This is a genomic window from Treponema sp. SP13, from assembly GCF_050938355.1.
Classification (GTDB): domain Bacteria; phylum Spirochaetota; class Spirochaetia; order Treponematales; family Treponemataceae; genus Treponema_D; species Treponema_D socranskii.
In genome coordinates this window covers 1-177,591 of record NZ_JADOVM010000006.1, presented here as the reverse complement: position 1 = coordinate 177,591, position 177,591 = coordinate 1, and the positions used below count along the sequence as shown (strand labels likewise).

Genomic DNA, 177,591 nt, shown 5'->3' with positions numbered 1-177,591 from the left:
GGAAGCAACCCATTGTTTCATACACTCATTCAATGATTCCGGACATATGATTGCAAGCAAACTTAACAGCCACCAATAGCACGGTATCCGTTTGATTCCGAACGTTTCTGCTAAGAATGTTCTGACATGTTCGGTCGTTGCCCATGCGTGGATTTTCTTTACGCTTTGCAAATCGCACAGGCTTCCCAGAATCACGATGATAACCGCATCTTGTACGCTGCAAAAATATCCGTCGTATTCCCGCTTTGTCTCAAGCACTGCAAGTGCTTCTTCTAATTCTTCCCACCTCATGCGTTCATTTTACCAAAGGAGCAACTTTTTAAACAGTACTCGAGCAAAATTGATTTCCGTGGAAAAGATTTCTTTAATCTTTAATATATAAACAAATTTTGCTATAATCTTAGATCATGAATATAACTGTCGCAGGAACTGGCTATGTGGGCCTTTCAAACGCAATTCTTTTAGCTCAGCACAATAAGGTTACGGCTATAGACCTTATAAAATCAAAGGTAGATTTAATCAATGCAAAAAAATCTCCTATAGTCGATAAAGAAATTGAAGAATATCTTTCAAAAAAAAATATTGACTTAGTTGCAACTACGGATGTTGAAACTGCATACAACAATCCTGACCTTGTTGTTATTGCAACTCCTACAAATTACGATACTGAAAAAAACTTTTTTGATACTTCTTCTATTGAATCCGTCCTAAAAATTATCGAAAAAAAATGTCCAAAAACTACGGTTATAATAAAATCAACTGTTCCTGTAGGTTATACAGAAAAAATCCATTCTCGTTTTAAAATAGAAAATCTACTTTTCAGTCCTGAGTTTCTTCGTGAAGGCCATGCCCTTTATGACAATCTATACCCTAGCCGCATCGTTGTAAGTTATCCCCTTGAACAGCCGGAACTTAAAGTTAAGGCTTTAGAGTTTGCAGAACTTTTAAAACAAGGTGCTATAAAAACCGATATTCCAGTGCTAACTCCAAACTGTACTGAAGCGGAGGCGACTAAACTTTTTGCTAATACCTATCTTGCTCTTCGCGTTGCTTACTTTAATGAATTGGACACATATTCAGAAGTGAGAGGATTAAACACTCAGCAAATCATAGAAGGAATAAGTTTAGATCCTCGCATTGGAGATTTCTACAACAATCCTTCTTTTGGTTACGGTGGCTACTGTCTTCCCAAAGATACAAAACAACTGCTTGCAAATTTCAATTCTGTTCCGCAAAATCTCATCCAAGCGATTGTACAATCCAACAAAACAAGAAAAGAGTTTATCGCTTCTCAAATTTTGTCTAAAAGTCCTAGAACCGTTGGAATCTACCGTCTAACGATGAAGGCAAACAGCGACAATTTTCGTCAAAGTTCTATTCAAGATATAATGAAAATTCTTAGAGGAGAAGGGATTGAGGTTTTAATTTATGAACCTACCATTACGTGCGATGAATTTGAAAAATTCCGTGTAGTTCAAGATTTTGATGACTTTGCAAAAAACTGTGATGTAATTCTTGCAAATCGTCTTTCAAAAGAACTCAGTCCGGTATCTGAAAAAGTATACACTCGCGACCTTTATTCAAGAGATTAATTTTTATAGATTTAATTTTATGATTAAAAAGATTGTCTTTATCACGACGCATAACTGGGACACAAGGAGGCAGGGAGGCTTTCACAAGTTTGCTCAAGCAACCTGTCTTTCTGGCATTGAGATCGTTTTTTTCAGTTTCCCTCGCCCTTATTATGGTCTTTTTATGAAGAGAGAACAGTTGAATAGGAATGTTATAAAAACTCTCTCTAAGGGTAAATACTATGCTGTTAAAAATTCACAAGTAGCAGAAGAGTTAAATGAAGGAGAACAATTAACGGAAAATAATTTTTATATTCAAACTGACAAAGGAAAAAGTAAAAAATTGCTAAACATTACTTACCCTACTTTTAGGCTTCCAGACAGTGCAGGACGATTTTTAAGTGACAAAGTTATGAACTGGCTTTTGGTACACTCTTTAAAAAGTTTTAAGAAATTTTGTAAAAAATATTTTTCAGGTGCAGACTGTTTTGTTTTTGAATCATGCGAGGGAGTTGCGTTCATCGATATATTAAAAAAGTTTTTTCCAGAAGCAAAGATGATATACCGTCCGAGCGATCCTATGGTCTATGCAACTGTTCCTGAGCGTGTAAAAAACTTGGAAAGAAATATTTTATACAAAGCGGATTTAAGCCTAATCGTCAACGAAGAAGGTGTTAATTGTTACAAAAAAACTATTGCGGATTTTGAAAGCAAAGTCCACTACGAAATTTTATCAAACGGAATTGATCTTGCTTCATACACGCAAAAATATCCTGTACCGACAATGCTTCAAAAACAAAATACGATTTTATATGTTGGAGCGTGGGAAGTTGAATGGAACTTGCTTTTTTTTGCAGCACAAAGAAATCTTGATTACAATTACATTGTCGTCTGTCCAAATTATCCTTCGCCTGCAATCCAAAAAAAAGTTTCCCAAATCAAAAATCTTTTTTATATACCAGGTATAAAACCAAATGAAGTTCCTTCTTGGATTACTAACTGTAAAGTTGTCATGGTTCCTTATCAAACAAATTTTTATAGAGACAGGCCTTTAGGAATAACTGCAAAATACTATCAGGCCATGGCAGCGAACAAACCAATAGTTGCCTACTGTGACACTCCAAAACTAAGGGATGTAGGAATAAGCGTAACTTATTCTTATGAAGATTTTATAAAAGAAGTGCAAATAGCGATGAACAAAGATTCTTGTACTTATCAATTTGATTTACAGGGACGAGACTGGTCTGAAATCTGTAATAAGTTTATTAAAGCGTGTGAGAAATGAGAATGAAAATTAAAGAACTTTTTGATGTAAAATTGCTCAAATTTTTAACCGTAGGTGTAATAAATACGATTGTCGGAGCGGGAACAATGTTTTTGCTTTACAATCTTGCTCATTGTAATTATTGGTTTTCTTCAGCTTGCAACTATGTAGTTGGAGGAATTTGCAGTTACTTTTTAAATAAATATTTTACATTTCAAAATCATAAAAAAGGCCTCAATCAAATTATTCAGTTCATCGTTTTGCTTGTCATCTGTTATTTAATTTCATACGTTCTTGCAAAATATTTTATCTATCTTATTTTTTCATCACAAAGCGTAAAAATCAAAGATAATATTGCAATGCTCACAGGAGAATTTTTATATCTAGCAATAAATTACCTTGGTCAAAGGCTTGTTGTGTTTAAAGATAAAGAGTAAAATCTAAAATAAATTTTATATAAGGATTTTGTATGTATAAAGTATCTCTTATAGTTCCTTGTTATAATGAAGAATCAAATATCACACCTTTTTATGAAGAAATATTAAAGACTTTTAAAGATATAGACGCAGATTTTGAATTATTTTTTGTAGATGACGGCTCGAAAGATAAGACTTTAGAAAAAATCAAAAACTTGCACAAAGATGATATGCGTGTAAAATGTATTTCCTTTGCAAGAAATTTTGGCAAAGAAGCTGCGCTTTTTGCCGGTATTAGAAATGTTACAGGCGATTGTGCTGTCATTTTGGATGCAGATTTGCAACATCCGCCTAGCGTCATCAAAGAAATGTTTTACAAGTGGAAAGAAGGTTTTGAAGTTGTTGAGGGAATAAAAACTTTCAGGGGTAAAGAGTGTTTTTTGCACAAAGCCTTTAGTCAAATTTTTTATGGACTTATGAGTAAAGCGGTAAAGATGGACATGAAAAACTCCAGCGATTACAAACTCCTAGACAAAAAAGTGATAGTTCAACTTGCTGCTTTGAGAGAACGCAATACATTCTTTAGAGCGCTTTCGTTTTGGGTTGGTTTTAAAAAGGACACAGTTTATTATGAAGTTCAAGAGCGTATGTCTGGAGTTTCAAAATGGTCTACAAAAGCCTTAACTCGCTATGCTATAAATAACGTCATATGTTTTAGTTATGCTCCCTTACACATAATTACAGTTGTTGGTTTTATCTTTATTCTTATTGCAATTAGTGTAAGCATAGATGCGTTGATAAGTTTTTTAAGAGGAAATGCTGCACAAGGATTTCCTACGATTGTTCTTGTTTTGCTTTTAGGATTTGGCGCAACTCTTATCTCGCTAGGAATAATTGGAGTTTACATTGCTCAAATTTATGATGAAGTAAAAGCTCGACCTCAATATATAATAGGTGAAAAAATTGAATAGTCTCATAGATTTTCATGCAGACGATTATGCTTTATCACAAAATTCTGACGATGATATAATCCGTCTTTGCAAAGAAGGAAAACTCGACAGTATAAGTATTATTCCAAATTTACAAGTTTTTGATAGCAGTATCCTAAAATTAAAGAAATCTAATAACGATTTTCCCAAAAGAATAAAATTTTCTATTCACTTAAATTTTATGGAAGGAAAACCTGTATCTAATTGTGAGTTGATTCCGGATTTGATTGATGAAAAAGGTTTTTTCTGTCTTAGTTGGGGGAAACTTTTGATATGGAACTACAACCCACTCAAAAGAAAAAAAATAAAAGAGCAACTTGTATTAGAAATTACTGCACAGATAGACAGATGTATAAAAGCAGGAGTTTTAGACATCAACGCGTTACGAATAGATAGCCATCAACATCCACACATGATACCTATCTTCAAAGAAGCAATTTTTGAAGCGATCAAAGAAAAAAATTATCAAGTTGAATACATAAGAAACACAAACGACCCTATAAATTTTTACAAAAAATCAAAATGCCAAAAGACAAATTTCAGCAATATTCTAAAGTGTTTGATTTTAAACTACTATTCAAAAAGATTTTCTAAAATTCTAAAAATGAATAATCTTCCAGACAGTTATCTTTGTGGAGTTTATTACAGCGGAAAGATGGACGAAAGAATTAAAAACGCCATTCCGGTTTTTAAAAGTGAAGCAATAAAACACAACCGCAAATTTGAACTTTTATTTCATCCTGGTACAATGCTAAAAGAAGAACTTACACAAGAATTTACAAAAGAAGGTTTTACAGACTTTCACTTATCAAAAAACCGAAAAGTTGAATATTTCACGTGTGAAAATATGAAAAGGAATTGATTTATGATTAAAAACATTATTCAAATAAAAAAAAATAATCTTTTACCATTCATTTTATCTGTAATAACTCTGTTATTTTTTGCTGCATTATCCTTTAATTATACAAGCAGCCTAATAATTGATTCTATGGATAAGATTATAGGCAGAAATTTGAGAGATATCGCAAAGTGGTCAAGGATTCTAAAAGGCATATTGCACATACCTGTTTTTTTTTGCACAATTTTTATTTTTAACAATTTTCTTATGCTCAGAACAAAAACCAGAGAAAAAAGAAGACAAATATTTTTCAACATTTTTTCAAAGTTAAAAAAAACAGATTTTATAGTTTTTATTCTTTTTTTTACCGTTTTCTTTTTTATAGCTTATTATAAAATTATAGATGCTGATTTTTATTATGCGGATGACAAAGCAAGACTAATAGGCGACGATAAATCATTATGGATTTCTTTTGGAAAATCTACAAATGTTTAAAAGAATCTTATTATCACGATTTATATGGGAAAAATAATCATTTTGTTATAAATCTAAAAAAATGATTATGAAACTACCCTTAATAATCATTTTAACGATTATTGGATAAAAACACCACAATCGAAAATTGGAGAAAATATGAAAAAACAAAATAAAATCATCACCTTACTTTTTTCTGGTTTCATAATGTTAGCGCTTATTCCTTGTCTTTTTCCGCAAATCCAGCATCTAGCGGTTTTGTTCGCGGAAAAACTAAAACACGATGACATACACGATTCTTTTTGGATGAAACAGATGTTTGCATTTTCAATATGTGGAATTTTTACAATATTGGTTATAAATGCGGTTCTGTTTACACAAAAAGGCAGAGAAATTTTTGAACACAATCTACAATCTTTTAAAATTGTATTTACTTTGATAAAGAACAATAAAAAATATCTTTTTACAATCTTTTTTTTATATTTATTTGGCTACATAACAATTCTTCGTGCAAATTTTTGGAACAAAGCAATCGATGACCTTGCAAGACAAATAGAAGGTTCACGAGAATGGATGAATTGGTACAGATATATTTCTGAGATAGGCTCGATATTTCTCCATACTTCAAAGCAGTTAATTGATATAGCTCCTCTAACGCAGATGATTGCAAGTTTTTTTGTTGCCCTAGCCTCATTCTTCATAATTCACATATTCAATAAAAGATTCACTTATTTTTCGTGTATAGCCTCTTTACCCGTGGGATTGTTTCCGTATTTTCTTTCAAACCTCTCTTACAGATATGACTCTCCTTACATGGCTTTCGCACTTTTAGTAAGCATAATACCTTTCTTGTTTATTGAAGATAAAACGACTTTTATCACGACTTCTGTTTTATGCTTATTTTTTATGTGTACTTCCTACCAATCCGCTTCCGGAATATATATCTTTATGTCGATGCTATGTGTTTTTAAGATGTTGACCGGCAATAAAAAAACATTACAAGAAATTGTAAAAACAACAGTTATATGCGTATTATGTTACGGATTAACCCTTTTTATTTTTTCAAAGACATTCATTCCAAAACCAGATTATGAAGTTTATGCGGATGAAGCAATAAATATTTTTTGTCTCGTTCCAAATACAATAACATATATAGAAAATCTTTTATCACAATTGGGAGGAACTCCAATTTTCTATTTTTCAATGGCAGTTCTCATTCTTTTTATCGTTCATTCTTATATAAATACCAATATAAATAAATTCCTATCAGCTTTTCTTTGTTTTATATTACTGATTATTTCAATACCTTTTACGTTTGGCTCGTATCTTGCATTGGAAAAACCTTTATATTCTGCAAGGGCATTTATAGGAATTGGAGTCTTTATTGGCTGCATATCGGTCATCTTATTGGATTGCACAAATTCAACTTCAAATAAATTTTTAAATCTTTCAAAGTTAGTAACTTTTTGTTTTTCATGGTGCTTGTTCGCTTTCTCATTTGCTTATGGAAATGCGCAGGCAGATCAAAAAAATTATATACAGTTCAGGACAACTCTTTTATTGAAAGACCTTTCTGAAGTTATTAAAGATACAGACAAAGATATTGAACTTTTATTTGTATCGGATATAGGGCATTCAAGGACAGTTCAAAATCTTATTGAAGTTTATCCGGTTGCAAAAGAATTAATTGATATTGGATTAACCTCTCATAGATCTTCAGAATTTGTATTGCAATCTTATAATTTTTGCGAATTAAAGGCCGGAACAAATAACGATTTTAGAAGAGATGATTTACCTGTTTTAATTGATAATCAATATAATAAAATTCAAGGCTCAGGAGATCAATATCTTATAACATTCAAAAATCCAAATTTTAAAGTTATAAAAACAAGAAACATAGAAGGATAATGTGTTCAGTTTTTATATGACAATATTAGAAAAAAAATAACCTAGGAATAAAAACATGATAGTGATTAACGGTTCTTTTCTGTGCCGAAGTTTAACTGGCATAGAGCGCTTTGCTTTTGAAATATGTAAAAATCTCGACAAGCTTATCTCAAAAGATGAAATTGCAATTTATATTCCAAAAAATGCAAAAACAAAGGTTGAATATAAAAATATAAGATGTATTTATTCTAAAAAAACTGCAAAAGTTTTCCACTTTGGGACCATATCACTTTTTCTATGTTTCTTAAAAAAAATGGTTTTATTCCGCTTGATTTTGCAAATGTAACTCCGTTTTTTACTCCATGGCTTGTTTTTATATTTACGCACACTACTGTCCAAGATAAATTAGATACTATTTAAAGTCTGTAATTCGTGATATAGTTAAGTTAGCGCACAAAACAATATCACATAAGGAATTACAGACATGAATAAATATAACACAAAACTCGGACAGTTGCTATCTTTACTAGAGAGATCTGGATTTGAAAAATGCGTAAAAGCGACAGGAGCTGACAAGCACTGCAAAGGCTTTTCCGCATGGCAGCAGTTTGTAACTATGGCTTATGCACAGATAGCAAATCCGCACGGACTTCGAAGCCTGGAAAACTCGCTGAACTCAAATAAAACCTGCCTGTATCATCTGGGAGTTCAAAAAGACGTGAAGCGCGCGACAATTTCGTATGCAAATAATACCAGAAAACCCGAAGTGTTCGAGAAGCTGTTTTATTCACTCTCGTCAGCCCTTGACCGGAATGGACGCAAGAAATTCAGAAAGGATTTCTACGGAATCGATGCGACAGAGCTGAGCCTGAATCTGCATGATTTTCCATGGGCGACTTTCAGAAGCACAAAAAGCGGTGTCAAAATCCATCTTACCTATGACATCAATAACAGTCTGCCGGAATATCTTTTCATAACAAATGCAAACGAACATGAAAATAACACGCTGAAAAAAATGAATATCGCCAAAGGATGTACGGTCACATTCGATAAAGGCTACTGCAATTACGCGGTTTTCGGGGATTTTTGCCGTGATAAAATCTTTTTTGTTACAAGATTAAAGGAAAACGCACAGTACCGTGTCATTGAGGAACACGAAAGCAGGAATAAGCACATAACGTTTGACCGGACGATCGAATTTACCGGTATGCAGACAGGCAGGAAATGTCCGTTTCCTCTGCGAGTCATAAAATCCGTTGATGAGAAAACAGGAAAGGAAATTACGATTTTAACAAACATATTCAATCTGAGCGCCGGATATATCGCCGGGATGTATCGGGCCAGATGGAACATCGAAATATTTTTCAAGACGATAAAGCAGAATCTGCGAATCAAGAAGTTTTTCGGCCGGACAGAAAATGCCGTAAAAACACAAATCTGGATTGCGCTGACTGTGTATCGTCTGTACATGAAACTGCGGCAGCTGTGCATATATAGAGGCAAAAACTTTACAAACTTTATGTCGGAATTAAAAGTCTGCCTCTTTGAACGAAAGGACTTATTTGAATGGTTTGCCGGAAGCCCGCCACCCGCTGTTTACCATCCTAATGATTTTCAACAGGAGCTATGGGCATGATTTTATATTGGACAGTAGTGATTTCAAGTAAAGCGTTACGAGCACAAGAGTTATTACATCATGCAAGAGAGGAATGGTCGGTAGAATCGATGCATTGGCTGTTGGATGTCCATTTTGACGAGGACAGGTGCAGGGTGCAGAGTAAGAACATACAGCAGAATCTCAATATGCTGCACAAATGTGCGCTTAACATAATCCGCATACATAAGCGTGAGACACAATCGAAGCTGGCGTTGAACGGCATTATGTTCCGCGCGCTTATGAATCCTCAGGCATTGTTACCGCTTTTGGGCAAAACTTGATTTCCGTGTGATGCAATGCGCAATGTTGAAGAAAACCGATTATTGTGTTACAATATTTAACATTTTTTGGAGATTTTAAACATATATGTCTTTCTCAAATATTTTGTATACACTTGTTTTATATCCATTGGTTCAAGTAATTGAAATCGCTTTCCGAATTTTTGACAAACTTTTTGATAACACTGGCATCGCAGTTATTGGCGTAAGTTTTACGGTAACCATATTGTGTCTTCCATTGTACATAGTTGCAGAGCACTGGCAGCAAATTGAAAGAGACGTTCAAAAAAAGTTAAAGCCAGGCATAGATCGCATAAAAAAGACATTTTCTGGCGATGAGCAATACATGATCTTAAGCACGTTTTACCGTCAGAATCACTATCATCCGCTTATGGCCTTGCGTTCAAGTTTTGGTCTTTTAATACAGATTCCTTTTTTTATGGCAGCGTATTCCTGTCTTTCTAAGATGCCTGCATTGCAGGGAGAATCTTTCTTATTTATCGCGGATATGGGAAGCCAAGATGCAATTTTCCGTATAGGAAACTTTCCAATAAATATTCTTCCTATAGCGATGACTGTTATAAACATAATTGCCGGAGCAATATATACAAAAGGTTTCCATATCAAAGAAAAAATTCAGATTTACGGAATGGCACTGGTTTTCCTCGTAATATTGTATTCAAGTCCCGCAGGACTCGTTCTCTATTGGACGATGAACAATGTTTTTTCTCTTGTAAAAAACATCTTCTATAAATTAAAAAGTCCTTTAAAAGTTCTTTATTATTGCGCTGTGGCAGGAATTCTTTTTATTGCAGTTTATGTACTTTTTATTTACGACGGCGGAGCAAGCATGCAAAAGCGTTTAAAAGCGGTAATTCCTATGCTAATGATTTTGCCGATACCGTTGTATTTAAAACTTATAAAATGGTTCTTGTCTTACCCTCTTTCAACTCTTGTAGAAAATAAAAAGCTTCGATTGAATCTGTTTTTATTTTCAAGTCTTGCACTTACAGTTTTGACGGGTCTTGTTTTACCTTCTTCTTTGGTCTCTTCTTCAACTCAAGAATTTTCAAATGTAGGAAAGCTGGCTTCGCCTACAATATATTTTAACTGGTCATTTTGGCAGGCGGCGGGGTTTTTCTTATTTTGGCCTGCTTGTATTTATTTTCTTTTTGGAAAAAAGTTTCAGTCGCTCATGGCATGTTTTTTTGCGATTGGGCTTTCTTGTGCAGTCGTAAATACCTTTGCCTTTAACGGTAATTATGGCTCAATGGATATAACTTTAAAATTTATAGGCGGAATACGCAGTCAGACAAATCTATTTATACTTGCAAATGTGGCAGTTATACTGTTGATTACTGCCGTAATCATCTTTCTATTCAAATTAAAAAAAATACAAATTGTAAATTCTTTGATTTTAATTGCACTCTTTTCTTTTGTTACTCTTTCAACAATAAATATCACAAAAATAAAAAAAGCTTACAATGAATATTCAAAAATCGTTGCTTCAAAAAGTGGAAAGGCTGAAATAAAAAGCGATTTATCTGCAAAATTTCATTTTTCAAAAACAGGTAAAAATATCGTACTTGTAATGTTAGATAGAGCGGAAAGTTCTTATTTTGAAGATATTTTGCATGACAGACCAGAATTATATGATATTTACAGCGGATTTACTTTCTATAGAAATGCTTTATCATGCAATGGGCACACTTTAATGGGTTCTCCTGCACTCTACGGTGGTTATGAATATACACCGGATGAGATGAATAAACGTTCAATAGAATCCTTAAAAAATAAACACAACGAAGCATTGCTTGTTTTGCCAACAATTCTGACAAAACAAGCAAATTTCAATGCAACCCTAACAGACATATCTTTTGCAAATTATAGTTATGACTCTGATATGAGACTTTTTGACGGGAAAGAAAATATCCAAGGTTATAAATTGCGCGGAAGATATACAGGAGATTTTAAAAAACAATTTTTGGGTTCCGCAAAAACAGGAACTCTTTCAGATGGGTTAAAACGAAATCTTTTTTGGGTGAGTCTATTTAGAACTTCGCCTGCAATTATCAGACCTGTCGTATATTACAAAGGTTCATGGTGGGCGAATGAGGCTATTAGTGACGTAGATTTATTTGTCGATTGGTATGCGATTCTTCATTACTTGCCTCAGATTACTGATTTTTCAAACGAAAAAGATAATTTAATCGTTATGACAAATGAAACAACACATACAGGTCAAGATATTTCTTATATGAACTTAACTGACGAAAAAACTCTTTCCATAAAAACAAAAGAAGATAGTTGTTATGCAATAGACGTTGTTTCTCTTGAAGCATTGGGAAGATGGTTTTCTTCATTAAAAGAAAATGATGTATACGATAATACTAAGATTGTAATAGTTGCAGATCACGGAATTGGCTATGGAGCAAGGCGTACCAAAGATTATGACGTCCCAGATGTAAACGGCTATCCAAAGGATCATCTAAATCCACTTTTCCTCGTAAAAGATTTTAATTCTACAGGAAAGTTAAAAATCGACAGAACATTCATGACGAATGCAGATACAATCGAGTTTCTTTTAAAAGATGTTGTAGAAAATCCGATAAATCCTTTTACTCACAATAAAATATCTTCAGATGCAAAAAAAGACGGTGTTCTTGTTACAACTGATGATTTGTTCATGCCTCATCATACTAGGAGTAAATATCTTTTTACTGTCGACAAGGATTCTTGGTATAGAGTTAAAGACGATATATTTAAAGATGAAAATTGGCAGTCATATCAAAAATAAAATTATGGAGATTTTTTGAGATAACAGAAAATGAATTTAACTGTGTTGTGGCATTACGCATTCTTTCCGACTGGTGGTATACGGTACAAGACAATATATTCGATACCGCAAATTGGACAAAAAGAATAGGAGAAAAGAAAAAATGATTTTTTTACCCTTGTACATAGATCCCGGAACGGGAAGCATGCTTTTTTCCATACTTATCGGGGCCGTTGCTACTCTCTATTTTTTGTCCAAAACCGCAATCATAAAGATAAAGATGATTTTTTTCAGGAAAAAAAGGAAACGCTTCTTTGTCGGATTCTTCGTTTAAACCTTATGTAATTTACTGCAAAGGCAAGCAATATTGGAACGTATTTAAACCGGTTTTAGACGAGTTTGAAAACCGCAAAATTCCTCTCGTTTACTGCACATCCTCAAAAGACGATCCGTCTTCAATCATAGGGGCTGCCGCAAGAGTGCTTACTTTTTCGACGGTCGCACACGCAGCATCGTGCAAAAACCTTGTAAAAGCCACATCACGTAAAAATCTGACCGAATGCGGCACATTGCTCAAAGCGTATAAAATCGCTACAATCGTACGCATGAAACCGACGCTCATAAAAGATCTGCTTGCATCAAAGCCCGACGGAAAAGCCGTCACCGTGTGCGGCTGGGTGAGAACCGTGCGCGATTCGAAAAATCTCGTCTTCATTCAAGTAAACGACGGCAGCTCGTTTGCATCGATCCAGCTGACTTTCGACCGTACGTCCCCTTCCGCCGGAGCCGACGTCAAAGCGATAGAAGAAAATCTCGCAAAAGCGAATACCGGCGCTTCGGTGCGCGCCGAAGGGCTCCTCGTCCCTTCGCCCGCGTCGGGACAGGCCGTCGAAGTGACGCTCGAAAAGCTTATCGTTCTCGGAGAATGTCCGAGCGACGCCTATCCGCTTCAAAAAAATAAAATGTCTATGGAATATCTCCGCGAAAACGCTCACCTCAGAGCGCGCACGAATACTTTCGGTGCGGTGTTCCGCATGCGCAATCAGATGGCTTTCGCCGTTCACTCGTTTTTTCAAGAAAACGGATTCCAATATATCAATGCGCCGATCATCACGTGCAGCGACGCCGAAGGCGCGGGCGAAATGTTTCAAGTGACGACGCTGTCGCTCGAAAAGATCGCGGAGATCGGTGTCAAAGCGGGGAATGCCGGCAAAAAGGCCGAAAGCGCTTCATCCCTCGTAGATTATTCGAAAGACTTTTTCGGCAAAAAAGCGAGCCTCACGGTGAGCGGTCAGCTCGAAGCGGAAACGCTTGCGACCGCCCTTTCGCGCGTGTACACATTCGGACCGACGTTCCGCGCAGAAAATTCGAATACTCCGCGGCACTTGTCCGAATTTTGGATGATAGAACCCGAAATGGCCTTTTTCGATTTGGATGACGATATGGATTTGGCCGAAAGTTTTATCCAATACCTTTTGCGCTGGGCGCTTGAAAAGTGCCGAAGCGATTTGGAGTTTTTCGACAAACGCATTCAAAACGGCCTCATCGCGATGCTCGAATACGTCGCCGAAACGCCGTTTAAGCGGATTTCGTACACCGAAGCGATCGAAGCGCTCGAAAAACATGCCGATAAATTCGAATACAAACCGTTTTGGGGCTGCGACATTCAAACCGAACACGAGCGCTACCTCACCGAGCAAATCTACAAATGCCCCGTCATGGTTTACAATTATCCGAAAGCGATCAAAGCGTTTTATATGAAACAAAACGACGACGGCAAAACGGTCAAAGCCCTCGACGTCCTCGTTCCGGGCATCGGCGAAATAATCGGCGGAAGCGAGCGCGAAGAAAATTACGACAAACTGCTGGCTGCATGTAACGAGCGCAATATGGACATGTCGAATTATACGTGGTATCTCGACTTGCGGAGGTTCGGCACGGTACCGCATTCGGGTTTCGGACTCGGATTCGAGCGCCTCCTCCGCTACGTTACCGGTATGTCGAACCTCCGCGACGTTATCCCCTACCCGCGCGCGCCGAAGCTGGCGGATTTTTAAAAAGCGCGCTATAATTACAAGCGTTGATGAAACGGCGGCATAAAAAACGCTCGGCAAAAAATACGGTCGGTCAGCTCATCTATTTGACGGCGTCGTTTTACGCGCGGAACAATCTCTATACGTGCGCAGCTTCCTGCGCTTTCGGTTTTCTCTTTTCGTTTATCCCGATCGTCATGACGGTACTCGCCGTCCTCGTGCGCATCATCCACGCGTCGCCGGAAATCATCGATTCGGTTTTATCGCGCGTTTCCGAATACAAAACGATGTTCGACGCCGAATCCTTTATCGACGGTATACTGAAAGTAAAAACCTTCGGCCGGATCGAATTCGTACTTGTACTTTTTATCGTGCTGATGGCGAGAAAATCCTTCGCCGCGGTTATGCAGGGCATGCGCCGTATCTTTCATAAAAAAATAAAAACCCGCGCGATTTTCAACCATGCGCTCATCGTCATCGGAGAGCTTGCGCTCATCGTCATAGCGACGCTCATCATATTGCTGCTCTTCGCGCTTCGAAATCTTTTTACGCTGTTTCCGTTCGTCGCTCTGCCGGTCGAACTTCCGCCGCTCCTCGTTCTTTCGCCCGTTGTCATCACCGTATCCGAATTCGCCCTCATATTTGTCATCGTACTGCTCGCCTACCGCTATGCGTCGGAAACGAAACCGAACGTAAAACTCTGCGCATTCTGTTCCTCACTGTGTACGCTTTCGTTTTTTACGGCGGCAAAATTGACAAACGAATTTCTCAACATGGCAAACTACAATATCATCTACGGCGTGCTCGGCGGACTTATGATTTTCCTCTTCCAAACGTATATCTTCTTTACGCTGTTTTTTATCTTCGCGCAAGTGGTATATATCGTGCAGTTTTTCGATCCGCTCGTTTTAAGCGAATTATACCTCTTACCCGACCGCGACGACACAAAACTCAATTCGATCGTAAAGCGCATACTCTTTATCACGCCGTCGGCGATTATGAACGACGACAACGTCGAAAACTATACCGCGGGTTCGATCATCTACGCAAAGAACGAGCGCTCCGACGATTCGTACTACGTCGTCAGCGGTGCGGTACTCATCAACAGAAACGGAAACCTTTCGTACTGCGACACGGGCTCGTTTTTCGGCGAAGAGACGTGCATACTCGACCAACTGCGCACGTCGGAAGCGAAAGCGGAAACCGACTGCAAGCTGATGAAAATTTCCGCCGAAGAGTTCCGAAGCCTTCTTGAAATAAATCACAAAACGGCGGAAAAAGCGCTGTCGCACATATCCGAATATGTTTCGCGCGTTTATGGACGAACGGAAACTTTCCTGCTATAATGATAAAAATGGCTAAGTATATATTCATCACCGGCGGAGTCGTTTCGGGACTCGGCAAAGGCATCGCTGCGGCATCTATCGGGCTCATCTTAAAAAGCCGAGGATACAAAGTCGTCAATCAAAAATTCGACCCGTATTTGAACATCGATCCGGGAACGATGAATCCCTACCAGCACGGCGAAGTTTTCGTCACCGACGACGGAGCCGAAACCGACCTCGACTTGGGGCACTACGAGCGCTTTACCGACGCTTCTCTTTCCCAATCGTCGAATACGACTGCAGGCCGCGTCTACCTCGCCGTTTTAAACAAAGAGCGCGAAGGCGGATTTCACGGCGGAACGGTGCAAGTCATTCCGAACATCACCGAAGAGATCCTCCGCCGTATGATGCTTTCGACGGCGGAAACAAATGCCGACGTCATCATTACGGAAATCGGAGGTACCGTCGGCGACATAGAATCGCTGCCGTTTATGGAAGCGATCCGTCAGATGAAATACAAAGTCGGCGAAGAAAACTGCTGCTACATCCACTTGACGCTCGTGCCCTACATGAAAAAATCGCAGGAGCTCAAAACGAAGCCGACACAGCATTCGGTAAAAGAGCTGCAGGAGCTCGGCATCCAGCCCGACATCATTATGCTCCGAACCGAAGAGCCGATCGATACGGGAACCCGCGAACGGCTTGCCTCTTTTTGCAATGTCGACACGAATCACGTTATACAAAATCTCACCGCGAGATCCATCTACGAAGTGCCGCTTCAAATGGAACACGAAGGGCTCGGAAACGCGGTGTGCGAAGCGCTCGCCCTTAAAAACACGCCCCCCGATCTCGCCGATTGGCAAAAGATGGTCGATAAATTCAACAACCCGAAACGCAAAGTGACGATAGCGCTCGTCGGAAAATACGTCGAACTGCACGACGCATACCTTTCCGTCGCGGAATCGCTCGTACACGGCGGCATCCACAACGAAGCGGACGTTACGATCGATTGGATCGGTGCGGAAAAACTCCCCGACGACAAAATCGCCCTCGCGCACTTAAAAGCGGCCGACGGCATCATCATCCCCGGCGGCTTCGGCGGACGCGGCATCGAAGGCATGGTCTACGCCGCGAAGTACGCGCGCACTCACAAAGTGCCCTACTTCGGCATCTGCCTCGGCATGCAGATTCAAGTCATCGAATATGCGAGAAACGTACTCGGCTTAAAAGACGCGAACTCTTCGGAGATGGACAAAACGACAAGCGATCCCGTCATCGATTTAATGCCCGACCAAAACGGAAAAATACTCGGGGGGACGCTGCGGCTCGGAAAATACGAATGCAAAATAAAGCCGGGTACGCTCGCCGAAAAAGCGTACGGCGCCAAAACGATTTGGGAGCGCCATCGCCATCGCTACGAATTCAATAACGCCTACCGCGACAGATTGATACAAGCGGGTCTCATCATTTCGGGCGTAAACCCCGAACGTGATTTAGTGGAAATATGCGAAGCTCCCGATCACCCGTGGATGGTCGGCGTGCAGTTTCACCCGGAGTTCAAAAGCCGCCCGAACCGCGCGGGTCCGCTCTTTCGCGAATTTATTAAAGCCGCATGCGAGTATTCGGTAAAAAATAAAACGCAAAAATAATTAATAATTATTAATTAAATATAATTTATTATTATAATAAAAAAGAATAAAAAACAATTTTAAAATCAGTACGATATCGCGTATAACCTTCGCGATTGAATGTTGTTATACAAACGTACGGTATTCGGTAATGTCTGCTGCGAAATCCGCTCTCGCAAATATTGACTTACTCAAAACCGTATGCTATGCTTTATGCGCTTCGCTTTTTATTAGCCTGCTGCTGCGACAACGAATCGCAGCATAGACATACTAAAAACGACGGAGCGTGGAACAGTTGTTTTAAATTTATTATATACAATATAATAAATTTTAGGAGATGCAAGTATGAGTACATCAATGAAACGGAATCGCCTCGCGATTCTTTTGGTTTCCGTTTTTTTTGTTTTGACAAACTGGTCGGCTTTTGCCAAAAAGGCGGAACCCGAACTGGTCAAACAGGAAGAAGGTTATTATTACGGTTATGGTAAAGGAGCTACAGCAGCGGAAGCGGAGTTCGCGGGAAAACGCGACCTCGTCGAAAGTGCGTTGACCGCCGCGCTTCGCTCCGTAAATCCGAAAGCGCCGAGGGTACAGGTAAGCGATGCGTCGGTCAAAGCCCGTATCACCGACATCAAACCCTATTCGCAATCCAAAAAGAATGAACCGCCGGCTGTCACCTACCGGATGAAAATCGTCGATTGGGACAAAAAAGAAAAACTCTATACCGATGCGCTTCGCGCCGATTTGAGCGCGCGTCTCGCTACAAGCAAGAGCAAAAAAAATCCCGCCGACAAGCTTTCCGGAGCTGTCGCAATCCTTGAAAAATTGGTCGATGAAGGCGAAACGGAACTGCTTTCGGCCGTGCCCGACGGTACGGAACTGCTTTCGCGCAGAGCCGAAGCGCTGTGCACCGATGTCACAAAAAACCTCGGCTTTACGTTTTCGGTAAAAGACGGCATCGTCAATGCATCTACGAAATTTTCGATTAAGGTCGCCGATACTTCCGGCAATGCGGCCGGCGGACTTCCGGTCACCGTTACGTGGGAAGCGGCGGATCTTCCGACAGATGCCGGCGAAGTCGCCGACGTTCGCACGCTGATCAAAGCCGACGCACTCGGTACGATCTCCGTCGCTTTTCCCGCCGATGAAAACTTTCGGAACAGGGCGGTAACGCTTACCGTGCAGACCGCATTGGCTAAGTCCGTTCCGTCGTCCGCCGTTTTGAAAAAGCTCGATGCCCAAACGATCGCTGATGCGCACTATGTCCGTTTCGACGACATCAACGCGGCATTTCCGTCGGTCGTCGTTCCCGAGGGTGAATTCAATGCGGGAGCCGTTCCGCAGGATACCCGCGCACAGAAAAAAGAAGCCGCACACACGGTTTCGACCGTTTCGTACGCTATCGACGTGACGCCGGTCACGAATGCGCGCTATGCGGCCTTTCTCCACACGACGAGAGCCGAAAGCGCCCCCGATTATTTCGACAATCCCGATTACAATCAAGGAAAACAGCCGGTCGTCGCCGTCAGCTACAGCGACGCCGAAGCCTATGCTGCATGGCTCTCCGAGCAGACAGGGTTTACCTATCGACTTCCGACCGAAGAAGAATGGGAAAAAGCCGCCCGCGCCGGTGCCGACATCATCTATCCGTGGGGAGATGAAAATCCGACGGACGGAAAACGGGCGAATTACAAAGGCAACGGTAAATTTACAAAGACTTCTCCCGTAGGTTCGTTCGAAAACGGCAACAACGCATGGGGTCTCGTCGATATGTCAGGCAACGTCGCCGAGTGGACATCGTCGAGCCACGGCATCGAAGGAGAGACAAATCTTCGCACCGTCAAAGGCGGATCATGGATGGACGGCCCGACCGAATTACGCATTTCAAATTTCCGCAATATCAACAGTCAAAACGGATACGCCGATGTCGGCTTCCGCTTAGTTAAGGAGGTTTCCGAATGAAAAAATACGCGCTTATCGTTTCGGCAATTTTTGCCGTTATGCTTATTTCCTGCGCTACGGGAGGCAAAGAAAATCCCGATGACAGGGCAATCGCTGCCGGTGTCAAAGCGTGGAACGACCGCGAACCCGAAGCGGCCGCTCCGTATTGGAACGAAATAAAAGATGAAAAAGTAAAAAAGCAATATCTCAACTATGTCGCCGCATATAAAGCCGGAACGGATGCACTTGCAAGCACCGATTCGACGAAAAACGAAGCGAAATTGCTTGCGGCCTGCAATACGGCGCTTGACAAATTCGGCTCGCTCGATCCCGCTCTCAAACTTCAGTCGGACGTCTCCGAAAAAGGCGCTTCTCTTTCGGCAAAACGCATCGACGGTTTGGTTGCCGCGGGAAAAATCACTCAAGCGAAAAAACTCTATGCGTCCGCAGTAAAAATATACGGAAACACCGATGAGCTGACGCAGGCGAACAAAGAAACCGATGTCGTAAGCGCTCTGTTCGCAAAGAGTTCCGCACTCAACAGTCAAATCGAAAAAGTCCGCTCAACTCCGGATTTTGAAGAAAAAATCGCAGCCTACGATTCCGTACTCGCCTCTTATGCAAGTGCCGAAAAAGAAATCGATTCTGCGGCAAACAATGCAGGCGTCGCAAAAACCGCAGGCGTTTCCGCAAATATCCGCGCGTTTAAAAAGACGCGTCAGGATTTGGCGATCGAACGCGCTTCTGCCATCCGCGCACGCGCATACGAATATAAAACGCACATCGACGAAGAATTCGCACGCACACCCGAAAACGCAGGCGAAAACGGCAAGATGCCGCTCGAAGCGATTCTCGCCCACTATCAGTCGGTTCAAACGAATATCGAAGCGACGTACCAGGATTTGCTCGCATTTGCGGCAAAATATCCGAACGATATCGGCCAGGATATTATCGACGATATAAACGCGCAGAAAAAAGATCTCGAATCGAAGATCGCTCAAGTCAACGCCGAAATCCGCACCGCGCAGGAAATTGCAAGCCGCGGCAAAGTCGTCTTCCCGCTCATGATCGGTCTGTTCAATCCCGATCCGCGCTCGACGGCTGAAAGCAAAAGGAGCCGCCCGGCGAAGTTCAGCGCGAAAAACGCAAAAGGCAACGAATACTGGTGGGGCATGGTTTCCATTCCGCGCGGACAGATGAACGACCTCGTCGTCACGCTGAAGGATAACCGTACCGTCCGTGTCTTTGCGGAAAACACAAAGAGCGGCCGGCTCATCGAAAAAAACAATATGAAAGACCTCGTCAACCGCAACGCAAAAATCGGAAACTCATGGCCGGTTCTCAACGCAGGCGGACAGTTGACGAGCAACAAATACTTTTTTGAAATACAAAAGGGCAAAACGCCCGACTATGAAGGCGAAGTCGTCGTCTACAGTTCATTCATTGTGAGGATGCGTTAATGAAGATCAACAAAAAAGGCATTATTGCCGTTATTATCATCGCGCTTATCGTACTGATATCGGCGGGCGCGTTTATCGTGTGGAGAGCTCAGCCGAAAGGCGCGGTCATCGCCGTGTCGACGCTGCCGGATTCTTTGAACCCCGTACTTGAGCAAAATACGTCGGGCTTGAACGCTGCCGAACTCTTGTTCGACGGTTTGGTCAACTTTGAAGTCGATAAAACCAGCGGTTCGCTTTACTCGGATCTCGCACTTGCCGAAAGCATCGTGCAAAATCCCACAGACAAAAAAACGTATACGGTTACCCTCAACGACGTAAAATGGCATGACGGCAATCCCGTCACTTCGGACGACGTCGTCTATTCGTTTGCCGCGTATACGGACGAAGCGAACAATTCTCCGAAGCGCGACTATCTTATGTCGTTTATTAAAAGCGTTACCGCCGAAAACGACAGAACGGTAAAGGTCGAATTCATCAATCCGATACCGGAATTCCGCGCATATCCCGTGCTCACGTTTAAAATCGTTCCGTCGAAATATAACGGACAGAATATGCAAGTCAATATGCGTGCGGGCGAAAACGAACGTAAATTCGCAACCGAACCTGTCGGAACGGGCCCCTTTAAACTTGCGACGTGGGAAATCGGCAAATGGGTTACCTTCGATGCGAACGGCACCTATTTTAAATCGAAGCCGCAGACGTCGAGCCTCGTCATGAAGCGCGTCATCGACCCGATTATCCGCATGAACGAAATGCGCAAAGGCCGCGTCAATGTCATCCTCGAAACGAACCCGATGGACAGAGCCGAAGTCGCGAAGATTCCGAACGTCGATATCAATTCGTACATCCCGTACGCGTTCTACGAAGTCGCGATCAATACGAAACTCTTCCCGAACGCCGACGGACGCCAGGCTATGGCAATGGCGCTCGACCGCGAAGTGCTTATTCCGTCGATCACCGATCAAAAATCGGGCGTCATCTTAAACTACGGTCCCTTCCCGTCGAACCTCTTTTCGGCGAATATTCCCGAATACGTCGACAAGCCGATGCCGACATTCCTTGCTTACGACCTTAACAAAGCAAAGAGCCTCGCTTCTTCCGGCGGCGTTTCAGGCCAAAACGCGATCCTCCTCTACCCCGACTCTATGGGCGAATTCGGTGCCAAAATGGCGAGCGGCATCGTCAAGCAGCTTGCCGAAATCGGCTTGAACGTTGAAGCCAAGCGCACCGGCGACAGAGTTTTCGATCGCATGGTACATACCGAAAAATCATTCGAACTCGCGCTCATGTACTGCGAAGGCTTTGATAACCTCTATTCGAGCTTGGGCGACTGGTACCGCTCGAACGGTTCGAAAAACGTCACCGGAATCGCGGACAGCAAATTGAATAGTCTGTTTGACGCGTGGGAAAAAGAGATCGTTACCGCAAACTGGATCGATCTGACGCTTCAGATAGACAAGCGCCTCTGCGAACTTTCGCCTGCGCTGTACTTGTGCTCGCTGGAAAAAGACGTATACTCCCGCGGTTTAGACAACGTTGCGATCGCTACGGACAATCCGTTCCTTTCAGCCGAAAATTGGAAAATTAAATAGGGAGTGCTATGCGTTTTCTACGCTTTTTGATCCGAGAATTCATCATCCACGGCATCGTATTTGCCGTGGCGGGAACACTCGTGCTTTCGGCATTTTATCTGCTTTCGATCGGCGCGCCGCTTGAAAGCTATGCCGAAGCGGCACGGTCGTTTTTGCTGCTTATTTCGGGCTCGGAAGATTTTTCCATTGCACATCCCGGTTTCAGCTCAGGTCAGATTATCGCATCGGGAGCGGCCGTCACTTTACCGCTGACGCTGCTCGCGCTCTTTATTTTGACCGTCATCGCCCTTGCCTCTTCCGCGTACACCGTAACGGGACAGTATATGTCCGAGCACCACGAATCCGCCGGAGCCGAACGCTTCGGAGGATTTTTGGGCTTGGTCACGTCCGTTCTCGCTGCGGTGCCGCTGTTCGTCGGCTTTTGGGTGCTGGCGAATGCGTTCGGAAGCGACGCCCCGTTTATCATCATCGCGCTTATCACCGTTGTGCTCGGAGGGCTTTCGTGGGATGCGACGAACTTTCTCAAAGCCGATATGCTCAGACAGGTCAATTCGACTCACGCGGTCGTGTTTTCAACGCTCGGCCGTAATTTGGGACGATTTTTTCCGCTGCCGGAAACCTATTCGGGCTATCTTTTTTCTTCGAGTCTGCCGCGCTTTATCCCTTACCTTGCGGGTAAAGTGCCGGCGATCATCGGAGGAGTTACGATCGCGGAAATCGTATTTTCATTTCCCGGACTCGGCAGTACGCTGCTCGATGCGCTGCTTGCTACGAACACCGATTTGCTTGTAGCGTCGGTGTTTATCCTTTTGTGCGTCAACGCGGTCGTAGCATTTTTGGTAAAGACCATTCTATTCCTGATTTATCCGAGGTGGTATGAAAAAGCTATTTAATGTTCTTAAAATACTGTGCATCGTCGTTTTGATATCGCCTCTCGCACTTTCGTGGCTTTCGCCGTCGTATTTTGCAGGTTTCGCACCGCAAAGGATCGTCGACTCCGGTTATTTTACGTCGCTCGTTTCGTCGTTTAAAGAGCTGTCGATTACGCTTGCGGCGACTGTGCTTTTCGCGATGTTGCTGAGCTTTATACTCGGCTACATAAGCGTATTGAATATGCACGTCGGGCGAAGTTTCGCAAATATCCTCAATGCGGTGGAATCGATTCCGGCGATCCTCGTAGCGCTCTTTTGCTACGCTCCGGTATCGGGCTACCTCGCACGCCATACGAGTGCGGCATCGACGATGATGTCGCTCATCGTATTCGTGCTCGCGGCAACGGTGACGACGCTGCCGGAAGCGGTTCGCAGCATCGCGATCCCGCTCATCGATCTGTACAACCGAAAATACAGCTTGTCGTTCCGCTCGTACGGATTTCCGAAGATGCGCATTCTCGCCATTTTGATGACGACCGACTTAATGCGCAGTACATTCCGCCGCGTTGCGGCGGGCATTTTGCTGAAAACGCTCGTCCTCGACTGTTCGTTCGGTTTTATCATTCAGCTCGGTTTCGGCAGTTACGGCACCCCTGCTCACTTGAGTCCGGGCGCACTCATCGCAGCGCACCGAGACGCGCTATTTGAAGGAGGCGACCCGATCCTCTTTTGGATTCCGTCCGCCATACTCATCGCGATCAGCGTCGCCTTTTTGATCGTGCTGAACGAAAAAGAGGGAGGAAACGCATGACACCTATTTCGCTTGATAATTTTTCGATCCGTCTCGGTGAGCGCGTGCTCCTCAAAAACTGCAGCTTTTCGCTTGAATCGCATGCTTCCGCCGTCATCATGGGACCGACGGGTACCGGTAAATCGGTGTTTTTGAAATCCATCGCCGGAATCCTCTCTACGAAGATTTTTACCTTCGAAGGGGCCATGAAAGTAAACGGGATTCCCGCGTACTTCAACCACAAGCTCGGCTTCGGCGAATGGTCTCAGATCGCACAGTCGGGACTCATGTTCATACCGGCGGAAACCGCCCAAGTTATGAACCCCGCTTTAACCCTCGATCAAAACCTTGCCCTGCTCGCTCCGGGACAACGGCCGGTTATCGTCGAGCGGCTCACAAAATATTTTTCACTCGATTTTGAAGCGTTTGCGCGCCTCTATCCCGACGAGATTTCGGGCGGTGAAATGCAGCGCATCACGCTCATGATTCTTTTGTCGCGGAAAGGAAATCTCATCCTGTTGGACGAGCCGACCGTAAACCTCGACCGCAATCTCCGAAAACACTTCGTCACGTTTTTGAACAACGAAATACTCGGCCCGAAAGATAAAACCTTCCTCATGGTCAGTCACGATCTTGACTTTATCAAACGGCTCACGCTCGACAAAGCGTTTATGCTCAAAGATGGCATCATCGAACAGATGAAAGAGCTTCCCGAAATGGAAGGCTACGAAAAGCCCGATGCGAAAAAAGGTGCGTCGGGAACTGCGATCGAATTGAAAAACGTGTCGCAAACGTATTTTAAGCGCGGTATCTTCGGAGAGCGCACCTTTACCGCATTTAAGGGATTGAACCTCAAATTCGAACGTTCGACCGTGTACGGACTCACCGGCCCTTCAGGCTGCGGAAAGTCTACGACGATTAAGGCGATCCTTCGCCTGCTCGACAGTACCAAAGGACAGATCCTCATGGAAGGTTCCGATTTGGTCGCTTTAAAGCCGAAAGAAACGGGAAGAGATCCGAAAGCATTTAAGCCGTTCCGCCGCCGTATGACGGTCGTACAGCAGGATTCGCGCTTTTCGTTTTTCCCCGATTTGAGCATCCGCGATTCGTTTAAACAGATTTCCGCGTCAAGCGAAGGCGGCACGATCGAAGAGCTCGAAAAGAACCTCGAAAAGGTCGGCCTTACGAGCGCAAACCTCGACGAGCGGCCGCAGCAGCTGTCGTCCGGAGAGATGAAGCGCATGGATATCGCACGTGCGCTCACTGCAAAGCCGGATATCCTCCTGCTCGACGAACCCTTCGCGCACATCGATTTCGAAACGCGCCTCAAAGTCATGCAGGCAATTTCCGAATACCTCGCCGTCCACGCAACGATTTTGGTTATCGTCACGCATGAGGATTTCGACCTCCGCTACTTTGTCGAAAAGAGTTTCGATTTCCCCGAACTGGTCGGCCAGTTCACCGGAAATTAAACGGCTCTTATGCGCCCCCGCGTAAAATCGCAGGCGCGCCTACCGTCGTTTTGAAACGTCCCGCCTCCCGCGGGGCGTTTTTTTTATTGCCGGACGAAAGATATGTGTACGTAAGTTTTTTTTCTAAAAGGTTCAAGCATATTACTTGTATTCATAAACATCGCGCCTATGCCCGACGTCTACAACGAGAATACAAAGCTCATCATTTTTTATATCACAAAGGATTCTGTAATCTCCAACACGATAGCGCCATAAGCCGATATAATTTCCGACTAAAGCCTTGCCTCTGGCTCTCGGATCATCGAGTTTCGAAACCTCGTCCATATAGTCAAGAATCCTTACCTTGACCGAGTTATCTAATTTTTTTAACTGCTTTCTCGCATCTCCCGAATATACAACTCTCACAATCCGAATTCCTTCCGGAGTTCATCACTTGTATATGTCTTTCCATTACTCTTTTTAAATCTTTCCAAAGCGGCAATGGCGACATCATAATCCGCCTTATTTTCCAAACAGTCTTTCATAAAGCTGCTGACAGCCTTATTAATAAACCAACTGCGCGAACAACCGCGCTCTTTACAATAAGCATCCACTTCATCAAATACGGTACCGGTAATGCTGAAACTCATAATTTTGGTCTTAGTTTTCTTTCGAACACTCTGCATAAAAACCTCCCGTAAAACATCAGGGCACCTCTAAAAACTGCAGTTTTTAGAGATAACTTTTAAAATACCTAAAAGCTTGCATCCGATACGATAGTACAAGTTATTTTTAATAATATTATCAACACTATTAGTATTTGTCAAGCACTCTCCAAAAACATAAAAATGCCGTCCTAATGCTCTCACAATGCGTGTACGCGAGCGCGCACAAAAAAGCGATACTGTGATATAATAAGCGAACGGTCGGCGCATTTTTGAAAAATCGATATTTTTGCAATGCCGTATTTTAAACAATATTTTTTATAGACAGGAAACACTATGCCGCTCTCAAAAATCATCGTTCTCGATTTCGGAAGTCAATACGCACACTTGATCGCAAAGCGTTTCCGCGCCCTCGGTTATTATTCCGAAATCGCCCTCCCCTCCGCTTCTCTTTCGGAAATCGAAGGGGCAAAGGGGATCGTTTTAAGCGGAGGCCCCGCTTCGGTGTACGACGCGAATGTCCCCGCCTTCAACAAATCGATTTTGGATTCGGACATTCCGATTTTGGGGCTCTGCTACGGACACCAGCTCATGGCGCAGCATTACGGCGGAAAAGTGGAAAAAGGAGAGGCGGGAGAATTCGGTATAGCGCATCTTACGATCGATCCACACACCGTGTCCCCGCTTTTTTCCGGTATCGCATCTCCTATGCAAGTATGGATGAGCCATCAAGATGAAGTGACAAAGATCGCGGACGGATTTGAAAAAACGGGCAGCACGGAAAACTGTAAATACGCAGCTTTGCAAAACCTTGCAAAAAAGCGCTTCAGTCTGCAGTTTCACTGCGAAGTTGCCGACACGCCGTGCGGAAACGCAGTGTTCGAAAACTTTGCTCGATTTTGCGGCATGGAAAAAAATTGGGATGAAAAAGCGGTTTTGGAAATGATCATAGGCGACATACAACGCGAAGCAGAAGATAAAAACGTGCTGCTTTTTTTAAGCGGAGGCGTCGACAGCAGCGTCACCTTTGCGCTTTTAAATAAAGCGCTCGGACAGGATCGCGTGCTTGGACTGCATATCGATAACGGCTTTATGCGTAAAGACGAAAGCAAAGCCGTCGCCGAACACTACCGTGCGGCGGGCTTTACCAATTTTATCGTCGAAGACGCGAGCGAGCGTTTTTTGAAAGCCGTGAGCGGCCTTGTCGATCCGCAAAAAAAACGCGTTGCGGTCGGAGAAACCTTTATCGCCGTTCGAGACGCCATCGTCGCCGAAAGGCACTTGGACGGGGAATCATGGATGCTCGCACAAGGCACGCTCTATCCCGACATCATCGAATCGGGCGGGACGAAAAATTCAAACGTCATCAAAACGCACCATAACCGCGTCGAAGGAATTCAATCGCTCATCGAAAAGGGCTTGATAATCGAACCGCTGAAAAATCTTTACAAAGACGAAGTGCGGAACATCGGAAAAAGGCTCGGTCTCGCCCCTTCCCTCATCCGCCGCCATCCCTTCCCCGGCCCCGGCCTTTCGATCAACGTATTGTGTTCGGACGGTACGATGAGCGAAAAAGACAAAAGTGATTTTAAAAACGCTGAAAAAGAAATAGAGGCGATGCACATTCCGCTTTCACAAACCCTAACGGCGCGATATGCGCTTCCGGTGCGTTCGGTCGGCGTGCAGGGAGATTTCCGCACCTACCGCTTTCCGGCAGTGCTTTCATTCGAAACGCTCGCAGACGGTTTTTACAGCACACCCGAAGATTGGGATTCGCTCGAAGCGGCATCGTCCTACATCACGAATAAGGCTTCTTTTATAAACCGCACGCTCATCCGCCTCTACCGAAAGCCGGGCGTAAAGCTTTCGCTGCAAAAAGGCTATTGCGATAAAGGGCGGCTCGACCGGCTTCGCGAAGCGGACGCCATCGCGCTCGAAGCGCTTTACGAATCGGGATGGTACGATAAAGTGTTCCAGCATTTGACGATCGACTTGCCCTATGCGTCCTCGCCCGACCGCGCGAGCTTCGTGCTCCGCCCCGTATGCAGCGAAGACGTGATGACCGCGCGCTTTGCACACTTGCCGCAGGATGTACTCGAGAGCATCGTACAAAAAATTGCCGCCCTCCCCTTTGTCGATGCGGTCTACTACGACGCGACGAATAAGCCGCCTGCGACATTCGGCTGGGAATGATCGGTACGCGCGGAATTATTTTTGCAGGAATTATTTTGTACTTGACTTTTCGGCTCATTGTTTGTATATTTACAGTAATCCTTGCAGGGTTTTCCTGCTTCGATGCGCGATGCCGTACGGAATTGCATCTTTATTGTCGTACGTTTTATGTTTTAAAGCGCTTGTTCCGAAAGCAGTCGCGTCATTGGCAACCCGGTAAAAAGCGAAACCGGAAGAGGGATTCATAATGCGGAGCCGGACCGCAAATCCGGAATTGCGGGAAAGAGCAAGTAGGCGTTTTGCCGAACATCTTTCCCTCTTGTTTTTTTAAAGCGCAAAGCCGCGCGACGCAAACCGTGATAAAGCGTATGCACGGCTGTACACGCGCTTAAAAATCGCTTACAATAATCGTATGATATTCCGTGCCGCATTACCGTCCGACATCCGCGCGATTATGGATATCGAAAGTGTATCCTTTGACGCCGCTACTCGTGAAAGCGAAGCCGTATTTTTATCGCGTATCGAAATCTGCGAAAACTGTTTTATCGTCTTTGAAGACGTAGAGCGGCATAGGATTTGCGGCTATTTCAGCGCGGAAAAATGGGAACGCATCCCCGACAGCGATAAAGCGTTTTCGCTCGAACACGACCCGGTCTCTTCGCACCGCTCTGCGGGAAGCGTACTTTATTTGAGTTCATTCGCATTGCTTCCCGAATACCGCGGGTGCGGCATCGGTAAAAAACTCTTTGCACAATCGGTCGAACACTTTTCATCCGGCAATCCGGAAGTCAAAACCGCGCTCCTTCTCGTAAACGAAGCGTGGCGCGGCGCGCGGCATATCTACCGAAAAAACGGATTTTCGGAACTCCGCCGCATCGAAAATTTTTTTGCCGAAGACGGCGTAAAAACAGCCGGCATCATCATGACGAAAGCGCTGTAAAACAGCATCACATACACATCCGATTTTGATTTTGACTAAATACGGTAAATCAATTACAATACGGCTTGTCAGGGAATGCAGCGTAAGACGGATGCCGGCAAAGCGCGCAAAAAACCTCTCTGAAAAATCGCGGATACGCGATTATCGATTTTTATCAATGAGGTATTTGTATGAAAGAATCCGAAGCGAAATCTTCCCTGTCTGAAAACGGGGGCATCACGAGCGCGCTCTTTACCGACTTTTACGAACTCACGATGGCGCAGGGCTATTGGAAAGAAAAGATGAACCGTCCCGTCGTCTTCGATATGTTTTTCAGGCGCCAGCCGTGGGCGGGAGGTTTTTCCGTCCTCGCGGGAAACGAAACGCTGCTCGACGTTCTCACGTCGTTCCGATTCGAAGAGGCCGACATCGCGTACCTCGCCGAACAAAAGATATTCGATAAAGGTTTTCTCGATTATTTAAAGGATTTTTCGTTCGGCGGAGACGTCTACATGATGGACGAAGGATCGGTGATTTTTCCGCAGGAACCGCTCATTCGAATCCACGCAAATCTCATCGAAGCGCAGATCGTCGAAGGATTGATTTTAAATTACGTCAACTTTCAAAGCCTCATCGCGACGAAAACGTCTCGCGTATGGCTCGCATCGAATAAGGGCAGTCTCATGGAATTCGGTTTGCGCCGAGCACAGGGCCCCGACGGAGCGATGAGCGCATCGCGGGCGGCATACATCGGAGGATCTGCGGGAACGTCGAATACGCTCGCGGGAAAACGATACGGCATTCCCGTCATGGGAACGATGGCGCATTCGTGGATCATGTCGTTTTCGTCCGAGCTCGAAGCATTCCGTGCGTACGCGAAAATCTATCCCGAGCATTCGGTTTTTTTGATCGATACTTACGATACGCTGAAATCGGGGATCAAAAACGCGATCATCGCAGGCAAAGAACTCGCCGCAAAAGGATATAATTTCGGCGTACGGCTCGATTCGGGCGACATCTCCTATCTTTCGACGGAAGTGCGAAAAGCGCTCGATGCGGCGGGTTTGCCGAACGCGAAGATTTCCGTTTCAAACGAACTCACCGAAGACATCATTTCGACGCTTGTCGCCGAGCGCGTTCCGATCGACAGCTGGGGCGTCGGCACGCACATGGTAACCGGCGGAAAGGAATCGTCGTTTACGGGCGTGTATAAACTTGCCGCCAGGCGCGATGAAAAAACGGACGCACTCATTCCCGCGATGAAGTTTTCGGACAATCCGGCGAAGACGACAAACCCCGGCATAAAAAACGTGTTTCGCCTCTACGACGAATGCGGTATGGCAAAAGCCGACATCCTCGCGCTCGACGGAGAAAAAATCGAAAAAGGAAAAGAATACCGCTACTATCACCCGATGATCGACTACCGCCAATTCGTATTCACGGCTTCCCGCGTCGAGCCGCTTTTAAAAAAGCGAGTCGAAGGCGGAAAGCGTACGAAAGCGCGTATTCCCGACAGCGAACAGCTTGCGGTAAGCCGGAAGACGATGAAGGAGCAGCTTGAAACGCTCGACGAATCGTATAAGCGCTTATTGAATCCTCACATCTATAAAGTGTCCATAACGGAAAAGCTCAAAGATTTGAAGCTGCACTTTATCAAAGACAATATCGCGCGCGGCGAATAAAAAAAGCCGCCGAAAAAACAGCGCCGGTGCCGAGCTTTATACATGCAAAACCCGGCACTGCGTACCAAGCGAAAGCGAACGAAGTTTTCTCCGAAAGAATCCCTTATCGACCGATACTTTCGCCCCCGTCATTACCTCCGATAATTATTTGAAATTATATGCCGTAACGATAGGCTTCCGATTTTGCACTTTATCGGTAAAGTATTCGTATTCGCTCACGCCGAGAAAAGAGCCCATGATATTGTACACGTTTTTCCAGCCGCTGCCCTGCAGCGCGCAGATTGCGTTATAGCTTCTCTGGCTCGAACGGCAGTGCAAGTACACGGGTTTGTCTTTCGGTATTTCGTTCATGCGTTCGCGAAGAGCGCTCAGCGGGATGTTGACCGCGTTGACGATGTGCCCCGCTGCATACTCTTTCGGCTCACGCACGTCGACAATGCACGCGTTCCGTTCGACAAGTTCGCGCACTTTCGTGACGGGCACTTGTTTAAACACTCCGTTCAATATATTGAGGCCGACGAGGGCTGCGTAGTTTACGACGTCTTTTGCGGTGCCGAACATCGGCGAATAACACAATTCGAGCTCTTTCAAATCCTCGAGCGTTCCGTGCAGCATAATGCAAGTCGCGATGACATCGATGCGCTTATCGACCGCACCTTTTCCGACCGCCTGTGCGCCGATGATCGCTCCTGACGGTTTTTCGAAAATCAATTTGAAAAAGATCGGGTTCGCATTCGGCATAAGAGAGACTTTATCGCCGGGGATGACGTACACGTAATCGTAATCGATTCCCGCATCTTTACACGCTTTTTCGTTTAAGCCGGTGCACGCCGCATTGAAATCGAAGCAGCGGATAACCGATGAACCGATGACGCCGGTGTTGCGGTGCGGAATACGGTACATGTCGTCGGCGGCCGCTCTCGCTTCTCTTTGGGCGGGACCTGCGAGCGTGAGGCGCGTTTTTTTATTTGTGATAAAGTGCGTCACTTCGACCGCATCGCCTACTGCGTAGATGTCGGGAACGTTCGTGCGGTAATTGTGATCGACGAGGATGCCGCCCGTCGCACCGAGCGCGACGCCTGCAGATTTTGCAAGTTCGGTTTCAGGCCGCACGCCGAGCGCCATGATGACCGCCCCTGCAGCGATCTTTTTGCCGCTTTCGGTCGTAATGTCTTTGTCGCCGATTTCTTTGATGCCGTCGCCGAGGACGAGAGCGACGCCTTTGTCGTACATTTCTTTATGCAAAATCTGCGCCATATCGTGATCGAATGGCGCGAGCACTTGGTCGAGTTTTTCGACGATCGTGACGTTTTTTCCGGCAAGCTTAAAGTTTTCGGCGACTTCGATGCCGATAAAACCGCCGCCGACTACGACGATATCGCTTACCGAGTGCTCCGTAACGTAATCGTCGATCTTTTTGATATCGACGACGTTGCGTACCGAAAATACGTGGCTTCGATCGATGCCCGGAATCGCTTTCGGCATGACGGGAGACGCGCCCGGAGAAAGGACGAGCGTATCGTAGCTTTCGTCAAACTCTTTTCCGCTCGTCAAATCCTTTACAGTAACCGTTTTTTTGTCGGCATTTACTTTGAGCACTTCGTGCGACGTTTTCGCGACGATATTGTACTGTTTTTTAAATTGTTCGGGCGACATAAGCACGAGGTTGCCGCTTTCCTTTACGATCCGGCTCAAAAAAAAGGGCAGCGAACAGTTCGAAAACGAAACGTTCGGCCCCTTTTCAAACATAATGACTTCAGCACTTTCATCAAGCCTTCGGGCACGGGCGGCAACGGAAGCACCGCCTGCGACTCCGCCGACGATTACGATCTTTTTTGCCATTTTTTTCAATTACCCCCTGTTTTAGTATGTTATTGAGTATACATCCCATAATTAAAAACTGTCAAGATTGATACAAATATTTTTCTATAATTGTTACATATCTCAAAAATAAAAGCATACATCGACAGGTTCGGCAGCGAAAATACGGGTATCGAAAACGGTAAATATGACACCAAACCTTCCTGTCAACAAAAATTTGATTTTCCTTTACAAGACCAAACGAGTCGAGTTATGATAAACTATTACGGTATGGATATTCGAATAGCTTCCATCATCAATATCTTATTCGACGCGAACGATTATATCTCTTCCATCGTTATCGCGGAAAAATTGGGTATCAGCGAAAGCACGCTGTTTCGGCTGCTGCCGCAGCTGGAGGAGTGCACGGCACCCTACGGTTTACATTTTTCCAAACTGCGCGGCAGAGGCTTTATGCTGAGCGGCAGCGAAAAAGCGAAAGAAAAACTCATTGCAGACTTTGCGCAAAAAAATTACAAGCCCGAATTTTCACCGGCGGAAAAAAGTTTTTTAGCCTTTCTCCACCTGCTCAATGAAAAAGATACGGTAAAGCTCGCCTCCCTTGCAAACGTTTTAAAAATATCGGAAAGCGGAGCTGCAAAGATCGTATCCGAACTTGAAACGCGTCTTGCAGGTTCGGGCTGCGAAGTCATCCGCAAAAGAGGTTTCGGCACCTGTATCGGCGGAAACGAAATCGCCGTCCGCCTCGCAGCTCTAAACAGCGCCTGCCTCTATGTAAATTTCAACGAATTGATGAGCCTGCTCTACGCCTACATTCACCGCTCGGCATCGGAACGGAACATATTAAAACTGTATTCGTTTACATCCGCCGTCTTTGAATTTTTCGATGCCGAAACGACGATAAAAAATAATTTCGATATCGTCGAAACTGTCGAACGCAGTACCGGCGTTTCTTTTTCCGATATCGATTTTATCCTCATGTTTTTGTACATCGGCATAACGGAACTGCGACGCAAAAACGGTTTTTTTATAGAGCCGTCTGCGGATGAACGAACCGAAAGAGTCGAAAGCGAAGCAAAGATTGTGCAAGCCGTTTCCGATGCGGATTTTTTTATCGGCGGCAATCCTCAGTGCGACAACGAAATACGGGTTTTGACGGAAGTATTTCAAAGCACGGAAGCGTACAACAATATCCTGCCGAATCAAAAAGAATACGAACGGATCGCCGAAGATTTCATAACGTTTATCGAAGGCGCTTTGGACGGCCGCGTCGCGGAACAGAAAAGAACGGCATATATCGTTTACCTGCAGATACTGCACTTGATAAAAAGGCACAAGGGACTTTTTTCCATTCAGCAAAATACATCGCGCCTTGCCGAAAATATCGTTCTCAAAAACAACGGTATGCAAAAAATCGTCAAACCTGCGGCCGAATACCTGCAAAAGCGTTTACACATTCCCGTTTCCGAAGAAGACGGAAGCGTTATGCTCGGCTTTATCTCTCCTTTTTTCGAGCGCAATACGCGGAAAATTTCCGCCGGACTCGTATGCGCTTCGGGTCTCGTCGTCAGCAGCATATTGAAAGAAAAACTCGGCAAAGCTTTTCCCGAATTGGATCCGATCGAAACGATTTCCATCCGAAAATTAACCGATGCATACGTAAAAGAAAACAATATCGATTTTATTATTTCGTTTATCGAAACCGCGCCTCTTGCAGTCCCTGTTGCTCATATTTCGGTCAGGCTCGAAGATTCGGACATAGAACAGGTAAAATCGATACTGCAAAATATACGACGGGGGTATGAAAATGCTGGCTGATTTTATTTTACAACACAAAACGTTCGCACTCAAAGCGCAGTTTGCGACATGGCAGGATGCCGTAAAAAAAAGCGTCGATCTGCTCATCGACTGCGGATGCGCCGCCCCTTCGTACTACGAGGCCATACTGCAGTCGGTACGGAATTTCGGTCCCTACTTCGTAATCGCCCCCGGCATCGCGATGCCGCACGCGCGGCCTGAAAGCGGCGCGTTGAAACTCGGCTACAGCTTGGTGTGTTTGCACGAGCCGATCGCATTCGGACACAAAACGAACGATCCCGTCGACATTCTGCTGTGCATTACGGCGCCCGACAAACAATCCTTAAATGAAAAAGCGATCATCGAAGTGATGACGCTGTTCGACAACGACGATGCGTTACAGGCTTTACGCAAAGCGGAAACGGAAGCCGATTTGGAAAAAATACTGAAAACTGCGGAGGCGCATACATGATTGCACAAGAGATAACGATTCAAAATCCGACGGGATTACACACGAGACCGGCAAACGATTTTATCACGCTGGCAAACACTTTCGGCTGCGCGATTACGATTCGCAAAGGCGATAAAAGCGCAAATGCGAAAAGCATTATCAAACTGCTGCGCATCGGAATTTCGCAAAATGACGTCATCACGCTGAAAACCGACGGCGACGACGAAAAAGAAGCGATGGACGCTTTGACGAAATTTCTCGCCGAACTGAAGGAGTAGCGCGGCATGTATAAAGAATTGCACGGAACGGTATTATCCGACGGCTTGTGTATCGCTCGGATCGTAAAATCGGCGCACCGAAAAAAACGGGATACGGAGCAAAAGATAGACGCGGATGCGATCGACTCCGAATGCGCTCAATTTCAAAACGTAAAAAATACCGTCCGGCAAAAACTCGAAGCGCTCATGCGCAAAGCCGATGCGGATTCGGACAAGGCACAGGCCGATATTTTAAAAAGCTATATCGCGATTTTGGACGATCCCGAACTCGAAAACGACGTCGTCGAAAAAATAAAAAACGATTTCGATACGCTGCAAGCCGCCCTCGCCCGCACCGCCGACGAATACGTCGAAGCTATGGGCGCTTTGGAAGACGAATACCTGCGCGCACGGGCGGACGACTTCAACGAATTGTTTTCGATGCTGCTCTTTTGCACGGATCCCGAGACGGCACAAGCGCCGCGCTTGACGGAACCGTCCGTTTTGGCGGCCTATACCGTCACACCGGTCGATATGGCCGAATTGGATAAAACGCTCCTTTTGGGAATCCTCTGCGAAACGGGCAACAGAACATCTCACGCGGCCATCATCGCGCGTGCAAACGGCATTCCGATGCTTTCGAATATCCCCTACGACACAGCGGAAAACGGCGATACCGTCATCATCGACGGAGAAGCGCTGTTCGTAAACCCGCCCGACGAAAAGATACGGTCGTACGAAAAAAAATACGCCGAAGTGCAGGCGGAAAAGCGCTTGCTGCAGACGCTCGCGGAAAAGAGAGCCGTGACGCTCGACGGTACGGTTATAGAACTCGAAGCGAATATCGGTTCGGAAGCGGAAGCGGAAAAAGCTTTACAGGAACGCGCGGACGGCATCGGTTTGTTCCGCACCGAATTTATTTTAAATGAAAATCCGGATCGCATTCCGTCGGAAGAGTATCAGTACAAAATCTATGCGGCCGTTTTGAAAGCGATGCACGGAAAGCCAGTGACGATCAGAACCTTCGATATCGGCGGAGATAAACAGTACCCCTGTCTACCGATGCCGAAAGAGGAAAATCCGTTTTTAGGCTGGCGCGGCATACGCTTTTGTTTGGACAATAAAGATTTTTTTTACACGCAGCTGCGCGCGCTTTTTCGCTCAAGCACGGAAGGAAAACTGCACATCATGTTTCCGATGATCACGGAAGAAGAGGAAGTGCGGCGGGTTTGCGCGATCGTTTCGGAAATAAAAAGCGATTTGGACGCCCGGCGCATTCCCTACGGCAAAGACGTGCAAATCGGTATCATGATCGAAACGCCGGCTGCCGCCCTCATCGCGGAACAGCTCGCTCCCCTCGTCGATTTTTTCAGCATCGGTTCGAACGATTTGACCCAGTACACGCTCGCCGCGGACAGGGGCAACGACAAGATAAGCGCCCTCTACCGAGAATCGCATCCTGCCGTATTGCGTCTTATACAAAACGTCATCGAGGCGGCAAAAAAATACGGCAAACACGTTTCCGTCTGCGGAGAGATGGCGGGAGACGTTTCTTTTACAAAAAAATTGCTCGATATGGGATTGCGCTGCTTCAGCATGTCGCCGGCGAACATACAAAAAGTCAAAAGAGCGATTCTTTCGGCAACAATAGAGGAATACACAGAGGAATGATCATGGAAGATCTGATGTACAGATTGTCGCTGCTGACCGAAAACAAGGTCATCGCGGAAACGACAAAAGAAAAAATCGTTACAATGATTTCTCATTTGGATTCCAAATACGGGATTTCGCTGAACGAAGAAAACGGCAGCCGCTTCGTCACGCATTTGGCGATGGCGCTCACGAGAATCGAAAAAGGAGAAGGCATCACCGAAGTTTCCGATACGATGATAAAAGAAATCGAACGGGAAAAGAATTTCGCTGCGGCTAAAGCGCTCGCCGAAGAACTCGAACGCGATATCTTCAAAACGGAATTCCCGATGCAGGAGCGGTATTTTATTATCACCAATTTATTAATACTTATGGACGAATAAGGAGGCATACTGAGATGGCAAAGAAGATCGCCGTCGGCGGACAGATGGATAAACAGCTGATCGCAAAGCTCGTCGCGCAGTACGGAGGCGAAGAGGTCACGGTCGACATAAAGAGCGATATCGAAGCTGCGATGGGTGTCAAGACAAATGCGTACGATTACTATGTCGGCGCATGCGCTACCGGAGCCGGAGCGGCGCTCGCTATGGCCATAGGTTTGCTCGGAGCGGGCCGGTGTGTTTCGCTCAGCATTCCGGGTAAAATTTTAAGCGACGAAGAGATAGCGCAAGCGGTCAACGACGGAAAAAAAGCGTTCGGTTTCGTCAATACCGACGCGGAACGGGTACTGCCGGTTTTGGTACAAGCGATACTGAAAAAGGAAAACTAGAAAAACTTAATAAAATCTTTTAGGAGGAAAAGAAAATGATTTTTCACATCAATGCATTGACCGTTTTGGTCATGGCGGCTTTGGGAGGACTTTCGTCCCTCTTGGCAAATCAAAGCATCGCCGTCTTTCACGACGGACTGAGACCGCTTTTGCCGCAGTATCTAAACAAAGCGATGGACAGACGGAGTCTCTTTGCGACAAGCTTTGCACTGTCGTTCGGTCTCGTCATCGGTTTCGGTCTGCCGACATCGATTACGGGAAAAATCATCATCGTGCATACGATTCTGCTCGCCTGCGATATCATCGGTACGGCGTTCAACGATACGAAACGCGGTATGATTTTGTCGGCGGCGGTCGGCTGCGTATACGGTATACTCCTGCTCTTCGGCATGCAGGTGATCATGAATCTGTTTGCAAAAATGCCCATCAACTTTACAAGCAATTTAAGCAGCGTCGGAAATTTGATCATCATTTCGTTTTGCGTGTTTCCTGCAATCGCCGTCGCTTACCAAAAAGGCGTCAAAACGGCAGCCGTCGTCCTCGTATTGACGATGCTCATCAAACACGTTACCTCTCTCTACGGAAAATTTACGGTCAACGGAGTAAAGGTCGCGCTCAACGCGGACGGTATGGCTCTCCTCTTCGGTATCTGTGCGATGCTTGTCGTCGCTGCCCGCGTCAAATCCGATAAAACGGGAGAAGCGACGAAAGTGTTTTCGCTGTTTGAAGACAATATCGCGCGCATACGTAAAAACGTCGTTTTGCTTGCGATAAGCGGAGGCGTCGTAGCGCTTGCGACGACGCTGCTCTTGATTTCCGAAGGCCCCGCGTCGCTGACTTTGACCGCAGAGGGAAATTACACGGAAGCCGCGATGGTAGCGCTCGGAAGGATGCTCGGCTTTATCCCGCTCGTCATGACGACCGCTATCATGTCGGGCGTCTATTCGCCGGCCGGAACGAAAGCCGTGCACGTCCCCGCCCTCCTGCTCATCAACTTCGGCATAGTCGGTCTGGTCGGATCTTTCTTTATCGGCGCGCTGATCATGGTCATCGAAATCCTCTTGCTCAACGTTATCGCAAAAGGTATGGATAAATCGCCCGGATTAAAGGATTTGGGAGACAATACGCGGACGGCCATGTCGAAAGTGTTGGATTTGGCGCTCCTCGTCGGCGGTATGATCGCCGCAAACGCCATCGCACCGACGATGGGATACATCCTCGTCATCGGTTTGTATTTCTTAAATCAGAATTCGAAAAAGCCGATACCGACGATGGCGGTGGGACCTGTCGGCGCAATATGCACGGGTATTTTGGTAAACATTCTGCACGTGATAGGATTATTCCCCGTCGCAAAATAATTTAATAATTTAATAGGCGAGTTTTGCGGATCCGATGCGCCGTAAAACTTGCCGTGTCAGGAGTTTTTATGCTTGCAGACGGTTACACGCTGATGCACGAACACATTCATATCGATCTGTCGAAGGTAAAAAACAATGCGGACTGCCGGCTCGACTGCAGGGAAGAGACGGTCGCCGAATTAAAAAAGCTCTATGCAAAAGGCGTACGAAATATAACCGAAGTTACGAATATCGGCATGGGAAGAGACGTACGCTATGTCGCTTCCGTCGCCTGTGAAACGGGCATCAATATCCTCTGCGCTACCGGCTTTTATAAAGAGCCTTTTTTGCCCGACTGCATTTATGAAAAAAGCGAACGCGACATCGCCGGTATCATGATCAAAGAGATCACGGAGGGCATCGACGGTACGGAAATCAAAGCGAGCATCATCGGCGAAATCGGCTCAAGCGAAAATGCGATAAGCGATATCGAAAAAAAAGTGTTCAACGCTGCGATCATCGCGCACAAAGAGACGGGCACCCCGATAACGACGCACACGACGCTCGGAAAACTCGGAGCGGAACAGATCGCCCTTTTTAAAAAGCAAAACGTCGATCTCGGCCGCATTTGCATCGGACACCTCGATTTAAGCGGCGATATAGACTATATACTCAAAATACTCGAATCGGGAGCATACGTCGAATTCGATACGATCGGAAAAAACAATTATATGCCGGACGACGTCCGTATCTCCATGCTGCAGGAAATCGAAAAAAGAAATTTAATCGACCGCATATTTTTTTCGATGGACATCACGCGGAAGTCGAATATGGAACACAAAGGCGGCATAGGCTATTGCTATCTTTTCGACACGTTTATTAAAAATCTGCTCGGTGCGGGATTCAAAGCGAGTTCGATAGAAAAAATATTAAAAGAAAATCCGAAAAAATTTTACGGACAGACAGAGGACAAACACTGATGCGCGCATATCCGCTCGAATCCGTCAGCCTGCGCGGCGCGATGGAAAAACAATTTGCATTGGTCGATATCATCACAAAGCATTTCAGCGGTTCCGAATTTCTTTCTACAGGGGATTTGGGACTCAATACCGCCGTACATAAACCCGTGTGTACCGAAACTGCGGAAAAAGTGTTGGCCGAATTTTTCCATGCGGAAGCATGTATGTTGACGCGGGGAGCAGGCACGCAGGCGATCCGCTGGGGACTCATGTCCGCGCTGCGCCCGTCGGACTGCATCCTCGTACACAGCGCACCGATGTACCCGACGACGGAAGTGAGCGTCGCATCGATGGGGCTCCGCGTCGTACGCGCAGACTTCAACGACGATGAAAGCATCCTTCGCGAACTCCGGGAAAACGATATCGCGCTCTGTCTCGTGCAGCATACGCGCCAAACGCTCGACGATGCCTACGATCTGCAGCACGTAATCGATTTGATAAAAAACGCAAAACAAAAGACGGTCGTACTGGTAGACGATAATTATGCGGTTATGAAAACCGAAAAAATAGGCTGCGAATGCGGTGCCGATTTGTCCGCGTTTTCGCTTTTCAAATTATTGGGGCCCGTCGGCATAGGCTGCCTCGTCGGAAAAAAATCGCTCATCGACACGGTGTGCGCGTACAACTATTCGGGCGGCGGACAAGTGCAGGGGTTCGAAAGCATGGAAGCGCTGCGTTCGTTGGTATATGCTCCGGTCGCCCTTGCGATTCAGGCGGAACAAAACGACAGGCTCTTGCGTGAACTGAACGACCGCGAAAAATTTCCGTACGTACGGCAGTGTCTTTTAGCAAACGCGCAGTCAAAGGTACTGCTCGTCGAATTCGACAAACCCGTCGCGCAAAAGGTATTGGCCGCCGCCGAAAGATTGGGTGCACTGCCCTATCCCGTGGGTGCGGAATCGAAATTCGAAGTGCCGCCGCTGTTTTATCGGGTATCGGGAACATTTTTGAAAAAAAATCCCGAACTGCGCGATACGATGATCAGGATAAATCCGAACCGCAGCGGAGCACAGACGATCATTCGGATTTTAGACGAAGCGTATAAAGCTGCGACGGCGGATTAAAGGTTTTTATAAGGCTATGTTTTTACAAACGCTCATACGGCGAAATCAAAAACTCGTACGCGCGGCATACAAGCTGCATAAAGATTGCAGGATTTTGCCCGATTCGTATGTCATCGATGTCGATATGCTTTTGCAAAATGCGCGCCGTATTGCGGATGAAGCGAAGCGATACGGCGTACGCCTCTACTATATGACAAAGCAGATCGGGCGAAATCCGTATATAGCGCAAAAACTGGAAGCGCTGGGTTACGATGGCTGCGTCGCAGTCGATTTTAAAGAAGCGGAAACGATGATGAAGTACGGCGTAAAACTGGGACACGTCGGTCACCTCGTGCAGATCCCGAAAGCTGCGGTAAACGATATCGTAAACTATGCCCCTGAAGCGATTACGGTCTATTCCGCAGAAAAAGCGAAAGAGATTTCCGATGCCGCGCTTCAAGCGCATCGAATACAAAATATCATGCTCCGCATCGTCGGAAAAAGATCGAATATATATGCGGGACAGGAAGCGGGATGCACTGTGAGCGAACTGGAAGAATTAATAAAAAAAATACAAACGTACAAAGGGGTAAAGCTCTCAGGCTTAACGTCGTTTCCGTGTTTTTTATACGACGAGCGAACGCAAAGCGTCGAACGGACGAAAAACATCGAAGATTTGACGGAAGCAAAAACCTATATCGAATCGCGATTCGGCATACCGATCGAACAGATGAATATGCCGTCCGTGACGAGCGTGCGAACCGTACCGCTGATAAAAGAATCGGGCGGTACGCACGGAGAGCCGGGACACGCGCTGACGGGCACGACGCCGTTTAACGTGCACGACGATTCGGCGGAAATACCGGCATACGTATACGTATCGGAAATCTCCCATACATTTAAAAACAAATCGTACTTTTACGGCGGCGGTTTTTATCCGCGCGGGCACTTTCAGCACGCGCTCATCGAAGACGGAGACGGCACACTCGCCCTACAAAACGTATCGGCATTTCCCGCAGGAAACATCGATTACTATTTGGAAATGCCTTCGCAGCAAAGTATCGGAAAGACGGTGCTCGCGTGTTTTCGCACGCAGATGTTCGTCACGAGATCGGATATCGTTTTGGTTGAGGGCATTCAAAGCGATGCTCCGTCGATTATCGGCGTGTATACGGGACAGGGTATAAAAAAAGAAGGTGATTGATAATGGCGCGATTTATCGTTTTAGTGATAGACAGTTACGGGGTCGGCTATATGGACGACGTGCTGCAAGTGCGGCCGCGCGATTACGGAGCTAATACGTGCCGTCATATTTTGGACAGCGTTCCCGATCTGTACTTACCGCATTTCGAGCGGCTCGGTTTAATGAATGCGCTCGGCTGTGATTACAAAAAGATGAAGATGAATGGAGATGCGGTATTCGGGAAATCGAGACTGCAGCATTACGGCGGCGATACCTTTTTGGGACATCAGGAGATCATGGGTACGCGCACGCAAAAACCGCTTATGAAGCCGTTTTCGTTTTACATAGATCAAGTGGAAGCGGCTTTAAAAGCTGCAGGGCATTCGGTTGTGCGCCGAAAACAAAATGCCGAATATTTATGGGTAGACGACTGCGTCGCCGTCGCCGATAACCTCGAAACGGATCCCGGACAAGTATACAATGTGACGACGAGCTTCCGAAATATATCGTTTGAAAAAGAATTGGAAATCGCAAAGATCGTGCGGAGCGTCGTCGAAGTCGAACGGGTTATCGTGTTCGGCGGAACGAAGGCGACGACGGAATCGATCCTCGCTGCGGAAACGGAACGGGAAGGAAAGTATATCGGCATCGATGCGCCGAAATCGCTCGTGTACGAAGAAGGCTATATGGTGCGCCATTTGGGGTACGGCGTCGTACCGGAAGTGCAGCTGCCGTTTTTGCTCGGCAAAAAAAATATTCCGTGCATACTCATCGGTAAAGTTGCCGATATCGTAGCCAACGCTTCGGGAAAAAGTTTTTTGAACCTCGTCGACACGAAAACGATTTTGGATGTAACGATAGAGCAGATATCCTTATGCGATCACGGTTTTATCTGCGTCAACGTGCAGGAAACCGACCTCGCAGGACACGCGCAAAATCCCGAACGCTACGCCGAAGTTCTCGGTATCGTCGACGGCTATATCGGAAAAATCATCCGCCTGTTGAAAGAAGACGATATACTCGTCGTAACGGCCGACCACGGAAACGACCCGACGATCGGACATTCGCAGCACACGCGGGAATACGTCCCGCTTTTGATATACAAACAAGGTGTGCGCGCGGTCAATATCGGCGTCAGAAAAACGATGGCGGATACCGCCGCGACGGCAGCGGAATTCTTTTCGGCAGAAAAGCCCGAAGCGGGAGAAAGCTATCTGTCGTATCTCGTATAGAAAAAGATTGCGAAATTTGCAATTCCGGTGTATCGTATATATGATAATAATATGAGGATGATAAAAAACGGCAAAAAGACTGCCGGCGTTTTTATCTCGCCGTTTAATTGGCTTTATGGGAGGAAGAATGAAAATTCTCGTGGTATGCGGAAGCGGTTTGGGCAGCAGCTTTATGATGGAAATCAACATAAAAAATATTTTGAAAGAATTGGGGCTTTCGGATATTGAAGTTGAGCACACCGATTTAAGCTCCGCAAAAGGTATGCAGGCGGATATCTATATGGGTACCCGCGATATCACCAATCAATTTATCGGATTCAAAGGCGAGATAATCTCTTTGGACAATATGATCGACAAAGAATATATGAAAAGCAAACTCGTCGAAAAGCTCAAAGAGATGAAGGTTATCTGAATCGCCGATCGGAAGAGTTTTAATCGGCGATACGGCGCCGCCGCCGGTTATAACTCCCGCTCATTGCAGTGCCGCCGTAAAATCTCTCCGTAGGAGGAATGATAAAAAGTGTCGTCTGAAATATCGCCGACACTTTTTATTTCGAGTTTGCGCGGATGTTTGCAGAAGACGTGTATACGTACCGTTTCGATAAAAATCGAATGAATACGATATACTTTATTTTGCAAACTCGACTATTGAACGTGTGCGCGTGCGCGCACGGCTAAAAACTTTTTCGGAAATTGATTCGAAGTCCGCGAAAGCGGACACGTAGAATCAGTTCTTTGCAGAACGAGCCGAAGGCTCTTATTTCCTGCAAAAGTTTTTATGGAGGAAAAGATGGGATTTTTTCGTTTTTTGATGAATGACGTATTGAGCGTTCCCGCCGTGCTCGTCGGATTGGTAGCTTTAATCGGCTTATTGATCCAAAAAAAAGATGCGTCGGAATGCGTAAAAGGCTTTATCAAAAGTATTTTGGGATTTTTGGTGCTTGGAGCCGGTGCATCGGTGATCGTCGGCGCCTTAGGCCATTTTTCGGGTATGTTTCAGTACGGCTTCCATATACAAGGAATCGTTCCGAACAATGAAGCCATCGTGTCCATCGCGCAAAAGTCGATGGGTTCCGAAATGGCGCTCATCATGTTTTTCGGCATGGTGGTAAATATTCTCATCGCCCGCTTTACGCCGCTGAAATACATATTCTTAACGGGACATCATACCATTTACATGGCTATCCTGATCGCCGTCATCCTTTCCGTCGGCGGATTAAGCGGCTGGCTGCTTATCTTAGTCGGCTCCTTGATTTTGGGTTTTGTCATGGCCGTTTTCCCCGCGTGGGCACAGCCCGTTATGCGGAAAATCACCGGAACGAACGATATCGCATTCGGACACTTCGGTATCTTCGGCTATATGACGTCTGCATACATCGGCAAACTCGTCGGTAAAGGTTCGAAATCGACCGAAGAAATTCAATTTCCCAAATGGCTCGGATTTTTCCGCGATACGCCCGTTGCGATTTCCGTAACGATGGGACTTATCTTTATCATCTCGGCCATCGTCGCAGGACCCGAATACGTACAGACCAATGAAAGCGGCGGACAAAACTTTATCGTATTTTCGATTTTGCAATCCATCACTTTTGCAGGCGGCGTATATATCGTTTTGTCGGGCGTCCGCTTGATCCTCGGAGAAATCGTTCCGGCATTTACCGGTATTTCGCAAAAACTCGTACCGAATGCAAAACCTGCTTTGGACTGCCCCGTCGTATTCCCCTATGCACCGAACGCGGTTCTCATCGGATTTTTGTCGAGCTTTTTGGGCGGTGTCTTGGGAATGCTGCTGTGCATCGTGTTTAAACTGCCGATCATCATTCCCGGCGTCGTTCCCCACTTTTTCTGCGGCGCTTCGGCCGGCGTTTTCGGCAACGCGACCGGCGGACGCAGGGGCTGCTTTTTCGGTTCGTTTATACACGGCCTGTTGATTACATTCCTGCCGATCATACTCATGCCGCTGCTCGGAAATCTCGGTTTTGTCAGTACGACGTTCAGCGACGCGGACTTCTGTCTGGTCGGTATCGTCTTAGGCGGAATTATCAATATTTTCCACTGATTATCGGTATCATACGAACATTGGGGCTGTCGAAAAAGTAAGCGACTTTTGAGGCAGCCCCGCTTGCTTTTATCGGCGCACGGTAACAACGCCTGCCGCATTTTTACATCTTGATCTCATTCGCCTGCACCGATACATTTCGGTTCGCTTGCGCTCTCTTACTCCTCATCTTCGGGAAGTCGTTTTAAAAACCGTACGATAACCGGAAGCGATAAAAAGCACGCAAGCACGTTCGCCGCACTCTGCGATATTTCAAGACCGAACAATTCCATCGTCACTGAGCATACGATAACGATCGGAACGAAGAGGACGCCGCTTCGAAGCGAAGATATAAGGAGTGCTTTTCCCGCAAAGCCCGTCGACTGAAAAAGCATTTCGCCGATAATCGACAGAGGCACGAAAGGAAGAGAAGCGCATGCGGCACGGAGCGCAAAGGCGCCGATCGAAACGACTTCTTCATCGTTCCGCATAGCGCGGACAAGCTCGGGTGCGAATATAAAAGCTGCAAGAGCGAATGCGGATAAAAAAACAGTTCCCATAACGGCGGCGGTAAAAAAAGCAGTGCGCACGCGGCTGTATTTTCCGGCTCCGTAGTTGAACGCGGATACGGGCTGAAATCCCTGCCCGATGCCGACGGCTACACAAAATAAAAAATTGGAAAGTTTTCCGACAATCGCCATGGCGGCGACCGCCGCATCTCCCCACACGGCCGCGCAGTTGTTGAGTACCATTGCGGAAATGCTGTGCAGTCCCTGCCGCGTCAAGCTTGGAGAGCCGACACGCCAAATGTCGAAACAGATTTCGCGCGAAGTTTTCGAAAACGCTTTTATCGAAAGGCGGCTCTGCGTCTTTCCGCTCAAAAACATGGATATCAAAATAACGACGGCGATATATTGACTTATCATCGTCGCAAAACCCGCACCCGAAACGCCTGTGTGAAACACGCACACCATAAGCCAGTCGAGAAAGATATTGATAAGCCCGCCGCTGACAAGTCCGACCATCGCAAGAGCCGCCCTGCCCTCATAGCGTAAAATATTGTTCGTCACGCAGCCGACCGTCATCGCGGGAGCCGCAAGGAAAATCCAAAATGCGTATTCGCGCGCATAGGGCAAAATCGTATCGGTACTTCCGAAAAGGCGGCACAGCGGATCGATGCACAAAAAACCGAGGGCGATAAAAAGCAGTCCCGCCGCCAGTGCGAGAAAAAAACTCGTAGAGGCATAGACGGACGCTTCGTCAACTTCCTTTTTTCCGAGGTGCCGCGCGATATTGCTGCCCGCGCCGTGTCCGTGCATAAAACCGACCGCCTGAAAGATAGCCTGCAAACCGAATACGACGCCGACCGCGGCGGACGCGCTCGTACCGACGAGGCCTACGAAAAACGTATCGGCCACGTTGTAGATATTTGTGACGAGCATACTGACCGTCGTCGGAAAACCGAGCGAAAGCACAAGACGCGACGCGGGCGTTGCAGTCATTTTTTCATAGTAGCGGTTCCGGTCGATGTTCATAAAAATCAGTATAATCCGCTTTCGGAAAATGCACAATGCGAGCAGAATATCGGTATAAGTAAACACACGGCCGCACGCGCTGCAATTCTTTCCGTCACTTTGTCGTCATATTCATCACTCCGTCCCAATCGTCGGGGATGCCCTGCTTGAGGTAATCTTTACAGCGTTCGGCAAACACGAGAGACGCTCCGTCGGCAGGATTCAGTTTATTCGCATTCATAAACATTTTTCCCGCCTTTTTAAAATCCCGTGCGAGGTATTTGTCGAGCGCTTCGTGAAATTCGTCGAGGGATGCAAGTTCATCCGGCGGCATTTCGCTTCTAAAGCCGAGTATATTGTACAGCTGCACGGGCTTATTGATCCCGACGACGCGCACTTTATCGAGCCTGCGGGAGACGAGCTCGCCTTTGTGTTCACCCGAATCGGCTTCTTTCCACGTCGTCTCCGAAACGAGGATCCACGACTTGTAGATTTTATTGACGCCTTCAAGGCGGCTCGCGAGGTTTACGTCGTTGCCCATGATCGTGTAATTCATCTTCATGCTCGTACCCATGTTTCCGACGACCATATTGCCCGTATTAATGCCGATCCGCGTTTCGAGCTCGCGCGGGATGTCTCTGTGAGCGAGATGCTTTTCGTTGTACAGTTTTTCCGCCTGCTTCATGCGCACGGCCGCCGCACAGGCGCGGTATGCGTGGTCGGGCAAATCGATCGGTGCGCCGAAAAAAGAAACGATCGCGTCTCCGATGTATTTATCGATCGTGCCGTTGTAGCGCAAAATCGTATCGCTGAGCAAACCGAGGTATTCGTTTAAAATCGATACGAGCTGCGTCGGCGTGACGAGTTCGCTGAACGACGAAAACCCTTTGATATCGGAAAAGAGCGCCGTTATGTGTTTATCTTCTCCGCCGAGCGAAAGCTTTTCGGGATCTTCGACGATCGCGTTGACGACGTCTTTTGAAAGGTAGGTCGAAAACGCACGGCGCAAAAATCTTTTTTCGCGATCGCTGAGCGTAAAGCGCAAAATGATTCCCGCGACATATATGAAAAGCATAAAAAGACAGGAAGCGACGGGCGGAATATAATAACCCGGAACGATCATAAGAAAGACGAAGACGCTCACGATAAGAAAGACTGCGATGCCGGTTACGACATTCTGCATCATATCGGATCTGCCGTACGTGATAAACATGACAAAAAAGATTAACAAAAAGGCTGCGATCATGCCGTAATACCACGGAAACGGCGTGATAAAATCGCGCTGCAAAATCGTGTTCATAACGTTCGCGTGTGTGCCGACGTTCGGATAGCTTCGCGTAAACGGATTCGTTCCGAGATCGGTTGTGCTCGACGCGGTGTTTCCTATGATACAGTACGAAGCGTTGTATACGGCTTTCATATCGTTTACGTACTGCCGGTAGGTTTTATAATTGTCGGCGAAGATACCGAATTGCTCTTTCATAACGTCGATAAAACCGTCGGCTTGCTCTTGCTGCAGTCCCGCTTTTAAAAGTTCTGCAATGCGCGCTTCGATCGAGCTCATATAGCCCGAGTCGATAAACAAACCGATATCGTCGTAAAAGGCTTCCCGCGCGGCAAAGTAGGATTCGTATTCGTTTGCGCTTATACCGTCGATGAGTTCGCCGTCTTCGTTAAAACCCGCGCACCGCGCAAGCAGTACCTGCTTTTCTTCGTTAAGCGCTTTATATTGTTTTAATAATTTTTCCGCAGCTCCTATATAACTGAGCGCGCTTCCGTCCGGGGCGAGCAGTTCGTTGCCCCGTATATTGCCGAGCGTAGTAATAAGCGCCTCTTCGATAAAATCGAGATCTTTTAAAAAGACGACCGATTCGTTTTTAAACGATTTTCCCTGCTCCCTGTGCAGCCAGTTGATGAGCATGCGCCCGCGGCTGTCGAGCGGGATTTTTACGGTCGTCCGCTCCGATTCTCCGGGAAAAAGCGCGTTGAACACGATGAGCGAGTTCCGCGTGCGCTCGATGCGTTCTGCGTCGACTATATGCAAAAGCGGGGCAAAAGAAAGCTGAGCCGCGTATTTTCCGTCGTAATCGTAGAGCAGTTCGATTCGCCGCCGCGTGCCGTCGCTGTCGATGACGACGTTCGTAAAACCCGCTCCCGCCGCGTGCGCGATGAGCGTATGAAGCGCGGGAGAGAATCCCGTCTTTTGTCCGTTGTACTGTTCGTCGGACGTATATTGATTGTCGCGCGGAATAAAACCGCCTGCATCGGTAACGTTCGAAAGCAAAATACGTTTTTGCGCATACACTTTGTCTTCGTCGGAAAGCGTAATCGCAACGTCGCGCGTGTTTACCGTAAGCCACGTGTTGCCGAAAAATTGAATCGCCCTTGCAAAATAGTCGTCGTTGTCGCGGTACATTTTCGATGCGATATCGGCCCGCATATTCGAAAGAGCCGGATCGATGTAATCGGCGATCATATCTTTCGTCACTGCCGGCAGCTCCGCACGGGAAATGAAGCCGCGGCTCACCGATTCGGAAAGTTCGTTGATGACGCCGGTGATGTCGCTTCGGCCTGCCGAAATCGCCGCGTTCATATTTTCTTCGGCGTTCGGCGCCACCCCCCGCGGAGACGGCGAAAGGTATTCGACATCGAAAACGACGCTTTCCGCACCGAGTTCGCGTATACGCAAAAGACAATCGGCGATGATGTCGCGGCTCCACGGCCATTCGCCGAGCGCTTGAATCGACTCGTCGTCGATGTTAACGAATAAAATCTTTTCCGATTGCTTCGGCTCTCTTCGGAGGCTGAGCAAAAAATCGTACATACGGTAATCGAGTTTTTGAAAAAAACCGAAAACGCCGAGCGCCGAAAAAACGGCTGCCGTCACGACGAGGACGATAAAACCGAGTGATGTAAAAAAAGACGATCTTTTTTTTGTTTTCTTTTGCTGTGCCATATTGCCTTTCAGTATAGCACAAATTTACGCATCTGTCAGAGGGTCTGCCTCAAAAGGGTTACTTTTTCGACAACCCTGTCAGAAGCATATACGCTTTTTTTGCAGCCTTTTGTTCCGCTTCTTTTTTACTCTTTCCGCTTTCGGGACCGTATGCGACATTTCCGAGGTGCACCGTAACGGAAAACGTGCGGTCGTGATCGGGGCCCGTGACACTCACCGTTTCGTAGAGCGGACAGGCTTTCGTCTTTTTTTGATACAATTCCTGGAGCAGCGTTTTATAATCTTTCGAGCCGCGGTCGTCGTGCACTTTTTCAATTTCGGGGACGAGAAATGAAAGCACGTATTTTTCGGCAGCCGCATAGCCCGAGTCGAGAAAGTACGCACCGATAATCGATTCCATACAGTCGGCAAGAATCGCGGGTTTGTTCCTGCCGCCGCTGAGCTCCTCGCCGTGTCCCAAAACGAGCATTTTGTCGATACCGAAGCGGAGCGCGATCGGCGCAAGCGTTTTTTCCGACACGACGACGGCTTTGATCCGCGCCAAGTCCCCTTCGGGATTGTCTTCGAAGGTTTTGTACAGGTATGAAGCCGCCGCGAGCCCCAGCACCGAATCGCCTAAAAACTCGAGACGTTCGTTGTTGATGGGACGTTTGTCGTCGCTTTCGTTCGAATACGAACGGTGGCGGAATGCAAGTTCGAGGAACGCAAGCTCGCGAAAGCGTAAGCCGAGCGGCTTGCAAAATGCAACGAGTTGTTTTTTACGTTCGGATGAAAAGCTTTGCCGTTTGCACATAATTCTGCAACCCTACATCATAAAAAAAACACAAGCGTTCAAGGCTTGTGTTTTATCATACGACATCCAAACGACTGCGTTATTTTTTCGCCTGTTCGGCTTTGATGAATTCGTACGCATCGCGGACGGTTTCGAATTCGTTCGCTTTGTCGTCGGGAATGCTTACACCCAATTCTTCTTCGATCGCGTAGACGAGCTCGTAAGTATCGAGGCTGTCCGCACCGAGATCTCCTCTGAAAGAAGAATCGAGGGTGATTTTGCTTTCATCGATTTCCAGTTTCTCGGCAATGAGTTTCTGGATTTTGTTGAATAATTCGTCCATGTTCATGCTCCCTGCATCAACCGTTTGATTCCGGCATAATTACCTGACGTCCGCGGTAAAACCCGCATTTCGGACACACACGGTGCGGCTGCACAAGGTTTCCGCAGTTGTTACACGGAACAAGCTGCGGTGCCTCAAGATGCATATTCACACCCTGCCGTCTTTTCGTCACGGCTTTTGAAGTTTTTGATCTGGGTACTGCCATTATACTTAAACCTCGCTTTTTTCTGAATAACTGCGGTCAATAGTACAACAGTTTCCAGCCGAATGTCAATCTATTATAGCATTTTTCCGTTTTTAGTCAACGCTTTTATGCCAAGCTTTTTGCAGCAATCTCAAGAGCAATGCCCCCTTCCTGCTTCCGGGAATTTTTCTTTCAGCGCCGCTTCGACGATCGGCGGCACCATCGACGAAATATCGCCGTGATATTGCGCGAGCTCTTTTATCGAACTCGATTTAACGATGACGTAACGCTGCTCCGTCGGTATAAAAAGCGTTTCGATGTCGGGGTTCAGCATGTGATTCATCAGCGACAGATCGAATTCGTATGCGAAATCGTTCGTATTGCGAATACCGCGCAGCAATACGTTTGCGCCCGTTTTTTTCGCATACTGCGCGACAAGCTCGCTGCACAGGTGGAGCGTTACGTTCTCATACGGTTTGATAATTTCCTCCATCATGCGGTAACGCTCCTCTTTCGTAAAGAGGTACTGCTTGTTCGCGTTTACCGCGATGACGACATCGACCGTATCGAAGAGTTTGCTCGCTCTTTTGATAATGCTTAAATGCCCGTTCGTCGGCGGATCGAACGACCCGGGAAATACTGCTGTTGTCATACGATTATAGTAACGCGGAGGCGGAAATTGTACAAGTGAAAAAATATAAGTAACGAAGTAGAACGTTTTTATATATGCTTTATATCACACGAGTTTTCGTCAATCCGAAGCAAAATACGAAAATAATTTTCCCGCATCGATGCCGTTTATCGTTTCGCCCGGCGCATAGTGACCGAGAAGGCTCTTTCTGCCGTGCACCAAGTGTTCGGAGGTAATGCCGTGCTTGATCGAACTGTCGGCTTCGAGAAGGGCTGCAAGGTGATCGGAAAGGCGCACGAGACGGCCGTCGACGGGCTCAAAGGCGTCGCTGTTAAAACGACCGTTCAAATCTTCCCACGAAACCGCTTCGCTCTTTCCGTCCCGCCGTATACGGTTTACGAATTCGTCGTTCGTATAATAACGCAGTTCGTCGGCAAAAAAATCTTCCATGAGCGGAACAAGCTCCCTCCCTGCGATTTCGTCTTCGATGCGCTTTACGATGTCGGGAAGCGCATCGGTCGCCTGTTTTACAGGCGATATGATATCGCGAGTAACGGCTTCGGGCAAATCGTGAAAGAGCGCACTGAAAAAATTATTAATAATCCTTCTTCGGCACATTTCGATTCCGCTGCTTCGCGCGAGAAGCAGCGTCATGACCGCGACAAAATAGCTGTGACCGAGCACGTTCGTTTTCGGCACTCGCGGCGTTTGATTCCAGCGCGTTTGAAAGCGCAGCTGTTCCGTCTTCAATAAAAAATCGTAGGTCTTTTGATGCGTGAGCATCATCTGCAGCCCTTCCAAATCGAGGTAGGGTTGAATCTGCGCTTCGAGTTCCGTTTCGATCTTTACGAGGCGCTCCCGCTCGTTGACGACGGAAAGCATTTGCAGTTCGCGCATCGTCGAATACTTGTGCGCCGCCTGAAGCACGCGGTAGGATGCCGTAAGAGATGCGGGAATCGAAAGCGTTTCCGCTTTTTGTCCGACATAGATCGTAAAGCGGGAAAAGAGTTCGTCGTCGTTTATGAGCGGTCGGTACTGCGAAAGCACCCATTCGTCGAGCCTTAAGTATTCGGCGGTGTATTCTTTTTTTAACAAACGCTGCACCGGCGCTTTTATATCGCACAGGGAAATCTTTCGAAGCAGGTCGAACAGAGAGGCATAGGCCATCCATTCCCAATCGATCGAAACGCCTTTGTGCTCTTCGAATTTTCCGATGACGTAAGCGATGATCATCTTTTCGCCGGCTTTGTCCATTTCGATTAAATCGAAAGGCCGGATCAAATCGTTCCAGCGCTGAATGGAAAATCCTTCGAAAATTTTGAGGGCGAGCGCTTTATTGATCATTAGGAACTTGAACCCGCCTTTTGATCGGCGTCCATTTTATCTTTCCAGATGACGGCCTTTTTTTTGATATCTTCGGCGTTTGTCTTATCGCCGATCGCAAGACAGAGTTTGTGGCGCGCAAGCAGAAATTTGATCGCATTGCGCATATCGTCGATGCGCCTCGTCGAAAGTTCATATTTATCGCGATAGCCGTTTGCCGAAGCGTCGAGCAGTTTTTGCAGTTTGCGTATGTACAGCACCGTCGTTTCGTAATCGACAGAGCTCGGTTCAAAATAATCGCGCGCGCCCTTTTTCATGTCGATGAGATTTTTTGCAACGGCGGCAAATCGTCCTTCGAGTTCGACGAACGACCACTTCCATTTGCTGTTTTCGCCGAACGCATCTTTTAAAAGCCGTATGGCAAGACCGAGCTTTCGAATAAGCAGATAGCGCTTTGCAACCGGCGTATTCGCGATGTTTTCCCATTTTGACGAAAGTTCGGAATACGGCACATCGATAAAATTCGTTACGATATCTTCGAGATAGATGATTGCGCGGTAGAGTGTTTTGCGCGATTCGTTGAGCGCGTCGTTATTTTTTATTTCGAGTATTTTCAGCGACAAACTGTTTTCCGCCATGTAGAGGCTCGAAACGAAAACCATGTCTTCGGCAAGCTGCAGCTTTTTATACGCTTCGCCCGCGTGGTCGCTTTTCATGAGGTCGATGAACGTTTTTTCTTTTGTAAGCAGATCGTCGATCTGTTTTTGATAGGGTTGTATCGCTTCGGCAAGCTGCCCTCGCGTCGTCTCCGATATCTTTGCCATACTGTCCTCCGAATAAAAGCTTGAAGCGAACGAACATCAGTGCGCGCCCGTCCGAAGATTTTTACCGAACGCTGCCGAATCGTTCGAGCATCGACCGCGCGTGTTCGAGCGATTCGCTCGAATTTTCTCCGGAAAGCATGCGCGCGATCTCTTTTATGCGCTCATCACCCCAAACGCTTGTACAGCGCGACGACGTCTTTCCGTCCGCCACGCCTTTTTCGATCTTTATCTGATTATCGGCATAAACGGCAATACTTGCAAGATGCGTTATGCACAATATCTGTCGGTTTTTTGCAAGATTTTTGAGGTGACTGCCGACCGACACCGCAACTTCCCCTCCGATGCCCGTGTCGATTTCATCGAAGACGAGAGTTTCGACGGGATCGGTTTCGGCGAAGATCGTTTTAAGGGCGAGCATGACGCGGGAAAGCTCTCCTCCCGACGCGATTTGAGCGAGCGGTAAAAGCGGAGAGCCGGGGTTCGCGCTTATCAAAAATTCGACGTTGTCCATGCCGTAGGGGCCGCATTTTTGCACCGCGCCGCTTCCGGGCTTTTCTTCGACGCGCACCGAAAAGCGAGTACCTTTCATGCCGAGTTTTGCAAGCACCGATTCGACTTCCTTCGACATCGCCTCGCCCGCAGCCTTTCGTTTTTCGGAAAGCGCTTTTGCAGCCGTATAGACGCGCCGCTCGGTTTCCGCCGCCTCTTTTTCCAGAGATGCTTTATCGGCTTTTCCCGCACCGAGCCGTTCGAGATTTTCTTCGGCTTCCGCCGCATACTGCAAAACTTCGGAAAGAGGAGCGGACGGGGACGATGCGTATTTTTTCTTTAAATTGTAGATAAGAGAAAGACGGTCCTGTACTTCGGCGAGGCGTGCGGGATCGTAGACGAGCTTGCCTTTATACGCGGAAAATTCTTCGGCAATATCGGACACTTCGTAAAACGCCGATTCCACGCGCGAATCCAAATCGGAAAGCGTTTTATCCATTTCGAGCGCATGAGATGCGTCGCGCCGCACTTGCTTTAAAATCGACACGGCTGAAGTTTCGTTGTCGGAAAGCATGTTCGTAATCGCGTCGATGTCGGAAGCGAGCTTTTCGTAAGACGAAAGCCTCCCCTCCTCTTCAGAAAGCAGGGCGTCTTCATCGGCTTTGAGTTTTGCTTCGTTTATTTCGTGTACCGCGAACGAATACATTTCGATTTTCCGAGAACGCTCTTCGCTCGACGCGTTGAGTTCGTCGAGAAGTTTCCGTTTTTCGACGAGTTCGGCGTACAACGCGGTAAAGCGCCGCACCTCTTCGGTGATGCCTGCCCTCGCGTCGAGAAAAACGCGGTGGCGGGGAACTTTCATAAGAGACTGGTGTTCGTGCTGACCGTGGATGTCGACGAGAAGTGCCGAAAAAGAGGCCAAGTCGGCTCTCGTAACGGGCGTACTTTGAATCCACGCGGACGACTTTCCCGAATCGCGGAGCGTGCGGCGCACAAGCACGCGACTGTCATCGCTTTCGATACCGTGTTCCAAAAGCCACGCTTCGGCAGTAACAGCTTCTTCACCGTCGGAAGTTGCGTCCGTTTTCGGCACATCGTTTTTGACGCGGCCGTCTCCGTCTGTTCCGCCGAGCAAAAAGGTTCCCGTCACCGACGCTTCGTGAGCACCGCTTCGGATCATCTGAGCATCCGCCTTTCCGCCGAGCAAAAACGACAGGGCGCCGATGAGGATCGATTTGCCTGCGCCCGTTTCTCCCGAAAGCACGGTAAAGCCGCGCGGAAATTCTATCGAAACCGAATCGATGAGCGCAAAATCTTTAATCGTCAGGTCTTCGAGCATGCGGCCCTCCCGACCAATTCAATTTTGAACGAAGCGCACTGCAAAATTTTTCCGTCGTGCAGCCCGCAAGCTTTACTTTGTGCGCGGCTTTCCGTACGGTGATGACGCTTTCAGCTTTCAGCGCAAAAGGCGTCTGCCCGTCTACGGTGATAAGCGCTGCCTCTTTCCGCACCGAAAGGAGCTTTATGCACACTTCTTCGCGCGGATCGAGCACGATGGGACGCGATGAAAGCGAAAAGGCGTTTATCGGAGTAAGAATAATCGCATCGAGTTCAGGATCGACGATCGGCCCGCCTGCAGACGCCGAATACGCGGTCGAACCGGTGGCCGTGCTGACGATGATGCCGTCCGTTTTAAAAACGCCGAGCGGCACGCCGTCGTAGGATACTTCAAGCGAAACGGTTTTTGCAGCCGTATCCGCGCTGACGACGACATCGTTTAAGGCGACGGCGGAAAAATCCCCGCGCAAACCGCGCGAAAAGGAAACTTCGAGCATACTCCGCTCGCCGACGAACATATCTCCCGCTAAAAAAAGCTCGAGCTTTTCTTTCCATTCGTTTTTTTCGATGCTCGCGATAAAACCGAATTCGCCCAAATTGACAGGGAATACGGGAATGCCGAGAGATGCGCAGCCGCGGGCGGCAAAGAGCACCGTGCCGTCGCCGCCGAGCGTTACGGCGAAATCGCAGTTCGAAAAAGGATTGGCATCGCTGAAACCGTCAAAGCGGTAGAGCGACGATGCTATGTTCTTTTCCGCCAAAAAGCGCTTGATTTCATTTCCGAGCGCCTGCGATTCGGGTTTTGACGTGTTGACGACGATACGGCACTTTTCCATACGGCTCCCGCTCACGGCAGCGTGCCGAGCACTTTGACGATCTGCGCCGTTTCGGCATGCGTGAGCCGCGGATAAAGCGGAAACAAAACGCAGCGCAGGCTGAGCGATTTCGCGCGGATGCACGACGGAGAAAGCGCTTCATCGCGGAGCGCAATAACCGAATGTTCGAAAGCGCGGGCGATTTCGATGCCTTTGCGGTCGGTATACTGCTTAACGTCTTTGTACGCGCTCGAAAGGACGAGCGGAAACGTACACATCGTCGACGCGCCGTCGAAATCGCGCACGAGCATTTTATGCCTGCCCGACATACAGGCACGCTGAAAAAGCGTAAAGATTTCTTTGCGTTTTTCTTCGTTTTTATTGAATTCGCGGAGTTCGACCCACGCAAGGACGGCATTTAAATCGGGGAGCAAATCCGTAAGAGGCGCTTCGTCGGTGTATTTTTTAAGCGGAATCCAATCCCGTCTGCTTCCCGCCATGACGACAGCTCCCCCGCCTGCGGTGACGACATCGCGCTCTTCGAGGCTCAAAATGGCAAACACGCCGTATAAGCCCGCCCTCGCGCGCGCGGCTTCGGCAGGCGTACGCTCCGTCCCCTCCGGCGCGGGAATCGTTGCACCCGCGCTCTGTGAAATATCTTCTATGACGGGAACACCGAGAGAAACGATCGCGTCCATATCGGGCATAATGCCGTTCGTTTCGTGCAGGAGGAGAATGCGTCCGCCTTTTTTGATCCCCTCGGAAACAATATCCGCCGTTACGAGAGCGGTCGCTTCATCGACGTCGAGCACGAGCGGCGTATAGCCGAAATCTTCGAGAGCGAGTATCTGCCACGAAGGGGCAAGAGCGGAAATCATGACGGTCGTACCCCGTTCGGCGCCGAGCGCTTTCATCGCGTATTTCAGCGCGATGGACGGACTTCTCACGGCAACGGCACCGTCGCATTTGAAAAATTCTTTGACCGATTGGATAAAACGCGCGTTCATCTCGCCCGGTCCGATCTTTTCGTCGACCATGCAGGTAAGCACGGCGTCCATCTCTTTCCGTCTGATCGTTGTGCTGTATGTTCGAATCATCGCCGTCCGTTAAAAATCGACAATCTTTTGCAGTTCTTTCGGATTGAACAGTTTGTGTATGTCGAGCATGATGAGGTAGGTGCCGTTGTCGGAGCGGATAACGCCTTGAATATATTCGGAGCCGATACCGCTGAACATCTGCGGAGGCTCTTTTATATCTTCGGCCGTCACCGGAACGACGCGCGCGACACGGTCGATGATGATGCCGATTTTATTGTTTTCGATACTGAGGATAATAAAACCGCCTTCGATATCGGCATCGATATCTTCGTCACGCGGCGATTTCAGCCGAAAGCGTTTGTGCAGATCGATGATCGGAATGATTTCTCCGCGCAGATTGATAATTCCTTCGACGTAATACGGTGCATTCGGGATGGGACGCACATCCTGTATTTTTACGATTTCCTTTACATCCATGATATCGACACCGTATATTTCATCACCGAGCTGAAACGTCACGAGTTGAAATTGGGAATCTTCTCCGGCCATATGCGCTCCTTGAAAACTGTTCTCGTCATCATATACTATATTTGCACATTTTGCAACATTCAATCCGCGATAAATAGAGTTACGGCGGACACTTTTTCGGCTCCGGCGGATTTTAAAACGGCGGCGCAGCTTTCAAGCGTTACACCCGTAGTAAAAAGATCATCGATGATGCACATGTTTTTCGGCACCTTGCCGCCGAAACGCTTGAGTTCCCTTTTGAACGCTTTTTCGGATTTCAACGCATATATTTTTCCGATCGATTCGAGTCTCGCTTCCCGTCCGAGCCGCTTTTGTTCGCCTGTCGTACGGCGTTCGAGAATCCGGCATACTTCATACCCGTAGCTGTATTCGAGAAAACGGCAAAGTTCTTCGATCTGATCCCAGCCTTTTTTGCGGATCTTTCCCGGACGCGGCGGTACCGGAACGACGACAAACGCACCCGGCAGAGTTTTAAGGGCTGAAGCTGCGCGGGCGGCAAAAAACGGCGAGAGGGCGCGTTCTCCTTGTATTTTCCAGCGGAACAAAAGCACGCTGTTCCACAAACGATACGAATAGAGGGGGAAAACGGCATCCGTATGTACCAAAAGACGCTCCCGCCTGCAGCGCATACATACGCCGCGCTCGGATATGAGCGTTTTACCGCACACCGAACACCGCTCTCCCCCTCCGCAAGGAGGCTTCGCAAAACACCGCTTTTCGCACTCGCCGCACAGAGGAATCACTCCCGCCTGCCCTCCGCAGACCGCACAAGCGTTTCCGCCGGCAACAAAGGACAGGGCTAAGCGCATGGCGTACACTGCCCTTTCTTTCAATGCAAAAACGAAGCGTTTCACGCCTTATATATCGCGCACACTTTGCATTTTTACGCGGTTTTTTTAATTATTCGGACGAAACTATTCGGACGAAACCGGTTTGCTATCCCGCCTTCCGTGATTCGCTCACGCTCTGCGTCCTCGCTTCGCTCCGGTCGCCGAGTCACTCCAGGCGGGCGTACGTTATTCCCCGTTTCTTCCGTAGAACTTGCTTAAAAACGCAAGAGAGGCGGCCGCTTTGTCGGAGAGCGCATTCTCATCCATACGCCACATCCAATTTCCGCCCGTCGTCGACGGCGTATTCATACGCGCGCCGTTGTCAAGAGCGAGAACATCCTGCAGCGGGATGACGGCGTACGAAGCGATCGACGCGAACGCTTCCCTTACGAGTTTTCCGCACAATTCGCCGCTTGTGACCATTGTCCGAGCGTCTTTATCCGAAAGCGGCTTTCCGCACAGGTATTCGGCAACACAGCGCACGACATCGCCGCCTTCTCGGAGGAGCCAGCCCTGCAGCGTATCGTTGTCGTGCGTACCGGTATAGACGACGCAGCGCGTACTTTCGTATTCGTGCGGCAAAAAAGCGTTCGTCATGCCTCCGCGTCCGGCTTCTTCGGGATCGAAAGCGAACTCGAGCACTTTCATGCCGGGAAAACCGCACGCATCGCGGAGCGCGCGCACTTCGTCGGTAATGACGCCCAAGTCTTCCGCAATGATAGGGATATCGCCGAGAGATGCTTTGACGGCGGCAAAAAAATCCGCGCCGGGGCATTTCACCCACATACCCTTTACGGCGGTCTCCTCTCCGTACGGAACCGACCAATAAGATTCGAAGCCGCGGAAGTGATCGATGCGGATGCAGTCGACGAGAGAGAGCATGCGGCGGATGCGCGAAATCCACCACGCGTATCCGTCCTTTTTCATCGCATCCCAATCGTAAAGCGGGTTTCCCCACAGCTGCCCCGTCGCCGAAAAATAATCGGGCGGCACTCCCGCTACCCGCGTCGGAATGCCGTTTTCGTCGAGCTGAAACAGTTTTTGATTCGCCCACACGTCCGCCGAATCGGGGGCGACAAAGATCGGAATATCGCCGATGATGTCGATGCCGAGGGAATTGGCATAGCGCTTCAAGTCGCCCCACTGCACTGCAAAGAAAAACTGTATCGCTTTAATAATTTCGATTTTTTCCGCGTGTTCATCTTTCCACTGCTCGACCGCTTGCGGCCCGCAGGATGCAAGCTCTTTCGGCCACGAGTTGTTCCACATCGCATTCGCGCCGTCCGAATTTCCACCTTGCATTTTCGCTTTTTCCTCGAAAAAGTTTTTTACGCTCATAAAGACGGCGTAAGTGTCGAGCCACGCTTCGTTGTCGTTTTTAAAAGATGCGAAAGCATCTCGGTCGGCGTCGTTTGCGTGCGACAAAAAATAAAGAGCGCATTTCGAAAGCGCAGGGAGCTTCCACCAAACGACCGAGCCGAAATCGACCGGCCCGTCGGAGCGTATATAATCGGGCGGAACCGTATCGTCCGTACACGCCCAGCCTCTTTCGACAAGCAGTTCAAAATCGACGAGGAGCGGATTTCCCGCAAAGGTTGAAAACGATGCGTACGGAGAATCGCCGTAACCGGTCGGTCCGAGCGGCAGTATCTGCCACAGCTTTTGGTTCGAGCGATGCAGCCAATCCGCAAAACGATATGCGCTCTTTCCGAGCGTTCCGATACCGGGACTTCCCGAAAGGGATGTCGGATGCAGCAGGATGCCGCTTTTTCGTGTAAATGTCATGCCTTGATTTTACTTTTTTTGCACTTCATCCGCAAGCAGATAATCGTCGCGGGCGATCATCCATGGAGCCTTTTCCTTTATCGATTTCATGTCGATGCCGGAAACGAGCTTTTCGATGGATGTGAGCAGATCTTCCAGCTTGTCGAGCGTATTTTGTATATAGATAAAATAATAGACGCTCGTTCCCTTTTTATGGCTCGTGATGATACCCGTGTCTTTAAGTATCTTCAAGTGATGAGAGATTGCCGGACGGGAAAGATGCGTCTTTGCGGTGATCGCCGCCACATCCATACCGTCGAGCCCCGCTTCCGCGAGGATGAGAACGATGCGCTGCCTCATTTCATCTCCGAGCGCGGTAAAATACGGCTTACACACGAGAAATTTTTTCCAAATCCGCTGAACTTCAGTACGAAAATTTTTAACCATAGCGACCGGCTTTATTCGATTGCAAAAAACGCATTTCAATCGATTTATCAATTATTAGTTTAAACGTTTATTCGTTTAAGTATATGATACAGTATATATCTATCGGCACGCTTTGTCAACAGAAAAAGATCCGTCTCAAAAATCGAATCGTTTTTTCAACGCCCCGTTTTAATCCGTCTTTTTTGCCGCACCCTATTGACTTTTCAAAGCGGCTTTATTAGTATTTGTTTATGTGTTTAAGAACTTAAACGAAAGAACTCATAGATAAACACAAGGAGGCTCCATGCAGCGATTTTTTAAGCACCCGCGAATCATCATCATCGCCTGCCTTGCCGTCACGGGCATACTCGGCATTCAGCTCAAAAACATAAAGCTCGACAATTCGGTCAGACAATTTTTCCCGCACAAGCACGCATCCTACACGCGTCTCATCGATACGGAAGATATGTTCGGCAGTACCGTCGTCATCGGCGTTTCGCTCGAAACGGACGGAGATTCCATCGTCACGCCGGAAAACATCGCAATTATCGACCGTATCACGACCGAAATCGAAGCGCTTGAAAACGTGGAAAGCGTCGACTCGCTCACGAACATCGACTTTATCTACGGAAAAGATGACGCGCTCATTGCGGGAAACCTTATCGGCGTCGAACGCGAAAACGGGCTTTTGCCGCCACTCACCGACGAGCAGGCGGAAACGGTAAAGCGAAACATAAACGATTGGGACGATATGTACCGCCGCGTCATCCTCTCCGACGACGGGCGTGCGGCTCAAATGCAGATCATCTTAAAATCGAACAACCATCCCGATCCGAATGAAGTACACGAATCGGACGAAGCCGTGAGGCAGCGGACGCTCAATGCGATCCGCGACATCGTAGGTAAAGCGACGGAACACACGAACCTCAACGTCATCTATTACGGAGATCCCGTCCTCACCGAAAGCTCGAGAAAATTCATGCTGCGCGATTTGAAAAATCTCATTCCCCTCGTCGTCGTCGTCGTATTGATCACGCTGTTTTTAAGCTTTAAAACGCTCGACGGAACGCTGCTCCCGCTCATCGCCGTACTCATGGCGACGATATGGACGTGCGGCACGATGGCGGCATTGGGCTTTACGTTTACGATCGTCACGAGCATTATCCCCGTCGCGCTCATCGCGTGCGGGTCGGCATACGGTATCCACGTGCTCACGCACTACTACGTAGCTCTCGACGATGCGCTCGAAAAAGGAGGTACGCTCACAAAAGAGATACACAAAGCGCTCATCATCGAAAGCCTCAAAGACGTGTTCGTTGCGGTGTTCCTTGCGGCGCTCACGACGGCAATCGGCTTTATTTCGCTCGTCACAAGCCCCATCGGGCCGCTCCACAGCTTTGCGATATTCACCGCACTCGGCATCGCCTTTTCATTGATCCTTGCAACGACGTTTATCCCCGCGCTGCTCATGATAAAAAATCCGGAAAAGGTCGGCTACCGCTCGAAGCGCTTTGCACAAGCGGAAGCAAAAGTCAAAGCGAAAATCGAAGCGAAGCGGACGGGATCGCACCGCTCAAGCGAAACGCTGTACGGTATCTACAGCTTTTTTTGCGGTTCGAAGCCGCGCATATATCTGTTCTGTACGCTCATCGTGCTGTTTTCCGCGGTCGGTCTTTCACGCCTGCACATCGATACCGCGCTCATCAGCTATTTTCCGTATATGTCGAAACTGCGACAGGACGTCTACTACGTCGACGAGCGTTTTGCCGGCACAAATACCGTATACATGATCGTCAAAGGACCGGTACAAAAAGACGAAAACGGAAACGACGTGCTCGACGAAGACGGAAAGCGCGTGTACGTTGCGGGAAGCATGACAAAACCGGAAATATTAAAACCGCTCGACGACATGCAAACCTATCTGCTCGACAACTTCGACAGCGTCGGAAAAATCGTTTCGTTTACGACGTTTATAAAACGCATGAATCAAGTCATGCACGTTCCGGCGGCGGAAAACGTTTCCGACGAAAGCGCATCCCTGATCGCCGATGACGGCTTCGGAAGCGGAGATTTCGGCAGCGACTTCGGTTCAAGCGACTTCGGTTCGAACGATTTCGGAAACGACTTTGCCGCAAGCGATTTCGGAGGAGATTTCGGTTCTTCTTCAGCACCCGAAACGGAAGCACCGGTCGATTTTATCGATCCGAATATAGAATATGCGCGAAAACTTTCCGGAAAGATGTCGGTACGGGATATGCTCGATATGCTTTCTGCAGCGTATGTAGAAGCCGGCGGGCAGCATGCGACCGTCGAAAAAATCGTGTCCGCCCTCGAAAAGAAATTCAATTACAACGGAATCGATTATTACGAAATCCCCGACGACGTAAAAAAATATCCCGCGGCAAACCGCGAAGCGCTTTCGGATCTCGTGTCGCAGTATCTGCTCCTCTTTTCGGGTTCGCTCGACCGCTTTGCAAATAACCAGCTCCAGCCGTCGGTTTTGCGCACACAAATGCAATTCCGCTCGCACAGTACGGATGACATCACGCACTTTATCGATACGGCGAGCGACTATGCGCAAAAGCATTTTCCCGAAGGCTATACGGTCGAATTCACCGGGCCGGGAGAAATGGAAGCGACGATGACCGATATGGTCATTTCGAGCCAGCTCAAATCGCTGCTCTTTTCGCTCATCTGCGTGTTCATCGTCATCGCCGTTTCGTTCCGCTCCGGTTGGGCGGGACTGCTCGGTACCGTACCGCTCGCGTTTACCATTTTGCTCAACTACATGGTCATGGGATTTTCCGGAATCAAGCTCGACCTCGTGACGAGCATTCTCGCGTCGGTTGCGATAGGTGTCGGCATCGACTATACGATTCACTTTCTCGAAACGTACCGCGCCGAACGTTCGCTCACGCGCGACGGAAAAAACGCGGCAAAGCGGACGTTCAGAAAAAGCGGCATCGGTATCATCACGAACGCGCTCGCCGTCGGACTCGGCTTTCTCGTGCTCTATTTTTCGCAATTCGTCGTGCTCCGCTTTATCGGCATCCTCGTCGCGATCGTCATGTTCACAAGTTCGGCGCTCGCGATGACGATTATTCCGGGCTTCCTCGTCGCCTACGATCCGAAATTCATACGAGCGAAAAAGGAGGTCGAACGCGATATCGGCGAAAACGACACGGAATAGGAAATACGAAAGTTTTTATCAGTAGGACGATTCGAAGCGCCGTCTGAAATATCGCCGCCGCTTCGGATCTCGAGTTTGCGCGGATGTTTGCGGAAGATAGGTACACGCATCGTTTTGATGAAAATCGAATGAATACGATGCAGTATATTTTCGCAAACTCGATTATTAAACGTGTGCGCGTACGCGCACGACTAAAAACTTTTTCGGAAATTGATATTTCCTGCAAAAGTTTTTATAGGAGGACGATCCGAAGCGCCGTCTGAAATATCGCCGCCGCTTCGGATCTCGAGTTTGCGCGGATGTTTGCGGAAGATAGGTACACGCATCGTTTTGATGGAAATCGAATGAATACGATACAGTATATTTTCGCAAACTCGATTATTAAACGTGTGCGCGTACGCGCACGACTAAAAACTTTTTCGGAAATTGATATTTCCTGCAAAAGTTTTTATAGGAGATATTATGAAAAAAGCATCGCTTATTAAAATCACTTTTGCGGCGGCGGCTTTCGCCGCAGCGGGAGCGGCATTTGCCGAAGACGGGCGCGCTGTCATCGAAAAGGTGCTCAACGTAAAAAAGCCCGCTTACAATCATTCCCTTATTAAAATGGATTTGATTGCAAAAAACGGTTCGATCGAAGAAAGCCGCGAAATCGAAGAATACGGGCGGCACAACGCACAGACGGACACGTCGGACGTCGTCATCATTTTCAAAAACAGCACGAACAAGGGCAATATCAATACGCGCTTTCTCCAAATGGAAAAGAAAAACGCCGACGACGACAAATGGATCTACCTTCCGGCGCTCCGCAATACGCGCCGCGTCAATTCGAGCGAAGGCGATAAATCGTTTACCGGAACGGATGCAACCTACGACGATATGTCGACACGCGAACTCGACGACGACACGCACGAACTGCTGAAAGAAGAGCAAAAAAACGGCTTTGGCTGCTACGTCGTCAAATCGACTCCGGTAAACGCGTCGAAAGCGCAGTACAAATACCGCATCCAATGGATCGATAAAGCGACCTACGTTCCGGTGTACGCGGAAATGTACGATAAAAAAGACGGCTCGCTTTTAAAAGTGCTCACCGTAGAAAAGCTTAAAAACATCGGCGGCTACAATATCCCCATGTCGAACGTGCTCAAAAACGTGCAGACGGGTCACTCGACGCGCATCGCGATCACGCAGCGGAAAGACGCAAACGGAAACGCGCTTGACAACATCGTCCTCGATAAGCCGATCCCCGACCGCGTATTTACTCAGAGCTTTCTCAACACGGGCAAATAAAGGCTGCAGTGAAATCGGCAACGGTAAAAATTATTAATAATTAAACAAAGGGGACACGGATATGAAAAAGACAAAAGCCATTGCGGCGCTGATCGGTGCACTGTGTTTTATACTGCCCTATTTTGCGCACGCGCAGGATGCGCTCGATTTCGGAAACGCGGATTTCGGAAGCGATGTGTCCGACGATTTCGGCGGCGCATCGCAGGGCGCTAAAAGCGCGGGACTCAGCATCGGAGGCGAAGCGAAAATCGATTTCCGCTATTACGTCGACAGCAGGAACTCGGACGGCGACAATAAATCGTTTTCCGATTGGGATACGTATATCAAACCGAAAGGAAAGATCGAACTCGCATACGAAGGGAGTAAAACGGAAGCCGACGTAACATTCGCATTTAATAAAGACGTTATCGCCGACTACCCCTTCGATATCATCGACGAAATGACGCTCCGCGCGTATCTCGGAAACTTCGTGCTCGAAGGCGGTAAAATGAAAGTCGTCTGGGGCAAGGGCGACAAACTGCACGTGCTCGACAACTTCAACGCAAACGATTATACCGACTTTATCATCCCCGACTACATCGACAGGCGCATTTCCGAACCGATGGTGCGCCTCGTGTGGAACGCGCCGAAAGATGTCGGCATCGTAAACAGCCTGCGCGTCGAAAGCGTCTACGCGCCGTTTATGACCGCCGATCGCTACGGAAGCGGTATGTGGCAGCCGGCTGAAATGAGCGCGCTGAAAGCAAGTATGACAGCGGCAGCGGCGGGTGTCATCGGTGCGGCATTTCCTGGCGGTATTACCACCCCTCTGCAAGCCGTAAAATATACGGAAATGCTTTCGCGCGCAAATTCTCTTTCGAACAATCTGTATCCGAACCTGTACCGGCTGAAATACGGACAGGCGGGAGTGAGAGCGACGGCGACGCTCGGTACTTGGGATGTGGGGCTTTCGTACTATACGGGGCGCAGCAAAAAAGCGTCGGTCAATGCTGCAAAGCTGCGAAGCTATGTCGAAACGTATCTTAAGACCGGAAATGCCGCCGAGGGCGATAAATTCGTCGACTACGACCGGCTGCACATCTTCGGCGCGGAAGGAGCGAAAACCTTCGGCGGATTCAATTTCCGCGCGGAAGCGGCGTACACGATGACAAACGATTTTTCCGGCAGCGACGCGGCGATTCGCAATCACTCGATCGGCTGGGTGTTCGGATTCGACAAAGATCTGCCGCTCAGTAACCTCAACGTAAACGTGCAAACGATCGGAAGCTGCGTGCTGAACGACGGCGGCGTGCGCGATAACGGCGCATACGACGTCGACTACAACGCGAACGCGAGCTACACGAACGATAAAATCGTCGTAAATATTTCCGACAGCTGGAATCATGAAAAGATCAAACCGGAACTGCGCATCATCTGGGGTATCGAACGCGAAGACCTCATCGTCATGCCGCAGATAAGGTGGAACGTCGCCGACAGCTTCGACATCATCGCGTCGGGCTTATTTATCCACACGTTCGATGCGGACAAAAGCGAATTCCCCGCCTTCCGTCACAACAGCTTTGTGCAGCTGGGAATGAAATACAGGTTTTAAAAAATAGGATAGCAAACAAGGAAGCCGGAGCTGTCCCGGAAGTTATTGAAAACTTCGTAAAGGACAGCCCCGCGCAAAATACGCAGGCGGCGCACAAAAATCGATATGCGATCTTTGCACGATCCGCAGTTTAATTTCTATGAGCGATCCAATAATCGCGGACGGTTTCGATATTGTTGTAGATATAATCGAAATCGATGTCCCACAGCGGAATGTCGGAAAGCGGAATGTTTCCCTTTGCCGACGGATTTTCGGGGCGCACCGACCACGAACCGAGGGAAACGAGCGGCTCATAGCCCTTCCCTTTTCCGTCTTCGCCTCCCATCCAAAATTTAATAAAAAGCTTTGCGGCGTTCGGATGTTTGCATTCGTTCGCGATCGCGATAAAGTTCAGCGCGGGAATGCCGTTCGACACGTGCATGGTCTTCGGACCGTAATTGATCGCGTAGCCGTCACGCTGCTTTCGAAGCTTTACGGAAGACGCGTAGCCGACCGGCGGATTTTTTTGACCCTTTGCGCCGACGAGTTCGATAACTTCATCGGAACCCTTTGCGATGATCGGCGAGTTTGCGAGAAAGCGCTTGATAAAAGCATATCCCGCGTTCGGCTCGTCTTTTGCAAGCTGAATTTTTTTACCGAACACTTTTTCGTAATCGGCAGCCATTTCGTCCGCGTGCTGCACCATAGCCGTAAGCGGGGCGCAGTAAGCGTCGTTGCTCGCCGCGTCCTGAAATACGACGCGTCCCTTCCATTCGGGCTTCGTAAAATCCCACCACGAGGTGATCGGGCACGTCTTATACACTTCGGTATTGTAAAACCACAGATTGAGTTCGAGCATGAGCGGAGTGAGCGTCATATAAGAAGCCGGAACGTTTTTGAAAATCGATGCAGGCTGATAGTTATGCAGCATGCCTTCGGAAAACATTTCATACGTGTATTCGCCGACCTGCTCTTTCGAATGCAAAATATCCACCGTGCGGATGCCCGATTTATATTCGGTTGCGAATTTTTCTTTCAACGTGCCGGAAGAAATATCGTAGACTTCCACGTTGATGCCGGGATACGCTTCTTTAAAAGCATTTGCGACTTTTTGCGTACGGCTCGAAATCGTATAGATAACGAGAGCGCCTTCCGCTTTCGCTTTTTGATAGAGCTCGTCGACGCTTTCGTCTTTGTCGAGTCCGTTGTCCTTCGCCCACTTCGCTTCTTGGCTGTTCGATTTCGTTTCGGTTTGTCCCATCGAAAATGCGGACGAAAACATCGCCGCCAACAGCACCGCTACCGCAATCTTTTTCATCATATACTCCTATAAAAACTTTTGCAGGAAATTAGAGCCTTCGGCTCGTTCTGCAAAGAACTGATTCTACGTGTCCGCTTTCGCGGACTTCGAATCAATTTCCGAAAAAGTTTTTAGCCGTGCGCGTGCGCGCACACGTTCAATAGTCGAGTTTGCAAAATAAAGCGTATCGTATTCATACAATTTTTATCGAAACGACACGTATACACGTCTTCTGCAAACATCCAAGCAAACTCGAGATAAAAAGCGACGGCGATATTTCAGACGGCGCTTTTTATCGTACCTCCTATAAAAATAATTAATTAATTACAATATCCGATAATTACATCGATACGATCAATCGCTTTCGCCTTCGACGGATTTTTTTACGAGCGCACCGGACAAGGCATCGAACACGTTGAGCTTTTCGGGAGCTATCGCCGCGTAAACCGTTTCATCGGCTTTGTAGTGACGGATACCGAGCCGCTTTGCAAGGAAAGATTCTCCGGCGACGGAAAGGCGTATGAGCGTTTCACTTCCCGCAGGCATACTCGAATACACGCGGCACTCTACGGCACCCTTGGAAGCCGTGCGGGAAACCGTCACTTCTTCCGGCCGAAAACCTATCCTGCAGTCGAATGTTCCGTCGGGAATCTTATCGGTGCAGTCGCTTTTTTGAAATGTGAAATTTCCGAATGCGCTTTCGACTTCGAGCCCCGCTTCCGTCCGCTTCGCTTTTCCGCCCGTGAGATTTATTTTCGGATTTCCGATAAATTCCGCGATGCGCACGCTTGCAGGATTTTGGTATAAGCTCATAGGACTTGCAACCTGTTCGATGTGTCCATTGAAAAAAACGGCGATGCGCGTCGACAGCGTGAGCGCTTCCACTTGATCGTGCGTCACGTAGATGATCGTCGTTCCCATCTCCTCGTGCAATCGCTTCAGTTCGCTGCGCATATCGACGCGGAGCTTTGCGTCGAGATTCGACAGAGGTTCGTCGAGCAAAAGGAGTTCAACCGGCGTTGCTATAGCGCGGGCAATGGCGACGCGCTGCTGTTGTCCGCCTGAAAGTTCGGACGGATAGCGCCCCGCATATTCGCCGATCTGCATGCGGCTGAGCGCGCTTTCGACAAGCTTTTTGATTTCGTCTTTCGGCGTATGCTTTACGCGAAGACCGAAGGCGACGTTATCGAATACCGTCATGTGGGGCCACAGCGCGTACGACTGAAATACGAGATTGAGGCCTCTTTTTGCAGGAGGTGCGAAAAAACTTTCGGCCGCGTTTACGATGCGCTCGCCGTTCATAACGATTGAACCCGACTGCGGTTTTTCGAGTCCCGCGATAACGCGCAGCGTCGTCGTTTTGCCGCAGCCCGAAGGTCCGAGCAGTGTCATAAACTCTCCGTCTTCGATCGTCAAATCGACGTCTTTTAAAACGCGGTTCGTTCCGTAATATTTGTTGATGCCGGTCAATACGATTTTGCTCACGTCTAGCCTCCGAGCCCGCCGGCAATATCGGCGTGGAAAAATTTATTTGCAATCCAATAGAATAAAAACACGAGGATAAAGAGTACGATTGCGACGGCACTCGCCGGCTGTTGAAAGCCGTTCGTCGAATAGGTGTACGCCATATACGGCAGCGTCGCCTGCGTCGGCGTCATGAGGATGACGATTAAATCGAGCTCCTTTGCGATACTTATTAAAATGAGCATGAGACCGCTCATAAAACCGTTTTTGGAAAGCGGAAACACGATTTTGAAAAAGCGCGTCAAAAAATTCGCACCTGCGATCTGCCCCGCTTCTTCGAGCTCCGTACTTATCTGGAGCATATTGGACGTACCCGCGCGGGAAGCGAAGGGCAAATGCTTTACGATCGAAACGAGAACGAGCACGGCAAAGGTACCGTACAGCGACGGAATGAGCGTCAGCGGATGTCCAAAAAACGAAACGCGGGTCGGAGATGCGAACATGGCAAGGTACATCGCACCGAAAGCGATCGACGGAATGAGGTACGGGATAAACACGAGCTGTTCGACGAGCTTTCCGCTTTTTAAATGCCTGCCGCGCGAATTGATATAGCCGATGACCTGTCCGCAGATCGTCGCGATGACGGCCGTCCACGCGACAAGCAAGAGCGTATTTTTGACGAACATCCAAAACTGCGGCGATTTGAAGACGCCGGGAAGTCCGTCGGAAATCAAGGGGTCGCTTTCGCCGAGCCAGTGATGCAGCGTAAAATTCGAAAAGCTGTAATCGCCGGCTTGAAGCATAAAGGTTTGATAAAGCAAAATGCCGAGTGGCAGGATGACAGCTACGGCCAAAAATGCGGAGAGTACAACGACCGTCGGCGCTTTCCACGAACCGAGCGAAAGCGGCGTCGAGCGGCCGCCCTTTCCGCCGATCGTCGCATAGGATTTCCGCGAACCGATGAGCTTTTGATTGACGAAGATGTTTACCGACGCGATGAGGATAAGCATGATGCTGATCGCAAAGCCCGTGCCCTTTTGCGATTGGACGGTCGCATAGAGCGAGGTCGAAATCGTATAGTAGCCGACTTTAAGACCGAGGAAAGACGGAACGCCGAAAGTACCCATCACTTTTGAAAAGGTCAATATGACGCTCGAAAGGATGGCCGGAAGCACGAGCGGAAAAGTGATCTTCCTGAGCATAAGCCCCTTCGACGCACCGACGATCTCTCCCATCTCTTCGAGTTCCGAATTGATCGAACGGAGAGCTGCGGAAACGAGGAGATACGCATAGGCATAATAATGTATGGAAAGCACGAGTACGATCGGAAGCGGCCCGTAGGCGAGCCAGTCGGGAGCGTTGATGCCGAAATAGCTTAAAAAGCCCGCAGCTCCTCCTATCGTTTCGTTACGGAACACGGTGAGCCACGCCATGGATTTGCACCACGACGGCAGCATATACGGTACGATCACCGCAAGCGAAAAAAATCTTTTTCCGGGCAAGTCGGTGCGCACTAAAAGCCACGCGACAAGAGAGCCGATGAGAATCGAAAGCGCGCTCGTACAAACGGCGATGACAAGGGAATTGCGGAGCGGAATCCAAAAGAGATTGCGCGAAACGTCGCTCGCCAAAAGCCGCTTCCAATAGTACAGCGTAAACTGACCTTCGACCGCACCGCGCACGCGACGGAGGTCGGTTTTCGCCATCGTAAAGGTCGTACCGATCATCTGTACAAGCGGGACGACGATGAGATAGCATAAAATCGCTACGGAAACGAGCATGATGATATTGTACGGATCGGTAAAATAATTTTTCAGGCGATTTTGCAGCCGCCTCCGCCGGGAAAAGGACGGAAACGGCTCATCGGCATCGTACAGTGCAGGTCGCATCACATACTCCAATAGAAAGCGAAATCACTCCGGTATGACATTTCCGGTATCGGACGCAGGATAATGATACAAAAAACGCGGTTTATGCAAAGCAAAACCGCGATAATGTAATCGATTGATATAAGTCTATAGCACATTGTACGAAAAGTCAACACAACGCGTTGCATCACGTTAAATCTAGATGAAGATTATTGCAAAGGAACGAGTAGACGCAAAAGTCATAAAGAAATATGATGCGGCTAAGACTCTCTGCCGAAAGCTGATAGTTACGGTTAGATTTTTACGTGAGGAAATACGGGGACGACATAATCGTTGTTTTGCAGCGATGCAATTTCATATAGTTGTAAGCGTTCCGGACGGAAGTGATGGACAGCCGAAAATATTTTTCAGATTCAGTTATCGATGAACTCAAGCGCGCCGTCGAAGAAGCGGGAGGGAACGAAGTATTTTTTACCGGCGATATCAATTCGTCGGGGATCGTCGTTTCGGTAAAAGTCGGCGCCCGCGGCAACGAGGGCGAAGTTCCCGTCAATCAAAACGACGTGCGCGAATGCGCGGTTCTCATCCACAATCATCCGAGCGGATACCTCGAACCTTCCGACGCGGATATGGCGGCCGCTTCCGCCGCCTCCGAGCGCGCGCAAGGTTTTTACATCATCGACAACAGCGCTTCTCGAGTCTACGTCGTCATGGAAGCGGTCAAACCGAAATCGATTAAAAAACTCGATATCGATGCGGCTTCTCTGTATCTCGAAAACGGCGGCCCGCTTTCCGTCCTGTCCGAAAATTATGAAGAGCGCCCCGTACAAATCGCTCTGCTTCGAAGCATCGCCCGCTCCTTCAATGAAAATTCGCTCGGCGTATTCGAAGCGGGAACCGGCGTCGGAAAATCCTACGCTTATCTCATCCCCGCGATGCTGTGGGCGTCTTCGAACGGCGAGCGCGTCGTCATTTCCACGGGCACGATTAATTTGCAGCAACAGCTGTGCGAAAAAGACATTCCCGCGGCGGAAAGAATAATCGGAAAAAAGTGCAAAGCCGTTCTCGTCAAAGGGCGGCAAAATTACGTGTGCCTCCGCCGCCTTTCGGACGCGGGAAGCGAAAGAGAGCTTTTCGGAGACGATACGGAAACCTTCGATGCGATCGCCCGGTGGGCTGACAAGAGCGCGACGGGAAGCAAAAGCGATTTGCCCTTTATGCCCGGAGAAAAGATATGGTCGCGCATAAAAAGCGAAAGCGATGCGTGCATGGGGCCGCGCTGTCCTTTTTACGCGCAGTGCTTTGTCATGAAAGTGAGAAAAGAGGCTTCTTCTGCCGATATCGTCGTCGTCAATCACCACTTGCTTTTCGCCGACATCGAGTCGCGCATGAGCGGAGCGGGCTGGGACGATCAGGCGGTTTTGCCGCCGTATCGTCACGTTGTATTCGATGAAGCGCACGGTATCGAAAACGCGGCGACGAGTTTTTTCAGCGGCACGGCGAACCGATTTGCGCTTTTGCGTCAAGTAAATCTTTTGTACCGCAGACACAAAAATTCCGAAGCGGGATATATCTGCACGCTTGCAATTTTGTCGTCGAACGAAGAGCGTGCGGCGGATGCAAGCGGAATCGCGAGCCGCGTTAAGTCGGCGATTGCGGATTTGGAAACTGCGGCGGGAGATATATTACAGGACGATTACACGATCCGCCTCTCCGATGCGACTTCTCGCGATTTCGGGCCGCTTCTTTCTCTTGCCGCTTCCCTTGCGTCTTCTCTTTCATCGCTTATCGCCCTCGTAAAAGAATTGATGGAAGGCATCACGGACGAGGACAAAGCGGCAGGCGCGTATTGGGAAGCGAAGCTCGTCGTTCGCAGACTTGAAGCGGCTTTGCTTTTGTTCAACGACTTTACGGCGTGGGATGAAAAACGCGATTCGGTATTTTACTTGCAAAAAAAATATCTTCCGAGCGATGCGCTTTCGGCAAAAGACGAAGATCGGCAGTACACGCTGTTTACGAAAACGCCGCTCGACATCGCGCCTCTTATGAACACGGGCGTATTCGAGCCGATGCAGTCGGTCGTGTGTACGTCGGCGACGCTTTCGATACACAAAAATTTTTCGTGGTGGATGCGGCGGACGGGCGCTTCATTTGCCGACGAAGATCGCATCCTTACGGGAGATTTTCCATCTCCGTTTCCGTATAAAACGAACCTGCTTTTTTCCGTTCCGTCCGACGCCCCTCTTCCCGAAAACGCCGTCGACTTTCAGCGCTTTGTCGTGTCGGCGGTGAGCCGCCTCGTTTCGGCTGCACGGGGCAGGACGCTCGTTCTCTTTACATCCTACGATATGCTTCGAAACACTTTTACGGATGCGGCACCCTTTCTTTCGAAGTTCCGACTTTTAAAACAGGGCGACGACGATGCTTCCCGCCTCCTCGATGCGTTCCGTGAAGATATCGGAAGCGTGCTCTTTGCGACCGATTCGTTTTGGCAGGGCGTCGATGTGCCCGGCTCCTCTCTTTCGCAAGTGATCATCGTAAAGCTGCCGTTTTCCGTACCGAACGATCCGGTCTTTACCGCCCGATCCGAAGCCGTCGTAAAGCGCGGCGGAAGCGCGTTTATGGAACTCAGCGTTCCCGAAGCGGTGATCAAATTCCGTCAGGGATTCGGACGCCTTATAAGACGGAGCGACGACCGCGGCTGTGTCGCACTCCTCGACAAACGCATCTACGAAAAGCGCTACGGCACGATATTTTTAGGCAGCATACCCGAATCGAAACGCCTTTACAAAGATCTCGATACGATTGTCGCGGAGACCGAGCGCTTTCTGACAAGGGACTAGGGCTGTCAAAGAAGTAACCGACTTTTGAGATACCCCTACCCTTCTATTTGACAGCTGGGACTTTTCATTATATTATGATGCCATGTCGAGCCTTGTCACACTATGCTGCCTGTTCGGAATGGTAACATTGCCGTCCATCGGCAATATTATTTTGTATCCCATATCTAAAAAAGCGAGCACCGTTCTTTCCGATTATATCGTGCGTACGGTAGCTCCGCGCTTGTTTTCGATTTTATCGTGTTACAAGCATTTTCGTTTTATCGGCGACAAGCGGCGTTTTCGCGAACTTCCGCCGCAGTTTATCATCATTTCGAATCATCAAAGCCTTTTCGACATACCCTGCTATATGAATTATTTTCGCGATAAAAGTCTGCGCTTTGTCGCAAAGGCGGAGCTAGGCCGCCACATTCCGCTTGTATCGGAAATGCTGCGCTCACAGGAGCACTGCCTTATCCCGCGAAGAGCAAGTCCCGTAACGGCGATGAAGACGATCGAAGATTTTGCAAAGCGCGTGCTCGCTCGCGATCAAATTCCGGTGCTCTTTCCCGAAGGCTCTCGCACGCGGAACGGAAACGTCGGAAAATTTTATTCCGCGGGATTTCGAAAACTCGCCGAAGCGACGGGGCTCCCCGTCGTCGTGTGCGCCCTCGACGGCGGCTGGGAGATCGGCAGGCTCCGCACGATCATGACGAATTTAAAAAACGGCAGCTATAAAGTGACGATTGTAAAAATCTACGATGCGCCGAAAACGAAAGAAGCGCAAAACGCGATTTTGGAAGAAGCTCCGCGCTTGATTCAAACTCAGCTCGACACATGGAGAAGCGGCGGAAGCGCAAATTGACGCATGGCGGAGCCAATAAAGCCGTCGTTTCGGTTAATCGGTTAAATAAAAAAACCGCACCCGTGAGTGCGGTTTTCGCATTGTAAAAATCAACATACCCGACGCAAAGTGCAGGGGCATTAACCCTTCGTACGAATAAAAAATCATTTAAAGTCTTTCGGGCGCCGCTCCGTCCGCTTGCACTTAGAACATTCCGCGACGTTTTTAATTTTTCCCTTTTCGAACATAGTCTTCATTATGATTTCTCCGCCGCAGTCGGGACACATGAATTTATGCGTCGCAACCGATGTACGGGAGTTTTTACTTGTTCCGGCCATAACATTCCTCCAAAACGAATTTTTTTAAATATAACGATAAAACGGCGCTCTGTCAATTATGCGGAAAAAGCGGAAAAGCAGCGGAGCAAACTTCGCCCGATGCACGGATACAGCGCGAACGACCACTGCTCGGATTTTGCTCGCTCTTGACGTACTGTCTCCGAATTTGCTATAGTTTTCGGGCATTGCAAATGCGCTACGGTGCCTGTAGTTCAGTGGTAGAGCGCCAGATTGTGGATCTGGTTGTCGTGGGTTCAATCCCCACCAGGCACCCGCTTTTATAAAAATTAATAAAAAAGACGCCGCCGATTGCCTGAACGCTCGCGGCTTCGAAATCCTTCCGAAAGCGTTTATAGCTCAACTGGATAGAGCAACGGACTTCGAATCCGTAGGTTGCGTGTTCGAGTCACGCTAAACGCAATTTTCCCACCCTGCACTGTCTTCGCCGCTTCCCGTCGCATTCGAGTGCCTGCAAAAAATCGCATAACGTACTTGCCATTTTATTTTATTTTTGCTATAGTTATAACATTCAGCCACTGTCGTGGATTGAGTACGGGCCATTAGCTCAGCTGGTAGAGCAACAGACTCTTAATCTGTGGGTCGTCGGTTCGAAGCCGGCATGGCTCAAGCCTTGTGTGAGATGAGAAGGCACGCACTCTTTATGCGAGAGTGGTGAAACGGCAGACACGCCGGATTTAGGTTCCGGTGCCTTACGGCGTAAGGGTTCAAGTCCCTTCTCTCGCAATTCCGATGCCTGAGGTGTTGCGACATACAGATTTGCGGGAATAGCTCAGTGGTAGAGCGCCACCTTGCCAAGGTGGATGTCGCGGGTCCAACTCCCGTTTCCCGCTCGAGTACCGAAGCTTACAGCGCCGGAAAACGCAAAGAATTATTTGCGGGAATAGCTCAGTGGTAGAGCGCCACCTTGCCAAGGTGGATGTCGCGGGTCCAACTCCCGTTTCCCGCTTAAAAGCAAAAGCGATTCGGAGCAATCTGAATCGCTTTTTTTATTCGTACGGAGATTACTGGTAAGGAGCGAAGCGTGGAACTCAAAAAAGAATTCACCGACCTTGAAAAATCGGCGGTAAAACTCACCGTCACCGTTTCACAAAAAGACGTCGCGGCCGCATACGCGGAAACGCTCGGCAAATATCTAAAGCAGGCGCAGATTCCGGGCTTCAGAAAAGGCCACGTGCCGGCGAATATTCTCGAACGCAAATTCGGAGAGGGCATCAAAGCCGATACGGTAAGCGATATAATCGACAAAGCGCTCAACGAAATCTTTGAAGACGATGCGGAAAAGGCAAACCGTCCGCTCCCCTACGCTCAGCCCGTCATGGAAAAAATGCCGGAACTCGACGCTGCAAAAGATTTAAGCTTTTCTCTCACCTATGACGTATATCCCAAAGTCGACGTCAAAAACTTTTCGGGCATTACGATAAAAGAGCCGCAGGTCGTAATCGGCGACAAAGAGATCGATGAAGAGCTCAAAGCCGTGCAGGAGCGCAATGCTGTCGTCATCGACAAAAAAGACGACGAAAAAGTCGAAAAGGACAATATCGTTACGATCAATTATGCCGAACTCGACGAAAACGGAAACGAAATCGCAGGGACAAAGCGCGAAGATTTCGTCTTTACGGCGGGATCGAACGGTACGTTGTACCGCATCGACGACGACGTCATCGGCATGAAAAAAGGCGAAACGAAAACGATTACGAAAACCTACGCAAAAGACGACAAAGACAAAACGCTTGCGGGTACAACGAAAAAAATCGGCGTAACGGTTACCGCAATCAAAATACGCAACCTTCCCGCACTCGACGACGAACTTGCGCAGGACGTGAGCGAAAAATACAAAACGCTCGACGACTTAAAAAAAGCCATCATAAAAAATATGGAAAGCGCGAAGGAGCGGCGTATCGGAGAAATCAAAAACAACGAACTGCTTTCCCGGCTTGTCGAAAAAAATCCCTTCGATATCCCTTCTTCCATGCTCGACACGGAACTCGAAAACCGCTGGTATTCGATGGCGCAGCAGTTTCAGACGACGCCGGAACAGCTTGAAAAGATGTTTTCGTCGGCAAAACAGACGAAAGCCGATATACTCAAAGAGTGGGCAGGCGCAAGCGAAAAAATGCTTAAAAGCAGAATTATCGTAGACAATTTGATCCGCGCGCGGAATATTTCCGTTACGCCCGAAGATGTCGAAGCGCGCTATAAAGAAATCGCCGACAGGGGCGGCATAAGCGTCGACGAAGTGAAAAAGCACTACGAAGACGCAAAAGCGAAAGAATACCTCATCGACGACACAAAAGAGCAAAAACTCTACGACGAACTGTATAAAGAGGTGAAAACGGTAAAGGGAGATGCGATATCGTTCGCCGATTTATTTAAAGGGGAAAGCAACTGAACCCACGCCGCCTCGTTTTTTCAGTATATTATATAGACAGGATGTGACTATGAATGAACGGATGAACACGCTCGTCCCCTCCGTCATCGAGCGGAGCGGAAACGTCGAGAGATCCTATGATATTTTTTCACGGCTGCTCAAAGACAGAATTATCTTTATCGACGGGGAGATAAACGACGTTACGGCGGACTTGGTCGTTGCGCAAATTCTCTTTCTCGAATCGGAAAATCCCGATAAAGACATCAGCATATACATAAACAGTCCCGGAGGATCGGTTACCTCAGGTCTTGCGATCTACGATACGATGCAGTACGTCAAGTGCCAAATCCAGACGATCTGCATGGGACAGGCTGCAAGCATTGGTGCAATCCTCCTCGCAGGCGGCACTGCGGGAAAAAGGTTCGCCCTTCCCTCTTCGCGCGTTATGATCCACCAGCCGTGGGGCGGCGTGCAGGGACAGGAAAGCGACATTTCGATCCAGGCAAAAGAAATCGTGCGTTTAAAAAAATTGACGATCGATTATTTTGCGCATCACACGAAAAAAACACCCGAACAGGTTGCTTCCGATATGGAACGCGATTTTTATATGTCGGCCGAAGACGCGCTTGCGTACGGCATCGTCGATCACGTTATGCCGGGGAGAAAAAAGCAATGAAACGATTCGGAAGCGACGCGCAGTTTTGTTCGTTTTGCGGCAAACCTGCAGACGCATCGCGTCATCTCGTAGGAGCGCCTTCAGGCAATATCCACATCTGCAATCAGTGCGTCGCCGTCTGCCAAAGCATGCTCGATCAGGAAGAAGGAGAAGTCGCGCCGATTACGATGAACGACGTCCCGACTCCGAAAGAATTCAAAGAATACCTCGATCAGTATGTCGTCGGACAGGACGAAGCGAAAAAGACGCTTTCCGTCGCCGTGTACAACCACTACAAGCGCATGTCGGTTCCGAAAAGCATGCGCAAAGACGACGACGTGCTCATCGAAAAATCGAACATACTGCTCATGGGGCCGACCGGAAGCGGAAAGACGCTGCTTGCAAAAACGCTCGCGCAAAAACTCAAAGTACCCTTCGCCATCGCCGATGCGACGACACTCACCGAAGCGGGTTATGTCGGAGAAGACGTCGAAAACGTGCTTTTAAAATTGATAAACGCCGCAAACGGCAACATCAAAGCCGCCGAGCGCGGTATCATCTTTATCGATGAAATCGACAAGATTTCGCGCAAAAGCGAAAATACGTCGATCACGCGCGACGTGTCGGGCGAAGGCGTACAGCAGGCGCTTTTAAAAATCATCGAAGGTACGCACGCGAGCGTTCCGCCGCAGGGAGGACGCAAGCACCCGAATCAGGAGATGATCGATATCGACACAACAAACGTCCTCTTTATCTTGGGCGGCGCTTTCGTCGGTCTTGAAAAGATCATCGAACAGCGCACTGCAGAGCGCGCAATGGGTTTCGGCAGCAACGTCGGTATGATGAACGAAGAAGACCGCATGAACCTGCTCAACCGCTGCACTCCCGACGACCTCGTCAAATTCGGCATCATCCCCGAACTGATCGGACGGATGCCTATCACCGTCGCACTCAAAGAGCTCACGCGGGACGATTTGGTGCGCATCCTCACCGAACCGAAAAACGCGATCACAAAGCAGTTTCAAGCATCTTTCGCCCTCGACAACGTCAAACTCGAATTCACCGATGAAGCGATCGGGGAAATCGCCGACGAAGCCGTCCGCCAAAAAACCGGCGCGCGCGGACTTCGCAGCATCGTCGAAAAAATGCTGCAGGATATCATGTACGAACTCCCGTCGATCAAAGACCGCGAGCAAAAAAAGCTCGTCGTTTCGAAAGATATCGTGCAAAATAAAACCCATCTCGACGTAGGATCTCTTTTGACGGCGTAGATGTAAAGCGCAGACGATCGCATCGCCTGTAAAGCGCAGACGATTTATCGCATTGTCCGCGACTCGCATTTCATCATATTGTCCGCGAATCGTACTGCGTTTTCATATACGAAAATCGTACATATCTTTTACAATTTTCATTTCTATCTTGACATAATTAGCGGTTTTTGTCAGAATAAAAAAACCGCACGAACGCCGATTTTGCGGACGGTATATCCGCTGCGGCGCGATGATTATTTTACGGAGTAAACCCGATGAACACGAGTAAAACGATTGAAAAGATCAAATCACTTTTTGAAAAAGATGCGGCGGAAAAGCTGCCGCATAATATACCGCTTTTGCTTCGCTCCCGTGCCGAAGCCTATCCCGACTACACGTTGCAGATCGTTAAAAACGAAGTCGGCGAATACGAGCACTACAGCTACAAGCGCGTTTACAATCGCGTCGTCGAAACGGCGTGCGCGCTGCAAAAGATCGGCGTAACGCGCGGAGCCTTTGTCGGTCTCATGTGCGACAACCGGCGCGAATGGTTTATCCTCGATCACGCGATTTTGTCTCTCGGCGCAACCGATATTCCCCGCGGACTCGATTCGACGGGAACCGAAATGGCCTTCATATTGAATTTCATCAAATGCGAAATCTGTATTTTTGAAAATCAAAAGCAGCTGCAAAAGCTCTTCGACTGCGGAGTTGACGTGCCGACGCTGAAGACGGTTATCCTCATCGATTCGCCTACGGACGATGAGATAAAAAAACAGGCGAAAGCGCGCGAAATCAAAATTTGGAAATACATCGATCTTGAGGACAAAGGACGCCACGCTTCCGAAAAAGAGCGAAAAGCGGTTGAAGCTGAAATGGATAAAACGGGCGCCGACGAAACGGCGACGATCATCTTTACGTCGGGAACGACAGGAACTCCCAAAGGCGTTATGCTTACGCACGACAACTATATCGCGCAGTGCGAAGTGGTAAAGCTCGCCCTTCCGACGACGAAGGACGAAGACATCTGGCTGTCGGTGCTTCCCGTATGGCACAGTTTCGAGCGTGCGTTTCAATATTTTATCGTCGCGCTCAAAAGCAGCATCGCGTATTCGAAACCGTCGGCCGCTATCATGCTTTCCGATATGGCGAAAGTTCATCCGACATGGATGTGCGGTGTCCCCCGCCTGTGGGAATCGCTTGCAAACGGTATTTTCCGCCAGATGGAAAAAGAAAACAGCGTTACGCAGTTTTCGTTCAACCTTGCGATCAAAATCGGAAAAGCGTTTTCGTGGGCGAGCGACCGCGTGAGGGGCCGTGTGTGCCGCTACAGAAACAGCACGCGCATCTTCGACGTTTTATACGGCATCGTTCCGTTTATCCTGCTCGCCCCGTGGTACGGTATCTGCAAAGTCGTCGTCTTTAAAAAGATCCGCGCAGTGCTCGGCGGTCACATGGTTGCGGCGATTTCCGGAGGAGGAGCACTGCAAAGCGATATCGATTCGTTCTATCACGCGATCGGTTTCAATCTGCTCGAAGGCTACGGCATTACCGAAGCGGCTCCCGTCCTTTCGGTGCGCAATCCTTTAAAGCCGCGCTCGGGCTGCGTCGGCGTCGTATTCCCTGCGGCCGAAGTGCGCGTCGTTTCGCTCAACGAAGACGGCTCGCTCGGTACCGAAGCGCTTCCGCCCGGTAAAAAAGGCATCGTCGAAGCGAGAGGCCGCCAAATCATGAAAGGCTACTACGAGCGTCCCGATTTGACGGCTCAGGTTATCGATAAAGACGGCTGGCTCAACACGGGCGATATCGGTATGATGACGCAGGACAACGAAATCAAAATCACCGGACGAGCGAAGGATACGATCGTATTGCTCGGCGGAGAAAATATCGAACCCGCGGTTATCGAAGCCTCTCTTTTGAACAGCCCCTACATCGAACGCGTCATGATCGTGGGGCAGGATAAAAAATATATCGCAGCTCTCATCGTTCCGGCAAAAGACGTGCTCACCGAGTGGGCGAACACCTCTCTTGTCATGTACAGTTCGTGGGAGAGCCTGCTTGAATCGAACGAAGTGCAAATGTTTTTCCGCGAAGAGATCGAACGCCGCGTAAACGAAAAGACGGGCTTCCGCACCTGTGAACGCATCAACCGCTTCGCACTGCTTCCGAACAGTTTTGAAGCCGGAAAAGAAGTCAATGCAAAAGGCGAAATGATGCGTTATAAGATTACGAAGATATACGCAAAAGAGATCAAATCCCTTTTTGCGTAAAACGACTGCCGGAAACGAACTTTGTTCGATCGGATGACTCCCGTGTACAGGAGTTCCGCAGTCAAATAATGGCGGATATCGGCATAATGTTCCGCAGCCACACGTCCCCGGGACAGCGGTACGCGGCAGCTCCCTTCCCCGCTCTGTCGTTGACGATGATCGTGAGTACGCCGGGCCACTTTGCAAGGAGGAACTCGGACACGCCATCCGTGCCGTACATGGGAAGCAGCCCCTATATACATACGTAAACGTCGATTTGCGCAATGCCGCCGTTTCTTGCAAACAGCATATTCGTTTCTTGGGCGGTAAGCGATGTTCCCTCGCGTGTTTCCGTTTTATTTACACAAATGCTCGGTTTTTCGGCACGGTGATATATGATCGGAGTACCGCACCACGTAAAGCAAAGCGTTTCGTCATCGAAAAATTCCGAAGAACGCAGCAGCGTCGGCGTAAACGAGGCGATTCCGTCTGCAATGTGTACTCCGAGTTCTCCCCACCGTGTGAGGATTTCTTCTTTTACTTGTCCCGTCATACCGGGCTGCTTCGCACCTTGTCCCGACGGCGTGTGCGAGTACGGATCTGCCGGAAATGCACCGTACAATTCCGGCGTTTTATTAAAACCGAGTCCTGATCGAATATCGTAATACGCGTCTACAAGTTCTTTTACCGTATTTTTAGGTACAGCGATACGTTCGGCGCGGAACACCGTTTCCTGTACTGCGAGCAACAGTTTTGAAACCATGTGCCAGTAAATACTGCCGAGACCTTCGTATGCATAAAAAGTTCCCGAGCGTCCCGTAAAATGATGATGACAAAATGTTTTTTCGTATAACCTGTGAAGAAAGTCGATTTCCCGTTTAGTCGGCCGCCCGGGCAGCCTTGCAAGCCGTTCATCCATACACCGGACATTACGGAATTCGGGATTAAAATGATACGTACCGTTGCAGTCTTTCGCAAGAATTTTCGAACCGGTCAAAGCAATAAATTCGGAAATCGGAAGAATATCTTCCTGTACGATGCAATTCTTTTGCATAAACGGAGGAAGTTCTTTATTCGGATAGAGAATATAGGAGTGTTGCCGTGCTTCATATAAGCGGCTTGCTTTGAGTGCCCGTATAAGTGCAAGCGATTCTTCGGGAGAGAGAAAACCGGATGACAGAACGGCGACTTGTCCTTCCAGCATTTCATCGAGCATTTCGATTTCCATACGGTCATCATAAATTTGCAGCACATTGTATGCGTGATACATGCCGTCGCTGCGCTTATTGATTTTTATACAATGCGCAATATGTTTTTTTATTGCGTTCAGCATTTCGATAATCGTTTTTGATGCAAATAATTTTTCAGGACCCGAATAGCCTGCACGGTATAATGCGTTTCGCTCCCGCTCGAAAATTAAACCCGCTTTATCGGTAAAAATTTTCCGTTCAAAAGGATTTGATGCAACGCTTTCAGGATCGGTTTCCGAAAAAAGGGTTCCGAGTTTTATAAAACAGTCTGCAATTTCCCCGGGAAACGGATATGTCTGTGCTTTTGAATCGGAAAATAAATGCAGCAGAAAATCTATATACCGATACACATAGCAGACCGTTACAATCGAAAGACCGTAACCGGCAAGCGCATTATTTGCGTCGTTCCATTCGGGGCGCTGTGTATTCAGCCATATACCGCCGCCGGGAACGAAGTTTGCCGCTTTTGCGATAAGTGCTTGAATCAATTTTGCCGCAAAAGAGATAAGCGTTACTTGACCGAGTTCATCGCACACGAGTTTCGCATCGGAACCGCTTTCGTGCGCTTTTTTGATAAGTAAATCACTGCGTTCTTTGTCGAAGATAATCGTGTCGCGAGGATTTTTTACAATGTCTGTATATGATTTAATTCTGTACGGTACATTTGCACTTACATACAGTTTTTCTCCGAGTGACGCAATCAAATCGCTGCGGTTTACCGCACTGTACAGTTCAAGCAGTTTTTGCATATAGATGATTTGATGATCTCCCCAATAGCCGATATGCGACCATGGATTATCTGCGTCGGGAATTTCCCAATCGATGCCGGTACGAGAAATGCGATACGGATTAAAACCTTCCGGCGTCATCGCGTTGACAAATTTTGCGCACATATGTTTGATGTACTGCGGATATGACCAAGCGAGGGCTTCCCAGTTTTGAAAAATATCGCGCCAATTGCCTTCATAGTTTAAAAGGAGATTTCCGTTTACATCTCTCAGTACAATCGTAAAGCGATTCCACGGACGGCTCGGATCCCCATGTCTGCGCGAAAAAGCAAGCGGCAAGTATTCATAGAAAAGACGCAAAATCTGTACATTTTTTATTTTTTTCACCGCATCATAAAAAACGGAATACGGAACCCACGTGTCGTTTGTGCTTATTACCGATTCTATGTCCCTTGCAATTTTTAAACAACTCTTATTACGCTGTGCAATAAAACCGATAAAATCGGCCGTGTTGATTTTTCCTTCGTTCGGAAAAAAACCTCCGCGCATACAGTTAAACATAACATTTTCCGCGTGATGTACGCAGGTCATCGTATCTGCAGTTTTTTGAATGCCGTCCGCTTCGGCAATGTACGTTGTCATCAGTTCTTTATTTTTTGCAATGTCCGCTTCAAGCGCTGTAACTGCCTTTGTACGGTCTTGGAGCAGCGTTTCAAGTTCGGCGATCTTTACCGCGTCAAGACCGGCATCAAGCACTTGGTACCAGCTTTCGCTTTGCTGCGGTGCAAGTGAAATTGTTTTGCAGATAAATGCGCCCGAACGCTTTCCCTTGATGACCGAAACCGTTTCCACCGTTCCGCTTTGTGCAAACTGTTCGGGTGAATCGATCGAAAGTTTGATTTCGTCGTGTGTTGAAAACCAGCACGTGTTTGCATATAAGCCTTCGTTCGGTTCCGCTTTATCGCTTAGTATCGACGAAACAGAAAACAATCCGAGCTGTGCATGTTTCGTATTATCCAAATCCGTTTTTTTATACGCGTCGAGGAGTTCGCTGTTTGAATTTTGCACATACGCTTCGGTACACGCAGGCATAATATTGCGGCATCCGTCGAGGACGGAAAGCGTTACCGACGTATCGGAAAGGTTGGTAATACTCACTTTTCGTACCAGTCCGAATTGTGCCGACGATGTCCATGCGTAACGGAACGAAAGTTCAAGTGTCTTGTTGATTTCTTCGAACCATACGGATGTACCAAACGTATTTTTATAGATATTGCGTACAATCTGTGCAGCGTATCGTTTTTTTATTGCGGGAGAAAACGATACGAAGGGTTCCCATACCGTTTCCGCATCGTTTTTTGCGATTGCGGTATAAGATCCGGTGTTCGATTTCCCGTCGGAAACTTTATCTGCGGTATAATACGGAAAAATTGCATGATCGCAATCGATTCGTCCGGCCGTGATTCCTCCGTGTGCCCAGCAGAAATTCCACACATCCGAAGCACTCGGTATACTCATAAAAAAATCGTCCATACAGTCGTAGTTTTCTATTTTGTACACGCGCTCGCCGTCAAATTCGGTAAAATATCCTTTACATACTTTTTTCATGCTAAAATCCTCCGTACCGTTTTCTGTTTTGATTGCTCTACGGTAAAGCATGCACCACATACTGTCAATTTTAAAAATCGAAAAACCGAAAAAAACACACCTTTGAGAAATATAACAATCTGGCACTTTCAAAGCGGCGGGGCTATACTGCAAAAGAAACGAGGTACTCATGAAAGAAAAACATATACATCAAACGCATACGAAAATAAAAAAATCGTTTTGGGTGCGGCTCCGCGAAGAGAAGTATTTGCAGGCAATGGCACTCTGCGGTGTTGTATGGATGCTTATATTCAATTATATCCCAATGTACGGAATCCTCATTGCATTTAAAAAAAATTTTATGATAACGACACCGCTGTTCAGTAAAAAATTTTTTGAAACGGCATGGGCGGAATCCTTCGGTTTGCAGCACTTTATTAATTTTTTTCATGATGAAGAGTTTTTAAATATTATGGCAAATACGCTCAGCATCAGCGTGCTTAAACTGCTTATCAATTTTCCGCTGCCTATTGTTTTTGCGCTTATGCTTAATGAAGTACGTAACGCATGGTTTAAAAAATTCGTTCAAACGATTTCATATATGCCGCATTTTTTGTCGTGGGTCGTGCTCGGTGGTATCCTTACTACATGGATGGGTGAATCGGGCTTATTTAATGAAATTCTTATTAAGATCGGCATAATGAAAGAAGGCATTGCGTATTTGGCATATCCGAAATATTTTTGGCCCATCGTTATTTTTTCGGATTTATGGAAAGAACTCGGCTGGAATGCCATCATTTACCTTGCGGCGATTTCCGCAATCGATCAAGAAATGTATGAAGCGGCAAAGATAGACGGCGCTGGGCACATGCGTCAAATATGGTCGATCACGCTTCCGTCAATTGCACCGACGATTACCATTTTGTTTATTTTGCAAGTCGGTTCGCTGCTTAACTCAAACTTCGATCAAATGCTGGTGTTGTGGAATCCGCTCAATGCACCGCGCAGTAATGTCATCGACATTTACGTATATTCAACGGCGATGCGCAGTATGCGGTATGCCTACGCATCGGCAATCGGATTGTTTAAATCGGTCATAGCGTTTATCTTGCTGTTCGGAGCGAATCAAGTTACGAAAAAACTAAACGATACATCGCTGTTTTAGTACGGAGGCGGTATGGAAAAAATCAATAAAGTAAATCAATATACCATATACGATAGAGTTATAACTACTGTGATGATAGTCATCTGCTTTTTTGCGCTTTATCCGGTGTGGTATACGATTATCATTTCTTTTAACGACTCAAACGATGCCATGCTCGGCGGCATCTATTGGCTGCCGCGCAAATTCGGTGTGGAAAGCTATAAAACGGTGTTTCAAGATAAAACGATTATCAATGCATTTATCATTACGATATTGCGTACGGTTATCGGAACAGTGACGAGCGTTGTTTTTACAGCGATGGTTGCATATGCGTTTTCAAAAAAACATATCATGTGCAACAAGTTTTATACGATACTTGGAACCATCACGATGTTTTTCAGCGGCGGTCTCATTCCCTATTTCATTACGTTAAAAAATATCGGGTTATACGATAATTTTCTGGTATACATTATTCCGAGTTTATTCAATTTTTGGAATATGATTATCTTTATGGCATTTTTCCGAGAGCTTCCTGCAGGTCTTGAAGAATCGGCAAAACTCGACGGCGCAAACGATATGACCGTTTTTATCCGTATCGTTATTCCTCTCTCAATGCCGGTACTTGCCACGATCGCGCTTTTTAACGGCGTTGCGCATTGGAATGATTATTTTACCGGTGTCATGTATATTAATAAGGCGGAACTCCAACCGATTCAAACGTATTTGTACCGAATCGTTGCAAGCGCCTCCGCATCAAAAGCGGTCGTGTCTATGCCGATCGGCGTTTCCGCACAGCAGGTAAGCTCTCAGTCGGTTAGGCTTGCTACAATGGTAGTAACAACCTTTCCGATTATATGCATATATCCGTTTTTGCAAAAATATTTTGTAAAGGGAATACTTGTCGGTTCAATCAAAGGATGAACATTTTCGAAGTACGCAAACGGCGGCAAAGAAAATCGATTGGACGGCGGATCCCTTTACGATATCGTATCGATATTGTTGTCATAAAAAATTGGAGGTTGTATGAAAAAAACGAAAACCGTACTGTTATGCGCCGTACTTGCGGCAGCCTTGCTGTCTTGCAGCAAAGGTAATCAAAAATACGGTATAAACAGTGCCGTAAAAGCGGGAACGGCAGTAACACCGGGTTGGACGCTTAATAAAGACATTCCGATTACATTCGATTGGTATATAAACTTCAGCTGGTTTACACGGCACTGGGGCGACTCGATAGTATCAAAATACATTACACAAAAAACCGGCGTCAATGTAAACTTTATCGTTCCTGCAGGAAACGAAGCCGAAAAGCTGAATGCAATGATTGCCGGCGGTGCGCTTCCCGATTTGATTACGCTTGGCTGGTGGGAAGGACAAGTTCCGCTGATGATCGATGCGGAACTCGTTGAACCGCTCGACGAACTTGCAAAAAAATACGATCCGTATTTTTTTACTGCGGCAAACAAAGACAAACTCGCATGGTACACGCAGGCGGACGGTCATCTTTACGGCTATCCGAATGCATCGTTTACTCCTTCAGACTATGAAAAATACGCAGGAAAACTCACTTCGAATGAAACGTTTTTAGTGCGTAAAGATATGTATGAAGCGCTCGGCAGACCGGATATGACGACTCCCGAAGGATTTCTAAAAGCGCTCCGTGAAGCAAAGGCGAAGTATCCCTCGGTAAACGGACAATCGATTATTCCGTTCGGTACGAATGAATTTACCGATACCGGTTGTCCGCAGCTGCAAGCCTATCTCATGCATTTTCTCGCAATCCCTCCTGAAAAAGACGGAGCTTTTGTCAATGCGGAACTCGGTTTGACGGATAATCCCGAATATATGCGATGGATAAAAACTTTCCGTCAAGCACACAGCGAAGGACTTATTCCGACCGATATCTTCGTAGATAAACGCGCTCAAATAGAAGAAAAAGCGGCGCAGGGAAGATATTTTTGTATGCTCTATCAAAACTGGGATATGCAGGCGGCGCAAGATGCGCTGTATGCACGTGATCCGAACGGCATCTACATTGCGGTTGACGGACCTAAAAATACGGCAGGCGACGCACCGACGCTTTCCGGCGGCGGAATTTCCGGATGGACTATTACGCTCATCTCAAAACAGTGTAAAGATAAAGCGCGCGCAATTCAGTTTCTTTCATATCTTATCAGTGAAGAAGGTCAATTCGATACGAATTTCGGCATTAAAGATACAACGTACACAATCGATGGAAACGGTATTCCGCACTTAACGGCTGAAATTGCAGCGTTAAACCGCAATGATAAAAACAAACAGGAAACCGATGTGGGTGTACAATATACATATTGGATGCTCATGGATACCGCATGGCAGGCACAGTGGGGCGTTGAATACTCACCGGCATACGAACAGCCGCAGCTATGGACTCGTCCCTATGTACGCTCCTTTGCGGTGTACGACGGGCTTACGCTTCCGGTCGGTTCCGATGAACAGCTTATTTTCGAAGATATTCAACGGCGCTGGGGCAGAGTCCTTTCAGAGCTTATACGCGCTCCTTCGGAACAAGACTTTGATCGTATTACCGCAGAGTTTAATCGATATAAAAAAGAAAAAGGAATTGACAAAGTGATTGCAGCGCAAACAAAATTGATGAATGCGAATAAAGCAAAACTCGGTATAAAATAATCCGCGAATACGACGGGGATAGCATACCGAAATACGATAGGACACTATGAAAAAACACGGAACTTTTTCGCGGCGGCTCGTACTGGCGTATACCTGCATAGTAGCCATACCTTTGTTTGTTATCGTCGCTTGTACGGTACACGTTGTCCGAAAGCGGCAGTTTTTGAATCTCGCTGCAGCGTGCCGAGCGGTTTCGGAAGAGCATAGAGAACATATCAATAAAAATATCGATTCGTTTTCGCTGCTCGAACGTATGATAAACGGAAACGGTTCTCTTATGTTGTTCTTTTCCATTCCGGAGCGGAGCAACGAAAGCGAAATCATCGAAACGATGATCGCCGAAGGGACGACGATCGAACGGACGCTTTCGGTTATGCCTGAAATTTACGGCCTGCGTGTTTTTGCTGATAATCCGCTCATTTTGGAACGATGGCCGATATTTTTAAATTCATCCCGTACCGATTTGGCGGTACTAAAGGATTGGGAGTTCAACTATATCGCGGAATATCTCGGAAATCTCGATCAACTTAAATTCGAGTCGGTTTGTTCGACGCGGCGCATTATAAAAAACCGGCAGCCGATCGGATACATTCAAATCACTATGAAAATGTCCGATTTTTTTCCGTTTTTATACAAGAATGCCGATACAACCGAACACGATTATATTTTCGAAGAACGGATCGATACTTCGGACGGAACGAAGTCGCTCGTTCCGATTACAAACGAAACCGTTTCGGCACTGCATGGAACACTGGATAAAAAAGATACCGATGCGCTTACCACCCTACTCAATAATTCGAAAAGCCGCTCCGGACAAATGACGCTTACGGCAAACGGCGATACCCGTTTTGCTTCGTACTTCCGCTCGGAAGAACTGGGCATTGTCGCCGTACACACATCCTCGGTAAAAGTCATTCAGCAGAATGTGATGCTCATTGAACTTATTGCCGTCGCGTGTCTTTTACTCACGATTGCTGCAGTATATTTTGTTGTCCGCTTTACGACTGCACGTCTTATGTCCGGTGTATATTCGATTATGTCGGGAATGGAACAAGTAAAACGCGGTGATTTAAACGTTACTATTCCCGTAAACGATACGGACGAAGTAGGCGATGCGCAGGAAACGTTTAATGCAATGACGACACAGCTGCGCGAACAGATCGAACAAATTACGCAGGAAAAACAGCTCATTGCAGATACCGAAATGAAAGCGATGCAAAATCAAATAAACGCACACTTTTTGTACAATGCGCTTGAAACGATAAAAATGCAGGCGGTTATTTCAAATCAGGAAGATATTGCCCAAAGTCTTGCGGTGCTCGGAAAACTTTTACGCTACGGTCTGCGCTGGAGAGTGCATATTGTCACTGTCGCACAAGAACTCGAATACATCCGTGCGTATGTGTATTTGCTCAACATTCGCAACGATTATGTCATTTTACTCAAAACGGAAATCCCCGAAGCATTCCAAAATATCGAAATCCCGAAAATGACTCTGCAGCCCCTCGTAGAAAACGCATTTACACACGGCATAGAGCATAGCGGAAAAGATTCGGTTATCCGCGTATATGCACACGCAGATGCGGACGATCCGGAACGGCTGTGGCTGTGCGTACAGGATTTCGGCTGCGGCATTATGCCGGAAGAACTGAAACAAATCACCGCATATCTCGATGACGATACGTATGAGCGTGATTCAAAGGGAAACATCGGATTAAAAAACATTCAGCAGCGATTAACCGTATTATGCGGCAAAGAATATCGAATCCGCATTTCTTCAACGCCGGGTGCCGGGACGCTTATCTGTGTTCCCGTTCCGCTCACTCCCGATTACACACGTAAAAAAAATCCGTGAATTTTCGGAGGAAGCAGATGGTTACGATTGTCATTGCGGATGATGAAAAATTAATTCGCGCAGGATTAAAAAAGATTTTAACCGCGGCGCTCGATATTCCGCTCAAGATCCTTGAAGCGAAAAACGGAGGAGAAGCGTTTGCGCTGTGCGAAACACAGGAACCGGAATTATTAATCACCGATATTCGTATGCCGGTAATGAACGGCATTGACCTTATGAAAAAAATAGCGACGCTTGAGCACAAGCCGGAAATTATCGTACTCTCAGGCTATGATGATTTTTCATACGCAAAAGCGGCGATTGAAAACAAGGCGACCACATATTTGTTAAAACCGGTTGACAAACACGAACTCATCGACGCGGTACACGACGCGATTTCGATATCGCAAAAAAAAATTAAGCGGCATAACGAGCAGCTGCTCCGGGCGGTAATCAACGAGGGGCGCATAAACGGTGCGGCAGCCCGTTTTAATTTCGGACAGGGCTTATACTACGTTTCCATTGCAGGGCACGAATGCATGAAAACGATAGAACGGGAACTGCTCTATGCAACATATTACGTGATGGAACAAAAAAAAGATTACGTGAGCATCGCGCTTGCGTACGAAGGCAAACCGATCACGTATGATAAAACACTGCTTCATTCTTTTGTCGTCGGCGTAAGCGCTGCGGCAAACAACTTTTCAATGATACGTATCAGTAAGCGTCAATCATATACTGCATGTATGCAGGCATTTTTTAACGAAGCGGACGGTTCTCCCGCTCCGCACATCCGGTACGGAATTTTTCGGTATCAAGGATCGGAACCGGAGCATGATTTTTCCGCCGTCGACAAAGCCTATGACCGCTTTGTAAGCATTGTCGATATTGCCTCCCCCGAAGAAGCACGGAGTGCCGTCGATGCGTTGTTTGATTTTTCCGGTACGACAGCCGCAGAAAACGCCGAACGTTTATATCACTTATACACAAAAATCGTAAACAATCTGTTTACACAGTTTTCGGCTCAAAACGAAAGCGACATGTACTTGCATTTGAAAAGTATTATGATAGAAAGCATATATAGATGTACGGATATTCGGTATTGGATAAGCGCAGTACGCAATTATGCGCTTTATCTGAACGCATTGCTCATACAAAAAAATGCAAAAGAATACCCGTATATTTCCGACGCGATCGAATATGTTAAAACGCATTATACGAAAAACATCAACATGGCGATGGTTGCAAATCAAGTATCGGTCAATTACACATGGTTTTCGGAAAAGTTCAAAGAACACACCGGCGTCAATTTTAACGAGTACTTAAAACGTTTACGTATCGAAGAAGCAAAGCGTTTGCTTGAAAAAGGATGTTATAAAGTATATGAAGTTGCGCAGCGTTCCGGATTCGGCGACATAAAATATTTTATGAAAGTATTTCGTGAAAATACGGGTATGTCGCCGTCCGAATGGAAAAACAAGCATGCGAATCGATAAAAAACGAAAAAAATCGACCTTTTTGAAAATCTTCATTCTACAAAAGTAAAATTTTTGGGGCTATACTGGACTGAACGGAACACGGTAACCCCTACCGTCCGATTTTATACAGTTTTAGTTTCCACGGAGGATCTGCATGAAAAGACTCTTCAAAAGTGTGTACATCTGTACAGCGGCGGCGCTGCTGTGTACATCGTGCCTTACCGTATATGCAAAAAAAATCGTCGATCCGCCCTATGTGCCTAAAGAGGATGCATATGCAGATGCAGGCGAACAGGAAAAGCGATTTTACGTGTATTATTCGGCAAAAACGAAACCTGTCATAGACGGAAATTTTTCCGAATGGAACGGTCTCGAAGGTGTTCATACGCGCCGCGTCATATACGGCGGTTCGTTTAATCCGAAAAATACGGACGGTTTTTTTACGACGCGCGCGGATAACGAATTTTTGTATCTCTATGCGGATATCACGGACGACGAACCACAGGAAAATCAGTTTCCCGCACCGCAGGCGTGGCGCGACGATTCGATCGAATTCTTTTTCGGTACGGATACGAGCCGCCATACATCGTATAAAACCACCGATCATCGCATACGCATAGTACCGCAAAGCAAAAAAAATAAGTTCGTATACGATGCAGGTGTAGATGATGTGTCGATGAAGGAAAATATTAAAGCGGCTGTCGTGTATTCGGAACACGGGTACAAAGTGGAAGCGGCGATTCCGTTTTCACTTTTAGGTATCACAAAGCTTAAAATAGGACAGCCGGTACGCGGCGACTTCCAAATCAACGATGCGGACAACGGCAAAGAACGTTCGCGTCTCGTGCTGTGGAACAGCGTAAAAGACAATCCGTATGCCGACGCAAGCGTATGGGGAAACGGCATTGTAGCGGCATTGCCGTAAGGGGTAGCATAATGAAGAAAAAATACGGTATTGCAGCGATTATACTCATTATCGGAAGCGTTTTATGCGCAAAAACCATCAGCGTACAAAAAAACGATAAAGGATGGCGTTTGCTTGACGGCACAAAAGAAGTGGAAGTAAAAGGCGTCGTATGGGCATATACGCCGATCGGAGAAACGTTTTCATACGATTTATGGTCAAAGAGCGACGAATTCATTCAGCGCATGATAGACACCGATATGATACTGCTCAAAGCGATGGGTGTGAACGCGATCCGTTGCTTTTACGAGATTCCGCCGAAATGGGTCGAATACATTTACACAAAATACGGCATTTATTCAATCGTCAATAATATGCTCGGCCGCTACGGCATAACGGTGCGCGGTACATGGTATCCCAACACGGACTATTCCGACTTATACACGCGTGAAACGCTTATCGCAATGGCAAAAGAAACCGCCGAAAAATTCCGCGGTGTAAACGGCGTACTCATGTATATGTTCGGCAACGAAAGCAATTACGGACTCGTATGGTCAACGACGGAGATCGAAAATCTTCCGGTGGGAGAACAAAACACGCTCAAAGCGGGCTATCTGTACAGCGTCCTTGAAGAAGCGATGAAAGTTTGTAAAGAGATCGATCCCGATCGTCCCGTCGGTATAGTCAACGGCGATACGCAGTATTTGGAATTGATAAAAACCTTGTGCCCTTCGCTCGAAATTTTCGGTGTCAATGCATACCGCGGCTATAAATTCTACGATTCGTTCTATGAAAATATTGCGGATATACTCGATAAACCGGTCATGCTCACCGAAGCGGGTGCCGATGCGTACAATGCAGTGCGCCGTCAAGAAGATCAATACGCCCAAATGGTATATTTGCAAACACAGTGGGAAGAAATTTATCAACAGGCATACGGTAAGGGGCGTTCGCAAAACGTTATCGGCGGATTTGTCTTCGAATGGATCGATGAATGGTGGAAACAGTTTCAAAATAAAGAACTCGATATTCACAATGAAAACGGCACGTGGGCAAACTCCGGTTACGATTTGGATTACCGCGACGATGTAAATAATATGAATGAAGAGTGGTTCGGTATTTGCGCGCAGAGTAAAATCACCGACCGCGGCATTCATCGGCGCATTCCGCGCGCTGCGTACTATATGCTTGCGGATGCATGGAAACTGTCGCTGTATAATTCTACAAATCAGGAAATAGAAAAAACCTTTACATCGCTTAACACCGGATTGTACCTGGCAAACGGCAACGAACAGTCAATCAAAGAAACGCTCAACGAAAAAAAATTCGTCACGATCGATAAACTCGATGCAAGCGTATATGCGGTTACTCCGGTGTCGATCCAAAAACTCGGAGATGCGATCAAGGCCGGTAAAAGTTTTAAAGAGGCGTTAAATTATAAAGGAAGCGATGATAAAGTAAATAAACCGCACGTAAGCGCAGAAATATCGCTCGGACTTACGATTCGTCCGTTTGAAAATTTTTCCGGTTCCGTACTGCTCAAAGCATGGACGGACGAACCGTATACGAATCTTGCAGAGGCCAATCCGCGCTATTATAAAACGGGCGATGAATCTTCTTCAAATCCGAAAAACAACCGTCAACTGCAATACGTCGATGTGTATGCCGCATCGTTCAATTATACAAATCCGTATTTCGATCTGAACGGCTACTATCATACCGGACACGGGAACTTCGAAACTTCGGGCGATGTATTTAATATCGCACGAGAATGCTGGTATATGGAAGGCGTCGACAAATACGGCACTTGGGGTTCAAAGGCTCCGATCGCTGCGGAATTTATCGGAAAAGAAGTGCTTAAAGGTCTGACCGTTATAGGAGGACCGGAAATTTGGGAAGGTGCACCGCCCCAGCTTTTGATCAACTACTTTCACGTATTTTCAAAAAAGCCGTCCTGGCTTTCGCGGCTTGCAGCAGGCCTTACCTATACGGAAGAATTCGGTTCTTCCGTAAATATCAACTTCGATCCCTATAACGGATTCGGTTCGGGACGTAAAGCGTCGCTGTACGGCGAAGCGGGAATTGCTCCCTGGGTAACGCTTAAGTTAGGTCTGCTGCATGCGGGGTCTGAAAAAGTGGGGGCACAATACACGTCGACAAAGGGTACGACAAAAAAGATTACCTATGCTGACACGCTCGGCGGGTATATGCAGGCGGGTACGAATATGTTTCAGCACCTGTATATTTACACGAACGTATTGTACCGCGGACTTGCCGCCGAAACAAATCCTGAAACCGTGCGAGGCAGTTTTTTTACCGGAGATGCCGGCTCGGGTAACCGCTTTGAAGTGCAAGTCGGTGCGGATGCGATTTTCGGAGACTTTGTAATTCGTCCGATAATCCGCGCACGGACGCCGCTTGAAAGAGCGAACGGACGCTCTTTGCTGAAAGGTTCGCCGTTTATTGTCGATTCATTTAATCGGGAAGCGCTTGAAGTAGAAGCGGTATTTACTTACGATCCGGAAGGAGCAACGTGGTATCACGAGTGGAACAATAACGATGTCGAAGGAGCGAATTTTGCGGTTTCCCTTACGGGAAAATACACGCTGTTTGCCGGACGAACGGATATCATTCCGTTTAAGAGCGATACGTGGAATAAGCTTTCGAATGCCGACGGTTCGTCGACAAGCGATTATGTGTGGTACGACAGCCCCGCCCCGCTTCCGCTCCAGTGGAATTTGTGGCAGATAGGTACGCGCATCGTATCAAATCCGCTGCCCGATTTGCGTATTATCGGTACGGCCGGCGGCGGCTGTCTCGGTTCGGTTACGGGTACGTACGAAGACAGACCGGAAAAAGTGTACTTTGCGAATATGGGCATCGCCGCGCGCTACGGTCATTGGATCGGTTCATTCAACTGTCAAGTCAACACGTGGGGACAGGAATATTGGTGGAAATATTTTAACCGCATATTCCCGTTCCAATACGTGTTCGACGCTGCATACAGCTTTAAACCGAATCCGTCATTTATTTTTCCCGAAAAACGTATCGGCATAAAAATCGCGGGGCGTACATTCGGAAAACACAGCGCCGACCCGTACGGCGCGCTGCCGAAAGGTGCAACGATGGACGGATCTTCATACATGGAGCTTACCGCATACTTTAATATAGGGTTATAATTATGCGCATACGATACATTTCCGTACTGCTGTGTGCCGCGATGTACATATCGTGCATATTTTTGCCGGGACAGGAAAATGCCGTTTCAAATAATAATCCTTCTCCGGGGGACGGCGTTTTTACGGGAACGCCGCCTCAGACAAAACACGGCAAAACGCTTGTATGGAATGATGAGTTTACGGTATCGGGTACTACCGATTCATCAAAATGGAAATACCAAGTCGGAAACGGCAATTGGGGCTGGGGCAACGGAGAGTTTCAATATTATACCGATAATACTTCCGTTGCCGACACCGCACGGGTTGCAAACGGCATGCTTATCATAAAGGCATATCACGACGGTATACAGTGGAAAAGCGCGCGTTTAAATTCCAAACAGAGCTGGACCTACGGCTATATTGAAGCGCGGCTTAAAATAACCGACAGAAAAGGCGCATGGCCTGCGTTTTGGATGATGCCGAAAACAAGCGCCTACGGTACGTGGCCGAAAAGCGGCGAAATAGACATTATGGAAAATGCTCCGTCCCATCCCGCTTTGGGGCCTCACCGCGTATTCAGCACGCTTCATGCACAGGGACACTCCGGCGGCAACGGTAAAGGCATAGGCAATAAAACATATTCAAACAACCTCTTTAACGAGTGGCATACCTTCGGCGTTAAATGGGAAGCGGATAAAATCACCGCGTATTACGACGATGTGGAAATGGATTCGTATACAAACGACAATACGTGGCAAAACTATCCGTACGACAAAGATTTTTACATCATATTGAATCTTGGGATCGGCGGCACTCTCGGCGGCGGGCCGTATACGGACGGTCCGAATGCCGACGTAGAAAGTCTAAAGGGAAGCGACGTGCTTTTTCTTGTCGATTGGGTACGCGTGTACCAGTAAAGCGAAAAAATCACACTGTACTAAAATTTGTCATAGTTTCTTTCTCAAAAAAAATCACTTACACTATAATAGAGTGCTGTAAGGTGCGGCGTACCGAAACGTCGGAGCAGTGTTCCTCGTGCAAAGTACGCACACGGTTAAAACTTTTCGGAACTTGATTCGAAGCCGCGGACACGCAGAATCGGTTCTTTGCAGAACGAGGCGCAAGTTTTTATTTCCTACCAAAAATATTTTAATGAGGAGGAGTTGTATGAAAAAAGCTAAGATGATCGCATTCTTTATGTCGGCTGTTTTGGCGTTTTCTTTTCTCGGATGTACTAACGGCAGTGACGGGTCGGATACCGGCAATTCGGGAGGAACCTTGCCCGGTAACGACGGGTGGACATTCTACAAAAATACTGCTTATAACATATTCAGACTTACCGCACTTGAGGGAAACTATACGTTCGACCCTGCAAGCGAGCGGCCGCGTTTTACCGTCACGGAAGCGCCCGGCAGCAGCGGTACGGTACGTTGTGCGCTTGAATCGGTCAATGCTGCAAAGTCATTCGACTTTACCGGCGTCGCAAACCTTACTTTCCAAATACGCGGTACTATAGATACCAAAGCGCTCTGCCTCGCCGTACAGGAAAAATCGGATACGGTATTTCCGGGAAGAACGGCGCTGTCGGACACTATTGATGCGATAAGCGAAAGCGAGTGGACAACCGTTAATCTTGCCCTCTCTATTCCGGACTCAGACAAAAAACAGATCAAATATGCGTGTCTGTTGATCGTTTCAAACGAATGGGGCGGCGTATGCAATACGGGCGATTGGTTCGAAATAAAAAATCTCGATTGGACTGATGCAGCCGGGCAATCGCAGCTTTTAAGTCTTGTTGCGGAAACGGGCGGCGAAACAGGAGAAGATCCCTCAGGCTCCACGCAATGGGTTGCCGTCAGAGATATAGAGTATCTTGATGCGGCAGGACAGAGCGTATCCCTCACCTACTCAAGCGGCGCGAGCGGAAATCCTTTCGGCGACTGGGGCGCATTCTTTGCAGATACGACGCACGATCCCATCGACTTACAGATTTGGCAAGGTCTCAGTGCGGATACACCGAATGCGGATGACGGCATAAAATTTGCAATAGATCCCGGCGCTGCGTGGTTCGGTGCGGCGATCGTACAAGATCCTGCCGTGGGGCCGACCGACGGTACTTGCGTATTTTACGATATGTCGCGCGTTGCAAAAATCAGATTAAAAGTGCGTGGTGGCGAAGAGCTGCAAATATGGGCGGGCGCAAGCGATACAAACGCATCCGCACATTTAAAAAAACAACTCATCGATGTGACAACCGGTTGGAAAACCGTTGAAATCCCCATTACCGGTGTCGCACAAGCATATTCGATTTTTGCGTTCGGCAACGGGAAAAACTGGATGCTGTGCAAAAATCCCGCATACGATATATTCGATATTCAAGTGTGGGGAGACGGCGGCGGAACTTTCGATTTTGTAAATAAAGCCGATTGTTCGCGCTTTACCGTTAAAACAAAGGGAAGCGCAGCCGGAAATAAATGGGTCGGCGGCGGGCTGGTACCTGTCGAAACCGGAAAAGTGTTCGATTTTTCCGCAGTACGCAAGATGACATTTGAAATTCGCGGTACGATAGATCCCGCATCGCTGTGTCTCGGCGTACAGGCGCGCGGAAACGAACTTATCTATCCGGCAAAAGCGGCGCTTTCAACGACGGCAGCCCTTACATCGCTCAGCGAAACGAACTGGACGACCCTTACCTTTGACATCGCGAGAGCCGCTTCGTTGGATATTATCAATGCATATATGCTCCTGATATCGGAAGATTTCGGTACGTTCAACGAAGGCGATTGGTTTGAAATAAAAAATCTCGATTGGACGGACGACGCCGGCACTTCGGTTCCGTTAACGCTCAAAGATCAAACGCCCGAAGCTCCGGTACCGGAACCGGAGGGCGAATGGGTCGCGTTTAAAGACATTACGTATTACGACGCGGGCGGCAACAGCATCGCCTTGCAGTACGACGGAACTCCTTCTTCAGATACGATCGGCGACGGCTGGGGCGCGTTGTTTACGAACCGAAGCCATAACCCCGTCGATTTGCAAGTATGGGGAAAGGACGGCAGCCCTACGTTTGAAGTAAAAACGGGAAGCGCGGGAATCAACGACACCTACGGTATGGTAGTCAATATTCTTACGGACTCCGGATGGTACGGCGGCGCGATCGTAGAAAACAATGCAAATCCTGCGACAAGCAGTACATATTACAATATGTCGAACGTGAAAAAAATCACGCTCAAAGTAAAATCAAATAAAGCGCGCAGGATTTGGGTAGGCGCAAGCAATAAAAATGCAACGGACGATTTAGGCAGAATATACGCCGACGTCGGACCGGACGCTTGGGAAGAGGTTGAACTGCAGACTGCTTTCGTACAAAGAGCATGGACACCTTTCGCATTCGGCGGAAACGTAGTGAGCGACGCGCCTCCTCCCGAACCGACGGGCGAATGGGTTGCATTTAAAGACATCACGTATCTTGCCGCCGACGGTACGGCTGTCGCATTAAAATACAAAGATGTAAACGAAACGCAGGTGATCGATACCGGCTGGGGTGCATTGTTTACAAATCCCGATCACAACCCCGTCGATTTGCAAATATATCAAGCGTGCAGCGTACCTTCCGGTACGGCAGGCGTAAACAATACCTACGGCATGGTAGTCAATATTACGAATCCTACAACGTGGTTCGGCGGCGCGATCGTACAAAACCCCGGTACAGCTGCAGGAAATTCGAACTGCATATATTACGATATGTCGGCGGTACGGAAAATCGTTTTTAAAGTCAAAAGCAATAAAAACCGGAAAATATGGGCGGGCGCAAGCAATGCGGATACTGCAGACACGCTTGCAAAACAAACTTTCGATGTGACGACGGACTGGCAGACAAAAACGATGGATATTACCGGTGTCGCACAAGCGTATGCGATCTTCGGTTTCGGCGGCGGTGTCGGCTGGGAGCTTTGTAAAGATCCTTTTTACGATATATTCAACCTGCAAATATGGGGCGGCGGTGCAGGCGGTTTCGGTATGCAGCAGTATGGCGGTTATTCGCGCTTTACCGTTACACGATACGGCGGCGGCTGGGTCGGCGGCGGTTTAGTCAGACAGAATATGTCAAAATTCTTTGACTTAACCGGTGTCAAAAAAATGACGTTCAAAATACGCGGGAAGGTAAATACAAAAGCTTTGTGTTTAGCCGTACAGGTGAGTCAAAACGAGATATATCCCAGAAAGAACTCGTTATATAACGCTGGGTATACTTCCCTGAGCGAAACGGACTGGACTTCAGTAACGTTCGATGTTTCCGGTGCCGAACCCAAAAATGTAATAAATGTCTTTATGCTTATTTTTGCAAAAGATTGGGGCGGCGATTATGCAATAGGAGATTGGTTCGAAATCAAAGACTTGGACTGGACGGATGATGCGGGAAATTCGATCAAAATCAAGTATCGGTAGTATAGGGAGGCTGTATGAAAAAAGCTAAGATGATTGTATTGTTTGTATCGGCTGTTTTGGCGTTTTCTTTTTTCGGATGCAATAACGGCAGCGACATAGCCGAGACCGGCAATCTCGGAGGAGGAGGCAACACCGGCGGAGGCGGAGGTAATTACGTACCGCCCAATATTGCGGGGGAATGGGTGCAGTTTAAAGACATCGCTTATTTTGATGAAAGCGGCAATTCTGTTGCCTTGCAATTTTCCGACAATCCTTCGGGAGAAACGATCGGTGACGCATGGGGCGCTTTGTTTGCAAACGGCGGTCATAATCAGATCGATTTGCAAATATGGCAAACCGAAAGCGGCGATGCTACGTTTACCCTTGAATCAAGCGATATAAATGAAGAGGGTATGCTATGTACGGCTGCGTATTCAAATTGGTTCGGCGGCGCAATCGTACAAAACCCTGCGACAAAACCGACAGACGCCGATTGCACATTTTATGATATGTCGGCAGTACGGAAAATCGTTTTTAAAGTGCGCGCAAGTATACCGATCAAAATATGGGCGGGCGCAAGCAATAAAAATGCAAGCGACGGTTTTAAACAGCAGGATGTGAATGTTACTGTCGACTGGCAGGAAGTAACGGTTCATATGGTCGGCGTACAAAAAGCATTTGCAATCTTTGCATTCGCATGGGAAAGCGACGATGTTTCTACACCTCTTACCATCGGCGACGGTTGGGGAAATACGTTCACAAACCGCAATCACAATCCGTTTGCAGTGCAGATTTGGACGGATCCGTCGGGTAATCTTACATTCGGTTTCGGTGCAAGCGATATTTCCGCGACCGAAGGCGTACAATTTACCGCAACGGCAGAAGGTGAAAATGCCGAATGGTTCGGCGGCGCATTCGTACAAGATCCGGCAAGAGATCCGAAAAAAGCGATTTGTTACGATATGTCATCCGTCGTAAAGATCCGATTTGAAGCACAGGCAAGCAAAGCTATAAACATTTGGGCGGGTACCACAGACAACAACCATTCGTCTTCGTTTAATAAAAGCCATCGCTTTGACGTTACGACAAGCTGGCAAAGCTTTGAGTTCAGCTGTACGAGTATTCCAAAATCCTTTGCACCTTTCGGCTTTGCCGACGACGCAAAACCGCGCGATTTTACGGCAGGAGACTGGATACGATTCCGAAATATCGATTTTCTCGACAAAAACGGACACAGCGTTGCATTAAAATGGGTAAAATAATACGAGGAGCGGGTCGGAAAAAATCATACTTTTTTGAAAAAAATCTTACTTTTATTTTTTCCGTACCCGTGTAAAATTAAAGCCATACTACTTTATGGAGGAATGGAGGAATTATGAAATTAATAAAAAAATGCATTGTGATTTTTATTTTAGCTTTATCGGCAGCCGCTTTTATCGGTTGCGACGCAAATGACGTGAGCGCAAACAATCCTGCAGGCGGAGGTTCGGGCGGAGGCTCGGGAGGCGGCGACGATCCTTCCTTACAACAGACATGGCTTGCCATAAAAGACATCGAATATCTTGATGCAAGTAATAATCCGCTTACATTGCAATGGATAAATCATACGGACGAAACGGCAACAATGGGCAACGGCTGGGGCGCGCTCATGAAAAACAATACGCAGCACGATGTAGCCGATTTTCAAATCTGGAATCACGATCCCAGTTTTGACGCAAGTTTTACGGACGAATACGGTATGAAACTCGTGTTCAATAGTAAAAAGAATTGGGTCGGCGGCGCATTTATAGTCAATAAACAGGCAAATAATAATACCGAAGGATATTATGATATGAGCGCCGTAAAAAAAATTACCTACAAAGTATGCGGCTCGAGCGCATATAAAATATGGGTCGGAGCGAGTACGACTGCAAACAGCAGTGCACCGGATTCTATTACGCACAATGCAGTAAATGTTACAACCGAATGGCAGGAAAAAGAATTTAACATTACCGGCGTCAGTCCTGCGTGGACTATGTTTGCGTTTGCCTGCGAAAGCATACCCGGCAACACTATCGATTACGATGCGGTTATCGGCGACGGGTGGCAAAATTTGTTCAAATCTCAAGCGCACTCCGCAATCGATTTCCAAATTTGGGCAAATACGATGAATACAAGCGGAGGAATATTCGATAGCGACGGTGCGTTGAAGTGCGTTAAAGCGACGGGTCAGTCTTGGATGGGCGGAGCTTTTGTGCAAAACATTGAGACACAGCCGAACAAAAGCTATACATACGATACATCTCGTGTCGCAAAGGTTACCTTTGAAGCAAAATGCGAGAAAAAAAATGGACAGCAAATATGGGCGGGTGTCGGCAATACCAAGCCCGGTCAGGGTACTCAGTTTAACGAGTCATTAAAATTTACATTGAGCAATACGGCCTATCAAACATTTACCATACCGAAAACAGGCAATATTCCCGATGAGGCATGGGCAATATTCGGTTTCGGCGGAAGCGGTATGAAAAACGGTGAAACAATTTACATCAAAAATATCATCTATTACGATGCCGGGGGCAACGAGCTTGACATAAAATACAAACGATAAACTATCGACGTATTACGATAACATATTTTGGTCAGCGGAGAACAGCTTGCATCGTCAGTACGTTCGTATGGACGATGCAAGTTTTTTTAAGGGGGAATCACATGGAACAAAAAGAACAACAAACGGACGATCAAGAAGCAACACTCAGTGACGACGAAATGGAAAAAATACTTGAACTCGTTACGGAGTTTCGGTAAGGTTGATCCTACTTTCGTTTTTGCGTAAAACGACTGCCGCCTTCAAACCTTGTGCTTATCCGCAAAAGCACCGCACGTGCGTACGGTGCTTTCGGTTTTTCAAGATTTAATTTCTAAAGCTCGATATGCCGCCTACAAAATATCTTTTGCCGCCTGAGCTCCGGCGATTCTTCCGAAAATGAGGGCTGCGGAAAAATTTGCGCTCGTATCGGTAACTTCGCCGGCAGCATAAGCACCGGGAATAACCGCGCCGCCGGCATCGAGGCACTGCGCGTTTTCATTGCACACGACGCCGCCCTTTGTCATGTGAATGGCGGATTCGATATTCAGCGCATAGTACGGACCTGCAGCATTAAACGGACGCGAGGGTTGTTTTTTGCGCAGCGCGTCTTCAATTTCGCCGGCGGCGGCTCTATTGTAGTCGTTCACCGTTTTAACAAAATTACCTTTGTTTACGCCGATTTTTTCAGCCAGCGCTTCCATCGTATCGGCTTTGACGCCAAGTCCTTTTTTAATATGATCGCCGATACGGAACGAAAAATCGACCATCCCCTGATCGAAAATCATCCAGCAATTTTTACCCTCTTGTTTGAAAATATCCAGTCCTCGCGCAAGACCGTAGGCAACGAGTTCGTTTGTAAAACGCTCACCGTTTTTATTTACCAAAATATAATCGTATTTTTGCGGCGCAACGCGCTCACCGGTAAGTTCGCGACCGCGACTGATCATAAAGCCGAACACAACGGTTTTATCCATGTGACCGAGCTGAAAACCGTGTTTTTCAAAAAGCGGAACCATATCGCCGGTTGCGCCGATCTGATTGGATGAACGAAGCTTTGCCGTACCCGCCGGAGTATATTTTTCGAGCAATGCGGGATTTTGGCAAAAACCGCCCGTCGCAATGATAACCGCATCGGCCGTGATATCGTAGTATTCGTTTTTATGTTTTACTTTCATGCCTGCAAGGCGATTTCCTTTCATGATAAAATCGTATGCCGCCGTCTCCGTCCGCGTTTCGATGCCGAGAGAGGCGATGCGTTTTTCAAGACCGTCGAGTATTTCTTCGCCCGCATACGCATTCGATTCTGCCATGTGGTCGCGATACTCAAACACGTAATTCAAATCGATGCCCATCTTGCGGTACCAGTCGTCCATTTTCACCGTCATATTCGTTTCGGCCGCGAGTCGCGCTTCCGAATCCCACGCCGTCTTTTTGCGGGTTTCGAGAAGCTTTGCAGCGCTGTCTTCCCGCCCGATTTTTTTCTGTGCAAGGCTCGCCGCATGATAAAAAAGCACCATATCGAATTTGCCGTTACCGCCGGTGATTCCCTCTTTTTCGATTATTAAAATATCCTTTGCTGCGACGCCGCTTTCCACAGCGGAAATCGCCGCAGCTTCGCCTGCGGGGCCGGATCCGACGATGAGTATTTTTTTATGCACGGCCGGAAGGTCTTTGCGTTTTCCCGTATCGCCGCTTTTAAAAGCGACGGGGCCCACATCGGTGCCGGCTTTTTTCAGCGCAGCGGCGACTGCCGATTTAATCGAATACGAACTGAAACTCGCCGCGCTGACGCTGTCTACCTGCGGCGTTTGCGCTTTTAGGATACGGGATATGATTATCGGAAACGCACGCTTTTTGACGGGCGACGACTCGTGGTCGGAAACGATACGGATCGCGTCAATTGTTTTTTTCCCCGTAATATCGACTTCGACGACCATATCGCCGTTATACCCGTGCACGGTTTCGATATACGTTACCGATCCGTCCTTTTTGCCGCCGCTTGCACCGAGCAGTATCAACGCCGCCAATGCAATCGGCACAACCGCATTCTTTTTCATCTTCTTCCTCCTTGATATCATACATATATACCGCATTTAACAGTAGCACATATTTCCGATATGTCAAGAATTTTCTAACGGTACGTTCAACCGAATTCTTTTTCGGTTTTCGCTTTAATCGATGTCGCATACTCCGTCGGCGACATGCCCGTTTCGTTTTTAAACTGGCGTGAAAAATAATGGATCGACGAATAACCGAAATGAGATGCGAGTTCCGAAACGTTCATAACCGAATTGCGTATGAGCGTCTTTATCTCATCGATGCGCATACGCGTAAAGTATTTCATCGGGCCGCAGCCGAACCTTTTGGAAAAAATGCTTTTGAGCAAATCGTAGCTGACGTGTACGGTATCGCAGACTTCGTCGGAACGGAGCATCCGAAACATATTTTTCATAAAATAATCGAGCGTCGCTTTGACGATTTCGTCTTCGTACGATAAGCGCGCGTAAGAGCTCACATGCGTCTGTTTGGCAGGCTCCCGTTCGATGTGCGTTCGATAGAGCGACAGCAAAAGCAGTTCGAGGTTGCTTACGATAAGCTGCGCTTCCCACGGAAAAGCCGCAGTCCGCGCTTCCATTTTCGGAACATAGGGATCATCGAGCGGAGTGGCAAATAGGCTCCGCGCGTGAGCGATGATTTCGGCGAGCAGCGACTGTTCCTTTTGCGTATACGAAAGCGTTTTATCTCTAAAAAAATCGATCGCACAAGACGCGCAGATAAACGAAATGACGATGACGTTCGGGGAGTCGATGCCGTTCGCTTTCAGCGCGTGGAATTCGTTCGGCTTGTGAAATTTGATCTGTCCGCGGCGAAGAATCGACCATGCTTTTCCGTTGTATATTTCGATTTCTCCTTTGTCGACGCAGACGAGTTCCCAAAAATCGTGTCGCTCTCCCGCAAACGAAAACGTATTTCGGTATTCAAAATAATGGACCGTTACGATCGCATCGACGGAAATCAATTTTTGAGGATAAAACGGCGTATAGTATGCAGTGTTGTCGATATCCATAGTTCGATTATACATCGATTTTTCTAAAATAACAAATTTTACACCGTATTGTGCAAATACAACCGAAAATTCACATGATACACTTTTACAACTACGGTATTATCGAAAATTATATTTTCCGTTATACTGCATTTTGAGGTTTTCAGCATTTTCAACTAGGGGGATATATGAAAAAATCGGTTACAGCGGTATGTGCGGTTTTTATGTGCGCAGCGCTTTTTATAAGCTGCGGCGGCAAAAAAAACGAAAAGCTTGTATATTGGAGCATGTGGAACGAAGCGGAGCCGCAGGGTAAAGTCATTGCTGAAGCGGTTCGGGAATTCGAAAAAGAAACGGGTATCAAAATCGAAGTCAATTTCAACGGCAGAGAAATCAGGAAAACGCTTCAGCCGGCGCTCGATGCAGGGGAAACGATCGATATCTTCGACGAGGATATCGAACGGGTCGCCAAGACATGGGGAAAATACCTTTTACCGCTCGATTCGTTTATCGATAAAAGCTATCCGACGACGGACGGTAAAGCGTACAAAGACGTCGTAAATACTCTGCTGCTTTCCGTTGCTCGTGAATTAGGCGACGGAACGGTAAAAAATATTCCGTACCAGCCTTCGACCTTTGTCACTATGTACAATAAAGACCTCTTTGCAAAAGCCGGCATCTTGTCTCCTCCCGCGACATGGGATGAAATGCTCGACGCGTGCGCAAAGCTGAAAGCGGTCGGAGTATACGGTATCACCGTCGACGACGCATATATGGCAGCTCTGTTCGGCTACTGCATGGATCGCCTCGTCGGTAAAGACGCCGCGCTTGCAATGGTAAAAAACAACGATTTCACCGGACCGCAAGTGCTTGAGTTCGGAAAGATTTGGGAAAACATGGCGAAAAAGGGCTATATCATCCCAAAAGCCGCATCGAATATTTTTCCTGCGGGACAGGTTGAAGATATTGCGACGGGAAAGGCTGCGATGTATCTCAACGGAACGTGGCTTCCGAATGAAATCAAAGGGAATGCACCCGATATGAACTGGGGAGAATTTGCGTGGCCGGCCATCGCGTCAGCGGGCGACGGTATCGAAGCCAATCACTTCGGTTCGCAGAGTTTCGGCATCAATAAAGATTCAAAGCACGCCGAAGAAGCGTTTCGCTTTATCGTCTATATGACGACCGGCAAATGGGATGAAACTCTTGCATCCGAAAGCATCGGTATTCCCGTCGCAAACGATTCGGAGTGGCCGATGCAGCTTGCCGATGCAAAACTTATCGTCGATTCGACAACGAAGCGGCTTCCGTATGCGTGCGGTATGGAAGACAATTCCGACGTAAACGCAAAGATAAAAGAAAATTTTGCAAAGCTCATCGTCGGCACGCATACGGCGCAGTCGTTTGCGGATGCGATGACAAAATAATATCGGATATTTCCAGCATGCGGGAAGGCGTCGGCGATTCTGAAAGGGATAATCGACGCCGACCTCAAAGTCTTTTTAGCCAGGATAATTTGCGATGCTCAAAAAAAATAAAACGATGATCGCCGTATTTTTAACTCCGGCGCTTATATGCTATGTGCTTTTCTTTTTATATCCGACAATCAGAACCTTCGTCATGAGTTTTTTCCGTATCGAAAGTATTTCCGATCCCGTTTCAACATGGAAATTTTTCGGTTTCGGTAATTATAAAAAGCTGTTTTCGACCCCTATTTTTTTGCAGTCGATGTACAATATCGCGCGCATTTGGTGTATCGGCGGGCTCGGTACGATGTTCATGAGTTTGCTCTTCGCTTTTATCCTGTCGAGCGGCATACGCGCAAAATCGTTTTTCAGAAGCGCCATATATCTTCCGAATGTCGTGAGCGCAGTCGCGATGGGAACGATGTGGATCAATTACATCTACAATCCGGATTACGGTTTGCTGTACACGGTGCTGCATAAAATCGGCATTTTGGATGGAGCGGAAAAGATATTGTGGACGGGACCGGGAAACTTGTTTTGGAGTATGCTCGTCGCATACTGTTTCGGTATGGTCGGCTATCACATGCTCATCTTTATGAGCGGTATCGAGCAGATTCCGCGCGATTATTACGAAGCGGCGCTGCTCGACGGATGCAACGGCTGGCAGCGTTTTCTCCATATAACCGTTCCGTTTTTGCGCGGAGTCGCGCGCACGAACCTCGTCATGTGGACGGTGTATACCGTCGGCTTTTTCGTGTGGGGACAGCTGTTCAGTCCGGTAAATCTTTCGAACGATACCGTCGCTCCGATGAATTATATGTACGAACTCGTGTTCGGCTCTTCATCTTCGGCGAATACGGCACGCGATACGGGAGCGGGAGCCGCAATCGGCATTATCATGATGCTCATCGTTATCGTCGTGTTTTTGTTGACAAGCCGCATCGTTAAAAACGACGACACGGAAGTATAAGGGGAGGCGATACGATGTCCGAAGTTAATACATTGCATACGGGTAAATCGAATGTCGGAAAACGGTATTCCGTTGCTGCAGGGTATACGCTGGTAGGGCTTTGGGTTTTGTTTACGTTTATCCTTATCAGCTGGGTAGTTTTTGCATCGTTTTCGACGTCGCAGGAGATTTTCTCCGATCACATGTTCAAATTCGTAAGCGGTTTTCATTTCGACAATTACGTAAAAGCGTGGAGCACGCAAAGGGTTTCGGTTTTTTTTATGAACTCGCTTTTGTATACGCTCGCATCCTGTACGGCGATCGTCGTCATTTCCGCACCCGCAGCCTATGTGCTTTCCCGTTTTAAATTCAAAGGAAACGCACTGCTGCAGAATATGTTCGCTACGGGGCTCGGCATACCGCTCATAATGGTTATCATGCCGCTGTTCGGCCTCGTGTCGCAGCTGCATTTGACCAATAACCGAATCCTTATCATTTTTTTGTATACGGCGATGAATATTCCGTTCGGTGTGTTTTATCTTTCCGCCTTTTTCAGAAATTTGAGCCCCTCGTACGAAGAGGCTGCGGCTATAGACGGCTGCAATCCGATAGCGGCGTTTTGGATCATCATCTTTCCGCTTGCCCAGCCGGGCATCGTTACGGTGAGCATCTTCAATTTTATCACCGTATGGAACGAATATTTTATGTCGCTCATATTCGCAAACAGAACCGCCGTACGTCCCGTCGCCGTCGGTTTGTACAGTATGATTCAGTCGATGCGCTATACGGGAGACTGGGGCGGTATGTTTGCAAGCGTCGTCATCGTATTTTTGCCGACGTTTATTTTGTACCTGTTCCTCTCCGAACGGGTTATCGCCGGAGTTACGAGCGGCGCGATTAAAGGCTGATCGGTAAGGGGCTTATCGCTATGATATACGCTTCGACCGAAAAAATCTCTGCCGCGCTTTTACAGGGGGAAAACCCGCTGCCGCATTTCCGCTCTCGCGAACACGATATGCGCGTCGAGTTTTGCAAAGGAACGCCGCCCTTTTGTTTGAGCGGAGCGGGTTTTTCATGCGGTTATCGGATTTTACCGTATACGGTGCAGGACAGATACGACCGTAACAGAAAGGAATGCGATATCCGCACGATCGTCATGGAAAACGATTTTATCAAAGCGGAATTTCTTCCCGATTGGGGAGGACGGCTTTGGTCGCTCGTCGACAAAACGGAGGGGCGCGAGCTTTTGTACAAAAACGAAGTGCTCCAGCCGGCAAATCTCGCCATACGCAATGCGTGGTTTTCAGGCGGCATCGAATGGAATGTGGGACAGTACGGGCACGCGTTTACAACCTGTTCGACCGTCGGCTTTGCGTCGGTGCGCGCATCGGACGGTGAAGAATTTCTGCGCATGTATTCGTATGAGCGGTGCAAAGATTTCTTTTGGCAAATCGATTTTCATCTTCCCTCATCCTCGCATTTTTTGTACGCGCATCCGGTTATCTTCAACATAAACGACGAGCCGCTTTCCGTTTATTATTGGACGAATATCGCAGTGCCGCAGACGGACTCGTCCCGCGTGTTCGCTTCTTCCCGTCATGCCCTGTATAAAACGCCGGATGATCAAAACGGCAGACCGACTTTCGGTTACGGCAGTATGCCGTTTTTTCCCATAGCTCCCGACATCGACCTGTCCTATCCTGCGCGCATACCTTTTTCGAGCGAATACTTTTTTAACTGTACCGACGAATCCCATCCGTGGGAAACAGCCCTCGAAAAAGACGGCTCAGGTTTGTTCGACGTTTCGACCGGAGAGCTTTCATACCGTAAAATGTTTTGCTGGGGAAACTGCCGCGGCGGCAGGCATTGGGGGAGCTTTCTCGCAGGGGAAGCCGAAACGTCGCTTGGCGCACGCGAAGGAGAAGAGGAAACTGCCGACTGCCGCTACTTTGAAATACAGGCGGGGCTTTCGCAGACGCAGCTCCACGGCGTCAGTATGCCCCCGCGCGACAGGTGGGAGTGGACGCAGGCTTTCGGACTTCTTTGCGTATCGGCAAGCGATGCCGCATCGAACGATTGGAACCTCGCCGCGAGCGCCGTCGAGCGCAGCGTACGCGATTCGATCGATACGTCAAAGCTCGATTTGCTCGACGCATCCTATGCGGCTGAAGCCGATCTTCCGATTTCAAAAACGCTTTCCGATGCGGGAGAATGGGGCGCGCTCGAAAAAGAGCGGCGGATGATGCAGGGCGAAAGCGATATACCGCCGTCTGCGGCGTTTTGTTTTTCGGACGAGCAAAACCCATGGCGGCTTTTGCTTACGGAAGGAAGCTTTCCGTATCGCGCCCCCGAAGACGGTCCGGGTCAATTTATGACAGGGAGAAAATGGCAGGAACTGCTCGAAGCATACATAGCCGCTTCGAAAGAGATGCCCCCGTGGAATGCATTCTATCACTTGGGCCTTATGAAAATGGAAAACGGCGATGAAAAAGGTGCCGCATCGTGTTGGTTCAATGCCGAAAAAGCGTGCAGCACCGCGTGGACGCAGAGAAATCTCGCGCAGCTTGCGCTTTTCAAAAACGATATTACCGGAGCGCTTTCGCATTATGAGCGCGCGGTGCAGGCTGCAGGATTTTACGCGGACGTCTCCGTCGCCGAAGAATACGCAGCCCTCCTCGTACAAACGGAACGCTATGAAAGAGCGATCGAACTCTATAGCTCGCTTCCCGATGCGTGGAAAAACAGCGACTCTCTTGTCATCGCATACGGCAGGGCATGCGCATCGCTCGGAAAAAAAGATGAAGCGTACAAAACGCTTTCCCGTAACTTTGCGAATATCCGCGAAAGCGAATCCCCTCTCGCCGATATTTGGAGCAGGATGCACGCTTCGCCACCGCCCTTTTGCCTCGATTTCAGCATGAAGTCTTCCGGCGGATCGAACGATCGAAAGGAGCCGTTATGACCGGCGAAAAAGCGAATACGGAAATACGCGATATCCTCTCATCCTATCCGTTTTCCGGAATCTGCCGCTCGTGTGTCCGCTTCGGAAGCGGCCACATCAACGACACTTTTTTTGCAACCTATGACAACGGCGGAAAAGAAAATCGTTATATCGTGCAGCGTATCAATACCGACGTATTCAAAGACGTTGACGCGCTCATGGACAATATCTGGCGCGTTACTTCGTTCCTTGCAGAAAAAATTATTAAAAACGGAGGAGACGCGTCGCGTGAAGCGATGACCTTTATTAAAAATAAAGAGGGGGCTCTCTATACCCGAAGCAAAAAAGGCGCGTGCTGGAGGGCGTATCGTTTTATCGAAGACGCGCTGAGTATAGACGCCGCGCAAAGCGAAGCCGATTTTTACAACGCCTCTTATGCGTTCGGCACATTTCAATATCTTCTCTCCGATTTTCCGGCATCTTCTCTGCATGAAACGATTCCCGCTTTTCACGACACGCCGAAACGCTACCGCGATTTTATCGATACGGTAAAGCGCGACGCGTGCGGTAGAGCGGCATCCGTTCGGGACGAAATCGATTTTTATATTTCGCACGAACGCGATATGCGCGTATACGCCGACGCATACAGCGCAGGCGTCCTTCCCCTCCGCGTGACGCACAACGATGCGAAGCTCAATAACGTGCTCCTCGACAAGGAGACGCGTAAAGGTTTATGCGTTATCGATTTGGATACGGTGATGCCGGGTTTTGCCGGTTTCGATTTCGGAGATGCGATACGTTTCGGCGCGAGCACGGGTGCCGAAGACGAAAGGGATCTGTCGAAGGTGTGCCTTGACGAAGGCCTCTTTCGCGCCGGTGCGGAGGGATATATCGCAGGCTCGCGCGGTACGCTCACCGAAGACGAGCTTCGCCTGCTTCCTGTAGGAGCAAAGATTATGACGCTCGAATGCGGCATGCGCTTTCTCGCCGACTATATCGAAGGCGACCGCTATTTTAAGACAGACCGCGAATCTCACAACCTCGACCGCTCCCGCACACAGATAAAACTCGTCCGCGAATTCGAAACGCGGAAGGATTCGCTCGAAGCGATTGTGCGCTCCGTAGCCTGCATCTACTGATTATACGGCGGCTTTAAGCTTAAGCGCGTTTACGGTTTCGATCATAAAGTCGGCGATATTCGCGCCGGCTTTGCCTTCGTACATCCACGCGGTCTCTTTCGCTTCTCTGCGTGCTGCGGCGAGAGAAGGGCTGTCGCTCGCGTTCTGAATGACGTCTTTGATCGCCGGAAAATCCGCTTCTTCAAGTTTGATGCCGATCTTTTTCAACATTGCAAACTGCCACAACTCTTTTTGCAGATCGTAGGCGTCGTAGGGACGCAGATCGATATCGGCGTTGACGTACATGACCGGTTTATCGCATAAAAATGCATAATCGAATATGATACCTGAAAAATCGGAAATCATGATATCGGCCTTTTTCATCGCGTAGATATTGTCGCGATTGTAATCCCACTCGACGTTTTTGCTGTCTTTGTAGCGCTTTTCGAGACGGTCGAGCATATCGGCTTCAGACTTTTTCGACTGCGGGTGCGGACGCACGATAATACGCCATCCCGTCGCGGCAAGCGGATCGAGGAGGCGTTCGCCGTATTTTTTCAAAACGCCGACATCTCCCCACGACGGAGAGACGAGCACCGTAAAGACGTGATGTTCTTCTTCGGGAATCGCTTTGATCTTTTGCGCAAGCACGTCGAGATAGGTACAGCCGACGGTGACGAGCTCTTTTTTTGCGATGCCGCGCTGAGCTTCGAGCGTACGGATGTCCGCTTTTTGATAATCGCCGGTGAGCAGCACGGAATCGAAGTAGTCGAGGCCGAAGAGACGGTACGTTGTCGCGTCGTTCGGCATGTGGAGCACATGCGAATAGTGACCTACGTTTTTGCTGCGCTTGAGCTGATACACGTTGAGACCGGGCGTCGTCATCAAAACAATGCCTGCGCTTAAGAGATTGAGGCGTGCAAATGCGGCATTTCCTTCGCCGATATATTCCGCTTTAACAAATTGATACTGCTGTTCAAAGACAGGATCGTCTTCGGCCGATGTGTAGTAGACGAGGGGAAGCCGCCGTTTTTCGAATTCGTCCGCGACGGGTTTAAAGACGTTCCAATATTGCTTTCCTTCGCAGTAGACGACGTACTGTTTATACGACGCATCGGCGGTTTGCACACCCTTGCCGCGTTTTCCCGAAAAAAACAATTTCAGTTTTAAAAGCGCCGCTTTGCCGAGAAAAAAAAGCGTCGCAGCCGCTCCGATGAGGATCGAAAAGAGCATACTGCCCGTTCCCGGATCTATATATAAAAATAAAGTCGTCTGCATAATTACTCCCATAAAAACTTTTTTGTGCGGATAAGTATTATTTTATCACGGATCGCCGTTTCAATCAATAAAATATCCGTCATTTACAAATTTTTTCTCTGTTATAAATTTAACATATCACAATAATAAATCGCTTCCTTGACAGTATGCTGCGAACCTGTTAAAATATATTATTATATTCGATACTTATAATCGTTCGGGCGGTTAACTCAGGGGTAGAGTGCTACCTTCACACGGTAGAAGCCATTGGTTCAAATCCAATACCGCCTATATGCAGGCCACTACGCTTTCCGTCACTTTTCCGTCAGGCAAAACACTGTGTGTGCCTTCCGGTACGCCGCTCAATACGCTGCTTCCGCACTTTTCCGAAAACGTGGAGCACATTCTTGCCGTAAAAGTGAACAACGGAATCGAGCCCTTCGATAAACCGCTCGAAATCAATTCCTATCTCGAACCCGTCCTCGACTCGAGCAAAGACGGTGCGCAAGTGTACCGCCGATCGCTGTGTCTCCTGCTGGCAGCCGCGGCGCACAAGCTTTTTCCGCTGTCACGCCTTTTATGCGGCCACAGTCTCGGAAGCGGCTATTACTATACGCTCGAAACGGGAAAGCCTATAAACAAAGAACAGATCGAAGCGCTTGAAAAAGAGATGCGCCTCCTCGTCGCAAAAAATCTTCCGATAACCGTACAGTTCCTTTCCTACACGGATGCGGTTTCGCTTTTTGAAGCGCTCGGGCGCGTCGAAACGCGGCTGCAGCTGAACTATTTTTGTCCGCCGCGCGTCAAAATCAATTCCCTCGACAATTTTTCCGATCTCTATTTCGGTCCCCTTGTTCCGTCGACGGGCTTTTTAAAAACGTTCGGTCTCCTACCCTACGGCAAAGGTTTTTTGCTGCGCTTTCCTCAGCCGTCGGCCCCCGACGAACTGCCCGAATTCGTCGACCAGCCGCAGCTTTTCGAAATCTACAGCCGCTACAAAGAGTGGGGAAAACGCATCGGCGTAACATCGGCGGCAACTTTAAATAAACTCGTCAACGAACGCAAGATAAACGATTTTATCGATATCGCGGAAACCTTTCAGCAACGGCAGTTCGCCGACGTCGCCGATCAAATCGCAAAGCGCGAGCGGGTGCGCGCCGTACTCATTGCAGGCCCGTCGAGTTCCGGGAAAACGACATCTGCAAAAAAACTCGCGCTCGAACTCGAAGCTATCGGCTACCTGCCGCACGTACTCAGTCTCGACAGCTATTATGTCGGACGCGACAAAAATCCGAAAGACGAAAACGGCGATTACGATTACGAATGCCTCGAAGCCCTCGACATCGATTTGCTCAACGACAATCTGCTCGACCTCTTTGCCGGAAAAGAAATACGCATCCCGTCGTACAACTTTCAGCGCGGCGAACGCTATTACGAAGATAAAAATACGATGAAGCTCGCCGACAACGAAATTTTAATAATCGAAGGCATCCACGGCTTAAACGATAAACTGACCTCTCGTATTCCGCACGAGCTCAAATTTAAAATCTACCTGTCCGCGCTCACGCAACTCAACCTCGACGACCACAACCGCATTTCGACGAGCGACAACCGCCTCATCCGTAGAATCGTGCGCGACTCGCAGTTCCGCGGCAAAAGCGCCGCCGAAACGATTTCGATGTGGCCGAGCGTGCAAGCGGGAGAGCAAAAACACATCTTCCCGTTTCAAATCAATGCCGACGCGATGCTCAACACCGCTCTCGACTACGAACTCGCAGTCCTCAAAGTCTACGCCGACCCGCTTTTGCGCTGCGTCAAGCCGACGCAAAAAGAATACGGAGAAGCGTGCCGCCTTTTGAGTTTTTTATACAACTTTTCGCCCGTTCCACCGACGGCCGTTCCGGCGCGTTCGATCATGCGCGAATTTATCGGCGGCAGCGCCTTCCATTATTAATTAACCACTTCCCCTCGCCGCGCGCGCGTTTGTCACGTCGTCGGCGATATCGTTCGCTTCGTTCATCTCCGCATCTTTGTACGCTTTGAACTGCCGATCGCGCAGCTTACGGAGGCCTTCGGTTTTTTGCATCGCTTCCTGCATTTCTTTGCGCCTTTGCTCCGAAACGAGCTTCGCTTCGGCGAGCTTTTCCAAAAGATAAGTTTTTTGCTGGTCGAGGAACGCATAAAAATCGTTTGCCCGCGCTATGGCGTTGAAATCGGTCGAACCGCGCATCTTTTCGGCGAGAGAAGCATATTGAGAAGCGACTTCGTCGATGCGCATTTCAATATCGTGTTCGACCGCCATCGCTTTACCGAGCGCGAGTTCCGCTTCGTTTTGCAGATACTCGCGGTATTTCATCACGTCTTCGAGAGGAAACGCAAATTTTTTCATTCGGATTCTTCGGCAATTTGGGCTGCGCCGAGGGAAGGAACGACGGGAGCTTCTCCGTATTCTTCAATCGGAATCGCAACCCCTGAAAGCTCGGAAAGTTTTTTGAGCGTTTCGTCAAGCGGGCACTTTTCGTATTCTTCCTGCATTAAAAAATCTTCAATACCGGTATGCTTTTCGATTGCGGCATCGATTTCAGCCGAATTTCCTTTTTGATAGATACCCGTCGTAATCATCATTTCGTTGTTCGCATAAGAAGCCATAAGCGTGCGCAGTATGCCGACGGCTTTTTGCGTTTCGCGCCCGGTAACGCGTTTGGAAAGGCGGCTTATCGACTGCAGCACGTCGATCGCGGGGTAATGATAGGCCTGCGCGAGGCGGCGGTTTAAAATGATGTGCCCGTCGAGCGTTCCGCGCACTTTGTCGGTAATCGGCTCGTTGAGATCGTCTCCGTCGACGAGCACGGTGTAAAACGCCGTAATCGATCCCTTGTCGTTTGTACCGGCTCTTTCAAGCAGCTTCGGGATCATATCGAATACGCTCGGCGGATAACCGCGCTGGGCAGGCGGTTCGCCGTTTGCAAGTCCTATTTCGCGCTGAGCTTGCGCAAATCGCGTAACGGAATCGAACATGAGCATGACGTCTTTGCCTTTGTCGCGGAAATATTCGGCGACGGCGGTCGTCACATAGGCTGCGCGCAGGCGGCAGATCGACGGCTGATCGCTTGTCGCCATAACGACGACCGAACGAGCTAAGCCTTCTTTTCCCAAATCGCGGTTTATAAAATCGAGCACTTCGCGGCCGCGCTCTCCGATCAAACCGATAACGTTGATGTCGGCGTCGGTGTTGCGCGCTATCATGCTGATGAGCGTCGATTTTCCGACGCCGCTTCCGGCAAATATTCCGAGCCGCTGCCCCTTACCGACGGTGAGCATCGCATCGATCGCACGAACTCCCGTCGCTACCCGGCGCACGACGGGAAGACGCTTCATAGGATCGGGAGGAGAAGCGACTGCAGGATAATACATTTCCGGCACGATTTCGCCGAGCCCGTCGCAGGGTTTTCCCGTCGCATCGATGACACGGCCCAAAAGGGATGAACCGACGGGAACGCGCAGCACGGAACCCGAAGCGACGACTTCACAGCCGACTTCGAGCCCCTTCGTGTCTCCGTATGCGGTGAGCTTTACCGTCGTACCGTCAAGGGCGACGACTTCGGCCGCAAGCGTTTCATTTGAATCCGGCATGCGGATCGTACACATTTCGCCGATGACCGAACGCGGACCGCGGCTTTCGATTTCGAGACCGTTGACCGCCGTCACGTGTCCGATGTATAAAATCGGATCGATCGTTTCAGCCGTTTTGAGGTATTTTGAAAAATCGAATTCTCCCGTATACGATGAACGCATGTCCCCACCCGCGCCGATTTTATTAATCTAAGAAGACGGTTCGATCACGTCGGATTTTGCAAGCGTCTTTACCGGTGAGATTTCCATGACGCGATTTTCGAGTTCGCTGAGCTGGCTCGAAATGCGCGCGTCGATAGCACCGAAGTCGGTTTCGACGATGCAACCGCCCTTTTCCACCGTCGAATCTTCGACGACCGTAATGCCGCGTATGTTTTCGACCCGCTTGATAAAATCGTCTATGTGCTCCGTCGTGAGTTTGACGTCTTCGAGGTTGACGCGAAGCGTCACTTCGCATCTGCCTTTTACCTTTTTCAGAGCAGCGAGTACATTGCTCATGATGACGCTCTTTTGATTTTCGGAAATGATTTTGACGACTTTGCGCGTCATCAAGATGACGAGTTCTACGATCTGCGTTTCGGTATCGCGCAAAATCTCTTCGCGGCGGTGCATAACGGCTTCGAGCATCGCGTGCATGCGCTCGATGAGACGGTTCGCTTCGGCTTCTCCGTCGCGGTAGCCGCTTTCGTGTCCTTCGTCGAAGCCTTTTTTATGCGCGTCCGATTCGACTTTTTGCTGCTGCGCCGTCGCATCGCGGATCAATTCCTGCGCCGATTCCTGCGCTTTTTTTACGATCTCTTCCGCATTTTTTTGTGCATCGGCTTTAATAATATTCGCTTCGTCGGTTTGACGCTTTACTTCGGCAAAGGCCGCCTGTTCCGCCTTCCGGACGATTTCATCCGCCGATGCCTGCGCTTCGTCGAGCATCCGCTTTTTTTCCGCTTCCCAATTTTTTTTGTACTCTTCCGCTTCACGCCGCAAATCATCTGCCGTCGGTCCTTCGTATTCGGGCGCTTTTTCGACTTTTTTTTCTTCGGCCGGCTTAAAGTCGTGGACGAGCTTCAGCATGACTTCGCCCTTTTGCGATTTGACTTCATTCGGGCGGAAAACGGTTTTTGCCATCTGCTTCCTCTATGCTAAATCAAGTTACGAGTTCGTCTTCACCGGAACGCGCGATGACGATTTCACCGGAATCTTCAAGGCGGCGAATAGTCGAAACGATTTTTTGCTGCGATTCTTCGACATCTTTAAGGCGTACCGGCCCCATGAACTCCATATCCTCTTTTAACATGCTCGCCGCGCGCTTGGACATATTGCGGAAAATTTTATCCTGTACTTCCGTATCGACGGATTTGAGCGCTTTTGCGAGTTCCTGCGTATCGACTTCGCGCAGCACTTTTTGAATGGCGCGGTCGTCGAGCATAACGATATCTTCGAAGACGAACATTTTCTTTTTGATCTCTTCGGCCAAATCGGGATCTTCTTCTTCAAGCGATTCGATGATCGCCTTTTCGGAAGAACGGTCGACGAGGTTCAAAATTTCTACGATGCTGTCGACACCGCCGGCTGCAGTGTAATCTTCGCTTGAAAGCGTCGAAAGCTTTTTTTCGAGCACGCGTTCGACTTCGCGCAAAACATCGGGGGAAGTTCTGTCCATCGTCGCAAGGCGCTTCGAAACTTCCGGCTGCATTTCTTCCGGCAGATTTTGGAGTATGACGGCGGCTTTGCCCGGTTCGAGATACGCGAGGATGAGCGCGATCGTCTGCGGGTATTCCTGCTGAATAAAGTTCAGCAAGTGCGCGGGATCGGTTCTCCGTATAAAATCGAAGGGGCGCACTTGGAGCGAACTCGTGAGGCGGTTGATGATGTCGATCGCTTTTTGGCTTCCGAGCGATTTTTCGAGGAGTTCGCGCGCATAGTCAATACCGCCGGTCGTGATGAAATTCTGCGCGTTCATCAACTCTTGGAATTCTTCAAGAACGGCGTCTTTAAATTCCGCATCGATCGTTTCCAAACGCGCTATTTCAAACGTCAGCGTTTCGACTTCGTCTTCGCGAAGATGCTTCATGATTTCGGCGGAAACGTCGCTGCCGAGCGATACGAGGAAGATCGCGGCCTTTTGCCGGCCGGTTAAACTCTTGTAATCTTTTATGCCTTTTTTGCCGCCCACCGACGTCGGCGTTTTTAAGCTGCCGGGCTTCGGAATCGGCTTCGGATTGTTCGATTTTGCACCTGCGCCCTTCGCTTCTTCTGCCATACTGTCACTCCTCCATCAGCCACGTGCGTATGAGCATCGCGACGTCTTCCGGATGTTCTTTTGCCATCGCGATCGCGTTTTCCTGAAGCTCCGCCCTTCGCGACTCTTCGACGGACATCGTAACGCCCATACCCTCCTCTTTCGCGTCCCACAGCGCCTGCTCGCGGGCAGCCTGCTGCTGGCGCAAAAGCTCTTCTTCGCGAAGACGGCGCCGCCGTTCGATTTCCCGCATAATGAGGCGGATGACGATAAACAGCACGAGCACGAGCGCAACTGCGCCGAGAGAAATCATAATCGCAAGACGCCGCCTGATGCCCGCAAAATACGCTTCGTCTTCTGCGGCAAACTGCGCGGTTCTGTCGTACGGAATATTCGTCACCGTTACGATATAATTTTTGCTGACATCGTAGCCGACAGCTCCTTGAATATAGTTCGCCGTCTGCACGAGCGTATCCGTCGGAACGGGCGTATACACGCGCTGGATCCTGCCCGTTTCCGGATCTATAACCGGCTGATGGGTTTTCGGATCGAGCTGCGTCGTCCACGTACCGTCGACATTCGCCGCAACCGAAACGCGGTCTATCTGCGGACTCGTCTCTTTGTGCTCCTGAGTAGTATTGACGACGTTGTTTTGCGTAACGCCCGTTTCGGTAGAACGCCCGATGACGTTCGACATATCGGAATACACGGGCGGCGTCTGACCTTCGGTGCCCGCAGGTCCTTCGGGATTAAAGCCCGTACCCTGCCACTCTTTCGTAACGGTCTGCTGCGAAATCGTGAGCGAATCGCGGAGCTCCGAATCGTCGTAAGGAGTGCGCGGATTGTCGGCGCGGATTTGAATCGGCGTGTAGATCGTAGAATCGCTCGTACGCTTCGACATATCCATATCGATTTTGATATTCAAATCGCGCATGCGGTCTTCGGTATACGTACTCTGAAGCGATTTTAAAATCTGCGCACGGTAGTAGGCTTCGAGCTTTTGAATTTCGCGCTGCTGGCGCGCAACGAGATTGACGGTATCGATCGCATCCATCGCGGCGAAATCGTTTAAGACATTGCCGTCGGCGTCGGTGATCGTAATGTTTTCGGGACGCAATCCTTCGACCGCCGTCTGCACGAGGCTTTGGATGCCGCGTATGCGCCTGGGATCTTGCAGCAGAGAACTCATAGGCTTTACGCGCAAAATGATGCTTGCAGTTACCGGATTTTGTTCGGAAATAAACAGAGAGTTGTCCGGCAAAACGATGTTGACGTCGGCCTTCGTTATGTCGTCGATCGCTTCGAGGTGCTGTTTGACCGTCTGCGTGATCGCGTTTTTAAGGCGCACGTTTTGTTCGGCGTCCGTCGTCGACCAGCTTCGATTGTAAAACGAAGCGAACGGATCGATATTCGACGGGACAAGTCCCTCGCCGATAAGTACGTCCCTCATGCGCCGCGCGGTGCGTTCGTCTCCGACGGAAATATAACCGTCGTCGGTCACGTAGGCTTCGACGTTTTGTTCGCTCAATTTGTCGAGGATTCTCGTCCGCGCCGTCTCGTCGGTAACCGGCGAATTGAAAAGCCGCACCGTCGTCGGACGCGACGAAAGAGATGCCGCGAGCACGATTGCAACGATGACGAGCGCAACAAGGGCAAAGAGCACGACCTTTTGTACGACCGTTCCTTTTGCCCACAAATTTCGTATAGATTCAGTAAGCCTTTTGAGCCATTCGTTCATCTACCCCTCCCGTGAACGAATACGTAAAACGGCAAATCGCACCGTTAAAGTATAGGGAATTATACCATATTATTATATTTTTGAAAAGAGAAAATTTTATAAACGCTCATCGCCGCCTCATACCGTGCACGCAGGTACATGAAGCGCACCCTTACCGCGTCGTTGTGATTTCGTTCCAACCGGAAACGATACGATCGATCACGTTTTGCGCAAGGCCGAGCGACATCCGCGCTTTCGCCATCGCGATCGTCACGTCCTGCGGATCGACCGATTCGGGTTCGGTGAGAATCTTTTGTTCGAGCGCGTCGACGTCGAGCTGCTCGGCATTCATCGACTTTACCGCGTCGATGAGGTAGGATTCGAAATCGATTCGCTTTTTTTCAAGCGCGTTTTTTGCAGCGGACGGAATGCCGTTCAGCGGAGCGCCCGCTATATCCGAAAGATTTGCGCGGCCCGTGTGAGCGGAGAGCGTGCGGTTCATCTGCAATGTGCCGAATTCCGGTATTTTCATAATTTTCCCCTGCGCTCAAATCGTCCGAGCGCTTTTACCCGCCGTCATTATAGCGCTTTTACCGTCCTATTTCCAGTGCGGAAGCAAACATATCTTTTGCGCCTTCGATGACCGTCGAATTGGCTTCATAAGCGCGCGAAGCTGCGATCAAGTCGACCATTTCGTTGACGATGTTGACGTTCGGATATTCGACGTATCCCTTGTTCGGTCCCGACTGTATCGCGTCGGGATGCGTCGGATCGTAGACGAGGCGGCCTTCGGTATCGGTATCTTTTACGATCTGTAAAACGCGTACGCCCTTTCCCGGACCCTCGTCCAAGTCTTCGGGACAAAACGGCATACGCCACTGCACCGACTTTTCGCCGATCGCTTGGAGTATGACGCGAGAACGTTTAAAGGGGCCTCCTTCCTGCGTCCTCGTCGTAGAAGCGTTCGCGATATTGTTTGCGATGACATCGCTTCGAAGACGTTCGGCTGCCATCCCCGTCGCGGCAACGTTTATACTTGAAAAAAGTCCCATACAATACTCCCGTAAAGTGCGCGCCTTTTACGCGCAGTTTAAGCTATAGTTTAGAAGTGCCTATCAGCCTTTTTGCATCGCAGTGTTCACTTGCGAAAATTCGAAATTGATAAGAGAAGCCATCATGCGATACTGCATCTGCGACTGCAAAACGATCATCGCTTCGGTTTCCGCATCGACGTTGTTGCCGTTCGGCTTCGCAGTCGTCGTATAATCGAGGACGCGCCTCGGCTCGACGTCGCGGTAATCATAGGGCTCGTTGAGCGCAAAATGCCTTTCGTCGGTTCGCGTCAGCTGAAAACCGTTTTTCGCCTTTTCTTCCGATTCGAACGCGCGTTTGAGTTCGCTTTCAAAATTGACGACGCTGCGTTTGAAATTCGGTACGCCGCTTGCGGCCATATTGTTCGCCGACACTTGATAGCGCAGCGTATTGACATCCATACCGCGGTGCAGTAAATCGACCGCCCTCGTAAAGGTACTCATACTACAAATTTCGGCAGATAGCGGAAAGGGGTTTAGCGGAAAATAAGGGAGAATCGGCGGGGCGTATAAAAGAGGATTCCCGCCGAAAAGATATTTCGGCGGAAAACTCGCTGTACAGCCTTAGAGTATATAGCGCGACATATCGCCGTCGGTGACGATATCTTTGAGCTTGTCGTCGACGTATGCCGCGTCGATATCGATCGTTTCGCCTGCATGTTCATCCGCGGTAAACGAAATATCGTCGAGCACTTTTTCCATAATCGTGTGGAGCCGCCTCGCGCCGATGTTTTCGCTCTTTGCGTTTACGTCTTCGGCGAGAAAGCTCATACGGTCGATCGCATCCTCGGCAAAACGTACCGTCACTCCTTCCGTTTCGAGGAGCGCAACGTACTGTTTTGTAAGCGCGTTTTTCGGCTCGGTGAGGATTTTTTTGAAATCGTCTTTTTTGAGCGCATCGAGTTCCACGCGCAGCGGAAAGCGTCCCTGCAGTTCGGGAATCAAATCGCTCGGAGCCGAAACGCTGAACGCTCCGGCCGCGATAAACAAAATATGAGAGGTATCGACGACGCCGTACTTCGTATTTACATTGCTGCCTTCGACGATCGGAAGGATGTCGCGCTGCACGCCTTCGCGGGAAACGTCCTGCCCGCGCGATTCTCCGTTTTTCGTCGCGATCTTATCGATTTCGTCGATAAAGATGATGCCGTTTTGTTCGACCCGTTTTTTCGCTTCGGATGCGACTTTATCGCGGTCGATCATCGTGTCGAGCACTTCTCCGCTTATGATTTTCCGCGCTTCGTGGATCGTCACGGTTCTCCGCTTCGCTTTGTTTCCGCCCGAAAACATACCGGCGATGCTCTGCATACTGCTTTCGAGATCTTCCATATTGCCGCCGGCGATGATTTCCATGCTCGGCATTTGAAACTGAGGATGTATCGTAAGCTCCACTTCTCTCTCTTCGAGCTTTCCTTCGCGCAGCATCGTGCGCAACTTTTCCCGCGTCGAGCTTTCTTTTTGCCGGCTTTCACTCTGCGCTTCCGCATCGGATGAGGCGGCCGCTTCCGATACCGCATCGTATAAAGCGGATCTTTCCGATGACGCATTCCGTGTAGCATCTTTTTCCGAAGCGCTGCCCGACCGATCGGAAAGAGATGACGCTTTCGATTCCGCTCCGCCCGCTCCGCTTCCGTTTATAAACGTAAAGATATTTCCGAGGACAGCCGCATCTTTTTTTTCGTTCGCTTTTGCAGCCCTGTCTTTTTCGGCGGAACCGGGGAGCAGGAGATCGAGAAGCCGGTCTTCGACGAGGGGTACGCTTTTTTCGCGCAAACGTTCTTCCATTTCCGCTTTGACGTCGTTGAAACCGACCGCCATCAAATCGCGTATCATCGATTCGACGTCGCGCCCGACGTAGCCGACTTCGGTGTACTTCGTCGCTTCGACTTTTAAAAAGGGCGCCGAACACAGCTTTGCAAGCCGCCGCGCGATTTCCGTTTTGCCGACGCCGGTCGGTCCTATCATGAGGATATTTTTCGGCGCAACTTCGTCGCGGATATCTTCGGGGAGTTTCAAACGGCGGTAGCGGTTACGCAGCGCAACGGCGACCGCGCGCTTCGCCTTTTCCTGTCCGATGATGTATTGATCGAGCCTGAGGACTATTTCCTTCGGCGTCAAATCCGTGTGTACTTCTGCCGGTACGTCGCTCATGCGTTTATGCCTCCTCTACCGTCAAATTGCCGTTCGTATAGATGCAAATTTTGCCCGCAATTTCAAGACTCTTTTCCGCAATTTCCGAAGCGCTCATATCGGAGCTTTCGAGATACGCGAGAGCCGCCGAATACGCATAATTTCCCCCGCTTCCGATCGCGCACACGTCGTTTTCCGGTTCGATGACGTTGCCGTCGCCTGAAATGAGCAGTATCTTCGTTCCGTCGGCGACGAGGAGCTCGGCTTCGAGCTTTTGCAGCGAACGCTCGGTACGCCACATTTTGGCAAGCGCGACGGCGCTGCGCATGATGTCGCCCGAATACTCTTTTAATTTTTCTTCGAATTTATCGAACAGCGTAAACGCGTCCGCAACCGAACCTGCGAATCCCGTAAGCACTTTGCCGTCGTATATTTTGCGCACTTTGCGCGCGTTGCCCTTTACGACCGTATTACCCGCGGTCACCTGTCCGTCGCCCGCCATCGCAACCTTTCCGTTCCGGCGGACGGCGATAACCGTCGTACTGTGAATTTTTCTTGCAGCCATATACACTCCAACAAAAATAAAAAAATAAGCGGCGCGGCCGTTTTACACCGGCGCTTTTGCCGCCGCTTCGCAATCGATTCGATTCCACACAATTAACAATTATCTCATTATCAATTATCTCACCCTTTTCCGTGCGGATGCGCTTTTTCATACAATTCGATAAGACGCTCCGTCGTGATATGCGTATAGCGCTGCGTCGTCGAAATGCTCGCGTGTCCCAAAAGCTCCTGCACGACGCGCACGTCCGCGCCTTGTGAAATCATCGCGGTCGCAAACGTATGCCGAAGCGCGTGCGGCGAAATATGGCGAGCCGTCCCTTCCGCACCCGAATAGCGCGACAGTATCCAGCGGATGCCGTGCGCACCGAGAGCGGTGCCTCTCCTGTTGACGAATATTTCGCTCACATTGTCCGTCATACGTTTTTTTGCAAAAAACTTTTTCCTGTCGGCAAGATACGCTTTGAACGCTTTTTGCGCATCTTCTCCGAAATACACGCGGCGGTCTTTACTGCCCTTTCCGGTGACGAGAGCGGAAGAAAAATCTTCCGACATATCGCTTAAGCGAACGGAAGCGAGCTCCGAAACGCGGCACCCCGACGAATAGAGCATTTCCAAAATAGCGCTGTCACGAGACGCCCACAGGATTTCTTTTTCTTTCGGTACGGCGCACAGCTCGTCGACTTCCGCGCCGGTTAAAAAGCGCGGCACGTGATGCGGCATCTTTACCGTTTTGATTTCCTCTGCGGGATCTGTATTAATATACTCAAATTTTTTGCAATAGGCAAAAAAAGTTCTACACGCGGCGATAAAGCGGTTTACGGTTGCGCTTGATTTTTTTTCTTTTGAAAGAACTCCGATGCAGCTTCTGATATCTTCGGCGGACGCTTCCTTCACGTCTTTTTCCGCGCCCAAAAAAGCCGAAAGGCGTCGCAAATCGTTTCGGTACGCACAAACGGAATTGAGCGAAAGTCCGCGCACGGCTTCGAGGTAGAGCAAAAATTCGTCTATCGCATCCGAAAGGCGCATCGGTTTACCCTGCGCTATTGCCGAGACTCGGGAGCACCTTCCGACTCTTTTTCAAAAGCCGCAGCATCGTCGGCGGAGTGCAAAAAGGTGCAGTCGGGATTAATGCACGATTTATACGTGCCGTTCTTTTTATCGTATTTTTCGACGAGAAACCATCCGCACTTCGGACAATACTGATCGATCGGTTTGAAATGCGAAATAAAATTGCACTTCGGGTAATTCGTACAGCCGTAGAATTCTTTGCCCCTTCCCTTCGTTTTCCGTGCGACGATCTCTCCGTCGCAGCCGGGCATCGGGCACTTCGCAAGCGGGATCGAACGCGTGTTGCGGCATTCGGGAAATCCCGAACAGGCGAGAAAGTATCCGAAGCGGCCGAGTTTTTTGACCATGGGCTTTCCGCATTTTTCGCACACGATATCGGTTTTTTCGTCGAGAAAGCCTTTGACGCTTTCCTGCGTTTCCATCACGTCGTCGACGCGTTTTTTGAACGGGCCGTAAAAATCTTTTATCATTCCGTTCCACACGAGCGCGCCCTGCTCCACTTTGTCGAGATCGTTTTCGACTTCCGCGGTAAAATGTTCGTTGATGACGTTCGGAAATGACTCGACGAGGATTTTGCATATCATGCGGCCGAGGACAGTCGGCACGAGCTGACGGTTCGTCCGCGTTACATAATAGCGGTCGAGCAAAACCGAAATGATCGGCGCATAAGTCGAAGGTCTGCCTATCCCCTTTTCTTCGAGCGTTCGAACGATGGACGCATCGGTGTAGCGCGCGGGCCCTTGAGTAAAGTGCTGTTCGGGATAAAATTTTTCGCACGCGATTTTTTCGCCTTCTTTCAGCGAAGGGAGATTTCCGGTTTTATCCTCTTTCGACGAAAGGAGTTTGATGACATGATAAAAACCCTTGTCGACTATTTTGCTTGCGGATGCGCGGAAAATCGCATCGCCCGAAGCGATTTCGACGCTCGTCGTCCGCGTCTTCGCGTTGTTCATCTGACTCGAAACGAAACGCTCCCAAATGATCGAATAGAGGCGAAGCTGATCGCGCGTCAAATATTCTTTTATCGAATCGGGCGTATACGACACGTAGGTCGGGCGGATGCCTTCGTGCGCGTCCTGAGCCGCTTTTCCGACTTCATACTTTACAGGTTCGGCAGGCAAGTCGTCGGGATAATTTTTTGAAAGCCACGAGCGTACTTCGTCGAGGGCGGTTTGCGAAATGCGCACGGAGTCGGTACGCATATACGTGATGAGACCTACGCGGCTTTCACCGACGTTGACGCCTTCATAGAGCTGCTGCGCGATCTGCATGGTTTTCCTCGACGTGTAGCCGAGGCGGTTTGCGGCCGCCTGCTGCAATTTCGACGTCGTAAACGGCGCTTTCGGTTTTACCGTCTTATCGGTCGTCTTTACGCTTACGACCGTGCAGTCGGAATTTTTTATCAAGTCGATGATTTTATTGACTTCGGCTTCGTTTTTCAATTCAGCCTTTTCACCCTTGTACGAAACGAGCTGAGCGGTAAATGTCGTTTTGCCTTTTACAAAATCCGCATCGAGCGTCCAATATTCTTCGGGCAGAAAATTTTCCACTTCTTCTTCGCGCTCGCAGATGAGACGAAGCGCGACCGACTGCACGCGGCCGGCCGAAAGACCGTTTTTCACTTTACTCCACAAAAGCGGACTTAAATTGTAGCCGACGAGACGGTCGAGCACGCGCCGCGCTTTTTGCGCGTTCACTTTGCTTTCGACGATTTCGTCGGGATGCTTGACCGCTTCTTTAATCGCAATCGGCGTGATTTCGTTGAACACGATGCGGCTGATCGGAGCGCTCGTCTTTTCTTTCAGCGCCTTATTCAAATGCCACGCGATCGCTTCTCCTTCGCGGTCGTTATCGCTTGCGAGCAGGACGGACGTCGATTTTTTCGCATCCTTTTGCAGCTCTTTTAATAATTTTGCCCTGCCTCTCACGGTGATGTATTCGGGCTGAAAATCGTGATCGACATCGATCGCAAGGCGCGATTTCGGTAAATCGATCAAGTGTCCCATGGACGCTTTTACCGTATAGCCCGGGCCGAGATATTTTTCGATCGTATGCGCTTTTGCCGGAGATTCGACAATCACGAGCGTCGATTCTTTTGTTTTTGAAGCACGTTTTTTTGCTGCATCAGCCATAGCATTCTCCCATAAAAATTTTAACGCGAGAGTGCGGCATTCCGCGCCGCACCCGTAGTGCAATTAAGGAAACTGTCCAAAAACTTCAGTTTTTGGACAGCCGCGTATAAGGGCATCTTAAAAAACTTGCCCCGAGCGATTTTTTCAAAATTTTCGCCCCTCTTAAAAAAGAGAGGGCTCGCCGCTTCGCGCACCGGGGGATTCCGAGCGGCAGCGGCGGTAATCGGCATAATCTTTTATAACCGGAGCGCCGTCGGCGACGTATTTTTCCGCCGTTCGCTCGGTCTTTCCTTTTGCGGCTTCTCCCCTCTCGATCTTTTTTTCGAGCTCGCACTTCGCTTGCCGCGAAACCGCCTTTGCAGGAGCGGAAAACGCCGCTTCGTGAATCATCACGTCGCGGTTATAATCGAGGGCGTACTGCGCCGTAATGAGCGCGCCGCTTCCCGGGGGCGATTCAACGACGACGGTCGCAGGCGACAGAGCCGCGATGATGCGGTTTCTGTGCACGAATCTCCACGCTTCGGCAGGGACTCCCGGAAGATATTCGCTTACGAGAACCCCGCCCGTTTTAATAATTTTTTCCGCAAGCCTTTTATGCGAAGACGGAACGATCATATCCGCTCCGCACGGAAGGATGGCCGCGGTCTTTCCGCAATTTTTTTCAGTTCCCGCTTCCATCGCATCGAAACAGGCATCGACGGCTCCCGCGTGAACCGAAGCGTCGATTCCGTACGCGAGACCCGACACGACCGTAACACCGTTTCGGGCGGCATCGTGCGCAAACGAAAAAGCCGCTTCTTTTCCTTCTCTCGTCATACGCCGCGTTCCGACGACGGAAACCGTTTCGCCTGAAAGACAGGATACGTCTCCTCGGCAAAACAACATAAAAGGCGCATTTTCCGCTTCCGCAAGAAGCGCGGGATATAAAGCTTCCCCGTTTAAAATCGTTTCGATGCCGAACGCTTTAATAATCCTTTCGGCCTTTTCCGCTTCGCGTACGCACGAAGGGCCGTTCCACACCGCGGCTCGAAAAGTTCTTCCGACAAGCGTTGCGATATCGTCTATAGACAGTAGCGCAAGGGCGGCGGCACTGTCAAGGTTCTTCAGTAAAATATTTTTTTCACGCAGCGTCAAAAACGATACGCCCGCAAGACACAGAGAAAGAAAATAGTTTTCCTTCTCAACGCCCATAGGCCGCATCCAAAGCGATTTTTTTATTTGCTTCCGCGCTCGCCTTTTTTTCTTTATCTTTCGTCGTTTTAATAATGGAATCGTACATATCCGCCGACGCTTGAAAATCTCCGGTACGGAAATACGCGTTCGCAAGAACGAATTTCGCATCGGTATGTCCCGTATCGATGCTTAAAAGCGTTTTAAGATACGGGATCGCTTTTTCGCTTTCGCCGAGTTCGAACACATAGAGCACGCCGAGTCCGTAGAGCGCGCGGACATAGCGGCTTTCGATCGCGATCGCGCGGAGATATGCCGACTCCGACAATTTCAAATAATTATATTTTTTTGTCGTACTGCCCGTCGCATCGTAATCGAGCGCCGAATGCGCCATATAACCCGCGCACACGCCGACATAGTAATAGAGGTTTTGATTTGTCGGATAATACTCGATCGCCTTTTGATAACACGAAAGCGCTTCGCCCCACATCTTCAAATCGATATAGCGCGAGCCGAGTATCTTATACCAAATGCCGATTTGCTCGTTCGCAAGCGTTATATCCGCAACGCGCTTTTCGTATTTTGCGATAGCCTCTTTGTATTCGTCGATCGTCGTCGGAGACGAAACGCCTTCTTCCGTCTGCTGCAGACGTTTGACGGCTGCATTCGACGATCCGCATGAAACGAACATTAAAATTAATAATAATAAACTTGCCGTTATATGTATTTTTTTCATAGCAACCTCGATTTTCGAATCTTTCCGTATCAATATAACAATATATAATAAAATTGCAAGAACAAGGCAATCGAAAGGCAAAGACGACGCACATCGCGCACGGATACGTTTTATTTTTGCCGAACGCCCGCACTCCCGGCAACAGTGCGGCAGCAGCACATTAGGGCGCGGATACGTCGCCTTTTGCCGCATGGCCCGGAAAATATTTTTCGTGATTTTTCCGAAGCTGTTCGTCATCGACGTGCGTATAAATCTGTGTCGTCGAAAGATCCGCGTGACCGAGCAATTCCTGAACGGAGCGCAGATCAGCCCCTCCTGCGAGCAAGTGCGTCGCAAACGAATGGCGCAGCGTGTGCACTTTTGCACGAACGCCGCTTTTCGCTTCATACCCGCAAAATCGCTTCCACAAACCTTTTCGCGAAAGAGGATCGCCGCGGTAATTGACGAAAACTTCGGCGACCGTTTTTTTCCCGACAAGGCGCGGCCGAGACTCGGAAAGGTATGCGGAAAGTTTTTCCTTCGCCGCATCTCCGAAGGGCACGATACGCTCTTTATCGCCCTTACCTCGCACGAGGATGATGCGTTCGTTCAAATGCACGTTTTGCATGAGAAGAGAAGCCGCTTCGCTTGCGCGAAGCCCGCACGAATAGATAAGTTCGAACAGCGCCGCATCGCGAAGTCCCAAGGGCTCCGACGTATCGATGGACGAAAGAAACGACTCGATCTGAGAGACTGAAAGGACGCGCGGCAGCGGACGGGCGGCTTTCGGCCGGTCGAGCGCGAGGGCAAAATTCTCGCTCCATATACCGAGCCTCGTGAGATAAGATCCGAAAGCGCGCAGCGCTGAAATATCTTTTGCGATCGTAAGCTCCGTACAGCCTTTCGTTTTTTTCCAAACGAGATAATACGTGAGTTCGCGAAAATCGATATCGTGCAGCTTTATTTTTTTTTCGACGCACCACGACAAAAACTCGCTCGCAGAAAGCCGATAGGTTTCCGCCGTTTTCTGCGAGCGCCGCAACACAAGCACAATATCCGTGTAAAAACGCGAGAGTATGACCGGAATCGTCAATTTTTCAGCCATACGGATTCCGTATTAATCCTGCAGTCTGATCGTCCGCGACAATTCTCCGCGGCCGCTCGCCCGCCAGCACGCCGGCTGCGCGATGTCGTTGCCGCCGGTAAATCCCGCAGGCGGTTTTATACCGCTCGGCGAATAGCGGGGAACGGAAGCCGAAAGCGCTTTTCCGAGCGAGCCGATCTTTTGATTTACCTGTTCGCGGACGGAAGAAGCGCCGACCGCAACGGGAACTTTTTCGGCATCCGAGTCGACGGAATCGAAAAGGCTCGTTTCCGCGGCGGATGAAAGCTTTTGCCGCATACTCTCGAAACCGCGGCCGCCGAGTATGTCCGAAAATTCGTCGCTCGTGACGACGGACGAATCGTGTACGGCGGAAGAAGACGAAAGCGCATCTTCCGAAGCTCCTCTTTCAAAGCTTGCATGAAATCCCGTCGCGATAACGGTAACGCTGACGTTTTCACCGAGTGAGGGATCGATGGCTTGTCCCCACAAAATATTCGCGTCGGGATCGATAGAAGCTCTGACGACTTTCATGATTTCCGACACTTCGAGCATGGAAATATCGCCGCTCGAGCAGATATTTATGAGAACGCTTTTCGCTCCGTCTATGCTCGTGTCTTCGAGCAGCGGATTTTTAATCGCCTTCGTCGCAGCGTCCACGGCGCGGTTTTCACCGCTCGCATGACCGACGCCGAGAATCGCCTCTCCCTGTCCGAGCATAGTGTTTTTGACATCGGTAAAATCGCGGTTGACGTCTCCCGGTTTCGTGATGATATTCGAAATGCCTTCGACGCCTTGCCGCAAAACGTCGTCCGCGACGAGGAAAGCTTGGCGTATGGGCATATTTTTATCGACGACTTTTAAAAGCTGCTGATTCGGAATGACGATGAGCGAATCGACGTTTTCGTGCAAACGGTTGATGCCTTCGCGCGCTTGACGCATGCGTACCGGCCCTTCGAATTCGAAGGGAGTCGTAACGACGCCGACGGTGAGTACGCCGAGACTGCGCGCGATGCGTGCGACGACGGGAGCCGATCCCGTACCCGTGCCGCCGCCCATACCGGCCGTGATAAAGATCATGTCGGTGCCTTCGAGCAAATTGGCGATCGCCTCTTTGTCTTCTTCGGCGGCTTCTTCCCCCACTTTCGGATTGCCTCCGGCGCCGAGTCCCTTTGCAACCTTTCGTCCGATAGCCAGCCGCGTCTCGGCTTTCGATCGGTTCAAATCCTGCACATCGGTATTCAACACGATAAAGTCGACGTTCGCGATATCCGCATCGATCATTCGGTTTACCGCATTCGAGCCACCGCCCCCACAGCCGATGACTTTAATAACCGCAGGGCTCACCGCATCGAGGGCAGTGCCGCTTTCATTGATCACCGAAAAATCCATCATGTTTTCCTCCCAACCCTTTTTCCCCTCAGAAAAACGATTTTTTTAACCTTGTCAACAGATTTTCTTTTTTCCCGCTCTCTTCCGACGAAAAAAGTTTTTTATTTTTACGGCTGTTCTTTTCCTGAACAGCATTTTTATTCGCAATCACGAGCCCTATCACCGTAGCGAATTCGGGGCGCCGGTATTCGGCTTCCGCGCCTCCGAGTTTTTCAGGCGTGCCGATCCGCACCGCGCTCGTTCCGAAAACCGCCTGCGCGCATTCGACCACGCCTTCCATCTGCGCGCCTCCTCCGGTCAGGATGATATTGCCGGAAAGACGGCGGATATTCGAATTACTGATGACGGCGCTCCGCACCATCGAAAAAATTTCTTCAACACGCGGCTGAATGATAGTGCACAGTTCGGTCTGTGTCGTAAGCTCCGGATCCCTTCCGCCGACACCGGGAATGATCACTTCGCGGTCGATTTCGATATTGTCGATAAAACAGCATCCCGATTCGATTTTGATCTTTTCCGCAGCCGATACCGGTATGCCCTTTACGATCGCGATATCGTTTGTAACGAGGTTGCCGCCGACGGGGATGGACACCGTGCATACGGGCGCCCCTCCCAAAAGCACGAGCACGTCGGTCGTTCCCGCACCCATATCGATGAGGATCGAACCGAGATCCATTTCGTCGTCGTGGACGACCGCCTGCGTCGCAGCGAGCGTTTTCAACATAATGCCCGACGCTTCGTAGCCTGCGCGGCTCACACAGCGTTTGATGTTTTGTATCGTCGTCTTCGACGCAGTGATCACGTGGACATCCGCTTCAAGGCGGGCGCACATCATATTCGTCGGATCTTTAATATTTTTCAAACCGTCGACGGTAAAAGTCTGTGCGACGACGTGCAGCAATTCTCTGTCTTGAGGAATAAAAACCGCGCGCGCATTGTCGATCGCCCGCTCTATGTCGCCCCTCGTCACTTCTCTCGGAGGCCGACCCGGTTCGGTCACAGGCGTTATGCCCCTCTGATTCAAACCTTCGATCTGCGTGCCTCCGATGCCGATCGCACACTTGGTCACTTCGGCTCCGGCCGTTTGTTCGGCGCTTTCGACCGCTTCTTTAATCGCGGCGGCGGCATCTTCGATATTGACGATGACTCCGTTTCGAAGCCCCGCCGACTTTCTCGAAGCCGTCCCTGCGATTTCTATGCCGCCCGAATCGTTCAGTTCTCCGATCGCGACGCGTATATGGTTCGTACCGATATCAAGACCGACAATCATACCTGCTCATCCTCGCTTCAGCGCGTCCGGTAAGAAACGGAGCCGTAACGCAGATCGATTTCCGATACGTCAGGCTCGATTGAATTGACGACGTCGAGCACAACCATCATATACTGTAACGCGTCTTCGTTCAATGCGCGGTCGGTCAGCACGCGCATCCTCGTGTGCGCAGGGATAAGCGCGAGTTCATAGTTTCCGTATTCTTTCGGAACGACGCAGATCTCCGCGAGAGCGGCGAAATAGCGCCTGTCGCGGTTTTGAATTTCCGAAATCTGTTCGATGAGCGTGCGGTACTTTGCGGGAATCCGCATGCCTTCAGACAAGTGTTCTATCGGCAAACCTGAGATAATCGGAACGGCGCCGCTTTTTCTGTCGACTTCCGCATCGTCGAAGAGTACGCCGTTTTTATCGATACACACGGGAATGCTCCTTCCCGCAGATGAAACGAAAGTCATCGCAACGCTTTCGCGTTCTGCGATGCGCACGAATATTTTATCGGGAAAGCGCTTCGATACGGTAACCGAATCGATCGCCGGCACCGACGATAAAATCGAAACGGCTTCTTCGGCGTTGAATGAAAACCAGTTCGCACCGTGCATCGACTGCAACAGAGAAAGCACTTGTTCGTCGGAGAGCGAGCGTTCCCCGCCGATGACGATCTTCGGAGCGTGCATGCTCGGAAGGGCGAATTTATAGACGGCGATTTCGATCAAAAAAATTACGCAAAAAACAAAAAAGAGTGTGACGACGATCTTCGTTTTTACATCGCTTTTCGTTTCGGTCTTTTCGGCGGCAAAGCTCGCCATGCTCACATCACTCATCCTTTCCCTCATAGACGGTATCTTCAAATTCGTTTTCATCTTCTTCCGTCGTACAACGCGACGCGTTGACGATAAAGCCGCACATACAAAGCGTTACGATTATCGACGAACCGCCGAGCGAAAAAAACGGCAGCGGTATGCCGGTTGCCGGAAGCGCCCCGCAGACGACGGCGCAGTTCATCAGCGACTGCAGCGTTACTGCGGAAATGCAGCCGAAGGACGCGTAGGCGGCAAAACGGTTTTTGCAGACGAACGCCGACCTCAATCCCCGCCATGCGAAAGCTGCGAGCATGACAAAGTACAAAAGCACGCCGAAAAAGCCCATCGCTTCCGCCCAGCCGGCGAATATGTAGTCCGCCTGCACTTCGGGAATACTGTTTATCCAAACGAGACCGCTCCCGATGCCGCTGCCCCAAAATCCGCCGGAACTGATCGCGCGCTTTGCCGCAATGCTTTGGTAATTATACGTGCGCACGTGTTCTTCCGGCCGCAAAAATCCGATAATGCGTTCGATCCGATACGGCTCCTGCAAAATCATAAAGACGACTGCGGGAACGATAAGAAGGAGCGCAGGCGGCAGCCACGTGAGCTTTGCGCCCGACGCAAAAAACATGAGAAGGCCGACGCAAAAAATAAAAACGCTCGTCGAAAAATCGCGTTGGAAAAACACGAGGAGCGAAACGAAAGTCAAACCGATGACGGCCGGCAGTACCGATTTTTCGTCAGGATTTTCGATACGCGCCTGCTTGTCGAAAAAATTTGCAAGAAAGAGGATGAGCGCAAATTTTGCGAATTCGGACGGCTGCAGCGTAAACGCAAAGGGCATGCGTATCCAGCGATGAGCGCCGTTCCTTTCAACGGCGATGCCGGGAACAAAGGTCAAAAGACAGAGTACGATCACACCAAGCACGAAGATCGGCAAAAAATTTTTAATAATTTTTATACGCATGCTTGCAAACAAAAAAAATCCTGCAAGCGCGGCGACGATGCTTACGAGCTGGCGCTTTACAAAATAAAACGGATTACCGAACATGCGTTCGGCGTAATTTTGCGAGCATACGAAAAGCGCAAAGATACCGAGTCCGCACAAAAGGATGACGCACGCGATAAAAGCCGAATCGCTTTTTCGGTACGACGAAACGGGCTTGTCGGCGAGAAAAAGATAATCACGCATCGCACCCCTCCGCCGTAATAAGCGGAACGATCCGCTCGAGTGCCATACCGCGGGAACCTTTCAACAGGAGCAAATCCCCGTCGGAAGCGTTTGCAAGGATGAAGTCCGCCGCGCAGCTCATCGCTTTTGAGGAAGAGCCGGCAATATACAGCGCGCCCGTAAAGCCCGAAGCAAGGGCGGCATCGTAAGCGTATTTCATCTCCGTGCCGATAAATACGATTTTATATGCGTTCGCTTTGCACGCTTGTTTGCCCGCTGTTTCGTGCACGTCACGGGATACGTCTCCGAGTTCGAGCATATCGCCGAGTACGTATATTTTCCGCTCGACGTCTTTTGCAGACGCGCAAAACGAGAGAACGCTCGCAGTCGATTCGGCATTCGCGTTGTAACAGTCTTTGACGAGCGTAACGCGCTTGCCGTTTTTCAATGCGATATGTCCGCTTTCGCTCCTTCCCGAAACGCCGCCGAAAGACGAAAGCGCCGTTTTGATTTCGGCATCGCTTACGCCGAAATATTTTCCGACGGCGACGGCTGCAAGAGCGTTTTCATAATTGTACATGCCCGGAAGCTTGAAATGTACGCGCTCCCCTCCGACGGAAAAAACCGTCCCTGCAAGGCCGTCGTCGGACACGAGAGAGGCACCGCTTTTTTCGGCGACATCGTTTCCGAAATAGACGATTTGTCCTTTGCAGTTTTCGATTAAAAACGGTGCGAATGCGTCCGATGCGGGAACAAAGGCCGCACCGCTTGAAGGAATATAATCGAATATTTTCCGCTTTTCGACGGCGATATTTTTTTTGCTGCCGAGTATGCCTATGTGCGCGCTTCCGATATTCGTGATGAGGGCGTACTGCGGTTTTAAAACGCGCGCGATTTCCCCGATTTCGTTCGGTCGATTCATGCCCATTTCGAATACGCCGATTTCATCCGTATCCCTGATTTTAAAAACGGAAAGCGGCAGCCCCGTTTCGGAATTGAAATTGCCGTCGCTCGAAACGACTCGATATTTTTGTTTTAAAACCGCAGCGACGAGTTCTTTTGTCGTCGTCTTTCCGCTCGACCCCGTAATGCCGATTTTTTTTAAGCGCGGAAATTTCGCAACATAGGCGGCCGCTGCATCCTGCAGCGCGTACAGCGTATCGGAGACGATTACAAAAAAGGCGAGAGGATATTTTTCCGCCAAAAGCGAATAAGAGCGCTCGTCGCTTGAATATTCGCTTTCGTTAATGAAGACAACAGATGCTCCCTTTGCAAGAGACTCGGAAATATAAGCGTGCCCGTTTTGCACGGTGCCGACGAGCGGTACAAAGAGACTGCCAGGGACGACGAGGCGGCTGTCGGTCGTAACTGAGGAAAAACAAAATCGGCTTTCGGCTGCACTGTGCCCGACACCTTTACCGCGGACGGCAGCGACGAGCTCACTTCGCTCCATCAGACTTTGCACTGTCCTTCCCCTTCATCTCCACACGGACGATATCGTCCGTCTGCGCTTTATGCATGCCGAGTTCGTTTTCGGCTATCTTTTCGATGCGCTCCGTACTCGCCAAAAGACTGATATCCGTAACGAGTTTTTTATTTTCTTCGACGAGCGATTCCTGTTTTTTTTCAAGCGCCGTAACTTCGTCCGATAAATCTTCGTATTTTCTCGACTGCATGCCGGCTGCAAGCAATAAAAGCGGAATTGAAAGCGCGATAAGGCAGACGACAAGCGTTTCGCGCATACGGCTATATTTTCGTTTCATACCCACTCCCATAAAACTTTTGCAGAAAATTGCAATTTCCGAAAAAGTTTTCACTCGTGCGTAAGTGCGCACGTATTTACCGGCTCCCGATTACACGGCAGTGCTTAAGCACCGCGCATCTTCGGCATCGCACAGTTTACGCACGACGCGAAGCTTCGCGCTCCGCGACGGCGAATTGCTTGAAACCTCGTCCGCCGAGGGACTTACGGGTTTTTTCGTAAGCACTTCGGCGCACGGCGTCCCTCCGCAGCGGCAAGCAGGAACCTCGGGCGGACAGACGCAGGACTTTCCGAGATTCCGGAAATAATTTTTTACGATGCGGTCTTCGAGCGAATGGAACGTAATCACGCCCATCTTTCCGCCCGCCTTCAAATCGTTGAACGCATCGTGCAGCGAGCGCGGAAGCCGCGCAAGCTCTCCGTTTACCGCAATGCGGAGCGCTTGAAACGTACGCGTCGCCGGATGTATCGATCCGCGGCGGTACTGAAGAGGCACCGCATCGTAAATAATATCGGCGAGCGCTTTCGACGAACGGATTTCCCCGCTCGCCCTCGCCTTCACTATCGCACGCGCTATGCTGCGGCTCAGTTTTTCTTCGCCCCAGCGGTATATCAAATCGGCAAGCGCCCCTTCTTCCGTACCGTTTACGATATCGGCGGCGCTTTTTCCTCCCGACGGCGTAAGGCGCATATCGAGCGCTTCGTCGTGTCGAAACGAAAATCCCCTGCCCGACAGTTCGTAGTGGTACATCGATATGCCCAAATCGAACAGTATGATATCGGGCTTCGGAAAATCCGCAGGGTACGACGCGTAAAAATCGTCGAACCAACCGTTGTAAAACATCGTCCGTTCGGCAAAGCATTCGAGCCGCTCTTTTGCGCGCGCTAAAATGCCCGCATCGGCGTCGATGCCGATTACCTTAATATTCGGGAATTGCGAAAGAAATGCGAATGAATGGCCGCCTTCGCCGAGCGTCGAGTCGCACATGACCGCTTCGGCACCGCACGGGGCAAGCAGTTCAAGACATTCCTGCAGCAAAACAGGCGTATGAATCGCTTCCATGCGCTTTCCTCCCCTGCGCTAAAAAAAGATCGAGCCGAGCTCTTCCGCAGCCCCGCGGAACGACGCTTCGCTTTCCTCGATATAGTGCCGATAGCTTTCCGCGTCCCACAGCTCGATGTATTTACTGACGCCGAGCAAAACGCAGTCTTTGGAAAGCGCGGCATATTCGCGCAGACTTTGGGGGATCGAAAGCCGCCCCGATTTATCGAACTCAAGTTCCTGCGCCGGCGCGACAAACCTCCTGAGCACGAGGCGGTTTTTTTCGCTGAACGGAGACGCGGCTTCCATGAGTTTCGAAGAAACGGTTTTCCATTCTTCGGGAGTAAAAAGCCATAGGCAGCGGTCAAGAGCCTGCGTCACGATGAGCACATTTCCGGCAAGTTCGGAACGCAGTTTGGCGGGAAAGAGAATTCTTCCCTTTTCGTCAAGCGTATTCCGAAATTCTCCTGTCAGCATACTCATGCCACTGCCTACCACTTTTCCCCAGTAATTCCCACTTAGCAACTATTTTATAATAAAAACACCGAATGTCAACGGATAAAACGCCATTTTTTACAAAGAAATTTGCAATATTCGCCGATTAGCTATATAATTGTATTGTGGAATTCAAAAAATAATGATAAATACGCTCAACGAAAGCTCTCTCCACCGCTCTTTGAAATCGCTCTATGCGCTCGAAAAAGGATGTATGACGGAAGTGAATATCGACGGAAAAATTTACGATGTCGTCGACGCCTTCGGAAATATCACCGAAATACAGACGAAAAACCTTTCGTCGCTGCTCGTAAAAACACTCCGTGCGATGAAAAGCGGGCATAGCGTTAAAATCGTCTATCCCGTCGCGAGAGTCAAATACATCGAAGTCTATGATGAAACAGGTGCGCTCACTTCGAAGCGCAAAAGTCCCGTCCGCGCTTCGATCTACAGCATATTCCGAGAACTCACCGGCCTCTATCCCGTGCTTTTAAAAAAGCGCTTTTCGCTCGACGTGCTCGAAATCGCGATGAGCGAAATCCGCACGCAAAGCGAAACGCCGGTACAGTCTCCGAACGGCCGCCGCCGCTTTTTAAAAAACTGGAACAAAACCGACAAAAGGCTCGAAACGATATTCGAAACGCACACGTTTACAAAAGCGGCCGACTACCTTTCGCTCATCCCCGAATCCTGCCTTCCCCGTTTTTGCGCCCGAGACATTGCTTCTTCCCTCGCCGAAAACAAGGCTCTTCCCGCTTCCGCAAAAGCGCAAGCCAATCTCATGCTGTGGGTGCTTTCACACATGAACCTCATCGAAGCCGAAAACGACTTTTCCCGCCCGAGATATTATAGGATCAGATAAAAAAAGCGGCATCCGCGGATGCCGCCGTATAAAAATCGGAATTATTGCACGCGAAAGCGCTTACCAGTTATCGGACATATCGTCTTCATCGCGGTACTGCAAATCGTACAAGTCGGTGACGACGCGGAGCGCATCGAAATATACATAGTATGAACCGCGAGCAAGCATCGGATTACAGTCGATTCTGAAGCCGACGATGCGTAAGCCCGGGCGGCTGTTATAAAACGCGCTTTGCTGTACGATACCGTGCTCCCCGTCGGGAGAAGGCGGAACGACCGCAGTCATTTTTTTCCAACCGCCGAAACCGAGCGAACCCATGTACAGTTCGTAATTGCGTCCGAACATATCCTGTACGAGCACCCACAGATTGTGATCCTGATTTCGTCCGCACACCCACACGCTGATCGTCTTTGCAATGCCTTCGACGGGCAGCGGGCGCACCGACGTGATGTAAAAGGAATTGACGCCGCGGCGGAAGAATTCGACTTTGACGCCGAAAACGAACGTGTCTTCGTCTTCTTTGCCCTTATCCTCTTCGAGCGCGTCTTTCATCGCGGGATTTCCGTCAAAAAGGCGCGATGTGATAAAACCGTAATCCGAAGAAATCGTAACGTCCCACGAACCTTCGCGCTCGAATTTGTCGACGTTTATTTCGCGGAGCGCCATAGCGGCGGAATCGGCTCCTATCGTTTCAGGCGTCGGTTCCAAGAGGCTCGAATTCTGAGCAAAAGCCAAACTGCCGGCAAGCACGGCACAAATCGTCAATATGCTTTTTTTCATTTATTTGCCCTCCGAATTGCCGAAGTCCGCTTCTTTCAGTTCGTAACCGTCAAAGATATTCGCAAGCGCCCTCGTAACGTATTTCATTTGATCGAAAAAAATCGTATACGAATCGACGAACTCTTCGGGGCTCGTACGGATTCTAAAACCGATAAACGACATCGCATCCCGGCCGCTGCTCGACCTCGAATGCTGTCGTATCCAGCCGGGCACCGACACAACGACATTTTTCCATCCGTCGAATGCAAGATTGCCCGCAGGAAGCACGTGAACGCGTCCGTCGGCATCTCTGACAATCACGTCGAGAAAATACATATAATGCGCCCCCCACACCCAAAAATCGATCTGCGTCACCGTTCCGACAAAGGGGATTTCATACGCTTTTCCGTCTTTTACCGGATATACTTCAAACCAGTTGTCGCCCTTTCGCTTAAACGCGATCTGCACGCCGAGCACTTTTTGATTGTCCTTGCCGTCTTTGAGCAAGTATTTCAGCGAATTCGGAATACCGTCGAAGTACCCCGTCTTCGGATAACCGTCGGCAACATAGCGGCTCGCGCTGACGTCCCACGTCCATGCGTTTCCGCTTTCGTTGTTGAAATTGTCGATCATAAACGACTCGGTACTCTTTTGCGTCTGCATCGCTTCTTGACTAAAAGCCGGCGACGAAAACAGCAAAAGCAGTCCAAAACACATACAGACCACTAAGCCCTTTTTCATGCAAAACTCCTATAAAAACTTTTGCAGAAAGCATCAGCTTTCGAAAAAGTTTTTAGTCGTGCGCGAGAGCGCACACGTTAAATACACGAGTTTGCAACGCAAACTCGAAATACGAAACGACGGCGCTATTTCAGCCGGCGTTTCGTAACAACTCCTATAAAAACTTTTGCAGAAAGCATCAGCTTCCGAAAAAGTTTTTAGTCGTGCGCGTACTCGCAACAAGCGCGTCAGCGCGAAGTTTCGAGCGGAGCGCACACGTTAAATACACGAGTTTGCAACGCAAACTCGAAATACGAAACGACGGCGCTATTTCAGCCGGCGTTTCGTAACAACTCCTATAAAAACTTTTGCAGAAAGCATCAGCTTCCGAAAAAGTTTTTAGTCGTGCGCGTACTCGCAACAAGCGCGTCAGCGCGAAGTTTCGAGCGGAGCGCACACGTTAAATACACGAGTTTGCAACGCAAACTCGAAATACGAAACGACGGCGCTATTTCAGCCGGCGTTTCGTAACAACTCCTATAAAAACTTTTGCAGAAAGCATCAGCTTCCGAAAAAGTCGGAAATTGTCTGACCATACAGACTACCATACTCTATTATCGGACGATTTTGTAAATTTAATTACACCGAACGATATTATATTTTGAGATACGCGCTTTGTCAAATCGATCGCGGGGCGCCGATTGTCAAATTATTTCGGCAAACCTGAACGGCAAAATCAAAAAGCCCCTTATATTGCAAAGCTTTCGCCCGGCACCTTCAGTTCCGCGGTTTTATAAACGAAAAAAAGCGATGCGGAATCGCGGGCTTGATTCCACGGTTTTTTATACTTCTTTAATTTGTCATGTTCAGGCGGATATGCCGTCAGTATGAGATTGCCGTTCACATATTCTCCCAAAAACACATCGCTGTATTTATCCAATCCCTGTTTTTTAATTTCTTCAAGCAGCCATTCCTCATCCTTGCCTATCACGTCCAGAATATCCTCTTGCAGCTGCCCGTCCGTTATCAGCGGGAACTTCGGGTTGGCTTCTCCGTGATGTATAACGATCAATTGACCGTTTTGCTCCACAAAAGCTCTTTTTACGTCTTTTGTCGAATAAACATTCTTTGTTCGAAGTTTAAAAGAAATATCATGAGCGGATAAACCCGCCTTTTCACAATTTTCAATATTAATTTTACCGTCATCGATAATTATTAATGCTTTCCCGTCTATGACCTGTTTCGCTTTTACATTATGCGTTTTGATCCATTTCAAAGTCAATATAAGCACACACCAAATACATAAAACACCTATATAATCCAATAATCGAATATTATTATTATAAATCACGCCGCCGATAATACCGCCGAGCACGTAATTTTGCACTTGATCACTGGCAGATGAAGGTGCCAAATTTCCCTTGCCCGAAATATTTATTATCATAATTAAAGCAAAAAAACCGATTAATAATTTTATTGCCACTAAAAAAAATCCGTTCATAATTTCCTCGTCGGTATCCATATTTTTTCTCCGAACCGCACTGTATCACAATCGCCGCTTTTTTTCCAGTACGCTCAGCACGCTTGCAATGTCGCCGTCTATGGGAATCCTCTATGCGAACAAAGTTGCAGGCAAAATCGATATTTCAGCAAAGAGCTCGTGATCATGGCGATAGGCGCGGATTCGCTGACGGTGAGCCATGCAAACGATTCGTTCTTTTGGGGCGTTTCACTGTTTGTACATTAATAATTGTTACGATGAAGGATCCGTCGAAAAAGTAACCGGCTTTGAGACTGCCCCTTCCGTGCAGATCTTATCGTAGCGCGTCGATATTCGCTTTGCCCGGCAAAACGAAGGGCAGCACGTCTTCCGCAGAATCGATTTCGATGCGCACTAAAAACGGTTTTCGTTCCCGCTTCGGGGAAAACGCTTTTTCGTACCACTTTTCATCTTCGGCCGCATCGACGGCATCGATGCCGAAACCTCGTGCGATTTCAACGAAATCGACGCGGCGGGAAAATTCACTCGCAGCGTAAGTTCCGCCGAAGAGGTATTTTTGCTGCTGATATACCATGCCGAGCGTACCGTTATCGAAAACGATCACCGTCACTGCAAGATTTTGCTCGGAAAGAGTTGCAAGCTCCTGAATGTTCATGAGGATGGAACCGTCGCCCGAAACGCACACGACGCGGCATTCAGGGTGCGCGAGAGAGGCTCCGATTGCGGCGGGCAGTCCGAATCCCATCGTACCGAGCGAGCCCGACGTAAGAAATGTTCTCGGCTTTTCGACGGGATAATACTGAGCCGTCCACATTTGATGCTGACCGACATCCGTCGTAACGATGAGTTTGTCGCGCCTCATACCCGCTTTTTCAGCGAAAAGCGGAATCGAAGCGATAAGCTCGCGGGGATTGCCGTAGGACGATTTTTTTGCCGCACCGCAAAGGGGTGAAAACGTTTCCGTTTTTAGCTTTATGATCTTTTCAAGCCACACGGCGCGCGCTTCCGCATTTTGCCAATTCGATGCGAAAAGCTCCTGCTTTCGGGACGCAAGCTGCACGAGGATCGGAAAGACGGATCCGACATCGGCGACAACCGAAATATCGGCGTCGATGATTTTATCGACTTCAGCCGCATCGACGTCGATGTGCACGACGCGCGCTTTCGGACAAAACTTCGACACGACGCCCGTTGCCCTGTCGTCGAATCGAACGCCTGCGGCGATGACGAGATCGGCATCGTGCATAGCGACGTTTGCCGCGTAAGAACCGTGCATGCCGACCATACCGGCAAACATTTCAAACGAAAACGGCACGCAGCCTATCCCCATGAGGCTCGTCACGACGGGAAGACGGTAAGTTTTTAGGAATTTTTGCAATTCCTTTGCAGCCCCTTCCGAATTACAGCCTCCGCCGCAAAAGAGCACCGGTCGCTTCGCTTCGGCAAGCGCGTCGGTTATGCGATCCATGCTCGAAGCGTATTCTGACGGCGGCGTATGAAAGCGTATATCGTGTATCGTAACGGACGCGATATCCGGCCACGAATCGAATTCGCAAGAAGAAAGCTGTACGTCGCGTGGCACGTCGACGAGTACCGGCCCCGGCCGCCCGTTCGCCGCGATTGCAAAGGCTTGGGGAATAGCGCGAAGCAGCTCTTCGGGAGATTTAACCATGATGCTGTGCTTTGCGATCGGAAAAGAAAGGCCGAAGGTGTCGGCTTCTTGAAACGCATCGGTGCCGATAAGGGATGTGTTCACTTGCCCCGTAATCGCAACGATCGGAACGGAATCGCTTCGTGCGTCGGCGACCGCGGTAAGGAGATTCATCGCGCCCGGCCCGCTCGTCGCAAAACAAACGGCGACCTTTCCTGTGCTCCGCGCCATACCCTGCGCGATAAAACCCGCCCCCTGTTCATGACGGGCGAGCACGTGACGGATCGAACTTTTCGCAAGCGCATCGTACAGCGGCAAAACGGAACCGCCGGGAATGCCGGAGACAACGGTGATTCCTTCCATTTCGAGCAGCTTGACGATTATTTCGCTTCCCGTCTTTTTCATAAACGTAGATTACAGTTCAAACTGATCGATCTGCGAGCCGATCTTTTGTATGGCATCTTTCATCCGCAACGAAATATTTTCCAATGCGGAACCGACTTCGTTTATCTGTCGTGCACCCGTCGCCATCTCGCTTATGCCTTCTTTCATACCAGCCGCACTGTTTTGCAATTTATTAATTTCGGTAAGAATCGATTTGTTGCCGGTCGCCATTTCGCGCGATGCATCCTGTACGCTCGACGTATTATCGTTTACGACGCGCAGCGACGCATCTATCTGTTTCGATCCTTCGTTCTGTTCGTCCATCGCCTGCTTGATGTACAAAACGAATTTATTAGTGACGTTTAATTCATCGGAAAGCGATTTAAACACTTCGCTCAATTCTGCCGATGCGCCGACAACGCTGACGATCGACTGATTGACATTGCTCAGCTCTTCTCCGATACGCTTCGACTGCACGGCCGACGATTTTGAAAGCTTACGGATCTCATCTGCGACGACGGCAAAACCTTTTCCCGCTTTGCCCGCATGCGCGGCTTCGATGGACGCGTTCATTGCAAGCAGGTTTGTCCTCGTTGCGATATCCGCAATTATCGTATTGGCTTCCTGCAGCATATTGGATTGACTTTCGATCTGTTTGATGCGCGCGTTGACGTCAGTCTGTTTAATAAAACCGTCCTGCGCTTTATCGCGCAGCATTGAAAAAGATGTGACCATTTTGTCAACCGATTGATTGACCGACGCAATACTGACGATCATCTCTTCTATCGCAGCCGACGCTTGCGTCACGCTGCTCGATTGATTTTGAATCATCCGTTCAAGCGAGTCGATATTCGATGCGATTTCATTGACGGCGCCAACTGTTTGCGTAACGCCCGTCTCCTGCTCATCCATCTGAGTGTGTATACTTTCGATATTTGCGATGATCTCCGTGATGGCGCTCGACGTATCGTCGGCGCTGCCGGTCATATCTTCTCCGGCCGTGACAAGGGTCGCCTTGCTTTCTTTTACGTCTTTAACAATCGCATGCAGCTTTTGAATAAATTTATTAAAGCCTGCGACGAGCATACCGATCTCATCGTTCGACGGAACATCGATTTTGACAGCGAGGTTTGCATTTCCTTCCGACAGTGCGATAAAGGACTGCGACACTTTTTGAAGCGGCCGCATAATCAAACCGAACACGCGGTGGGCGATAATCGAAACGAGGATGACAAGCAATACGACAACCGCCGCGAGGATTTCAAGCATTCTGATACCGATCGTTTTTCCGAGCTCCGCTCTCGCAGCGGAAAAATTGCTTGCGAGCGCCCACATACCCGCAGGCTTACCTGCAACGTCGAAAACCGGCCAATAGACGACATAGTACCGGCTCTTTCCGATCGTATCCATTTTGGCATAGCTTTCACCCCGCGCGAGCACAGCTTCGGCACAATCGTCGCTGACCGCAGCTGCGAGCATTTCGTTTTTTTCATCTGCGATCGTCGAAGCGACCGCTTCCGTACCGTCGTAAAGCATAACATCGCAGCCGAATGTTTTGTACGCCTTTTCCAAAAAACCGGCGGACGAAACGTTGAAACCCGAAACAACTGCGCCGATAATCCGCCGTTCGCTGTCGTATACGGGACATCCCGCTCTGATCGCAAAACGGACAAGCACCGCCTTTTCATATGAATACGTCGCGCGTCCCCGAACCGCTTCCCTGACGGCTTTTTGATTGATGATGTTATCTCCGAAACGTTCCGAATGCCCGCGCGCGATGATGTTGCCGCTCGTATCGGTTAAAACAATAAAATCGACGCGCATCTGCTTATTGAGTTCGGCAAGAATTTTATATGCGTCGGCATGACTGCGGCTGCGAGCGGCCTGCACGACATCGGGACGACCGGCGATCGACGCGGCAGCTCCTTCCGCACGTGAGCCGAAGTCGTCGAGTAAAAGTTGAAATCCCGTCACGCTCGCCTTTGTCGATTGCTCATGTTGAGCCGTCAGTATGCGGTAAAAGAAAACGGCGAGTGCAAGACCGCAGACGATTACCGTAAAAAATACCGTAACCCTGTTGACGCTGCTCAATTTCCGAACAAGAGACGATCGTTTACCGATTGCAGAAAATTGTTCGGAAAAACTGTTTTGTTTCATGTATACTTGCTCCTCTGTATTTTCTCTTCGTTTTAATATCTTCACGCATTGTACCTGTTTTGTCAATTATAACGGTGACGATTTGCGGCACTCATAATTCTGTTTATTAAATTATTACATTTCGATACGCGAGAGGTAATTGAGCCGTCGCTTTTGCATCGCTGCGAAAAAAAGTACAAGCGCCGCATAAAAAAGCGGAACGAGTATAAAGGCGACGGCGAGCGTTTTTTTCCTCGCAGCGGAAAAAGATGCGGCGTCGGGCGTTTTGTATAAAGTGCGCACGCTTCCTTTGTTTTGCAGTTCGGCAAGTCCTTCATCGCCCGTAAGTTTTAAAACGACGTGCGTCAAAAAATCGAGATTGCGATAATCGCCCGTTTCTCCTCCGATGTACGAAAGCGGAAGGCTTGCCGCAAAATATTGATCGGCAACGACGGCGATACGCGACGCTTCTTTTTTTTCGGGAACATACATACCCGAAAGCTCGCCGTCAAAATATGCGCCCGCGGCATAGGATTGCAGCCTATCCGGTGCGACTTTTTGCAGCGAAAAAGGATTCGTTTTAAATAACGGGCCGCCTGAAAGATTTTCGCGGACAACCCACGACGACGGACTTGAAACCAGAAGCGGTTTTGCGGATGCGTTTTCGATTTTGACGGGGCTCGCCCAAAAGAGCGTGAGTCCCCTCTTCGCTTCGTCCTGAGGCGGAATCGATATCCAAAGCGGATAGCCGATACTCTCGAACTGCCCTGTTCCCTGCCCCGCCTCTCCGCTTGCAAGCGTAATGTGCGCGCATGCGGTCGACGAAACGAGGGCGGATTCGAACGATATGCCCCAAAACGAAAGCAAATCGATGAGCGCGGTATTTTCCGGCCGCTCTATACTCCACATCGATTTGATATCGGCATCGTAAGGTGAAACGGCAAAAAGCGCACTCCCGCCTGAAAGCACAAAGGCTTCGATCGCCGCAGCGTCTTTATCCGAAAGTTTCGACGCGCCGAATACGATGAGGATATCGCCGCCTGCATAATCGGAAAGCGTTCGAGCTTCGATTTCGATACAGTCAAATCCCTGCAGTGAAAGCCACGGCACAACGTATGAATAATCTTCCGAAAGCGTCATTCCGTTTCCCGTAAGGATGAGTACGCGGGGACGGGATCCGTCGACAAAATTTTTGACGCAGCGAGTCAAATCGTATTCGATTCTGTCTGCAGAAACGATAAAGGGTATCGTTTGAATCTTCCCTTCGTATTCGAAAACGAGGGCGGAAAAAAGCGAAACTTCATCCCCTTTTCCCGAACGGAAAGTTTGCGGCAAAATTCCGAAGCGATTTAAAACATCGGAAACGCCGGACGCATCGGGATCTTTTACGGCGACGTTTACCGCGGGGTTTTCACGCGCATACATTTTGACGTATTCGTATACGTCGCGGGAAGAAGGATAGACGCTTGCAATGCGCGGAGATCGGTAATAGGTGATCGTAAGCGGAGACGTAAGACGGGAAAGCGTTTTTTTTCCGTAATCGGAAAGGCTGAAAGTTTTATTTTTCGTTAAATCGATCCGCGCATAATATCTTTTTCCGTTCAAAGACGCAAAGACAATAATTAATAATATAACGACATGCATGCATCGCTCGTTCCGGGGAAAAAAAATCCTGCGTTTTTTTTCCGACGCGATAAAGGCTGCGAACAAAAAAAACGCCGAAACCGTACAAAAAAAGACGATATCGCGCGTATCGACGATACCCTTTGCCGCAGCATCCGCACGGTATGCAAAACTCAAAGGACGAAGCGTCTCCGAAAGGGACGCAAAACCGGCAAAGGCAAAACACGCGGCGGAGACGATAAAAGCTCGGTGCGGAGAAAATACCGTGTAAAAAAATACCGCAAGCGATACGGCGGCCGCTCCGTAAAAAAGAGAGATCGCAAAGCCCGCTATGATTCCGCTTGTATCGATATCGCCGAAAAAGCCGGTGCACAGCGGCACGAGCACAAGCGGCAGCAAGATAAGCACAAAGCGGGCAAAGGGAAGAATAAAATCGAAAAACGTGCGGGCGAAAGGCGAAAGCGGCAGAGCATCGACAAAGCTTTTATCGCCGGACGGAAAACACAAAAGAGGGATGACGACGATGGAAACATAGGGAAAGGCGGCGAAAAAAAAGCGGATATCGGGAACGGCGTTTCCTGAAAAAAAACCAGAGACAAAAAAATAATAAAACGAGCATACCGCAGCAAATAAAACCGCACACAAAAAAAAGAGCGGGCTGCAGACGGAACGTTCGAGCGAGCGGCAAAAATGCACAGCCGTCCGCCCCGTCATTCGACGTAGGGAATGTCGAAGTGCATACGGTCTTTTGTAAGTTCCGCGGCGGGAAAGATCGTCCGCGCTTCATCGAGCAAAACGGAAAGCTCCCTGTCGGTATAACGCGGGCTGTAGTGGATCATTGCCATACGTTTGACACCGGCGTCGCGAGCGATCGTCGCGGCCTGTTTTGCCGTCATGTGTTTTTTTTCTCTCGCCTGATCGATGAGCGCTTCTTCGAACATACCTTCGCAGATCAAAAGATCGCTTCCGCGCACTTCATCTGCAATCGACGGTTTATAGAGCGTGTCGGTCACATAACTGAACTTTCTTCCGCTCCGCGAGGGGCCGAGCACTCGGTCGGGCGTAACGGTTTTTCCGTCGGAAGCCGTAACGCTCTCGCCTTTTTGCAGTTTGCCCCACAGCGGCCCCATCGGCACTTTGAGCGCTTTCGCTTTTTCGGGACTGAACTCACCCGGTCGGTCGAGCTCTTCGAGCGTATAGCCGACGCAGGTTTTCGTGTGCGCGAGCGGAAAGGCCCGGATATAAAATCCTTCCCCTCCGTGCACGACGCAGGGAGCCGTAATCTCTTTTACGACAACGGGATAATTGATAAACATGTCGAGCACTTTGCGGCTCGTTTCGATATATTCTGCGATCTTCGGCGGGCCGTAGATATACAGCGGTTCGGTACGGTCTACCTGCGAAGAGAGCATCATGATACCGGGCAGACCCGTTACGTGATCGGCGTGGGTGTGCGACACGAAAATCGCATTTATCTTTTTCCACTTGAGATTGAGGCGCCTGAGTGACACTTGCGTTCCCTCTCCTCCGTCGAATAAAAAGAGCTCTCCTTCGCGGCGCAAAAGCACCGACGTGAGATGGCGGTACGGGAGCGGCATCATTCCGCCGCAGCCCAAAACAAAAGCTTCCATATTCATAAGGCACGACCTGCAAGAATTTTTTTGATTCGTTTATGATAAAACGCTCTCGCGCTTTCGGCAAACGCATAGGGCGCATAGAGCGGCGAAAGCGGAAAATCGAGGGATCCCGGCCTATGCACGATGCGCCCGCCGAATCCCGTTTTAAAAAGATAGAGACCGTACATCGGATGATTTTTATCGTCAGACGGCGGCATGCCGTAAAAATCGTAGACGGCCGATCCGTAAGATTTCGCATCACATATCGCAGTCCACTGCAAAAGATAGGCGGGCATGAGGTTTCGCTTGGCGTTTGAAGAAGCGCCGTAGAGATAGACCGCTTCGCTTTTAGAAAAGAGCGTGATGATCGACGCGAGGTTTTCCCCTTCGTGCGATGCGATATAGACCGTGATGAGCGGGGCGTCTTTATGTGCCGCGCTCAAAGCGAAAAGGTCTTCATAGTATTTTTTTGCGTGGATCGCAATACCGTCGCGGCTCGCCGTCGTCTTATAGAGTTCGTAAAAAATATCGAGAGTACGCGAGGCGTCGGAATCGAGCGAGCGAACGTCCGCCTTATCGGTTCGCGCGCGGTATGCGCGGACGACAACGCCCTTTTTTTGTGCAAGGCGGATATTGTAGCGCCACTTGCTCCGCATTGCAGAAAGGAGTTCGTCTTCCGATTTCGTCAAATCGATAAGCGTCGTGTCGGGCGGCTGAATATCGGTTTTCGTTTTAACGATCGCCAGTTTTTCCGAAGCAGCCGCTTGCTTCATCTCTGCGACAAAAAAATCGCGCGAAGATATCGAATAAAAATCGAGTGAGGAATCAAAGCGTATACAAAGCGTGTGCTTGGGGAGAAAGTCTTTAAGAGACTCTGAAAACTCCGCCAAAAACTGCGCATACGAGGCGGCATCCTCCTGCCGCACGCCGACCCCTCCGTTTTCTTTTTCATCGGCTTTTATCGAGAGGTTTTGCAATGTACCGTTGTCACTGCCGTTGTCGCCGTAAAAAAAAGACGGCATCATCGGAATATAGGCGATGGAAAAATATTTTGCAAAGCGCCGCACGAGAACCGAAACGGTAAAAGCACCGCCCCCTTCCGATCGGACATCGAAAAAGAGCGATTTCCAGCCGTGCAGGGATTTAAACGCCGCCCAAAACGGCGACTGCAAAAAACGCTCTCCTCCGTCGGCAAGAGAGCGCGGAGAGAGCGGCGCAATCGAAAAAGCAAACACTTGTTATGCTACTCCGCCGTTTACGGTTTTTTCCGTCGTAAGCGCTTTTCCGTCCGCCGTGAGTTTTTTATCCTGAATGACGACTTCTCGGTCATGCACTTTTATTTCGATTTGAAAAAACACGTCCGCGCTTATCTCTTTTTCTTTTTGTGCCGAAGGATCTTCTCCTTCAAGCACGACGGGAGTACCGGGAGCCGCCCACGGAGCCGTTACGAGTTCGACGCATTCTTTGCCCGCTTCATCGGTGTAATCCGCCGCAAGAAGCATACCGCGGCTTTCAATTCCGCGCATTTTCCGAGGAGCGAGGTTATCGACGAGGATGATGTGCTTTCCGAGCAGTTCGTCTTCTTTTAAATACGGCACGAGCCCGCTTTGAATGATGCGCTCCGTACCGCTTCCGTCATCGAGGTGTTCTATATAGAGCTTATCCGATTCGGGATTGCGTTCGACGGAAACGATTTTTGCGACTTTGAGCGAAACGAATTTATTAAAATGTGCGCACATATCGGCTGCGAGGGCAGGCTCTTTTTTTTCAGCCTTTGCTTTTTGCGCATTCGGCTTTCCGAGCGTCCCTTCTTCGCGCGATTTTTGATTGCCCGAAAAACGCTCTTTAAAAGCTTTCATCGTCTTATCGTCCATCGGCGTAAAGTATACGCTCGTCGCTCCTATCTCCGAAAGACCCTCCGTTTTTCCGAGATCGCTCCACCTAAGCGCACCTTCCGGATCGTCCGCTCCGATACGCTTTTCGGTAATCGTTTTGCCGAAAAACGAAGCGACTTTTTGCGCATACTGCGGGAGATAGGGTGCCGTCAATATCATCAAATCTTTTATGACATAGCACAGATTGTGTATGAGCTTTGCCGCTTTTTCAGGATCGGTGTTGCGCGTTTTCCACGGCTCGGCCGCTTGGAAGGCTTTGTTTCCGATATCGCTTATCGCAAAGATTTCGCGGAACGCGTCTTTGAGATTCGCCCATTCGAGCAGTTCGGTAATTCTCCGCTCCCGCGCTTTTACTTCCGCCCACAGCGCTTCGTCTTCAGGAGCGTCGGGGATTTTGCCGCCGTAGTATTTGTTGACGAACAGCAGCGTGCGGTTTACGAGATTGCCGAGATTTCCGATAAGTTCCGCATTGTATTTTTCCTGAAAATCCTTCCATGTAAATTGATAGTCGGATTTTTCCGGACGATTGTAAAAGATGTAAAACCGCCACGCATCCGCGGGAATGCCGCTTTCCTTTGCGTCCGTTCCGAATACGCCGACACCCTTCGACTTCGAAAATTTCCCGTCTTCATAATTTAAAAATTCGGTCGAACTCATGTGAAAGAGCTTTGTCCAAGCGCGTCCGCTGCCGAGCAGACTCGACGGAAAGACGACCGTGTGAAAGGGGATATTGTCTTTGCCGATAAATTGAAAAAGCTCGACGGGAGCTTTACCCGCACTTTCATCGGATTCTGATGGAAGCCACCAGCTTTTATAGTCGAAGGATTTTTTTCCCGCCGCAGCGAGTTCGTTTGCGAGCTGGAGCGTTATCGAAATATAGCCGATCGGCGCGTCGAACCACACGTAAAAGACTTTGTCTTCGTAGCCTTCTTTCGGCACGGGTATGCCCCATTTCAAATCGCGCGTAATCGCACGCTCGTTTAAGCCGTCTCTTATCCACGCCTTTGTCATTTGAATCGCGTTTGCGCTCCACTTTCCTTCGATGCTCGCCTTTTCCATCCACGCTTCAAGACGCCCCTCAATCGCAGGCAAATCGATGTACAAGTGCTTCGTCTCCCGCACTTCGGGGGAAGAGCCGCAGGTAGCGCATTTCGCTTGTACCAAATCGGTCGGATCGAGGAGGCTGCCGCAGGTTTCGCACTGATCGCCTCTCGCGTCTTCGCTCCCGCATTTGGGACAGGTGCCGCGCACATAACGGTCGGCCAAAAACATATTGCAGTGCGGACAAAAGAGCTGCTTTGTCACGTGCTCTTTGATAAAGCCGTTCGCATCGAGATTGTTAAAAATTTCCTGCGTAACGTCTTTGATCTCTTCGTTCGACGTGCGCCCGAATTTGTCGAAAGCGATGTGAAACCAATCGTATATTTCCGTGTGCAGTTTATAATAGTGATCGCAGAGTTCGCGCGGCGTTTTGCCCTCTTCGAGCGCTTTCGTCTCGGTCGCCGTGCCGTATTCGTCGGTGCCGCAGATGTACAGCGTATCGTAGCCCCTGCTTCTGCAAAAGCGTGCAAAGACGTCGGCTGAAAGCATTTGAATGAGATTTCCGAGGTGAGGAACGTTATTGACGTACGGAAGCGCCGATGTGATGAGTTTTCTGTTCATAAGTTTTTATTATAGCCGGAACGGAGGATTTTGTACATTGGGCATAAAGCGTTGTAAAGCGTTCTCGCCGTTAAAGATGCGAACGCCATCTAAAAACTGCGGTTTTCAGATAGCGTTCCAAATGCCTTACCGCCCTTTCAAAAGTTCCGATATCGATGCAAGCGCACCTGTGTCGGGAGAAGAAGCCGCTTTGTTTTCTTTTTGAATCGCTTTGAACACTTCTTCGCGGAACACTTTGACGCTTTTCGGCGCTTCGATTCCGACTTTGACTTGATCGCCGCGGACTTCAATGATCGTAATCGTTATATTGTCGCCGATTTTAATCTGTTCGTCGACTTTACGCGAAAGGATGAGCATGTCACTTTCCTCCGCGTTTTTTTAGCGCGTCGAGTATCGCGTGTTTTGTCGTCCAGCGGACGTCGCTTAAAATCACCTGCACGCACAGGTTGTTTTTTTTGTTGATAACGATCGGCCCCTGCAGATTTGCGGTAACGGCGCTCCCGTCGGACGGAACGGTGACGACCGCCATAACGATAAGGTCTTCGGGAGAGCGCACATCGATTTTTTTTAAACTTTCGTCGTCGATGTCCGCTTCGTAATCGTCGCAAATCAAAAACGGATCGATGAGCAAAAACGCAAGGCGCTCGTCGTCGAGGGACTGCAGCCAGATGAGCGGCGCCCATTCCGATTCTATCGTCGCGTATTTTTTATAATCTTCAAAACCGAAAAGCCCTTCGGGAAAGGTAACGATGTGATTTTCTTCGACGTTCTTTACGCCCATCGCCTTTGTCTTAACGTCCATCGAAGCTTACCTCAAATAATCGAGCAGCGTACTCGAATACAAACGCGCGGCCGTGCTCAGCGTCGCCTGATGCGTAAAATCCATCATCTTCATATCGGATGCGGCTTTCGTCAAATCGAGATCGCCCTCGCTTGAGATGCGCTGCGTTACGTTGAGCGCGGTTCCCGAATTGCGCTTTACGTTGAGCTCCGCCCGCTCGTATTCGGAACCCGACTTTGCGATTCTTGTGGTCAAATTGTTAAGTCCCTGATCGATCGAACCGAGCACGCGGCCTCCGATCGCTTCGTGGTCGCCTGCCAAAAGCGCATTGCGGAGAGAGATAACCGCATCGAACATGGAACCGCCGGAAGCGCGCACTCCGGCTGCGAGATTGTACGGCGGCTTTTGACTTGCGTCTTTGATAATGCCGAGATCGGCGAGTGCGGAACCCGAAACGTCTTCGAGCCACAGCTGCCGCGCGTCCGTTGCGGTAAAGTTCAAAGCGCGAGTTACGGGATCGAGCGTCGCCTTTACCGCAGCTTCGCTGTCGTTTATCTTTGCAATAAGCGAATACACGTTGTCGCCTGCGTTGATTTTGATTTCCGCACCGTCTACGGCGATAACCGAATCTTCCCCCGCTCTCCAGCCGGTCGCGTCTCTTGCGCCAAAAATCTGCTGCGGCTCCGCCCAAAAAGTGCGCACGCCCGCGTTGTCCGTCGTCAAATATTTATGCTCGTCGATTTCGACCTGCGTTTCCGAAATGTTTCCGTTATAGCGCACGCCTTCGATAAGCGGCACGCCCGAACCTGCGACGTTTCCCATTTCGACGTCGAACGCTCTCACTTTCGTTTCGGTACCGGCAAAGAGCGAGTTTCCGTCTTCGCCGATCGCGTTCGCATTTTGCACGAGCTCTTTTAAAAGTTCGTCGACTTCCGCCGCCATGTTTTTCATATCGTCGCCCGTGTAGATGCCGTTCGCACCGGTAACGGCGAGTTCTCTCACGCGGTGCATCACGTCGAGCGAATTCGTCATATAGCCTTCACGCTGCATAAAAAGCTCGGAAAGCGTTTTAGCGTTTTTTTCGAAGTTTTCGATGCGCGCCGCATAGGACTGATAGCGCACCAAGTGCCCCGCAGCGATCGGATCGTCGCGCAGTTCCTGAATACGGCGCTGGCTGCCGATTTGATTATTGATTTTATTGAGACGGGATTCCTGCAGCCGCAGATTCGACTGCACATCCATATTATTCATCTGTGAACTCACCCTGCGCATATCGCACCTCCGTATTCGGCTTCACCCGATTTTATGCTCTGATTCTGTTTATAATCGTATCGACGAGATTGTCCCACGTACTGATAAACGAAGCGGCGGCATTGTAGCCGTGTTGAAATTTAATAATATCCGCAAGCTCTTCGTCTATGTTTACGCCGCTGACGGACTCCCTCAGCGTGCGCAAATCTCCCATGATTTTATTTTGATTTGCCGTTTGAGTTGCCGCCTGCTCTCCTTTCAAACCGACGTTCGTCACGCTGTCGGCAAAATAATCGTCGAAAGTACGCTTGTGTCCGATCATCACCTGCGTATTTCTGATCGAAGCGATTTCGATCGCAGCCCGACCGTCGCCCGACGCGAGAGCGCCGCGCGTATCGGCAAAGCCCGCAGCGACGCTTTTGACGTCTCCTCTGATGAGCGGATTTACCGCGATATACGCAGACGGATTTACCTGCGGCGTCACCGCAAATTGGGCGCCGTCGGCAAGACCGTCGACCGCGTCCGCACGGAGATAATCGTATGCGCCTTCTTCTCCGCTTTCGCGCAAAATGCCCGCATAGCCGGTCAAAAACATTCCGCTGTCTTCGACGTGCCGTATGACAAAATCGGGATTCGATTGCGAAAGAGCCGTCGTCGCTTTCAGCACGAGATTGTTGTTTCTGTCGAGATAGGCTTTTACTTCTCCGTTCGAATCGTTGATCCGGTCGATGACATCGGCAACCGTATCGGTAGCGTTGTATGCGACTTCGACCGTACCTTCGGGCGCGGAAAAGGTCATCGTACCGGCAAGTCCTATTTGCTCCTGCGAGTTCAATGTATGCCGTCCGGTAAAGCGGAAAATATAGGATCTGTCCATCCGCCCGTCCGCATCGTAATCGTAATTACCGCGCACGTTTTCGACAAAGGGATGAGACGTAAAAAAGTCGAGACCCGTCGTACCGTTCATGCCGGTTGCGTTACGGTGCACGTCGTTTACCAAATCGGAAAAGTTCATCGTCATCGTGTTGAGCGACTGCATTTCGCTTCTGATATCGACGTCGCGCAGTTCGATAAGTGCGCCGAGTCTACCGCCTTTTACGACAGCATCGTTTTTCGTATCGCCCCAGATGAGACGGGGATTTCCGTTATTGTCGATAACCGTACGGAGGTCGAAGCTGCGCGGAATGCCGCCCTGAACGAGTACGCGCCCGTCGACGTGTACCATGAATTCGTCTTTGTCGCGGTCGCTCGCCGTACAATTGACAAGCTCGGAAAGCTTATCGACGAGGAGATCCCGCTGGTCGAGCAAATCGTTCGGATTGTCTCCCATACCGCGCGAGCGCACGATCTCTCCGTTGAGAGCGGCAATCTGTTCGGCATAATTGTTGATCTGCTTTACCGTCGCGTCGATATCGCCGTTTATGAGCGTGTTCACTCCCTGCAAACTTTCGTAGCGCTGGTTTATCGTATCGGTAAGCGAAATGCCGCGCGTGACGATCGCCTGACGGGATGCGATGTTTTCCGGATGAATCGACAGCTCCTGCCACGCTTCCCAGAATTTATCCATAGTGCTGCGAATCGAAACGTCGTCGGGTTCGTTGTAAATCTGTTCGAGCATCGTATAGTATTTGCTGCGCGTATCCCAATACGCTTCCTGATTCGCCTGTTCGACGATGCGCCGGTCGAGCAGTTCGTCGCGGATCCGCCGTATGCTGGACGCGATAACGCCTTGACCGATCATGCCCGGCTCTTCGGGGCGTTCGAGTTCCGGAAGATACAGCGGATCGAATTCCTTAAACGCGACGCGCTGGCGCGAATAGCCTTCCGTATTCGCATTCGAAATATTGTGACCGGCGGTCGTGATCGCCGTCGTATGCGCCATAATGCTGCGCTTACCGAGCTCTATTCCAGAAAATGTCGAACCCATATATCACCTCACAAAATACTTATTAATACAGCGTATTGACGACGACGCTCGACGGCTTTGCTCTCATGATCTTTCCCGCCTTCGAATACACCGTCGCCCCGCTTTGAGGAAAGGCTTCGTCGAGCACACTTTGAATAAAATCCCTCGCAACCGCTATGTAATTGCCGAGCGTTTTGTTTGCCGTCTTCGATTTGACGAGCTTTCCGCGCACTTGCGTCAAAAGCGGCAACGATGCCTTTTTCGCTTCGTCGCTCCGGGCAGCCGAAAGCGCGTTTCTCGCCTTTTCGGTTTCTTCGAAAGCTTCGGTAAGCTTCGTGATCGCGGAGATCGATTCGAGCACGCCGTCCCATTTTTTTTGCAGTACCGCCGCACGCAGCGCCGATTGCCGTTCAAGCATACGATCGAGAATTTCGTTTTCACGCAAAAGCAGCCGTTCCATTTCGCTTATGTCCGCCATATACAGATTACCTCATGTTGATTATCGGTACGGAAAAAGGACGACTTTACGAAAATTATTTTGAACGATATCGATTTGACATCGTTACATTTTTATTATAGAATAAACGGAAAATCTCTATGATAATCGATGAATTTCTTCGCTATTACAAACAAAATTTTCACCGTACCAGCTCGTTTCTCGTAGGGCTTGTTTTAATGTTTGTCGATGCCGTCGCTCTCATGCTCAGCATCGGTACAAGTTTTTTTATCATCAACGCGATCAACAATTCGTTTATCAATTTTCGATCGTTTGTGACCTACAGCGTTTATTTGCCGCTCATACTCGTCGTTTTTTATGCGGCGGGTCTCTATCCGGGCATTATGATCTCCCCCGTCGAAGAGGTAAAACGCTTCAGCATCTGTACGTTTTTCAGCTTTATCGGCATCGCGATCAGCATTTTCGTCGACGTCGACAACGAACGCATTGCCGTCGCACTTGCGCTCATGCTCGCCGTTCCGATCGCGACGATTTTTTTACCGATCGTACGGCAAATCGCGCGTTTTGCGTTCGGTACCTATCACTGGTGGGGACTGCCGGCTGTCATCTACTGTACCGGTTCAAGCGGAGACGCGGTCATCAACCGGATGCTCGAACGTTCCGACTTAGGCTATAAGCCCGCCGTCATCATAAACAGCGGCGCCATTGCAAGCAATACGTACGGCAGCATACCCGTCTTTCCTCCGAGCAAAGAACTGCTCGACACGATCCGCGCGCTCAAAATAAAAGCGGCGATCCTGTGCGATTACGATGAAACCGACGTATCGGACATCATGCAGGCATACCGCTATACGATCACGGTTTCAAAGCACCAAAACAGATCGATATCGGGCTCTCCGCAGATAAAAGATATCGGCGGCATCGTCGGTTTTGCATCGACGCACAACCTTACAAAAAAAACGAACCGATTTGCAAAGCGCGCTATCGACATCGCCCTCCTCGTCATTTCGTTTCCGCTTGTGCTGCCTCTGTGCATCGTCGTTGCGATCATCATCAAAATCACCTCTCCGGGTCCCGTTTTTTACGGACATCCGAGAGTCGGCAAAAACGGCAAACCGCTCAAATGCTGGAAATTCCGTTCCATGTGCAAAGACGCCGATAAAAAGCTCGAGGCCATCCTCGCTCAAAATCCCGATATGCGAAAACAATGGGAGCGCGAGCGAAAATTCGTCGACGATCCGCGCGTTACGCCTTTCGGAAAATTTATCAGAAAGACGAGCATCGACGAGCTGCCGCAGTTTTGGAATATCCTTGCGGGTGAAATGAGTTTTATCGGCCCGCGTCCCGTCACTAAGGGAGAACTTGTCAAGTACGGTTCTCAAGCCGATTATATCCTTTCGGTAATGCCCGGACTTTCGGGTATGTGGCAAACATCGGGCAGAAGCGATACGGAATACGAAGAGCGCATTACACTCGACACCTACTATATTCAAAACTGGTCGGTGTGGCTCGATATATGGCTCATCATCAAAACCGTGTGGGTTGTCTTTAAAAGAAAAGGTGCGTACTAATGAAAAAGTATTGTATCGCTTTGGCGGTGTCGGTTGCACTGCTCCTTTCGGTATTTCCTTCGTCATACCGAATCAATTCCGTACGCTATATCATTGACGGTATGACAAAAGAAACAAGCGTCGAGCGCGAAGTAAAAATCGATAAAACGATTATTTTTCCCGATGAAATATCGTTTGCAAAATACATCGACGACTATCGCCAGCGGCTTTTGAATACGCGACTCTTTGACGAAGTTTCCGTCGAGTATTCGACGCGCCTTTTCGACGAACAAACCGATTTATATATCGCGGATTTGACGGTACGCCTCGACGACTCCTTTCACTTTATCGGCATGCCCTATCCGAAATACGACTCGAACAGCGGCCTTACGCTGAAGTTGAAATTAAAAGATACGAACTTTTTCGGAACGATGAAAGATATGTCGGCCGATATCAATTTTTCGCTCGAACGCGATGAAGACGATACCGAAATGAAACACATCGTCGACGACATGGGCATCGCGATGGGCGTCAATCTTTCATTCGACATCCCCTTCAAACTTGCCAAACTCAATGCAACGTGGACAAACAGCTACGGCATATCCTATACGATCGGACACGTTTCTCCCGAATGGGATACGTCGACGGGAATCGATTTTTCAGTACCTTTCGGGTACAGAACATCGCTCGACTTTTCATTCGCTCAAGGATTTACACGGAACTTCGACTACAAAAAATATGACGATGATATCTACTTTACAGAAAAAGGTATCGTATCGCTTCCGATCGTGCTGCAGCGGATCGAAAATTGGGGTACGGTAGATTATACGCCTTATGTAAGCGCCATCTATTATTGGGATTTCGACGGCATCAGCGATTCGAACGAAGATCTCGTAGGTCCTCGTCTCGCGCTCGGACAGACGATCGGTACTTCCCGCATCGACTGGAAAAACAATCTGCGTACCGGCTTATCCGTTTCGACGACGCAGTCGTTTACCTATATCGTGCAGAACGAAAAACTACAGCCGAAATTTTCCGTCGAATTCAAAGGATTTAAAGGATTTAAGCGGATCGGTATCGCAAGCGATCTGTATTTTTTTCTGATGATGAACGGTACGGAAAACATCGGCCCCCGACTGCGCGGTATCCGCGACAAACAGTATTTCAGTTCAGCGTCGGGATACGGCGACGTTTATGCGTGCAAAACATCCGGTGCGCTCGCGGTCAATATCGACTTCCCCATCAGAGTGTTTTCCACTCGTTTTGAAAAAAACAGAGTGTTGCGTAAACTCAATTTCGAAGTGCAAGTTTCGCCTTTTATCGATTTTGCGCTCGTAAACAACAAAGCGACCGGTACGAGTTTTTCCGTCAAAGACGGTTTTTATGCAGGCGGTATGGAAGTTATCGTTTTTCCCGAAAGCTGGAAAAGCATACAGTTTCGCGTGAGTTTCGGAATCGATGCGGGGCGTTACTTCCTCAAACGCTTTATCAATACGGACTGGAGAAGAGGCGTATCGAAATACGAACTGTCGATCGGTATCGGACTGCATTATTAAAAGTTGAACATTGTTATCAGTACGTCAAATATCGGAGGTAAAATATGATTGACGACAACGAAGTACACGGTATAGTTTTGTATGAAGACGACGACCACAAATTCATTTGGCTCGGTTCCGAAAGTAAATACCGCAAGGGTGCGGTACAGACGATGCAGTACCTTATCATCGATCACGGCAAAGGCGTTTTGCTCGATCCGGGCGGGGTACACCTGTTTTCGCGCGTTGTAACAGCCGTCAGCCGTTTTATATCGGTCGAAAAAATCGATACTATATTTTTTTCGCATCAGGATCCCGACGTATCTTCGGGCATTGCGCTGTGGCTCGGCATTACGCATGCAAAAGTATATATTTCCAATCTGTGGATACGTTTTTTGCCCCACTTCGGCATCGTCGATACGAACCGCATCATCGGCATTCCCGACAGCGGTATGGATATCATGCTTGCTCCCGATTCCCGCATGCACTGCGTTCCGTCGCATTTTATGCATTCGCCCGGACACTTCGGCCTGTTCGATGAACGCTCGGGTATTTTGTTTACCGGCGACATAGGAGCCGCGGTGTTTGACGAAACGAACGAAACGGTGTATGTCGGCGATTTCAACGAACACATCCCGCTCATTAAAGATTTTCACGTACGCTATATGGCGGCAAATAAAATCGTCCGCCGCTGGGTGGAACAGGTACGCCTCTTAAATCCGGCTATGCTCGCTCCTCAGCACGGGGCCATCTACAAAGATGAAAACGTGGGCAATTTTTTGAATTGGCTCGGTAACCTGCAGTGCGGTATCGATCTTATCGATACGCTTTTTTAACTGAGGGTGGTGTATAATGAGCGAAAACAGAGAAAGCGAAATTATCCAAAACTTTACCGACATCGTCGATAAAACGGTCGTGCGCTTTAATAAAAGCATAGTGCTGGACTTTGTGACGATGCATTCTTTTGAAATCATCGATGAGGCGGTAGTACAGCTGCAAAAAGGTTTTGATACGATCGTCGCTGCCTTTGAAGAAATTCAGGCAAGTGGTACCGCATCGTCTTCAAATACCGGACGAGTCAACACGATGATGTCCGATATTTTAAACAACAATAAAAAGCTGCAATCGGAAATAAACGAGCGCGTGAGCGAAATCGAAGAAGCGTCGGTGAATGCGAAAAACGCCGCTTCAAATTTCGAACTGCTCAAAGAAAAAACATCCGATGTCGCCGGCATGCTCGCAGGTATTCAAGACGTTTCGGTGAAAACGGGCATCCTCGCGATCAATGCGTCCATTGAAGCGGCTCGTGCGGGAAAAGTCGGAAGCGGATTTAGAATCATCGCAAACGAAGTACGCACTTTGGCGACGCAGACGGGAGAGGCTACAAAAAAGATCGAAGCGAAACTCTCCGAATTCCGCGAAACGGTCGATGAAATCAATAAAGACATGACGCTGTTCATCGAACTCTTTTCACGCTTTCAACAGTCGTTTACCGAAGTTTTAAATAATTTCAATCAAAACGCATCGACGCTCGACCGAGCGGGCAATTCGCTCAGCGAAATCGCGGGTGCGGTACAGGAACAGGCCGGCGCGATGAAAGACGGTTTGGATTCGCTTGAAAAGGTAAACGGATCGCTGCACGATACCCATGCAATCCTCGACGTCATTCAGACGAGCTATTCCTTTTTGGATACGCTTTTGGGGCAAAAGCAGTAGGGCATCTCTAAAAACTCGGTTGGATTTTCAGAGGTTCCCGGTAAAAATCTTCGAAACGCATCCGCCCTGCCGATAAATTTTTACGGTTGCTTTTTCCCAGTCGTAATCGAGTATTGCTCGGCAGCTTTTGCAAGTTTTAGCGCCGAGCGCTTTTTCCAATAATCGTCGGGGGCGGAGTTTGCAAGCGCCGCATAGAGATCGAATGCAAACCGTTCGTTTCCCGCTTTCCGCATGCAGTCGGCAAAATCCGAAAACGCTTTCCAAATACCTTGAGACGACGCCCAATCGACGATGTCGGAAAATCGGGCAATTTCCGTAAAAAGAAGACTGAGATTTTGATATTCGAATTCGGGATCCCGCGCTTTTACGGTATTGTACATTTTCGTAAAGGCGGTAAGAGTTCCGAGCGCGAACGCTTTCAGCGCTTTATCGGAAAAACCGCGCTCTTCGTAGTACGCTGCGAGTTTAAAATAAGATGCGAGCGCCGTATAATCTTCGGAGCGAAAAAGCGTAAAAAATTTTTCCATCGATCCCGCTTCCCCGTTTTGCACGATGAACGTGAACGCGTCTTCGAACGCTTTATTTTTTAATAAACTGTCGTTTTTTACGATGAGCAGCAAATCTTTTTCGTAGTCGTCAAAATCTTTTTCGATAAACGCGATGTCGGAAAGCTCGTACAAAATATCGTAGCGTTCGTCGGGAACATCGAGGAGGGCTGCGTTCTTCCACGCATTCATAAGGTATTGTTTTGAAAGCGCATATTCGCCTTCCAAAATGTAAATACGGCCGATAAGGCGATCGGCTTCGGGAAGAGAAAAACGCGTCGAAACGTAGGAGACGAGGGCGGGCGCGGAATTATTAAAAAACGCGCTCGTTTTTTTCCCGATATAGCGCTCGACGATTTCAACGGCGTCGTAGTCTTCACGCTTTTTGAGAACGGCGAGCACGTCGGAAAGTACGCCGTTCGCCTTTTGCACTTCGCGCGGTTTTAAAGCATATGCAAGCGTATCGGCTTCCCATGCGACGATCTCGCGCCGGGCTGTTTTCGCGTCGTTTGCAAGACGGAGCGCTTCTCCGTAGTTTCCGTTATCGAATTCAATGAGAGCGCGACGAAGCAGTTTTATATCGCCTGCAAGATCACGCGGTTTTTTAGGACGCACTTGCGCGCCGAGCGCCGAATACGCCATGAGCAATACGGAAAAAATAATTACAATCTTTTTCATAGGTCAACCGGTTATGGAATTGAGAAAAACGGTTAAACGAAACACTGAAACAGCGTGTTTCGTTTAACGACCGCGCAGTCGGTACAACCGATACGTTTTACAGCGTGTCCAATTCTTCTCTGAATACTTTATCGGCATCTTTTGCGTCGACGGTTCGCACTATTTTTCCTTTTTTAAATATGACGACTTTATTGCCTGACCCCGCTATCCCCAAATCCGCGTGCTTTCCTTCACCGGGACCGTTTACAACGCAGCCCATAACAGCGACGCTTATGTTTTTATCGAGCGATAAAAGTTCTCTTTGCCACTTTTCGACAAAGGCGTGCACGTCGAATCCGATCCTCCCGCACCTCGGACACGAAATGAGCTTTACGCCGCCCTCTCTTTTTCCGCATTCTACAAGTATTTCGCGGCCGGCTATCACTTCGTTTTCGGGGGATGAGGAAAGGCTTACGCGGATCGTATCTCCGATGCCTTTTGAAAGCAGGGCGCCGAAAGCGAGCGTGCTCTTTACGATGCCGGTGATGAGAGGACCTGCTTCCGTCACTCCGATGTGAAGGGGTATATCGTATTTTTTTGCAAATACTTCGTTCGCTTCGATCGTTTCACTTACCGAAGACGCTTTCATGCTGACGACAAACTGCGTAAAACCGAGTTCGTCGAATACGGCGGCTTCGCGCGATGCCGTTTCGGAAAGCGCTTCCGCCCTCGACATGGAAGCGGCCTCGACTTTCGCCGCAAGGTCTTTCGGAAAACTTCCCGTATTGACGCCGATTCTGATCGCGGCGTTTTTTTCGCGGCACGAAGCGACGACCTTTTCGACGTTTTCACGAAAACCGATATTGCCGGGGTTGATACGGATCGCGGCGACGTTGCCGCGAAGACATTCGAGGGCGAGCCGGTAGTCGAAGTGAATATCGGCGACGAGGGGTACCGTGCATTCGGCGGCTATCGCGCAGAGTGCGCGCGCGCTTTCCATATCGGGAACGGCAAAACGCACGATATCGCAGCCTATCCCTTTGAGTGCGTGTATTTCTTCTACGAGCGCTTTTCGCTTTTCCGAATCGGCATCCAAACCGACGATGGATTTTTTCCACATCGTCTGTACCGAAACGGGTTCTCCGCCACCGACGGCAATGCGCTCCGTTTTACCGTTTCCGCCGAGATAGACTTTTTTCGTCATGCACGCTTTTTGAAAGAACGCTTATCGACAAAAACCGATGCCGAAAGCCATGACAAAGAGAGCGACGGTTTCGCAAAGACCGACGACCATGATATAGCTCGCAAAGCCTTTGCCCGTTTCCCCGAGCGCATCCGAACCGGCTGCTCCCGCCTGTCCCTGAGCGACGGCAGACGCGCCCATCGCGAGTCCTGCGGCAACGCCGAGTCCGAGTAAAAACAGCGGATTTTGACCCGAATCGAGGATGCTCCTCGTCAAAAGAAATCCGTAAATCGTCTGCGTCAGAGGTGCGCCTGCAAAGACGGTGAGGATAAAAGGCGCGGGCTTATTGTTTACGTAACAGCGTTTCCATGCACCGATCGCGCCTTGACCTGCGATACCGATTCCGAACGCGCTTCCGATAGCGGCGAGCCCCATCACGACACCTGCACCAAGCATTCCCAAATTCATAACAACTCCTGTCTATTATTCCTATAACGCCGCTTCTCTGAACGGCTCATATTTATATCCCGACCACGACATACCGAGGTGGCTCGAAAATTCAAGCGTATTCAAACGCACTCCGTGAACGATAACCGAAAGCACGTTCAATGCGACGTTGAGTCCGTGCCCCGTTACAAGCAGGACGAGGGCGACGACAAAGAAAATCGCGTGTCCCAAAAGCGGGCCCGCCATCGTGTTGACCGTACTCGAAATCGCGCTACCGGCCAAAGCGACCGCCCACAGGCGGATATACGACACGATATCCGAAAACACGTTTACGACACCGAGCACTACCGAAATGATGTTTTTACAGCTTTCGAGCACCGCCCTTCCGACGCTGCCGTCGTAATTCGAAAACACAAAGCTCATCAAAAAGCCGCCTCCGACGAGCGCAAGAGAAACGCTGCCGACGGGAACGCCGTACACGACTTTATCGAGCGAAAAGATTTCCCCGCTGATGACGAGCATGAGCACGATGTAAAACATACCCCACAGCATGAGCATGGAGCCCAAGTCTCCTATGCACTTCGGAGAGCGTATATCGTTTATAAAGCACTTGATGTGAGCGACCGTCAGCTGCACGAGCGCGAGCGTAAAGCAAAACACTTGCAGATTTTGATCGGTCGTAAGGAGACTCTGCACGCCGTCGTAGCGGGAAGCGTATGCCGAAGAAATCGGCGGAATCGAAAGAGAAGTGAGCCACGAGGGAAGCTTGTCGGCTGCAATGCCGAACCACGTACACGTAAGCGTTCCCCACACGACCGTCGAAAAAGAAAGGAGCGCAAGGAGACTCATCATCGGATTCGTTTTTTTGCCTGCAGCCTTCGATTTGACCGTTACGGCGAGCGCAAGAGCGAGCATAATGAGTCCGTAACCCGCGTCGCCGAAAATCATGCCGAAAAAGATCGTAAAGAAAAACAAAAACCATCCGGAAATATCGAATTCGCGGTAACCCGGAACGGTGCCGAGAAAATCGGTGAGCGGATAGATGATGCTTACGAGCGGATTGTTTTTAAGCTTTGTCGGCGGATCGTCGGTCTCTTCGACTTCGCTCGAAGAAATCGCCCAGCCGTTTTGTTTTGCCGCCTCTTCCAAAGCGGAAAAGCCGTCGGACGGAACATAGCCTGAAAGCCATGCGAGATCGCTCTCTTTGCCTTCGTTTTCTTTTCCCATACCCGCATACACGTTTTCGAATTCGATTTCTTTTGCGAGCTTTTTCGCATACGAATCGATCTGTCGGCCATACACCGCCTGTGCCGAAAGTTCGGTTTCTATTTCACGGATGCGTTTTATATTGCCTTCGATTTGCTCGGAAAGTTTTTCCGTAGCGATTTTCGGAAGCGGCACTTCAAAAGCTTCGGGCGGAAGATTTTCAGGCCGCTCTTTTCCGATAAGCAAAAATCGTACGTCGCGCTTTCCGGTATTGACGAGCACAGTATCGATGGAATCGTCCAAAGCAGTGTATAAATCGGCCGGCATTTCATACATCGAAAGCGCTATTCCTTTTTCGGAAAGATAAGCGAAATCGTCCGGATCGACGCTGCCCCACTTTGCAAAGCGTTCGAGTTCGACGGTGTCGGCGCCGAGCGCATCGATGAGCGATTTTTTTTCGTCGAAAAGAGATGTAACCGTTTTGCTTTTTTCGGCGACTCCGGTTTCATCGAGGTTTTCGGCGCGGGATGTTTTCGGCGCTTTTATCTCGGAAAGGATCGCGTATGCGTTTTGCGCGCATGAAAAACTTTCTTTCAAAGCGGAAAGCTTTTCGCTTTCACCTTCAAGGCTTTCCAAGTGCATGACGCCGAGCTTACGCAATTTTTCGAGCGCGTCTTTTTTTTCTTTTTCGAGAATGACGACGGAAACTTTTTTCATCGCTACGATCATTTCGCTTCAGCCTCCAGTTTCCGCTTCGATATCTTACTGCGCACGACTGCGGCGACTCTTTCATCGCCGAGGAACACGGATATCTTGCTGATATTTTCTTTCGCTTCGGGAATCTTCACCTTTTCGAAAAGGTTTACGCGCTGCGTCGTCGTGCGAAGCTCTTTCGAAAGGAGGCGCACCTGTTCGTCGAGCACTTCGGCTTCCAAATCGAGTTCGAGCGCTCTTTCCATACGGTCGGCCGCCATATCGATCCACACGGGCGTTTCGTAGAGATCGTACTCGGCTCTCGTAAAATCGGCACCTTCGTAAATCGGAATCTTCACGCCCGCGATATTGCCCGTACCTTTTCGTATATTGCTCACACGCACCGTATCGCGTCCGAAGGATTCGGCATCGGCGAACACGGCGATCCATTCGTCGAATTCCTTTTCGAGCGCTTTACGCGCATCGCGCACTTCACGCGCTTTTATGTCGATGGCGCGGATTTCGGTTTGGAGCTGCTGCTTTTTGAGCGTAAGCGTCGGAAGATAGCGCTGATACATTTTCAGCGCATCTTTTTGAATCTTTTGCTCGTTTTTCGTCAGCTTGATCTTCGCCATACGTCAATCCCTTTCCGGCCAATACTTATCGAGCAGTCCCGTTTTTATACCCGTTTCCTCTTTGTCGAAACAGTCGGCGAGAATCTTCCAGCCCGAATCGAGGGCGTCTTCGAGCGATATGTTTTTCGACAGATCCATCATTTCGTCTTCGAATTCTTTGCCGTATTTGATAAGCTTGTTGTCCCATGCGCTCATCATAAAGCCCATCGATTTTTTTTCAAGCGTATCTTTATACGAGGAATACAGGCGTATCATGCCGTCCATGAGAGCGCGATGATCGTCCCTCGTCTTTCCGTTGACGTTTTGCTTTAAGCGCGAAAGACTTCCGAACGGTTCGATGCGGCCGCCCTTGAGATAATACTGCCCTTCGGTGATATAGCCCGTATTGTCGGGCACGGGATGCGTTACGTCGTCTCCGGGCATCGTCGTCACGGCAAGGACGGTTACCGACCCCGCGCCTTCGAAGTCGACGGCTTTTTCGTAGCGGGAAGCAAGCTGACTGTACAAGTCGCCGGGATAACCGCGGTTCGACGGAACCTGTTCCTGCGTGATAGCGATTTCTTTCATCGCGTCGGCGAAGTTCGTCATATCGGTCAAAAGGACGAGCACGTCTTTGCCCTGCAGCGCAAACTGTTCGGCGACGGCAAGGCTCAAATCGGGCACTTTCATGCATTCGACAGTCGGGTCGGCTGCCGTGTGAATAAACATGACGGTGCGGCTCATCGCTCCGCCGTTTTCGAGCGTGTTTTTAAAGTACAGGTAATCGTCGTACTTTAAGCCCATACCGCCGAGCACGATGACGTCGACTTCCGCCTGCATCGCAATGCGCGCGAGCAGCTGGTTGTACGGTTCTCCCGAAATGCTGAATATCGGCAGCTTTTGCGAAACGACGAGCGTATTGAACATGTCGATCATCGGGATACCCGTGCGGATCATGCGGTTTGCCATAATGCGCTTGGAAGGATTGACCGAAGGCCCGCCTATCGTTACGAGGTTGTCCGTAAGAGCGGGTCCCGCGTCGCGGGGAGATGCGGAGCCGTTGAAAATGCGGCCGAGCAGATTTTCACTGAAACTCACTTCCATCCGGTGACCGAGAAATTTAACGTGATCGCCCGTGGAAATGCCGCGGCCGCCGGCGAAAACCTGCAGCGACACGACTTCTCCGTCGATTTTATTGACTTCCGCAAGCGATTTTCCGAATCTCGTTTCGATTTCCGCGAGTTCTCCGTAGCGGACGTTGTCGGCTTTTACCGTGATGACGTTGCCGGTGATCGATTCGATTCGCGAATATATTTTATTCATATCATTCACCGTCCTTGAGCAGCGCCGCCGCTTCTTTTTGCAGTTTGCCGTTTTTTTGCGCGTAGAGTTCGTCGATCTTTTTTTCGATATCGGTAAACGAGTCGTCCTTCCACGTCGAATAGTTCCAGTCGATAAAGAGCTGGCGCAGAGAATTGAAATACGAGCGCGCGTCGTCTTTCGAATTCAAATCGAAATCGGATCCGAGTATGCGAAGCACTTTTTCGAGCGTATAGGTTTGACGTTCGACGCTGACCGAATTGTCGACTTCGTCGAACGAGTTTTGCTGAAAATACACCGAATCGAGAAAATCGCTTTTCAGATATTCGATATAATCTTCGGTCGTCGTTCCCTCTTCGCCGACGACTTTCATCATCTGATTGACTTCCTGTCCGCTTCTGAAGAGAGCGCGTGCGAAATCGACCCGGTCTTCGCGGATAACGCTTTTGTATTTCGACCACGAATTGAGCGGGTCGATCGCGGGGTATTTTCGGGCGTCGCTCCGCTCGCGCGCAAGTCCGTGGAAAGCGCCGACGACTTTGAGCGTCGCCTGCGTAACCGGTTCGTCGAAGTTGCCGCCGGCGGGAGAAACCGTACCGCCGATCGTAACCGAACCCGTTTTGCCGTCGCGCAGGCGCACGATACCGGCGCGTTCGTAAAAGGCTGCGATATAGGATTCGAGATAGGCGGGAAACGCTTCTTCGCCCGGAATCTCTTCGAGGCGGCCGCTCATTTCGCGCAGCGCCTGCGCCCAGCGAGAAGTGGAATCGGCAAGCAAAAGCACGTTGAGACCCATCTGGCGATAGTATTCGGCAAGCGTAACGCTCGTATAGACGGACGCTTCGCGAGAGGCGACGGGCATGGACGACGTATTACAGATGATGATCGTCCGCTTCATAAGCGATTCTCCGGTGCGAGGATCGATGAGCTTCGGAAAATCTTTTATCGTTTCGACGACTTCGCCCGCACGCTCACCGCAGGCTGCGATGATAACGATATCGACTTCGGCGTTGCGGCTCGTCGTATGCTGGATAACCGTTTTACCCGCGCCGAAGGGGCCGGGTATGCAATAGGTTCCGCCGAGCGCAACGGGAAAAAACGTATCGATGAGACGTATCTTCGTAACCATCGCGTCCGACGGCGCAAGGCGTTCGGCATAGCAGTCGACGGCGCGTTTTACCGGCCACTTGAACGTCATAGTAATCGTATGCGATTCACCCTTTTCGTCTTCGAGGACTGCGATTTCATCTTGAATCGTGTACGATCCCGCAGGTACGATTTTCTTTACGGTATAAGAGCCGTACATATCGAAGGGTACGAGAATTTTATGCGTAAAGGGGCCTTCGGGAACCGAGCCGACGGCATCTCCGCGGTATACGGCGTCTCCGACTTTTGCCGACGGCGTAAAATCCCACTTCGTCGCTTTGGAAAGAGGCGCGACGTAGACGCCCCGCTCGAGGAAAAATCCCGCCTGCTCCGCGACGAGCGGCAGCGGATTTTGCAAACCGTCGTATACTTGACCGAGCAAACCGGGACCGAGTTCGGCGCACAAAAGGTCGCCGTCGAATTCGACGGTATCGCCCGAACGTATGCCGTTCGTCATTTCGTAAATCTGCATTTGAGCGCCGTCGCCGCGTATACGGATGACTTCGCCTTTGAGCCGTTTGCCTTCGACGTTTACGTAGCCGACTTCGTTCATCGAAACGTTGCCGTCAAAGGCTATCGAAACCATGTTGCCGTTGACGCCGACTACTTTCGCTTTAGTACCCGTCATATTGTTTCTCCCAGTATAGAATCGTACATAGTGCGGTATGCCAGAGTACCCGCTTCTTTATTGAATTTTTTCATGCGCGCAGTGAGCAAAAGCCGTATGCCGTACTCGTAGACGGCATCGACGGAAAAGATATTCAAGGGACGCAGGTTGTCGAGCACTCCGGTACGGTATTCGTATAAAAACTTTTCCGCAGAAAGAGGACTGTCCATACCGACTGCGGTGCGGGCAGCCTGCATGATGTCGGCCGTACACGACGGCGGCACTTGCGGTGCGTCGCGCTTCATCTTTTGCGCGCGGACTTGCGCAAGCGCAAAGCGGAGGCTCCGCTCCCTGTCGTACCACGCATCGAGAAATTTCGAACCGGTCGGTTCCGGCTCTCGCGGCGGAACGAGCGAAAGAGCGTTTAAAACTTCGACTTCCGCTTTCGAAAGGAAGCGCGAACACAGATCGCGGTAATAAGTTTCCGTTATCGCAAGCGATCGCTCGGCGTTTGAAATGTCGGGCAGCTGCGAAACGAGATAATATTGCTTCACTCGTTTATCCCTTGAACGGCGCCTTTTAAGATGGCTGCAGTGCGCGGATTGACGTAGGCTGCGAACAATTCGGCAAGGGAATCCGAAGAATAATCGTAAAATGCCCTGCCGTCTTTAACTCCGATTCTAAAACCGGCCGCGAGCGTTTTATCGCTTTTGAGCACGAGCCCCTTTGCGATTTCGTCTTTGAGCGCGGACGTAAGAGCCGATTCGAGTTCTTTCAAATCCTTTTCGGAAAGCAAAACGGAAAGCTCTTCCGCGCCGGCGTGCTTTGTCCACGCTTTTACCGTTTCGGGGATAAGATTTACGAGCAGATCTTTCGAATACGCTTTCGCCGTTTCCGTCTTAATAATTCTGTCGAGCTCGGCGATAAGGGAATCGCGGAACGATAAAATCATATTGCGTCCCGCCTGCGCTATCGCGTCTTCGCTCGCTTTTTCCATGCGCTCGGTTTCGGCTTTCGCATTTTTGATGATGCCGTCCGCTTTTTGCTCCGCATCGGAAACGACGGCTCGCGCTTTTTTTTCGGCGTCGGCGAGTATCTCGGCCGCAGAAGCTTCCGCGCTCGCCACTCCGTCTTTTTTTATTTTGTCGATCAATTCCTGCAACTGGACATCCATACAACCCTCGCTGTCTCGGTAAAATAAACGATAATACAATCATAACGCCAAACGCAATTTAATACAATGCCCCGCATTGCGGTCAGAGCGCAATCGCCGAATTATTTTATAAGGCAATTGCGGCCGGCTTTAATACCCTTTTCCTAATACCGAAAGGTCAGGCGCTGAATCGGAGACGGGCCGATGTCGCGGCAAATCCGCCTGTGCTCTGCGGTCGGATAACCTTTGTGCCGCGCATATCCGTAGGCGGGATATAGTTTATCCATTTCGATCATAATCGTGTCCCTACAGGTTTTTGCAAGTATGCTCGCCGCCATGACGGAAGCGTATTTTGCATCCGCTTTCACTTCGGAGCGGCACTCGCATTCGATATCGGGGCAAAACGTTCCGTCCGCGACGGCGCATATCGTTTTTGCCGAAACTCCCGCAGCCTTCCGCCATCCGTCAAACTTCGCCGAAAGCGCTTCATACGCTTTTTTCATCGCAAGCAGGCTCGCTTCAAGGATATTGATTTTGTCGATAACCGTATGAGAGACAATGCCGATACCCCAGCACGCTTTTTCTTTAATAATTTTTTCGGCGAGCTCCCGCTTTTTTACGGAAAGTTTTTTCGAATCGTTTAAAATTGCCCGAGGAAAATCGTCCGGCAAAATCACTGCGGATGCAACGACGGGGCCTGCAAGCGGTCCTCTTCCCGCTTCGTCGAGCCCGCACAAAAGAAAAGCCTCATCTTCTCTGGCGGAAGTCGCCCGCATCATCGAACAGCCTGCAAAACCCGGCATTTGCGCATCGCTTAGTAACCGCTTTCGGTATTGCCGCCGTATTCGAGGGAAATATTTTTCGCATCGGTGTAAACCGCATCGAGCGATGCTCCCGAATAACGCACATCGGCGGCGAGAGAATTTCCGGTTATTTTGCTTTTTCCGCCGAAGAGTTCGGCCGCTCTGCCGTAACTTCCGGTAACGCGGCACGAAGACGAGCGCAGTTCGAATTCGCCGTCCTGCACGGAAAAATTGACCGCAGTCTGCGCGATCGTCGAAATACGCGAATCGATTATTTTCAGTTTGGAAGCGACTGCTGATATGCACGACGAATAGCGCTCCGCAGAAGACGTGATACCGCAGCCGTTTATCGTAACGACCGACGTATCCGCGCTTATAACGCTGCCGCTTTCCGCAAAGGACGCCCCTATTTCACAGTCTTCCGACACGAGCACCGAGTGTTCCAAGCGTATGAGAGGATTATTAATTTTTCTTTTCACGCCGGTATCGTCTCGCCTGACAATGAGATTAAGGAGCGCAAGGCTTGCGCTCCGCACGGTAATAAACGAACCTACACCGAAGACGAGGCGAGCGTCACCGTCACCGCGAAGAACGCAGTTTGAAGCGATCACCGTCTCCTCTTCGGATACAGCAAGCGTACCCGAAATCGTGATGTTCGCGAATCGATTATCCCCGACGGCGGCAAGGCAGTCGGCAAGAGAGACATAGGGATCGTCCCGCGTTCCGTCGGCACAGTTTTTATCGGCCGACGCATCGATATAATAATCGTATTTATCGACGACGACATCGTACAGGGTATACGCGCTTTTGTTACCGCTTCGATCTGCGGCATACGCGCAGATTTTATAATAAACGGCATCTTCGGACGGCGAATCAAGCGTAAGCGGAGAAGTGAACGGCACAAAATCGTCCGCCTCGACGACATCGATAAGGGACGCCGCATCTTTTTTCGTCATTGTGCCTGAGAGCATCACCGGATTGCTCACGGCGATAAAAAGATCGGATTGTCCGTCTCCCGTAAGCGAGAGCTTCACCGCCCTTCTCGAATAAAAAGACTCGGCCGATGAAAGGAAAACAGGAACCGAAGGAGAACGCCGGTCGATAGAGTACGGAACGGAAAGCGTCCCCTGATAGACGCCGTCGTAATAGACGCCCGCCGTAAAGACACCCGACACTTCGTCACCGAAAAACGTATCGAGTTCCGCCGTTTCGAAAAGCACCGTCCCCTGCCCTTTTTCGGGTTCGATACCGAATCGGAAGCCTGCCCCGCCGCTCATTACTATTGTCTCGGAACCGTCTTCACGCCGCTCGACGTCAACCTCCGGTTTCGGCGGAAGCACAAAAAAGCTGATAGGATTTCCGGGAGCGACCGCGACGCTCTGCCACGAAATCGTGTGCGATATCGTTCTGTCAAGCGCGACGCGCTCTTTTCCGCTCGTCCAATAGGCGTTATCAACCCGATAAATGAACGCATCGTTCGTAAACGACAGGGTATTCCAATCGGTGATTTGAAACGGAACGTCGCGCATACCGAACGAACCGGACAAAGCGGGTTTTGTTTTTATAATAAAACGCCACTTCCCCGTACCGTCGGTAAGAACGCATGGAATACATCGCGAGAGGATGCAGCCGGCGCCGTACGAAATCGCGCGCCCCTTCTGAAACGATTCGGGTACGCCGCCGAGACTGTAATCGAGTTCGGGAGGCAGCGAAAGCACATCCCCCGCCGTATAGTCGAGGATGCCGCTTGCAACAGCGTCTCCGACCGCGCTCATCGAGTAAGATGCGGGAAAAGGAACCGGCGCAACGGTATACGAAACGCGGTATTCGCGGAAAACGCCGCTTGCATCGACGGAAGCGATACGGACTTCGACATCGCCTGAAACATCGAGAGCTACCGGACCGTCGTAGGCAAAACCCGATTCGCGCGGATCGGAACCGTTGAGCGAATAATACGCGCTTTCGCCTTCCGAAAGCTCGAGCACGAGCGACTGTTTGTTTGCCCATACGCCCTTTACGGGATTAATAATTTTTACATCCGCCGAAACGGCCGCAAAAACCAAAGCCGTCAGAACGATAAAGCATACGCATTTTTTCATCGCGATTTTCCTAAAGGGTTAAACTTTCCCCAAAATCGGTTCAAGCACGGGACGCAGTTCGGGATCGTCTTTAAAATAATACTCTTCGAGTTCATCCTTTGAAAGCCCGACGAGTTCATGGCTTAAATAGTGAATCCACCGGTCATCTTCCGGTTTTGTTATTTCCAAAAGCCTGCACCAATAGTCGGGCTGAATGGACTGCTGTTCTTTGTGATAGGTAAAGCGCTTATAATCGTGCACGACGATTTTGATATTGCTGCGGGGAACCCCATGCTTTAAAAATATTTCGACAAGCGAATTGATCGTACGGCCGGAATCGAAGATATCGTCGACAAGCATGATCTTGTCGCCGGGCCGAAGATATTCGGGCGCATACGTCCATCCGTCGACGTACACTTTTTCGTGCTGTTGAACGTCGGTATACGAGCGGGCGACGACCGATGCGTACAAAACGGGATGATAATCCTTGCGCACAAGTTTGTAATATTCGCTGATAACGTTCGCCATATACGCTCCTCCGCGCAGCGAACAATAGATCACATCCGGCACAAATCCGTCGGAGTACATTTTATGCGCTATTTTAAGCGCACCGTTTCGCACAACGTCGAACGGAAGGAATTCCTTTATCATCGCTATAACCTCGTTCGCGTCATTATAATCGTAATCGGCAGGATGCACAACACGATAAGCGTTTTTCGAGCAAAACTCTTCGCACCCGTGCACGGGTAGTGAATGCAGCACTGCTCTATAGGCTTATTAATTTTCATCGATAATTCATAAAAATGCAAAACGAGAGTGGAATTCATTTGTTAATAAAAAAAA

Annotated in this window: 143 protein-coding genes, 7 tRNA genes and 1 pseudogene; 74 read left to right on the top strand and 77 right to left on the bottom strand. The window is 49.0% G+C overall.

Going from position 1 to position 177,591, the window contains the following annotated elements; genetic code table 11:
* A pseudogene (locus tag IZU26_RS11680) lies at positions 1-291 on the bottom strand (ISAs1 family transposase); the annotation flags it as partial.
* Between the two features lie 116 nt (positions 292-407).
* On the opposite strand from IZU26_RS11680, the gene IZU26_RS11675 reads away from it, so the two are divergent.
* From IZU26_RS11675 to IZU26_RS11580, 20 genes are all read left to right on the top strand, one after another.
* Positions 408-1,592, top strand: a complete 1,185-nt coding sequence (locus IZU26_RS11675; protein WP_433279205.1) for a nucleotide sugar dehydrogenase — start codon at positions 408-410, stop codon at positions 1,590-1,592.
* Between the two features lie 19 nt (positions 1,593-1,611).
* A complete protein-coding gene (locus IZU26_RS11670; RefSeq protein WP_433279203.1) occupies positions 1,612-2,856 on the top strand; it encodes a hypothetical protein in 1,245 nt (414 codons plus the stop codon).
* Positions 2,857-2,858: 2 nt separating this feature from the next.
* The gene (locus IZU26_RS11665; RefSeq protein WP_433279201.1) at positions 2,859-3,272 is read left to right on the top strand and encodes a GtrA family protein; all 414 of its coding nucleotides are present in this window, start codon (positions 2,859-2,861) and stop codon (positions 3,270-3,272) included.
* A 32-nt stretch (positions 3,273-3,304) separates the two neighbouring features.
* Complete coding sequence (locus IZU26_RS11660) at positions 3,305-4,222, top strand: glycosyltransferase family 2 protein (protein WP_433279199.1); 918 nt, start codon at positions 3,305-3,307, stop codon at positions 4,220-4,222.
* The gene (locus IZU26_RS11655) at positions 4,215-5,102 is read left to right on the top strand and encodes a ChbG/HpnK family deacetylase (protein WP_433279197.1); all 888 of its coding nucleotides are present in this window, start codon (positions 4,215-4,217) and stop codon (positions 5,100-5,102) included. Before IZU26_RS11660 ends, IZU26_RS11655 begins: the two co-directional genes overlap by 8 nt.
* A gap of 3 nt (positions 5,103-5,105) precedes the next feature.
* Complete coding sequence (locus tag IZU26_RS11650) at positions 5,106-5,573, top strand: hypothetical protein (protein WP_433279196.1); 468 nt, start codon at positions 5,106-5,108, stop codon at positions 5,571-5,573.
* Positions 5,574-5,711: 138 nt separating this feature from the next.
* The gene (locus IZU26_RS11645; RefSeq protein ID WP_433279194.1) at positions 5,712-7,460 is read left to right on the top strand and encodes a glucosyltransferase domain-containing protein; all 1,749 of its coding nucleotides are present in this window, start codon (positions 5,712-5,714) and stop codon (positions 7,458-7,460) included.
* A gap of 55 nt (positions 7,461-7,515) precedes the next feature.
* The gene (locus IZU26_RS11640; protein ID WP_433279192.1) at positions 7,516-7,785 is read left to right on the top strand and encodes a hypothetical protein; all 270 of its coding nucleotides are present in this window, start codon (positions 7,516-7,518) and stop codon (positions 7,783-7,785) included.
* A 138-nt stretch (positions 7,786-7,923) separates the two neighbouring features.
* Positions 7,924-9,075, top strand: a complete 1,152-nt coding sequence (locus IZU26_RS11635) for an IS4 family transposase (RefSeq protein WP_433279191.1) — start codon at positions 7,924-7,926, stop codon at positions 9,073-9,075.
* Positions 9,072-9,377, top strand: coding sequence for a hypothetical protein (locus tag IZU26_RS11630; protein ID WP_433279189.1), 306 nt, complete (start codon positions 9,072-9,074; stop codon positions 9,375-9,377). The genes IZU26_RS11635 and IZU26_RS11630 overlap by 4 nt, the downstream gene beginning before the upstream one ends.
* A 127-nt stretch (positions 9,378-9,504) precedes the next feature.
* Complete coding sequence (gene yidC / locus IZU26_RS11625; RefSeq protein WP_433279187.1) at positions 9,505-12,171, top strand: membrane protein insertase YidC; 2,667 nt, start codon at positions 9,505-9,507, stop codon at positions 12,169-12,171.
* Positions 12,172-12,755: 584 nt separating this feature from the next.
* A complete protein-coding gene (asnS, locus tag IZU26_RS11620) occupies positions 12,756-14,207 on the top strand; it encodes an asparagine--tRNA ligase (protein WP_433279209.1) in 1,452 nt (483 codons plus the stop codon).
* Between the two features lie 26 nt (positions 14,208-14,233).
* Positions 14,234-15,529, top strand: a complete 1,296-nt coding sequence (locus IZU26_RS11615; RefSeq protein ID WP_433279185.1) for a YhjD/YihY/BrkB family envelope integrity protein — start codon at positions 14,234-14,236, stop codon at positions 15,527-15,529.
* A gap of 8 nt (positions 15,530-15,537) precedes the next feature.
* Positions 15,538-17,157, top strand: coding sequence for a CTP synthase (locus IZU26_RS11610; protein WP_433279183.1), 1,620 nt, complete (start codon positions 15,538-15,540; stop codon positions 17,155-17,157).
* A gap of 324 nt (positions 17,158-17,481) precedes the next feature.
* On the top strand, positions 17,482-19,098 hold the full coding sequence (locus IZU26_RS11605; RefSeq protein ID WP_310823315.1) for a formylglycine-generating enzyme family protein: 1,617 nt from the start codon (positions 17,482-17,484) through the stop codon (positions 19,096-19,098).
* Positions 19,095-20,537, top strand: coding sequence for a hypothetical protein (locus tag IZU26_RS11600; protein WP_433279181.1), 1,443 nt, complete (start codon positions 19,095-19,097; stop codon positions 20,535-20,537). Before IZU26_RS11605 ends, IZU26_RS11600 begins: the two co-directional genes overlap by 4 nt.
* On the top strand, positions 20,537-22,129 hold the full coding sequence (locus IZU26_RS11595) for an ABC transporter substrate-binding protein (protein ID WP_433279179.1): 1,593 nt from the start codon (positions 20,537-20,539) through the stop codon (positions 22,127-22,129). Before IZU26_RS11600 ends, IZU26_RS11595 begins: the two co-directional genes overlap by 1 nt.
* A gap of 8 nt (positions 22,130-22,137) precedes the next feature.
* Complete coding sequence (locus IZU26_RS11590; RefSeq protein WP_021330150.1) at positions 22,138-23,022, top strand: ABC transporter permease subunit; 885 nt, start codon at positions 22,138-22,140, stop codon at positions 23,020-23,022.
* Positions 23,006-23,812 carry a hypothetical protein gene (locus IZU26_RS11585; RefSeq protein ID WP_021330148.1) on the top strand — a complete coding sequence of 269 codons (807 nt, stop codon included), beginning with the start codon at positions 23,006-23,008 and terminating at the stop codon, positions 23,810-23,812. Before IZU26_RS11590 ends, IZU26_RS11585 begins: the two co-directional genes overlap by 17 nt.
* Complete coding sequence (locus IZU26_RS11580) at positions 23,809-25,263, top strand: ATP-binding cassette domain-containing protein (RefSeq protein ID WP_433279176.1); 1,455 nt, start codon at positions 23,809-23,811, stop codon at positions 25,261-25,263. Before IZU26_RS11585 ends, IZU26_RS11580 begins: the two co-directional genes overlap by 4 nt.
* A 141-nt stretch (positions 25,264-25,404) precedes the next feature.
* On the opposite strand, the gene IZU26_RS11575 is transcribed toward IZU26_RS11580, so the two are convergent.
* Positions 25,405-25,668 (bottom strand): type II toxin-antitoxin system RelE family toxin, encoded by a 264-nt coding sequence (locus IZU26_RS11575; RefSeq protein WP_038080887.1) that lies wholly within the window; start codon positions 25,666-25,668, stop codon positions 25,405-25,407.
* Positions 25,665-25,928, bottom strand: a complete 264-nt coding sequence (locus IZU26_RS11570; protein WP_433279174.1) for a DUF6290 family protein — start codon at positions 25,926-25,928, stop codon at positions 25,665-25,667. Before IZU26_RS11570 ends, IZU26_RS11575 begins: the two co-directional genes overlap by 4 nt.
* A 315-nt stretch (positions 25,929-26,243) precedes the next feature.
* Here IZU26_RS11570 and guaA point away from each other — a divergent pair, with 315 nt between their 5' ends.
* The 3 genes from guaA (at position 26,244) to IZU26_RS11555 (ending at position 30,680) form a co-directional block, all read left to right on the top strand.
* Entirely contained in the window at positions 26,244-28,100 is a 1,857-nt protein-coding gene (guaA, locus tag IZU26_RS11565) for a glutamine-hydrolyzing GMP synthase (RefSeq protein ID WP_433279172.1), read from the top strand.
* Between the two features lie 391 nt (positions 28,101-28,491).
* A complete protein-coding gene (locus tag IZU26_RS11560; protein WP_433279170.1) occupies positions 28,492-29,019 on the top strand; it encodes an N-acetyltransferase family protein in 528 nt (175 codons plus the stop codon).
* Positions 29,020-29,189: 170 nt separating this feature from the next.
* Positions 29,190-30,680, top strand: a complete 1,491-nt coding sequence (locus IZU26_RS11555) for a nicotinate phosphoribosyltransferase (RefSeq protein ID WP_433279168.1) — start codon at positions 29,190-29,192, stop codon at positions 30,678-30,680.
* Between the two features lie 144 nt (positions 30,681-30,824).
* Here the strand turns inward: IZU26_RS11555 and IZU26_RS11550 are convergent, their stop codons facing one another.
* Positions 30,825-32,522 (bottom strand): FAD-dependent oxidoreductase, encoded by a 1,698-nt coding sequence (locus IZU26_RS11550; protein ID WP_433279166.1) that lies wholly within the window; start codon positions 32,520-32,522, stop codon positions 30,825-30,827.
* Positions 32,523-32,771: 249 nt separating this feature from the next.
* Here IZU26_RS11550 and IZU26_RS11545 point away from each other — a divergent pair, with 249 nt between their 5' ends.
* The 13 genes from IZU26_RS11545 (at position 32,772) to IZU26_RS11485 (ending at position 45,298) form a co-directional block, all read left to right on the top strand.
* The gene (locus IZU26_RS11545; protein ID WP_162147011.1) at positions 32,772-34,319 is read left to right on the top strand and encodes a BglG family transcription antiterminator; all 1,548 of its coding nucleotides are present in this window, start codon (positions 32,772-32,774) and stop codon (positions 34,317-34,319) included.
* Positions 34,303-34,770 (top strand): PTS sugar transporter subunit IIA, encoded by a 468-nt coding sequence (locus IZU26_RS11540; protein WP_433279164.1) that lies wholly within the window; start codon positions 34,303-34,305, stop codon positions 34,768-34,770. The genes IZU26_RS11545 and IZU26_RS11540 overlap by 17 nt, the downstream gene beginning before the upstream one ends.
* Positions 34,767-35,027, top strand: a complete 261-nt coding sequence (locus IZU26_RS11535) for an HPr family phosphocarrier protein (RefSeq protein ID WP_433279162.1) — start codon at positions 34,767-34,769, stop codon at positions 35,025-35,027. The genes IZU26_RS11540 and IZU26_RS11535 overlap by 4 nt, the downstream gene beginning before the upstream one ends.
* 6 nt (positions 35,028-35,033) lie before the next feature.
* Entirely contained in the window at positions 35,034-36,677 is a 1,644-nt protein-coding gene (ptsP, locus tag IZU26_RS11530) for a phosphoenolpyruvate--protein phosphotransferase (RefSeq protein ID WP_433279160.1), read from the top strand.
* Positions 36,678-36,679: 2 nt separating this feature from the next.
* Positions 36,680-37,039 (top strand): PRD domain-containing protein, encoded by a 360-nt coding sequence (locus IZU26_RS11525; protein ID WP_310823324.1) that lies wholly within the window; start codon positions 36,680-36,682, stop codon positions 37,037-37,039.
* Positions 37,040-37,053: 14 nt separating this feature from the next.
* Positions 37,054-37,425, top strand: a complete 372-nt coding sequence (locus tag IZU26_RS11520) for a DUF2620 family protein (protein WP_310823325.1) — start codon at positions 37,054-37,056, stop codon at positions 37,423-37,425.
* A gap of 35 nt (positions 37,426-37,460) precedes the next feature.
* The gene (locus IZU26_RS11515; RefSeq protein WP_310823326.1) at positions 37,461-38,783 is read left to right on the top strand and encodes a YhfT family protein; all 1,323 of its coding nucleotides are present in this window, start codon (positions 37,461-37,463) and stop codon (positions 38,781-38,783) included.
* A 68-nt stretch (positions 38,784-38,851) separates the two neighbouring features.
* Positions 38,852-39,742 carry a phosphotriesterase family protein gene (locus IZU26_RS11510; protein ID WP_038080691.1) on the top strand — a complete coding sequence of 297 codons (891 nt, stop codon included), beginning with the start codon at positions 38,852-38,854 and terminating at the stop codon, positions 39,740-39,742.
* Complete coding sequence (locus tag IZU26_RS11505; RefSeq protein WP_433279157.1) at positions 39,742-40,845, top strand: aminotransferase class V-fold PLP-dependent enzyme; 1,104 nt, start codon at positions 39,742-39,744, stop codon at positions 40,843-40,845. Before IZU26_RS11510 ends, IZU26_RS11505 begins: the two co-directional genes overlap by 1 nt.
* A 16-nt stretch (positions 40,846-40,861) precedes the next feature.
* A complete protein-coding gene (locus IZU26_RS11500; RefSeq protein WP_433279155.1) occupies positions 40,862-42,028 on the top strand; it encodes a YhfX family PLP-dependent enzyme in 1,167 nt (388 codons plus the stop codon).
* 2 nt (positions 42,029-42,030) lie between these two features.
* Positions 42,031-43,239: a phosphopentomutase gene (locus tag IZU26_RS11495; protein WP_310823330.1), complete on the top strand. Its 1,209-nt coding sequence runs from the start codon at positions 42,031-42,033 to the stop codon at positions 43,237-43,239.
* Between the two features lie 127 nt (positions 43,240-43,366).
* Entirely contained in the window at positions 43,367-43,651 is a 285-nt protein-coding gene (locus tag IZU26_RS11490; RefSeq protein WP_021495724.1) for a PTS sugar transporter subunit IIB, read from the top strand.
* A gap of 378 nt (positions 43,652-44,029) precedes the next feature.
* Positions 44,030-45,298 (top strand): PTS ascorbate transporter subunit IIC, encoded by a 1,269-nt coding sequence (locus IZU26_RS11485; RefSeq protein WP_205075394.1) that lies wholly within the window; start codon positions 44,030-44,032, stop codon positions 45,296-45,298.
* A 158-nt stretch (positions 45,299-45,456) separates the two neighbouring features.
* On the opposite strand, the gene IZU26_RS11480 is transcribed toward IZU26_RS11485, so the two are convergent.
* The 15 genes from IZU26_RS11480 to IZU26_RS11410 form a co-directional block, all read right to left on the bottom strand.
* A complete protein-coding gene (locus tag IZU26_RS11480) occupies positions 45,457-46,812 on the bottom strand; it encodes an MATE family efflux transporter (RefSeq protein WP_433279154.1) in 1,356 nt (451 codons plus the stop codon).
* 94 nt (positions 46,813-46,906) lie between these two features.
* The gene (locus IZU26_RS11475; RefSeq protein WP_433279153.1) at positions 46,907-49,747 is read right to left on the bottom strand and encodes a CHASE2 domain-containing protein; all 2,841 of its coding nucleotides are present in this window, start codon (positions 49,745-49,747) and stop codon (positions 46,907-46,909) included.
* Between the two features lie 58 nt (positions 49,748-49,805).
* Positions 49,806-50,540 (bottom strand): ribonuclease III, encoded by a 735-nt coding sequence (gene rnc / locus IZU26_RS11470; protein WP_433279151.1) that lies wholly within the window; start codon positions 50,538-50,540, stop codon positions 49,806-49,808.
* 79 nt (positions 50,541-50,619) lie between these two features.
* Positions 50,620-50,862 (bottom strand): acyl carrier protein, encoded by a 243-nt coding sequence (acpP, locus tag IZU26_RS11465; protein WP_016520105.1) that lies wholly within the window; start codon positions 50,860-50,862, stop codon positions 50,620-50,622.
* A 16-nt stretch (positions 50,863-50,878) separates the two neighbouring features.
* Positions 50,879-51,067, bottom strand: coding sequence for a 50S ribosomal protein L32 (rpmF, locus tag IZU26_RS11460; protein ID WP_021329883.1), 189 nt, complete (start codon positions 51,065-51,067; stop codon positions 50,879-50,881).
* Positions 51,068-51,197: 130 nt separating this feature from the next.
* Entirely contained in the window at positions 51,198-51,698 is a 501-nt protein-coding gene (gene coaD / locus IZU26_RS11455; protein ID WP_433279149.1) for a pantetheine-phosphate adenylyltransferase, read from the bottom strand.
* 99 nt (positions 51,699-51,797) lie between these two features.
* Positions 51,798-53,021 (bottom strand): HD domain-containing protein, encoded by a 1,224-nt coding sequence (locus tag IZU26_RS11450; RefSeq protein ID WP_433279147.1) that lies wholly within the window; start codon positions 53,019-53,021, stop codon positions 51,798-51,800.
* A complete protein-coding gene (locus IZU26_RS11445; protein WP_310823334.1) occupies positions 53,021-53,824 on the bottom strand; it encodes a hypothetical protein in 804 nt (267 codons plus the stop codon). The genes IZU26_RS11450 and IZU26_RS11445 overlap by 1 nt, the downstream gene beginning before the upstream one ends.
* A gap of 61 nt (positions 53,825-53,885) precedes the next feature.
* Entirely contained in the window at positions 53,886-55,652 is a 1,767-nt protein-coding gene (recN, locus tag IZU26_RS11440) for a DNA repair protein RecN (protein WP_433279145.1), read from the bottom strand.
* A complete protein-coding gene (locus IZU26_RS11435; RefSeq protein WP_310823336.1) occupies positions 55,630-56,487 on the bottom strand; it encodes an NAD(+)/NADH kinase in 858 nt (285 codons plus the stop codon). The genes recN and IZU26_RS11435 overlap by 23 nt, the downstream gene beginning before the upstream one ends.
* Before the next feature lie 11 nt (positions 56,488-56,498).
* Positions 56,499-57,563: a DegT/DnrJ/EryC1/StrS family aminotransferase gene (locus IZU26_RS11430; RefSeq protein ID WP_433279143.1), complete on the bottom strand. Its 1,065-nt coding sequence runs from the start codon at positions 57,561-57,563 to the stop codon at positions 56,499-56,501.
* A 9-nt stretch (positions 57,564-57,572) separates the two neighbouring features.
* Entirely contained in the window at positions 57,573-58,052 is a 480-nt protein-coding gene (locus IZU26_RS11425) for a chemotaxis protein CheW (protein ID WP_021329879.1), read from the bottom strand.
* A 59-nt stretch (positions 58,053-58,111) separates the two neighbouring features.
* Positions 58,112-58,885, bottom strand: coding sequence for a ComF family protein (locus tag IZU26_RS11420; RefSeq protein ID WP_021329887.1), 774 nt, complete (start codon positions 58,883-58,885; stop codon positions 58,112-58,114).
* 162 nt (positions 58,886-59,047) lie between these two features.
* Entirely contained in the window at positions 59,048-60,646 is a 1,599-nt protein-coding gene (malQ, locus tag IZU26_RS11415) for a 4-alpha-glucanotransferase (RefSeq protein WP_433279141.1), read from the bottom strand.
* A 9-nt stretch (positions 60,647-60,655) separates the two neighbouring features.
* A complete protein-coding gene (locus IZU26_RS11410; protein ID WP_310823339.1) occupies positions 60,656-61,072 on the bottom strand; it encodes an ArsR/SmtB family transcription factor in 417 nt (138 codons plus the stop codon).
* A gap of 283 nt (positions 61,073-61,355) precedes the next feature.
* Between IZU26_RS11410 and IZU26_RS11405 the strand changes: the two genes are divergently transcribed.
* The 3 genes from IZU26_RS11405 to IZU26_RS11395 all read left to right on the top strand — a co-directional run bounded on the left by IZU26_RS11405 (position 61,356) and on the right by IZU26_RS11395 (position 67,122).
* Positions 61,356-64,241, top strand: a complete 2,886-nt coding sequence (locus tag IZU26_RS11405) for an MMPL family transporter (RefSeq protein ID WP_433279139.1) — start codon at positions 61,356-61,358, stop codon at positions 64,239-64,241.
* Between the two features lie 462 nt (positions 64,242-64,703).
* A complete protein-coding gene (locus tag IZU26_RS11400) occupies positions 64,704-65,531 on the top strand; it encodes an outer membrane lipoprotein-sorting protein (protein WP_433279137.1) in 828 nt (275 codons plus the stop codon).
* A gap of 61 nt (positions 65,532-65,592) precedes the next feature.
* Complete coding sequence (locus IZU26_RS11395; protein ID WP_433279135.1) at positions 65,593-67,122, top strand: hypothetical protein; 1,530 nt, start codon at positions 65,593-65,595, stop codon at positions 67,120-67,122.
* A 130-nt stretch (positions 67,123-67,252) separates the two neighbouring features.
* On the opposite strand, the gene IZU26_RS11390 is transcribed toward IZU26_RS11395, so the two are convergent.
* From IZU26_RS11390 to IZU26_RS11380, 3 genes are all read right to left on the bottom strand, one after another.
* Positions 67,253-68,419: an ABC transporter substrate-binding protein gene (locus IZU26_RS11390; RefSeq protein ID WP_433279133.1), complete on the bottom strand. Its 1,167-nt coding sequence runs from the start codon at positions 68,417-68,419 to the stop codon at positions 67,253-67,255.
* A 336-nt stretch (positions 68,420-68,755) separates the two neighbouring features.
* Positions 68,756-69,886, bottom strand: a complete 1,131-nt coding sequence (locus IZU26_RS11385) for an ABC transporter ATP-binding protein (RefSeq protein ID WP_433279131.1) — start codon at positions 69,884-69,886, stop codon at positions 68,756-68,758.
* Between the two features lie 2 nt (positions 69,887-69,888).
* Positions 69,889-71,754 (bottom strand): ABC transporter permease, encoded by a 1,866-nt coding sequence (locus IZU26_RS11380; protein ID WP_433279207.1) that lies wholly within the window; start codon positions 71,752-71,754, stop codon positions 69,889-69,891.
* Positions 71,755-72,119: 365 nt separating this feature from the next.
* Here IZU26_RS11380 and IZU26_RS11375 point away from each other — a divergent pair, with 365 nt between their 5' ends.
* Complete coding sequence (locus IZU26_RS11375; RefSeq protein ID WP_433279129.1) at positions 72,120-74,576, top strand: ATP-dependent DNA helicase; 2,457 nt, start codon at positions 72,120-72,122, stop codon at positions 74,574-74,576.
* Positions 74,577-74,694: 118 nt separating this feature from the next.
* A complete protein-coding gene (locus tag IZU26_RS11370; protein WP_310823346.1) occupies positions 74,695-75,417 on the top strand; it encodes a lysophospholipid acyltransferase family protein in 723 nt (240 codons plus the stop codon).
* A gap of 143 nt (positions 75,418-75,560) precedes the next feature.
* Here IZU26_RS11370 and IZU26_RS11365 read toward each other — a convergent pair whose 3' ends face one another.
* On the bottom strand, positions 75,561-75,734 hold the full coding sequence (locus tag IZU26_RS11365; protein ID WP_021330258.1) for a hypothetical protein: 174 nt from the start codon (positions 75,732-75,734) through the stop codon (positions 75,561-75,563).
* 201 nt (positions 75,735-75,935) lie between these two features.
* Here IZU26_RS11365 and IZU26_RS11360 point away from each other — a divergent pair.
* The 10 genes from IZU26_RS11360 to IZU26_RS11315 all read left to right on the top strand — a co-directional run bounded on the left by IZU26_RS11360 (position 75,936) and on the right by IZU26_RS11315 (position 82,298).
* A tRNA-His gene (locus tag IZU26_RS11360) sits at positions 75,936-76,007 on the top strand.
* A gap of 73 nt (positions 76,008-76,080) precedes the next feature.
* A tRNA-Arg gene (locus IZU26_RS11355) sits at positions 76,081-76,154 on the top strand.
* 134 nt (positions 76,155-76,288) lie between these two features.
* A tRNA-Lys gene (locus IZU26_RS11350) sits at positions 76,289-76,361 on the top strand.
* A 36-nt stretch (positions 76,362-76,397) separates the two neighbouring features.
* Positions 76,398-76,478 (top strand) — tRNA-Leu (locus IZU26_RS11345).
* A 35-nt stretch (positions 76,479-76,513) separates the two neighbouring features.
* Positions 76,514-76,585 (top strand) — tRNA-Gly (locus tag IZU26_RS11340).
* A gap of 44 nt (positions 76,586-76,629) precedes the next feature.
* Positions 76,630-76,701, top strand: a tRNA-Gly gene (locus IZU26_RS11335).
* 75 nt (positions 76,702-76,776) lie between these two features.
* On the top strand, positions 76,777-78,144 hold the full coding sequence (gene tig / locus IZU26_RS11330; RefSeq protein ID WP_433279127.1) for a trigger factor: 1,368 nt from the start codon (positions 76,777-76,779) through the stop codon (positions 78,142-78,144).
* Positions 78,145-78,193: 49 nt separating this feature from the next.
* Positions 78,194-78,799 (top strand): ATP-dependent Clp protease proteolytic subunit, encoded by a 606-nt coding sequence (locus IZU26_RS11325; RefSeq protein ID WP_433279125.1) that lies wholly within the window; start codon positions 78,194-78,196, stop codon positions 78,797-78,799.
* Positions 78,796-80,049: an ATP-dependent Clp protease ATP-binding subunit ClpX gene (clpX, locus tag IZU26_RS11320; RefSeq protein ID WP_021331373.1), complete on the top strand. Its 1,254-nt coding sequence runs from the start codon at positions 78,796-78,798 to the stop codon at positions 80,047-80,049. The genes IZU26_RS11325 and clpX overlap by 4 nt, the downstream gene beginning before the upstream one ends.
* Positions 80,050-80,303: 254 nt before the next feature.
* Positions 80,304-82,298: an AMP-dependent synthetase/ligase gene (locus IZU26_RS11315; RefSeq protein WP_433279123.1), complete on the top strand. Its 1,995-nt coding sequence runs from the start codon at positions 80,304-80,306 to the stop codon at positions 82,296-82,298.
* A gap of 61 nt (positions 82,299-82,359) precedes the next feature.
* Here the strand turns inward: IZU26_RS11315 and IZU26_RS11310 are convergent, their stop codons facing one another.
* Together IZU26_RS11310 and IZU26_RS11305 are read right to left on the bottom strand one after the other, a co-directional pair.
* Complete coding sequence (locus tag IZU26_RS11310) at positions 82,360-82,518, bottom strand: hypothetical protein (protein ID WP_433279121.1); 159 nt, start codon at positions 82,516-82,518, stop codon at positions 82,360-82,362.
* Positions 82,519-82,530: 12 nt separating this feature from the next.
* Positions 82,531-85,863 (bottom strand): hypothetical protein, encoded by a 3,333-nt coding sequence (locus tag IZU26_RS11305; protein WP_433279119.1) that lies wholly within the window; start codon positions 85,861-85,863, stop codon positions 82,531-82,533.
* 169 nt (positions 85,864-86,032) lie between these two features.
* Between IZU26_RS11305 and IZU26_RS11300 the strand changes: the two genes are divergently transcribed.
* From IZU26_RS11300 to IZU26_RS11250, 11 genes are all read left to right on the top strand, one after another.
* Positions 86,033-87,007, top strand: a complete 975-nt coding sequence (locus tag IZU26_RS11300) for an ABC transporter permease (protein WP_433279117.1) — start codon at positions 86,033-86,035, stop codon at positions 87,005-87,007.
* Positions 87,008-87,019: 12 nt separating this feature from the next.
* Positions 87,020-87,907 carry a carbohydrate ABC transporter permease gene (locus IZU26_RS11295; RefSeq protein WP_433279115.1) on the top strand — a complete coding sequence of 296 codons (888 nt, stop codon included), beginning with the start codon at positions 87,020-87,022 and terminating at the stop codon, positions 87,905-87,907.
* Between the two features lie 102 nt (positions 87,908-88,009).
* Positions 88,010-89,653 (top strand): extracellular solute-binding protein, encoded by a 1,644-nt coding sequence (locus IZU26_RS11290; RefSeq protein ID WP_433279113.1) that lies wholly within the window; start codon positions 88,010-88,012, stop codon positions 89,651-89,653.
* 46 nt (positions 89,654-89,699) lie between these two features.
* Positions 89,700-91,508 (top strand): sensor histidine kinase, encoded by a 1,809-nt coding sequence (locus IZU26_RS11285; protein ID WP_433279111.1) that lies wholly within the window; start codon positions 89,700-89,702, stop codon positions 91,506-91,508.
* Positions 91,509-91,525: 17 nt separating this feature from the next.
* The gene (locus IZU26_RS11280) at positions 91,526-92,983 is read left to right on the top strand and encodes a response regulator transcription factor (protein WP_433279109.1); all 1,458 of its coding nucleotides are present in this window, start codon (positions 91,526-91,528) and stop codon (positions 92,981-92,983) included.
* 136 nt (positions 92,984-93,119) lie between these two features.
* The gene (locus tag IZU26_RS11275; RefSeq protein WP_433279107.1) at positions 93,120-93,890 is read left to right on the top strand and encodes a sugar-binding protein; all 771 of its coding nucleotides are present in this window, start codon (positions 93,120-93,122) and stop codon (positions 93,888-93,890) included.
* A gap of 11 nt (positions 93,891-93,901) precedes the next feature.
* Positions 93,902-97,048, top strand: a complete 3,147-nt coding sequence (locus IZU26_RS11270) for a glycoside hydrolase family 2 TIM barrel-domain containing protein (RefSeq protein ID WP_433279105.1) — start codon at positions 93,902-93,904, stop codon at positions 97,046-97,048.
* Positions 97,049-97,050: 2 nt separating this feature from the next.
* Positions 97,051-97,944 carry a glycoside hydrolase family 16 protein gene (locus IZU26_RS11265; RefSeq protein WP_433279103.1) on the top strand — a complete coding sequence of 298 codons (894 nt, stop codon included), beginning with the start codon at positions 97,051-97,053 and terminating at the stop codon, positions 97,942-97,944.
* Positions 97,945-98,194: 250 nt separating this feature from the next.
* Positions 98,195-101,476, top strand: coding sequence for a hypothetical protein (locus tag IZU26_RS11260; protein ID WP_433279101.1), 3,282 nt, complete (start codon positions 98,195-98,197; stop codon positions 101,474-101,476).
* Positions 101,477-101,490: 14 nt separating this feature from the next.
* Positions 101,491-102,717 carry a hypothetical protein gene (locus tag IZU26_RS11255; RefSeq protein WP_433279099.1) on the top strand — a complete coding sequence of 409 codons (1,227 nt, stop codon included), beginning with the start codon at positions 101,491-101,493 and terminating at the stop codon, positions 102,715-102,717.
* A gap of 113 nt (positions 102,718-102,830) precedes the next feature.
* Positions 102,831-104,042 (top strand): hypothetical protein, encoded by a 1,212-nt coding sequence (locus IZU26_RS11250; RefSeq protein WP_433279097.1) that lies wholly within the window; start codon positions 102,831-102,833, stop codon positions 104,040-104,042.
* Positions 104,043-104,371: 329 nt separating this feature from the next.
* Here IZU26_RS11250 and IZU26_RS11245 read toward each other — a convergent pair whose 3' ends face one another.
* Positions 104,372-106,078: an FAD-binding protein gene (locus IZU26_RS11245; RefSeq protein WP_433279095.1), complete on the bottom strand. Its 1,707-nt coding sequence runs from the start codon at positions 106,076-106,078 to the stop codon at positions 104,372-104,374.
* 86 nt (positions 106,079-106,164) lie between these two features.
* On the bottom strand, positions 106,165-107,088 hold the full coding sequence (locus tag IZU26_RS11240) for an AraC family transcriptional regulator (protein WP_310823351.1): 924 nt from the start codon (positions 107,086-107,088) through the stop codon (positions 106,165-106,167).
* 167 nt (positions 107,089-107,255) lie between these two features.
* On the opposite strand from IZU26_RS11240, the gene IZU26_RS11235 reads away from it, so the two are divergent.
* The 5 genes from IZU26_RS11235 to IZU26_RS11215 all read left to right on the top strand — a co-directional run bounded on the left by IZU26_RS11235 (position 107,256) and on the right by IZU26_RS11215 (position 113,562).
* Positions 107,256-108,494 carry an ABC transporter substrate-binding protein gene (locus IZU26_RS11235; RefSeq protein WP_433279093.1) on the top strand — a complete coding sequence of 413 codons (1,239 nt, stop codon included), beginning with the start codon at positions 107,256-107,258 and terminating at the stop codon, positions 108,492-108,494.
* Positions 108,495-108,588: 94 nt separating this feature from the next.
* Positions 108,589-109,503, top strand: coding sequence for a carbohydrate ABC transporter permease (locus tag IZU26_RS11230; RefSeq protein WP_021331411.1), 915 nt, complete (start codon positions 108,589-108,591; stop codon positions 109,501-109,503).
* Between the two features lie 14 nt (positions 109,504-109,517).
* Positions 109,518-110,390 carry a carbohydrate ABC transporter permease gene (locus tag IZU26_RS11225; protein ID WP_021331357.1) on the top strand — a complete coding sequence of 291 codons (873 nt, stop codon included), beginning with the start codon at positions 109,518-109,520 and terminating at the stop codon, positions 110,388-110,390.
* Positions 110,391-110,410: 20 nt separating this feature from the next.
* Positions 110,411-112,444 carry a DUF5107 domain-containing protein gene (locus IZU26_RS11220; RefSeq protein WP_433279091.1) on the top strand — a complete coding sequence of 678 codons (2,034 nt, stop codon included), beginning with the start codon at positions 110,411-110,413 and terminating at the stop codon, positions 112,442-112,444.
* A complete protein-coding gene (locus tag IZU26_RS11215; protein WP_433279089.1) occupies positions 112,441-113,562 on the top strand; it encodes a phosphotransferase enzyme family protein in 1,122 nt (373 codons plus the stop codon). The genes IZU26_RS11220 and IZU26_RS11215 overlap by 4 nt, the downstream gene beginning before the upstream one ends.
* Here the strand turns inward: IZU26_RS11215 and IZU26_RS11210 are convergent, their stop codons facing one another.
* On the bottom strand, positions 113,563-114,819 hold the full coding sequence (locus IZU26_RS11210) for a CDP-glycerol glycerophosphotransferase family protein (protein ID WP_433279087.1): 1,257 nt from the start codon (positions 114,817-114,819) through the stop codon (positions 113,563-113,565).
* A 198-nt stretch (positions 114,820-115,017) separates the two neighbouring features.
* Between IZU26_RS11210 and IZU26_RS11205 the strand changes: the two genes are divergently transcribed.
* Together IZU26_RS11205 and IZU26_RS11200 are read left to right on the top strand one after the other, a co-directional pair.
* Positions 115,018-115,089: transfer RNA gene (locus IZU26_RS11205), tRNA-Val, on the top strand.
* A 1-nt stretch (position 115,090) separates the two neighbouring features.
* Positions 115,091-116,752, top strand: a complete 1,662-nt coding sequence (locus IZU26_RS11200; RefSeq protein ID WP_038081782.1) for a nucleoside kinase — start codon at positions 115,091-115,093, stop codon at positions 116,750-116,752.
* Here IZU26_RS11200 and IZU26_RS11195 read toward each other — a convergent pair whose 3' ends face one another.
* The 23 genes from IZU26_RS11195 to mraZ form a co-directional block, all read right to left on the bottom strand.
* Positions 116,753-117,187 carry a flagellar export protein FliJ gene (locus tag IZU26_RS11195; RefSeq protein ID WP_433279085.1) on the bottom strand — a complete coding sequence of 145 codons (435 nt, stop codon included), beginning with the start codon at positions 117,185-117,187 and terminating at the stop codon, positions 116,753-116,755.
* On the bottom strand, positions 117,184-118,593 hold the full coding sequence (locus IZU26_RS11190) for a FliI/YscN family ATPase (protein WP_021331370.1): 1,410 nt from the start codon (positions 118,591-118,593) through the stop codon (positions 117,184-117,186). Before IZU26_RS11190 ends, IZU26_RS11195 begins: the two co-directional genes overlap by 4 nt.
* Before the next feature lie 27 nt (positions 118,594-118,620).
* Entirely contained in the window at positions 118,621-119,553 is a 933-nt protein-coding gene (fliH, locus tag IZU26_RS11185) for a flagellar assembly protein FliH (RefSeq protein WP_021495416.1), read from the bottom strand.
* Positions 119,554-119,572: 19 nt separating this feature from the next.
* Positions 119,573-120,688 (bottom strand): flagellar motor switch protein FliG, encoded by a 1,116-nt coding sequence (gene fliG, locus IZU26_RS11180; RefSeq protein ID WP_021331386.1) that lies wholly within the window; start codon positions 120,686-120,688, stop codon positions 119,573-119,575.
* A 4-nt stretch (positions 120,689-120,692) separates the two neighbouring features.
* Entirely contained in the window at positions 120,693-122,405 is a 1,713-nt protein-coding gene (fliF, locus tag IZU26_RS11175; RefSeq protein WP_433279082.1) for a flagellar basal-body MS-ring/collar protein FliF, read from the bottom strand.
* A gap of 151 nt (positions 122,406-122,556) precedes the next feature.
* A complete protein-coding gene (gene fliE / locus IZU26_RS11170) occupies positions 122,557-122,916 on the bottom strand; it encodes a flagellar hook-basal body complex protein FliE (protein WP_433279080.1) in 360 nt (119 codons plus the stop codon).
* A gap of 58 nt (positions 122,917-122,974) precedes the next feature.
* Positions 122,975-123,436, bottom strand: coding sequence for a flagellar basal body rod protein FlgC (gene flgC, locus IZU26_RS11165; RefSeq protein WP_021331366.1), 462 nt, complete (start codon positions 123,434-123,436; stop codon positions 122,975-122,977).
* 63 nt (positions 123,437-123,499) lie between these two features.
* The gene (gene flgB / locus IZU26_RS11160) at positions 123,500-123,919 is read right to left on the bottom strand and encodes a flagellar basal body rod protein FlgB (RefSeq protein WP_016520259.1); all 420 of its coding nucleotides are present in this window, start codon (positions 123,917-123,919) and stop codon (positions 123,500-123,502) included.
* Between the two features lie 120 nt (positions 123,920-124,039).
* Positions 124,040-125,626 (bottom strand): ATP-dependent protease ATPase subunit HslU, encoded by a 1,587-nt coding sequence (gene hslU, locus IZU26_RS11155; RefSeq protein WP_433279078.1) that lies wholly within the window; start codon positions 125,624-125,626, stop codon positions 124,040-124,042.
* Positions 125,627-125,630: 4 nt separating this feature from the next.
* Entirely contained in the window at positions 125,631-126,170 is a 540-nt protein-coding gene (gene hslV / locus IZU26_RS11150) for an ATP-dependent protease subunit HslV (protein ID WP_021331371.1), read from the bottom strand.
* 119 nt (positions 126,171-126,289) lie between these two features.
* Positions 126,290-127,195: a tyrosine-type recombinase/integrase gene (locus IZU26_RS11145; RefSeq protein WP_433279076.1), complete on the bottom strand. Its 906-nt coding sequence runs from the start codon at positions 127,193-127,195 to the stop codon at positions 126,290-126,292.
* Positions 127,196-127,209: 14 nt separating this feature from the next.
* Positions 127,210-129,369, bottom strand: coding sequence for a type I DNA topoisomerase (gene topA, locus IZU26_RS11140; RefSeq protein WP_021331401.1), 2,160 nt, complete (start codon positions 129,367-129,369; stop codon positions 127,210-127,212).
* 162 nt (positions 129,370-129,531) lie between these two features.
* On the bottom strand, positions 129,532-130,560 hold the full coding sequence (locus IZU26_RS11135; RefSeq protein WP_433279074.1) for a DNA-processing protein DprA: 1,029 nt from the start codon (positions 130,558-130,560) through the stop codon (positions 129,532-129,534).
* Positions 130,550-131,275: a tetratricopeptide repeat protein gene (locus tag IZU26_RS11130; protein WP_433279072.1), complete on the bottom strand. Its 726-nt coding sequence runs from the start codon at positions 131,273-131,275 to the stop codon at positions 130,550-130,552. The genes IZU26_RS11135 and IZU26_RS11130 overlap by 11 nt, the downstream gene beginning before the upstream one ends.
* A 160-nt stretch (positions 131,276-131,435) precedes the next feature.
* Entirely contained in the window at positions 131,436-132,359 is a 924-nt protein-coding gene (locus IZU26_RS11125) for a tyrosine recombinase (protein ID WP_433279070.1), read from the bottom strand.
* 12 nt (positions 132,360-132,371) lie between these two features.
* Entirely contained in the window at positions 132,372-133,751 is a 1,380-nt protein-coding gene (gene ftsZ / locus IZU26_RS11120) for a cell division protein FtsZ (protein ID WP_433279068.1), read from the bottom strand.
* Between the two features lie 25 nt (positions 133,752-133,776).
* Positions 133,777-135,018 carry a cell division protein FtsA gene (gene ftsA / locus IZU26_RS11115; protein WP_021331355.1) on the bottom strand — a complete coding sequence of 414 codons (1,242 nt, stop codon included), beginning with the start codon at positions 135,016-135,018 and terminating at the stop codon, positions 133,777-133,779.
* 17 nt (positions 135,019-135,035) lie between these two features.
* Positions 135,036-135,839: a cell division protein FtsQ/DivIB gene (locus IZU26_RS11110; protein ID WP_433279066.1), complete on the bottom strand. Its 804-nt coding sequence runs from the start codon at positions 135,837-135,839 to the stop codon at positions 135,036-135,038.
* On the bottom strand, positions 135,832-137,013 hold the full coding sequence (locus IZU26_RS11105) for an FtsW/RodA/SpoVE family cell cycle protein (protein ID WP_021331408.1): 1,182 nt from the start codon (positions 137,011-137,013) through the stop codon (positions 135,832-135,834). Before IZU26_RS11105 ends, IZU26_RS11110 begins: the two co-directional genes overlap by 8 nt.
* A complete protein-coding gene (locus IZU26_RS11100; RefSeq protein WP_433279063.1) occupies positions 137,006-138,445 on the bottom strand; it encodes a UDP-N-acetylmuramoyl-tripeptide--D-alanyl-D-alanine ligase in 1,440 nt (479 codons plus the stop codon). The genes IZU26_RS11105 and IZU26_RS11100 overlap by 8 nt, the downstream gene beginning before the upstream one ends.
* Positions 138,432-138,755, bottom strand: a complete 324-nt coding sequence (locus tag IZU26_RS11095; RefSeq protein ID WP_433279061.1) for an FtsB family cell division protein — start codon at positions 138,753-138,755, stop codon at positions 138,432-138,434. The genes IZU26_RS11100 and IZU26_RS11095 overlap by 14 nt, the downstream gene beginning before the upstream one ends.
* Positions 138,756-138,845: 90 nt before the next feature.
* Positions 138,846-139,817, bottom strand: coding sequence for a 16S rRNA (cytosine(1402)-N(4))-methyltransferase RsmH (gene rsmH / locus IZU26_RS11090; protein ID WP_433279059.1), 972 nt, complete (start codon positions 139,815-139,817; stop codon positions 138,846-138,848).
* A gap of 18 nt (positions 139,818-139,835) precedes the next feature.
* On the bottom strand, positions 139,836-140,279 hold the full coding sequence (gene mraZ, locus IZU26_RS11085; protein WP_021331398.1) for a division/cell wall cluster transcriptional repressor MraZ: 444 nt from the start codon (positions 140,277-140,279) through the stop codon (positions 139,836-139,838).
* Between the two features lie 154 nt (positions 140,280-140,433).
* Between mraZ and IZU26_RS11080 the strand changes: the two genes are divergently transcribed.
* Positions 140,434-141,153 carry a hypothetical protein gene (locus IZU26_RS11080; protein WP_433279057.1) on the top strand — a complete coding sequence of 240 codons (720 nt, stop codon included), beginning with the start codon at positions 140,434-140,436 and terminating at the stop codon, positions 141,151-141,153.
* A 60-nt stretch (positions 141,154-141,213) separates the two neighbouring features.
* On the opposite strand, the gene IZU26_RS11075 is transcribed toward IZU26_RS11080, so the two are convergent.
* The 14 genes from IZU26_RS11075 to IZU26_RS11010 all read right to left on the bottom strand — a co-directional run bounded on the left by IZU26_RS11075 (position 141,214) and on the right by IZU26_RS11010 (position 159,516).
* A complete protein-coding gene (locus tag IZU26_RS11075; RefSeq protein ID WP_021331407.1) occupies positions 141,214-141,933 on the bottom strand; it encodes a flagellar filament outer layer protein FlaA in 720 nt (239 codons plus the stop codon).
* Positions 141,934-142,653 carry a flagellar filament outer layer protein FlaA gene (locus IZU26_RS11070; protein ID WP_021331384.1) on the bottom strand — a complete coding sequence of 240 codons (720 nt, stop codon included), beginning with the start codon at positions 142,651-142,653 and terminating at the stop codon, positions 141,934-141,936.
* A gap of 727 nt (positions 142,654-143,380) precedes the next feature.
* Positions 143,381-144,154 carry a DUF421 domain-containing protein gene (locus IZU26_RS11065; protein WP_433279054.1) on the bottom strand — a complete coding sequence of 258 codons (774 nt, stop codon included), beginning with the start codon at positions 144,152-144,154 and terminating at the stop codon, positions 143,381-143,383.
* Positions 144,155-144,446: 292 nt separating this feature from the next.
* Positions 144,447-146,189: a biosynthetic-type acetolactate synthase large subunit gene (gene ilvB, locus IZU26_RS11060; protein WP_038081795.1), complete on the bottom strand. Its 1,743-nt coding sequence runs from the start codon at positions 146,187-146,189 to the stop codon at positions 144,447-144,449.
* Positions 146,190-146,198: 9 nt separating this feature from the next.
* A complete protein-coding gene (locus IZU26_RS11055) occupies positions 146,199-148,325 on the bottom strand; it encodes a methyl-accepting chemotaxis protein (protein ID WP_433279052.1) in 2,127 nt (708 codons plus the stop codon).
* Positions 148,326-148,439: 114 nt separating this feature from the next.
* Entirely contained in the window at positions 148,440-150,623 is a 2,184-nt protein-coding gene (locus tag IZU26_RS11050) for a Gldg family protein (protein ID WP_433279050.1), read from the bottom strand.
* 14 nt (positions 150,624-150,637) lie between these two features.
* Entirely contained in the window at positions 150,638-151,564 is a 927-nt protein-coding gene (locus tag IZU26_RS11045) for a ribonuclease Z (RefSeq protein WP_021331358.1), read from the bottom strand.
* Positions 151,561-152,778 carry a lipid II:glycine glycyltransferase FemX gene (locus IZU26_RS11040; protein WP_433279048.1) on the bottom strand — a complete coding sequence of 406 codons (1,218 nt, stop codon included), beginning with the start codon at positions 152,776-152,778 and terminating at the stop codon, positions 151,561-151,563. Before IZU26_RS11040 ends, IZU26_RS11045 begins: the two co-directional genes overlap by 4 nt.
* Positions 152,779-152,781: 3 nt before the next feature.
* On the bottom strand, positions 152,782-155,100 hold the full coding sequence (gene metG, locus IZU26_RS11035) for a methionine--tRNA ligase (protein WP_433279046.1): 2,319 nt from the start codon (positions 155,098-155,100) through the stop codon (positions 152,782-152,784).
* Between the two features lie 126 nt (positions 155,101-155,226).
* Positions 155,227-155,457 (bottom strand): carbon storage regulator CsrA, encoded by a 231-nt coding sequence (gene csrA / locus IZU26_RS11030; protein WP_021331414.1) that lies wholly within the window; start codon positions 155,455-155,457, stop codon positions 155,227-155,229.
* Position 155,458: 1 nt separating this feature from the next.
* Positions 155,459-155,902, bottom strand: a complete 444-nt coding sequence (gene fliW, locus IZU26_RS11025; protein WP_433279044.1) for a flagellar assembly protein FliW — start codon at positions 155,900-155,902, stop codon at positions 155,459-155,461.
* Between the two features lie 6 nt (positions 155,903-155,908).
* A complete protein-coding gene (locus IZU26_RS11020; protein ID WP_021331415.1) occupies positions 155,909-157,153 on the bottom strand; it encodes a flagellar hook-associated protein 3 in 1,245 nt (414 codons plus the stop codon).
* A gap of 31 nt (positions 157,154-157,184) precedes the next feature.
* On the bottom strand, positions 157,185-159,059 hold the full coding sequence (gene flgK / locus IZU26_RS11015) for a flagellar hook-associated protein FlgK (protein WP_433279042.1): 1,875 nt from the start codon (positions 159,057-159,059) through the stop codon (positions 157,185-157,187).
* 22 nt (positions 159,060-159,081) lie between these two features.
* Complete coding sequence (locus IZU26_RS11010; RefSeq protein ID WP_433279040.1) at positions 159,082-159,516, bottom strand: hypothetical protein; 435 nt, start codon at positions 159,514-159,516, stop codon at positions 159,082-159,084.
* Positions 159,517-159,635: 119 nt separating this feature from the next.
* On the opposite strand from IZU26_RS11010, the gene wbaP reads away from it, so the two are divergent.
* The 4 genes from wbaP to IZU26_RS10990 are packed head-to-tail and all read left to right on the top strand — an operon-like array spanning position 159,636 to position 164,296.
* Positions 159,636-161,066, top strand: coding sequence for an undecaprenyl-phosphate galactose phosphotransferase WbaP (gene wbaP / locus IZU26_RS11005; protein WP_433279038.1), 1,431 nt, complete (start codon positions 159,636-159,638; stop codon positions 161,064-161,066).
* Complete coding sequence (locus tag IZU26_RS11000; protein WP_433279036.1) at positions 161,066-162,601, top strand: hypothetical protein; 1,536 nt, start codon at positions 161,066-161,068, stop codon at positions 162,599-162,601. The genes wbaP and IZU26_RS11000 overlap by 1 nt, the downstream gene beginning before the upstream one ends.
* A 44-nt stretch (positions 162,602-162,645) precedes the next feature.
* Complete coding sequence (locus IZU26_RS10995) at positions 162,646-163,416, top strand: MBL fold metallo-hydrolase (RefSeq protein WP_021331360.1); 771 nt, start codon at positions 162,646-162,648, stop codon at positions 163,414-163,416.
* A 16-nt stretch (positions 163,417-163,432) separates the two neighbouring features.
* The gene (locus tag IZU26_RS10990) at positions 163,433-164,296 is read left to right on the top strand and encodes a methyl-accepting chemotaxis protein (protein ID WP_021331369.1); all 864 of its coding nucleotides are present in this window, start codon (positions 163,433-163,435) and stop codon (positions 164,294-164,296) included.
* Positions 164,297-164,376: 80 nt separating this feature from the next.
* Here the strand turns inward: IZU26_RS10990 and IZU26_RS10985 are convergent, their stop codons facing one another.
* The 12 genes from IZU26_RS10985 to IZU26_RS10930 form a co-directional block, all read right to left on the bottom strand.
* The gene (locus tag IZU26_RS10985; RefSeq protein ID WP_433279034.1) at positions 164,377-165,519 is read right to left on the bottom strand and encodes a hypothetical protein; all 1,143 of its coding nucleotides are present in this window, start codon (positions 165,517-165,519) and stop codon (positions 164,377-164,379) included.
* 97 nt (positions 165,520-165,616) lie between these two features.
* Complete coding sequence (gene ispG / locus IZU26_RS10980; RefSeq protein WP_433279032.1) at positions 165,617-166,702, bottom strand: flavodoxin-dependent (E)-4-hydroxy-3-methylbut-2-enyl-diphosphate synthase; 1,086 nt, start codon at positions 166,700-166,702, stop codon at positions 165,617-165,619.
* 21 nt (positions 166,703-166,723) lie between these two features.
* Complete coding sequence (locus tag IZU26_RS10975) at positions 166,724-167,149, bottom strand: V-type sodium ATPase K subunit (RefSeq protein ID WP_021331352.1); 426 nt, start codon at positions 167,147-167,149, stop codon at positions 166,724-166,726.
* A 21-nt stretch (positions 167,150-167,170) separates the two neighbouring features.
* Entirely contained in the window at positions 167,171-169,063 is a 1,893-nt protein-coding gene (locus IZU26_RS10970) for a V-type ATP synthase subunit I (RefSeq protein WP_433279030.1), read from the bottom strand.
* Positions 169,060-169,662 carry a V-type ATP synthase subunit D gene (locus IZU26_RS10965; protein WP_433279028.1) on the bottom strand — a complete coding sequence of 201 codons (603 nt, stop codon included), beginning with the start codon at positions 169,660-169,662 and terminating at the stop codon, positions 169,060-169,062. Before IZU26_RS10965 ends, IZU26_RS10970 begins: the two co-directional genes overlap by 4 nt.
* A 3-nt stretch (positions 169,663-169,665) precedes the next feature.
* The gene (locus IZU26_RS10960) at positions 169,666-170,964 is read right to left on the bottom strand and encodes a V-type ATP synthase subunit B (RefSeq protein WP_310823384.1); all 1,299 of its coding nucleotides are present in this window, start codon (positions 170,962-170,964) and stop codon (positions 169,666-169,668) included.
* Between the two features lies 1 nt (position 170,965).
* Positions 170,966-172,735: a V-type ATP synthase subunit A gene (locus tag IZU26_RS10955; RefSeq protein ID WP_433279026.1), complete on the bottom strand. Its 1,770-nt coding sequence runs from the start codon at positions 172,733-172,735 to the stop codon at positions 170,966-170,968.
* Entirely contained in the window at positions 172,732-173,268 is a 537-nt protein-coding gene (locus IZU26_RS10950) for a hypothetical protein (RefSeq protein WP_433279024.1), read from the bottom strand. The genes IZU26_RS10955 and IZU26_RS10950 overlap by 4 nt, the downstream gene beginning before the upstream one ends.
* Entirely contained in the window at positions 173,265-173,888 is a 624-nt protein-coding gene (locus IZU26_RS10945; protein WP_433279022.1) for a V-type ATP synthase subunit E, read from the bottom strand. Before IZU26_RS10945 ends, IZU26_RS10950 begins: the two co-directional genes overlap by 4 nt.
* Positions 173,889-174,031: 143 nt before the next feature.
* Positions 174,032-174,643 carry a ribonuclease HII gene (locus tag IZU26_RS10940; RefSeq protein WP_310823391.1) on the bottom strand — a complete coding sequence of 204 codons (612 nt, stop codon included), beginning with the start codon at positions 174,641-174,643 and terminating at the stop codon, positions 174,032-174,034.
* A gap of 38 nt (positions 174,644-174,681) precedes the next feature.
* Entirely contained in the window at positions 174,682-176,769 is a 2,088-nt protein-coding gene (locus IZU26_RS10935) for a chitobiase/beta-hexosaminidase C-terminal domain-containing protein (protein ID WP_433279020.1), read from the bottom strand.
* Positions 176,770-176,787: 18 nt separating this feature from the next.
* Entirely contained in the window at positions 176,788-177,399 is a 612-nt protein-coding gene (locus IZU26_RS10930) for a phosphoribosyltransferase (protein ID WP_310823389.1), read from the bottom strand.
* Positions 177,400-177,591: the final 192 nt, after the last annotated feature.

What these genes read in the sequence shown, in the direction of transcription:
- IZU26_RS11665 (WP_433279201.1), top strand. Translation starts at nt 2,859, where the DNA reads ATGAAAATTAAAGAACTTTTTGATGTAAAATTGCTCAAATTTTTAACC.
- IZU26_RS11190 (WP_021331370.1), bottom strand. Translation starts at nt 118,593, where the DNA reads ATGCGTTCATCGTATACGGGAGAATTCGATTTTTCAAAATACCTCAAA.
- IZU26_RS11435 (WP_310823336.1), bottom strand. Translation starts at nt 56,487, where the DNA reads ATGGAAAAGTGCCGTATCGTCGTCAACACGTCAAAACCCGAATCGCAG.
- IZU26_RS11285 (WP_433279111.1), top strand. Translation starts at nt 89,700, where the DNA reads ATGAAAAAACACGGAACTTTTTCGCGGCGGCTCGTACTGGCGTATACC.
- IZU26_RS11255 (WP_433279099.1), top strand. Translation starts at nt 101,491, where the DNA reads ATGAAAAAAGCTAAGATGATTGTATTGTTTGTATCGGCTGTTTTGGCG.
- IZU26_RS11230 (WP_021331411.1), top strand. Translation starts at nt 108,589, where the DNA reads ATGCTCAAAAAAAATAAAACGATGATCGCCGTATTTTTAACTCCGGCG.
- IZU26_RS11505 (WP_433279157.1), top strand. Translation starts at nt 39,742, where the DNA reads ATGCGCGCATATCCGCTCGAATCCGTCAGCCTGCGCGGCGCGATGGAA.
- ptsP (WP_433279160.1), top strand. Translation starts at nt 35,034, where the DNA reads ATGTATAAAGAATTGCACGGAACGGTATTATCCGACGGCTTGTGTATC.
- IZU26_RS11310 (WP_433279121.1), bottom strand. Translation starts at nt 82,518, where the DNA reads ATGTACGGCACGGATGGCGTGTCCGAGTTCCTCCTTGCAAAGTGGCCC.
- IZU26_RS10945 (WP_433279022.1), bottom strand. Translation starts at nt 173,888, where the DNA reads ATGGATGTCCAGTTGCAGGAATTGATCGACAAAATAAAAAAAGACGGA.
- IZU26_RS11610 (WP_433279183.1), top strand. Translation starts at nt 15,538, where the DNA reads ATGGCTAAGTATATATTCATCACCGGCGGAGTCGTTTCGGGACTCGGC.
- fliE (WP_433279080.1), bottom strand. Translation starts at nt 122,916, where the DNA reads ATGAAAATACCGGAATTCGGCACATTGCAGATGAACCGCACGCTCTCC.
- IZU26_RS11600 (WP_433279181.1), top strand. Translation starts at nt 19,095, where the DNA reads ATGAAAAAATACGCGCTTATCGTTTCGGCAATTTTTGCCGTTATGCTT.
- IZU26_RS11570 (WP_433279174.1), bottom strand. Translation starts at nt 25,928, where the DNA reads ATGCAGAGTGTTCGAAAGAAAACTAAGACCAAAATTATGAGTTTCAGC.
- IZU26_RS11370 (WP_310823346.1), top strand. Translation starts at nt 74,695, where the DNA reads ATGGTAACATTGCCGTCCATCGGCAATATTATTTTGTATCCCATATCT.
- IZU26_RS11485 (WP_205075394.1), top strand. Translation starts at nt 44,030, where the DNA reads ATGGGATTTTTTCGTTTTTTGATGAATGACGTATTGAGCGTTCCCGCC.
- IZU26_RS11045 (WP_021331358.1), bottom strand. Translation starts at nt 151,564, where the DNA reads ATGAATATGGAAGCTTTTGTTTTGGGCTGCGGCGGAATGATGCCGCTC.
- flgK (WP_433279042.1), bottom strand. Translation starts at nt 159,059, where the DNA reads ATGGGTTCGACATTTTCTGGAATAGAGCTCGGTAAGCGCAGCATTATG.
- IZU26_RS11225 (WP_021331357.1), top strand. Translation starts at nt 109,518, where the DNA reads ATGTCCGAAGTTAATACATTGCATACGGGTAAATCGAATGTCGGAAAA.
- IZU26_RS11390 (WP_433279133.1), bottom strand. Translation starts at nt 68,419, where the DNA reads ATGAAAAAGATTGCGGTAGCGGTGCTGTTGGCGGCGATGTTTTCGTCC.
- acpP (WP_016520105.1), bottom strand. Translation starts at nt 50,862, where the DNA reads ATGGACGAATTATTCAACAAAATCCAGAAACTCATTGCCGAGAAACTG.
- IZU26_RS11275 (WP_433279107.1), top strand. Translation starts at nt 93,120, where the DNA reads ATGAAAAGACTCTTCAAAAGTGTGTACATCTGTACAGCGGCGGCGCTG.
- IZU26_RS11220 (WP_433279091.1), top strand. Translation starts at nt 110,411, where the DNA reads ATGATATACGCTTCGACCGAAAAAATCTCTGCCGCGCTTTTACAGGGG.
- IZU26_RS10995 (WP_021331360.1), top strand. Translation starts at nt 162,646, where the DNA reads ATGATTGACGACAACGAAGTACACGGTATAGTTTTGTATGAAGACGAC.
- IZU26_RS11270 (WP_433279105.1), top strand. Translation starts at nt 93,902, where the DNA reads ATGAAGAAAAAATACGGTATTGCAGCGATTATACTCATTATCGGAAGC.
- flgC (WP_021331366.1), bottom strand. Translation starts at nt 123,436, where the DNA reads ATGGGACTTTTTTCAAGTATAAACGTTGCCGCGACGGGGATGGCAGCC.
- IZU26_RS11245 (WP_433279095.1), bottom strand. Translation starts at nt 106,078, where the DNA reads ATGAAAAAGAATGCGGTTGTGCCGATTGCATTGGCGGCGTTGATACTG.
- IZU26_RS11365 (WP_021330258.1), bottom strand. Translation starts at nt 75,734, where the DNA reads ATGGCCGGAACAAGTAAAAACTCCCGTACATCGGTTGCGACGCATAAA.
- IZU26_RS10965 (WP_433279028.1), bottom strand. Translation starts at nt 169,662, where the DNA reads ATGGCGAAGATCAAGCTGACGAAAAACGAGCAAAAGATTCAAAAAGAT.
- wbaP (WP_433279038.1), top strand. Translation starts at nt 159,636, where the DNA reads ATGATAATCGATGAATTTCTTCGCTATTACAAACAAAATTTTCACCGT.
- IZU26_RS10970 (WP_433279030.1), bottom strand. Translation starts at nt 169,063, where the DNA reads ATGATCGTAGCGATGAAAAAAGTTTCCGTCGTCATTCTCGAAAAAGAA.
- IZU26_RS11010 (WP_433279040.1), bottom strand. Translation starts at nt 159,516, where the DNA reads ATGGCGGACATAAGCGAAATGGAACGGCTGCTTTTGCGTGAAAACGAA.
- IZU26_RS10990 (WP_021331369.1), top strand. Translation starts at nt 163,433, where the DNA reads ATGAGCGAAAACAGAGAAAGCGAAATTATCCAAAACTTTACCGACATC.
- IZU26_RS11315 (WP_433279123.1), top strand. Translation starts at nt 80,304, where the DNA reads ATGAACACGAGTAAAACGATTGAAAAGATCAAATCACTTTTTGAAAAA.
- IZU26_RS11250 (WP_433279097.1), top strand. Translation starts at nt 102,831, where the DNA reads ATGAAATTAATAAAAAAATGCATTGTGATTTTTATTTTAGCTTTATCG.
- IZU26_RS10935 (WP_433279020.1), bottom strand. Translation starts at nt 176,769, where the DNA reads ATGAAAAAATGCGTATGCTTTATCGTTCTGACGGCTTTGGTTTTTGCG.
- IZU26_RS11405 (WP_433279139.1), top strand. Translation starts at nt 61,356, where the DNA reads ATGCAGCGATTTTTTAAGCACCCGCGAATCATCATCATCGCCTGCCTT.
- fliH (WP_021495416.1), bottom strand. Translation starts at nt 119,553, where the DNA reads ATGGCAAAAACCGTTTTCCGCCCGAATGAAGTCAAATCGCAAAAGGGC.
- topA (WP_021331401.1), bottom strand. Translation starts at nt 129,369, where the DNA reads ATGGCTGATGCAGCAAAAAAACGTGCTTCAAAAACAAAAGAATCGACG.
- IZU26_RS11540 (WP_433279164.1), top strand. Translation starts at nt 34,303, where the DNA reads ATGAAAATGCTGGCTGATTTTATTTTACAACACAAAACGTTCGCACTC.
- flgB (WP_016520259.1), bottom strand. Translation starts at nt 123,919, where the DNA reads ATGAGTACCTTTACGAGGGCGGTCGATTTACTGCACCGCGGTATGGAT.
- IZU26_RS11630 (WP_433279189.1), top strand. Translation starts at nt 9,072, where the DNA reads ATGATTTTATATTGGACAGTAGTGATTTCAAGTAAAGCGTTACGAGCA.
- metG (WP_433279046.1), bottom strand. Translation starts at nt 155,100, where the DNA reads ATGAACAGAAAACTCATCACATCGGCGCTTCCGTACGTCAATAACGTT.
- clpX (WP_021331373.1), top strand. Translation starts at nt 78,796, where the DNA reads ATGAAACGATTCGGAAGCGACGCGCAGTTTTGTTCGTTTTGCGGCAAA.
- IZU26_RS11670 (WP_433279203.1), top strand. Translation starts at nt 1,612, where the DNA reads ATGATTAAAAAGATTGTCTTTATCACGACGCATAACTGGGACACAAGG.
- rnc (WP_433279151.1), bottom strand. Translation starts at nt 50,540, where the DNA reads ATGTGCAAACGGCAAAGCTTTTCATCCGAACGTAAAAAACAACTCGTT.
- IZU26_RS11235 (WP_433279093.1), top strand. Translation starts at nt 107,256, where the DNA reads ATGAAAAAATCGGTTACAGCGGTATGTGCGGTTTTTATGTGCGCAGCG.
- IZU26_RS11595 (WP_433279179.1), top strand. Translation starts at nt 20,537, where the DNA reads ATGAAGATCAACAAAAAAGGCATTATTGCCGTTATTATCATCGCGCTT.
- IZU26_RS11640 (WP_433279192.1), top strand. Translation starts at nt 7,516, where the DNA reads ATGATAGTGATTAACGGTTCTTTTCTGTGCCGAAGTTTAACTGGCATA.
- mraZ (WP_021331398.1), bottom strand. Translation starts at nt 140,279, where the DNA reads ATGAGTATGCTGACAGGAGAATTTCGGAATACGCTTGACGAAAAGGGA.
- recN (WP_433279145.1), bottom strand. Translation starts at nt 55,652, where the DNA reads ATGCTCGAAGACCTGACGATTAAAGATTTTGCGCTCATCGATTCGGTT.
- IZU26_RS11070 (WP_021331384.1), bottom strand. Translation starts at nt 142,653, where the DNA reads ATGAAAAAGGGCTTAGTGGTCTGTATGTGTTTTGGACTGCTTTTGCTG.
- IZU26_RS11130 (WP_433279072.1), bottom strand. Translation starts at nt 131,275, where the DNA reads ATGAAAAAAATACATATAACGGCAAGTTTATTATTATTAATTTTAATG.
- IZU26_RS11305 (WP_433279119.1), bottom strand. Translation starts at nt 85,863, where the DNA reads ATGAAAAAAGTATGTAAAGGATATTTTACCGAATTTGACGGCGAGCGC.
- IZU26_RS11645 (WP_433279194.1), top strand. Translation starts at nt 5,712, where the DNA reads ATGAAAAAACAAAATAAAATCATCACCTTACTTTTTTCTGGTTTCATA.
- fliF (WP_433279082.1), bottom strand. Translation starts at nt 122,405, where the DNA reads ATGAACGAATGGCTCAAAAGGCTTACTGAATCTATACGAAATTTGTGG.
- IZU26_RS11410 (WP_310823339.1), bottom strand. Translation starts at nt 61,072, where the DNA reads ATGGTTAAAAATTTTCGTACTGAAGTTCAGCGGATTTGGAAAAAATTT.
- IZU26_RS11200 (WP_038081782.1), top strand. Translation starts at nt 115,091, where the DNA reads ATGCAGGCCACTACGCTTTCCGTCACTTTTCCGTCAGGCAAAACACTG.
- IZU26_RS11400 (WP_433279137.1), top strand. Translation starts at nt 64,704, where the DNA reads ATGAAAAAAGCATCGCTTATTAAAATCACTTTTGCGGCGGCGGCTTTC.
- IZU26_RS11260 (WP_433279101.1), top strand. Translation starts at nt 98,195, where the DNA reads ATGAAAAAAGCTAAGATGATCGCATTCTTTATGTCGGCTGTTTTGGCG.
- ftsA (WP_021331355.1), bottom strand. Translation starts at nt 135,018, where the DNA reads ATGATTGTCGGTCTTGATATCGGTACGAACCATATACGCGTCGCGATC.
- IZU26_RS10975 (WP_021331352.1), bottom strand. Translation starts at nt 167,149, where the DNA reads ATGAATTTGGGAATGCTTGGTGCAGGTGTCGTGATGGGGCTCGCCGCT.
- IZU26_RS11075 (WP_021331407.1), bottom strand. Translation starts at nt 141,933, where the DNA reads ATGAAAAAAAGCATATTGACGATTTGTGCCGTGCTTGCCGGCAGTTTG.
- IZU26_RS11585 (WP_021330148.1), top strand. Translation starts at nt 23,006, where the DNA reads ATGAAAAAGCTATTTAATGTTCTTAAAATACTGTGCATCGTCGTTTTG.
- IZU26_RS11660 (WP_433279199.1), top strand. Translation starts at nt 3,305, where the DNA reads ATGTATAAAGTATCTCTTATAGTTCCTTGTTATAATGAAGAATCAAAT.
- IZU26_RS11095 (WP_433279061.1), bottom strand. Translation starts at nt 138,755, where the DNA reads ATGAAACGAAAATATAGCCGTATGCGCGAAACGCTTGTCGTCTGCCTT.
- malQ (WP_433279141.1), bottom strand. Translation starts at nt 60,646, where the DNA reads ATGACATTTACACGAAAAAGCGGCATCCTGCTGCATCCGACATCCCTT.
- ilvB (WP_038081795.1), bottom strand. Translation starts at nt 146,189, where the DNA reads ATGAAAAAGACGGGAAGCGAAATAATCGTCAAGCTGCTCGAAATGGAA.
- IZU26_RS11495 (WP_310823330.1), top strand. Translation starts at nt 42,031, where the DNA reads ATGGCGCGATTTATCGTTTTAGTGATAGACAGTTACGGGGTCGGCTAT.
- IZU26_RS11135 (WP_433279074.1), bottom strand. Translation starts at nt 130,560, where the DNA reads ATGGGCGTTGAGAAGGAAAACTATTTTCTTTCTCTGTGTCTTGCGGGC.
- IZU26_RS11425 (WP_021329879.1), bottom strand. Translation starts at nt 58,052, where the DNA reads ATGGCCGGAGAAGATTCCCAATTTCAACTCGTGACGTTTCAGCTCGGT.
- hslV (WP_021331371.1), bottom strand. Translation starts at nt 126,170, where the DNA reads ATGGCTGCAAGAAAAATTCACAGTACGACGGTTATCGCCGTCCGCCGG.
- IZU26_RS11055 (WP_433279052.1), bottom strand. Translation starts at nt 148,325, where the DNA reads ATGAAACAAAACAGTTTTTCCGAACAATTTTCTGCAATCGGTAAACGA.
- IZU26_RS11265 (WP_433279103.1), top strand. Translation starts at nt 97,051, where the DNA reads ATGCGCATACGATACATTTCCGTACTGCTGTGTGCCGCGATGTACATA.
- IZU26_RS11145 (WP_433279076.1), bottom strand. Translation starts at nt 127,195, where the DNA reads ATGCGCCTTTCGGATGCGATAGACGAATTTTTGCTCTACCTCGAAGCC.
- rpmF (WP_021329883.1), bottom strand. Translation starts at nt 51,067, where the DNA reads ATGGCAGTACCCAGATCAAAAACTTCAAAAGCCGTGACGAAAAGACGG.
- IZU26_RS11500 (WP_433279155.1), top strand. Translation starts at nt 40,862, where the DNA reads ATGTTTTTACAAACGCTCATACGGCGAAATCAAAAACTCGTACGCGCG.
- guaA (WP_433279172.1), top strand. Translation starts at nt 26,244, where the DNA reads ATGCCGCTCTCAAAAATCATCGTTCTCGATTTCGGAAGTCAATACGCA.
- IZU26_RS11105 (WP_021331408.1), bottom strand. Translation starts at nt 137,013, where the DNA reads ATGCGTGATTATCTTTTTCTCGCCGACAAGCCCGTTTCGTCGTACCGA.
- IZU26_RS11100 (WP_433279063.1), bottom strand. Translation starts at nt 138,445, where the DNA reads ATGGAGCGAAGTGAGCTCGTCGCTGCCGTCCGCGGTAAAGGTGTCGGG.
- IZU26_RS11615 (WP_433279185.1), top strand. Translation starts at nt 14,234, where the DNA reads ATGAAACGGCGGCATAAAAAACGCTCGGCAAAAAATACGGTCGGTCAG.
- ispG (WP_433279032.1), bottom strand. Translation starts at nt 166,702, where the DNA reads ATGACGAAAAAAGTCTATCTCGGCGGAAACGGTAAAACGGAGCGCATT.
- IZU26_RS11240 (WP_310823351.1), bottom strand. Translation starts at nt 107,088, where the DNA reads ATGGATATCGACAACACTGCATACTATACGCCGTTTTATCCTCAAAAA.
- IZU26_RS11215 (WP_433279089.1), top strand. Translation starts at nt 112,441, where the DNA reads ATGACCGGCGAAAAAGCGAATACGGAAATACGCGATATCCTCTCATCC.
- IZU26_RS11325 (WP_433279125.1), top strand. Translation starts at nt 78,194, where the DNA reads ATGAATGAACGGATGAACACGCTCGTCCCCTCCGTCATCGAGCGGAGC.
- IZU26_RS10960 (WP_310823384.1), bottom strand. Translation starts at nt 170,964, where the DNA reads ATGAATAAAATATATTCGCGAATCGAATCGATCACCGGCAACGTCATC.
- IZU26_RS11590 (WP_021330150.1), top strand. Translation starts at nt 22,138, where the DNA reads ATGCGTTTTCTACGCTTTTTGATCCGAGAATTCATCATCCACGGCATC.
- IZU26_RS11020 (WP_021331415.1), bottom strand. Translation starts at nt 157,153, where the DNA reads ATGCGCAGGGTGAGTTCACAGATGAATAATATGGATGTGCAGTCGAAT.
- IZU26_RS11450 (WP_433279147.1), bottom strand. Translation starts at nt 53,021, where the DNA reads ATGATCAATAAAGCGCTCGCCCTCAAAATTTTCGAAGGATTTTCCATT.
- IZU26_RS11545 (WP_162147011.1), top strand. Translation starts at nt 32,772, where the DNA reads ATGGATATTCGAATAGCTTCCATCATCAATATCTTATTCGACGCGAAC.
- IZU26_RS11295 (WP_433279115.1), top strand. Translation starts at nt 87,020, where the DNA reads ATGGAAAAAATCAATAAAGTAAATCAATATACCATATACGATAGAGTT.
- IZU26_RS11445 (WP_310823334.1), bottom strand. Translation starts at nt 53,824, where the DNA reads ATGGCAAAGATATCGGAGACGACGCGAGGGCAGCTTGCCGAAGCGATA.
- IZU26_RS11605 (WP_310823315.1), top strand. Translation starts at nt 17,482, where the DNA reads ATGAGTACATCAATGAAACGGAATCGCCTCGCGATTCTTTTGGTTTCC.
- IZU26_RS11380 (WP_433279207.1), bottom strand. Translation starts at nt 71,754, where the DNA reads ATGCGACCTGCACTGTACGATGCCGATGAGCCGTTTCCGTCCTTTTCC.
- coaD (WP_433279149.1), bottom strand. Translation starts at nt 51,698, where the DNA reads ATGACAACAGCAGTATTTCCCGGGTCGTTCGATCCGCCGACGAACGGG.
- IZU26_RS10985 (WP_433279034.1), bottom strand. Translation starts at nt 165,519, where the DNA reads ATGAAAAAGATTGTAATTATTTTTTCCGTATTGCTCATGGCGTATTCG.
- IZU26_RS10930 (WP_310823389.1), bottom strand. Translation starts at nt 177,399, where the DNA reads ATGATAAAGGAATTCCTTCCGTTCGACGTTGTGCGAAACGGTGCGCTT.
- csrA (WP_021331414.1), bottom strand. Translation starts at nt 155,457, where the DNA reads ATGCTCATCCTTTCGCGTAAAGTCGACGAACAGATTAAAATCGGCGAC.
- IZU26_RS11650 (WP_433279196.1), top strand. Translation starts at nt 5,106, where the DNA reads ATGATTAAAAACATTATTCAAATAAAAAAAAATAATCTTTTACCATTC.
- IZU26_RS11195 (WP_433279085.1), bottom strand. Translation starts at nt 117,187, where the DNA reads ATGAAAAAATTTGCGTTTCCTCTCGAAGACGTGATGAAATACCGCGAG.
- IZU26_RS11580 (WP_433279176.1), top strand. Translation starts at nt 23,809, where the DNA reads ATGACACCTATTTCGCTTGATAATTTTTCGATCCGTCTCGGTGAGCGC.
- IZU26_RS11675 (WP_433279205.1), top strand. Translation starts at nt 408, where the DNA reads ATGAATATAACTGTCGCAGGAACTGGCTATGTGGGCCTTTCAAACGCA.
- IZU26_RS11490 (WP_021495724.1), top strand. Translation starts at nt 43,367, where the DNA reads ATGAAAATTCTCGTGGTATGCGGAAGCGGTTTGGGCAGCAGCTTTATG.
- IZU26_RS11560 (WP_433279170.1), top strand. Translation starts at nt 28,492, where the DNA reads ATGATATTCCGTGCCGCATTACCGTCCGACATCCGCGCGATTATGGAT.
- IZU26_RS11525 (WP_310823324.1), top strand. Translation starts at nt 36,680, where the DNA reads ATGGAAGATCTGATGTACAGATTGTCGCTGCTGACCGAAAACAAGGTC.
- IZU26_RS11515 (WP_310823326.1), top strand. Translation starts at nt 37,461, where the DNA reads ATGATTTTTCACATCAATGCATTGACCGTTTTGGTCATGGCGGCTTTG.
- asnS (WP_433279209.1), top strand. Translation starts at nt 12,756, where the DNA reads ATGAAACCGACGCTCATAAAAGATCTGCTTGCATCAAAGCCCGACGGA.
- hslU (WP_433279078.1), bottom strand. Translation starts at nt 125,626, where the DNA reads ATGAGCGACGTACCGGCAGAAGTACACACGGATTTGACGCCGAAGGAA.
- rsmH (WP_433279059.1), bottom strand. Translation starts at nt 139,817, where the DNA reads ATGGAAGCGATTCATACGCCTGTTTTGCTGCAGGAATGTCTTGAACTG.
- IZU26_RS11475 (WP_433279153.1), bottom strand. Translation starts at nt 49,747, where the DNA reads ATGGCACAGCAAAAGAAAACAAAAAAAAGATCGTCTTTTTTTACATCA.
- IZU26_RS11510 (WP_038080691.1), top strand. Translation starts at nt 38,852, where the DNA reads ATGCTTGCAGACGGTTACACGCTGATGCACGAACACATTCATATCGAT.
- IZU26_RS11000 (WP_433279036.1), top strand. Translation starts at nt 161,066, where the DNA reads ATGAAAAAGTATTGTATCGCTTTGGCGGTGTCGGTTGCACTGCTCCTT.
- IZU26_RS11550 (WP_433279166.1), bottom strand. Translation starts at nt 32,522, where the DNA reads ATGGCAAAAAAGATCGTAATCGTCGGCGGAGTCGCAGGCGGTGCTTCC.
- IZU26_RS11375 (WP_433279129.1), top strand. Translation starts at nt 72,120, where the DNA reads ATGGACAGCCGAAAATATTTTTCAGATTCAGTTATCGATGAACTCAAG.
- IZU26_RS11395 (WP_433279135.1), top strand. Translation starts at nt 65,593, where the DNA reads ATGAAAAAGACAAAAGCCATTGCGGCGCTGATCGGTGCACTGTGTTTT.
- ftsZ (WP_433279068.1), bottom strand. Translation starts at nt 133,751, where the DNA reads ATGATGGATTTTTCGGTGATCAATGAAAGCGGCACTGCCCTCGATGCG.
- fliG (WP_021331386.1), bottom strand. Translation starts at nt 120,688, where the DNA reads ATGGCAGAAGAAGCGAAGGGCGCAGGTGCAAAATCGAACAATCCGAAG.
- IZU26_RS11635 (WP_433279191.1), top strand. Translation starts at nt 7,924, where the DNA reads ATGAATAAATATAACACAAAACTCGGACAGTTGCTATCTTTACTAGAG.
- IZU26_RS11300 (WP_433279117.1), top strand. Translation starts at nt 86,033, where the DNA reads ATGAAAGAAAAACATATACATCAAACGCATACGAAAATAAAAAAATCG.
- IZU26_RS11065 (WP_433279054.1), bottom strand. Translation starts at nt 144,154, where the DNA reads ATGGATACCGACGAGGAAATTATGAACGGATTTTTTTTAGTGGCAATA.
- IZU26_RS11480 (WP_433279154.1), bottom strand. Translation starts at nt 46,812, where the DNA reads ATGAACATCGACCGGAACCGCTACTATGAAAAAATGACTGCAACGCCC.
- IZU26_RS11535 (WP_433279162.1), top strand. Translation starts at nt 34,767, where the DNA reads ATGATTGCACAAGAGATAACGATTCAAAATCCGACGGGATTACACACG.
- IZU26_RS11125 (WP_433279070.1), bottom strand. Translation starts at nt 132,359, where the DNA reads ATGGCTGAAAAATTGACGATTCCGGTCATACTCTCGCGTTTTTACACG.
- IZU26_RS11110 (WP_433279066.1), bottom strand. Translation starts at nt 135,839, where the DNA reads ATGAGTGATGTGAGCATGGCGAGCTTTGCCGCCGAAAAGACCGAAACG.
- IZU26_RS11210 (WP_433279087.1), bottom strand. Translation starts at nt 114,819, where the DNA reads ATGCAGACGACTTTATTTTTATATATAGATCCGGGAACGGGCAGTATG.
- IZU26_RS11520 (WP_310823325.1), top strand. Translation starts at nt 37,054, where the DNA reads ATGGCAAAGAAGATCGCCGTCGGCGGACAGATGGATAAACAGCTGATC.
- IZU26_RS10955 (WP_433279026.1), bottom strand. Translation starts at nt 172,735, where the DNA reads ATGACGGGTACTAAAGCGAAAGTAGTCGGCGTCAACGGCAACATGGTT.
- IZU26_RS11290 (WP_433279113.1), top strand. Translation starts at nt 88,010, where the DNA reads ATGAAAAAAACGAAAACCGTACTGTTATGCGCCGTACTTGCGGCAGCC.
- IZU26_RS10940 (WP_310823391.1), bottom strand. Translation starts at nt 174,643, where the DNA reads ATGCGGGCGACTTCCGCCAGAGAAGATGAGGCTTTTCTTTTGTGCGGG.
- fliW (WP_433279044.1), bottom strand. Translation starts at nt 155,902, where the DNA reads ATGGACGTTAAGACAAAGGCGATGGGCGTAAAGAACGTCGAAGAAAAT.
- IZU26_RS11080 (WP_433279057.1), top strand. Translation starts at nt 140,434, where the DNA reads ATGATAAATACGCTCAACGAAAGCTCTCTCCACCGCTCTTTGAAATCG.
- IZU26_RS11280 (WP_433279109.1), top strand. Translation starts at nt 91,526, where the DNA reads ATGGTTACGATTGTCATTGCGGATGATGAAAAATTAATTCGCGCAGGA.
- IZU26_RS11555 (WP_433279168.1), top strand. Translation starts at nt 29,190, where the DNA reads ATGAAAGAATCCGAAGCGAAATCTTCCCTGTCTGAAAACGGGGGCATC.
- IZU26_RS11430 (WP_433279143.1), bottom strand. Translation starts at nt 57,563, where the DNA reads ATGATTCGAACATACAGCACAACGATCAGACGGAAAGAGATGGACGCC.